The organism is Bacillus sp. RE35, assembly GCF_052146655.1.
Lineage (GTDB): Bacteria > Bacillota > Bacilli > Bacillales > Bacillaceae_G > Bacillus_A > Bacillus_A cereus.
The window spans coordinates 803,991-1,034,676 of record NZ_CP197377.1 but is presented as its reverse complement, the minus strand read 5'-3'; the positions used below and the strand labels follow the sequence as shown (position 1 = coordinate 1,034,676).

The following is a 230,686-nucleotide window of genomic DNA, read 5'->3' as shown; positions in this document are numbered from 1 at the left end:
TGCTGAAATAAAGAAACTTAATATAGAAAATGAATACGGTATTAAAAATTTGCTCACTCTCATTCACCTCGCTTGTTTCTTTACATATATTATTCATTATTTTCGCATAAAAAAATAGCCCGTCTTCCGCGAAAGGCGAGCCGTTCCACTTAATTCTCACTTAACTTCTTCTTATACCAATCCTGCATTCTCTCCGCATCTTCTACTCTCGTATGCTCTATTTTGTAACTAGATGATGCACTCGAAAACTTATACGTACATAAATCCGCACGGCGCTGGAAATATGATTGTGTCTTCTCCATTGATTGGACGTGTCTTCTTCTAATAAGTCCTGTATATTTTCCGACGCTACGATAGACAAGTGTAATTTGTTCTCCGTTAACACTGTAACCATTTGTTTTAAATGTTGCGTATCCAAGTGTAAAGATAAGGATTGCGAGCGGTAGTAATGCCCACATGATGTAATACTTTTCAAAGTATATGCCTATTCCAGTAAGCGGGATTGCGAGCATAGCGAAAAAGATGAAACTATCAATGAGATAGCGGCGCAATGCTGCTTTTGGTAACGAAGTAATATTTGCATTCAGTTCGTATGGTAATTGTAAATGGGCGAGTAACTGTTGTACTCGATCTTTTCGAATGATTGGGTGCAGTGTAACCTTTTCTTTTTCGTCACCCATTCCTTTACTTTGAATGACTTCTACTTGCACAGCACAATAACCGAATGGTTGGCGTAAAATACTTTCTTTTATCGTAATACCTTGAATACGATGCAATTTTAGTACGAGCTCTTTTTTCTCAAGTAATCCTTGCGAAATGCGAACTTCGTCATTTCTTCGATTCACTGTGAAATCGCCATGTTTTAACGCGTAACCGATTGTAGATATAATCCAAGAAAGAACGAGTAACATGGCTACCATGAAAATCCAGCCATATATATCATGTTCCATTACATACGACTTTACGCCATTCTCTATCCATTTCGGAATGTACTCATCTACTTGGTGATAGACGAAAAAGATTAAAGAGAATAATAGTCCAAATTGACCAGATGTAACAGATGCTAATAAAATCTCTTTCCAAGTTAATTTATATTCTGTCGTTTGTTTTTCCTCTGTAACAATTGCTTTTTCTACTACATTTTCTGCTGCTTCGTCTAACGTTTTTTCTGCTTTCACTTCTGGAGTTGGCTCATTTAGCAAAGTAATAAGCTCCGCCGCTTCTTCTGCCGTAATTCCAGCTAAGCTAACTTCTGCTTCATCGCCCCCGCCAGCTGTTTCAATCTGAATTTTTTTCAAACCGAGCATTTGATATAGTACGTTAGAACTTGTATTAATCGTTTGAACACGTTCTTTATTTAAGTAGCTCTCCTTTTTCACAAAGAGACCTTGTTTCACATGTAATACGTTATTTTCAACCCAGTATGTTGTGTAATACCATTTTTCAAACGCTGAAAAAACGGTGAGTAAACCAAATGCAGCGGGAATTAAATACCAAAACGGGAACTTTCCGTTTAAGCTAAACATGAAAATAATGAGTGGTATAAAGTCTGTTATTTTTAACTCTAATAACATCGTGATTGGATGCTGCCTTTTATACATCCTCATCACTCACTTTCGCTAATTCTGCTATTTTCGTTTTCAACATTTCAGCTTCATACATCGTTAAACCTGGGATGCTATGAGAAGTTGCTGCTGTTGAAATGTGTAATTCTGCTAAGCCATATTTTCTCATAATTGGTCCTTGTTCAATCGTTACGTGCTGTACACGAATCATCGGCACTAATACACGCTTAACAACGAAAAGGCCATGCTGAATTTCAAGTTCTTCTTCATTTAGTTGGTAGCTGTAATAACGTTGACGTAGTTTCGGAAACGTAAAGTAATCAAACGGTGTATATACGATTGTTAATCCGATGAGCACATAGAAAATCCAAGCCCACCAATTAAACTTAATCATAAAGAAAAGATATGCAAAAATGACTATAATACTGATTCCTAGCTCAATTAAAGAACGCGCTTTCCACACCTTGACCATGTCAGGGTGAATTTCATTTTTCAATGAATCCATGTAACCACTCCAAATCTAGTAATCTAATATATGAATACTCTTAATCTACATTTTACATAACTTTACAGAAAATTGAAATTTAATCTTCTTTCTTCTCAGGAATAAAATATCCGAACCAAAGTAACCAAATGAAACCGATTAACTTCATCCAACTTCCATCCGCTTGAAAAGCTTCAATCATACCTGGTATTTTATAAATCCCAATAAATCCAAGAAAACCGAGCCACCAGTTTTTTTGCATTTTCATCTTTACTCCTCCTTCATGACGTTTTTCACATTTCGAATCCAAATTTCTTTATACTTTAAATGGAATCCCATGAGCATATAGTTGCTCATATTATCGATCACAAGCGCTAGCGTATGAGCATTTTCTTCCGTTTCATGTTGTGACACAACGCCCAGTCTCGCGCCTTTCTTCAATAAATCGTGGAAACCATGCAAAAAATCCTCTTGTATTTCAAATAAACGTTTCTGATACTTTTCATTTCGTGATGCAGTTACGATAAATTCATTGATAACGCGTAGTATTCCTTCTTGCCCTTCATACTCAGAGAGCATATGTAAACCATCTGCGATTAGCTTTTCTGCAAAGTTTTCTTTCGTATACCGCTCTTCATTAAAGTACTTTGTAAAATGATAATCAGAAAAAATCTCTTCAAATAAAAAATCAACTAACGCTTCTTTAGAAGAAAAATGATAGTAAATAGCCGGTTTTGAAATACCTACCTCTTTCGCAATCATGGAAAGACTCATCTTCTCAATGCCGTGTTCTGCCATAAGTTTAAATGATGCCTCTACAATGTTCTGCGATGTTTGTAAATTCTTCGTCATACTGTACCTCACTTATTTTTACTTACCGGTCGGTAAGTAAATTATAAAACAAAACGAAATGATTTTCAATTTAGTTAGCACTACAGAAGGTATTTATTGGAAAATACAGAAAGTTATAAAGTAAAAGCAACATATAACAATAAGGAGGATATCATATGGGACTTGGTGGTAATGGCGGTAGTGGTGGTAATGGCGGCGGTGAAGCGGGACAAGCTGGTAAGAGCGGATTTTCATTAATCATTGTACTTTTTATCGTATTGATTATAGCTGGAATTAGCTATATCGGACTTAGCTTCTAAGAAAAGGCGTCCTACATTACATATGTAGGACGCCTTGTTTTTAATCTCTATTCAGCAATCGCATACGATAACAATTCATCGTCACTTCTCCAAGCCTTTGCAGTAATTGATAGTTCGCATATGCGCCGACCGGGGCGCCGATTACCGGGACGAGCTGAAGCATTTTTGCTAAATCGATATAGTCTCGGTATTCTGTTTGGAACTTTTCCCAGTCCATATGATTTTCTTTTTCTGTATCCCACGTTTCGATTGCTTTCCATATTTCTTTTCTGTGATCGTCACTTGAAAAGGCAAGTTGGAAAACATGAAGGATAAAAAGACGCTCTTCTTGTTTACTCGTATCAAATCCGTACAATGTCGCTGCATCGAATAAAAATTTAATTTTAATTGTAAGTAAAAGCGGAAAGTCAGCAAGACCGAGGAGAATACCACCAGCTCCAGTCCCTGCTCCTTCTGCCGCTGCTATTTTTTTGTACTCATCCATTTTTTTACGAACTTCATCGTCACGTCTTTGCAGTGACCATGTCGTCTCTTTTAGCTTCGGCTTTATAAAGTTTGACCCGGCGCTAATCGTTTGCACCATCATACGAATCGTCTCTGTTAGTACCTTTTGTACTTTCGCCGGAATGAGCTGTTGCACCTTCGTCTGCACTTTTTTGGAGAACCGTGTCATCATAGAAGAATCTTTCATGAATGTAGCTTTCCACTGCTCCAATTCTTTTATAACCTTCTCTTCGTATGTAATCATAGGTTCATTCCTTTCAATTTAAACGCTCAATGCGCTTCGCCCCGTATTGGTAAACGAAACCGATACTAAATAATATGCTTACGATAAGTAAAATTCCTGTCATCATGAAATCTTTCGTTGCTAGTGCAAATATAATTGTAAATATAACGCTACCTGTAATAAGAATTGCATTTAATAAAGTAAGAAAATCTTTCTTCTTCTCTTCTCCGCCTACTGGGTACAAATCAAGCCAAATTTTCATGCGGTGATGTTTCCATAAAGTTAATAGCTGATAACCGATTAAGTATAGGAAGATAAGGCTTACGATAAATCGTCCATATAAAAACGGAATGAAGTAAAGAATAACTCCGCCTAGAGCGAGCAGGCGCACATATAATCCAAAATAGTTACCTGATCTTAAAAATGTTCTCGTATATAAGTATAAATATGTACGCTTTTCGCCTATCATCGACAGAATGAAATCTAGCCATTTTCTGCGGGCTACTCTTTCTTTTAATGCTGGTACATCAACGAACATATTCGCAATGCGGTACAGCAGCATCATCTTCTTACCTTCTTCGGAAATTAAATACTCCCAGTTTAGTGGCTTTCCTTTGACCATTTGATGCATGATAGCAAGGTATAACACCATGAGAAGGACGATTCCACCAATGAAAAGAACTGAAGTACGTTCTACAAGGAAATATACAAATAAACCGTTTAGGATAAAACGAATAAACCAATCAGCCCTTTGTATATTTTGATCTGTTAAAAATGACTTTTCCCACGCTACAAATAAATTCCACGCTTTTACAATGACAAATGCGAGTACGATCCATATGTAGCCAGCTCCTGTTTGCTTCATTTGTTGGAAGTATAACGGAGCAAGCGCAGCTGCTACGATTGCGATTATGTATAACTGAATCATAAATGTAAAAAGAAATGCCTTTGTGAAGTAAGGTTTTAACTTTTCTTCAACTGGCAGTAAGTAAACGAGATCCGCTTCTTTTAATAACGTTTGAATGGATCCAGCCGTTAACACGAGTCCAATTAATACTGCCATTACGAGCGCAGTTGGAAACGAAGTTGTTAACGTTTGTAACCATTGCTGGTAATAATACGCTCCCGCACCGATGATGAACACGAAAATAAATTTCAAATGATCATTAAATACGTATTTACTATATGTACGAACTTCTTTTAGAAATTGACGAAATCGTTCTTTCCATAACGCTGTGCTATTCATAATCTTCTTCCTTCGTTAATGCAATGTAAATATCATCTAACGTTGCACCTGGCATATTAAACTGTGATTGCAGTTCAGATAGCGTTCCCTTCGCTCTTACTTCACCTTGATGCAAAATAATGAACGAATCACAATAACGCTCTGCCGTCGCTAAAATATGTGTGCTCATTAAAATACCGGCACCACTCTTTTTCATTTGGTCCATCATTTGAAGAAGGGATTGAATCGCTAACGGATCTAATCCAACGAAAGGTTCATCTACTATGTAAAGAGATGGCTCCACTAAAAATGCGCTCATAATCATTACTTTTTGTTTCATCCCTTTTGAGAAATGAGATGGAAACCATTTTAAACGATTTTTCATACGAAACTCTTGTAGTAGTTGTCCTACACGTTCTTCATATTGTTTTTCATCCACGCCATACGCCATAGCTGTTAATTTCAAATGCTCTTCTAACGTTAATTCATCATATAATACCGGCGTTTCCGGAATAAATGAAAAGCTAGAACGGTACGCTGTCATATCATCACGAATTGTTTTCCCATTAATTGTGACAGTTCCTTTTTTCGGTTCCATTAAACCGATAATATGTTTAATCGTCGTACTTTTACCAGCTCCATTTAAACCGATTAAGCCGACAAGTTCGCCTTTATTAACAGAGAACGAAACGTCTTTTAATACAGGTCGTTTCGTATATCCTCCTGTAACATTTTCTACACGCAATAACTCGCTCATACGACACCACTTTCTTCATTAGTATTCATTCTATATTCATCTTACCAAAAATTATGCTGTACTACATAGTATCCATGTACTCAAAAAAAATTTTAAAATTTATTAGCATATAATTTCCCGAAAGCGGACATCATAATTATTGAAGAAGGAACACATTGAAAAAGCAACCACCAATTGATGAGTACAACAACATAGTGAAGTCATCATGAAATGGGGTGTCCAAGTTGGACAATGAAATTTACACATAACCAGATCATTTGTTTCATTTTCGAAACGGGGTGTCTCTGAAAGAGCATATACTGTTTTAAAAAATAAACAATTTCATTTTAAAAAAGATTGCAATTCATTTCACTTGAAAATGGGGTGTCTACGGCAGAAACTTTAGCCGATTTACCGTGCATTTCTTAAATAAATGAGGTGTCTGCGAAACGTAAATTACGATAATGCTTTTTCAATCCCTCTTCAGAAAACAGGAAGCTGAGTCAGCTTCCTGTTTTTCGTGTTTGTTCTCTTATGTAATTATGGTAAAATACGGCTAAGGATATTTGAAAGGATGAGATCAATGAATCATACAGCAGACAATTGTATTTTTTGTAAAATCATTGACGGGCAAATCCCTTGCTCAAAAGTATACGAAGATGAACATGTGCTTGCATTTTTAGATATTAGTCAAGTAACAAAAGGACATACTCTTGTTATTCCGAAAGTTCACAAACAAGACATTTTTGCGTTAACGCCAGAAATCGCATCACATATTTTTTCTGTCGTTCCAAAAATCGCAAATGCGATTAAAACAGAGTTTAATCCAGTTGGCTTTAACCTACTTAACAATAACGGTGAAAAAGCTGGACAAACTGTGTTCCACTTCCACCTTCATTTAATTCCACGCTACGGTGAAAAAGATGGTTTCGGTGCTGTTTGGAAATCACACCAAAATGAATACACTATGGAAAATTTACAAAACATCGCAAGTACAATTGCAAATAGTGTGAAATAATGACACTATAAGAAGGCGTAATACATAACAAGCCACTTCCCTGAAGTCATCAAATTCCGCATGGCTTGTTTCTTCACCTAAAATGCTCAGGGATGATTGTTTGTGCATAGCACATATAAGAAAGATATGCATATTTTTTCACATCATGAATACGAACAAAAAATAAGGAGGTCTCCTTTTATGTCAAAAGCTAAATCCTTTATTACAGGTGTTATTTGCGGCGGAGCAGTTGCTGGACTAGCCGTTCTTTTCTCAACTCCTTCTTCTGGTAAAGACATGCGCGGCAAGTTAAAAGAAAAAGGAAATGATATTAAAAAGACTTTAGCTGATATTACAGCTGATACGAAATTATTAAAGCGTCAAATTGTTGAAACTGCTTCAGAAGGTAAAGAAGTGTTTCAAGAACTAAAAGATGACATGCAAGACACGCTTTCTAATTGGAAACAAGATATTTCTCAAAACAAGCGCCATATTGAGAAAGAAATTTTGGACATCCAAAAGTCAATTGAGAAACTGCAAGAAGCTGTTCCAGAAAAAGCGTAAACAAATTCCTGCTTAGTTTTTTGCATATAACAAATATTTTTTATATAAATTGACCTTGACACGGCATATCGTATAGATATGCCGTGTTTTTATGCATTTACAATATATGTTATCAATTAACATGTAAGGACAACGCATGTATTCACGACTCATAAAACGCTTCCATAGTTATGCATGATTTGTATAGAATGTCATTTTGTTAAAAAATTTTCACAATTCTTACAAAAAGACTTTATTAATTTTTATTTTACTGGCATAATAGATAGTAATGAAAAAGAATGTTAAAGTGGGTGAGTAAATGAAAAGTGGAGAAAAAGATTACTCGGTAAAAGAAGCGATGATTTTCAGCCAACGCATTGCTCAATTATCGAAAGCGTTATGGAAATGTGTAGAGAAAGATTGGCAGCAGTGGATTAAACCTTACGATTTAAATATTAATGAACATCATATTTTAACAATCGCTTATCATTTAAAAGGGGCTTCTATTTCTGAGATTGCTAAGTTTGGAGTTATGCACGTATCAACGGCATTTAACTTCTCTAAAAAGCTAGAAGAACGCGGCTATCTTGTATTCTCAAAAAAAGAAGATGATAAACGAAATACGTACATTGAAATTACAGACAAAGGGGAAGAATTACTACTTCGCTTAATGGAGGAGTATGATCCTGAAAATAATTCAGTGTTTAATGGGGCTCTTGCACTTCGTAATTTTTATGGGAAGTTCCCAGAAAATATCGAACTGATTGCAATCCTGCGTAATATTTACGGACAAGACTTTATCGATATTTTTGAGAAATCATTAGAAGATATTGAAGAGAACTTTACAGAATCCGATCAAAAGTTAGTTAAGAAATAATCTATTTATTTTTTCGCAATCATGCTTAAGAATTCATTCATAAGCGGCTTAAATAAACCCTGTTTTGCTAGCGCTTCCGCAGTTTCGTGTACTTCGAGCTGATGTGGAAGCGCTTTTTCAAATTGATCTAACAGCGCATCGAACAAAAGAAGCCCTTCTGCTTTCTCCACTACATATTGCTCGTTCAGTTTTTCACAAAGATTTAGTATACGTTCAATATCTTTTTTACGAGCTTTTTTCTTTATGATCAAAGAATAAAATGGACACTTCTCTTCATCAATCATTTTAAATAGTAGGTCTACATAGTATTCAGCTTGTTCTAATCTTCTAACAACGTCCATTTTCTCCCTCACTTTCTAACACAAAGTCTTCTATTTCTGAATTTTGTAACACGAACAAAATATCGTGTGATACAATATATGTATATGTATTTTAGCCAAAAGGAGGTCTCGCCTCATGACACTTATAACAGTTGTTTTTGTCGCATTTGCACTTCTTGTTATATTTTACACGAATTTCATGACACATACACTGTGTGAACGAAAACAAATAGCTGCGAGCCGCCAGCCCGGTGTCTTTCGGGTTATTAATGTATGTATAACAATTTTATTAATTTCTAGTTATATAGAAATTATATTTCATGGAAAGTGAGGAAGGAAAGCCCCTTCCTCACTTTTTTCCTCTATAAGCAAATTATACCTACAATAACCAATAAAATAAACAGTACAAGTAATAAAATAAGTTGAGAATTCATCCCCATCCCCTCCTCTATTCTGTATATGCGGCATACGCCCAATATGGCACACTTTCAAAATCTGACACGTGCTGGTTAATTTTTCTTTATCAATATGAAAACGGTTCGAAATATGATATATTAAATTTTGTACATATTGCTTATACTATAGAACAAAACATTCATCAAAACTTTATCCTCAGCCTCGGTAAGCCCTGTTAAGCGCGCTTTACCAATATAAAAAAGCAAAAGTATCAGTGAGACTTAATCGGGCTCTTATGAATCAAAATTCATTGGTGTAGGATAAATTAAAAATACATAATAGTAGGAGTGTTTATCGAATGAAGAAAGCTATGCTTGCCTTAGCCGCAACAAGTGTAATCGCATTATCAGCATGTGGAACATCATCATCAGACAAAATTGTTACATCTAAAGCTGGTGACATTACAAAAGAAGAATTCTACGATCAAATGAAGACACAAGCTGGTAAACAAGTACTAAACAACATGGTTATGGAAAAAGTACTTATTAAAAACTACAAAGTTGAAGACAAAGATGTAGACAAAAAGTTCGATGAAATGAAAAAACAATACGGTGATCAATTCGATACACTATTAAAACAACAAGGTATTAAAGAAGAAACTATAAAAACTGGTGTGCGTGCTCAATTAGCTCAAGAAAAAGCTATCGAGAAAACAATCACTGATAAAGAACTAAAAGAAAACTACAAGCCTGAAATTAAAGCAAGCCACATTCTTGTAAAAGATGAAGCTACTGCGAAAAAGGTAAAAGAAGAACTTGGACAAGGTAAATCTTTCGAAGAGTTAGCGAAACAATACTCTGAAGATACTGGTTCAAAAGAAAAAGGCGGAGACCTTGGCTACTTTACTGCTGGTAAAATGGTTAAAGAATTCGAAGATGCTGCTTACAAGCTGAAAAAAGATGAAGTAAGCGAACCTGTGAAATCACAATTCGGTTACCACATCATTAAAGTAACAGACATTAAAGAACAAAAACCATTTGATGAAGTAAAAGGCGACATCAAAAAAGATCTAGTTCAGAAGAAAGCACAAGATGCTGCATTCATGAATGATCTTATGATGAAAGAAATCAAAAAAGCTGACGTAAAAGTTGACGATAAAGATTTAAAAGATCTTTTCGAAGAGAAAAAAGCTGACGATAAAAAAGAAGAAAAGAAATAATGAAGTAAAAAGCTTGGGCTTAGGCCCGAGCTTTTTTATGTATCCTCTTCGTTAACGAAAGTTTATTTTTTCATTCGTTTAACTAAAACCATCTTTTATGCATTTCACTTAAAAACATTTCTGTAATTTTAAATCCAGAACTTTCTCCTATAATAGAGTCAATCCCGCAATGCGGACAAACTGCTGTGTTATCATCATCCCACCACTCTGTAATTTTTTTTGGATGAAAAATTTCTAAACAATAGAAACAACCACATATAACATCCTTTTCTAAGTGCTTTCTATTACGAGAACAAAAACGATGCGCTTCCTCAAAATATTTTTGCATCAGTATCCCCCTATTCCTGATTTTCTTCTTTGCTTTACTTACATTCTCCTCAATAAAATTGCAATTCTTCCTTAAAGAAAAACACAAAAAAACCTTGATCCACGCCACGCAGAACCAAGGTTTATCTTATTATCATTGATTAAATTCAAAAACTATGTTAAATTAGTACAGAAACACGTTTTCTAAAATGAAAGGAACGTATTTATCCGTATTTTAATTGTACACCAAAACACATCTTCAGTCAACCTCTATTTTTCACTTTTAAAGGAGTGCTTACCGTATGAACAAAAAACTTGATTTAGAGCAAAAAAGATTGGATACCGTAATCGAGACAATTACGGAGCAAATTGATAAACTGGAAAACGAAACTGGCAGACGCCGGGCAGAAGTAATCAATATTCGTAAACACTTTTGGGATGATGTGAAAGTGAACACGGATACTTTTGATGATTATCTTGAAACAGTTATCAACTTAAGACAACAAGCTCAGTCACTAGCTGTCACACAAATTACCCATAAGCATACCTTTAATCGACTTGCCGCATTAAGACGCATGCATAAAGCACCTTATTTTGGACGAATTGATTTCAAAGAAGAAGGAGAATCTGCTGCGGATCAAATTTATATCGGTGTTGCTACACTTACGGATGCTAGCGGAGAAAACTTTCTTATATATGACTGGCGCGCACCTATTTCGAGTGTATACTACGATTATCCACCAGGACCAGCTGAGTACAGTACACCAGGAGGCGTAATCCACGGTAATGTGGAGAAAAAATTACAATACATTATTCAAAATGGCGAGATTGATTCTATGTTCGATACGAGCCTTACAATTGGCGATGAAATCTTGCAACAAGCGCTCGGAAAAGGTACGAACAAACATATGCAAAGTATCGTCGCTACAATTCAGCGTGAACAAAATGAAATTATTCGTCACGATGAAGGCCGACTCCTTATCGTGCAAGGAGCTGCTGGTAGTGGTAAAACGTCAGCTGCCCTGCAGCGAATCGCCTACTTACTATATAAATATCGCGAATGGCTAAAAGCGGATCAAATTATTCTCTTCTCCCCTAACTCTATGTTCAATAGCTACGTTTCTAACGTACTACCTGAACTCGGTGAAGAAAATATGCAGCAAGTGACATTCCAAGAATATTTAAATCATAGACTGAGTAAGTCATTTGACGTTGAAGACCCTTATGAGCAATTAGAATATATGCTAACTGAAACGAATAGCCCTACCTATAAAACGAGAAATGCGAGCATTCGATTTAAAGCATCCACTCAATTTTTCGAGATGATTAGAGCGTACAGACAATCTCTTGAATCTTCAGGCATGCTATTTAGAGGAATGAAATTTAGAGGAAAACTGATTGCCTCAGCTAAAGAAATTACAGAGCAATTTTACAATACAGACTCCTCCCTTCGTTTCAATAATAGAATTGAAAAGTTAACGGATTGGCTAAATAAACAAATAGATGCACTTGAAAAAGCAGAACTGAAAAAGCCTTGGGTAGAAGAGGAAATTGAATTACTTAGTAAAGATGAATACCAAAAGGCTTATAAATATTTACAGAAAAAAGGCGAGTTTGACGACAACTCCTTTCAAGACTTTGAGAAAGAAACAAGAGTACTTGGGCGTATGATTGTCCGTAAAAAAATGAAGCCGCTTCGTAAAGGCGTTCAAACATTGCGTTTCATCAATTTCACAGGCATATATAAACAGCTCTTCACAGATGCATCATGGGTTCCTGGGGAAAAACCGAAAGAGTGGGATGACATTTGCTCATTAACAGTAAACATGCTTGATGAAGGAAAGCTATATTACGAGGATGCGACTCCATTTTTACTTTTAAAAGAATTAATTGAAGGCTTCCAAACGAACAGATCGATTAAACACGTACTCGTAGATGAAGCGCAAGATTACTCTCCGTTCCAGTTCGAGTTTTTAAAACGTCTCTTCCCTGCTGCAAGAATGACGGTACTCGGAGACTTTAACCAAGCGATATTTGCCCATGCGAGTGAAACGGTGAATTTCGATACACTTACGAATTTATACGGGCCAGACGAAACAAACGGCATTAACTTAACTCGTAGCTATCGCTCAACAAAACCGATTATTGAATTTACACGTGCTCTCGTACCGGAAGGGAAGAACATTCACGCCTTTGAACGTGACGGCGCGAAACCTACAGTGACGAAAGTAGCTAATCACAACGAACTACACGAACATATTACTGCTAAAGTTGCTGCACTACAAACAGAGCAGCACAATACGATCGCAATCATCTGTAAATCCGCAGCTGAAAGCGCCGCTGCCTATGAAGCACTTAATCATATCGAGAATATTAAACTTGTGAAAAGTAACTCAGCCGAGTATGAGCAAGGTATTGTCGTGATCCCTGCTTACTTAGCGAAAGGTATCGAATTTGATGCTGTTATTATTTACGATGCATCTAAAGATGTGTACAGTGATGAGAGCGTTCGTAGATTGTTCTACACTGCTTGTACGCGAGCGATGCATGAATTGCACCTTTATAGTGTTGGCGAGATTAGTCCTTTTGTGCTTGGGGCTGATTCGGATAGTTTTGAACTCATAACGAAAACACCTTGATAATCATCAAGGTGTTTTTCTCATTCTAAAAGGAATATCTTTACGTCGATATACACTTAACACAATTCCCATTATAAATGCATGAAACAGAGTTGGTATCAATCCGTAGCTAATAAAAGGTAATGGTATAGAAACACGTGGTAATATCCCGAGGGTCATGCCAACGTTACAAATAAAATGGATTACAAAAAGAGTCACTCCGCCAACGAGAAGCAATTTACCATAACCATCATTTATTTTATAAGCTATGTTCATTATTCTTACTGCAAAAAGAGAAAGAATCACGACAAGAACTAGCGCAAGTACATATCCATAATAATAATTCAAACTTGCAAATACAAAATCAGTATGGGCAGCACGGATAGACTTTATATTTTCATATGTACCGAACCAACCTGCTGAAGACATCGCCTCTTTTAAACGTAAATACCATAGATCATGCTCTGGGTTTAACATTCCTAAAACTCTGGCCATACGGTATTCTTTTACAGCAGACCAGGAAAGTAGATCCCTAATAATCAATGGTACAATAGGTAAAATCGTAATGAGCCATGCCGTTTTCTTTCCTAACTTACTCCACCAAAGCATAACAAATACCATCGTAATGTAGATGAAAACGGGTAAAAGAATTGATATAGTTGAAAATAAATATAAAGAAAATACGTACAACATGAGAAGATGTATAAACTTTAACCTACTATTATTGAAAAAAGAAGCCCAAGCTAGAAAGAAGAATGGTATCGTCATTAAACAGTCAATTTTGATGGGGCCAATTTTTATTATCGCTTCCCCAATCACGTAACCAGTCGGAAAACATTTTATAGCTAACAAGATAAGTATTCCAATTGTATAAAACAGCCACCCGAGTCTTTCTAGCTTCCGGTAATCAAGCAGCATCATCCCAACAGCTGTTGCAATGCCGAGAATTACAAAAATTACTTTGTTCATTAGTAAATCGTTCGTATGCCCAAGAGCGATTATTGGTAAAAACCCTAACCCCATAGCAGCTACTAATAAAATAAGTAAGAACCAATCCACCTTTGGCTTATGAAGTTTGTTAAGTTCCCGGCCAAGTTTAATCGGACTCCCCATTTGTTCAACAGCCTTATCTTCAGCAACTTCCTCACTTAATCCTTTATCCATCCACATATTCTTCGCCTGTTTCAAGTGAAAATTTAGTTCAGCTGCTACTAAGTCCTTCGCTTCTTTTGATTTAATATGGTTCGTAACTTCTTTTAAAAAACGCTCCCCTTTTTTGTTCAATTTTTTCTCACTCCTGTACTAAGCCTTTTAATATAAATCGTGCCTTCGTAGCATTCTTCTCTGCCTTTCGCAGCATCTTGTTTCCTTTATCATTTAATTGATAATATTTAGCTCCTGCGTGATCCCAGCTAGATTGGATAAAGCGATTCCGTTCTAAACGATGTAATAAAGTGTATAGAGACCCTTCATCACCTTCGAATTTTTGAATCCCTCTCCCTCTTAGCAACTGCATCAATTCATAACCTGTTTTTTCATTCATAAGAAGTTGTAACACTGCTAAAAGGATATCTTCTTCCTTTTCGGACGATTGCTTAATTTTTTCGCGCACCTGCTTCTGGTGTTGATCAGAAAAACTCAAATGTTTAAACGTTGTGTTCTCCATTGATTTTCGCAAGCCTTTTAATCGATCTTCCATTTGATTATTCCTCCAATCCTTCCTTCAAAAGTTCCTTCGCTTTTTTCAGTCTCGTTTTTATCGTATTTTCCTTTACGTCTATTACCATAGCAATCTCTTTAATTGATAATTCTTCATAATAAAATAGATAAATGACTTCTCGATATTTTATCGGTAAATTCATTACTGCAGAAGCTAACCTACTATCCTCAGAATTTTGAATGACAGTTTGTTCGACACTATCATTTTGAATCCCAATATACGCAAATTCATCCTCTGTAACGATTACCTTTTTGTTATACCAACTTTTTATATAGTCCTTACATTGATTGATCGCAATTCTCCATAACCACGTTTTCACATTCGATTTCCCTTTGTATGTATGAAGAGATTTATAACATTTCACAAATATATCTTGCGTTACATCCTCCGCAACCTCTTTATTATTCACATATGAATACACAAGCTGTAGGACTTCTTGTCCATACTTGTTCATTATTTCGTCGATAAGGTCCTCCTTATCTTCTATTTCAAACGCTTCTATCGTTAATTCATCCACATCATTTCCTCCTTCCCATATATTAGACGACGCACTGTATGGAAAAGTTTTATAAATACATAAAAAAATACGGATGGTAATGTCCATACCGTTTTTTTATGTATATTTATTTACTTCTTGTCCCCTGACACTAATGCTCTGCTTAAAAACAGGAATTTTCATCCATATATCTTGTTCCCTATTTTAAAACATAATACAATTAAAATGTAACTTAATAAGCTATAACTAGTAGGTGTGGCAATCATCTCTTCCATTTTGAAAAAAGGGGGGAGGTGATAATATGATCGCGATGTTTGTAATTAAATTAGTGTATGGTATCCTAACCGGAGCTGGCGTTGTCATCGGTAGAAGATACGTCGGTCCGTGGCTAATTTCTGTATACAAAAAAGCGAGAACCACCCTGCTTCGTGGAAAAGGTAAGGGCGGTTCTCGGCTAAAACGTTAATGTAATTGTCTTATAACCGCACCTACTACCACCACAATAGCAAGTTAGGTTACACAAGGCAGAAGTTTCTCAGGCTTCTGTCTTTTTTATTTTATGCAAAATTCACACTAAATACTCTATCATCATTGTAACACATTTTATTTATTCTTAGTCAAGAGAAAAACCACCTAAAGGGTTCCCCTTCAGGTGGTTCTCTATTTTACGCTAACACAGCTGCCTGTTCTTGTTGTTCTAGACTTTTTCTAGTTCAGCTGTGCCGCTCTCATCATTTATAGCACCAATAAAGACGGATTATGTACCCGCTTCATAACAGTAGGATTAAACAAGGAACAACACCTATTACGAATATAAAAAATCCTCTCACTACATAGTACCTATGTTTTCAGCGATACTCTATTACCATCAAATTAAATTTGTATAATTTAAACTACAGAATAGCGAGCTAATTTTCAAATATCTTCTTTCGCATAACCCTAAATTTATTATCCAGTTGCATTATGCTTATAAATAAAAGATATCCTACCGACGCACCGAGCATATTTATAGCAATCCGCCACACATCAAAAACATCAGACAAAGTTAGTAAATGTAATATCTCCCAAACAAGAAAGGTCATAACATACCACTTACGAGCTTTCTTATAGTTAGTCACTTTATTAATGAGCACTGGAACGAAAAATCCGAATGGAACTACTAATATTATATGTTGTAAAACGCTTAACCAATAAGTTGAGTTTCCCCAAGGACCTGGATGTGCAATAAAATCTTTAACTTGCCAAAGTGTTATTCCAAAAAGTTGTAATAACGTTTCTAAATCAGATATATGTAAAAATTGCTGCCAAAATTCAATGGGATGATAGACAGTCCCACCACCTGTCAAACTGCGAACAGAGTCAAATGTAGAAGTTGAAATAAACGTTCCTAAAAAGACAATAAAACAAATGATTATATAAGGAATACATAAAATTTTTGATAATACCTTTAATGGCCTAGGAACTTCGTATACCGATTTATTAATCTCTACGCCAATAACTTTTGATTCTCCAAAACTTTGAATCGCTTTATAAATCGCTTCTTTTTCATTCATACCTTGTTCCATATATTCTTCTTTCAAGCTGTTCAAGTGATCATACATTTCTAGAAATAACTCATCCTGTTCAATATCACTAAGTTCTGAATAGGCTAAAATAGACTTAATATACTCGTCAAATTCACTCATAAATAACTCCTTTCTGACAAGCTTGAATTAATGCTGTTACACTCTCCCAAGAGTTCACTTTCTTCTGCAATTCTTTTTTCCCTTTATCTGTAATAGTATAGAATTTCCTTTTCATCCCATTCTCAGATTCATTCCAATAAGATTCAAGAAACTCCTTTTTCTCTAATCTCTTTAAAGCAGGATATAAAGTTCCCTGTCCCATACTATACAAATCTTCACTTGCATCCTTTAAACTTTGAGCTATTTCGTATCCGTATGTATCACGTTTTGCAATGATAGAAAGTAATAAAATATCTATACTTCCCTTCAAGATTTCTTTGTCCAACAATACCACCACCTTATATACATAGTATAACAACATATGTCGTTATGCAACATAGTTAGAAAAATACCCCATAAAAAAACCACCTAAAGGCTCCCCTTCAGGTGGTTCTCTATTTTATGCTAACGCAGCTGCCTGTTCTTGTTGATCTACAGGAATTACAGCATCTGTTAATGCTTTTTCTAGTTCAGCTGTATATTTCATTTGTTCTTCTTTGCTCCAGCCTAGTTTCGCAGCCATGTAGTTGGTTACTGCTTCTTTCCACTCGTATACCCAGTGGATGTTGAAGAACACAGCGCCTCTGCGGCGTACGAAGAAGTCAACTGGTTTTGCTGTCATTTCGTAATCCATTGCGTATACAAGCGGGATTAGAACGTCTAGTGGCATGTTGTATTCTTTCGCTTCGTCTTTATGTTTTTTCGCTAAATCAAATAGTACGTCAACGTTAGAGCCGTAGAATTTCGCGAATTCTTCTGCTTGTGCTGTTGTTAAACCATATTTCGTACCTTCGCCAGCTTTTTTCGCAACGAATGCTGGGAATCCGTGTGAACCATCTACATGTCCACCAGAGATTGGCATATGTTTCGTGTCGCTCTTCGGATATGCGCTATGACCTTCTTTTTGTAGTAAGTTCGTTACGTAGTCTACTACCATTTCAGCCATTTTGCGGTATCCAGTTAATTTACCACCTGCGATTGTAATTAAACCAGATTCAGAAGTCCAAATTTCGTCTTTACGAGAAATTTCAGATGCGCTCTTACCTTCTTCATAAATTAACGGACGAACACCAGCCCAGCTTGATTCAATGTCTTTCTCTGTAATTTTCACGCTTGGGAACATGTAGTTAATCGCATTAATGATGTATGTGCGATCTTCTGTTGTCATTTGTGGTACAGCTGCGTCTTTATCATAGAACGTATCTGTTGTACCTACGTATGTTTTTCCTCCGCGAGGAATCGCGAACACCATACGTTTATCTGGTGTATCGAAGTAAATCGCTTGACCTAATGGGAAACGTTTTTGATCAATTACTAAGTGAACACCTTTTGATAACTGAAGTACTTTTCCTTTTTTCGAGTTATCTTTTTCACGAAGTGTATCTACCCAAGGACCAGCTGCGTTTACAATTTTCTTACCGTAAACTTCGTACACTTCACCGTCTAGTAAATCGATTACACGTACACCGCATACTTTTCCATCTTTATATAAGAAACTGTCTACTTTTGTGTAGTTAACAGCTTTCGCACCATGCTCAATTGCTTCTTTCATTACTTCAATTGTAAGACGCGCATCGTCTGTACGATATTCTACGTAGTAACCGCCGCCTTTTAATCCTTCTTTTTTTACAAGAGGCTCTTTGTTTAATGTTTCTTCACGGTTAAACATCTTTCTGCGCTCGCTTCGTTTTACACCTGCTAAGAAGTCGTATACACGAAGACCAATTGATGTACTAAATGATCCGAACGTACCGCCTGTATGGAACGGAAGTAACATCCACTCTGGTGTTGTTACATGGGGACCGTTCTCATATACGATCGCGCGCTCTTTACCCACCTCTGCTACCATTTTCACTTCAAGTTGTTTTAAATAACGTAGACCACCGTGTACAAGCTTCGTTGAACGACTTGATGTACCTGCTGCAAAGTCCTGCATTTCAAACACAATTGTTGATAACCCGCGTGTTGCTCCATCTAATGCAATACCAGAACCAGTAATACCTCCACCAATTACGATCACATCTAACTCTTGTTTATTTACTCCGTTTAATACGTCTTTACGTTGTTTACTTGAAAATTTCATGGTAATTCCTCCCTTTGATAACGAAAAAAGAGACCACAAACTCCGCTATAGATTTCGCCTCTATAGCGCGTTGTGGTCTCTCCAAATCTCCTACCGAATTATTAACTTGTCACCATTATAACACTGTTTATGATTATTTGAAAGCTTTTGTTGCTTCAATTGCTTTTTTCCATCCAGCATATAGCTCTTCGCTTGTTTTCGCTTCCATCGTTGGCTCAAAGCGTTTGTCCATATGCCACTGTTCTTTAATTTCATCTTGGTTTTTCCAATATCCAACCGCAAGACCAGCTAAGTATGCTGCACCTAGAGCCGTTGTTTCATTGATCACTGGACGCTCTACAGGAACATCTAAAATATCACTTTGGAACTTCATTAAGAAGTTATTTTTAACTGCTCCGCCATCAACGCGTAATGTTTTCAGCTCAATACCTGAATCTGCTTCCATTGCGCATAATACATCTTTCGTTTGGTAAGCTAAAGATTCTAGCGTTGCACGAATGAAATGCTCTTTCGTCGTACCGCGCGTTACACCAAACATAGCGCCGCGTACTTCACTATCCCAATAAGGTGTTCCTAGTCCAACGAATGCTGGTACAACGTATACACCGTCAGTTGATTCAACGCGACTCGCATACACTTCACTCTCACTTGCATCTTTAAACATGCGCATTCCGTCACGTAACCATTGAATTGCAGAACCCGCTACGAAAATACTTCCTTCTAATGCGTAGTTTACTTTACCATCTATTCCCCATGCAATTGTTGTTAATAGACCGTGCTCAGAAGCTACTGCTTTTTCACCAGTGTTCATTAACATGAAACAACCAGTTCCGTAAGTATTTTTCGCCATACCTTCACCGAAACAAGCTTGTCCAAATAATGCTGCTTGTTGGTCACCAGCTACACCTGCAATCGGTACATTTTGGCCGAAGAAGTGATAATCAATTGTTTCTCCGTAAATTTCAGATGATGGACGCACTTCTGGAAGCATGCTCTTTGGTACTGTTAACATTTCTAGAAGCTCATCATCCCACTGTAAGTCGTGAATGTTAAACATTAACGTACGTGATGCGTTTGAGTAATCTGTTACGTGTGCTTTACCACCAGATAGTTTCCATACAAGCCACGAATCAATTGTTCCGAATAATAGATCGCCGTTTTCTGCTTTTTCTCTTGCACCTTCAACGTTATCTAAAATCCATTTTACTTTCGTACCAGAGAAGTATGCATCAATTAAAAGACCTGTTTTTTCGCGAACCATTTCGCTATAACCTTTTTCTTTTAACTCATCACAAATTTCAGCTGTTTGGCGAGATTGCCATACGATTGCGTTGTAAATTGGTTTACTAGTTGTTTTATCCCATACAACCGTTGTTTCACGTTGGTTCGTAATACCGATACCAGCGATTTGTTCTGGTTTTACATCCGCTTCGCTTAAGCAAGTTGCGATAACTGCTAAAATAGATCCCCAAATTTCTTGTGCATTATGCTCTACCCAGCCTGGCTTTGGAAAATGTTGTGTAAACTCTTTTTGAGCTGAATGAACAATTTCACCTTTTTTATTGAAAAGAATTGCGCGTGAGCTTGTTGTTCCTTGGTCTAATGAAAGAATATATTTTTTCATATCGGTTTCCCCCTTATGCTACTTTTCTACTATTTGTATTGCTTCCGCTTTTTTTACTTGTCATATAAGAGATTGCTAGTACAATCACAGTTGCGATAATCACATAAATAAGTGCTGAATTTTGTTTTCCTTCAAATACAACTTGATGGAATAAACCTGCAAGTGATCCACCTAAAATTGGACCAACTACTGGAATCCATGCATACTTCCAGTTTGAACCGCCTTTTCCTGCAATCGGAAGGAAGAAGTGTGCGATACGCGGACCTAAATCACGCGCTGGGTTAATTGCGTATCCTGTTGTCCCACCTAATGATAAACCAATACTTACAATTAAGAAACCTACGATAAATGGATTTAATCCATCTGCAAATTTATTTGCACCAATTGCTAATATACCAAATACTAAAACGAATGTTCCAATCATTTCACTTAAAAGGTTTGCAAATGTGTTCGGAATTGCTGGACCTGTTGCAAATACACCTAACTTTGTTCCTGGATCTTCTGTTTCTTTCCAGTGTGGTAAGTAATGTAAATATACGATAACTGCCCCGATAATTGCCCCAATCATTTGTGCTACGATATAACCTGGTACGTCGCTCCATGGGAACGCTCCCTTAAATGCTAATCCTATCGTTAAAGCTGGATTCAAATGTGCCCCACTAATTGATCCAACCGCATACGCTGCAACCGCTACTGCTAAGCCCCAGCCCATTGTAATAACAATCCAACCTGAATCTTTCGCAAACGATTTCTTTAAACTTACACCAGCACAAACGCCGCCACCAAGTACGATTAACAACGCAGTCCCTATTAACTCTCCTAAAAATGCTGACATAGTATCCCTCCACAATCAATTTAAACGCTTTCAAATGTGATAGAGGTAAAATGAATGGCCATTCGTTTTTGTCAAAAGAAAAAGACCCACAGCTTGCACGCTTCTATATAAATTTATATAGAAACAATGAAATGTGGATCTCTACTTTTCTCCGTCACGTTTATTAACTTGTCTATAATGTTAACCGTAAATGAAAGCGGTGTCAACGAAAAAATTCACATTTTCGTCACTTTTTTTGGTAATGTTTCCATAGTTCACGTTTTGATGTCGTAATTGCTGTCGCACCAGCATTTAATGCTCTTTCCACATCTTCTACAGTACGAATAAAACCACCTGCTAAAATCGGTACACCAGTACGCTCTTTCACTTCAGCGATAACATCCGTTAATGCTCCAGGAAGTACCTCAATATAATCCGGTTTCGTCTTATCTAAAAGATTGCAGCTCTTCTCCATCGCACTCGAATCGATTAAAAAGATGCGTTGTATGGCCACAACACCTTTTTGCTTCGCCTTCATAATAACGCTCGCCTTTGTTGAAAGTAAGCCGTACGGTCTAAACTCCTGACATAAATATTCCGTCGCATGCCCATCACTCTGCAAACCATGAATTAAATCCACATGTAAAAATACCTTTTTACAATATTGCTTCGCAAGTGATATAACACTCTTCAATTGGCCGACATGAATATCTAAAATAACGATATATTCATACGAACTATGTAATAGCTTTTCCAAATCTTTAATTTGCCTCACTGCCGGCAAAATTTTCTGTTCATGAAATTCCATTCTATACGTCCCCTTCTTTATGTCATCCTATCCTTTATAGTACACAATTTAAGTGAAAAGAACAGCTAGTGTCGGGGATTTCTTTCAAATCTTTCTCTTATCTATATATTTTCTTCAACTTATCAGAACCTATACCACCTATAATCATGAATACAAGGGGCAAAAGATTCATTACATATGGCGCATCTGCTACAATTGTAATACTTGCTCCAGCAAACTTATTTAGCATCCATACAACGATTTTTGCAATAAACAAAAATACTCCTATCATAAATAGACTATCAAAAAACACCTTCCATTTTGGATACGCCAATTGCTTACTATCTTCAATTATTTTCTGCGTCAATTCTTCATCACTCCTTAGCAGTTCATCAATTGTAATACCGAACAGATCACTTAAATGAATAATAATTTCAATGCTCGGATAGTTCTTTCCCGTCTCCCATTTCGAAACAGATTGCCTGCTCACATGAAGTTTTTCAGCCAAATCATTTTGCGACCAATTTCTTTTTTCCCTTTCTTCTTTTAAACGCTCACTAAAAATCATACTGTGTTTATCACCTCTCTATGCCCATTATGTTCAAATAAATGATGAAGAGTAAAGCGAGTTATTGTTGCATTTCCTGCACAACTTATACGTTACAGCTTATAATGGCGCTCTTTTATATGTATCTTCCCTATACTATGCTCCAATAATAATTTCCCGAACAATAATACAAGGGACGGATACTAATAAAGTGAAACTTTAATCAGCCCTCACTAATCGGGCTTTTACGGACAGCCCGCGCCCCACCTAACTTCTTTGATTCCGCTGAATTTTGAGGTAGGTCTTACTGCCCGGCAAATAGCGGGATAAAGACTAGATTAGGCATAAAAAATACGCCATCCCTTCTTATCAGTCTCCAGAAAGAATAACGCAAATTTTCATTTTTACTCATCATTTTTCGGACTATATGAAAACCCCGGATATTTCACAACAGGCCACTTCTCCTTACGCAGAGAATCCATTACTTGCGGGCCAACATGTATATTACTCTCCACTATTTCTTTAGGAGTCAGTGCCATCCATTGATTTAACGATACATCTTCAAAACGATTGCTTCTGAACATCTCTAAAAACCATAATGTTTCGGTACCTGTATTTTGAATATAATGCCCCGTCGCAAACGGTACATATCCGACATCGCCAGCTCTATAATCAAATGTACGAGCGGTACCATTTCCAAGAAACACAGTCATTCTCGCTTCCCCTGTCAAATAATATTGCCATTCATCATTATTCGGGTGCCAATGAAGTTCTCTCATTCCACCAGGCTCAACCTCAACGAGCGCTGCTGCGATTGTTTTGGAAATAGGGAAATTTGTGGAATCTACAATTCGAACGCTACCACCAGGCGTCTTAATCGGCTTTTGTTTTAACAATTCATGTTTAAATGTTAAAGGAACTTCTCCTTTCGGTGATTGAACTTCCTGACTTTCAAGGGAACCTGGCACCTCTCCTTGATAAATATAAACTTGATCTGAAGGGATAGAACGAAAAGCACTCTCAGGTACTCCAAAATTAGCCGACAACACCTCTTTTGGCGTATGCGCAAACCAATCAGAAATAGCTAAAGTAGATAAATCAGAAAAATGCCCATCATCGAAAACGAGTAGAAATTCACAATGTTCCAATCCTTGAATGGAATGCGGAATACCAGGCGGAAAATACCAAAGATCACCTGGTCCAACATCAGCAATAAAATTCCGTCCATTTTGATCAACAGCCGTTATGCGTGCCCGTCCTAAAAGCATATACGCCCATTCCGCTTCTTTATGCCAATGTAGTTCTCGTACTCCACCGGCCGTTAAACTCATATTTACTCCTGCAATCGTCGTCGAAACCGGTAGTTCTCGAACAGTAATCTCCCGAGACCACCCCCCTTGTTTCAAAATCATAGAAGTGTCCGAGAATGAAAACTTCAAGTTAGGAACTAACCCTGCATCCGTTATAGGCGGAACAAGCATATTCGGATTTTGAATATCCCGCATAACATTACGAGGTCCAGAATCAATCGCCCCTGCTCCGTCGCTGCGGATTGGTTGTGGCACATTCCCTCCTGCTTCATTAACAGTACGTTTCTTCATGATTACACTCCTTTTTCATCCGGTTATGAAGTAAAAAGCCTCCATCATAGTGTATGAATTGGGCTTTGAATGGTTACTTTTACTATAGATTCGGCAATTTTCGCTCTAACAGTCTACTACCCATTACTATTTAAAACAGAAGATGGACAACAAAAACTTTAAGTAAAATGCAAAAAACGCCCTCTGTTTCAGAAAGATTAACAGAGGGCGTTTTCTTTTTTTTACGTAAAGTGTCCAAAAGTCTTTCCTTTGTCATACTGATTACACCCTTTTTTAGAGGGCCAATATTAACACTCTCTTTTTAAAATTCCATATCAAAATCCCTTATATTATTAACAGCGACAAAAAGGAATACCATTCTATCCAAATAGAACAGCATTCCTTTTTATAAACAGTATTTAAAAATTATTATTTAAGGTATTTCCCCAAATCATCTAAGTTTCTCGTATGATTTAGAATGATTACATACTCAACTTCAACTTCTGTTACTACCATTTCTAGTACTTGATGGACTTCAATATAATCATTTTCATATTCTTTTGCCGAAGATACAATCTCTTCTAAGGTTCTTACAAATGTTTCAGCACTCCAGTCTTTTGTTGACAACGCCACATAGGTTTGAAATTTTTTTGTATTCATGTTAGTTCTTTAAGTACAATGGGAATTGTGTACTTCTTGATGAGTCAGAATGATTGATTATAACCCTATGATGACTTGTTGATGAATCAGAAGTGCTTATATTACCATCAAATTGTTTAGCATAAGTTGTTGTTCTGTTACCCTTGTTATCCGTTTGACTCCACTTATTTTCATAATTATGCATTGTTTCCTCCCTTAACTTCTTCACGTCAACATCTCGACCATACTGAGTTTTGCTAGAAGTAGATTTTTCTTTTGGATTATATTTATGTCTATTATAAGCGTGTTCGTTAATAAAGTTAGATTTATTTGTTCCACCATTTAATTTATATGGTACCTTTGGACTCGAACCTTTCCCTGGTTTCCCTGGTTTTTTCTTTTTAACTAGAGAATCAACTAGGTTGTCATGTGTAGTGACTTCGTTTACGGAAGTTATATTTCCTCTAGCATCTGTTCGAACAGATAGATCAATTGCTTCCTCTATACCTTGTGTATTTTTCCAATAAAAAGTTACCTGATTTTCAGTGTTTTTTGTAAATGTATCTTGAATTTGATTTAGTTGATACATATCAATTTTTTCAGATGTAACTTTATCTAAACTAATTTGTTTTGGACTGAAATTTTCTTCAGTAGCGGCGGATACAGCTCCTGTGAATAAAAGGCTTAAACTTAGTGTGGCGGCCGTTGTTAAATTAAGAAATTTACTTTTTTTCATAATACATCCCTCCTAATAATATTAAAACTATATATTATATTATTTAAATATAAATTACTCTCTAGTAAAAATCAATTACATTTTCATTTTTACGTTAATCTATTTGATTATCTAAAAATACACATATTCAAGAAAACCAAAGTACATATAAAAACAGGCCATAATATAGATTTTTTCTATATTATGGCCTGTCTTTGTCTCCATTCGCATATGCACATTGGCTTTTTGTGATAGCTAACAGCATCCATTTGGTTCTTCCTCTACTAAATGAAATGCTTTTAAAACGATCTCATAATTCTTCAATATTACTACTTCGTAATTAATCTAAATTCACTATAAAAAATGAAGTTAGGGTTTCTTTTCTATATGTAGTAAAAATATATTAAGTAGCAGGCGAGTTTGAAATAAAGTCACGATATTAACAATGTAACTGAAACTGCAGCAGCTATTAGTTTCTTCACTTTCATACCTCATACCCCTTACATTAATGTATTCTTAGTTAGTTTTACTACCGATACTCTTCGCTGCCTCTTCAAACAGTTTCGAACCTTCTTGTGCTTTACTTACTGATTGATGCATTTTACTTTCGTCTTCTTGGTCCAATGCATCAAAGAGAAGTTGAAAACAATCCGCATACAGTTCCATCGATTGCTTTATCTTCGCCTGTTCTCCCTGTAACTCAGGGGGCGCTTGTAAATTCTTCAGTTTCTTCGTTGTTGCCTTTGCTCCACCTAAACTTAGTTGTACTTCACTTTTCTTTTGTTTGTATGATTTTACGTCTGAATCTGCTATTCCTTCAATTAATTTCATTGTATCTTCAATTTGAGTAGCACTATTTATGATATCTGCCTTGTACCTTTCAACATCTGAACCAGTTACCTTACCAGGTGAAGAAGTTGAAGAAGAACTTGGTTGACTACTTGATGAACTACTGTTTGTACCTTCACCTTTCGCTACAGATAAGCTATCCTCTTTCTTGCTATCAGTTGACTTACTCTCTTTTTCAGAAGTCTTATTCTCTTTCTCTACCTTTTGCGTCTCTTCTTTCTTTGTTTCAGCTTTCTTACCATCAGTTTCAATTGTAATACAACCGCTCAATAACATAACTGGTAATGCTAAACTTACTAATTTCTTTGCCTTCATGATTACTACTACCCCTTTAGTTGTAAAATTTAATGTAAAAAAGTTAATATACTTAATTAATAAATTTCCCCCGAGTAATTTATTAAAATCTACTACCCATAGATTTCCTGTATATTCATAATCTTTCCATATATAACATTTTACAAAGAATTACATATTTGGTCAAAAGGATTTATGTAGTCCTTAAAAGAAAATTTTAATCACAAAGAAAAGAAGCTAACAATAAATTGTTAACTTCTCAGCTTAAGGAAAAATAGTATCTTTCCTTATCTTCTAATATCTAGATTGTGGATGAACCATATACCGCTCCCTCAAAAGAAAAAAGCTACCACCTAGGCAATAATTTCTACTAAGTGGTAACCTTTCAAAATTTCTATTAAAGCAATACAGAATCCTTATCACTATCCTGATTACGTTTCTCGCGCTCTTCTTCTAAGCGCTTCATATATACTTCGCCTTCTTTTTCGATAAACTCATTATCCATATCTTGCTCTTTTTTCGAAGTATATAAAACCATGTAGCCACTTAGTACAATCCCGACAATTACAAGATACACCCACCATGGTAAAGTTTCCAAATCACTTCATTCCTTTCCTTAGACAAGCCTTATTAGTTTCACTCTATGAGGAAAGAAGTGGATTTATGCTTAAAATTTTTATTGTGGATGCTTCGCGAAAAATGCTTGTACATATTCCATAAACTCAATTGGTTCTTGACGAAACGGTGCGTGGTATCCTTTTTCAATAATATGAAACGTACTATTCGCAAATAGCCCATGATACAGTTCACCATTTTTCCAAGAAACACTCTTATCATGTCGTCCCCATATAATTAAAGTCGGTACCTTAATTTTATCTGCTTCCATCGCAATGCGGCGCTCTCTCATTTTCGTAAGCTGATCATAATGCTCTTTATCATCACGACTATTTTTCACTTCATTTTTATTATACTTCGCAATCTCAGTTACAGTTTGTAAGTCCGTCGATAGCGGTGGTACTTCATAACTTTCTTTTTGCTGGAAAGACTCTATCCCTGTAGCATCCGCCAAGATGAGATGCGTCACTGCATCCGGATATAAATACGCTAAATTAAGGGACATCTCTCCGCCCATTGAATGGCCGAGCACTGCAAACTGATCGTATCCGAGCTTCTTCATTAACTTATAATATAAATTCACTTGCGCAGGAAACGAATACTGAAAATCAACTGGCTTAGAAGAACGCCCAAACCCTAAAATATCAACCGCAATAATCGTATGGTCTCGCGCTAGTTCCGGATAAATATCACTAAACCCATCAGAAGAACCACCAAACCCATGCAGCATAAGTAAAGGAGGTTTCCCCTCACCAATTTGTTTAAAATAAATCGTCTGCCCATCAATTTGCGCCATACTCTCTTTCGTATTCAGCTTCATCATAACAGTATCTTTCACTTCTCCAACCTTCGCAATCGGCTTATCAACGAAGTTACAAACAATTAACAAAACGAGCACAATACCGCTAATCATATAAAACTTAAACCGTTTCAAAGTTCCCGTCTCCTTTCTCTTGTTGCTATTTAAAAGTTTTTACATTTTTTGGTTGTTTTATGTTCTCTTTTTAATTGTAACCAAAACAGTTACAATCAAACTAAAAAAATATAACTCATTTCTATTACTAATGGTTATTATGTAACTATTATAGTTACATATTTAAAGTAAGTCAATTGTTTTACAACTAAAAAGAAAAAAGAGACCTCATTGTGAGATCCCTTTTTCTCTTTTAGCCACCATAATCACCATGTTCAGCTTTCATTAGTGTTGGACTTTTTTGATGATCTGTTGAACTATACACCCCTAAAGTCAGTGTAAATACTGTTACAATCCCTAATAATTTAATTACCACTTTTTTCATTTTAAAGCCCCCTTATCAAAAAGTTTTTCTCTTGCTTTTTTACTAAAATAAAAATACTTACTTGCCTCTTCCCAAAGGTTTTCTTCATAAAATTTTACTGCTAACTTTTCCTGATACTCCTGAGTATAATCATATAACTCTTCTCTTTCAAAATACGTAATTCCTCTAAGAATAATGTCCTCTAATTCTTCCGCTTTTACACCTTGATTTAATGCATTTAAAATTTCATAATGGTGTTGATATCCTTCAATTTTCGAATCTCTACAAATCTTCAATCCTTTTTCTATAAGCTTATTTGCAATCTCATGCTCTTTTAACTTGTAATGCTCTTTTGCTTTTACATAAAGAGCTTTATAATGTTGGGGAGATTTTTCTACTACTTCAGTAAGATAACGAATTGCCAATGCAGATAAATTTTGCGTAGAATACATCCATCCTAAATTATGACGAACCATAATAATAAATTTTTCTTCACCAATTTTTTGGAATTGATCCATAGCAGCTGTGAAATGCTCTTCAGCTAATTCCCATTCCTTTAAGTTCATACAGGCTAAGCCTAAAATATTATCACAAAAAGCTACATTTAATTCATATCTATCATGATTTAAATACATATCCTTTACCTTCGTTGCATGTTTAATAGATACCAAAGCTTGTTGTGTATCATAATGAAATGTAGCTAACTTATAATAAAATTCAGCCTTTTCTAATTGATCAGGAACATACTTCAAAAAACTTTCAGCCTTTTCGTAATGTTCTTTAGCGAGATGAAAATTTCCTAACTCACTAGCATGTATTGCTTTAAAAAAGTGATAATAATAAGTTAAAAAATTATCTGTTGGTTGATCAAACGAATCTATCTTGTTAAAACTCTCTTGAGATAAGCCTAGATTATCTATTAAATAGTTATATCGAAATTCTAGCAAATAATAATAAAGTAATAGATTTTGGTCCTGCAAACCTTCTCCAGTCTCTTTTTTTAGTTTAGTAAATTTAAAATCAATTTCTTGTTTTAGACGTTCTGCATTACTTATACGTCTAGATCTAATCTCTAGATACCATTCATTCAATAGCTGCGTCAGTTTTTCGTTTGTAGTAGATGTAATCATGAAACCCCTCCTAATCATTTGTTATGTACTCTTCTACAAATAATAACAGAAAATTCAAATATCTATTCCGGTCATCCTACAAATAAATATTTCTCAATAATTAACTGACAATTCATTAATTATTTTATGAAGATTATCCACTTTGATAATTACCCAAATAAAAAAGCAAGCAGTTCCAGCACTCCGCTAAAACTACTTGCTCTCCTACTTACTATCTCTATTTTTACTCTTTAATAAATTCCTTCGTACTTCTCACTGTATCAATTGGACGAACTAATTTTTCAATTTCTTCACGTTTTGGCTCTAGGAATGGAGGTAAAGATAATTTTTCGCCAAGTGTTTCGTATGACTCATCTCCCATAAATCCTGGGCCGTCTGTTGCAAATTCAAATAAGATTTGTGGTGCAACTCTTGCGTATAATGATTCGAAGAAGTGACGGTTTACATAGCCAGATGAAGGAAGTCCTACGCTACTGATTCTCTCAATCCATTCTTCTAATACAGCGCGATCTTCTACGCGGAATGCAGCATGGTGCACTGTACCAAAACCTTGTTGTGCTTCAGGAAGAACTGTATTATGTTCTACGATGACAGAGGCACCGTTTCCGCCTTTGTTCACTTCAAATAAATAGAATTCTCCTTCTTGCGCAATCTCTTTAAATAATAAAACTTTTTCTAACACTTCTTTAAAGAAGCTAAAGTTTGCGATACGAATGAATACAGGTCCTAAACCAGTAATTGCGTATTCTAATGGTACTGGCCCGTTTTGCCATGGTGTACCTGATTCGATTCCTTTATCAAGTTCATCTGAGATTAATTGATAGTGTTGATCATCAAAGTCAACGAAAGAAAGAGTTTTCTTACCAAATTGCTCTTTAATTCCTGTATGTTCTACTTCAAGACGGTCAAAACGTTTTACCCAATATGCTAACGCTGCATCAGTTGGAACACGGAATGAAGTTTTTGAAATTTCATTTGTACCGTGTACTCCTTTCGGAACACCCGGGAAATCAAAAAATGTCATATCTGTTCCGGCACTACCTTTATCATCTGCAAAGAATAAATGATATGTTTGAATGTCATCTTGGTTTACTGTTTTTTTAACTAAACGCATTCCTAAAACGTGAGTGAAAAACTCATAGTTTTTTTCTGCACTACTTGTAATCGCTGTAACGTGGTGAATTCCTTTTAATTGGTTCATTTTATATTCCTCCAATGGGTTTCATTTATATGTTAAAGTTGTATATTTTCTTCTATTACTTCTCTTCAATCGGTGCTAAATTCGCTTCAATTTCTGCACGCTGATCTTCTAAGAATGGTGGTAAATCAAGCTTTTCTCCTAGATGTTCCACATCTCCATCAACTGTAAATCCTGGTCCATCTGTCGCAATTTCAAATAGGATTCCGTTTGATTCGCGGAAATATAAGCTTTTAAAATAGAAACGATCAATGATTCCTGAAGACTGGAAGCCTCTTTGTTTCACCTGTTCTTCCCAATAAGCAAGCTCTGCATCGTTTTTCACACGAATTGCTAAATGGTGAATGCTACCGCGGCCCGGCTTTTCAGTAGGACCATCTAAATATTTCACAACGATTTCTCCAAAAGCCTCTCCTTTAATGGACTGGAAAATTGCTTCTTGATCATTTCGGCTAACCTCTGTATAACCGAATATCTCTGTAAGTGTACTCGCCATTTTATCAAGTCTACGCACTGTCAGTTCTACAGAACCCATTCCTTGAATTTGATGCTTTGCAGGAACTTCTGATTTCTCCCAAGTTTCCCAGTGCTCCACTTTTTCCCCGTTTGAAACGAGTAGTACTAAGCGAAGACCTTCAGCATCCTCAAATTGCAAAGCAGGACGATTTGCATATGTTGTCATTTCACTATGTTTCACATCAAATTTTTCAAAGCGTTCTTTCCAGTAATGCAAGCTATCCTCTGAAGGAACAAGTAATCCAATTCGAGTAATCGCATTCGTACCGCGATATGTTCTTCCTACTAATGGAATTTCAAAAAATGATAATTCCGTACCTGGACTTCCTGTTTTATCTCCATAAAATAAGTGGTACATTGACGGATCATCTTGGTTTACTGTCATTTTCACACGACGTAAGCCAAGCACGTTTTTATAAAAGTGATTATTTTCATTTGCATTTTTCGTAACCATTGAAATGTGATGATGCCCTTTAATTTCATACATTGGTTATTCCTCCGTTTCGTTTTACTAGTCAAGTGACAACTAAAAAAATAACATTTCCCACAACTAATATGGTTTTTAGCTTTTCAATTTATTCTTAATTATGTTTTTGTAAATTCATCTTAGTTTTTACTGTATAAGTTACTTTGTTTTTAATCGAAAACAACTGAGTGTATGTTTTTCATATGACTCAATCGCTTTCGTTACTATCACTTTACACCTCAAGTGATTAAAAAGCAAGTGATTTATCTCAAATTCGAGATATTTTTTTGTTAAATAACATTTAGGGTGTAAAATCATTAATTTCTGGATAGCGTCACATCACTATCAAGCTAAAGACTCAAAGCTCTCCATGCCCATCAAGCTACCAAGAATACACTACCCCAAAACGATAAAAATGAACTTCGTTGCTATAAAAGACAACTTTTTTGTTCCGAGGGAATTATAGAATTTTATATCTTTACAATTATTTATGGGGAGTTAATTCGTTTTTTTCAAGAATAAGTAATTTCTTAAATAGAAGTTCACGTACCTCTTCCTTATGATAATTAATTTTTGTTGATTGATAAGAAATTTAATGAATGATTATTCGAATATGCTTTCGTAAATGTTAAATGTAGTTTTTGGATAATGTTTGGTCAAGTTGATACTAATACCCTCGATAAACGAAAGAAAATTAAGAGTGTTCCGAGAAAAAGTAATTAAAAAACGCTCATTTACAGAAGAACATTATTCAAGTGAAGCCCTCTATAATTCAATTACAACTCCTTGAAAGTTTATGATACTATCCTGATCACACTTTTTATATTTAATGTTTTAAGGAAAAAAGCTATACTATAAGCGAAACTAAAAATCAGAAAGGAAATACCATAACATGGAAAACTATATGCTATTTATCCTTACAGCACTCCTTATTATAATGATGCCTGGTCCCGGTTTTGCTTTAGTTACAAAAAACACTATCTCTCATGGTAGAAATGGTGGGATAAAGACCGTCTTAGGAACGGTATCTGGAATGATGATTCATACAATAATGGCTACACTAGGACTCTCTGCTATCTTAATGAAATTTGCTATGCTATTTACATTAATAAAATATGCTGGGGCATTTTATTTAATTTATTTAGCTGTAAAGTCAATTAAAAGTGCCTTTTCTAAAAAAGAAGATATGTCAAGTTCAGTGGAAATAAACTTTAAGGATATTGGAACGGTTAAAAGTTTTAGACAAGGATTTACCACGGCAATCTTAAACCCAAAAACGGCTGTATTTTTCCTTAGTTTTCTACCCCAATTTATTGTGAGTAATCAAAGTCATTTCTTCCAATTTCTTTTGTTGGGATTCACATTTACGACTTTGACAGCAATATGGTATTTACTTTATATCTCTCTAATACGTCAATTAAGAACTTTTTTAAGAAAAGAAAAGGTGAACCGTACAATAGAGGGTATTACTGGCACAGTATTATTAGTATTTGGAGTTAGGCTATTTTTCCAAAAATAAATATGTAATAGAGAGCGTTTAAAACTTTCGGTTTTTCCAATAAATGAATCAATATAAAAAGTATGGCTTTCAAACAGTAAAAAAGTGAACAAACGGGTGTGTTTGTGGAATAAGCTTCAATAAAATAACCAAACTTTTTATAAAGAAATGAATCGATTATATTAAAATTGATATAAAGGCGTTATCCTTTCCTATGATTTCTCAGAAAGAATAACGCCTTGCTCTTTTTAGAGGGTATTTTGTCTAGTTAGCTTGATAGCGATGTGGTTCTATCCCTTATAAATGTTACAAAAACATTTATAATAGCTCTAACTTGCACAATGCTTCCCGTTAATATAATACGCTGATTCTGTGAAAACCGTAAATACAACCTCTACTTCTGGAAGTCCAAAATCCATTACATATGTAGTAATGGCCTTGGCAAATCGATTACGAATTTCCTGTCCACGCTCGAACCATTTCACTTCAATAAGAGGAAACGCTTCTATTTCTTGTCCATTGAATACATACGTAGAACTTGGTAGTTCCAACGTAAAATTATCCGTACCACACTCACAAATCTCTGCGAGCTCTTCTACTAATGGCTTGCTTATGTGTTTTAATTGTTCAGTAGTAATTCCACGAAACACAATATGCGGCATGTAAATCCCTCCTTTAGATAGTTTTATATTTGCCCACATCATAGCACAATTCTCCCACCTTTTAACAAAAATAGATGCTAAACAAGTTTCAACTCTTATTTTTAGGCCTGTTATACAGGCTGAAGCGATTCTAAGTATCTGCCATATTAAAGTTGATATGCTCCCATTCTAGTGGTGAGATATGTTTTAATCGTTCTTCGTTAACCCCATGCGTACTTCTTAACTATTTCATTTAATTTTTAATAAAGAAAACAGCCTCACTAAGCTTTTAAAACTTAATAAGGCCACTTTATTCACACTTTTAATTATGGAACGACGGCTTATAGAACGAACGATTATCAAGCGCAAAGACACGCTCTGTATATTCGCCTGGTTTTGTGCGTCCTAATGCGCGGTCCATCATGTTCATTTTTGCATCTAAGTTATCGATGTAATGCAGAATTTCTGCTTCTTTTACTAATGGTGGTTTTGGACTACCCCATTCTGCTTTTCCGTGGTGAGAAAGGACGATGTGTTGAAGAATTAATACTTCTTCTGCATCGATTTGCAATTCGTCTGCCGCTTTACCAATTTCGTTCACCATAATCGAAATGTGGCCTAGTAAATTTCCTTCTAACGTATACGTTGTAGAAATTGGGCCAGATAGTTCGATTACTTTACCAAGGTCATGTAAAATAACGCCTGCATATAGTAAGTCTTTATCTAACGATGGGTATAGATTTGAGATAGCTTTCGCTAAATCAAGCATTGATACGACGTGATAAGCTAGTCCAGATACGAACTCGTGATGGTTCTTTGTCGCTGCTGGATAGTCTAAAAATTCGTTTTGATGCTTATTTAATAAATGTCTTGTTAGACGTTGAATGTTCGGGTTTCTCATTTCAAATATGTATTGCGTAATTTTCTCAACCATATCTTCTTTTTTCACTGGTGCTTTTTCTACGAAGTCTGAGATGTCTGTTACTTCATTTTCATTCGCAACACGGATTTGTTTCACACGTAATTGAATACGTCCTTTGTAGTTTAAAATATCTCCAGCTACTTTCACGATTGTTTCCGCTACATATTGTTTCTCAACTTCTGGTGATACGTCCCATAACTTCGCTTCAATATCTCCACTTGGATCTTGTAAGATTACTGTTAAAAATGGCTTTCCATTGCTTGCGATACCTTTTGTCGCTGTTTTAATTAACAAGAAAATATCGACTTGTTCACCAACTTCATACTCTGCAATTTTCTTTTTCATTCGAATTCCTCCACCAAATCAGTTACTTTTAGTATAGCACACTACAACTCATTTTCTTTACGCATATGTGTTAATTTTATAATCTGTTTTTCTGTAAAATAGGCGAGTAAATGCGCATGACATGTAAAGAATATGACTTGTCTATCCTTTGCAATTTCCTTTATAAGTTCAATCGTTCGATTCGTCCTTACCGCATCAAAGTGCACGAAACTATCATCAATAATAAATGGGTAATCATGCTCAAATGTTTTTGCTAGTGCAAATCTCAGCGATAAATATAACTGCTCCGCTGTCGCTTGGCTTAGTTCATGACTGTAAAAACGCATACCATCGTTACGCTCTACAATAAACGGCTCTGACTCTGACGGTGAAAAGATTTTACTATATCGTCCGCCTGTTAAATAGACGAAATACTCTTCTGACTTTTGTAAAATACGAGGAAGATGTACTTCATGATAATATTGCTTCGTTTTCGTTAACACCGTTTTTGCGGCCGCATAAGCAGCCCACTTCTTCACTTGTTCACGCACTTGCGCTTTTTTCATTTCCCATTCATGCATTAAATCGCCGTACGTACTACCTTCTTCTAAATTCGCAATTTCCATACGATGTTTCGCAATACGCTCTGTCAGTTCTTTCTCTTGCACCAGACAGTTTTGCACGACTGTCAGTTCTTGCTTTAATTTTCCGTCATAACCGTCAGCTTCGTAATGTTCAGCTAATGATAAACTCGTTAAACGTTGTTCTAACAGATCAATTTGCGGTAATAAACGCCCCACTTGTTTCTCTGCATCTTCACGGTTTTCCGCTAGTTTACCCGCTTCTAAAAACATCTCTTCATCTGTAGACGCTGCAATATGCCATAAACCATCTCGTTCTATTAGTAATTTCTTTAATTGTTCTTGCATAAACTCATATTCTTCTTGCCATTCCGCCAGTTTTTCTTTTAACTGCTTACAAGTTTGGCGCTTCTCTTTCTCATTTTGCATACGGCTTTGTGCCTCGTGTAGCTTACTATACTCCGCACTACCGATAACAGTTTCTAGTTTATGTTCAAATTGCGAAATCATTTCATATAATGAAGATTTTCGCGTGCCTTGTTTCTCTAATTCACGATATAATTGCTGCATTTTTTCAATACGCTCAAACGCCGGCAATATGTGTGCATACGTATAAAATTCAGGAAACATATAGCGCGCTTTATATGCATCGACTTGTTCTCCCGCCTGGAACGTTTCTCTCTCCCATTCCTCATACGATGAAACGACTTTATCATACGCTCGTTCCAACTGCTGTAACTTATAAGACTCGCGCTCAAATAATTTACGTATCTCTTCATCTTTTTCTAACTGATAGCGAACAGACATCGCTTCTTCACTTTGTCTCCCGCCGGCACTTTGCTGAAGTGTAAGGAGCTCTTCTTGTAATCCACTTGACGGATCTTTATATAAAATGAGGGCAAGAACAATCCCTACAAAAACAATGACACTAATAAATAAGAGCGGGCGATTGTCTATAAATAAGCTCGTGAATAAAACGACTGTGTTAATAAGAAGTAACAGAAGACAAACTCTTTGCCACTGCTTTTTCTTTTGCTTAGCTACTCCTGCTTTTTCCTCATACTTGCGCTTCATTCTCTCTGCGCCCATACCGATAAACGCCGCATCTTGGAACGATTTCTCTTTCTCAACTAACACATTTCTCTCTTCATCCACTAACATTTGTTTCTTAATCTGTCTTATATTTTCTTCTTGTTCTTCTAATTGCTCTTGCGCTACTTTAAAACGATCATCGAGCTGTGCTTTTTGCGTTTCTAATTCGCGCGCCTTTTGCACTGTTTGCGTAATTAACTCTTTCGTTGCCAAACTCATATCAAATGAAAGAACTGTTTCCTTTTCAAAAGTAGTACCAATTTGTTGTTCTAGTTCTGCGATTTCTTCTTTTATATTCGTAATATTCCCGCTCATATCACGCATTTCTTGGCGTGCATTTTCGTAAGACATATGCTGCATACGAAGTTCTTCTACATAACTTTCTTTTTGTAAAAACTCTTCATCTATTTGAATCGAGGCAATTTCCGATTGCACTGTCTCAATTTTCTTGTGGAGCGAATCAACTTGTAATTGAAGCGGCTCCATCTTCGCCTTCATTGCTTCATAACGCGCCATTCCGTTTACAGGAAACTGCCCGCTCTCGTTCTCTAACACTTTCTCATGCGCACGTTTTTCAATAACGAGTGGCTCAAGCGCTGCTAATATTTCATAATCTTGCTTTCGCTTTTCTGCACTCTCTTTCTCCACGCGAACAGAAGCAAGCTTCTCTTCACTTTCTTTTAACTGCTCTACTTGTTTTTCATACGTGCCAATTTTTCCTTGCCACTCTTTCATCTTCTCTTCAAGTTTCTTCATCTCTTGCAGTGACACGTTAATTTCTGGTTTACGCCCGCTCGGCTTAAAGCGCTGATCCATTTCTTTTTCTAGCTTTTTATCTAACTGCAATAGCGCATCACTTCCGACTGCACTTGCCGAAAATAAATAATTGCCAATATCCGCTTCGCCTAGCTGATGAATATTTTGAAGACCATGCATATCAAATGAAAAGACAGATTCAAATAAACTTTCATTCATCCCGCTTAATATATCATTTAAAATTTCTTCTCCGCCCGTTTTCCCGTCTTCAAAATAAACGGTCACCTCGCCAGCTGCCGTCTTTGGCAATCGCTCAATTTTCAAACGACCATACTGCTCTGTTTGCACAGTCATCGCGCCGCCATACTTCCCGCCTTCTTTCGGCTCATAACGGCGCTGTCCTCTCGTCGGAAAACCGAACAAAATACTTTTCATAAATGAGCGAATTGTCGATTTCCCCGCTTCATTTTCACCGTATAACACCGTCAGCAATGAAAGATCCATTTCCACATTTTCTAATTTTCCGTACCCATAAATATGGAGTTTTTCAATTCTCATTTTTTATCCCTCTCTTGCTGGAATAATTGCTCTAAAATAATATTTTCTGCTTCCTTTTGAATCTCTTTCTTCTCTTCTTCTGTAAAAGATTCAATACTATTACGCGCTACAGGAGATGTCCAAATGGTGCGCAATACGCCGTCCATATTGCTGAAAGCTTCTAACTCTTTTAGCACACTACCGACGAAATGATTTTCTGCTTTCAAACGTTCGATTTCTGCAAAAGAAACCGTCTCATTTTTCCACTTCATTGCATATACGAAATCTTTTCGCTCTTCGCCAGATGCTAAAATGTGAAAAATCTCTTCCACACGCTTTTCGTCACGCAAATAAGGAGAAAGTGGGCCCTGCCCTGTGAATACGACAGTTAAAAGCATCCCTTCCTCTTCTCTTCTGCATTCATTCATCGCAGTAGATAGGCTCGTCATAAGTTCATCAACGGTTTCAAGTCCATCAATACAAACTTCAATCTCATCCCATACAACATCTGCCGTATGGAAAAATGAACATTGCGTTCCTTGTTTCGTAAGTTCAATAAGGTACGCACCCTTCTCGCCTGTTTCCTTACGATGACGACCTTGTATGTTCCCTGGATAAATCATATACGGCTCTTCTGATAAAATTTCACGTTTATGTATATGGCCAAGAGCCCAATAGTCAAACAGTTTTTCTTTCAACTCACGAATTTGAAACGGTGCATAGCGATTATGCTCTGCATCTCCTTCCACACTTCCGTGAAGCATGCCAATATGAAAAGGCGCATCACTCATTTTCGTATACTGCGCTGTCATATTATCCGTTACCGCTTGCTGCAAATAACTAAACCCATAAATAGAAGCTAATAGCTCACCATTTTTATAAAATGATTTCTCTTCTACATAAGGCTCAGTAAATACATGAACATTTTCCGGAAACTCAATTGCTGCCCAGCTTCCTCCTAAATGATCATGGTTACCGTGAATAATAAAAACAGGGATATCGTACTGCGAAAGTCTCTTCATTTGCTCACGCACAAACACTTGCGCCCTCAAACTTCTCGTCTCCGCATCATACAAATCCCCAGCTAGTAATACGAAATCAACGCGCTCTTGAATCGCTTTATCAACAATACGCTCAAATGATTCAAACGTACTTTGCTTCATTCTCTTCCAAACAGACTGCGCAACATTCATCTCCATTCCTTTAAACGGACTATCCAAATGCAAATCAGCCGCATGTATAAACTTTACTTGTTTCACAAATAACGATCCTTTCTATCTTTCAAAAGTTTCATTTTATTAAAATTAACATCGCTGAAAACTAATAATCATCGAGAATGAAAATATTCTCGATGAGTAAAGTTTCATTCTATTTTACCACGCAATGTCATATATTTCTTTGCATATTGTAGCGTTTTATGTCAAAATAATTATAAGATTCTGATTTTAATTATTGGAGGGAATTTTCATGGGAGTATACGTTCTAACAGTCTTTGAAAAAGATGGTTCAAAAGCATTAGACGAATCATTCGAGGCGGCAACTGAAAAAGAAGCAAAAGCAAAAGGTGAATCTATCTTACAAGAAAAAGGATTGTATGAAAAAACACATCGCTGTACATCTACTGCAGGTAAGCTCGTTTTATTCCAGCGCTAAAAAAAAGAAGCGTCATCCGCTTCTTTTTCACTCTACTATATCTTCGTCACACCACGTAAACACCACATCTAGAATGCGATTACCGATACGTACGCGTTTATTCCATTTTCCTGTTTGGATCTGATGTTGCAATTCAGCTTTCATCTTTTCCGTCCAGTCGTGAATCGTTTCACTACCGTCGTACGGATATACGCCCTGAAACTCTTTCTGCAGTAGATGCAAGCTCTCTGCATCAAAATGAAAATGGAAGAAGTAGTTTGCTGTAAGCGATGGTTCTTGCAATCGTAAAAAATGATCATCAATTTGCTTTCTATTTCTATAGAAAGTAAAGATATTCACTTTACCGCTAGTAATTTGGTCAATTTGAATTTCGTGCTTCTCTATAATCACGTCTTGTCCACCTCGTTGTATACTATCTTTAGTATATATGTCTTTTGCAACAAAGTTAACCATTTTCGCGCGAAATTCATTTCCTTCATTATAATTCCTGTACCTCCATATGCAATCAGGATAAATAAAAACAAAGTTGAAGGGGAGCGATCACATGTATTTCGGAAGCAAAGGTTGGTATGTAAAAGAACTTAAAAAATTAGGTATCCGTACTTATGAAGGTAAAAAACTAGAATCTTATCGTACGCATGTGTTGTCTAGTTTACTTGAGAGAATGAAGAGAGCTTCGGCTTAATAGAATAGCAAGAAGTAAACCTGAATATTGGTAAATGATAAAAAACACCTCCTAAATTCGCATACTAAGTATGCAAATTAAATGGAGGTGTTTTTATTAGTCTCACTTTTTCAGGGGCGCTTCAGTTTTCATAAAATATTTTTTGTTTCCGCTGAAACGGATACGTTTTAATCTCAGCTGTATCTAAATCTTCATTGAATAAATGAATGGCTATAATTTGTCTACAATCGTAAGTATGGTAATAATATGTTCCAGACTCCATACACATTGCACTTGTATAGATCGTATTATCTAATATACCGTCTTCTGTTATTACTGCCCCCTTAGGAACCTCACAATTCGATAAAATATGAAAAATAGCCGATATACCCTCTTCTTCGTTCTCTATACCTTGAATGTTTTGTTTGCCATACGCTGCCCGTACAAATCTTGATGGCGGTGTGAAATCTCCAGGAAGTCCCATCGATCCTGAACCTTGGCCAAAAGCACTTAATGGTACATCGCCCCACTCCGTTGGCGCAAATGGCTGCGATTTAAGACCAATATATTGTCTTAAATTTTGTAAATGCCAACTAAACTCCGGACTATTAGTCATCACTCCTATTGGATTGTCATACACTTTTATTCCATCAGCTGTCGGCTCAAGTACAATACATTCTCCCGATTTATCTGCTAAAATCCAATGTAGCGGTGGAGTAACCCCTAAAATTGGTAATGGCACATCTATAAAGGCAATGCTATCAATAGATTTTCTTAATTCTTCAACAGAATTGAACTGCGTGAGGCTCCAAGTCACAAAATCAAATGGTGCTACATTCGTTTTATTGCTATCTACATGACTACTATAAGTAGCGAATCCTGGGAAATAGAGAGTTGCACATGTCATACCAGCTTCATTTACTCCATCTGCCATCATGACCCTTCCTCCAAAATTAATTCCCATTCCGACAACAGCCTTTTTCGTTCGGATTGTTTCACCAGTTATATTGTTCCACTGATAACGCCGAGGAATGATTATTACTTCCTGATTCATATCTAATGTGAAATCCATTGTTCTCGCAAAAAGATGTTGGAAATTTTTAGTTTGTAACGTCAAACTAGTACACATGAAGAAATCTCCCCCATTTCATAGTTATATACACATTTTATAAAATTCTGATAAATACGTAAATTAAAAACCCTATTTATCACTAACAAAATAACCACCCAAACTAAAAATGCTATAATAAACCCAATGAAACTAAGGGGGCAAATTACTTTGCTTGGAACATGCATTCAATTTCATAAGTTTGGCAATCCAAAAGACGTATTACAAGTTGAATATAAAAATATAGAACCACTGAAAGATAATGAAGTTTTCGTCCGTATGCTAGTTAGACCGATTAATCCATCTGACTTAATTCCAATAACCGGAGCGTACGCACATAGAATCCCTTTACCTAACATACCTGGTTATGAAGGTGTTGGTATTGTAGAAGATGTAGGAGCTTTTGTTTCTAGAGACCTCATCGGTAAACGTGTGTTACCGTTACGCGGGGAAGGTACTTGGCAAGAATATGTGAAAACATCGGCTGATTTTGTAGTCCCTATTCCCGATTCTATCGATGATTTTACCGCGGCACAAATGTATATTAATCCCCTTACGGCTTGGGTTACATGTACGGAAACGCTAAACTTACAACGGAATGATGTTTTGTTAGTGAATGCTTGTGGATCCGCTATCGGGCATCTTTTTGCGCAGTTATCGCAAATTTTAAATTTCCAACTCATTGCCGTGACAAGAAATAGTAAACATACAGACGAATTACTTCAGCTTGGCGCTCATCATATAATTGATACTTCGACTGCCCCGCTTTATGAAACAGTTATGACATTAACAAACGGCAGAGGTGCAGACGCTGCGATTGATTCTATTGGGGGACCGGATGGAAATGAATTAGCTTTCTCCTTACGTCCCAATGGGCACTTTTTAACTATAGGACTTCTGTCGGGAATACAAGTAAACTGGGCAGAGATTGTCACGAAAGCAAAAGTGCACGCGAACATATTTCATTTACGACATTGGAATAAAGAAGTGTCACCTTATAAATGGCAAGAAACGTTTCGTCATTTAATTCGCTTAGTAGAAAATGAGCAATTACGTTTTATGAAAGTACATTCTACATATGACTTAGTGGATGTAAGAGCTGCGGTTGATATTGTGCAGTCTGCTGAAAAAACGAAAGGGAAAGTTTTTTTAACGAATTATTAAATTGAGTACATTCAACTATCAATCCATTTAGTAGCATAGAATTTTAAGTAGCTTATGTAATTTAATTAAAAAAGCGAAAGGAGATTCTAACATGTGGTTACTCACGGCAATTGCGCCTGTTTTAATAGTCGGGGGAATTGTAGTCTATGTAATTGGAAGGCTTAAACATAAATATGACAACGGCACATTAGGTAAGAAAAAATCAAAAGAGGCTCAACTGTTATTAGACAGTTTAATACCTATAGGAATGCTTGTTGGCTGTATGATCGGTTTGATTTTCGGTATATTTTTCCCGAACTTCGCCCTGCTTTCAGTTAGTTTAGGAGCTGGAATAGGCTATTTATTTGGATATTTCGCCTATGAATTTTACAGCAAGACAGGAAACAATTTTTCCTAATCCAAAAGGAATAAGCGGGACAGTACATAGTAATCATATGAAATATGTAACTGTCCTTTATTTTTGCATCAATGTTATCACCTTACCTTTCGCCTACTATACACCTCTTTTATTGATTTTTCTCTCCTCCCCTTTTTGCATATCCGCTTTTTTATTTTCATTGGATCTATATCCAAAGTAAAGTAGCGCACATGTAATAATAGAACCTACAATGTATCCTAAAAAACATCCTAACCAAAACATAGTGTAACCGCCTCCATTCATAATAAATTTTATGTAATATAACTCTTTACATACTCCATCGTTTATTTCTATTAACTATACACTTTCTAAAATTATTCATACCACTAATTCTCTTCGTACCTCAAATAGCAATTTTATTATTTGTCATAAAATTAACACCTTCTTTAAATACAAAAACTTCCATTTATTTGCTTTTTCTTAAGAAATAATATACTACATTTGAAATAAGCGAGCTAGTACATCGGCCCTTCTCTATTTTAACTTTAGTCATGAACAAAAGAAAAATAAAAAACCCCCTCAAAGCATAAACTTCAAGGGGTGAGCCTGTTTTTTATTTACTTATATACGTACAGCTGTACCACTTACAGCAACCATTAACATTCCATCACGAACTACTTCGTAATCTACGTCAACACCAACGATAGCGTTCGCACCTTTTTGTTTTGCAAGTTCTTTCATTTCGTCCATTGCGATATCACGAGCTTCTTTTAGCTTACTTTCATAAGAACCAGCACGACCACCGACAACATCACGAACAGAAGCGAATAAATCGCGGACAATATTTGCACCCATAATAGCTTCACCATTTACAATATCGATATACTCAATAATTTCTTTACCTTGAATTCCAGACGTTGTTGTTACAATCATGACTGACACTCTCCTAATAAGTTGTAGTTTTAATTAGCTTTCTTATGTCTTTATTATGACATGGAACAAACAACTAATCTATTGAATTACCTTACAGGAATGTGACAGTTTTGTAAGAATGAAACGCGCATTATGTTTCATTTTAATAAAGCGCTTTAAAATTAGGATACATAAACGACTCTTTATTTTCTTTCCAGTCCTTTTCTACTTCTTTGAAAGTTGGTCGTCCTAATTTTTCATTGTTCTCATGTTTACGAAACCATTTCTTTACATACTTATCCCCATTTTTATTTTGAATCGTGCAAAGGAAACTATCGCTACTATCCTTTAATATTTTTACAATCACGAAAAGACACCTCTTCCCTTTTAAATAGCATGATAGAACTTGATCTTTTACTATAAGCCCTTCCTCTCTTATAGTCATACGACTCCTCGGCCGCGCCAAATTTGTAAGATCAAAAAACGATATTTACTTTGTTTACATTTTATTTAAAGAAATCAGAGTTATAAGCATGATGCTTATCAAAGATTTTATAGATTTCTAACTTATTATCTAATTTTGCATCTACTAAAATTAATATATTTCCATCGTAAATATATTCTTCATACTTTTTAGCATGTTCTTCTGGAATTCCTAATCCTATAAATGCTCCTATTAAACTTCCAGCTCCTCCGCCAATACCAGCTCCTCCAATTGCTGCTGCGATCGGTCCCGCTGCTACGATTGGACCCATTCCAGAAACGGCAAGTATACCAAGACCTGTTAATAAACCACCGAGTCCACCTGCTACAAGCCCTGTTGCTGAAAAGATATCTGCTTTATGTGCAGTTTCGCTATTCACTTTTTCACCCGATTTTTCTTCCAGATGTTCAATTTCCTTCTGATCTTTTGCAATAGCTGAAATGTTATCTGCTGAGTATCCTTTTTCATTTAATTCATTAATAACGAGTGCCGCATCATCAATTGTTCTAAAAACACCTACTATTTTTCTATCTACATTCATAACTATTAACCTCCTAAAGTTTTATATAATGTATCTTTATTTTTCTTCATTTCTGTATACACTAATCTTCTTATTAACATAACCATTTACGAAAAAAGCGAATAGTATAAGCACTACAAGTGAACTACTTAACAAGTAAATTAAATCAAATGTAATATTAATCATCATTTCATTCATGTATACCAGGCTCCTTTTTATTTAAAGTAAAAGTATATTTTGATAGACTAATCTACTAAACATAGACATCTTACAATTCATCTTCAGTTAATCTCTTTGTAGTATATGTATACCCTTCCTAACCTTTTCTAAACGTAAAAAACTATAATTATATTTTTTCTTATTTATATGTTTAACATTTTTTTAAACGGGTATGTTTATATTGTTATGCTTACTATATGGAAAGGAATATTACGATGAACGCCATTCACTCTACTACTATTTCTTATAATGAAACACCTACAATAACGCAGATTCATCATTTTTATGCTTTAATGACAACATTTCAAACGAATGTATTTATAAGTAAACACGGAACACTTACTTCTATTAAAAACTTAAGCACTCTAGTATCCTTTTTCCTTACTGTAAAAAAGAGAGATCTTGTATTATTTATTTTTGAAGGAATAGATGCAAAAAGAGCTTTAAAAACACTCTTCCCTTCTTAGAATGTTTGTTATCCTCTATTCCCTCGTCTACTACCTTTCATATATGTTTTTATATTTCAAAATGATTTCCTCTATTAAAAAAGAACCCCCTAATACAATAGGGGGATTTCTAGTTTGACCTTATGAAAACTGATATAATATATATTACGTTTTTCATTCTTTAAAATAGAAAAGTTTTAATAACCTTGAAGGTAGGAATTTTTAATGAACTCGAAAGCAAAATTTAGTATTCGCTACAAAATTATGGCTGGTTATTTAGTTATCATTTTGTTCTTACTTGTTTCTTTCATTATGTTAAACAATGAGATTTCCAGCTTACAAAAATCTCGTAATTTTATTATTGATCACGATTTCAAAGTTCTCAATTTAACGAATCAAGTGGAGAAAGAGTTACTAACAATTGAAAATAAAGCGAAAGGGTTTATCATTTCTAATAACCCTACTTACGTGCAATCCCTTAACTCTGCGGAAAAGGATTACGAAAAACATTATCAAGATCTTTTTGCTTTATTAGAGGATAATCCCTCTCAGCAAGAAAAATTAAAACAGATTAACGAAAACATTACTAGTTGGATTAATAAAGAGATTCACCCACTCATTACAAATAATAATAGTAATAATGTACAAACAATCGACACGACTCAAATTCAATCATTACAATCGCAGGTAACTAACTTCCGGAGCACTGAGGAGCAACTAACGAAAAAAAGAGCTGCACAATTAGATACTGAAAATAATAAATTAGAGATTTGGTTATACAGTTTATTGTTCTTACTTTCTTGTATTTCTATTATCGTTTCACTCTATATTTCGAATGCCATTACAAAAACGATTAAAAATGTAATTCAAGCTATTAAATCCATTTCTTCTAAAGAAAAAATTACGGAAAGAATTCATGTAAATACACATGATGAAATAAAAGATCTTGCTCATACAACAAATCACCTACTAGACGAAATATCAAAAAGAGAGTGGTTACAAACTGAGCTTGCAGAATTAATTTTAATGTATCAAGGTGTATCTTCTATTGAGATGTTAGGTAAAAAAATTCTTAGTGGCATCATACAAAAAACGCAAACTTCTTGCGGTGCATTTTATGTACGTGAAGAATATGAAGAAACTGTCTACTATGTGAAAAAAGCTTCTTTCGCCGATCAAGGTGCTGATGTTGGAAAACAATCCATTAAAATGGGTGAAGGTTTCATTGGACAGTCTGCTTTAGAAAAGAAAAGTTTTATTCTGAGGGACATACCTGAAGAGTTTCGTTACGTTACTACTGGATTATTAGAAATACGTCCTAAAAATATACTAGTCATCCCTGTCTTATTTGAAGATGAAGTGATTGCAGTAATGGAGTTAGTAAGTGTAACTGAGATTTCAGATTTACATCAAGATTTAATTCACCAAACTGTTGATAATTTAGGTTTAACAATCCATAGTATTATGGGACGTATGCGAATTCAAACTCTTTTACATGAATCACAAGCAATGACAGAAGAGTTGCAAGTTCAATCAGAAGAATTGCAAACACAAGCGGAAGAACTACAAATGCAAGCCGAAGAATTACGAACAACGAATGAACAATTAGAGTCTAGAACTGAAGAGGCTGAGCAGAAGACAGCTGACTTACAAATTACTAAATTAGAATTAGAAGAAAAAGCAAGCGAGTTGTTACGCAGCTCAAAATACAAATCTGAGTTCCTAGCAAATATGTCACATGAATTACGCACACCATTAAATAGTATTTTACTATTATCTGAAATGTTAAGAGAAAATCATGATAACAATTTATCCGACGATGAGATTGAATTAGCAACTGTCATTCATTCATCAGGGAAAGACTTACTTACTTTAATTAATGACATACTAGATTTATCTAAAGTAGAAGCAGGCAAACTAGACATCATTTTTGAGGCAACGAACATAAGTGACATGGCAGCCAATATGCATCAAAACTTTTTACATATAGCTGCACAAAAAAATGTCGAATTTACTATTGAGGACAGTGATACGATTCCTGATCTGTTTTATACAGATGCAAAACGGATTGAGCAAATTATTAAAAACTTATTATCCAATGCATTTAAATTCACAGAAAAAGGATCCGTTTCTTTACATTTTGATTCGATAGAAACAACCAATTTAAGTCATGATATGCAGTCTATCAGTAAAGATTGGATTACAATTTCAGTAAAAGATACTGGTATTGGTATCGCTAAAGAACAGCATCAACTTATTTTCGAAGCCTTTCAACAGGCAGATGGAGCAACGATTCGAAAGTATGGTGGTACAGGATTAGGTTTATCTATTTGTAAAGAGTTTGCGAGATTATTAGGTGGTTGGATTACGTTAGAGAGTAATGTAGGAGAAGGTAGTACTTTCACCGTATATATTCCTAACCTTCCAAATGGATTACATGATATACAGTTATCCAATTTAGAAGTCGCAGCAACGATAGAAGATGTTATTCCTGCTGAAGTTGTTGAAGAAACTATCGTTACTCCAGAAACAAATAACGTCTTCCAAGAGAAAAACATTTTAATTGTCGATGATGATCATCGAAATATATTTGCGTTACAAAATGCATTAAAAAAACAAAATGCCAACATTATTACTGCCCAAAACGGCATAGAGTGTTTAGAAATACTAAAAAGCAATACAAATATTGACCTTATTTTAATGGATATTATGATGCCGAATATGGACGGTTATGAAACGATGGAAAATATCCGAATGAACTTAGGGCTAAATGAAATACCTATTATCGCATTAACTGCTAAAGCAATGCCAAATGATAAGGAAAAATGTTTATCTGCTGGCGCTTCAGATTATATAAGTAAACCATTAAATCTACATCAACTCTATTCGGTAATGAGTGTATGGTTAATAAAATAAGTGAGGTTTAGTTGGAGTGGAAAATAAGTATTATAATTTTGATCCATCAGTAGATACGGATGAGCGCACGAACTTAGAAATTGAATTACTATTGGAAGCGGTATTTAAACTATCAGGATTTGATTTTCGTCAATATGCTCGCACATCTATTTATAGAAGGATTTGTAATCGAATGCAGCTCTCTAATATCCCAACCATTTCAAAATTAATTGAAAAAGTAATTCACGAGGAAGGGGTTTTAGAACAGTTATTAAATGATTTCTCGATTAATGTAACTGAGATGTTCCGTAACCCTGCCTTTTTTAAAGCGCTTAGAGAGCATGTTATTCCTGAATTGAAAAAGCAACCTGAAATTAGAATTTGGCATGCTGGATGCGCAACTGGTGAAGAAGTATTATCAATGTCCATCTTACTTCACGAAGAAGGATTAAGTGAAAAGTCGGTTATTTACGCAACAGATATGAATACAAATGTGTTAGAAAAAGCAAAACAAGGTATCCTCCCGTTAAATAAAATGCAAACTTATACGAAAAACTATTTACAAGCTGGCGGTACACAAGCGTTTTCTAACTATTATTCAACAGATAATCGTTTTGCTTATTTTAATCCATCACTTTTACAAAACATTATTTTTGCACAGCATAATTTAGTAACCGATCAATCTTTTAACGAGTTTCATATTATACTTTGTCGTAACGTCTTAATTTACTTTACAAGTAAACTTCAAAATCAAGTGCAGCAACTATTTTATGAAAGTTTAAGTCACAATGGATTTCTATGTTTAGGAAATAAAGAAACTCTTCGTTTTTCAAATATAATGCCGCATTATACGCAATTTAATCCTAGTGAACAAATTTATCAAAAAATACAATAAAAAGCGTATGAAATCCTCTGTTTGGATTTCATACGCTTTTTATTTCGCATTCGTTTGTATCATAATGAGACACATATCATCTGATTGCGCTTTCTTTTGTTCTTCCTTGTAAAACCCTTCTATCTCGCCTTCTAAATCTCCCCATTTTCTTTCTGTAAAAGTACGTAATTTCTCTTCAGACTCAAATTCATCATTTGCAATTGCTTCAAGAACACCATCTGTAAACAATAATATTTGAGCGTTCTTCTCAAAAGGTATAACTGTCTTTTTAACTTTTATTTCATCAAAAAATCCTACGGCACAACTCCCGCGATCTAGTTCAACTACATTTGTTTCATCAACTAAAACATATCCAGAAGGATGCCCTGCATTTACATATTCAACTGTTCTATCTTCTGTATTAACAACTAAGTATATCGCCGTAAAATAATAAGGAATATTGTCATTTTCATTATGTAAAAGGGTCATATATTTATTTAATTCTTTAATAACGAGTTCTGGATCAATTAAACATTTAATTGTTTCACGTAATACAGACGAAATAAACATACAAACTAATGAAGCAGATACACCATGTCCCATCACATCTAATAATATAATACCGTAGCGATTTTCATCGATTTTATACCAATAATACATATCTCCAGCTAGTTTAAATGAAGGTAAGTAACTTGCTTCAATTTTTATATGATCTTCTCTTAATGGGCTACTTAATAAGTTTCTTTGTACTTGCGTAGCTAAATCTAGTTCATTCCGAAGATTTTCTTCTTGTTCTTTATGCCAATTTAATTCTGATTTCAAGCGTAACGCTACACGCATACGTGCTAATAGTTCAACTTTATTTATAGGTTTCGTAATATAATCCATTGCCCCCATATCAAGAGCTTCGGCCAATTTATTTGCATCCTCTAAAGCTGTAACAAAAATAATAGGGATATCTTTAAACTTCTCCTCTTTTTGTAATCGTCTACAAACTTCAAGTCCATCAATTTCAGGCATCATAATATCTAATAATATTAAATCAATTTCATTATGCCTGGAAGAATCTTTTCCAAAATGTATGTATTCGAAGAGCTCTTGTGCAGAATTGAGTGATACAAGATCATGATATCCGGCTTGTTTTAAAATTTTTTCAATTACAAAGATGTTAACCGGATTATCATCGACAATTAAAATGGACACAAGTTATTTCCCCTTTTCTTATTTAAAATGTAAATCTATTATCATTTTCTATTTTTCTAGTATTGCATACTCAGTTACAAAATGAAAATTTCCTACTCTAACATAATTTTTATACAGCAAAAGAACAAACCCCCAGAAATGAGAGTTTGTTCTTTCATTCTATAAATTTCCACTATTAATTTAATACCATTGCTTTGTCATTTAAAAGACGATCTAATTCTTCCATATGATTTGTTTCATCGGCAATCATATCTTCTAGTTTTACAACTAACTCTGTCATATTTAATTTCGCTGCCTGTTCTTTTCGCTTTTCATAACGCTTAATTGTTTCATATTCTGACTTCCTAGCTTCTTCTAACATTTCTCTAACGTCTTCTACTTGTTTCACTCGTAAAGGGATCGTAGTAGGTATACCACCTAGCGTCTTAATTTTCTCCGCTAAATATAGGGCATGTCCTTGTTCATCACTAATTTCAGATTCAAAGAAAGGCTTTAACACTTGTCTATATATACCAGAAACTGTAGCTGCATTATGGTTATACATAATAATTGCTGAGTATTCTCCTGCTAAATCTTCATTCAATCCTTCGATTAGTTCTTTCACATCGTGTGACATTTTCATATCTCCTCCTATACTTAATAAGTACCCCTTTTCTCATGTTTTAAACATCATTATTTTAAATTTTTTATGTATCTAAAAATGCGGCTTGCTTCAATTTACTTATCGCTTGTCTTTTAATACGAGAAACGTGCATTTGTGAAATACCTAACCGTTCCCCTGTATCTTTTTGATTTAAATTTTCTCCAAATATATAATGAATAACACTCTTTTCCGTATCATTTAATACGTTAAAAATATCCTTTAAAACGAGACGCCTTTCTGTCTCTTCATATCCTTGCTCTACTTCACCTACAGATTCAATTCTCGCTACCGAACTTCCATCAGATGAATTTTCAACTACATCATCTAAGGAAGATACTCGATAATTATTTTTAGCATCCATAATCTCTAGAACTTCCTCTTCCGATAGTCCTAAATGATTTGCAATTTCTATTATCTTCGGTGAACGTTGCAGATGATCTGTTAACTCCTCTATCGCAAGTTTAATTTTTCCGCCTAAATCTTTAATTCGCCTTGGAACGTGAATGCCCCAAGTTTTATCACGTAAATACTTCTTTATTTCGCCTACTATTGTAGGTATTGCAAAAGGCTCAAAGGCATTCCCTATCGAATAATCATACCTTCTTATTGCGCCTAAGAGCCCTAACATGCCTACTTGTATAATATCCTCATGCATCGGTCCGCCTTTTGAATAGCGATATGCAATGGAATAGACAAGATTTTTATAATGCTCAACTAACCTTTCCTGCGCATCATCACATTGGTTTTGTTGGAAGTCTGCAATTAGTTTAATAACGTCTTCTTTAGTAAGATTCGTAGGTTGAGATTGGATTTCCATCATTCTCCACCTGCTCTCTTTGTATATATTTTGTCATTAAAACTGTCATGCCCTCATCATGCATGATTTGTATATCATCCATTAACGTATTAATTAAATATAAACCTAAACCATTTTCCGGCAAATGTTCTACTGGTTTACTAATATCATACGGACCAACTTTCCTTTTTAAGTTATTAAAATCAAAGCTAACCCCATTATCCGCAACCATAATTTCTAATCGATTTTCATATAGTCCAAAGACAATTGCAATTTCTCCAACGTCTTCTTTATATGCATGTTGTACAATATTTGTACATGCTTCACTAATAGCAATTTTCATATCTTCTATATCGTCATAAGCAAAGCCCATTCGATTCGCAACACCAGCCATTGTTAAACGAATAATAGCCACATATTCTGCCTTTGCAGGAATTTTCATTTCTATCTTTTCAAATCTCTCCATCATCCCTAGTCACCTTCTTTCTACTTTTTCAAAATCGGAATTCAAATTTAATATTTCTGTTAACCCTGTAATATCAAATAATCTTTTTAACCTTTTAGATACACCAATAAACTCTAGTTTTCCATCATTTTTCTTAACCGCTTTTAATAGCGCTATAAAAACACCTAAACCGGTGCTATCCATATAATCTACGTTATGAAAATCTACTACAATCTGAACCTCTTTTTCGCTTGCAATAGGCATAATCTTATTTTTCAAATCTGATGCCGTATACGCATCAATTTCACCATTAAGTTGTACCGTATAACCTACATTATTTTGCAAAATATTTATTGCCAAATTCATCATTTCCGCCCCCTTATCTCGAACTACTACTATGTTAATTACCCATAAAAATTAGTTTTAAACATATTTTTTTATTTTTATTATAAATAAATTTTCTACAGCTTTCTCGGCTTAACACGTAAAAAATACTACCAAATGTTTAAACCTTATAAATTTGTGTATATATAATGTATAAACATTATTTTTAGGGGGATCTATCTATGGAAGAGCACAGCTTTAAAAAGGGAGATTTTGTTCAATTTTCTTATCGACACGATCATGCTACAAAATTAGTTGGTTCCATTATTAATATACTAACGAATACAATTGTAGTGGATATAGGTAATAACGAGGACTTATCTCATATAGAACCAAGGCAGGTCGTAAGAATAAATAATTGTAAAAAAGTAACGATGGTTTAATACATAATAGAAATTGTAATTTCAATGAGTGGGGGCCTTCATCCCCCGCTTATTCCTATGTAGATTACATTAAAAAAGCATCCAAATTAGTTTAATTGGATGCTTTTTTATGTATATTTATCACTCTATTAACCTTATAGCTATATATAAAAAACTTAAGATTACTATTCATGATCATACTTACGCTTTCCGCAGCATTCTAGAGAAAAATGTTACGATTAAAATAAAGACGATTGCACCTAATAACGCTGGAAGAACAAAGATGCCTCCCCATTCAGGACCCCAATGACCAAATAATGCACTACCTACCCAAGATCCGATTAATCCGGCAATCACATTACCAACTATACCTAAAGGAAAGTCTTTTCCCGTAATCATTCCAGCTAACGCACCAATAAGTCCACCTACAATACACGTAATAATAAGTCCCACAATTAACCCTCCTATATTCGTTTTATATTGTATTTATCAAGCTTTGGTATGTAACCAAAGCTTGATAAACATGTATTATTCTTTATTATCCAACCCATCACTTATCTTTTGTTTCACTTTTCCGACTTTTTCTTTTATCGTTCCCTTCGTCTTGTCCCACTTCCCTTCATTTTTCAACTTTCTATCTTCTGTAACCTCACCAATTCCTTCTTTTACTTGTCCCTTTGTCTTTTCCACTTTACCCGTAATTTGTTCTTTTAGTCCGTTCTCACTCATATTTCCCATCTCCTTTTCGTAATAGATTTATAGATTTACAGGATACAAATTTAAATAGAATACATGCATCTTCTTTCTTGTAACCATTCACCGACTCTCTCTAAATCTTTAACGAATAACAAGATTTTTCCTTCATCTAGCTTTTCTTCGTAGAAGTTCGCTTCTTCCTCATTAAGCCCTAACTCCTGCATCTTATTTCTTAACTGATCTCCCGTTTTTTGAAAGACGTTAATAATACTTGTCCCAAGTCCCTCCTCTTGTATACCAATTGTATTCAAGTCTGCATTGTCTGCGATTCTATCTGTCCTTTCTTTCTCGTGTGTTAATACGTAAATATCTTTTTGGTCTATCCCTTTCTTCACTAGATCATTCGCCGCATTCATGACCTCTTTCTCCGTAATAAATTCATATACAAAAGGTTTACTATACTTCGTTTCCATCTTTAACTTCCTCCTTTAAAATGAATTATTTGTTATATTATATGTAGTACACCTATTCTCGAAATGTTAAACATAAAATCTAAAAAAATATCTAAATTTTGTTTTTGATAGAGAAAGAATAGCGTGATTTACCACTTCAACACACCTCACCCACCTTACAATAACTACCTAAATTAACAGAAAATTGTTATAATTAAACTTAAGGAGGGATACTATGAAAAAAATCATATCTATATGCGCTCTAACCGCTCTATCTTTCACTTTAATAGGCTGTACAAGCACCTCAGCTACAGATAAAGCTTCACAAGCTAAGCAAGAACATACACAAAATACCTTTCAATTAAACTCCGCAAATATTACAGACATTGAAATACTGAAAACAACAAATCATACTACTTCCAAATCTCAAACAGATAACGAAGAAATGATACAATCTATCGTTTCAGCAGTTCAAAATGGAACACCTACAACAATTACTTTAGATCAAAAAAAGAGAGAATCTGCACATTCTACTATTACCGTTACATATAAAGATGACTCCAAAGAAGAGTTTCTTGTTTGGGTTGATAATAAGGAACAAATTACAATTGCTAAAGATGAGAAGAAAGATAAGGTAGAAGGTGTGATAGTAAATATTAAAGATGCTAAAATGATGAAGGATTTCTTTTAAAATTCTAGTTAACGTTAAAAAAAGAGTAGGATTACACCCTACTCTTTTGTTTAATCATGCTCAATAAATAGACCTTTATAAAATCTATTTAAGGTCTAATTTTGCTAAATCATGTTGTAAAACATTATTTCCTTCTTGTGGGTTAAATACGATTGCACTAAGACCAAAAACATTTGTAACAACATCTCTATCTTTCGGACGAATGATTCTTACTTCATAAGCAAAGAGTGCTGGAGGAAGAGCTGCTGAACGAAAAGTAACATATCGATTAGGTGGCAATGTTTGTGTTGAAGGGTCTATTAATGGTAACAATACCGGAGAACCCGATGACCAATCAAACATTTCAACTGTTACTCTACGAGTATCATCTGGATCAACATTCATAGCTTCAACAGTAAGAAATAACGTAGCGGAATGTCTACGTAATACACCCGTTGATAAAGTTTCATTATGATGTTCAAAGCATTTTTTTGGAGGGTGACCATAGCCATAACTCATACCAATTCCCCCCTTTCATTTACAATTAAGGACAAGTATTCCTTATAATATATAATGCTAGTATTCTTTTATTGAAAGGTATAAAAGCGGATTTCTATCTATATTTTTGGATATTTTATTTTTCATTTATTCGCTCTTAAATAATAAAGTGAAACTTTATTCCAAACAATATCGCTATTGCACCAAAGTAAAACAAACTGGACAACCTAGATTTCAAACTGTAAGATTAGATGTTGGTGAAATTGGGCAGCAAAGCATATATAGAAAATAGGTGTTAATGTTGAAAATCAATAAAAAATTCGAACCAATAATTTTTAATATCTTTATGATTTTAGGCATATCTAGCATTATCTCTTTCGTCATGGTTTCAATGAATGTTGGATATACAGCTTTATTTCTCAAATCATGGATAAAAACATGGGGAATTGCTTTCATACTTGCATTTTTAGCTTCTAAATTATTACCCTTTGTAGTTAAAAAGATAATGAAAATCTTCACTTTTGTTGAGCATGATGCTTAAGAATAAAGTGATGTACTGCGTAGGTTCATTCCAATTAAAAGAGTTTATTATCACAAAAACTTAACCTAGTAAAATGTTTCAAATCGAAGGAAGACACCTTAAAGGTTGTCTTTTCTTTATAAGTAAAAAAAGCCCGCCTATTTCCGTAGGCGGGCTTTATCTTTATTACACAATACGAAAGTATACTCTCTTTTTCACTGAAATTTTATGTAATTTTACATATTCATGAACATACATGTCTTGATGGACTTTATCTATATACTCATGACAGTAATCCATTGAAAATGTATCTTCTTGAAAGCAAAACTCTCTTTTAGAAAGAAAAAAAGACACCCTAAAGTTCATTCCTCCGACTTGAACCTCTTTAATTTTAATAATATGTATTGGACTCTTATCTAAAAAATAATCTAATGTATTCCAATAAGAGAAAGATAATGATAAAATAAAAGTGCAACAAGATGTTGCTTAGTTTTTAAATTTTATGGGAATAACACAAAAGCTAGGTTTGGTCGCCAAGTTTTTTCATTCCTATCGGTCATGAAATACCCCGGTTGGTCGCTGGGGTATTTCTTTTTTATTAACGTATATATAGGTCTATTATGGACAAAATAAAATATAATCTTAGTAGAAGATAGAACACTGACATCTTTGCCGCTTCTAAATCACTTTGGTCTTGTGCGAAGAAAGGATGGTCAGTACTTTCAGCTCAGTGTTCGATCTACTTTAGTTTTTGAGTTGAGTGTTGCTAATCATAGCAGCACTTTTTTACATTCCAATTTGTTCTTTGATGAATTGAATTATATGTTTTACAAACTGGCTTTGCGTGAAGAAGTAATGAATATTTCTCAGTACTGTCGTCCACGATGCTAGATTACTTACGAAAGACTGGGATTCTGTCTTTTTGGTCGCCTTTTTTTTACGTTTTTTCATTCCTGTCCCTCCCTTCATAAGGGAAGGGCAAAGATGGCACATTTTACATTTTAAAGAGTTATATAGAAGAGGACAAGCTATTCATTAGCAAAATAAAGAAAAGACACCCTAAGGTGCCTTCCTCCGACTTGAACCACTTTAATTTTAATAATATGTATTAGACTCCCATCCAACTGTTATTTTTGTTTATTGAGAAATACAATAATTTATTTGTGCTGGTTGTCTGTATGGTCCATGCAGCGATTAACAAGAGGACAATAGCAGTGATGACACCTAAAAGTCATTGCTTGAGCTGATGGCTAGAAACATAAGCGTTACTGTGTATTTATGAAATTTCATTATAAGCAACCTCCTAGTGGAACTACACATTGGTAGAAAAATATATATACTTCTTTCTACTTGATAAGTTCTTATTTTAATCATATATAAAAGGAAATGAAACCGGCTATAACAATCAATGGAAGGATTACTGCGAGTTTATTTTTTAGAGGGACACGCTTGTCTGGGACGCCGGGGTGGATAACAAAAGCTAGTAAAACAATTACTCCAATAATACCTAAAAGTGTATGAATGATGATCATCCTCCTAAGTAATATTATTATTAAAATTATATCACATTCAAATGTTTATAAAGTAAATATTTTACAATATAACCCAGATGTTGCATTTTTAAATTCAAAAAAGCCCCTCAAAGCATCAGCTTTAAGAGACCCCATCCTATCATCTTCTCTCTTCATACAATCGTTTTGCTTTATACGAGCAAACGAAAAACATACATGTCGCAACGGGGATAAATATCAAAAAAAGTCCTCTCATTAATGCAAATGGCGTTTCAAATAAGAATGACCATAGAAATGATGCACCTTGCTTATCCCATAATCCTGGCGTCAAGTATAGTTCTTTCGGATTTACAAAGGCTCCTAAATTCATTGTATTACTATACACAAATAAAAATAATATCGGCAAATAACAGATCGCTAATTCTAAAAATGTTTTAGATAGACGCTTATACTTCCCTGCTCGTGACATTGGATCTGAAAAAATGTCATCTTCACTTTCTTCATTTACCTTTTTAAAATAGTACGTACCTGACCAACGATTACCGGCTATATGCTCCCAACCACTATCTTCAAATAACGTGCAGTAATTAATAAATTCACTTTTTCTACTAAATACTCTATGGTCTATTCTAATCGTCGCATCTTCCGGCTCTGTATATCTAAATGTATAACCAAATGTAGTGCTTTTCAGTTGATAGCCTTTCCAAGCCATCTCTTCTAACCATTTTTCCTCTTTCTCAAAATCTAAAAAGAATTTCAATCTCCACATCATCGTTTCCCCCTAACTATACGCGTAATAAACTCTTTGTAACCGCAATAATATGCTGCATTCTCATAAAATCTAAATGCAATACTTCTTTCCCGCGTTCCGTAATGACATACACTTTTCTTCGTTTATCTTCACTTTTTACCGATTCAATTAACCCTTGTTTTAATAAATTTTCAACCGCACCATACAATGTACCCGCTGCGATTTTCACTTGATGATTACTCAGTTCCTCCACCTTTTGCATAATTAAATATCCATGAGCTGGCTCTAATAAAGCTAAAAGAACGTAATACGTTGTTTCCGTTAATGGTAAATTTTTATCTCTATTCATAAAGACCTCCAATGTAACGATAAATATATAGTTAAACTGTATATGTCAAATGTAGGAATAACTTTATAACCCAAAACAAAAACGCTACCTTTTTAAAAGATAGCGTTTTTGTTTTACCCTTGCTTATTCTTCGCCTTCATTTGCTCTTCATAAACAAACTTCGCGGTCATAAAGTCGTTAGAAAAATCTTTCAATGCATTCTTCATTACATTTAATTCTTCTTGTGATTTAATTTCAATACTGTTTAAGAAATCAAATGCTTTTGATTGTTCCTCCGCAACAAAGTTTTGTGTCATATAATCATCTTGGAAGTCTTTCTTCGCCTTTTCTTTTACTTTATTCATTGCCTCTGTTTTGTTTATGCTTTTCATTGGATTTTCGAATGCTCCAGTAGGTTGTTCTGGTTTTGGCTCTTCTTTCTTTTCCGGCTGTTGCGCTGGTGCTGGTTGTTGTGGTTCCTGCTTTGGTTGTTCTTGTTGAACCGGCTGCTGCGCTACTTGTTGCTCTTTTTTCGCTAACTCATCTTTTAACTTCTTCACTTGCTCATCAAGAGATTTTTTTTCAGTTTCTAACACACTCATATCACTTTTCAACTTTTGCGTTTCTTCAAAATGTTCATCTACTAATTTATTATATTCTTTCTCAGAGTACATTTTTTCACTAGTTGATGTCGTTTTCTCTTTCATAACAACTACATTAATAATTACAAATAAGGCTAAAATTCCTATTAACGCACCGAAAATCTTCTTTTTTTTCATGATTAATCCTCCAAAATGTAAAATTTCAAAAATTATCATAACAGACCAATTCGCTTTCCCCTGTCATATTTTGTCGAATCAATACAATAAAAAAAAGCATCTGAAACAGATGCTTTTTCTCATTCTTAATACGTAAACGTAATCGTCACTAAAGAATACCCTTCTTTCGCATTGTAAGGCTCCGCTTTATAAGAAACTCGATTTGCCTCTTGCGGATAATCGATTTCACCAATTGCCTTTTTCACATCTTGCAGTGCACCATTCATTGATTGCTTGTATAGCACTTCAATTTTCTCTGGTTTTGCACTATAGCGTTGCTGCATTTTATTTTTTAATTCGGTATAGTTATTTGCGATATATTCATTTCCTAAATAGTTTAACTTTGTATCTTTTAATATTTGTTGATATGCAGGCGTTTTCGTACTACCTGCCGCAATTTTGTTTGTCAGTGTACTATAATAATTCGTTGTAGCTTGCGGGTAGTCTCCGCGGTTCCACTCATGATTTCTTGCGATTTGTTCATCCGATAAATTGAAATACGAATACGTTACGCGGCCCTGCTCATCTGGAACCGGATCATCAAATGTTGTATCAAGATGATACCATTTGTTTTCGATTTTCACTAAATTCCAAGCATGAGGTTGTCCGTCCCCAGTTCCTGTCACGAAATGATTTTCAATTCCTGCTTCTTTTAATAATTGATACGTTAATAGTGCGTAACCTTGGCAAACCGCAGAACGATTTACAAGTGCTTCATATGCTGTGTAAGCTTTATAAGACGTATCATAAGAAACATGTTTTACTACGTAATCATGAATCGCCTTCACTTTTTCGTGATCATCCATTCCAACTTGAGTAATAGAAGAAACGATTGCTTTCGCTTGTTTCATGACATATTCCGTCTGTTCTTTCGTTTCACGATATGTAATCTTAAGCGTAAATGTATAATTTCCAGGTGATCCAGAAAGTCCATATGAAACATTCGATCTATTATTATTTGTATACTCATTTTTACTTGCAACTTCTTTATATGCGTTAAAAAGTGTATTCATCACTTCGTTTGTATTATTGTTTTTCGTTTTATATGGAAGTGTAATATTTGTCTCGTATGTATTAATACGCTTTTGTACTTCCTCTTTAAACGCTGTTAATAATGCAGCATCTCCTGTATCTTTCACATCGGCATTTTTATATTTTAAAGTTTTATATAAAAACTGCGCATACTGTTCACGTGTTACTGTGCCATACGGTTCAAAATTCCCGTTCCCTGTGCCATCTGCGATTCCATTTGACTGCACTGCACTAATTGCGTTTTCTGCCCAAAATGGATTTGGAACATCCTTAAAGGTATGTTTTTGTTTTGCCGCAAGATGGAAAGCATTTGTAAGAATTTGTGCCATTTCCGCACGACTCACAGAAGCTTTCGGTCTAAATTGGCCATTTTCATCACCTTTAAAAACTCCTAAATTCGTTAAAGTTAATACCTCTTCTGGAAACATTGTAGAACTTTGATTAATATCACCGTAAGGATTTTTAAACGTAGACCCATCCTTTAATACGTAACGAGTTCCATCATTACTAAACGAACCGCCTTGTTTATTCGGTACTAACACTCGATAAATTAAAGCCGCAACTTGCTCCCTTGTCGCAACATCTCCAAAACCAAATATCCCATTCCCATAACCGGAAATAATATTTTTACTGGCTAAATCTTTAATCGCAGGATATGACCAATGTGATGTCGGCACATCAGAAAAAACACCCACTTCAGCAGCCTTCACACCACTGCCATTTGTATATAACAACGCACCACCAATCAGTGATAATGATGTAATTGATTTTAATAGTTTTGTATACATAATGTCTTCTCCCGATACGTTCTCTATTTTTGTTGGTTTATGTCGAAAAATCTAAAAATATGACAAAATATATTATACAATTAAAAGTTTTTGAGGGATATATTGAATTTTAAAATATGCAAAAATTCATATTGTTATAAGGATTCATAGTGATATTATGTTATTTTACTTGCGAATATATAAATAAAAAAACGCTCATCTGAGCGTTTCATCTATATACTTATTAGTTACTTTTTCTTCACTTAGAACTCTTCTTCGGTAATCATCCTTCGATCTAACAACTCTTTATACTTCAATATTTCTTCAGCCCCACGGCTCTCCATGCGTATATTGTATAACACTTGTTGTATTGACCTTTGATTGGTCCGTTGAAACATTTACTCCATTTAGAGATAATTCTATTGAATTTTTCACTACTAATCACAAAAATATCCTATAATCTTTATATAACAAATTAATGTATTAGGAGTAGATAAAATGCCAGTTACACTCGAACTTATTCTTTTCATTCTTATAGCAATTAGTGCTGTTGGCTATTTAATAAAAGAATTTCAAAAAACTAGGAAACGAACACTTGGAATTTCACTAGAATTTTTAGTTCTTTTCTGGTCAATATGGAGAATATCAACTATCATAATCTAATTTATAAAACATAAATTCCTTCGAATGAAGTGAAACTCTAATCAGCGGGGGGGGGGTTATAGGATAAATTTACCGGTATTTTTACCACAACATTCATGTTAAAATCCCTTGTGAGTACGACATAACTCGACCTTATGAAGCTCCGCAGCTTTTATCGCGGAGCTTTTTTTATTTAAAATAACTATTTTGTTCATTTTTTTGATACATTTACGAAACATTCATATGTTACGTTATATAAGTCCTTTTTTAAATCTTATTCATTCTAGCAAAAAGTCCTAGTCCCCCTAGGGCTTTTTTGCATTCAAACAATGAGTTGTATTTTTTCTCAATAATCGAAACTACTTAACATAGTAAAATAATAATCGGACTGGCATTCAATACCATATTACAATGGATCAAATCGCAAAAAGGCACCTTAGGGTGTCTTTTTTATAGAGAATCAGTTTAAAAACTAAAAATAAAAGAACCTCAATAAATGAGGTTCAAAAAATCTACTATTTTAAATTACCTTCGTAAAAAGCAACTCCATTTTGAACATGTTTTAAGTACCACGTAATCGTCCCGCCACAAACATTTTCATTAAAACTATTAGCATATACTCCATTTGAGTAATAAAGAGTTCTTTTGAATTTACCATTAGAATACTCATAAGGAATTGAGCATGTTGCTTGCTTCGGAGAGCTCACAGCTTTTTGCGTATCAGCTGAAGCTGCCCCAATTCCTCCTGTTAATGCAATACCTGTTGCCAATAGCCCTACTACTAATTTCTTGAACATAATAAATCCCCCTTTAATAGTTTTTATAGCTCACAACTTAAATGTATCATTTTTGTAATTTATGTAAATATCTTGAACATGTAGAAATATTTATTTAATTATTGGTAATATTAGGATTTTATTTTATCAAATGTAAAATAGAGGGATTAGAGAAGCATGTGAAAATACAGATAGGTTTATATTAAATGAACGTGGTCCAAGTCGGCGAAAGGCACCTTTTGGTGTCTTTTTTGTACATAAAAAAATCTCACCATCTTATAGAAACGATAAGACCTTTAAAACAATAATTGCAACTATATTAATTTTACATTACATTAAGGTTAGAGAATGTTCTTATATTAATAAAGTGCTAAATAGTAGGTGGAAAAATGGAATTTAACGATTTGGGTATTACCATTAAAGAACTTAGAATTAAAAAAAATATATCACAATCCGAATTATGTCATGGAATATGTTCACAAAGTCAAATTAGCAAGATTGAAAAAGGTATGATTTATCCATCTAGTATATTGTTATATCAATTATCAGAAAGACTTGGTATTGATCCGAATAACATATTTGCACTAACTCAAAACAAAAGATTAAAATATGTAGAAAACGTAAAATACGTAATAAAAGATTGCTTAAAGCAAAAACAATATAAAGAACTTTATGAAATAGTAAAAAAAGAGAAAAACTTGAATAATTTTCAAACAAAAGATGAGAAACAATTTCTAATGTGGCATGAAGCAATTGCTATATTTATGGTGGATAAATCAATAAAAACTGCTTTAGATTTTTTAAATAATGCATTAAAACTCACTTTAACTGATTCTGATTTTTTATCAGAAAGAGAAATAGATATTATGCAAACAATGGCTATATTTTATGCAGAAAATAAAGAATATGAAAAAAGTATTAATATATTCAAAAGATGTTTAACTAATTTTAATAAATTAGATTTTCCTAGAGATAAAGAAATTAAATTAAAACTCATGTTAAATTTAGCAAAATGTTTCGACTTCACATATCAACATGAAGAGGCAATAAAGTATATTGATAAGGGTATCAAATTAGCAATTAATCTAAATACTTTATACTTACTAGGTGAACTATTCTATTTAAAGGGTCAGTGTTTATTAAAAATGAAACAACATAATGTAGAAGATGTTATTTATAACTGGAAAAAAGCATTATTTATATTTGAACTAACAGAAAAAGAATATTATACAAAAATGCTACCAGATGAACTTATTGAAATACAAAATAAAAAACACTCATAATTTCGTAAAAACTACTTACAAAACCCACAGAAAAAATCCCTACAGCTTTTAAACTTAGATCGATAATATTAAAATTAATTTAAGTCGGCGAAAGGCACCTTTAGATGTCTTTTCTTTATTTTTACAAGGACCTGCTCAATTAATTTTTAAAAACATAATAGGGAATATTGTTTTATTTATCTCATTTTCAGTCATGCTATATATAAAATTCTTTAATAAATCCACCTCAAACATACTTATATGCATAGGAGTATGTTTGAGGTGTAACTTCTTCAAATACTAGTTCCTTTTATAAACCGTTTTTTGATGTAGATGACATTATTCTCAATACAATAGAATGAATTATGGGAACATATTTAGCAATATATATCAAAAAACATATTAAAAAAACCCTTCACCTTAAGGTAGAAGGGATCTTTTAATTTCTATTTCAAACTACCTAAAATTTCTGTAAAGATAACCCCAAGCATATGTGCACCTGCATCTGGATATCCTAAACTTCTTTCACCAACTACCGCTCCTCTGCCGAATGATCTTTCAACGATAGATTATATGCCTTGAAGTGCTGTTTGCAACATTTCAATTCAAATATACGACAGTAAAGAATACATTATCACAGTGTCAGCAAGCAAAAGTGTATTCTGCATTTCTGAAAACAGTAGATGGCAGATTATGACCTACTGAATCTGCTAAGAAAGAATATACAAGAACATCCTTAACATCCTCTCTATTTCCACTAATGATGACATCAAGGAAATCTTCTACTTGGAATTCTGGAGTAAACAACACAATCTTAGTTGTTCTGTTTGGTTCTAAAGAAACAAAAGTACGAGAGATTTCAACTAATTCATTTTGAGTTGGGAAAAAGGTGTTTCGACTTCTCTTAACAGTTACCGTTACATTACTAGTATGACAGCGTGAATCATTGTTTAACATAATGTTGAGAGCAGTTGGAATAATCCCATTTTCAGAAACTGGAACTCGAAACACTCCAGTAGATTTATGAGCCATATAATCACATCCTTCCAAAATAAAATATATTTACAATATATTAAATGCAAAAAACGTTCATTTTGATATGGACAAATTACATGATTAATATATCTATAATAACCCTCGTTATTACTAAGCCAATGTTTTAAAAGATTAACAAATAATTACCTCTGCAAATTTAGAAAATATCTACACTTTTTACAAGCATTATTACAATTAGATAAACTAAAGCAATATCCCATTAACAAAGGGACTCCATAATTGGAGTCCCTTTGTTAATGAGATATTAAAAATGATCAGCATGTGAATATTGTATAATTTCTTCCTTTTTTAGAGCATGTTGTGTATCACCTGTATTGTTATTAAATGATAATGCTATCACTAATCCTAACGTCGCTAATACAAGCTTCTTCATTATTTTAACGCCCCTTTGCTTAGTAATTTTTGTTTCGCTTCGTAACATACATCGAAATAATCACTAACTTTTTCATGCTTATTCAATTTGCGGAAGCGAACTGCTAATACTTCTGCATATTCTTCTACGAAATCCCATAAATCCTGCGTTTCAAAGTAAGAAATACCTTTTTTCACTTCTTCTTCTAAGAGTTCAATTGCTTCATCTTCATTAAGAGAACGTAAAATATTGAAATGATATACATACTCTTCATTTCCTAATTCTATACAAACTGCTAATCCTTTTTCAATAAGTTCTTTTGCAATAATTGTTTCTCTTAGCTTGTAGTGTTCACGTGCTTGTAAGAACAATGCTTTAAAATGGACAGGATTCTTCTCTGTCACTTCTGATAAATGACGAATCGCTAATGTAGATAAGTTTTGAGTTGCATATAATAATCCTAAATTATGCCTTACTACTAAAATTAATTTTTCTACATTATGTTTTTGCAACAGGTCAATGGAACGATTCAAATGTTCTTCCGCTTTTTCAAATTGCTTTAAGAATATACAAGCTGTCCCTAGTGTGTTTTCACAAGAAGCAACTTTCACCTCATATCCAGCATGCCTTTCAAAGATTTCTTTCGCTTTATTTGCGTATTCAATAGATATTAACATACTAGACATATGATGATTTAACACCGCATATTTTTGATAAAACTCTGCATGCTCTAGTTCGTCAGAAATATGTTCTAATAAACTCTCAGCTTCTTCATATTGCCTTCTGGCTTCATTATAGTTACTAAACATTAAAGCATGTTCTGCTTTAAAAGAATGATAGTAATAAGCTGTGAGTGTATCTGTCGATTCATCAATTGTATCAATTGCTTCAAAACTATCTTTTCGAATACTCACTCGATCAGTTAGCATTCTATATTTTAGGTCTAGTAAAGAATAATATAATAATAAATTTTGATTTTCTTTTTCTTCTGCATGTTTAATCTGTTCAATTTTTTCATCTATTTCTTTCTTTAATTCAGTTGCTTTTATAATGTGCTGCGACAACATCATTTGATAAAAATCATTAAGTTGTTGCATAACCGCTTCATGCATTAAAATATTTGTGCTCATATCACTACGTCCTCCTCAACTACTTCTATTCACCTGAATATTACCATTATTCTGTATATTATATAATAGTTCAACCCGCAATTGTAAATTGATAAAAAAATAACAGAATATTGCGAATCAATAGTGGAGATTAGCTGAGAAATGGTTACTGTAAAAAAATAAAAAACTTATGATATTGCTTGTATCATATTTGCTCTTATATATGATTCTGTTACAAAGTTTTCTAAGTTAATATAAACTCTAGAAAAAATGAATAAAGATCACCACAGATGAGTTATCTTTAATCCGTACAATAATTATAAGTATTCTGACGATTCATATTATTATTAATAAAAAATATTTAAATATTACATTTTTTCCAAAAGTGTATTATACTGTAAATTGCTGAGGGGCAAACTTTAGTATTTTCTGGTAACTACTCAATTTGTTAGGTTGTTATTAGTATTATGGTAACGAAAACCTTATATTTCCCCCTGAAGATAAAGCATTAGCAGCAATTACATCGAAATATCATAATAATAATTATTTTCTTAACAATATCACGGAATTTTGATTCGGAAAATTCTAATTATTAACTAATATAAATTGCTAAATAAAATATTTAGACAATTGAAGTCCAACAACGATTAGAAGATATATATATTAGAAAAGGAATTTTGGGAGATCTTATCCCATATAACTAATACATATAGTGTTGTATCTTTAAATCAATAAATTTTTCGATAAGCTAGTTAATAGATTATTGAATTTAATCTTTTGATAGAGTTAAAAAAATCAACTTTATATTCTAATTTAGAAATTACTAGGTGGTGTCGGTAGTGTTTGAGTACCTTTTAGTTAAAGCTTTATTTACTATTTTCTTAATTAGCCTAATCGTGTTAATCAGTGTAATATGGACTAAAATAGAAAAAATTATGGACGAGACTGTATTTAAAAACGTTTCTGAAAAAACCAGATATGTAGTAACTATGATAATTGTTATGGTGGGAGAATTTGTTCTCATAGTCATTACTTCATTAAATTGGAAAGCTTCAATTATTGACACACTCTTTTTTGGTAGTATTATTTTGTTCTGCTGTATATGGCTAATACCTTATTTTGTTAATCAACAACAAAACATCGCTAAAGTTATGGATAAGCATTTTAGTGGAGGGGTAGATTTAGGTGAAATTCAAGTTCATCGTGCGAAACTTTCTGCATTTAATTTAGGAAGTATTGTATTTTCTATAGTGGGAATTATTATACCTATTTGTTATTATTTTAAATACTTTTTATAACGGTTTATTGGTTCTGTTGGAAATTTTTTTAAAGATATAGTAATAGGTGAGATTACAGATATTTATGTAGAAACAACTTAGATGTATAAGACAATCCATTTGAGCGAAAACAGTAAAATACCCTAAAAAAAAGAGACCATATAAGGTCTCTTTTACTTGTATTAATTTAAAAATGATACTCATTTCCAAAACTTCTACCAGGACTTCTTTTTAGCTGCCGCTATTTCTTGTTGAGCCAATACGATAGTACGTTTTGCATCTTGGATTTCTCTTACCATTTCCATAAAGTTATCATCTCTTAATTCTAGCCTTTTTTCTATTCTTTCTTCACGTTCCTTACGATCTTTTATATCATTTTCAATTAATTTATTTCTTTGATCAATGCGATCACCTAATCTTTGTTCCATTTCTAATAATTTTACTTGCTGCACCTTATTAATCTCTTCTATTGTAAATATCCATTCCCCTCTTTTTTTCCTTCTGGCTTATAATATTTTGCTTTTCCTTCTTTAATTAATCCATTCAACACATCACTATTTTTTAATCTATTTAATTTCATGTGTAGATTATCCAGCGTAATCTCCCAACGATCACATGCTTCCCTCGTCGTCATAATTTCATCCAAAGTAAATAACATTCTCTCCATCTCCTATTTCTGTTATTTACAAGTGAAAATCCAGTTTTTCACAGGCTATTTTACAAAATTTTTACAGGGGATATGTTATATCGTGTCGAAGACTTAAATTATAACCATATCTTTTTACTTCTATACTTCCATTATCTGGGAATCACCAGTATCCAAGACTAAATTTTACCCATACATCATTTTTTTGATGTAGCTCTTGAATATAAAAACTATTTAATTTTCAAGGAACAATTATTAACTTAAAACTTATTATACGAGGAGGGTGTATCATGAAAAAAATATGCTTTGTATTAATTGTCGACGCTGGTATAAATTATGGTTCAATATTTTCTCTACCATTTTTAAGGAATCAGGATGATTTGAAGGAATATTTTTCCAAACATTATGATGTTTCAATTAATTATATTAGGGATAAAAGCTCAGTTGACTATTTGGTAGTTCCCAAACCGTGTCCACCTTTTGATAATGAAAATAATCTTCCAATAATTGAAGTACCAGCAATTTTATTTATGGAAAAGGATTTTGAAAAAATAAAGACTTATATAGACAATTATTTTTCTAATAACTCATAAAGAAAATAAAAGTACAGTAAAAAGAAGTCCGATAAAAAACGAGATTTATGTCCTTCTGTATCACCAAAATCGGTCGTTTTTGGTAATACAAAAAGACACATACTATTATTCTCGAAAACTACAGAAAAACCCCTCCACCTTAAAGCAGAGGGACTTTCCAATTACTATTTCAAACTACCTGCAATCTCCGTAAAGATAACCCCAAGTGCATGTGCACCTGCATCTGGATATCCTAAGCTTCTTTCGCCAACTGTACCAGCGCGGCCCATGCGAGCTACGATTTCTTTCGTGTACTCTGCTCCTTTGACCGCTGCTTCTGCTCCTTTTTCAAAGGCAGTTTTTACGTCTACTTCGTTTGAGGCGCTATCTAACCAAGAGTCTACACATGGAGCAAGTGCGTCAACAAGTGTTTTGTCACCAACTACTGCTCCTCTGCCGAATGATCTTTCACCGATCGATTGGATGCCTTGCAATGCTGCTTGCAGCATTTCAGCGAATTCTTTCACTGTTAACTCACGCTTCTCGGCTGCTGCTTTACTAGCTGCGCGGAATGCACCGCCCCAAATTGGACCAGATGCGCCGCCGCAATGTTCCATAATAATCATCGAACAGCCGTCAAGGAATGATCCGATCGTTACGTTTTCTTGTTCTACAATAGAGTGCCACTCACGTTTTAATTGCTTAAATCCTTTTGCCACACTCATTCCGAAGTCGCCATCACCAGCATGCGTATCTAGCTCACAGAACGGTACTTCATTTTTAATAATAATATCGCTCATTTTATCAACGAGATAAATCATGTTGTTTAATGTAATAACATTATCTTTAATAACAGCGTGCTCTTCCGCAGTTTCTAGTTCAAATGAAACTTCCTTCTCTTCTGTCTCTTCAAGTACATTTACGTACTCTACACTTTCAACTGGACCGTCTACTTTAAACGCTGGTGTATTACATTCTTTTGATAGTAATGTTTTTAGCTCTTCATCTAACTTCATTACCGTTAAAGACATACCAGCCATATCAATACTTGTCATATAGTTACCGACGAATACTCTATTAATTTTAATGTTTCTTGCAGCTAGTTCTCTCGTAACTGCGTTGTTAAATAAGTAAAGTTCTTGCAGTGGTGTTCCGCCAAAACCGTTAACTAGAATTGCGATTTCCTCGCCATCTTTTACTCCTAAATCTTTTACAAGGTCATTTGTCATACGGTTCGCTAGTTCATCTGCTGACAGCATTTTTTCACGCTTAATTCCTGGTTCGCCGTGAATACCTACACCGTATTCCATTTCATCTTCCGCAAGTGTGAAAGTAGGTGATCCACTCGCTGGAACTGTACAAGACGTTAATGCTAAACCGATTGTGCGCACGTTAGCCGCTGCTTTTTCTGCTACAGCTTTCACCGCTCCTAAATCCATACCTGCTTCCGCTGCTGCGCCGGCAATTTTATGAACTAAAATAACGCCCGCAACGCCGCGGCGTCCTACTGTGTACAGGCTATCTTCTACCGCAATATCATCGTCCACCTTTACGTAGTCGACTTCAATTCCATCTTCCGTCGCTAAATGCGCACCGTTTTTGAAATTCATAATATCGCCGCTATAATTTTTAATAATTAATAACGTACCTTTTTTACTAGCTGTCTCTTTAATCGCTTGGTATACCTGAATTTGTGAAGGTGACGCAAACACATCTCCGCACACTGCCGCATCTAACATTCCTTTTCCGACTAATCCTGCATGTGCCGGCTCGTGACCACTACCGCCTCCACTAATTAACGTTACTTTATTTTCGTTCATTTCTTTCTTCTTAATCACTTTATATTTTTTCAAAAGCTCAAGCTCTGGATGAGCCATAACCATTCCGTTGCACATTTCCATTACTAATGTTTCTGGTTTGTTTATAATCTTTTTCATTGTAGTTCTCCCTCAATTCCTTTAATATATTGTGATATATTTGAAATCTTCTTCTTACTAACCATGTTAAAATGAAAGCGTTTTATAGTAAACGGACAAAATGGACAATCTGTCTAAAGACACCGCTCTCATTTATAGATAGGATTTTCATATTAATAACATTCTAGGGATGATTCAGATGACCTCTTCTATAATTTCTAAAAAGATAATCGCGAACTCATTGAAGTATTTAATGGAAACAGAGTCGTTTCATAAAATATCAGTGAGCGATATTATGTTACACTGTCAAATGCGTAGGCAAACTTTTTATTATCATTTTAAAGATAAATTTGAACTATTAAGCTGGATTTATAGAGAAGAAACGAAGGAAAACATTATCGACTTTCTCGATTATGAAACGTGGGAAAACATTTTCGATTTATTATTTGATTACTTTTATGAAAATCAAAAATTTTACCGAAATGCTTTTAAAGTCATTGAGCAAAACTCGTTTAATCACTATTTATTTGAGCATACGAAAAACTTATATATGAAGATTATCGATGAACTATCTGTGAGCTGTGGATTCAGCCTTTCTGATGAGACAAAAAATACGATTGCCTCCTTTTATAGTCACGGCTTCGTTGGAACGATAAAAGATTGGATTGAAAGTAAGTGCGAAGTAGATCCTTCCATTATGTCTTCTCTTATGAAAAATATGATAAACAATCAATTACTACTATTACTGGAGCAATCAGCAAAGTAATTAAAGGGTGGCAAAAGCAATGAAAAAGATTATGAATGATGTACAAAATATCGTTCAAGATATGCTGCACGGCTTTTATTTTGAACATAACGACAAAGTAAATTACGATGAAACGAATAACATCATTTATGTAAAAGATATCGAAAAAATGAAGCAAGACGTCGCTATTATAAGTGGCGGTGGTAGCGGACATGAACCTGCTGATATTGGCTATGTAGGAAAAGGTATGCTTACAGCGGCAGTAAACGGAAGCATCTTCACTCCGCCTACAGTGGAACAAATTGCGGCGGCAACTCGCCTTATGCCAAAAGATAAAAGTATACTATTCATTATTAAAAACTTTAAAGATGACGTTGAGAACTTTCTTGCGGCAAAGCAGATCGCTAAAGAAGAAGGAAGAAAAATTGACCACATCATCGTAAATGACGACGTTTCAATTGAAGATGATGCTTCTTTTAATAAAAGAAGACGCGGCGTCGCTGGTACTGTTTTCGTTCAAAAAATACTTGGTGCGGCCGCTCTTGAAGGCCATTCTCTAGAAGAACTAACAACACTTGGCCGCTCTATCACTAAAAACTTACACACATTAGGAGTTGCTCTTTCCCCTGTCAACGATCCAGTAAAAGGAAAAGCTTCATTCACATTAAATGACGATGAAGTGTTTTATGGCGTAGGCATTCACGGAGAAAAAGGTTACCGTAAAGAAGCACTATCCTCTTCTGAAATATTAGCGATCGAACTAATGAACAAACTAAAAAGCATTTATCGCTGGAGAAAAGGAGACAACTTCGCTATCCTCATTAATGGACTCGGCGCAACTCCATTAATGGAACAATACATTTTCGCAAACGACATTCGCCGTTTGTGTGAACTTGAAGGATTGCAAGTGACATTCGTAAAGGTTGGTACACTGTTAACTTCTTTAGATATGAAGGGTGTTTCGCTTAGTTTGCTTAAGGTAGAGGATTTTGATTGGGTGAAGTGGTTGAAGGCGGATGTTAGAGTGGGTAATTGGTAAGTAAAAATTATGATGATAAAAGCCTTTAACTATAACAAGTTAAAGGCTTTTTGCAAATTGAAATATCACTCGAGCATTCAAAAGAAATTCGTAATTGCCTCACTGAATGATGACAGGTCTTCCAAATAAAGCTGGATGATAAATTAACATCGCTCCTACAAATGAACATACTAAACAAAAAATAGCCTCGTATTTTATAACTAGAGAAGAGCTGGTATCAAGCTTTTCCCCCTCTCTTTTAAATATCATTTTTAAAGCTCTATATAATAAATACCCAATAATCGCCCCGAGGGTGTTCGTAAATAAATCATCAATATCTGTAATTCTATTATTTAACAATTGATTTAACTCAATTGCCAATGAAAAAAAGAATCCTGCACATACCGTGTTTTTTATTTTTCTAAAATACGGCCAAATCATCGGTAATAAAAAACCGAACGGCATAAACAGTACGATGTTCAAAAGATACGTAGTACTACCTGCCGTATCAAATAGAGTCAAGTTGATTTGACTTACACGAATCCACGTTTCATATCTACTTATATCCCATACAGTTGCAATCTGCGTCACCTTATACACTAACGAAAGGTAGAACAGAAAAACATATACCCATAGAAAATGCCGAATAGATATGTTTCTTTTCGCTTTAAAATAAAATCCAATTTGAAATAAAATACAAAACATAATTGTAAAAAAATAAGTATACAAATAACTCATTAAAACTTCTGTATGCATGTGGAATCCCCTAACTTTACATTTTCATCTATTATTTTAGAACATAGTTTAAGAACCAGTACTTTGTTCATATATTTAATCTTTTACTTTGTCTTCGAATATAGGGAATATATTAAAAATAAAAAAATCCCCACTTATTCATTTTCAGTCTCCTCCTTGATGTAACTTGTTTATAGGATAGGAAAAACTTTTAAAATAAAAAGTGGGGGAAATATAAAATTTTCCTTAAATTTTATGTTAGATTTTATTATTACTCTAATTACTAATCCGCTATTCGTTGTTAGGCAACAGTATGCTGAAACTTAGGTTTCACTTTATCCCTTCTCATCCCTCATACTGTAATACCCCAAATTAATAATAACCAAGAAATACCCACCCATAATTCCAGCAGCGAATGTCCACATGAATTCATGGTGTTCAATTTCATACATAATAATCGCGCCGAGTATTGCGGCTGCGAACCGATTTATCATTCCAAGCATCGGTGCTTTTTCTTTTTTCACAATGCTATCTCCGAACTTTTCAATACGCCTTCCTAAAATCCAGGCGCAGTACATACTTACTAAAAGGCCAATGCTTATCCCTACGAACTGGGCTGAAAAAGGTGTCACAAGCCATCCCAATAACATTACGCCTAGCAAACAATACATTTGTATGTTGAATAATCTTAATGCCATACGAATCATGTTATACTCCTTTATCTTTCTCATTGTAATCCCGTATCATCAATCCAATCTTCCAGGCTTCAAGCTTTCAGCTATATCTTTTTTAAAATGAGGGAATTTGATTTTGCTTACCATTAAATAAGCGAGTACGCATGTACCAAACGCCACGGAAACTGGATTCTTTAAAAAACATAAAATGAGGAGACACATTGCCGCGAATGGGATTGGCATGCCGATAAAGGTCGGGAGTTTGCTTTGCTGTGTGTTAAATCTTGCAAGCCGAAGCATGCCGCAAATACTGTAAGCAAGCGCGCATATCATCCCGATAGACTGCAAATCTTTTAACGAGGCACTATATGCAAGAATAGACGGTGCCACACCAAAAGTAACTAAATCCGCAAATGAGTCTAACTCTCCACCAATTTCCGAAACAGAATCAAGTTTCCGAGCGACCATACCATCTAAAAAGTCAAACAACATACCTGTAATAATAAAAACTGCTCCCAAATAAATATCGTGAACGAAAACAGCGTAAATAGCTAAAAGCCCACATACAAAATTTGCTATCGTAATCATATTTGGTATGAAACTCATAATACACTTCTCCTCCTTTCTACTAATTGCTTCATCTACGTTCTTACTCATTACAATCAAGATCTTTCTGTTTTTCTTCCAATATGACTTTATTTATTTTCGTTAACGTATCTGTCATTTGCTCTAGGGCGTTTATATCGATTTTAGAAAAATATTTCTCAATTAATACATCATCTAACTCCGACAACCGCTCTATATACTTACTACCGTTTGGACCAAGTGTAAGAAAATACTCCCGTTTATTATTAGGGTTTACTTGTTTTGAAATCATCTTCTGTTTCTCCAATTTAGATAAAACTTGGCTAACGGCACTTTTTGATATATTAAAAGTAGTCGCAATGTGATTTGCTGTCGTGTTTTCATTTAAATTAATATGAAATAGCATGCTCTCTTGCTGTCCTGTAAGACCGAACTCATCTTTTAACTCCTGGAATAGTAAAATGTAGAATTCATTATAAGCTCGGTTCATTTCATTAATTACTTCTTTATACGTTCTAGTCATAGCGTTATTCCTCCATGCTTTTATTTCGTTTTGTTAAATAGTTAAGTTTACTTAACTATATTATACCGTTATGTTCGTGTAAAGAGAAATATAACTCTACACTTTACTCACAATGATACAAAAAAGAAGACACTCTTCTAAAACAAGTTAATTCCCTTCTTCCTCACCGCTTCCTTCATCTAAATATCCGATTAATCGTTCTGAATAATCAAAAAGAAAATCAATTAAATTCCATATAGACCCATTACTGGTTAAAATGTTATAATGGAATTACCCTACATAGTTACTCATAGCCAGACTGAGGAACTAGCGTCTTATTAAGTAATGCGCATAACTAAAATAAAAAAGACACTTTACGGTGTCTTTTTTATTTATATTCCTAGGAATCATCTCTTTTATAAACAGACTCTATCAAACAGTAAAGGAGACAAACAGATGGAACATCCTGTTGCAAGAGAATTACGTTTTATACGGGTATGTCTTATCATTTTGATTATTGTCATTGCATTCTGGGATCGTGAGAAAACTGTGGAAATTACTGATCACGGTAGCGATCCTATCTTAAACACCAGCAATATGACCCAAGTTGGTGAGAATACATTTGCATACAAAGACGAATCGAATCAAATTAAAATATTTAAGTTTAATCCAGATACAAATGAAATAAAATTAATAAAAGAGTTTTATGCTAACGAATATTAATTACATGAATTAAATAATTCAAATCTGTAGAAGACACTTTAAAGTGTCTTTTCTTTATGAACTACAAAGTATGAGGACCCAAGCCATTAGCTACAATTACGACTAAGGCTTTTACTATATAAAAAATAAAACATAGTAAGAATAGAATACTCAATTAAATTATTTTTCACTTCACAAACTACATCCAAAAAGTTGGATAACTTCTTTTACTACTCATATTATTAATGAATAAAGCAATAACTACAATAACAACGGAGCCAATTAAAACTGGTGTTACTAAATAACTCCAACTATTTGCCCCTAAAATTACGATAATCGGATCGGCGCCTGCCGGAGGGTGCGTCGTTCTCGTTAACATCATAACGGCTATTGCCATCCCCACCGCTAAAGCAATTGTCCAATATTCATTCCCAAACAAATGATATATTGATAGACCAATGAAAGTTGAAATCAAATGTCCTCCAATAATATTACGCGGCTGAGATAATGGCGCATTCCAAACTCCAAACGCTAATACACAACTCGCACCAAATGGAGCCATTAATAATTCTGTAGAGGTTATGCTCGTTAAATATGTTAAGGTAAGAATTGTTAAAAATCCCCCTAGTAGTCCCGTTAAAGAGTCCTTTACATTTACTTGTAATGGGCTTCTTCCTTTCCCTTTCATTTTTGTAAAATATCGTACACTTATTGGTTGAGGATCTTTCTGCTTAGTTGCTGTTATATTATCCATCGTTCTCCTCCTTTATTTACCAACAATTATAACCCAGCATAACTAACCTGTAAATATTAATTTAAGGGGTTAGTTTTAAAATGCAAAAAAAGAATCAACTGTTATAAGTTGATTCTCTAAACTTCCTCAAATTTTCGATCCTGAAATTTTGCTACCTTTTTCCGGTTCCCACATATTTTCATAGAACACCATTTTCGTTTTCCACTCTTATCTATAAATAATAAAACACAGTCAGGATTTGAACACCTTTTAAGGGAAATAAGCTTATTTTCTGCTATTAACGTTAAAGCGTCAAATGCAATTAACGATGCGAGTACATCCTCGATTTCTCCAACTGGGATAGATACTAGCTGCTGTTCAATGATTTTATATGTAAATGGTGCCTTCTCAATTTGTTTTTCTAAATACGTAATAAAATCATTAGAAATTTCTTGCTGATCAGCAATTGCCTCAAACTGTTTTCTCAATACTTCTCTTACCTCTAATATGCTAGATGTAACTTGATCCATTCGCTTCTGAATTCCTATAAGTGTTTTTTCATTCCAAAAAGGAAGATTAACCTTTATTACATGTAGCCATTCTAATACATCTTCATCTGTTATTAATAAATCATAACGTTGTCCACGCCTAACTAACTCTGTATTTACTAAATCTAATGAGAGATTTCCCGATATAAGCGGGAATTGTTTTGTTTCCTGCATGTACTCATCACCTTCTCTTTAAATAATCATATTCCAAATTAATACAGAAGTACAACTTTTTTATAAACTACAAAGTATGAAGATTAAGGCCTTTAGCCATAATTACGACTAAAGGCTTTTTGTATGTAAGTAAATGAAAAAGGAGCTTATTTTATGGAACATAATAAAAATGGAATTCTTGCTTTAATTGTTTTATTTTTAGGATTAGTGTTTTTTGTCAGTGGAATGGTTTATCATTTATGGGGCTCATTTTAATTTCAACTTTTAGACAGATAAATAATTCGAATCAGAGAAATGTGCATTTTTCCCTTTTCCTTCCAAAATTAATATAATAAGATATAAAATGTAATACATATAAAGACAAATATATATAGCACTCATTAAAAGTGCTTCTATTTTGGAAGGAAGAAACAAACGATGAACAAAAAGTTATTAGCATCATTATTATGTAGCACATTCTTGTTTGGAGTATCAGCTTGCAGTTCACATGATACGCCTGCGAAAAATGAGCAGGCGACTTCTAAAAAAACAGAGAATGACAAACTTAGCAACAAGGATTCGCAAAAAGAACTTCCTACCAATGTAGATTCCTCTGATGTATACATGTCAATGGGATCTGCCGAGTCATTAGATGTTCTAGGGACTGGAGAAGTTAAAGCACAAGGTGTCTTTAAAGTATTAGACATCGCCGTTTATAATCGTAAAGAAGAACCCATTACACTAGATATCAACAACTTTAAATTAATTGATGGATTTGGAAGAGAATATCACATTTCCAATGAACATCAATCCGTACTTAAAGCTGCAAATACCTCTACATTTAAATTTGGTATTGTTAACCCTGATGAACATTCGGACGGAAACATTGTATTTGATGTACCGAAAAACACGCGAGGATTAACTTTAAAATTTAATAATGATAAGTTAGATAAAGAGCTCCAATTAAAAGTGGAATTGGAATAGGCAAAATAAATACGTCTCCCTTAACATTCTCTACTAACATAAAAAAGTACAGTCTTTTCTACAGCAGACTGTACTTTTTTATTTATCATTTCACATAACATTCCCTAATTTTTTTGACTAGATGCTCTCCAATCACGAAAAGATGTTGGGCGTCCAGAAAAAGCTCTTTGCTTTGTAACAGATGGTTTTTCTTCAGGAGTCATTGTTTTTTCTTTAAGAGTCGCTGGTTTTTCTTTAAGCGTCACTGATTTTTCTTCAAGAATAGTCACAGCTGTTTGCATTTTCTCTAACTGTTCTTTCAACAATTGTTGTTCAATCTTTAAATCCGTAAGTAAACGTAAAATCATCTCAGAATTAGCCATAAGATCCTCCTTCCCCCAATACACAGAATAAAATACAATATGTAGAAGACAAAATTCCGGTGACAAAAATAAGATCGTCAACTCTTTTTAACTTCCAAAATCCTTTTATTTTTTTAAGGACCTGCTCCATTCACCCTTAAAAACATAAATTAAATTAAATCCATTAATAAATGGTCTTTATGGAAGGAGGAGTTAATATGGGCTATGGCGGTAGTTGTGGTGGTGGCTGTGGTTTCGGCGGCGGATTTGCCTTACTTGTTGTGCTCTTCATCTTATTAATCATTGTTGGCGCTAGCTGTTGGGGCGGCGGATTCGGCTGCTAAGGAGAGGCACTCTTGAGAGTGTCTTTTTTTGATATGTGGCTCGTATACATATTGTTCAAATCTATATATTTTTTAAAAATATAGATTTAAAGCATATTTCTCAATGAATAAAACAATTTAACATGGTAAAATAATAGTTGGATGGGAGTCCAATATATTATTAAAATTAAGATGGTTCAAGTCGAAGGAAGGCACCTTAGGGTGTCTTTTCTTTATGACTTCTATCATCAACAAAGGGTGATACAAACTATTACATATGTTTGTACCACCCTTTATTGATGCGTTTAGACTTCACAGTTGTTGAAGTTTTAGACTTCTCCCTTAGTGTACCCATATTATTAGAACATCCTGTAATCTGTAGACAAAATGTAGCTAATAAAAACAATATTAATAATTTCTTCAATAAATCCTCCTACATGCATAAAACACCATATGTTACAAAACAAACATAACATCAACCCTTTATAAAAACAATATAATCCTCGTTCCTTAAGCTATCTCTTAACATAGGAGTACCGCTACATATTCATCAAGCTAAGATTTTAAAATATCCTTTACTTAAGGAATTTGTAAGTATCAAGTAAGAAAAACGAGAGCTTTATTTCGTATAATCAAAATATAAAGTGAAGGAAGAAAGATTATTTCTGGGATTAATATGCATGTGACAAGAGAAGAAAGCTACGTTTTTTTAGAATAATAATATGAGTATGTCCAAGTTTTGGAGATTGCTTGCAAATATTTTGAAGTTTTCGCACCAGAATTCTAATTACCATACTTGTTTTGTACCATCACGTATTGGAGGTTAAAACATGAATAAAAAAAAGAAAATACAAAGATCAGTACTTACCTTTCCCCTACTCTTTTCTTTAGGCGTTTCATCTTTCCCGCTTACAACAACTATTCACGCAGATACACGCGAAGAACAATCTGCTGAAAAGAAACTAGTCTCTTTAACGGAGCGTACATCATTATTTTTTGAATATCTCCAGCAAGGTAAGTATGCAGAGGCACTACAGTTGACGTCTACTGCTTTTCAATCCAAGTTTACAGCAACCACATTACAAAACTGGTGGACACAAAGTGGCTGGAGCGGGATAAAAAGCATGGGAACCCCCGTGATAAAAGAACGAAACTTGGTCCATCAGACGGTAGAAATTCCAGCAGCTACCGAAGGAACTACCATACCGCTACTCCTTAAATTCACACCTGGCGGGAAAGTAGATGAAATTGGAGAAAGGCCACCCGAAGAATCTTATACCATCCCACATCCTAGCTATGATCAACCTGACTCCTATCAAGAACGTGAAATCGTCATTGGAAATTCTGCCTATCCGTTACCAGCGACATTAACAGTTCCGAAGCATCAGCGTGGTGAAAAGGTACCCGTCGTTGTTCTTGTGCATGGTGCTGGCATCCATGATCGCGATGCTACCTATTTGGGAACAAAAATCTTACGAGACCTTGCGGTGGGCCTTTCATCCAACGGAATTGCAGTGTTGCGCTATGAAAAACGTACCTTAGAACATGCATTAAAGATGAGTGCAGAACCTGTTACATTAGACCGTGATACTACAGATGATGCCATATATGCAGCAAAGTCAGCAGCGCAGCAGGAAGGCATTGATCCAAATAATATTTTCATTCTCGGACATAGCCAAGGAGCTGGCACAATGCCGCGTATACTGAGCAAAGCGCCTTCCTCACTTGTTCGAGGAAGTATCTTACTCGCACCACCTGCACGCCCTTTGACTGACATTGCCATTGATCAGTATGAATACCTTGGGGCATCAAAGGAAGAAATCGATGAACTAAAAAGACAGGCTGCTTTTATTCAGGACCCTACTTTCAATCCTGACCATCCTCCAGCTGGCTACAATTTTGGGTCACCTCATTTTATGTATGATGTTTCTAGGTGGCGTCCAGTTGAAGAGGCAAAATCACGAAAAGAGCCTTTACTCATTCTGCAAGGAGCACGTGATTATCAAGTAACAGTAAAAAATGAATATACAAAATGGCAAGAAGGGCTTGCAAACCGCAGGAATGTTCAGTTCAAAAAATACCCGAAATTGAATCATTTCTTCACGGAGGGTGACGGGGAATTAAGCCTCCCTAGTGAATATGAAATCCCTGCTAATATTCCCGAGTACGTCATCCAGGACATTATTACATGGGTTAACGAGACAAAAAAATAAGAAAACATCAAAAGCCTTCATGCAATCATTATTGCGTGAAGGCTTTTTGAAACTGGTGATTTAGACATATCTATTATAATTATATTTTTCTACGCACTACATAAAAAGCTAAGGACCCCATCATAACAGGTGCTACGAAATAAAAGAAATGTGAAAAAGAAAAAGTAAAAAGAAAAAGAAATGGTATAAGTGTATAGATAACTGCTAGTCCTATAAATAAAGGAATTCCAAATTGAAACTCTCTACATCGTTTAATTTTCCTATATAAGACTTCCCCAATTAGACAAACTATAAGAGCTGGTATACTACCATAAGTGACGATAGTTTTTATGAACCCCTGTAAAACGTCTGGGTGAATAAAGCTAGGATTAAAAATATATGAAATTAAGAACCATCCAAAAATAAAAGCAAATAGACTTGCAGCATAACTAACTACAAATTTTATCAAAGTAAGCAACGTAATCATCCTCACAATTCCCTAATATTACCTTCATTTTATCATTTTCTCTTAAAAAGATTCCAAAAGGGTATACTTGCCCTTCAGTTGTCTTTTTTAACGCTTGTTCAAGACGTATTTTTTGATGTTATTTTGTATAAAAAACTTTTGGGAGCAACCTGTTCTGTTAGGTTGATAGCGATGGGGTGCCGCCAGCATTTCGAAAAAAATCACGCTAAACAAAAAACTATAACAAACTTTCCATATGGGCAACTAAATTATATAAAAAAAGACACTCTAAGGTGCCTTTCTCCGACTCGATAACCACTTTAATTTTACTAATGTGTATTGGACTTTCCATCCTCATCAATGAATAGAAAGTAGAGATGCTTCAATTATGTACCGATCTGGAGCGTCTCCTATATAGTCAAAAGGATAACAAGTTGTTAATGTTAATGTCGGCTCACTTTTTTCTACAATAACTGTTCGATCTTCTGAATCTGTTATCCAATGCTTGTTAATTTCATATGTATATGTTTTATTTTCATATTCCACGATAAGTTGGTCATTTTCCTTTAATTGACCAAGCTCGGTAAAAACAGTATCTCTATGTCCACTTAAAACTGTATGACCATTTCCAGATGGTGTAGTAGTTAAGTCACTAACAAACATACCTACACCCTTTTTTAGTACTTTATCATCAGCTCCCCAATATATAGAGTATTTCTTTTGTATTTTAGGGATAATTAAATATGCTACTTTATCTCCTAACTGATGGTTTACCTTTGAAGCAGGAATTTGTACAGGTTCTTCTTGTAATGAAGTGTCAGTCTTTATCTCTGTCTCTGTTTGATTGATGTTTTGCGTTTCATTTTCTTTAGAAGGTGTGGAGATCTCATATTGTTTAGCCTCGCTAGTTGTTAACGACTCTGCTGATTGTCTAGCACTATACCATTCCAGAAAATAATAGGAAAAGATAGTAAGTCCAATAACAGTTAAACATAAGCCTATCCATTGTTTTTTATTCACTTTTATCACTCCATTTGAAAACGACAGGATTTCTCCTGCCGTTTTAAGGAACTATTTTATGCGTTTGTCTTTTTACGACGGAACATTAATACAGATCCAGCTAATGCTAATCCTAAGCTTGCTAGCATCATTGTAACACCGTTTGATGCTGTATTAGGTAATTTTTCACCTTGTTTTTTTGTTTCTTTTTTCACAACTGTATTAGTATTTTTCTTTGTTTCTTTTGCAGTTGTTTGAGGCTTAGTTTGTTCTTGTTTATTATTTGTTGTTTGGTTGTTTTGTTTTGAATTCTCTTGCTTAGTGTTTTCTTGTTTAACAGGTTCTTGTTTAGTGTTTTCCTGTTTAGTATTTTCTTGTTTAGGTTGTTCTTGAGGTTTAGTAGTTTCTTTATTTTCTGTTGTAGTATTTGTGCTCTTTGGATATTTATAATCTTCACATGGAATGCCGTCTTTATCATTATCTAAACGGTGCGGATCATTTCCAACACCATATCCATTTTGATCCCAGAATGCTTGAGCATCTTGTTGACTTTTAAAATGGCCACAGTTTTTTGTATCATTAGGACTCTTAGCTGCAAATGCAGAAGAACTGTACCCCACTGTTAATAGTGTTACCGCTGTTGCTGAAGCTAATAATTTTTTCATAAATTTCTTTATCCCCCTAAATGGTATGTATTTACATTGAAATATTTTACATTTTAAAAATTAAAAATACAATAATAATTTGTAGATAAATGTAAGATTTCTAGATAATAATACCAAACTATTAATTCATATATTGTCATATTATGTCGAAAGAAAATAAAAAAAGAGCCAAGGCCCTCTTTAATAACTACTAATAACCATAATCACTATTCTCACAGTAATATGAATTTGGTTTATCACAAAAAATATATGTTGTTTGTTGGATAAATAATGGCCTTGATGAGGCGTTAACTGAAGTGGCATTTAACATCCTCAAATAAGAAAGTCCTTGTATCTCCCTGGTGTTAATCTAATTGTTTGTGGAGTTGTGGATTTAAATGTTCTACTAGTCAATGTGACGAACGCAGCAAATACAAAGCTAAAACTAAAACAAATAAGAGTCTTAGTGTGGTTAGTTGTAAAATTTTCAAATAGAGTAATTGTAGAGTTAGGTGGAATTTCAAGACTTGTAAGGTTAGTTTCTGATCCGAAAATTGTAAAGGTCCCTATAAAACTGTTGGTAGAGTTTGAAGAGTTACATGCTTATCTTTATTGGAATCAAAATAAGCTTACACATCCAAGCTCTTGATGATAGCTACTATTTGATGATCTGTCCATTTGCCATTAATCCTTATATTTTCTTTCGCTATACCTTCTTTTTTAAATCCCACTTTTTCTAATACACGAATAGATGCTAAATTATCAAGCATCGCTCCTGCTTCAATTCTATGTAGCTTTAATTCCCTAAAAGCAAAATCTACAACAAGTTGAAGAGCCTCTGTTGTATAGCCCTTTGTATTATGCTCCTTATCCAAAGTAAAACCCGTATAACAACTTTGGAGGTCTCCCCTAACAATTTGAGTTAATGAAATGTCTCCGATAAGTTTATCATTTTCTCTTAAAAAGATTCCAAAAGGATATACTTGCCCTTCAGCTGTCTTTTTTAACGCTTGTTCAAGACGTATTTTTTGATGTTCTTCTGTATAAAAAACTTCTGGGAGCAACGGGCAAACTCGTTGAAAAAATTCGCGATTTCTAATATGTAAGTTAGCTAACTCGTTAGCATCAGCAGTTTTATAAAGCCGAATATAAATGTGCTTCCCTACTAGTTTCATAACATCCCTCCAACATTTTTATATGTCTAATGAGGAAAAAGTATACCGTATACTATATACAGTTGGATAATATCAGGAAGCATTTTGCACGAAAGAAAAGACACTCTATATGAGTGTCTTTTCCAATAGTTTTTAGCAGAAGCAAGAAGCTCCAACGATGATTAATAAAATGAATAACACAACTAATAAAGCAAAGCCTCCCGAGAAGCCACAACCGCCACAACTACCACCATAACCCATAATAGTTCCTCCTTTAGATAAGAGGGGAAAACTAAGGTTCACTCATGTATTTTAATGGATTCGTTTCATCTTATGTTTTTTCGTATTGATTGAGCAGGTCCTTTCGAAAACTATTCACATATTAACTATATTTTTAAAAATAAATAATTTAACTATAACAATAAATAGATAAATTAATATAATGTATTAATTCTAAAAGAAGGGAGGAATAGCCATGCAAGTAGTTTGTTTTAAAATAGTAAGTGGTCAGTATTTCTTGTTTGTAGAAGGTATTCAAATTCCTGTACCAATTCCAGCAGTTGCTGCAGCTTTATTAATTGGTTTAGGAGTAATTCCACTTTGTTCTTAATGTAAAGAATTCGGATCATTCCTATCTTTCCATTAGAAAAGCCTCAAGTATATGAATACTTGAGGCTTTCTTTATATTAAAGAAAAAACACCTTACAACGCTTGAAGATCTCCTGATTTAACTAATGTAGCCGTTACATCATCACCGAAAGTATTGAGACAGAATACTTGCTCGTCTACCGTATCCATCACTGTAGCTTCACCTATCTTGCCACCTTGAAGTTTAATAAAATAGTTATGTTCTTCTAAAATTTTACTAAAATCTCTATTTGCCCATCTTTCAGTAATTGCTAATAGCTCTTCTTTATTCTTGAAATTGTTTCCGTTTAGAATGTTTCTTACTTTCTCTGCATTATTTTTGGACATAGGGGTTGCTCCCTTTCCTTCACACGCTTTTACTTTTTGATGAGTCATGCTATGCATAGCTGAAATAACTTCTTCTTCAGTAGAAGTTACTGTAATGTGAAGTTGTGCATTTGAACCTTTCACTTCTGCTTCATTCGATAGTATGTCTTCTTTATTAACCTCTGCAAAAACATGGTCCTCACTCTTAAGCGGGACTTCAGCAAACTGTAACATTCCATAAGTCATACCAGTTGCAAGTACTACTCCCCCTATAATAGATGCTAGCCAATACGTTAGCTTCTTGTCCATCTTCATTTCCCCTGTCTTCGTTTACATACATTAACTAAAGAATACCATATTTAATTCCTTTTTATTGAAGAGTCTCTAATTTTTACTATAAAAAACGTACAAATCTTTTAATGCAAATATAATAACTTCATAATCATGACTATGCCTATTCTCATAACAGAATCTATATACGATGTCACTAAATCATCTGGTGAACTATTAGTTATTGGTACGGATTTGCATCGTTATTCTCAAAAAGGATAATTATTGTACATACCAATTCTTATGTATGAAGACACCCAAAACAAGTGTTACGAAAAAAATATAAAAAAGACATCTTTTCTAGGGAAAGATGTCTTTTTTATATAAACCTTAATGTTCGTTCTGTAAAACCCTCGCTGCCTTTACTCCTTCTTTCTCTTCTTTTAAGAATAACGATACGATAAATGCAACAATAATAAAGATTAACCCAAGTGCAAATGCACCTTGGAACCCTGACGTTAAACCGTTTAACTTCTCTACTGGATCCAGTGGATTTGCGGAGCTTTCCATATACTTAGTTGTTCCTGAAGACATTTTCGAAATAAAGATAGCTGTACCAATTGCACCAGCTACTTGTTGCAACGTACTAAATAGTGCTGTTCCGTGCGGATATAAATCTGGTGTTAATTGATTTAAACCGTATGTTTGTGCTGTCATGACAAACATGAGTCCAACCATTAATACGCTATGCATAATAATAATTTGTACCATTGATGTATCAGGAGTAATGCCTTTAAATAAGAACATTGCAACCCCTACTAACACAATGCCGGGAACGATAATAACTTTCGGACTAAATTTATCAAATAGTTTACCTGCGATTGGTCCCATTATGGCGCTAATAACACTTCCCGGAAGCATGATAATTCCTGATTTAAAAGCTGTAACGAGTAAAACGGTTTGCAGAAACATCGGTAATAAAGTCATCGTTGAAAATAACGACATCATCACAATGACAATTAATCCAACTGATAATGTAAACATCGGAACTTTAAATGCGCGTAATTCTAAAATTGGATTCTCAATTTTTAATTGTCGAACGACGAAAATACATAATGAGATAAGCCCAACAATTAAAGCGCCATACACTTTTGCATCGGACCATCCTAAATCACCCGATGCACTAAAGCTATACACAAGCCCGCCAAATCCTAATGTCGATAAAAGGATTGATGGGTAATCTACTTTTGGCCTTGTTAACTCTGAAACATTTTGAATGTACTTCATCCCAATCATAATAGAAATGATCACGATAGGAATAACAATATAGAATAACCAGCGCCAATTTAATGAATCCACAATTACTCCAGATAACGTAGGACCAATTGCCGGAGCTGCCATCATCACAAGTGCGATTAATCCCATTGTCGCACCACGTTTTTCAGGCGGACAAATAATTAAAATCGTATTCATTAATAACGGTGAAATTAACCCTGTCGCTACCGCTTGGACGATACGGCCGATTAATAAAACGGAAAATGTCGGTGCGAATCCCGCAATTAATGTACCGACTAAAAACGTTACCATAGCGATCAAAAACATTTGTCTCGTTGTGAGCCATTGCTGAAGTAACGCTGTAATTGGGACTAAAACCCCAACCACCAACATGTATGCTGTAGAAAGCCATTGAATCGTTGAAGCCGTTACGTCAAATTCTTTCATTAATACCGTTAACGCATTTCCAAGTAATGTTTCATTTAATAATGCAACCATTGCACCTAAAAGTAATGCAATTAAAATCGGGGTATGTTTCAAATTAGAAGTATCAACTTTGCCACTTGCAGGGCTCTTAGTTGTCATATTCATTTACAGATTCTCCTCCTGTTTCTTACTTAAAAAACTTTAAATATACCTAAACACATGTAATATAATATACATATGTAGATTAAAAAGGGAGAATCAATTTTCAACCACTGTATATTTAATCTACAAAAAAGGAGAATTGTAGATGAATGATAACGAAAAACAACTTGATTTACGTATTAGACGTACACATAAATTACTGTGGGATTCCTTATTTGAATTAATGACGCAATCAAAACAGAAATATAGTACGATCACGATTAACCAAATATGTGACCGCGCTATGGTACACCGAACAACCTTTTATAAACACTTTGAAGATAAAGATGCTTTATTAACATTTGGATTTAAACGATACGGCAAGATGATTGCTGAAATACCGGTTTCAGATCGATTAAGTAAACCATTTCAAGTAATGGAACAATTCCTACATCATGAAGAACTCGGTAAAATATTAGAAACGCAAATGTCTGATGAACAATTCATTACCCGTACACATTATTTAAGTCACGAAACGAGAAAACAAGAAATAGAAGCATTAAATCAACTTTGCAAAAACCATACGATACCAAATGATTTAATCATTGAATTTTATTCAGGGGCAATCACCTCATTAAGCACATGGTGGTTTAAAAATAAAAAAAGCGTTTCTGCTGCTGAAATGGATAGGTACCTCCACCAACTTATTAATCGGGATATTTTTCAGTTTGAAAAGGAATAAGACTACACCTTTTCAATCATGCAATCAAATTGACCACAAAATAGGAATATGATATATTTTCCGTAGAATACTATATAAGTATGACATCAAATAAAATGGCATATAATAAAAAGAAGAGATGCGCTAACATCTCTTCCCTAACTGCTACCGCTTAGGGTGGTGGTTATTATAAGCTATTTCTTTTTGCGGAACCCACCCTTTTGCTTGTGACGGCGCGGAGTGGGTTTTTTGTTGTCCTTACCCAGAAGTTGCTTCCGCAAAAAATACGCTGAAACTTCGCGCACAGTCGCTTTTACAAATTCTTTTACAAGGTCAAACAAAAACTCCATATTATCACCCCCTCTCCTTCCAAATGGAAAGAAGGGATAACCACCCACCCTCACAATATGCAGTTGACTTTATTTTATCAAATGATTGTAAAGATATTATGTAAACAAAACAAATGAAATTTTACATAGAAAAATATGAGTTTATATTTTTTTCATTCTCTTCACTTAGATTTTCTTTTTAGATGCTATCTTCAAATAAGGTAGCATCTAAAAAATATTAAAAGGAATTTTCTCCCTAGTGTCTTCTTATATTTTATGTAATCTGCATATTTGACCTTTTCTACGTTCTTTAATTACTTACTGAATATAGTCATACAGATTTTTCGCTAACAATAAACAAGTTACTGTAATGAAAAGAGCACGAACATACCCACTACCTTTTTTTATAGCGAATTTGGAGCCAACAATCCCTCCAGCAATTTGAGCAATCCCCATTATAAAACCATATGCATAGTTGACTTGCCCTACATACATAAACATCAACAATGCACCAACATTACTTCCTAAATTAAGAAGCTTCGCATTACCTGCTGCTTTTAAAAAATCATACCCAATAAATAAAAGAGAAAACATTAAAAATGAACCTGTTCCAGGACCTAGAAATCCATCATAAAAACCAATAGCAAAAATAAAAAAGGTAAAAATAATGACGTGTCGACCAGACAATTTCTTATGAGTGGAAATACTACCCCAATCCTTTTTAAATATCGTATAAATAGCGACCGCCCCAAGCATAATCAGCATCAACGGCTTCAGTACTTCTGGATTCATTAAATGAACGGTCCATGCCCCTATTATGGAACCTATGAAAGTGAGCGGAACTAATTTAAACGCCGATTTCAAATCAAGATTACCAGAACGATAAAACACAATATTACTAGTTGCACTTCCCATTGTCGATGCTAGTTTATTCGTAGCTACTGCACTTGCTGGATTCAGTCCTGTAAATAATAAAGCTGGTAAAGCAATGAGTCCACCACCACCTACAACTGAATCAATGAATGCAGCTACAAATCCAAAAACAATCAAAATCATTAATACAGATGGGTCTAAATAAAAATCCATACTATTAACCTCCCCTTTAGTCACTATTCGAATAGTAACTAATAATTTGCTAAATGTAAACAGTTATTGTAACGTTAAAATATAAAAGCAAACATCGGAGGACGAAAAAAGTGGACTACATAGTGCAACAGCTTAAAAAAATTGGTTTCAATGAATATGAAGCTAAATCTTATGTATCTCTTGTTAAACAAGGGCCTGTCACAGCCTACCAAGTGAGTAAAGATTCGGGTGTCCCAAGAGCGCGAATTTATGAGATTTTAGGTAACCTTGTAGAAAAAGGAATTGTCATGAAGGAAGAAATAAATGACACCACTCGCTATTCACCTCTACCTGTTGAAATCTTTTTACAGAAGGCGCAATCAGAATGGCAGTCTACTTATGAAGGAATCAGTGATTCATTAAAAACACTAGAAACTTCCGAGGAAAAAACGGATAATCGAGTAATTACTTTAAAAGACAATCAAACAATCATTAGCTATTGTCAGGCATTAATAAAAAAAGCAGAACGACGTATTGTCATTTCAATGTGGGATGAGATGTATGAAGCGTTAAAAGAAGATCTATCTGAAGTAGCTGATAAAGTTACAATACAAGGTATTACCTTGCATGTTGAAAATCCCATTAAAAATCTAGAAGCCCATCGCATAACACCTTATACAGAAACCTTGTCTACAGAACATTGGTTTATTGTATCGATAGATTCTAAAGAAATGATTTATGGACCATCACTTGCAGAGCGTAATATTGCTTTTTATACAGATGACCCCGTCCATATATACTTATTAGAGGATTATGTATGGCATGATGTGTTAGTAAATCGACTTGTCCGACGTAACCAAGATGATTTGCAGCAGTGGATTACTGCAGAGAGAAAGTCTTTCTTTATGGGGAAATAAGAAACATATTCAAGAGCAAATAAAAAATTTTGCGTATTAAACCTAACAACTTCTCCGTACAAAAATAGCCGACTATTATATAGTAAATATTCGGCTATTTTTGTATAAATTTATACAGACGCTGCCATTACCCCAGCGATTAATGAGATAAACGCTTCTCCCACTCTTTCACCTTTTCAATTGTTACATCTAATTTTTTAGCTATTTCTTCTACACTCATTCCTTTAAAAAGCATTCCAGCTGCCGAAAGTGCTTTATCAATTTCTTCTTGCTTCTCTTGTTCATATAAACGACCTACTTTTGTCATCCGTAACCACTCCTTTACCTTTTTATATGCCTTCTTCTATTTTATCATCCAATCTCCACAAACCGCCCAAACTCCTTCAAAAACCTCAGCTTAAAACTCCCCACAGGCCCATTCCGGTGCTTCGCCACATGAATCTCCGTCATCTCTTTCTGCACTGTTTCCTTATCGTAATAATCCTCGCGATACATAAGCATAATGACATCCGCATCTTGCTCAATTTGTCCGGTCTCTCTTAAATCTGATAAAAGCGGACGCTTATCTTGCCGCGACTCTACAGAACGAGATAACTGTGACAGTGCTACTACACAAACATTTAATTCACGTGCTAATAACTTAAGCTTACGAGAAATCTCACTAATCTCTTGAAATCGATTGCCCTTATGCTTCGGATCGCCCGTAATAAGCTGCAAGTAATCTACAATAATTAAAATCTTTTTATCACCGTGCTTCCTCTTTAACTTACGAGTTTGCATCCAAATATCTTGTATCGTAACGCCTGCATTGTCGTAAATCTCAAATGGCAACTCACCAATCTCCGCAAACGCCTTACTTACCTTCTCCCAATCTTCCATCGCAAAACGATGCTTCGGATTTTTCAGCCTACCTCCTGACACTTCACCTATGCAAGAAGCCATCCTTTTTAACAATTGCTTACTACTCATCTCTAACGAAAACAATCCAACCGCCACTCCAGACTTCGCCGCATGTAGTCCAACATTAAGCGCAAACGCAGTCTTCCCCATAGAAGGACGCGCACCAAGAACGACAAAATCTCCTTCCTGAAGTCCACACGTCATTTTATTTAACGATGTATAACCAGTCTCAATACCAGTAATCTCTTTCACATCTTGATGAAGCTCCTCATACAAATCAACTAACGCATCCTTCAAATCAAACTCACATACAGAGTCTTTTTCCTCTAACTCACAAAGTGCCGTAATCGTCTCACCGATAACTTTCTCACTCTTCTCCGCAATAAGACGCTCTCCCATCTTGTGCCCGAGAACACCAGCCTGATACATTTTCCATGCACCTCGAACAAGCCCCTCATAATAAGAAAAATTGCTAGTAGTAGGCACACCATCCATTAACCCTATAAAATACTCCATTCCCCCGATCCCCTCTAAAAATTTCGGATCTACCCGAGAAATGAACGTCACAAGATCAATCGGTTGCCCCTCTTCTTCCATTTTTCGCATTAACTGAAATATAGACTTATGCACTGACAGAGAAAAATACTGCTCCGTCAAACGGCACTCCTTAATAAGCTCTCCATCAATTAATAGAGAACCTAACACCGTCTTTTCCGCCTCCACATTTTGAATACTCATGGACGCCACCCGCGCTCCGCTAAAAAGCGCTGCAACTCTTCCTCAGATGGCGCATTCTTCTCCCACTCCTCACACCTCGCCAAAAACTCCTCCGTCTCCCCCGTACTAACAGACGACTCCTTCTTCCGAAACTTAGCCGTATCTGCCTCAACCTCACACACTTTCGTAAACCCTTTCCCGTGCCAGCCTCTCAAAATGCCCTTCACATAAGCAACCGTCCGCTTATTATTCTCAAACGCAATTTGAAGCGCCTTCAACACAAGCTCCTCTGACAAATCTTCCATCCACGCACTCAGTTCCTCCACCGCAAAAGGAGACAAACTACCGAAATGTTGCTCATAAAAAGAAAACACACGACTTCCCGTTTCTTCCTCCACAACCTCTTCTTCCTTTGTCTCCTCACAAATCGGCTCAACATCATCCAGAGTCAAATCATCAGGCATACCGAAATGTGCTAAAAGCATCGGAACATTCAGCTCCTCCTCTACGCACTTCTGAAGAAACATATGTACAAACTCCTTATTCTTCACACCCTTCAGCTCACGAAGCACACACTTCTCCACATTCGTATTCGTCACAGGGTTATAACGAAGCCAATTCAAAACGAATAACTCCCGAGTCTCCGCATCATAAAGAATCTTCCCATAATCAATGAAGCGCTGCACAAGCTTATCAACAGTCTCCCGATTATAACCCGTCTCCATCTCCGCTAACCGCTTCGGAAAAGGAAAAATCCCGCACTGCGTCGTCTTCGAACAAGTTAACAAATACACATAAAAATACCGCTCCTCCGGCGTCAAATCCAAAACAAAATCATCCTGCCAAAAATTCACCTGCACATTACGATACACCGCCATCAAAGTTCCTCCCGTCTCCGTTCAAAAGTAAAAGCCCCTTTGTAATATATATAGGCGGGAGGGACGGGTTTTTGGCGTGTTATTTCAAAAATTTTTTTGACTACTACTACGGTGTTTGTTGTTGTTTTTGTTTTGTTATGTTTTTTCTTAGTGATTTATTACTTGGTAGGGGCTTGTAAGGGGCTTCGGAGGGGTTAGTTATCGGTTACTTCGATTAGAAAGACCCATCTCCACATTCTGCTTAAACCAATTAAATGAATCCACAAATCTAATAAAAAACATATTAAATTCCAATAAAAAAGACCATATCAAAAGCATACTCCGATGTCATTTTGATACAGCCCCATCTATATTCGCTTAATAATTTTAGAAACATAAAGATATTAAAAATTTAATATACCTACAAAACATTACTATCCTTTAAATAATCATAAAGCTTATTATCAACCGATTTCTCCATAATCATATTCATCGTAACAACCGGTAGTTCTTTTCCATTTTTATCTTGCATTTCAGTTTGTTCTACACTTGCTTTATCAGGTCTCGCTTTTCCTAAATAGTAAAAGTCGCTCCCCTCGTCATCATCTTTTTTCACAAAAATATGAACATCAATATTATTTTCTTTAGCGTCAATAATTGTTTGAACTTCCTTCGATTTTAATGTTCTATTACTTCTTGTATACCATTTAAGAACATCTTGATTAAGGAATTCATCACCGTAGTCCACACTGGATTCTACCTCATCATTTTTATGGTATGTGATAAATATTGGACAAGTATAATATTTTGTCTTATAACCATACATAGTTGAGCTCTCATCATTATGCCAATTTAAAAGTTTACACACATCTTTTCTTGAGTATTTTTTATATACAGTAAGGTTACTATCACACTCATAGTTTTTGCCCTTTTCCTTCGAACTTCTAACGATGTCCATAACCATATACTTAAAGTATTCATTTTGTTCTAAGCTTTTTCGAATAGAATCATTAAACATATATATCTTATTGTTTTGTAAAGAGAGAATTGGCTTTTCTCCATATTTCTTTTGACTGTTTTGTGAGAAAAACTCTAATTCAAAAATTCGTTGTACTGAAGTAATCGTTTCATCATCTGTTAAGCAATTAGATTGTTCAAGTTGTTTTACATACTCATCCTTATCAACTTTTTCTTTCTTTAATAATAAGTCTAACAAAACGATTTCGTTTTTACGTTTTCCATTTAATACTTCCAATGAAAGCATTGTTAAAACTTTGTTTTCGTACTCTGTTAATGTAGGCACATCTTCTTTCATTTTCAATAGGAACTGATAATAGTTCGAATATCCATCTACAAGTACAACTGGATCAATAGAATGGTTTACTATAAAGTCATATAAATATGGAATTCTTCCTATTCTATTTTTCAACTCACCAAACGCTTCCTTTAATAATTTCATTGCTGTTAAATTACTATTATTAATAGCTTTAAAGATTTGTTTTTTCGCTATCTCCTCAAAGTTAACTGTTGAAATACCTTTAATATAACTCGTGTCATTTGTATATCTGCGTATATTATCTTTATTTTGTGATCTATCTCCTGAAAGGGCAATTGGAATTAAATAGTTGTTTTTATAGTTTCCAATGAAATCAATAATCGTAACAAAATCTTTCGAATCATGTTTCCGGAGTCCACGCCCCAGTTGCTGTATAAAGATAATACTTGATTGAGTTTGTCTTAACATAACAACTTGATTCACACTCGGAATATCAATTCCTTCATTAAATATATCTACCGTTAAAATATAATCAAGTATGCCATTTTCTAATTGATTCACGCGCAATTCTCTTTCCTCTTGGGAATGATCTCCTGTTAATGCAAATGTGCGAAAACCTCTATTATTTAAGGCGTGTGATAATTGTTCTGCTTCATCTTTTCGGCTGCAAAACATTAGTCCTGTTACTTTCTCACCAGAAAAACCATAATATTTTACTTTTTCAACTATATGATCCACTCGTTCTTCTGTAACAAGTTTAGATAAAACTGTAGTGTCATCTATCTTTTCACCATTATATTCAAAATCAGTAACTCCAAAATAATGAAAAGGACAAAGCATATCTTCTTCAAGTGCTTCTTGCAAACGAATTTCATAAGCAATATTGTAATCAAATAGCTCATAAATATTAAAGTTGTCTGTACGTTCAGGTGTAGCAGTCATTCCCATTAAAAATTTCGGTTTAAAATAATCAATAACCCTATGATAAGAACTAGCACCAGCTTTATGAACTTCATCTATTAAAATATAATCGAATAGCTCAGGATCAAATTGGTGTAAAGTGTCCTCTTTTGAAATAGTTTGGATCGTCGCAAATAAATATTTAGCATTTATTTGTTTATTTGACCCTGATAAAATTCCAAAGTCCTCATCTATTCCACCAAGAACTTTTTGAAAATCTGATTTCGCTTTATTTAATATTTGCTCTCGGTGAACAATAAATAGCATCCGTTTAGGTGCAAAATTTCTGACATCAAATGCTGAAAGATATGTCTTCCCCGTTCCTGTTGCAGAGATAACTAAGCCTTTTTCTTTTCCAGCGTCTCGAATAGCTTGTATTTCTTGTAACGCAGCTTGTTGCATTTTATTTGGGTTAATTTTCAAAGCTTCTTCAATTGAATTATGATATTGACCAGGTAATTCTATAACTCGATCTAGTAACTTATTTTCTGCCGCTTGCTCATATATTGTTTCGTAATTTGCAATCAACTCTTCGGTTAATACTTGAGAATGCTCCCAAACTTCTTCAAATTGGTTTTTAAAATGCTGTACAATCTCTCCATCTTCATGCGATGTTAACTTAACGTTCCATTCATAGTTTACCTTCAAAGCATGTGCAGTCAGATTTGAACTACCGACAATTAATGAACAATGTGTTTTGTTATCAAATATGTATCCCTTTGAATGAAAACCAGATAAATTTGTTAATCTTACTTCTACATTTTCAAGTTTCATTAACTCTCTAAACACTTTTGGTGTATTAAAGTTTAAGAATGTAGATGTTAATATACGTCCTTTAACCCCTTTTTGTTTAAGATCAAGGAAATGTGATTTTAAAGTCGCTAGCCCACTTTCTGTAATAAAAGCTACTGAGAAAATAAAAGATGTACTATTTTCTAGCTCCTCCAATAATGAGCTTAAAACATTTTCATTTTTTTTCGTATTGTTTACTAATAATTTCGGCTTATATATTCCAGGATGATTATGTTTTTGATCAATAAACCCTTTATATAAAGACCCCTCTAATTTTTGAATAAAATTCTCCATATGATCACCATTTATGACAATTTTTTATATTAATTGTATTACTCACTGATTTAAAGTGCAAATTTATTACAAATATAAAAAACTATCCGTATAAAACGAATAGTTTTTTTCAAATTACTTTACAATCGATTCTTTTGATAATTTCTCAATAGTCGGGATATCCGCAGGTGCCCACTCTAAAGCTGCTAGTTCATTCGGATATAACCATTTAATTGCTACGTGCTCAGTTAGAACCGGACTTCCTTCAACAAGCTTACAATAAAAAGTTTTCAAATGAACAATACCAAAATCATACTCATAGGCTGTATAATCAATTTGCTCACCAATCTGCACGCTACAATGCATTTCTTCATCAATTTCACGCTTTAACGCCTCTTGAGGTGTTTCCCCCTCTTCTATTTTCCCACCTGGAAATTCCCACATAAGAGGTAGCGATTTAGATGGCCCTCTTTGTGCACATAAAATTTTCTCATCTTGGACAATTACCGCTCCAACAACATAAATATTTTTCTTCATTATTTCCTCCTTAAATCTCACAGAAACTCTATACTTTATGTTTCCACACTTTATAGACTGAAAAATGCCTTTTATATCTTTTAACGACTAATATATTTTTAATCAGTAAGCTAGATTTTATCTGTCCCTATCTAGCCCTTTTAATGTAATTAGCCTAACACTCTCATCTCTTTTATATTATATAGAAGTAACTACAAAAATAAAACCTGATTGAACACTTCCCTTTTAAGCCTCTTTTTTCACCATTTCCTCGTACCTAAAATCACTCTCCTCCAAAAACCCCCTACTCTCCCCACTCCCCTTATAAAACCCCTCCCAACCCCGCTCCCTCAAAATCCCCTTCCAACTATCACTCTCCACCATCCTCTTAATTACATCATCCCAATAAGCAACCTCTTCCTCCGTCATATCCTTTGGCCCCATAATTCCTTTCCAGTGCTGGAAGATGACGTCGATTCCTTGTTCTTTCCATGTTGGGATTTCTGGTAGTCGATCTAGGCGTTTTGGTGCGGATACGGCTAGTATTTTTATTTTGCCGGCTTTGTATTGTTTTTCGGCTTCGGATAGGGTCATGGTTGCGGTGCTGATTTGTTTGTTCGTTAGGGCGTTTATGATTTTTTCTTTGTTTTCGTAGACGAAGAATTGTAGTTCGGCAGGGTTTATACCGAAGGCTTTGCTTACTTGTACGAAGGATAGGTGATCGTCATTTCCTAGACCTGGGGCAACGCCGATTTTGAAGTTTTTCTTGTCTTGCTTTAGTTGTTCCATTAGTTGATTTGCGGTTTCTACGCTAGAGTCTTTTGATACGACAACGACTTCCCAGTCCGATGCTAATGTTGCGAGCGGCGTGAAGTCTTTATATGTTAGTTTACTGTGGCCTAGTAGGTTGTTCGTTATGAGTAAGCTTGAGTTAATCGCCAGTACGTGACCACCTTTTTGTTTCGTATATTTCCATCCGACATCACCGCTACCACCTACTTTGTTTGTGACAGTGATTGGTTTTGTGAAGATTTTTTCTTCTGTTAGTGTTTTTTGCATTGCTCGTGCTGTTAAGTCCCAGCCTGCTCCTGGAACGTTTGGCGCAACGATTTCTACTTCTTCTATGTTTACTGTATTCGTTTGAGATTTTTCCGAGGAACAACCAGCTATTACTCCTGTCATGATCCATATACATAGTAATAATCGTTTTTTCATAGTCCTCTTCCTATTCGGTATTTTCGTTCTGGTCGTCCGATAATGCCGTATGTGTACTCTACTGTGCATTCGCCGGTCGCTACTAAGTATTCTAAATATCTTCTTGCGGTTGTTCTGGAGGCCCCCATTTGTTCTCCCATTTCTTCTATTGTAATGCCCTCTTCAAATCCTTTTATAATCCCTTTCACTTTTTGCAGCGTTAACGGATCCACACCTGTCGGTAAGTTTTTTATGTCTTGTGTTTGTGAAGTACCGAAAAAGTTATCGATAAGTGCTTGATTCACTTCATTGTTACTATGTAATAGTTGCTTCTTTCTTTTATAGTCTTCAATTGTACGAACAAATTTTTCTAACGTGACTGGTTTTATAAGGTAGTTGCTTACGCCGTTTCGAATTGCTTTTTCTAGCATATAGTTTTCATTCGCCGCCGTTACCATAATGACGTCAACGCTTGGAAAGTCAGCATGAATTTTTGGCAATAAGTCTGTTCCAATTCCATCTGGTAAGTAATTATCTAATAGAAGCAAATCGATTTCTTCCCTTTGTAGTAGTTCCATCGTTTCTTTTGCGTTTAATGCTTTTCCGATCACTTTTACATCCTTTATTTTTAATAAAAACTCTTCCTGAACTTGCGCGACGCGGAAATCATCTTCTGCAATTGCAACCTTCAACATATGTCCATCCCCCTGTTTGTCATGTACTTTCTTTCAATGTTTTCGGAAGGTAAATTGTAAAAATAGCTCCCCCATTTGTCTCGTTTTGAATTTCAATTGTTCCCTCTAGTAGATCTACCATTTCTTTCACGTTTGCTAGCCCGTAACCACGATCAGTTCCTTTCGTTGAAAATCCTTTTTGAAAAATGGTCGTTATTTTTTCTGTCGGTATCCCTATCCCACTATCTATCACTTCAAACACAATATCGTGCCCAATATCCGTAACGAAGAAAGAAACTCTCTTCTCCTCTCGTTCACTTACCGCATCAAATGCATTATCAATTATGTTTCCAAGGATCGTAATAAGATGCGACACCTTTATATGGTCTGGTAACGGATGAAGCGCGCTATCTCCTTCAATATGAAAATCAATTTTCTTTTCAGATGCTGTTCCGATTTTACCTAATAAAATAGCTTGTACTTTCGCATCATGAATTTGATGGAATAAAATATGGTTTTGGCTTTGATGAATGTTAGATTCTTGTTGGATAAATTCAATCGCTTCCTTGTAATGTCCTAACTGAAGTAATCCTGATAAGACGAAAAGTTTATTTGTAAATTCATGTGTTTGAGCGCGTAAGTCCTCGGAATACTTTCTTACCTCAGATATCGTATTCACTAAGTTTTGCAGTTCTGTTTTATCTCTAAAACTACATACAACTCCCACCGTACTGTTATTTTCGAGTATCGGCGTCATGTTTAAAATAAACACTTTATTTTGAAACGCGATTTCTTGATCGTTTTCTAGCACTCTTTCCATATTAAATTCTGGTAAAACTTTTGAAATGTGTTGCTGCATATAATCACCATTTACAGATAGCATTTCTTCTGCCGAGGTGTTCATCATCGTAATAAAACCGTTTTGATCAATAGCTATAATTCCTTCTTTTATAGATAGTAGTATCGCACTTCTTTCACGGTATAACGCTGCAATTTCATTCGGCTCTAAACCGAGTGTATCTTTACGAATGCTACGCGCTAAAAGAATTCCACCAACAATTCCAGCTAGTAATACAGCTAAGGAAAAGAGGATAATTTCTTTCGTTCTGCTTAATATGTTAGATTCGATACCTTTTATTAAAAACTCTACTGTCACAACACCTACGACTTGATCATAGTCTCCGTTATGAACAATAATGGGAGCTTTCGCCATTAAAGCCGGACCACTTTCACCATTTCCTTCAAGCGTATAATAGCCACCAAAAGTGAGTGCTTCATAGTTATATGGATTGTTACTCTTTGTGCCAATTAAATCCGAATTAGAATGGGAATACATAACCCCAAAGCGATCTTCTATAATGACGTAATCTGCACCAGCTTGCTCACGAACTTGTTCCGCAATAGATTGAATCGTACTTTTATGCTCGTTATATTGAAAAGCCTCTTTTATAGCTGGCATAAAAGAAAGAGATTTAGCCGTTTGCAGCGCTAACTGTTCTACTTGGCGCTTCGTATCAACGGACTGAATGTAAACAAATATTCCTGCTAATAGGAGAACGACAAATAAAATTAACGTAATAATTAAGCTTACTATTTTCGTTTGCAATGATACTTTGCGTGATTTCTTCATATTTCATATCCTTTGATAAAATATTCAAAACTATCAATCTCTTTTTTCTATTATTATGACAAAACTGAAAATGAAGCAACTATTAAAAATATCCATGTACATAAAGTACAAAAAGAATAAAATTGTCATAATATTGAGATTTCAAATAAAGAACAGTACAATTCAAATACAATGAACACGCTTTCATATATACCTTTTATTACTAAGCAAGAGGAGGAATTAGTATGGCTCAAGCAAAATCTAATCGAGTCGCCGGCAATATTTTCAAAGGTTCTGTCGGTAATTTAATTGAATGGTACGACTGGTACGTTTACTCTGCTTTCGCTGTTTATTTTTCAGCAGAGTTCTTTCCTAAAGGCGATCCAACGAGTCAGTTACTGAACACAGCAGCTATTTTCGCAGTTGGATTTTTAATGCGCCCTATCGGAAGTTTATTAATGGGACGCTATGCAGATCGGCACGGACGCCGGGCGGCATTAACCCTTTCCATTACGGTTATGGCCGGTGGTTCTTTAATTATCGCCTGTACACCTAGTTACGAAAGCATCGGTATTATGGCACCAATTATTTTAGTTCTTGCTCGTTTACTTCAAGGGTTGTCACTCGGCGGAGAGTACGGAACTTCCGCAACGTATTTATCTGAAATGGCTAGTAGTGGACGCCGTGGTTTTTATTCAAGCTTCCAATATGTAACGCTCGTTGCTGGACAGATGGTTGCGTTAGGTGTTCAAATTGTTCTTCAGCAATTACTAAGCGAACCAGATATGAAAGCTTGGGGATGGCGTATTCCATTCATTATTGGAGCGATGGGCGCAGTAGCTGTATTATGGCTTCGCCGCACGATGGATGAGTCGGAGCAGTTCTCAAACATAAAATCACAAAAACGTGAAAGCGCAGGAACCATTCGCGCTCTTATGAAACATCCGAAAGCAGTATTAACAGTAGTCGGCCTAACATTAGGAGGCACTGTTGCATTTTATACGTACACAACATATTTACAAAAGTTCATGGTAAACACAGTCGGCCTTCCGAAAGAAGTTGTAAGCTGGATTAACTTTGTTGCACTACTTATATTCGTCGTACTTCAGCCAATTGCAGGGCTATTATCCGATAAAATTGGACGCCGCCCACTATTAATGGCATTCGGTATTCTCGGAACATTACTAACAGCACCGATCTTCTTCTTCATGGAAAAAACGACAGAACCAATCGTAGCATTTTTACTCATGATGGTCGGTCTCATTATCGTTACTGGTTACACATCAATTAATGCAATTGTAAAAGCAGAACTCTTCCCAACTGAAATTCGCGCACTCGGCGTAGGTTTACCATATGCACTAACAGTCGCGATATTCGGCGGAACAGCTGAGTTCATCGCATTATGGCTAAAAAGTATCGGAATGGAATCACTCTTCTACTTCTACGTAGCTGGATGTATCGCGATCAGCTTTATTACGTATTGGCGTATGGATGAGTCATCGAAAACTTCGCAGATTGAGGCGGAGCTTGGTGGTGGGGATAAATTAGTTAATAATAAGTCTAGTTAAAATTATGTATTCTAGTATCTTCGTTTATTTGAAAAAGCATAATTCACTAATATGCAATTTAAAAACCTCTACTTATATGTAGAGGTTTTTAAACTTTATAACAAAAAAGATATCCAAATCTACTTCTCTTCTTTTTTGATTATGACATGTATTATTTGTAATAAATCATTATGAAACGAAAAAAGAAGATTATAGGGGTAACATCTCATGTCTATCAACTTAAGAAAAATATATACCTACTTTATAAGATACACCAAGTTCAAGTATTCTCTCATTTCAAGCCTTGAAATGCGGTATAATACTTGAGCCATTTTTTCACACTAAAACTTGAAGCCTGTCTACCATTTACACATATTTCTACATATAGTAAGTAAAGCTATCATTCGAAAACACTAGCGGTTCGTTTCACTTCGTGGTAAATTAAACCAATTGAAACATAAAAATCATTTCCAAAATGAAGATAATAATTTATAAATGTAGTTAACGTTCTATTCTTAGTAAAAAGTTAAACAAGGTGATAATTTAAATCATTTAGAAGTTTTCTATCTAATTATACTAAAGTTGAGTGGTGAAACTAATATGAGCCAATGGCTAAGTAATGATAAAATAGCAGACCATGATTTTGGTGGTTGCATATTAAAATTTTTACTAGGTATGAGTATCATTTTTATACTTATTCTATACCCTATTTATTGGCTGTTTTTTCAAGAAAACGAAAAACCTCTTGTAAAAAATACGTCATCCAACCAAGCAAATCAAATAGAAATTACGGGAATTTCTTATGGATATCTCTCCGATGATAAATACATAAAAATGTACTTTAAAGAAAAAAACAAACTTGTAGAGAAAACAAAAGTAAGGGTAGCTAATTTTAATATAATTAATAGTTTAGACCTCTATGAAATTTCATGGAAAGATAATACTAAAGTTGTAATAGTAATGAAATTTGAATATGAAACGAAAACATTGGAATATGATTTCGAAACTGGAACAATAGGTGGATATATTAATAGTACAAATAATAACTTACTATAGCCTAATTCCAAATATGTAGGATACACCTCCAAAATCATAAGAATCTTTTCATATTATTTCTATTAAAACATCGAAAAGAGGTGGCACTTTGAACAAATGGGCTATATTATCTTTAATATGTGTACCTTATGCTCTTTTAACTATAGTAAATGAACATACATTAGAAATAGGTGGATCAGCGAATATCTTTTGGAAAATTGGTTTATTTGCACCACTTATAGGCGTTTTATTTTCAGCTGGAGCCAGTAAAACTTACCAACGCGTTATGCTTGCCGTATTTAATTTAAGTTACTATTTTGCACTTTACATCTATATGATATACACTTTTTAAAATACTCTTATACTTGTTTTATGAACATATATTTTTGGGAGAAAATCATAAAAATAAAACATACTATTTCTCTTGGTCAAAGACTTTTAACTAACTATACATTTTATAAATATTTCTCCCCATGAATCTAGTAAAATTGTAGTGGAGTTGAATTTTCCTTCAAAATATTTCTTATCCTTTTTATAATTTAATAGTTGGAAAGACTCATAGTTATTAGATGAGCTCTTCAATTCCCAAATTTTCATTTTCCTTCTCCCTTATATTTAATCTATTCATAAATTATTTCGGGCTATTTAATTTTAAGCTGCCATCTAATAAACGTATTCTTATGTCATGTAAAGCTGCAACAGCGTCTGCTTGAGTACCACCATATTCTTTAACTTCTTTTAGTACCTTAGTTACCTCTTTCATATAATCCGTACCATGGTTACCTATATGTAACACTTCAGTAGTCACATATTCATTTACTTTATACGGTAAAAATACTCCATTAGCAGCAGAATCATGGTGTATTCCAAATTCTTTTAATAATTCTTGTGCTTCAATAGCTCTTTTATCATTCCAAGGTGTTAGGTGATGTGCTGCATTAGAATATGGGGGTGGTTCAATCCCTGCATCTTTTCCCCCATGCTTCAATCGCTTTTTCTGCGTTATGAATCCCTCCAAAACCAGGATGTAGTGGCAGCGGAACACCAACAGCTTGACCACCACCAATATGGTGATGGACTAATTTAGTTACACGTAATCCAGTAAAATCATATTGTAGAAATTCCCCTCTAAATCATTAAGGATTTAGAGGGGAATTTCTTTATCACATAAGTAATATCATTTCTTATTAAATTTACTGTGTATCAGTTCAAAGAATTTATTTGTACCAAGTGAAATTGCGCCAATAATAAGAACACCAATAATAAAATAAATCTTTTTAAATAAGTTGTAAGGAGATAAAATAGCAACTACAAGAAGTATTATAATTGCAACGAATGTGACTAATTTCCCAACTTTAAATGCTTGCATATCAGCTTTCCTCCTTCTGGATAAAAACAGCCAATATAGTCATACATCACAGGTTCTTTAACCATAAGTTTTTGTTTCCTTCCATAAATCACAATACTTAAAATTCAATAAACCTCTTTAAAAGGTTTCATGTGTTCTACCCCCATCTTCTATATGCTTCCTTAAATAATAGTACCTATGGAGTTCCATAATGAAATGAAACAACATAAACGAAAGCATGGAGTATACACACATTAATACAATTGCTACCATCTTTTGTGTTGCAAAACCAAGACTGATATTAGCAATGAGTTGACCCAATCCTACAAAAGCCAATACTCCGAAACCAGAGTTTTTTTTCGATGATTTTGATTTTTTGATTGGTCCCTGAAGTTTTTTAATATGATTTTTATAATAATAATGCAAAGCAAAAATATACAAACCAACTGAAAAAATAAAATAGATGGGAGTTTGTAATCCTAACATTCCATATGCAAACTTTTGGGTTATAACTAATAATCCTACTGAACATACGATGCCAAATACTCCACGAAATAGAGTGTATTGTAATTGCCGCTTCCTAGGATTTATAACAATCCATATTGCCCATACATTTAAAAAAGCAACTGGTGGAACTATTATGTACATATATATCGGTTGAACAGGATTCGCAAAAGCAGGTAAAAGCACAAATATATCTGCTATCCCAATCACAAGAGTAATTATAGTCGATCTTATATCATTTACAGCATAAAGAGCCATATAATATTCAAAAGCTTTTTTATTAAAATCTGTATTTTTTTTCATGTTAATTAAACCACCCCGCTACTGTTGACCAAGCTTTTTTCGAACCCGTTTTCACCCTATCCTTAATACTATTATCTTCACCATCACCATCTAAATCAACATCCCATTTTACACCTTCTGTGAAATATTATTCCCTTCTCGAAAAGAAGATTAACCCATTAATAAAATCTAAGCTTATCAAAAATTTCAAAAAGCCAAAGATTTTGCTGGGATCGAATCTATTGGGACTCACACCATGTGCAAAACCTTCGGCTATTGGTTCTATAAACAAACAAAAGATTTCGCTATGTTGTAAGAAATACTCAATCATAGCACCTCATAAATTACACTAAAATATATTGGTATAAATAAAGAAGAAAAAGGTAATATACTAGATAATTTCTATATCTAATCATATATGATCAACATAAAGAAAAATTTGATATACAATCAGATTTAAAAACATTACTTAATAATTCTTTGAATTAAATTGGAGCTGATTCTTCCCTTAAAAAACATGATTACTATATATTTCACCAGAATACAAATTCAAAACCATTTAATTAAAGACTAAAAAAAGCATCTATCTTTAGATGCTTTTTTCAATCCAAAAACTATTTTTCTTTTTTCCATGATATTCGAAATTCCCCACCATGTTCTTCCGTTTTAATTTTAACCTTATATGTATCATCCTTAGGCACTTTAATATTTTTTTCGCCTTCGCCACTATTAAACTCTAGTATTGTATTATCATTTGAATCCACAACATAAGCAATTATAGTTCCTTGTTTAGTTTTATCATCAAAAGAAAAAATCCAATTCTCACCTTTTTTAACTTTCCTATCTTGAGTTGCAGATCCAGTAAATTTTCTATAATCTCCAGAGATACTACCTGATACACTATCTGAAGAACCATGAACTTTACCACCAACAATAGTTCCCTCTCTTGTAAAACAACCACTAAGAATTACTAAACACAAAACAAATAAAATTGTATTTTTAAAAATTTTCACTATCATTACCCCTTCTATTCCCAATAAAATTTTCACCATTAAACTTATAAAAATAACTATAATAAAAAATTATATCCATTAAGATATATATGTTTTATTATAGTTATAAATTTCAAATTATTATTTCAAATCTTCACGCAACTTAATTTCATCCTCATTTATGTAACCAGTAAAAATAACTTCTGATATGTATTCATGGTTAAAAAACATATTATATTCAGTTGAAACATTTCCAATAGGATAATAACAAGCCACATAATCCCAAGTTTCCTTAGTTTTTGAATCTTCCTGTTTTCTACCATATATCATCAAAGGTTGCTCCCATGTTTTAAATTTCACAACCGAACCTATTGGAAGTAATGTATCCTTTTCTATTTTTCCCACAATAATTCACCTCTTTATTTAATGAAAATTTTCCCTATTTTATATAAAACTAAAAAACTGATAGGAATTGTAATTAAATATATTAAAGAAAAAATCATTTTTTCCTTAAAATTATATGTAACATCAAACAATGTAAAAATAATTGTACCAAAAAAACAAATAACAAAAAGAATTGTTAAAACTTTTTTCAAACCTTCTAAAGTCATTAAAAATACTCCTTTACTTTATCTCTATTTCAACACCTGTACCCACAGGACTTGCTCCAGGCCCCCAAGGAAGATTTACTTTAAACCCACTTGAACTTACCTTAACAGTTCCACCGGCTTGTCCAAGTGAAGCTGAACCTCCAATATGCAAATCATGATCTGTAAATGGTATAGGTATATCAATACCCGCTTCATATTTTGCTAAAGAAGCTTCTGCACCAAGTTCAAATCCATTTTTATCTATTTTAGCAGAAACTTCTGCATTCGCCATACTTAAACTAGCTTCTCCTTTTAATTTTCTTCCATTAACATCTACTCCACCTTCAATACCTACTTTAACAGTATTATATGAAGCACTTCCACCAGCAATTGCTCCAGCTTTCAATTCACCACCTATAGCTTTAGCATATAATGGACCACTTTCATGGTTATATAAATATTGTTCATTAGACTTCGTACTTAGCACATCAGTTATTGATTGTAAATTAACTTTATTAATAATCCATCCAGCAGCGCCTAATCCAGCTGCACCTAATCCAGTAACACCTAATCCAGTAGCACCTAATCCAGTAGCACCTAATCCAGTAGCACCTAATCCAGTAGCACCTAATCCAGTAGCACCTAATCCAGTAGCACCTAATCCAGTAGCACCTAATCCAGTAGCACCTAATCCAGTAGCACCTAATCCAGTAGCACCTAATCCAGTAGCACCTAATCCAGTAGCACCTAATCCAGTAGCACCTAATCCAGTAGCACCTAATCCAGTAGCACCTAATCCAGTAGCACCTAATCCAGTAGCACCTAATCCAGTAGCACCTAATCCAGTAGCACCTAATCCAGTAGCACCTAATCCAGTAGCTGTTTCCATTACCACTTTTGAATCCATCAAAAACCAATCATTTTTAACAGCTTCTTTTTCAATTTGAACAGCATGAACTTTATCTTCTGATTTTTTTTGAATAGCTACTGTCCATTCCATATTTAATTCTTTCACACTAAATATCCCTGTTAAAGCATTAAACCCTTTCCCACTCTGAACTTCCGCAAGACCTGCAGCAATACTAGTTGCTAATTGAAGTGCTGTACTATAGTTATTACTAGAGTTCTGATTGAATTGATACAAATGATCCAGCTTTTCTTGCAGTTTTTGCCTCATAACAATAAAAAGATTTACCATGGCATCCATACCCGGCATTGGCATAGCTTGATTGACAGCTTCCATACTTGTTTTCATTCGGTCAATTTCCCGAATTTGTTCTAATATCTCTTGTTCAATTACATCTGTGGAAGCGACTTGTGATTGAAATTGACTTGGAAAAGCACCATTCTGACGGATTAATTCTTCACACAAATAAATGATTCCTTGTGCCAAAGGTCGAAAAGTTTGTACAAAAAATGCTTTTGCACTGCTATATGTTTGCCCCTGTAACACAGTATCAGTTGCAAAAGCATCAATCGACTGAATTGCTTGTTCCATACCTTGAATGGTGGCCGTACATACAGCATTCATACTTTGAGTTTGGTTTTGTACTTCTCCCAAATACATATTTAAACTCATGAATTAGCCTCCTTTACTAATTGTTGTTGCTGATATGAAAGATTATTTTCTAAATCACTAAGATCTCGTCTCTCTTTAAACAATGTTTCTTTTTGGCTTTCCAATTCAAATGTAAGTTTTCGTTCGATGTATTGTGCTTCTTGACGAATATCCATAAAAAACAATGACATTTCTCTATCTTTATGCCAAGTTCCTAAAATACGATCAAACAAACGATGGTTTTGATTCTTCCATACATGAAAATCTTCTTCTACTTTTTCCTGTTTTTGAATCGCAGATTGATTTCGGTCTTGTTCTTCAAATACACTTCGTAACTTTTGATTTACTTGATTAATTTGTTTTTCAATATGTTGACTCATCTTTTTCCTCCTACTATTTTACTTTACGTAGGTTGTCACATTAGCGAAAAGTGTTGTGAAGTTCATTATCCATTCTCTCAAATTCATTAGATACCGAATGAATATTATCAACCGCTTGTTGAAAGGCAGCGGAAAATTGTTTCGTCAAGTCTAAAACTTGCTGATTCGCTTCTTGTGCTTTGAAGTTAACAGATAATGTTGTACGCGTCGCTTTTGTTATGGAACGACTTGTTGCACTTTGAATCCTATCAGAGGCTGATCCCATTTTCGTAGCAATTTGCGTTGCTGTTTGTAAATTACTTTGAAATTGTCCCATTCTTTCAAACCCTTTCTATAAGTTTTCCAAATGCATCAAAGAAATCTCATTAAATATATATCCCTATCAATATCACTCGCTCTAGGCATGCAATCAAATGAGCCATACAATATAAGCTGTATGGCTCATTTAAAATGCTTGTTATATAGAGTATGACAATTTTTATTTCAAACCGAAATTACGTGATAATTCTTCATCATGAGAAGCAACAGCCTCTGCAGTTTTATTCAGCTGCATATTAATTTCTTGTAATAGCTGTGCAAAGTTTTGTACCTTTGGCTTTAATTGATTGAACTGTTGGTCAAAACCTTCAAAAGCACGACCTTCCCATTCTCCTCTTAATTCATTTTGTAAGTTTTGTAGTTGACTTAAAATGTCCTCAATTTGATTTGCACCTTGTCCATATCGTGCCGCTTTCGATTTAAGCTCCTCTGGTGACATACGAATTTGTCCAGCCATTTTCATTTCCCCTTTAATACATAATGAGCAAAATATATATTGGTTAATTTTACTAAACATATTATAATCTATTATTCTGAACTTTTAAACGTTTTATCTTTCTATTGAATATTAGAATATGAATATTCAATTCTAATCATTAAATATCCTAATTTTTCTTGCTTTACAAGATTTCATGCGAAAAAGACCACCAAAAGGCAGTCTCAAAACTCAATCCTATTCCCCATCCCGCACTCCACCGCATTCCCATACAAATAATTCGCAACGATAATATCTACTACAGCCAAACTAACTGATTTGAAAATAGTAATCTCTTCATCATTTTCGTGACCAGCTTTTCCCCCTTATAATTTAACCAATTTCGGCGTGGAGATTGCTAGTTTTATCAAAATTTGAAAATCACCTGTTTCTAGATCCTATTCAATTAAGCAATCCTACAAATGTATAATCAGGATTAATGTATTCTTCTGGATAAAAACAGCCAATATAGTCATACATCACAAGTTCTTTAACCCTAAGTTTTTGTTTTCTTCCATAGTTATTTATCTGAATTCAGCTCGTTTTTTTGTTTTGGGTGAAAAAATTTTTTAACTTGATAGCAATGTGGTGCTGCCCCATCGCTATCAAGCTAACAAAACAAAATACCCCCTAAAACGAAAAAGAGATGAAAAAAATAATAAAAAGCTTATCATTATGTGCTAAAAGATAAGCTTTTTTGTCTATACTTATTGAATTTTATTGGATTTATTCCATGCTAATATAGTAATAAAATATTGAATACCAAACAAAATAGTAACAAGTAGAATGAATTTTATACATACTAAGATCCATCCAACAATATCTTGAGGTAATTGATTATGATATGTAGTGTATGCTACACCAGAAAAAGATAAAATAAGGGTATAAGATAATTTATCTTTTAATTTTCGTTTTAATTTTTCCTTGTTATCGATTTCTGGTTCGTAAACACCAGCTAAAATGGATCTAATAAAGAAGAATACCATATAACAGATAATGATACCAAGTGCTGTAGCCCATTCTAGAAACGGTCTTTGTAAGTATACGCCCCTTATTATTAAATCAATGAAGGCTAGCAATAAAACCACAATTCCAGATTGGGCCCAAATTTTCATTTCAATTTGCTGAATTCTTTCATCTGAATGTGTACTGAGTGAAAACAAATTTTTTAGTTTTTCCATTCTATTTTTCCTCCCAAAATAATTCATCTAAAGTTTTATCGAGTGATTTAGCTATATCAATGCAAAGCTTTAAAGATGGATTATATTTATTAAGTTCAATAAGACCAATGGTTTGTCGAGTAACATTTACAAGCACAGCTAATTCTTGTTGAGTTAGCCCCTTTTCTGTTCTTGCAATTTTTATTTTGCTTACTGACATTAAATACACCCCGTTTGTAAAGATAATCTTTATACTTCCCATCCTATATTCTATATATTAAATTATAAGTAACATTAATGCAATATATATTTTGCATTAAGACGTATATAGATTGCGTTCATCTTTTCTTTTTTTCCATTTCTATTATTTTTGTCTCTAAAACTATCTCACAAATATAAAAATACGCTATGCTTTCTGTAGAATCATTGGAAAGGATGGCGTTTTTGTATGTCTATTTCTGTCTCTGATGAATTACAACTATTTGCTCAAGAAGTTCAAAGCTTCTTATCTCCAAATATCTTACGAAATCTTGCTAGAGATGTTGGTTTTGTGCAACGAACCAGTAAGTACCAAGCAAAAGATTTAGTTGCTTTATGTGTATGGATGAGTCAAAATGTCGCTAAAACCTCTTTAACTCAGTTATGTAGCTGTTTAGAAGCATCAACAGAATTACTTATCAGTCCGGAAGGACTGAATCAACGATTTAATGCCACAGCCGTGCAATTTCTACAACAATTGTTAGCCGAACTTCTCAATCAAAAGTTATCTTCAACTAAGCTGATTTCTTCTCCATACACCTCTATTTTCAAACGTATCCGTATTTTAGATTCAACTGCATTCAACTTCCCGATGTATTTTCATCTGTTTATCCAGGTGCAGGAGGATGCAGCCATACAGCGGGGGTGAAGATTCAACTTGAATATGATTTATTAAGTGGACAGTTCCTACATATTCATACAGGTTCGGGGAAACAACATGATCGGACCTACGGTTCTCTGTGTGCCCCAACTGTGGCAGCGAATGATTTATGTATTCGAGATTTAGGTTATTTTCATTTGAAAGACCTTCAATATATACAAGATAAAAAGGCTTACTATATCTCTCGTATTAAGTCAAATACACGTATTTATCAAAAAAATTCCACCCCTGATTATTTTCAAGATGGAAGAATCAAAAAAGGGACAGAGTATATACAGATAGATATGGAGGTCTTAATGAACTCTCTTCAGCCAGGACAAACATGTGAAATATTCGACGATTTTGTAGGAATGACTGATAAAGTCCCAACTCGCGTGATTGTTCATCGGCTAACAAAAGAACAACAACAAAAACGATTACAAGATCAAACTGTAAGAGAAAAAAAGAAAGGAATGAAGTATTCTCCTCGTAGTAAACGACTCAGTGGTATCAATGTATATATGACAAACACCCCTACAGATATTGTCCCAATGGGACAAGTACATGATTGGTATTCTTTACGTTGGCAAATTGAAATTTTATTTAAAACGTGGAAATCATTCTTTCACATTCATCATTGCAAAAAAATAAAACGAGAACGATTGGAATGCCATTTGTATGGACAATTGATTGCCATTCTACTCTGTTCCTCTATTATGTTTCAAATGCGGAAATTACTTCTCACAAAGAAGAAACAAGAGCTGAGTGAATATAAAGCCATATATATGATTAAAGATTATTTTTCTCTTCTGTTTCGATCCATACAAAAAGACACCCAAAGGTGCCTTCCGCCGACTTGAACCATCTTAATTTTATTGTGTTGTTATTATATAAGAAAAGAAGACATCGCTTAAGATGTCTTCTTTTACTTGTACACTTGGTGTTAAGAAGGTATTTATTGCTTAAAAACCATAAAAAAATATAACAATCATCGAGTAAACCTATTATAGCATCAATAAATAGAGTTTTTATATGCATTTTTACATATATATAGATTTATTTATGTTTTATCTATATAGTTAAATTGTCTGTTTCTTGTTTTAATTCGTTTGTTTATTTTGAGTGCTCCAGCAATGGAGCCTTTTTTTATGCAATAAAACATTTTCTTAGCATTACTTAGTTGATCTATATTAACTTTACCCTCTTAAATTATATCTATATTTTACCAAATGATTATATAGATAACCAGTTTTTTCTAATAATCTATTGGATTGATAATTTTATTGTTAGTTGTTAATACTTATAAGAAAATTCATCATGCAATGAAAATTAAGAAATCAAGAATTATAAAAAACTTATAGTATCTTTTGGAAAATCATATTTAAAATTTGTATATTAATATGTTATAATTTAATTTCTAAAACTACCAAAAAAGGACTGCCAGTAATGGTGGTCCTTTTTTATATTGGTGAGATTGTACTAGGTTGAGCAAAAAAATGGAACCAAAAAAGTTATTTCTAATGAGGATAGCCTTCTTATGATGAAGTTTCATTCAGTGGATCTGCAAGCAAACATAAAAGAAGGAAAAAATTACGATTTTACTTTACGTGGATATAGAGTACCTATACTTTCATGGTTTCCAAATTTAGATGGTGCCGAACCACAAAATTAGCACTATTCTTTAATAAAAAATCCTATTCATTTTTTAATGAGTAGGATTTTTTATTAAAGAGCTATTTCGTATTAATTTGTGCCATCATTTAATATGCTATTTTTAAATGTTTTCCAAATTTGATAACTTATTATCTAAATTTCCAAATTCTATACAGCACTATCAATTAAACAACTATTAAATATATCTTCTATCTAAAACATCGTATTATCATTAGCTGCTTCACTTGGAATCTCTTGAATTACATCCCAGTGTTCAACAATCTTTCCATCCTTGATACGAAATATATCCACTATAGCAACTCCCTTATCTTGAGAATTAGTACGAGAATGTACATGAAGAGCAACTGTATCCCCTTCAGCTACTACACGTTTAATCTCTGCAGAGGAATTAGGATTTTTAACAAAATCATCCTTAAAGAAATCCATGAAGGCTTTTCGTCCATCAGCAACAAAAGGATTATGTTGCTTATAATCTTCGCTAACATATTTAGGGATAATATCGATATTATGTTTGTTAAAAACTTCATTATAGAAATCAACTACCATCTTTTTATTCTTTTCATTTTCTTTCACTTCTTTTGATACAGAAGCAACATTCTCGCTCTTTATTGAGTTTCCTTTGTTATTACCGGTGGAAGCTTGATATACCAAAGTCGAAACTACTCCTAAAATAAATACAGAAATAATTGTTATGATTAAACTTTTCTCTAATTTCATATATACCTACCTCTTCTACTTAAATAAGTTTTCTTCTATAAAAAGTTTGAAGAAGGAGAAACCTTCCCAAAAATGTAATGTCAGGGGTAATGTTAGGAATTTCATTTATCCTAACCTCCCCCTATACAAGGCATATTAGAAACGATTAACTCTAACTTAATACCTCATTAACAGTTGCACTGTCCACAATTTGAATAAACTTCTTAACCTTATCGTTCTCATCAAACTTATAAAGGTGACAAAAATCTGCTATGAACGATTTCCCTGTAGCTTTATATGTCCCACTATATTTTCCATACACGATAACAGTATTGTTATTAAAAGCATAAATTTCATCTTTAGCGCTATAGTCATCCCATTCTGTGCCAAGACGTTCATGTACGTTTTTCACTACTTCATCTGGACCTATATAAGTACCTGCATATGGAAACCCAGCAGCTTCTGTCCAAGATACATTTTCACTTAAATACGTTTTGAACGTATCCAATTTCCCTTCGCCAGTTAACACATACGTTTCATGTAATAGTTTTTGATATTTATTCATATCATTAACCCCAAGGCATTTCTTTTGTTACAACTTTTGCACTTAATTCTAATACACCTTTATTTGCATAGCCTGGATATGCTACTTCAAGTTTTGCCACAAAATCTTTTGAAGTTCCACTTTCCTCAGAAGCTTGAACCGCCGTTCTTAGATAATCCATTGTCGCAGTAAGTGCTTGATTATTTAGGGATTTTTCGATTGATCCATGGCTAGGCACAATTATGTCAGCATGTAATGCTTGTAATACTTTCAAGTTCTCAATCCATGCCTCCATAGCCGCTTTTGAGCTAGTATCCGCTAAGAATACATGTATTTCGTTAAATACATCGATACCACCAATTAATACTTTTAGTTCTTTATTAAATAGGCTAGTTCTGTAATGATCTAAGCCTACTAGTTCAAATGTTAACCCCTGAAAATCAATCGCTTTTTCTTTAAATACTTGAGGTAATACCACGTTACTTGGTGCATTTTCTCCAAGGGCGTCTTTCCAAACTTTTAATTTCCCTAAGACAGAATGAACGATATGTTCAACAGTAGACTCTGTTGCATACGCTATAGCTTCTGGGTAAACGGCTTTAATGCTCTCTAATCCAAAGTAGTAGTCTGGATCCCCATGAATAATAAAGATTTTATCTAAAGATAAGTTATTTTTTTTCAGATACTCAACAATTTCTTTCGAATCAGACTGAGTAAATTTTGAGTTTATTAAAAATGCATGTCCTGCTTTCTCAACTAATGTTGCTGTGACCATAAAGCTTTTTTCGTCCGAACTAAACACCGTTAATTTCACATCTTTTTGATTTGTATCGATTGTTGTAAACATAGTATGTTATTCTCCTTTTGTTAAAGTTATGAACTAATTATCATATTTTTATCTTGTTCCGATAAAGTGAAACTTTAATCAGTGGGGGTTTTGTTCATCCCCCACTGATTATTAGCCCACACCAATCGGACTTTTACGGACAGTTGATCCCCCACCTAACTTCTTTGCTTCCACTGAATTTTGAGGTGGGGGTCTTACTGCCCGTTAAAGCGGGATAAAATCTCCCACTCCCATTTATCTGAAAGTGTAATAGTACTGGCGAATATTCCGGAGATAAATGTCAGGTGGCTTAAGATAACATGTTTGCTACTATATCCTAAATTTTCTTAATATAAATTTTTAAAACGCGCTTCAATTTTATCCGGCGTCATTACGCCACCACCAATAGGAATAATTTGATTATCCTTTTGTAAAAGTAAGGAAGGATAGCTATTAACACCAAGCTGTCGAACTTTATTGAAATCATTTTGGACATCTATTATTGTTTCTTGAGCGTTTAAACGTTCTAATACTTGTTCAGGGTCCAAACCATGCTCGATTGCAATTTTGCGATATGTTTCTGGATCACTCAGACTTTGGCCCTCATAATAAAACGCTTTTTGCATAGCCGAAGTGAATTCTAATAAACGGTCTGGCGCTAATGAGCGTAAAGCTGAAAAACCAATTGCAGCATCTTTCGAATTCATTTTAAAAGTCCCTTCCTCCACCAATTTTTGATAGGAAGGACCAAATTCAGCACCTGTAAGTTGATTAATTCTTTTATTTCCTTCTTCTATATATGAAAAGTTTTTCATTGGTAAATTATCTAAAAATAACCCTCCACATAAAACCGTTAATGGCACTTCAGTGTGTTTTTTGTAAAATCCTTTAATACTTTCTGAAAAACCATAGCACCATCCACAATATGCATCCCATACGTAAATAAGGTTATCTTGTTTCGTCTCCATTTAAATCTCCTACCTTTTTTTTTATTATCCAGCTCAACTAAATTTTTGATTTATATAAGTACATCTTTTTATACCTTGTTCTTTTTTTAGATACCTTACTATATTTCCCCAAAACTAATATTTCCAAAGAAAGATCCACCAAGGTTTTTAACAAAAGATAACGTTGCACCTTATTGCCCCGTAACAGAAAATACTAAAGCTTGGAATATGCATTGATTTGAATGTGTTAGTAACTTTCTACACCGGGTAGCAACGTATGGACCACCATCCTTAATTAAATATATAAATTATATTTTTAGCAGATATTAGTTGTAACTAAATTGATTACATCTTTATGTAACTATTTTAGTTACAACTAATATAGAAGTCAATTCTTTTTTTCGAAAACATTAAATTTCTACATTATAACGAAATTCTGTGTTAACTTGTAAAAAAAAAGAGGAGCCATCTCCTCTTCATAAATAAACACTATTTAATTTGTTCCTTATACTCATGGTTAACAACTACATACCACTTTCCTGTATCAAATTTTTCTTTATTAATCACGTAAACTTTATTTTGTCTCTTTACCTCCCCTGGTTTTAATTCCTTAGTAATACTAGAGGTCTCACCTTTTTCAACCGCATAACTACTAGCTGCTAACACATCACTTTGATAAGCATTATCATTTTCATCCACTAAATCCACTGATGGTAAAACGGCTAATTTCATCGGTTCGTTTGTGATATTTTTCCCTTCTGCTTCTACAACAATAAAGACATGTCCATCTTCAGGTTTTTGGAATCCTATACTCTCTTTACCAACCTTATCTCTTTCTACAACTCTTTTTACAGTTACATCAAATTTAGGTGTATGAAAATCCTTGTTTACAGCATACTCTTTTTCTTTTATTTTTGATTTCTCTTTTGTTTGTTCTGTATTTTTCTGCTTTGTATTCTCTTTCGTTTTCGCCTCATCAGTTGTTTGCACTTTCTTTTCTTCTTGTTTAGAATTGGTTTCTTTAGATTCTGAAGAAGTTTTGTCGGATGTATTGCCGCAACCAGATAAATTGAATACTAAAGCGCCACCTAAAATACATGTAGTAAATTTTTTCAACATCTCTTTTTATCCCCCAATAACACGATATGTAAATTTCTTACTTATCATAGCAAAAAATATGATCTTAAATTGTTGTATCTTGTCGAATGATTAAGAATAATCAAGTTACTCCACGTCCTCTTTTATTATAAAGGTAAATATAACGTCTATAAAACCTGCTATAATAGGTTTTTACACCCTTAGCATACAATTTTTCACTTTCGGTAATGTGCCCCCTATTTGAAAGGTAATTGAAATATTAAGACCAACTGATAGAGGTGTTTATGTGGAATTATTTGAGTATTATAAAAAAAAGGGAAAGTTGAAGTGTTTAATTGGAACTGGGCTTTTTCTTTATGGATTAATTGGTATGTATAATACTTGGGGTAATATTAATTGGGGACCAGTAATCTTAATTATTATAGCTTCTCTTGTATTTTTTAGTATTGGATTTTGGCAATTAAGAAAAGGAAATTTACTAGAAAAAAATATAATTAAAAATGATTTAACATTTTGGGATATTGATACTTATGTTTTGTTAGAATTACCCGGCAATAATAAACATTTAGGTTTATATACTCCTGATGGAAGATATGTAGCAGGAACAAAGATGATTTCTTCAACATTACCTATTTTAAAAAATAAAGAAGTTTTTGGATTGGAAGCAAGTGATGGAGAAATCCTTGCATATTTTCAAAGTGAAGTTGAAAATTATGATTGGGCTATTTATGATTCGAATTATAATTGTGTAGGTATGTTTAAAGAAAATATGATACAAGGATTTGGAATGGTACGTGGTTCTTTGATGAATGAAAAAGAGATAAAAATTTCTGAGATAGAAGTGGAATTTGATTTTTTCGAAACGTCTTTTCGTACAATGGATGATCGTATATTAATAAACTGCAAGAGGGGATATATGCCTTTAGAATGGAGTGAAAGATTTGGCTTAAATGTACCGATTATTAGATTAGGTAATAATATTTCTAATGCTGAAAAAATATTTGGTTTAGGTATTCTTCTTTATATTTTAGAAACAATTAAAGTAAGAAAAAGTAGGATTTTTAATGATTAGAATTAAATATTTATATTATAAAATTTATTGAATCTTTTATTAGGGATTACATCGCTGAAAGTAAAATATTGTATACTTCGGAATTACTTTACGTTCACTTCTTGGAATTGATGAGCATTTGTTATGCTAGAACCAACTGGAAATGGAAACGGCAAGCGAGTATACTCCGCTTGCCGTTTTTTCATAGCTTCGTATGTATTTGAATTCCTTTCGCTTTCTCTTCTTCACCCTTCACACGTACAATTAAATCATATGATCCGGATTTTGGCGCTTCAAAAGAAAGCAAACCTTCTTTTTGAGAAGTGACTTCTTCTTCATAAATGACCTTATCATCTTTTGTGACTTGCAATAAAATCGTACCTTCTTCAACTGCTGCCTCATAAGGAATTTCCACATTTCCTTTTTCAGCTTTAAGCGTTTGTACATCGTAATACCCCTGCAAAGAACCAATTGTTAAAGTCGTTTCGCCATTTTTTTGAACCTTTGTGACTTTTGTTGCTGTATTACATGCGCTTAACAATACAACAAGAGTGAAAATGAGAAATGAACGAAGCAATTTCATAGAGAGTCCCCCTTCCATTAAATATATTAAGGATAAAATATACAATCTAACATATCATTACAATTATAGTTGAAAAATAAGGAAAATTATATAACAGGAAATGCAACTATAAACAATCACTGACCATTAGTCTACAACCAATCCCACACCCCAACGCAAAAGAAAAAAGCACCAGGTCCCCCTAGTGCTCTCCCTCTAAAACAAATGACAAGCCACCTGATGCCCCTTCGCAATCTCAACCATCTTCGGTACTTCCTGCGCGCATTTTTCAGTGGCGAATTTGCATCGCGTTCTGAATTTGCAGCCGGATGGTGAGTTTAGTGGGCTTGGTACTTCTCCCTCTAGGATGATCCGTTCTTTTCCTATGTTTGTTGGATCTGGTTCTGGCATGGATGAGAGTAGTGCTTGTGTGTATGGATGTGCCGGGTTTGTGTATAGGTCTTCGCTGTCGGCAATTTCTACTATGTTTCCTAAGTACATGACTCCGATGCGGTCTGATATGTGCCTTACCATCGATAGGTCATGTGCGATGAATAAGTATGTGACGCCTGTTTCTTCTTGGATGTCTTGCAGCATGTTTACGACTTGTGCTTGGACTGAGACATCGAGTGCTGAGATTGGTTCGTCACATAGGATAAAGTCTGGTTTTACAGATAGTGCGCGCGCGATGCTGATGCGCTGTCTTTGACCTCCGCTAAATTCGTGCGGATAGCGGTATAAGTGTTCTTCTTTTAGGCCTACTTTTTTCAGAAGGTCTAAAATGATTTCTTTTTGTTCTTCTTTTTCATAAGATCCGTGAATATTCATCGGTTCGCTAATAATTTGGAATACATTCATTGCCGGGTTTAATGATGCGTATGGATCTTGGAAAATAATTTGCATTCTTTTTCGATATTCTTTTAGTTCACTTTCTTTTAAACTTGCGATATCTTTTCCGTCGAATAAAACGTTACCTGAAGTGACATCGTGTAAACGAATGATGCTTCTTCCTGTCGTTGATTTTCCGCAACCTGATTCTCCTACTAATCCGAATGTTTCACCTTTTTTAATGGTGAAGCTAAGGTCATCAACTGCTTTTAATTGCTCTGTTTTCCTGCCAAATAGTCCTTTTTTAATAGGAAAATACTTTTTTAAGTTCCGAACTTCAATTAAGTTTTCTTCATGCATGTGAATCACCTACTGTCTTATCGTTTAACCAGCACATGGAACGTCTTTCGTTTCCGATTTCAAAATATGGCGGACGTTCTTTTTCACAAATGTCCATCGCATGCGGGCAACGCTCTGCGAATGGGCAACCTTGTGGCGGGTTTAATAAGTTTGGCGTTACACCTTGAATAGGAGCGAGTCTTTCTTTTACGCCGTTCGCTATTTTTGGCAAAGAGTTTAATAGCCCTTTCGTATATGGATGATTCGGCGATTGGAAAATATCAAGTACAGGTCCTTCTTCCATAATAAGCCCGCCGTACATAACGATAACGCGCGTACAGTTTTGCGCGACGATTCCTAAGTCATGCGTAATAAGAAGTAACGCCATATTCGTTTCGTTCTTTAAGTTTTTCATTAAATCTAGTATTTGTGCTTGTATCGTTACATCAAGTGCAGTCGTCGGCTCGTCCGCAATAAGAAGGTCAGGGTTGCAAGACATCGCCATTGCGATCATAACTCGCTGCTTCATACCACCGCTTAGTTCATGCGGATATTGTTTTACCCTTTCTTCTGGCGACGAAAGGCCGACTTGTTTTAACAAGTTAATCGCGATTTGCTCTGCTTCTTTCTTTTTCACTTTTTGATGACGTATAATTACTTCCATCATTTGTTTCCCAATTTTCACGACCGGATTCAGCGCTGACATTGGGTCTTGAGAGATAAGTGAAATTTGATTTCCTCTAATAGAACGTAATTCTTTTTCAGATTTAGAAAGTATGTTTTCATTATGAAAAAGGATTTCCCCTTCTTTCACTTTTCCTGGTGACATAACGAGAGACATAACAGACTTCGCCATTACACTCTTTCCGCTTCCAGATTCCCCAACGATACCGACTACTTCTCCTTTATTTAAGCGAAATGTAACGCCGCGAACCGCTTCAACTTCGCCACTTTCTATGAAAAAAGAAGTCTTTAAATTTTTCACTTCTAGTAGTTTTTCAGACACGCTTCTCACTCCTTTCACTTAACACTTTAGTTTTCATGTCCGGCTCCTTTTGGTGCGAAAGCTTTCTTCAATGCTTCACCAATTACGTTAAAACTAAGTACCGTTAAAAGGATAAGAAATCCTGGGAAGAGCGTTAAATACCAAGCTTCACCAATATATCCTTGCGCATTGTTTAGCATGCTGCCCCAAGAAGAATCTGGTTCTCTAATACCTAAACCTAGGAAACTAAGTGATGATTCCATTAAAATTGATGTCGCAATCGTTAATGTCGCGGCGATAATAATGGTTGATAAAATGTTAGGAATGATATGTCTTACAATAATCATAAGTGACTTTTGTCCTGATACTTTTGCGTATAAAACGTACTCACGCTCTTTTACAGATAACGTTTCTGCCCTTACGATACGGGCGGTGTCCATCCATGTTAGTAATCCGATAATAAGAACTAGCGTCGTAATTCCTGGTTTTAAATACGCATTTAATAGTAGCATTAAAAAGAATGATGGAATTGACATAAGCACTTCAACAACTCGCATTAAAAAGTTGTCTAACTTTCCGCCAAAATACCCGCTAATTGTTCCAACTGCAGTACCGATTGTAATAGAAACAACCATCGCAAGGAAACCGACCGCAAGCGAAACTCGTCCGCCATATAACGCTCTCGTTAAGTAATCCCTTCCGTAATCATCCGTTCCGAAAGGATGACTCATACTCGGTTCTTGTAAGCGATCTGGAATCGACATTTTGCTAGGATCGTACGGCGATACGAATGCGAAAATTGATGCGACCGTTAAAACCGCAAGTATAATAACTCCCATTGCAACAAACTTATTTTTCGTAAAGCTATGTTTTATCGTTTGAAATCTCCTATTATTCATTCCAAATCACCCCCTCATTCGAATGCGCGGATCTACTACGCCATATAAAATATCAGCAATTAAGTTACCGAGAATTAACATGAATGATGATAGTAATGTAATTGCCATGATAATCGGATAATCAAATCTAAAAATAGCATTTACCCCAAGTGAACCAAGTCCTGGCCATGAAAATACTGTTTCCGTAATAAATGCTCCACCTACTAAACTTGGAATCGATAATCCGAAAATTGTAATGATCGGTATTAGTACATTTCGAAGTACGTGATTAAATAACACTGTTTTCTTTGAAGCGCCGTACGCATATTGAATTTGTACATATTCTTCTTCTAATTGCTGAATCGTACTTGAACGAATATATCTCATATAAACAGATACGTTTTGGAACGCTAACACCATGCAAGGTAAAATGCCGTGTTGCACAATATCCCAGACAGAGTCTTTACCAACGGTGCGCATACCCATACTCGGAAGTAGGTTCAATTTTAAAGAGAATAAGTAGACTAATAGTAGTGCAAACCAGAAAACCGGCATAGAAATACCAACGTATGAAATAAAGTTTACAATGCGGTCAAAGAATGAATTCTTTTTCACACCTGTAAATAGTCCAAGCGGTATTGCGATTACGAATGAGACGAGTAAAGATGATCCCATTAACCCAATTGTTGCAGGTAATCTTTCTGTGATAAGTTCCAAAACAGGACGATGATTTTGAAGTGAGTAACCAAAGTTTCCTGTTAAAATGTTTTTTAACCATAAAAAATACTGCACGTAAATTGGTTGATCTAGTCCTAAACTTTTGCGAATACGCTCCACATCAATTGGACTCATATTTGGCGTTACAAAGTTTCGAACCGGATCCCCCGGTGCTAGTTTTATTAATAGAAAAGAAATAATAGAAATAACAAATAAAAGCGGAATTGCATTTAAAAGCCTCTTCGCAATTACTTTATACACAAACTTCCCCCCTCAAGCTAAAGAAGCTGATTTCCACCAGCTTCTTTATTGTTTCTTATTTCACTTCATAAATCTTAGATAGATCTTCAAACATTGTGACAGGAATTGCTTTCGCTTCTTTTAATCCATCAAACTTTTTATCTACTGCAATAACTGCTTTCGGATACGCGATTGGTAGATAAGGTACGTCTTCTCTAGCTGTCTCTTGAATTTTATGGTATAGCTCTGCGCGTTTTGTTTTATCTGTCTCAACTGCAGCTTCTTCCCATAACTTATCGAAATCAGCGTTTTTATATCGTGCATAATTGTATTCAGCATTGCTTAAGAATAAGCTCTTATATGAATCTGGCTCAGGTCCCATTATGTAACCACCAAATGTAATGTCATATTCTTTATTCTCTTTATCTAAGCCTTTTTCACTTGCCGCACTAGCATCTAATGCATTTAGTTCAACTTCTAAGCCAACTTCTTTTAATTTTTGTTGTGTATATAACGCTAAGCTTTCCATAATTTTATTATTCGTTACATACATCACACGTACTTTTTCTTTATCTTTCACGCCAGCTTTTGCTAATAAATCTTTCGCTTCTTTTTTATCATACTTATAGTCTTTAATATCTTTCGCATAATACATAGCGTCTGGCGTTAAGATTGAATTTGCTGGTTCTGCAAATTCACCTGAAACGAATGCTGAGTTAATCATTTCTTTCTTATCTAACGCATGTGCAATTGCTTGGCGCACTTCTTTTTTCTTCATAAGCTCCGTATTCATGTTATAAGATAAGTAGAATAATCTACCTTCAGGGAATGTCACCATTGAGAAGTTCCCAGTGCTATCTAATTTCTTAAAGTCTTGTGGCTCAATCATCTTCATGTTGATTTGACCATTTTGCAGTGAAACATTTGCTGTATTACGGTCTTTTACAACGCGGTATACGATAGAGTCTAATTTAGCTTTCCCACCTACATAATCATCAAATCGATCTAATGCAACGTACTCATCTGATTTATACTCTTTAAACTTAAACGGTCCTGAACCTACAGGCTGTAAGTTTTTCTTACTCTTCGCTAAATCTGCTTCCCCTTCAAATACATGTTTCGGAATTGGGAAGAAATCATTCATCACACCTTCGAAAGATGCGCTTACTTGTGGTAAAACGAATTGAGTTGTTAACTCATCTACCTTTTTCACCTCAAGGGGTTTCCCTTTAAAAATAAAGTTTTCACGACTTGAGCTATTTTGCTTCTCATCCAAAATAGATTGGAATGTAAATGCTATATCGTCTGACGTAATTTTCTTACCATCATGCCATTTCAAATTATCTTTTAACTTCAATGTCCACGTTAATTGATCTTCTGAAGGCGTAAAGCTCTCAGCAAGAACAAACTTTTTCTTACCGTCTTCCATATGATATAGCGGCGCATATAAAGCTTGCTGCACAGTTAATGACACACGATCATTCGCATAAAGCGGATTCATCGTATCTGGATTATCGCTAACACCAATCGTTAACGTTCCTCCATCTTTCGGAGTCCCTGATTTACTAGTGCCCGCTTGCTTTGAAGAATCTTTTTCCCCAGAACAAGCCGCTAATGCAATAAGTAGTATTAGAACAAATGGTAATGCAAATAACTTCTGTTTCATCTTTCGGCCCCCTCAAACTAGTTATACCCATAAGAAAACTCGGAATTAATCCCGAGTTTTCTTATAAGTTTTAAATTACCACTACCTGTATGTAAAGTCAAACTTTTTCGTAAAAATGGAAAACTCCCCTACCTCCATCATTAAAGTAAAATTAAAAACTAAAATCCTACAAGAAATCTCTCTAAAATAGTTGTTATATATAATCAAAAATGTAGAATGGGATTGAAGATAAAAAACATTTTAAGGGGGATATTATGACGTTTAATGAACTGAAAAAAAACAAACCAACAACCCAATGGATTGAGAATGATGAAGATGGAGAATTTTTTACTGAAGAAAATATAAGTGCAACAAATAAAGTTCTTGATACTTACATAAATAATTTAGAGCAATTGGGAAAAAATCCAACTGAATTTGAAATAATGCATGTTGTTAAAGAAGTTGTTCTTAACATAAATGAATTAAATGACGAACATGACCATTTTATCGAAACAATGGAAAGAGAAGATCTCTATGAATTTATCGATACAGCAGCACGAATAGCTGGCTTAGAATCCGAGGAAGATATAACAGAAGAATGGCGTGAATGGTAAAAAGTTGCATCTCTAATAATTAGAGGTGCAACTTTTTCATATACCAATTGAATGAATGATTTGATGTCCGCGCAGAATTCATATATTTCAACATAATATTAAAAGGCTTCAATTATAAATACTAGCACACCCATCCTGACAAAAAAGACCACCAAAAGGCAGTCTCAAAACTCAATCTTATTCCCTACTCCTTGCTCCAACGCTTTCTCATACAAATACTTCGCAACGATAATATCTACTACCGCCAAACCAACTGATTTGAAAATAGTAATCTCTTCATCATTTTCGCGCCCAGCTTTTTCTCCGCTTATAATTTGACCAAGTTCAGCGTGAATGGCGTTTGCTTTGAATAGACCTTCTTTTATCGGAACTTGAAGGTCTCCTGTTTCGTCTAGTGCTGCTTCTTTTGATTCGACTACTACTTTGTTTGCTTTCGCTATGGCATGTGAGGGTAGTTCTTGCATGCTTGGTCTGAATGAGCCGACGGCGTTTACGTGGACGCCTTTTTGTAGTGTTTCTGAGAAGACTGGTGTGGTTGCGTTCGTAGTTGTGACGATGATGTCTGCTTCACCTATTGCTTCATTTGAATCTCTGTAGACGTAAGCTGGTTTGCCTAATTTCTCTTGTATATATTGCGCAAATGCATATGCTTTTTCTTCTGTGCGATTGTATAAAATGAATTTTTCGATATCTCTAACCGCAAATATTGCTTCGGCCATTCCCTTCGCTTGTTCACCCGTTCCGATAATGCATAAAGTTTTTGCGTTATGACGAGCTAAATATTTTGTCGCTACTCCTGATAAGGCGCCTGTTCGGATCATCGTTAAGTACGATCCTTCTAAAAGTGCGAGCGGTTCTCCCGTTTGAAAGTCTAATAGCATCACAATCCCGTTGATCGTTTTCTTTCCTACCTGTTTATTTTGCGGGACTACCGTTACTATTTTTACTCCAAGTGCCTCAAGCCCTTCCGCTACTGAAGGCATAATTAATGCCGTATTTTGCTCGTTCGCAAATGGTAATGAGCCTCTTATTGGTGTAATCGTTCTTTCTGCGGAAAATTCTTTTAAAGCAAGCGCCGCGTATTCAATAACTTCATTCATATTTACTAAGTTTCTTTGTTCGTTCGCGCTTATAACTAGCATATCTTTCCACCTCCTCCTTCTATCCCGTATTAACGGGCAGTAAGACTCCCATCTAAAAATTCGGTTGGACAAAGAAGTTACACGGGAGATCAACTGCCCGTAAAAACCCGATTGGTTCAACTAATAATCAGTGGGGAACCCCTCCACTGATTAAAGTTTCACTTTATCCTAACAAAAATCCCCGTTTCAAATCATCTCTCGGATCTACAACGAATTGATGAAACCCTGTAATAAATGCATGCCCCGTTACTTTCGGAACGACAGCTTCATATGTACCTACCACTGTTACCGACAATACTTCTCCCTCGAATTTCCCATCAGTAATGCATTCGTGGACGAAGATTTCTCCCTTTTGTAAGGCATCTTTTTCAAAAAGAGTTGCGATTCTCGCTGAAGTTCCTGTACCGCAAGGAGAACGATCTACTTGCCCATCAGCAAAAATCGTTACATTTCGTAGCGTAGCACCTTTGTCTTTCGGTTCATCTGAAAAAATAACGCCGTATATTCCTTTTAAACCTTCTTCAAGTGGATGCTTCACTTCCATTTTGCTCTCTATATAATGTTTAATTTTACCGCCCCACATTTGAATAGCAGATAAATCTTTGAAATCAACTTTCAAACCAAATTCTTTACAATCTACTACAGCGTAAAATGCTCCTCCAAACGCGATATCTACTTGAAATTCATAGTTATCTATTTTAATAGGAACGTCCTTTTTGTATACAAAGGAAGGGACATTTTCAAATGATACAGATTCTACTTCACTCCCGTTATATGTTGCATACGCAATAACTTCTCCTGCTGGGCTATCAATAATGAACTTTTGTTTTTCACCCTTTACTTCAAACATGCCTGTTTCAATTCCAACTGTAATGACAGCAATAATGCCATGACCACACATCGTACTCCAGCCTTCATTGTGCATAAATAACACACCAAAATCAGCGTGAGCACTTGCAGGCGGGGTAATAATACAACCATACATCCCGTGATGCCCCCTCGGTTCATACATCAGAACTTCACGAAGGTAATCCAAATGTTCCATGCAGTAGGCGCGTCTTTCCAGCTGCGTTTCTCCTTTTATTTTTGGCACACCACCCGTAATAATTCGAAGCGGCTCCCCAGCTACGTGTGCATCAATCGTTGTATATATTTTACTAACCTTCATTTCAATCTCTCCCCTATACGTTGATACTATTTCCAACGCAAGTATCATGCCAAAGCGTATAGCATTACTTTTTTCAAATCCCCTCAGCAATGTGTATTCTTTTTTCAACAAATTCATATACAACTGTCTACTTTTTTATACACGGCTTGGACGTTACGTTATAAAACACCTCGATAACTTTGCAATTTCACTGGTACACACATGCAAAATTCCTTTTACCATTATTATTTTCAATGTAAAGTTACTTCGTCCCCCAACATATACTGTTCAAAAGCAAAAAGGAAGTGATCCCATGTATTACGGAACAAAGGGCTGGTACGTAGCTGAACTAAAAAAATTAGGCGTACGCTATCATGAAGGACGAAAACTAGAAAGTTACCGCGGACACATATTACGCAATTTATTAATCGCACAACAAGAAAAATTAAAAGAACAGTAACATTATAATGTAACGATACCGACGATTCTCGGAATATATCAGCGATTCAACACAATATATCGGCGATTTGCCATGGAATATCGACTTACCGACAAATCCCGCTAATTCATCTATCTACACCACCAACCAATCACACATCAAACTACACTAAAAAGGTCACCCGAACGGGTGACCTTCCTTTCTTATTCACAAACAAGAATTTGTCTAGTAAATGACCCTTTTCTTGTAATACAGCGATCTGTAATTTCAAATCCTGCTTCATGGATCATGTCATCCATTGTTTCCATCGTGACAACGACTACTTTTTTCGCGATGCGGCGTGCACTTGAAAGAATGGAGAGCTGGTCTTCTGGTGTGGCATGCGTAAATAAGTCATACGGCATATCGATAATGGCAACGTCATAGTTCTCAGTAATTTCCTCGATTGGACCTTTTGTTACTGTTCCTTCAAATCCGAAATGTGCGATGTTTTTTCTCGTTCCAAGAACTACAAGTGGATTTATATCTCTACCAACGATGTTAATCCCCATAGAAAGTGCTTCTACTACTACTGTTCCAATACCGCAGCACGGGTCAATTGCTCGTACTCCCTCTGGATTTGGTACAGCGATATTTGCAACTGATCTCGCAACACGTGTGCTAAGTGATGTCGAATAGCTATGCGGTTTTTTTATGTGATGATACCAAACTGGTTCGCTTTCTACATAGTGCCCGAAGTACCAGCGTCCTCCAAGAGGAACAATCCCGAATACACGCTCTGGATTACGAACATCCGCTTCTCCTTCAATATGCATGCCGAGGTCTCGTTCAATAAGACGTCTTTCTCCGTATTCAATTTTATTCTCCCCAACGAGGTCATTGATTTTAACGAAGATAACTTTAAATGTCGCTCCCGCCAAATCAATTTGTTCCACTTGTTTTAAAATGCTTTCTAAGTCGTCCCCTTCATACATAACTTCAATTCGCTCTTTCATAAACGCACTTCTACTCGGGTCAATTTTGACATCACTTTTTAAAATATTAACATGGGACTCCATTCCAAAGAACGAGCGCATTTCCAAGTAACATAAAGCACGCTCCTCCTCACGAAATGCATACGTATATATACAGGCAGGTGTTTTACTATGATTATTCAATCTATTATCATCCTCTATCGTTTAAAATTGTTCTAATTACAATTACTCAAATACTTTTGTATATAAAATTAAATGATATCATATGCCGGAAATAAAGAGAAACGTTAATAAATAAAAGAGACTGCCAATGGCAATCTCTTATTATTTATTAACGGAAAGAAGACACGTTGTTACCCATTTCTTCATAGTAATCTAAAATACCTTGATAAATAGCTTCCGCTGCATTTTGTCTTTGCGCTGGTGTAGCTATTTTATCTGCATCACTTTTATTATCTACAAATGCTAATTCTGCTAATACAGCTGGCATTGTATTTTCTCTAATTACGTATAAATCGCCTTTTTTCACACCACGATCTTTTGTCCCCAGTGCATCTACAAGACGCTCTTGAATTTTTTCTGCTAATAAACGACTTTCTGATACATTAGGATTTGTTCCTCTTGCTGTCGCTGATTCATAGTAGAACGTTTCTGTACCTTGTCCATTTTTCTCTTCCGTGCCATTACCATGAATACTTACAAAAATATCCCCATTATTTTTTTGAGCAAATTCTACACGTTTCTTTAAAGAATCAGGACCACTTGTTCCTGGACGTGTATCATCTGTACGAGTGAATAACACAGTAAATGGTGTCTTTTTCTCAAATATTTTCTGTAATCTCAATGATACATCTAATACAGTTTCACTTTCTTTCTCATAATAACCTGGATTACCTGAATCAACTCCACCATGACCTGGATCAATGATAATCGCTTTTCCTTCTAAGAAGTTACCTTGCTTCACTGGGTTTAATTGATTTTTATTAACCCATTGGAAACCAGCGCCCATGCGGATACGAATCCAACTGCCGCTCTCTTCAATAACAGTTACTTGCTGTGCGTTATGTGTTCCCATTACTTTTGACGAAGAAGAAGCTTCTGCATAAGTAGTGAATCCTTCATTAATAACTTCTGTTTTCTCTACTAAAGGTGTCCATTTATCACCGTTACTTGTTGCAATTTTGATCCATCCATCTCGTTCTTCTTTAATTTCAACCATTTGTGGATTATGCTGATTTGCACTAATCCCAGAACTTAATGATGGTGCGTGATATGTAATGAATTTTCTATCTATGTACATTTTCTTTGTTTCTACTGGACGATCACTATTCTTGCTAAATTTATCTGTTTGCGCAGTAAGCTGAGCTGCTTGTTCACGCGTAATAGAATCATTCGGTTTCCAGCCATTCTCTGTACCTAAAGAAAGTTTTAATTCTACTAAAATATTAACTTCTTCTTTACCCCAATGATTCTCTAAATCAGCAAATTTTGTAGGAACTGGTCCTGTTACTTTGCTCTTCAGATTATATGCTCTTACAAGCATAGCTGCCATTTCAGCACGAGTTACTTTTCCTTCTGGATCAAATACTCCTGGTTCTCGTCCCTTAATAATATTCTCTTTTTCCATGGCTGCAATAAATGAAGCTGCCCAACTATTTTTCGCATCATTATAAGACGGCTTTGCATTTGGATCTACTTTAGCACCAATTGCTGTTGCGATAATCTTTGCTGCCTGGGCACGTGTTAAATTTCCGTATGGCATAAAGTTACCATCTGGCATACCGTTAATTACATTTCTCTCTACTAAATAATAAATTGCGTCTTTCGACCACGCACTATCTGAAACATCAGGAAATTTCTTCGTTTCTGCTAAACTACTAATTGGATGTGCTAGTAAATTTGCTGCTAATAAACCTGCGGCTATTGCTTTGTACTTCATGAAAAATAAATCTCCTCTCAAAACTTCATATTCATACAATTTTTTTAATCAAGCTAACTAAAAAATATTAACTATTAATTAATTCCTTTCATAGTGTATAACATTATATATCTATAGTAAATACGTTTCCGGCCGTATAACAAAAATCGCATATATATAACTTATAATGAATGTATATAAAAAAACTTTAATCAGCCCTCACCAATCGGGCTTTTACGGGCAGCCCGGTCCCCATCTAACTTTTTTGCTTTCGCTGAATTTTGAGGTAGGGGTCTTACTACTCGGCAAATAGCGGGATAAAAAAGCGATTAGGACATGTCTCCTAATCGCTTTGCCAAATAAAAAGCTGATTAAAAATAATATCTTTAATCAGCTCTCTATTATCTATGAAATTATTCTTCAATTAAATTAGACATTACATATGCATACACTAATGCTTCTGTATGCGCAATAGAACTTTCATGTGTACGTTCAAATGCGTGAGAAGAATCAATACCCGCTCCAATTAAAGCGTGTTTCACATCAAATCCCGCGCGAATCGCAGCTGATGCATCAGATCCGTAGTATGGATAAATATCTACTTTATATTCAATATGATTCGTTTTCGCAAGCTCTACTAAATGTTTACGCAGTGCGTAATGATACGGGCCGCTAGAGTCTTTTGCACAAATAGATACTGTATATTCATCAGATGTTTGTCCATCACCTAACGCTCCCATATCAACTGCTAAGTATTCAACAGTTTCTTCTGGAATGTTAGAATTACCACCGTATCCAATCTCTTCATTATTAGAAATTAAGAAATGCGTCGTATATGGTAATGTTACGTTTTCATCTTGTAATCTTTTAATTAATTTTAATAAAATCGCAACACTTACTTTGTCATCTAAATGACGGGATTTTATGTATCCACTCTCTGTAATTTGAACGCGCGGATCAAATGAAACGAAGTCTCCTACTTCAATTCCTAATTCGCGTACTTCATCAGCTGAAAATACGCGCTCATCAATACGAACTTCAATATTTTTCTCATCGCGTTTTGCTTCACCTGCATCTTTATATACATGTACAGATGTTTGATGCATTAAAATTGTTCCTGTATACGTCTTGCCACTTGATGTTTCAATTTCGCAATATTCCCCTTCTACGGAGTTCCAGCGAAATCCACCAATCATAGAAAGACTCAGGCGACCGTCAGGCTTAATTTCTTTTACCATCGCACCTAACGTATCAACGTGTGCCGTTAATAAGCGGTGCTGTGCATCATTTTTCCCTTTTACCGTTAAAATAAGAGCTCCCTTATTATTACGTTTCGTTTCTACGTTCCACTCACTGACATAGTTTTCAATGAAATTAATAATTTTTGCTGTATTTCCAGATGGACTTGGAATAGAGACAAGCTCCTTAATCAGTTCCATCGTTTCTTTCGCATGATGTGCCATTGTCGTTTCCTCCTCTTTTTCTCTACTATTCAGTATACAAAATTCACCAGAAAACCTCTACTTATATAGCTTAATTTTCTAAATTGTAGTAAAATTCTTTTTAGTATATAAAAGGAGTTATAAAATATGAATATATCAAAAAAATATATACACATTGCACTCATTTGGTTTTTAGCATCATTATTTTGTTTACAAATCTCTTATGCCATTCACACTACTACTTCTATTACAATCGGCTGGATATTAACAGCTATCTTCTTCATTATTAGCTTCATTGCAACAAAAAAGCATAGCGTTACTCATTAACGCTATGCTTTTCCTATAAAACTATTCTTCTGAAACGTCTAATAAATAAATCCCTTTTTCAAATCCACCGCGCTCTACTTCTTTTTTCTTACGAAGGCGTTCTACATCTTCAATCGATGCACCTTCTGCACGTGCTAATGAAATGATAACTTCTAGCGCATCCGCAAGAGAATCTAGCGCATGTTCGCGTTCTTTCATAGAAGCAAATTCACGAATTTCTTCCGTTCCAATTTTCGCTAAAGCTTGTATGTAGGCTTGACCTGTTAATTTTTGTGCTGTATATGTTTTTCCAGACATTAAAATCTTCTCTGGAACACGATCTCTTACTAACTTGTTATATGCTGACATCATTCATCCTCCTATATTTAATAACATCCGAGCTCTGCTTTATAGAAAAACCATTTTTTCTTCACGCATGCACTTAACATATCAATTCCTGATCCATGTGCTCTTACATGTGGAAAGAAATAGTGCTCTAAGTCTTGGTCCTTACCATATAGAGTTTGATACTCATCTGGAATCGCTTCTTTTTTCACATCTTTTTCTTTCGTCACCCCGTCAGAAAATGCAACACTTGGATGTCCCTCAAAAAATAACGCAGTCCGAACTGCCAAAGATGGTGTACTATGCAAAGCAGAATATGTAAGCAAAATAATAGTGATAACACCGATCATTTTCTTCATGTATTACTCCTAAAAAAAAGTGCTAACACAATTATACTAAAATGTGTTAGCACTTTCTCCCCTTTATCCCGAATTAACGAGCTAATAATCAGTGAGGAATGGACAAACTTTATTCCCCTTTAAATGCTGGTAAACGTTTCTCTAAAAACGCAGCAATACCTTCTTTATGATCCGCTGTTTGTCTCATTGCATATTGACCACGCTTTTCTAATTGCAATGTTTGCTCTAAATTAGAACGATTTACTTCACATAAAATTTGCTTCGTTTGAATCATTGCTTTAATCGGCTTTTGTGACCATTCATTAATCTTCTGCTTCACAGCCGTTTGGAAATCTTCGCCGATTACTTCATCAATTAAGCCGATATCAAGCGCTTCTGTCGCTGATAATTTCTTACCTTCCCAAATAATTTGCTTCGTCATATTTTCACCGACACGCTTTTGAAGGAAGAAATGACCGCCTCCATCTGGAATTAAAGCGATTCCAATAAAGTTCATTGCAATAACAGATGATATATCCGCCATTACATAATCAGCTGTTAACGCAATACTTAATCCAAGACCTGCAGTTGGTCCATGAATTGCACTAATAACAAGCTTTGGCATCGTATATAATGTCACGACAACTTCAGAAATGGTATTCATAATACCATCAAACTTACTTTCATCATTACTTGAAAGCATCGATTTAATATCCCCACCCGCAGAAAAACCACGGCCGTTCCCGCATAACACAACGATATGCGCAGAACTTTCCGCTACTTCTTTCAACTTTTGTAATAACTCTTTTAAGGTCGGCTCATCCAACGCATTTAACACCTCTGGGCGATTGACCATAACCGTTGCAACGTGGCCTTCATATTTCACAACGACAGATTCTGTTTTACTTGTTATTTCCATTATATATACCCCTCTTTTCTCCATAAAGATTATACTTATATAATTATAGAAAACCACTGAAAAATCCTTCTTTTTTCTCAATTTTCTGTCTAATAATCTCGCAATTTGTACATATACCGTATAAAACATACAATTCCGTTGAAAAATATAGAAATTAAAGTCGGTTTATCCATGCTTTTCATCTATTTACCATTACAATGAAATGGTGTATTCTTAAGTTTGATAAAAAAACAAATATTGAAATTCATTCGCCTTACTATGTAAAAAAGGCTTTATACCCATCTTTTGGGTGTTGTAATAAAGGAATGAAGAACTGGAGGAACATATGGTTAATAAGTTGAAACAAACGGATAACTACTTCCCACATTTCCTATTGCTATTCATTGTGTTTCAACCAATTTTAGATTTATTAACATCTTTTTCAATCTATATACTACACATGAGCGCAACAGTTGGAGTTGTAGTCCGTTTCGCCTTTATGCTTCTTGCATTAGGATACCTACTTCTTCATCACAAACAACAAGATGCGAAAAAGTACATCCTCTATTTATGTTTACTCGGAATCGCACTCGCAATCGGTCTTGTAAATAATATGATGGTTAAATCTCCAATTTCATTTGGAGAAGAAGTTAAATTTATCTTAAAGAGCGTATATCCAATTGTGCTACTGTTTGGATATATTATCGCCTTTAAAGAGCTAAAAAATAAAGAGTATGTATTTCATAAAATCATTACATATTTCTTATATGCAACTTTAATTTTAAGCATCACAATGATTGTCGCAATGCAAACTGGAACGGATTTCCCAAGCTATCCTCACTCAAAAATCGGTTCAAGAGGTTGGTTCTTCGCTGGAAATGATTTAAGTTCTCTTTTCGCCATTATGTTCCCAATCATTGTCTTATATTCGATTCATAAAACAACTTCTTTCTCAAAAATATATTACTGGATTCCAACAATACTTGCGATGTATGCAAGTATTATGGTCGGAACGAAAGTCGGATATGGCGCAATTGTTATTACATTAGGCGTAGCACTTTTCTTCTCATTCATTGAATATATGATAAATCGTAAAAAAGAAGGAAAAGGATTCACACATATTGTAAATACCGTTGTTGCCGCTGTTATACTAGGAGGTTTAATTGCTCTTACACCACATACTCCTATCGCAAAAAATATGGGCATTCACATGCAAATATACGAATACAAAAAATCAGTACAAGAAGAGAAAGATCGAAAAGAAGGAAAAGTAATTAAAGAAGATCCAGAAGATGAAAAAAAACATGCAAAAGGTGAACTTACAGATTCTGAAGTAAAAAGTTTAATTTACAGCGATCGCGACAAATTCTTAAAAACATACAAACAGTACTATAAAGACGCACCGCTTTCACAAAAACTATTCGGAATGGGTTACGCTGGTAACTACACAGATAAAATTAAATTAATTGAAATGGACTTCCATGACCTATTTTTCGCATTTGGAATTGTCGGTTTCCTTATTTACTTAATACCACTTCTATACTTTGGTATTACATTATTCATCCGCATGATCACAAACTTTAAGAAAATCATGACCGTAAAGTATATGCTATTAGCGAGCACACTCATTCTATCACTTGGCATTGGCTTTATGTCTGGCCACGTATTAACAGCGCCAGCCGTTAGCATTTTCTTCGTTGTTATACTCGCCTATATCATTGTTGATTTTGAAATTGAATAGAAAGAAGGTGCTACGAAATATTAGTAGCACCTTCTTTTTTATTTAATTAATGTTTTACGTATTCTAAGCTTTCTTTTGCAATATACGCTTCTGTTACAGTAGGATTATCTGAAATAACTTTAACCCACGCTTTTCCATTTATTATTTCTTCACCAGTAACTGTGACAACTACATTTGTATTTAAACGATACAGTCGCTCATTTGATATACTAGGATTCTTTTTCACTTCCACGTTATTCATCACACGTGCAAGTTTGTACTTGTTGTATTCTTTTTTACCTAAATAAGAATCAAAACGGTTCATATGCCCCGCTACTTTTTTACCCCAGTTCGCATCAGATGCATATTTCGCATTTAAACCAGCAGCTTTATCACCTGTATATGTTGCTGTATAACGCCAATGTCCTGGATTTAAATATCCTTCATTCATGTATAATTTTGCTGCGTGTTCAATACAATCTTCTTTTGAATTAAATGCTTCCCCGTTACCATATGGGCTATCGTCTGTTGCTTTTAAACCAAATAAATTATTTTTGTCTTTTGCAAGAGCGCTTGTTCCATAATAACTTTCATGAATTGCTAATGAATATAAGAATAATGCATTTACATTATACTTGCTTTCTACTTCTTTAAATTTCTTTCCTAAACCAATTAATGGAGAGTCTGGCTTAATCGATTTCACATAACTATCTAGTTGTTCAGCTGTATAATCTGTTTTCGAACGTAATGATAAATAATTGAAATATTGATAGAAAGTTTCGTCTCCGAATGTCTTTCCATCTACACTATACATTTGCTGTCCTTGCTTCATGAAAGAAGGTGCCACACCATATCTAAATTCTGTATATCCAGGTGAACTTGTATTATATGTATAATATTTATGGTATAAATATCCATCTGATTTCACATAATAAGACGACTGTTTCATTTCATTGGTAGGAATTAAAGTGATTTCATTCTTCTTCACATAACCTGTCAAACCAGAAAGTTGAACTTTCACACGATCTTCGCCAACTTCTAACACTTTCAATTCTGTTCCATACTGAATATACGTATATACTGTTGCTAAATTCTCATCATAAATATTAATGATGTTTTGCCCAGTTATTCTTTTCGCACTTGCAAAACCATCTTTAATCCATAAAAATTCGTTCTCGTATTTTACCGCATTCATACCTTTATTTTGAGCAGCGGTAACCGCTTCTTTATACGTATTATAGCGCTCTAGTTCTTGCTCTGTTCCGTTTTCTCTTACATTTGTCACAACATATTTCTTAGTTTCTACAGGATTGGTATTTCCGTTTTTTTCAATCGTCTGAAGCATGCGATCCAACATAGCTGAAGCCATTCCTCTTGTAGCTGATAAATGTGGTCTAAATGTATTATCTTCTGGATACCCTTTAATAATTTGAGTAGCCACCATAACTTGCACATGCTCTTTATAGTTAATACTATCTTTGTCAGTAAAGGTAAGCGGACTTACAGCTACTTTAATATTTTTATAGTCTAACGCTCGCTTTACCATGATCGACATTTCTTCACGTGTAATCACATCATTTGGTGAGAATGTCTCGTTCGTACGACCATTAATAATTTTCGCTCCATATGCTCTACTTACACCATCATATAAACCGTAAGTCTTCGGCACATCCTCGAAATTCGAATCAGCTTTCGGTAAATTTAAAGCCCTTGCTATGAATGTAGCAAACTCTGCTCTTGTTACTAATTTATCAGGCGCATATACATTGTCCCCATACCCCATTAAAACTCCTTTAGTAATAAGTGAGCGCATATTCGTCTCAAACATATGTCCTGTAATATCATCATTTGCCGCATAACTTGAAATAGGAGTTAAAAGTAATGATCCCGTTAATGCCACTGCTGTTATACCTTTTGAAAAAGTCTTCAAGGTTATCCTCCTCGTAATCTACGAATTTATTATCACAAATTTGATTATATAATAATCACAATCATTTTAGCATAATAAATAGGAATTAAAATAAAACGTTTTTTAATTTGAATTTTCATTACATTCAAAACAAAATAAAAGACACTTTACTTTTTTAATAAAGTGCCTTTTTCCATATGATCAATGAGTTTCTTTGTTGCCTGTTTGCCTTGCAACCGAAGCTCATCTATTGTCAATTGTAACTCTTGCTGCACAGTTCCTTGTTGCATTAATTGCTTTTTCGCAATTTCATATAAATATTCAGCACTCCATTCGCCATCCACACTTCCTATAACTGGCTGATTCACTTGACTTAAAAACGAATCAATTTTCGGATCATATGAAATCCCGACCATTGGAGTTTTGGCTACAGCAGAAAAAACTAGTGCATGAAGACGCATACCAATTAGTAATGAACATTGTGATAAAATGAATATTTTCTCATCGATATCCATTTTATATGGAAGCATATACGTCTCTTCTCCCATTAAGTCTACTACTTCACGCGAAGCTTTTTGATCAAATGGCTCATGCATTGGAACAAATAGAATTTGGTATCCTTCTTGCTTTAATTTTTTTAATGCCGCAGCTAATTTTTTTATATAATCTTCTTTTGCATTCCAATAACGCACACTAACCGCGATTACTTTTCCATGTATCGAATGCTTTTGCAACCAATCCGATTGTTTTGTCCGTTTCCATGTTAAAACAGGGTCTGGAACAATTTCAATATCGTTTTTTATGCCAAGTTCTTTTAAATATAAAAACGAATCCTCATCTCGAACTGATACATAGGAAGCTTTTGACAAGTTCCATTTTACTAATAGACGATTATATCCTTTTGTAATTGGACCTATTCCTTGTGAATAAATATAATACGGCTTTTTTAATAATCGAGCGAGTCCCATAATACCCGTATAATATAGAATACTCTTCGTACTTGTCTGATCTTGAAGAAGGCTCCCGCCACCGCTAATAACTCCATCACTGTTTTTGATTGCATGATAAACAGCTTTTATATCCCAGCGATCTACCGATTCTACACCATACATTTCCTTTGTATATTTAGAATCATTTGATAGTACTACTAGTTCTATATCCGGGTTCTCTTTACTTAACGATTCAATAATTGATTGTAGAATCGCCTCGTCTCCAACATTATAAAAACCATAATATCCTGATAAGACTAAACGCACCCTAAATCTCCTCCAAAACTAGGTAACCGTTTATTTCATCTAACATAAACTAGTACCCATTCCTTACCTAAACACTTGATACCCTACATAGTTTCCTCTTTATCAGTTCATATGAATTATAATAAAAAATTAAATTTCTATATTTATCTTTTCAAAAATGGTATTTTGTTTATTGATATCCATTTTAATTTCAAAGCACATACACCATACAAAATGGTTGTAATACTTAATGCTATACCACTGAATAATAACGTCATAATTCTTGAAGATGTAATATTTATCACATTACATAGTTCATACAATCCTAGTCCCAAAATACATGCTATTGCTAGCACACCAAAAAAGCTTTTTAAATGAATAGAATAGGCAATATAGCTTCGAATATACAAATGATTTACAATACAAACCAATACGTAAGTAATGAATGTACTATACGCCGCTCCATCTATGCCAAACTTCTGCACGAACATTATGTTTAACACGACTTTCACACAACTCGCACCAATAACAATCCATGCAGCTTGTGCAGAACGGTTAATGCCCTGTAAAACACCTATTGATAATACCATAACCGCAGTAAAATACGAACTGCCAATCATAACTGTTAACATACTACTGCCTTTTACATCTGTGAACAATCCGACATTTAAAGGTACTGTTAATGCCATCAACCATATTGTTAACGGTGCTGTCAAAACATGCGCTAGTCGATTTGTATTTTGAATTGTTATTTTCGCCAAATTTATATCTCTTTTGGCCAATGCGGAAGTTAAGAGTGGTATTAACGGAAATACAATTGCGCTTGCAAAAATAACAATTATTTGCGTGAATGCAAAACCGCGACTGTATATTCCAAATTGTTCTTGAATTTCTGTTGATGATCCTTGTAATACATGCGGTATTGTAAGCGAGTCTACTAAATTTAAAAGTGGCATTGATAAAGCTCCAATAGCGATTGGGATCGATACCCGCAATATCTTTTTGCCGTTTTCTCTTAAATCTCGGAGCGAATAGGAATTGCTTTTATTGTAGTATGGACTTCTATTATATTTTATACGCAAATATATAAGCGAACTAATGACTCCAAGAAAAGAGCCAACCATCGCACCACTAGTAATAACAGTATTACTCTTATCCCATGATACTAGTATGTAAGCAATTATTAACATAAAAAACACACGTACAAATTGCTCAATGACCTGTGATACCCCTGTTGGTTTCATATCACCGAAACCTTGAAAATACCCTCTATACACCGCCATGTATGGCGCAATGAGTAACGCTAATGAAGTAATAAGCAACGGCATTCTAGTTTCTTGTCCACCAAGCATATTTGCAATTTCAATAGAAAATAATACAATGACTAAACAGCCGAAAACGCCAAATGCTATCCCAATAATTGATGCTGATTTAAATAATTTTGCAATTTCCTTTTGCTTATTTTTTTCGTTCAATTCTGCAATTAGTTTCGAAATTGCAAGTGGAACTCCGGCTACCGATAATGTAAGAGCAATCATATATACAGGAAAAACAAGGCGGAAAATACCGAGCACTTCATCTCCTGCAATATTTTGTAATGGAATTTGAAAAAAACTACCCAGCAATTTCGACAAAAAAGTTGTAATGGTTAAAATTGCTGCTCCTTTTACAAATGTTTTATTCATATTTTTTCTCTTTTCTTTTATACATATACTCTCAAACATATTGTTTTAAACGATAGGAATTCACTTTATCCCATTGGTTATCATAACAAATTTATTATAGGTTGAATACTTGGTTTTTTTTTCAAAATAGAAAAGAGAACCCATTTAAGCCTGTCTCTTCACAATATTTTTCTAATTCCTTCCATTATGTATGTACACACTATAACCGTTTCTTTTACGCAAAAAGAGCCCTTCCTCCCTATCACTGCGATACATATTACTAAAAACATTATAAAAATATCCCACAACTCTACATTATAATTTATGTAAGATTGTGAGATATTCTAATTACCATCTAAACACTTAAGATTTTCAATTGCTCTTTCTGTTCATCGCTTGCCATTACTGCGATTGTTTTTTCAATACTCGGATGTACTTGCTCAAGCTTTACACTTGCTCCTACTTTATTTGATTGCTCAACAAAATTTAATAAGGCCATAGCTCCTGATACATCCATATAACGCACATCTTTCATACGTAAAATAACCGGTGACTTCACATCTTGTAAAGTAGAGAAAATACGATCTACTGATAGGAAAGAGAGCGGTCCTTGAATTGTGTACGTTTCTTCTTTTTCCTTTACGATAGAAGTTTTACGTTCTTTACATTTCACCATATATATGATGAACGAAAGAATAATACCGAATGCAACAGCAATCATTAAATCGAACTTCACCGTTACAATCATCGTTACGAGCATAACAACGACATCACCTTTAGGAGCGACATGCATCTTTTTCATGCTTCCCCAATCGAACATTCCAATACCAGTTAAAATTAAAATACCTGATAATACAGCAAGTGGAATATATTGTACGACCGAACCAAGACCCATAATAAAAATAAATAAGATAACACTATGCATACATGCCGAAAGTGCCGTTTTACCGCCACTTCTTATATTCACGATAGACCTTACAGTCGCACCTGCACCTGCTAATCCGCCAAACAATCCGCTCATCATATTACCGATACCTTGTCCGACCAGTTCTTTATTACTTTTATGACGTGTACCTGTCACATTATCCATTACGACCGATGTTAACAACGAGTCAATCGATCCTAATAAAGCAATACTAAGCGCTGGCAAAATAAGTGCTGCTATTCCTGTTCCACTTAAAGATGGAATATGAAGCGTAGGCATCGCTTCTGGAATGGTTCCAATCTTTTCAATTACTTTATTTAGTGAAAGATTTCCGATAATCGGTAACTTTACTGTAAGTCCTTCGAGTAAGGAAGAAAATAAAGGAAGCAAAGCTGTCACACCGACTAGTGCTACTAAACTAGACGGAATCGCCTTAATCCATTTACCAGAAACAATCATTACAATAATCGTTAACACAACAAGTAAAAAACTATTTTGTACGTGCTTTATTTCGCCTAAAATAATGATTAATGCAATACCATTCATAAATCCCGAAACGACAGGATACGGAATATATCGAACGTAAGAACCGAGCTTACATACACCGAATAAAATTTGAAATAACCCTGCCATCATAAAGGCAATAAAACTTGCCTCTAACCCGTGCGTCGCAATAACTCCTGTTGCAATAACGGTAATTGGTCCAGTTGGCCCTGTTACTTGCCCAGGTGTCCCGCCAAATAACGCTGCGAATAAACCTGCAAAAATCGCACCATACAATCCAACAAGCGCTCCCTCAGACGTTCCTGTCGCGGCAATACCAAATGCAATCGCAAGTGGTAACGCAACAATTGCAACAGTAAATCCTGCTAAACATTCCTTTGCTATTTTTTGAAACATAAAAAAACCACCTTTGTATAAAGTCCATGTTCCATTGTACACCTAAAAAGATACATTCGTTAGCTCACTTTTTACATTCTCGTGACGTAAACGTATTCAACGAAAAGTTTTCCCCTTATCTTTGGAAACAATTGCAACTATGCTATAATGAACAAATTAAATCTTTTACTATATACTTGGAGGCACTATGCTAACTTTTGAAGAAAAATTATCGATTATTGAATCTTTCCCAGAACTAGAAAGAAAGAACGTATCATTAAAACGTGTAAACTTCCACTTTGAAGAAAGTCGTTTAGATAAAAAGAACGTTGTATTTCATTTACACCCAAATGGAAATGGATTTGTATATGCAAGCGGTATTAAAGGTTATAAAACAGATGATAAAGGCATGGTTAACATCCGTGAGTTTTCAGCAGAGGAGTTACGTTCAGTAATTGAGAAATCAATTGACCTTCTATCACAAGAAGAAGTAGTAGCACCTGTAGAACCTGCGAAAGAAGAAGAATGGCAGAACGAAGATGGTCATATTCTTACTCTTATTTCAGAGGATGACATGTGGAACGTGTACGCTGGTGTAAACTTAGACGGTACATTCAACTCTTATCCAGAAGCTGCGGAATACCTTGATGAAGAAGGCTTTTCACGCAAATAAAAATAGAAACCTATTTCATTCAACGACTTTTATAGTAATCAAAGAAGACACTTAAGGTGTCTTTTTTTGTTATATAAACTCCTTTCTCACACTATCTCTATTAATTTTCATAAAATGATTCAGAGGAGGTTTATATGAATACAACTGCTAAATTAATAAATTGGAAAGAACATGGCGATATGATTATTCTAGAATGTGAATTAAATGGAAAACGCTTCGAGATATCAACATATAAACAACGAATATATAATGCACACCTTTTATCAGCTGACGTTTATATTCGTTTAGACTCATCTGATAATATAATTGGAATAAATATTTATAAAAAGTAAGAAAAGCCCCCTATTCTGAAGTGCACCCCAATTGTTAGACACAGTCTAACAATTGGAGGTGCATTTTTTATGGTTAAATTTTCTTCAAAAGAAAAAATCCAAGCGGTGAAACGATATTTAGATGGTACAGAAAGTGGAAAAATAATTGCTAAATCTATAGGAGTTAACCCTAGCGTACTTCGTGAGTGGATTAGACGATATGAGTCTTCAGGTGAAAAGGCCTTTGAAAAGTGCTATACATTCTACCCAGCCCAGTATAAACTAGATGTACTTTATTATATGAATGAACACGGGACATCTATCAGAGAAACAGCGGCACTTTTCAATATACCGTCTTATGAAACACTTCGGAAATGGAAAATAGCTTATGAAACAGGAGGATTGGATGCCCTACAATCAAAGAAAAAGGGGCGTCCAACCATGAAAGATAAAAAAATAAAACCAGTAGATGAAGGATCAATCGAAGCCTTACAAGCGGAAAATGAGCGTTTACGTATGGAAAATGCATATTTAAAAAAGTTGAATGCCTTAGTTCAAAACAAAGAAAAATCACCAAACAAGACAAAGCGCAAGTAATCTACGAGTTAAGGCATGAATTTCCTATCAAGGAGTTACTTCAACTCGCAAACATTCCACGTAGTACGTACTATTACTGGATGAAACATTTTAATCGTCCTGATCCAAATACGGAGGTAAAAGAACTGATTCAAGCTATTTATAATGAACACGATGGGTGTTATGGTTATCGTCGTATTCGTGATGAACTTATGAATCGTGGACACAAAGTAAATCATAAAAAAGTATATCGCCTTATGAAAGAATTAGGGTTAAAATGTCTGGTTCGTATGAAAAAATATCGCTCTTACAAAGGGACAGTTGGGAAAATTGCGCCAAATATTTTAAATCGCAACTTCCAAGCTGAAAAACCAAATGAAAAGTGGGTTACAGATATTACGGAGTTTAAGTTATTTGGGGAGAAGTTATACCTATCACCAATGTTGGATTTATTTAATGGTGAAATTATCACGTATACAATTAGTTCCAGACCGACCTATTCCCTTGTTTCAACGATGTTGGACCAAGCCCTTTATTGTGTAACCGATCCGGATAAACTCCTCATTCACTCTGATCAAGGTTGGCACTATCAAATGAAACAATACCGCCATTCTCTTAAGAATTGTGGCATAACTCAAAGTATGTCTCGCAAAGGAAACTGTTATGACAATGCCGTTATTGAAAATTTCTTCGGTATTATGAAATCGGAATTTCTGTATCGAAAAGAATTTGAAAGTATAACACATTTCAAACAAGAATTAGCAAAGTATATAGAATACTATAATCATAAAAGAATTAAGGCAAAATTAAAGGGTATGAGCCCAGTACAATACCGGGCTCATACCCTAGAGGCTGCCTAATGAAACGACCTGTCTAACTTTCGGGGGTCACTTCATTCCATAGGCGGGCTTTATCTTTATTACACAACATCAGAGTATACTCTCTTTTTTCATACAGTTTATGTAATTATACATATTCATCAAAAAATACACTGAATGAATATTACATGTAGTAAAATATAACTTGTGGGCACGTTCTATAAAGCAGATTCTTTTAAAAGGCGTAACATATCAATTATTATAGGGGATGTGGCGTCACTTCGATATTGATCTCAAATCTCTTGTCTTTTGTGAACTAACAATCTAGTGTATATAGACGATTCTGCTTTATAGTGTGTGTTTACACTCATAACAAAGGGGTAATGGTAATACGGATAGATTCCGATTCGTATGAAATGAAATGGTTCAAGTCGGAGAAAGGCACCTTAGGGTATCTTTTCTTTTTGTATTACATCCACTTTGTGTTTCCACCTTATTTCAAATGCGCTAATTAACCTTCACCAAGAAAAAATGAGAATTAACAAAGATATTGTTTCTTCTGTTTAATACAGAAAAATGCAGGATACCCCATAGATATGGGGCATCCTGCATTTTCTATTTTTTCGCACCTTTCAACGACTCCCTCAGTACAAACTTCTGCAACTTCCCGCTCGCATTACGAGGGAGTTCATCTACAAATAAATAATGACGCGGACGTTTATAATCTGCTAGTTCATCACTTTCTTTGCAATACGTTTCTAAATCAGCTTCTGTTATTGTTTCATCTTTCTTCACAATAACTGCCACAACACGCTCTCCCCATAATTCATCTGGCTCACCAAGTACCGCCACATCTAATATACCTGGATGACTATGAAGGAAATCTTCAATTTCACGAGGATAAATATTTACGCCACCGCTAATTACCATATCATCAACGCGATCAGCAACGAATAAATAACCGTCTTTATCAAAATAGCCTAGATCACCAGAATGATACCATCCCTTATACATCGATTTTTTATTCGCTTCTTCACGATTATGATAGCCAGCCATCATAGTTGGGCCGCGTAAAATAATTTCTCCCACTTCATAAGGAGGTAATACATCATCTGGTTCTGCCGGTGCATCCTCGTTCGGTTTCACAATACGAACTTCATGGCTAAAACATGGCGTGCCTGCTGAACCAGCTTTCGTAATTTGATCCTCCTCTACCAGAAATGCAACAACTGGCCCCATTTCTGTCATTCCGTATATTTGAACAAGATCAATATAAAGACGTTCTTTACATTCCTTCACTAACGCCGGTGCCATTGCTGCTCCGCCATATATACCGATTTTCATTGACGTTAAATCATACTGAGCTAAATCTTTTTGCAACAACATATTCCACATCGTCGGCGCTGCAAAGAACGTCGTAATCTTTTCTTCTTGAATCGTATGTAATACTGTTTCTGTATCAAAATGATGCAAAATAACATTCTTTCCGCCAACTTGAATGCGTGGTATGATTCCGGCATTTAATTCACCACAGTGATATAAAGGTGCAACAACAAGCCCAACGCTATCTCTATTATATTTTAGGAAATACGTACAAATCATACTATGCTCAGCCATTTCACGATGGCGATGTAACACGCCTTTCGGATGACCTGTCGTACCGCTCGTATACAGCATAGAACAATAATCCATTTCATCAATTTCGATATTTACTTTCTCAGAAGATGCTTCATTCACTTTTTCATGGTAGGAACTTGCATAGGAAGGTTTATCGTTTTCTATAGACCAAAAAGATGTATTTGGAAAATCTCTTTCAATTATAGCAACAGTTGACTCAACTGCTTTTTCAAAGACAACGACTTTCGAGGATGCGTCCTGAAGAATATAAGATACTTCTTTTGCTTTTAAGCGGAAATTAATCGGGTTAAAGATCGCTCCAATTTTCGCACAGGCTAAGTAAACGTTTACAAATTCATGGCAATTATATAAGTAAACAGATACCGTATCTCCCTTTCTTACCCCTTCTTCTAATAGAGCGTGCGCTGTTTTATTTATTTGTTCATCCCACTGTTTATACGTCCAGCGAATATTTTTTTCAGGTTCCACTAACGCCTCTTTATTTGGATACTTACCAACTGATAAATCAAAAATTCTCCCTATCGTCATATACATGCCAACAATTTCCCCCTTTTCTCTTTCATAAATCTATCATTTCGTCCATAAGTAGACATTGTCCTCTAATGATTTGACTAATTTTTCTGATTATTATCGACATAGTTTTACATACGATACCGCTAGACAGTAAATGAAATTATATCGGAGATTTTCCAGATATATCGACCGTAACTTGAAATATATCAACCACAACTCAATTTATATCAGCGATTTTTCGAATATATCGACTTACCGACAAAAACTGATAAGATATAATCGGACCGCCCGTTACTGCAGGATAAAAAAGAGGTTGTTCCGACTCGGAACAACCTCTTTCTTCTTATGCAAATAGCTCTTCTAAAATTTTCAGTTTATCTTCTGTATATTTCACAAAGCCATCATTATATGATTTTGGATCTTTCGGATTCGCAAAGTGCGTAATTGCTCCCGTCTTCGGGTGAACAAATTTACTTGATGCACCACAACCAAGTCCGATAATTGATTGTACTTCTTCCATAATGACAATGTTGTAAATACTTTCTTGCGTCGGCATTGCATAACCAACGTTCTCTAAGTTACCTAAAATATTCTTTTGACGATATAGGTAATATGGTACGTAATTATGCTTTTGCGTCCACTCTTCTGCTTCATGCATCATCGCTGTAATTTCTTCGCGACCTGCTACTTTATATTTACGTTTGTTTTGCGTCATTTCAGAAGCACGTTTAAATGATAACGTATGAACTGTTAATGATTCTGGCATTAACTTTTCTGTTTCATCTAACGTATGCTTGAAGATATCTAACCCTTCACCAGGAAGACCAATAATTAAGTCCATATTAATATTGTTCATTCCCATTTCACGAGCTAAATGGTATTTCTCAATTGTTTCTTCTACAGTATGATGACGTCCAATTGCTTTTAGTGTCTCTTGATGGTATGACTGCGGATTAATACTAATACGGTCAATATTCCATTTATTTAACACTTCTAGCTTTGCTGGCGTAATTGTATCTGGGCGACCTGCCTCAACTGTTACTTCACGCACATTTTTCACATCTGGGAACGCTTCATACATTTCTTCATACAGCATATCCATCTCTTCTGCTGTAATACTTGTAGGTGTACCGCCGCCGTAATAAATCGTCGTAACTTTTACACCTTTTTCTTTTAAAAACTTACCAATTTCACGAACTTCATAATGTAAACCACCTAAGAACGAATCAACAGATCCTTGGCGTCCATTAATTGCATAAGCCGGGAATGTACAATATGCACATTTCGTTGGGCAGAACGGAATACCGATATAAATACTTACTTCTTCTTTCAAACGGTATAAATCCGGAACAACTGCTAATTGGCAATCAACAATGCGCTGAAGAAGTTCAATTTTCTCTTCATGAATTAAATAACTTTCACGAAGTTCTTGATGCGCTTCTTCTTTTGACATACCATTTTGAAGCATTTTGTGAAGAAGTTTCGTCGGACGTACTCCCGTTAAAATACCCCAGCTTTGTTCAATACCAGTTAACTGCTGAAGAACAGAAAGATATACATAAGAAACAACGTGTTTCACTTGCTTCATACGCTCTTTTTCATCTGTAAAAGCAGATAAATCTTTTGCGAATGTTTCTTCATACACATTTCCAGTCGCAACATCTGTTAAACGAGCAGATGCTTTCACATTCTCTTCAATGTGTATATCAACGATAAGATTTGCTTCCTCTTGTTCAAATCCAATCGTACTCTCTTCAAAAAATAAGCCGCCAATATTTTGTAGCGGACGTAAAAAACGATCATCTTGTAACGTTTTAATTGAAATTAACAACATTATCACCTTTTCATTTGCAAACTCTCTTTAGTTTACTTGAAGGGCGTTTGCAGGTCAATACAGAAGGTTTTACCTGTTTCTCTTACATTTTTTCAAATAATTCTTTTTATGAATATTGCTCATGTATATAGACATCATGATTTTCTCTTGTTAAAATTTATTAGTGTTAAAATCGATACATAGTGAAAATACAATATAAAAAGGAGGACTGTTAACACTAGATTCCACAATCTAATGTGTTAAAAACAAATATGAAAAAGAAATTTTATAGTGTATTAACTCTCTCTCTTGCATTACAAACTGTTCTTGCACCTACTTATTCATTTGCAGAGAGTGCTGAAAAATCCGCCGAAGTATATACGGAGGATCAAGTTTTTAAAAGTATTAAGGAGCATGTTAATGAGCATAGTACTCATGAAGAAGATATCGAGGTTACTGGCCAATTCCTACTATACACTTCAAAAAAACATTCATTATATACCGCGAATGATTTAAAAAACAAATCGAATATCGAGATTACAGAACAAGTCGTAACGGCGACAAAGAAAAAAGGAAATGCTTACTACATAACGACGCCAACTGGCGCTGGATGGATAGATAACAATGATAATAGCTTAGAAGTTCAAGAGATTCATAAACTATCTAACCAAAAATTAATCGTAAAAGAAGAAGCTTCCATACATGCACTTCCGTTCCAATCGTTTAAAGAAGAAGGGAAACTAGAGCCACAAGTCATTACTCCTACTGAACAAGCTGGAAATTGGTTTAAAGTCCAAATAAACGAAACAGCAAAATGGATTTATGCACCTTCTGCTACATTTGAAGGTACAAAAGCTTCATTATTAAAAAATAGTCGTACTGCTAAAAACAGTTTATTGAGATCGCCAGAAGCTCTACAAACAAACAATATTTATGGCGTTACATTTAAAGAAATGATTGTCCCAAAAGGAAATGACGATATTCGACCTGGCTACCCGATGGTGCCTAAATATATTACGATTCACGAAACGGCTAATACAGCGAAAGGTGCTAATGCTCTAAATCATGCAAAATTCTTAGATAATCAAGCACGCGGAACAGCTGATCGCGCCGCATCTTGGCATTTCACAGTAGATGATAAAGAAATTTATCAACATCTTCCGGTAAATGAAGTTGGATGGCATGCTGGAAATAAAACTGGAAACTATGAATCTATCGGAATTGAAATTGCCGTTAATCAAGATGGAAACTATGAAAAAGCGGTAGAAAATGCCCGTAAATTGGCAGCTTATTTAATGAACGACTTAAATATTTCTCTAGATAAGGTCCAAAAACACCAATTTTGGTCAGGAAAAAACTGCCCTGCGTTTATGATTCAACGCGGACAATGGGATGCTTTCTTAAAAGGAACTGAAACATACTATAAAGAAAATCAAAAAAATCCAGTAACTGATGACATTACAGGTGGCTGGTATGAACAAGACATTCGTCAATTAGCAGCTAGAGGCATTATGCAAGGAGAAGGAAACGGCAAGTACTTCCCAGAACGTCTTGTAACGCGTGCTGAATTTGCTACATTAATTACTCGTGCTTTACAATTACCAAGTGGAAATGCTAAGTTCACAGACTTAGAACAAGTACACCCATCTTTAAGAGACGGTATTAATCGTGCAGCAAGCGCAGGCATAATCCGCGGACGTGGTGATAATACATTTGATCCAAATACTACAATTACACGCGAAGAAGCTGTTATTATGATCGATCGTTCTCTAAAACACGCTGGTATTTTTGCAAAACAAGTTGAACTACCATTCGTAGACCAAAACTTAATTTACGCTAAAGAAGAAGTACAAAGAGTGTATGGATATGGAATTGTAAAAGGTAATGAATTGAATCAATTCGTACCAAAAGGACCATCACAACGTGCTCACGCAGCTGCATTTATAAACAGAATGCTTAGCGTAATTGAAGCTTAACATATTTATCATTCCATATAGATATTTTTATTTTATCTGTATTCACTTAAAAGGCATCAGAGATTATATATCTCTGATGCCTTTTATACATCCGTTAACTATTTTTAGCCATGAATCTTAAACGTATTCCTAGTAACAGAAGCATAAAACCGATGAATGGAACGTAATTCGTATCGTGTCCTGTAGCTGGAAGTTGTTGATTATTAGAAGAACCTTGTCCTTTTTCTGGTAAATTAGGTTTTTCTACTCCTTCACCTGGTTTTCCTGTTCCTTCATCAGGCTTCTCTGTTCCTTCACCTGGTTTTCCTGTTCCTTCACCTGGTTTTCCTGTTCCTTCATCAGGCTTCTCTGTTCCTTCACCTGGTTTTCCTGTTCCTTCACCTGGTTTTCCTGTTCCTTCACCTGGTTTTCCTGTTCCTTCATCAGGCTTCTCTGTTCCTTCACCTGGTTTTTCCGGATCTTTATCTGTATCTTTTTTATTTGTAATTTGAAGCTTTACAACTTCAATTTTTTCATTAGAAATCGTAAATTTCATTTCCTTATCGGATAAAGTATATCCTTCTGGCGCTTGGATTTCTTTTAAAGTGTAATCTCCTGGTTCTAACTTCTTAGAAGTCGCTTTACCGCTCTTATTTGTTGTTAATGTGTCGATTTTTATTCCGTCTTTCCAAATTTCAAACACTGCGCCTGCTAATGTTTTATTTGTATTATTAGCATCTACCTTTGTAATTTCTAATTGACCTGTAATTTCTTCTTTTACTTTTTCATTCATAACTTCTTGTTTTACTACTTCGTTCGCTACAACATTTACTTCTACTGTTACTTCTAACGCCTTATAACCTTCCGGCGCTTTCGTTTCTTCTAACGTATACTTTCCTGGCACTAAGCTTTCGAATTTCACAACGCCGTCTTTATTCGTTGTTTTCGCTTCTCCAACTACTTGATCAGCTTCGTTCTTTAATTTAAATTCCGCACCTGCTAGAACTTTTCCACTCTCTGCATCCTTTTTGATTACTTGTAAGCTTCCTAGTTCTTTTGCGTTTTCTATTTGTACTTCTACTACTTTGTCTGCTTCCACAACGACTTCAATTTCTTCTTTTAACAACTTATATCCTTGTGGTGCTTTCGTTTCTTTTAATGTGTACTTTCCTGGTTCTAATTTCTGAGAAACTACTTTACCAGTTTTATCTGTTCGTAACGTATCTACTTTTTTACCATCCTTATACACTTCGAATTCTGCATCTGATAATACTTTCGTTTTATCTTGAGCATCTACTTTTACGATTTCGAATTGCCCAAGGCTCTTACCGTTCGTTACTTTTACATCAATAACTTTTTCACCGTCAACTGTTACATGAATTATTTGTTTTGTTAACTCATAACCTTCTGGTGCTTTCGTTTCTTTCACTGTGTATTCACCTAGCGGTAATTTCGGTGACATCACTTTTCCACTCTCATCTGTTTTCAGTTCCGCTACCTTTTTACCATCTTTATACACTTCGAATTCTGCACCTGATAACAATCTCGTTTTATCTTCCGCATCTACTTTCACGATTTCGAATTGACCTGTTACTTTTTCATTCGTAACTTCTTGTTTTACTACTTCGTTCGCTACAACGTTTACTTCTACTGTTACTTCTAACGCCTTATAACCTTCCGGCGCTTTCATTTCCTCTAACGTGTACTTTCCTGGCACTAAGTTTTCGAATTTCACAACGCCGTCTTTATTCGTTGTTTTCGCTTCTCCAACTACTTGACCAGCTTCGTTCTTTAATTTAAATTCCGCACCTGCTAGAACTTTTCCACTCTCTGCATCCTTTTTGATTACTTGTAAGCTTCCTAGTTCTTTTGCGTTTTCTATTTGTACTTCTACTACTTTGTCTGCTTCCACAACGACTTCAATTTCTTCTTTTAACAACTTATATCCTTGTGGTGCTTTCGTTTCTTTTAATGTGTACTTTCCTGGTTCTAATTTCTGAGAAACTACTTTACCAGTTTTATCTGTTCGTAACGTATCTACTTTTTTACCCTCTTTATACACTTCGAATTCTGCATCTGATAATACCTTCGTTTTATCTTCCGCATCTACTTTCACAATTTCAAATTGACCTGTTACTTTTTCGGGAATCTTTTTATTCACCACATCTACAGTCAATACTTTATTAGCCTCTACATCAACAGAAACTGAACTAGATGATAATTCATACCCTTTCGGTGCTTCTACTTCTTTTAATGTATAGCTTCCAACTGGAAGTCGTTTCGATAAGGCTTCACCTTTATCATCTGTAACAATTGTTTCCACAACTTTCCCATCTTTATCGATAACATCAAATTTTGCACCTGGCAGAAGTTGACCGGATTCACTATCTTTTTTCAATAATTTAAATTGGCCATTCTCTACTTTTTTCGTATTCTTCATAACAAGTTCAATTACGTTTGTATTATCAATTGTTACTTTGACTGGTGTATCAACTTTTATATATCCTTCTGGTGCATTTATTTCTTTTACAAAATAGTCACCAAGTGGTAAATCTTTAACTTCCGCAATACCCTTTTCGTTTGTTGTAACAGTAGCCACAACGTTATTATCTTTGTCTACAACATCAAATTTTGCGTCTTTTAAAACAATATTTTCATCGTTTTCATCAACTTTTTTAATTTGTAAATGTCCTTTTTCAGCTGCTGGTTTATTCCATTTTGGCCAGTTAAATTTAAAGTTATGAACCTCAAAACCATCTCTTTGGTGTAATCCTCCAACATAGGCTTGTCCATTAATAGAACCACCTTTTGTTTCTACAACTGCATTAGGTGCAAACACACTACCTACTACACCATAACCTTTAGTTGTTATCTTTGTAGCATTAGGAAATACCCAAATTACCTTACTAGCTAGCTCAGTAAAAGATGAATTAGGGTCGTATGCTTGAGATGTATTAATTAAATCCGTCGCCATCCCAGTATTTCTTGTATCATACAAAATTGCACCGCCACCAAAACTCACTTCTTCTGCATCTGAATAAATAACAATAAAGTCTTTATTCTCTACATTCGGAAGAAAAACGTCTTTTACATCAAATGCTTTCTTTCCCGTTTGGCCTGAAGAGACATAAATATTAGGGTTATTTACATCTTCACCGATTCCAAAACTCATATTAGGTTTTGGCTTATCAGTGTGTAGTTTACTTGCATCCCCAATTACACCATCAACGTCTTTTCTAAATTCTTTAAACTTAGCATCAATCTCCGCTTGCTCTTTATAAGAGATACGGTCATATGATGTTTTCATCGCGCCATCTGGGTCACCGTCTTTTGTCATCGCCACTGTTCCATCTTGAATAATTACCTGTCCTGCTCCCGCTTTCGTAAATTGACCGCCTAGTAATAATGATGGATATCCTTCATCTATCCAAGTTGCTCCAGCTAAGTTATTTGCTCCAGTTGCAGCTGCTACGACTGTATAACTTGATGCGTTCATATTTTTCTGAACAGCCATCGCACCTTCAATATCCGCACTCGTTGCACTATGATCTCCAAAAATGATGGCGTTGTAATAAGATACATCACCTAAACCTTTTAACTCTGTTGTAGCTGCCTCTGCTTTAAATGGTAAATGGATTAAAAAATTCATACATATTAGTAATACAACTATTAAACTACTACTTAACTTTTTAATTTTTTGATTAAATGATTTCCTCAAGAAATTCATTCCCCCTTTTAAACTTCCTAAAATCACAAAAAGAAGCACATTTCATATGTACCAGGTCTTACTCACATTAACTTAAAATAATCCATTTAAATACAACAAAAGAACGCTACAACTACTTAATAAAATTACTACAATTCATTTTTGAAATAATACGTGAACTAAACTGTCATGCGGAAATACTTTTACGTATGGGAGCCCAATAAAATTAATCTGAAGAATATTTCATGTGGTGTAACTATTTTGACAACATCATTCACTTTACATTAGTTTTCTAAAGGATTCAAGTGAATTGTATAGATTTCATACACAATTCACATTTTAAAACGTTTTCATTCCTTTTAATAAGCTCAACAAAAAACGTAGCCAAAAAGCTACGTTTTTCTTTCATCGTTTCGGTGTATTTTTATGATTCTTCAAAAACGGAAGCGGGAACTGCTTACGGAAATGCTCTTTAATCATGTACTCTACACCGTTTTCACTATTTGAACGTGTAATCCAATCGGCTGCTTGCTTTAATTCTACAGGCGAGTTCCCCATCGCTACCCCAAGTCCCACGTTTTCAATAACCTCTAAATCTTCCATACTATCTCCAATCGCAACCATTTCATTTAGCGAAATATTTAAATGCTCTCCAAGCAATTGTAACCCGCGTAACTTTGATACATTTTGCGGTAAAATTTCTATTCGTTTTGAATCACATTCAACATACTCTACATCTTGGAACGCTTTTCTTAATGTATTTAGCCCGCGTTCTTTTTCACCTTTAGTTTGGAAAAGAACATCAATTTTTGGCGCCGCTACCGGATGGTCACGAAGCGCGTCACCTAACGAATCTACAAATTGAACTGGATAAAATAAGGGATCTGCGCTTGATAATACAGTGCGCGCAATTAAGTTTGGTGTATTTCTCTCACGATTTCCTATCGAAAACCGTTCATGAGAAATGCGTACGTTACAATCAAAGTGCTCTAACACTTGCACAATGTTAAAAGTCTTCTCTTCAGACAATCTTCTTTGAACGTACGGCTTATCTAACGTTGCTGAAACGAAAGCACCACCATGTGTCACTAATATAGAATCTAATTTTAACGCCTTTGCTACTTTATGAGCGGATTGAAAATTACGACTCGTAAATAACGTAACGTATACATCTTTTCTTTTCACAAATTCAATTGTTTCTCTTAATCCTTTTGCAATTTTTCCATTGTTGTATAGTAATGTCCCATCTATATTAAGAGCTAGTAAGCGATAAATCATGTCGCACTCCCCCTCTTCGCTGTTGTACTCTATCCATAATTTATGAAATAAATGTAGCAAATAGAACGAGTTAGAATTACTACTGAAAATTTGGTTTACTATATACATATACACTTAGCAAAGGAGATAGTACAATGCAGGCACCTCCTTCTTTTTATGAAGGCGATACGTTAGAAGTCGCAAAAAAATTACTCGGGCAAAAACTTGTTCATATTGTAGACGGAATAAAGCGAAGCGGAATCATTATAGAAGTAGAAGCATATAAAGGCCCAGATGATAAGGCCGCACATAGTTATGGAGGCAGACGGACAGATCGCACAGAAGTTATGTTTGGTGCACCAGGGCATGCTTACGTATATTTAATTTACGGTATGTATCATTGCTTTAACGTTATTACAGCGCCAGTGGGCACCCCGCAAGGTATTCTCATTCGAGCTCTTGAGCCGGTAGATGGAATAGCAGAAATAAAACTAGCGCGCTACAATAAGACCGAAATTACAAAAGCGCAGTACAAAAATTTAACGAACGGTCCTGGCAAACTATGCCGTGCACTTGGCATCACTTTAAAAGAACGCGGTGTATCGTTACAAAGTGATACGTTACATATTGAATTAGTTCCAAAAGAAGAACACATATCATCACAATATAAAATAACAGCAGGACCTCGTATTAATATCGACTATGCAGAAGAAGCTGTACACTATCCGTGGCGTTTTTATTATGAGGGACATCCGTTTGTTTCAAAAAAATAAGCGATATCAACAATTTTTCAAATATATCTATCGTAACTTACAATATATCAACGATTTTTCGAATATATCTATCGTAACTTACAATATATCAACGGTTCGACAAGAAATATAGATTTATCGACAAATAATAACATTACGAATAAAAGAAGACTGTTCCAAAATGGAACAGTCTTTCCCTCTTACTCTGCACCTTCCGCAGTTGCAATATTATCCTCTAAATTCTCTCTTGATAATTCAGCCGCCATAAAATCAGCTGTTTCTGGAAGTGCTAAATGCATATGAGCTTTTTGACAAATTTGGATGGTACAGTTTTCTATAACATAGTCGAAAACATGTCCGCCCCCGCTTCTTTCATCATCAATGTAATGTAAGTGGAATCCAGCTACCCCAATACCTTGCGCATAATCTGGTGTCCAAAATCCAGCAAGCGTACCTTCTGTATTTTCAAATGAAAAGATTGGTTGTGATTTCGTCACTTCAACGAGCGGTGTATACGGTTTTTCTTGCCTTGGAACAGTTCTCGTCCTTACTTCACGGAACGTACCGTCCATTCGAATACCGTAAAACAAGTTTTTACTTGGCATTAATTCATGTAATAACGCTTCAACTTCTTCACGATTCATCGGACGCTCTACCGTATAACTCATTTCTTTTTCAAAAAACGTTACAGTCGCAAATGGCGTTGTTTCTTCTGGCTCTACTTTTTCCGCTGAACCGTCTGAACGTAAATGATAAAATTCATTATCAAATGCAATCATTTCACCATCTAATTGATCAAATGTGCCGATGCCGAAATCACCATGTTTTTTCAAATCTTCAAAGCTAATTACACCATCATATATACCATCTAATAGCGCAAGCATTGTAGATGTTTGATATACTTCATTACTCGTTTTCGTTTTTTTCGCATCAATATCAATTAATTGCGCAACAGTCATCTCAAATCTGCCTCCATTAGTTTAATTGGTTTGGTAATAATTTTTCGCTTAATTTAATGTTGTCACGATAGTCAATTGGAATATCAATAATGACAGGACCATCTGCTGCTAGCGCGGATTTTAACACACCTTCTAATTCATCAGGCGTGTTAACACGAAGACCTAACGCCCCGAAACTTTCCGCATATTTCACAAGATCAACATCGCCAAACTCTGTAGCTGATGTTCTGCCGTATTTCATCATTTGTTGGAATGCAACCATATCATATGTGCCGTCTCTCCAAACAAGATGGACGATTGGAGAATTTAAACGTACCGCCGTTTCTAACTCCATCGCTGAGAATAAGAAACCACCGTCACCTGATACGGAAACTACTTTTTTACCTGGTTCTACTAAAGTAGCTGCGATTGCCCAAGGAAGTGCAACACCTAACGTTTGCATGCCGTTACTAAATAATAATCTACGTGGTTCATAAGAACGGAAACATCTCGCCATCCAAATAGAATGGGAACCGATGTCACATGTAACAGTTGTATCGTCACTAATTAAAGAACGAAGTGTACGAATCACTTGAAGTGGATGCGTAACACCTTCTGAAGGACGATTTGGAACTTCTGCTTGTTCTGATAATTTTGCGCGTAATCGTTCTAATACCGCTTCTGATTTCGTACTTAATACAAGTTTCGGTAATTTCTCCGCGATGCTATTTACCGTTAAGGCAATATCACCAATTAATTCACGCTCTGGTTGGTAATCATGGTCGATATCTGCTTGATGGTCGTCAAGATGAATAATCGTTCTGTCGCCAAGTTTATTCCAGAACTTTGGATCATACTCGATTGGATCATAACCGATAGAAATCACAAGGTCTGCTTCTTCTAGTAAAATATCACCTGGTTGGTTACGGAATAATCCAACGCGGCCGAAGAAATGATCTTCTAACTCACGTGAAATCGCACCAGCTGCTTGATATGTTTCAACGACAGGAAGTTCTGTATCCGCAATTAATTTACGAACAGCTTTCGTCACTTCATTTGTGCTCGCTCTCATACCGAGTAAAATAACTGGTAATTTCGCTGATTTTATTTTTTCTACTACATATGTAATATCATGTGTGGGAGCGATTCCAAGCTGTGGCTTAGAAAGCGCACCGATAGACTCTACAGTTGTTTCCGCAGTCATAACATCTTGCGGAAGACTTACTAAAGTAGCTCCCGGATTTGTGGAAGTCGCACTTCGAAATGCATTACTAAGTGCTTCTGGCACATTATCAGGATGCTCTACTTCTACGCTATATTTTGTGATTGGTTCGAATAGTGCAGCATTATCCATAGATTGATGCGTACGTTTTAATCGATCCGTACGCGGTACTGCACCAGCTAAAGCAACAACGGGATCACTCTCCGCATTCGCAGTAACAAGACCTGTCGCTAAATTTGATGTCCCTGGTCCTGAAGTTACAAGACATACGCCCGGTTTCCCTGTTAATCTACCAATAGCAGCTGCCATAAATGCTGCATTTTGTTCATGACGACAAACGATTAACTCTGGTCCTCTTTCTTGCAATACATCAAATACAGAGTCAATCTTTGCTCCTGGAATACCGAAAACATGTGTAACACCTTGTTTAATTAAACAATCAACAACAAGATCTGCTCCCTTTGTTTTTGTCTTCACGTCGTTTGCTTTTACACCTGTACTCAAAACTAATCACCCTTTATTTCATAATGTGTGTAATAAAGATTTTAATTTCACCTAGTTAATTAAGCTGGTGAAGTATCATTTATCATTATATTACAAATGCATTATTTTTCCAACAATATGAATTCGACATTATTTTGACAAGTTTTAAAGAATGCGCTTACAACCTTTTGTTTATCTTAAAATAACATTTTTATATCTCTTCTAAAAATGTACAAAAATACTTCCACCTATTCACATTATTAACAAATTTATAGTACCTTGCAAAGAATAATAGTAAGTGATATATTTGTAAATAATGGAATACCCATTATTTGTAATTTTATTCACGATTAGTATATCTCCTTTCAAAAAGTAGATATAGATTGTGTGTGCTGCTTAGAAAAAAGATAGGATTTTCAGCCATAATTCATCATTTTATAAAGGAAAGTGATCGTTATGAACAAGAGTGAATTTTTAGAACAACTTAGTTCTTCCCTACGGAATATGCCTAATTCAGAAAAGGAGGATATTATCTCGGAGTACGAAACTCATTTTATTAGTGGTAAACAAGATGGAATATCTGAAGAGGAAATTTCTAAAAAGCTAGGAAATCCTAAAACCATTGCTAAAGAACTTACTGTTTCCTATGCAATAAGCAATGCTGACAGTAAACGAAGCTTCAAAAATATGATAATTGCACTTTTTTCTGTTATGAGCTTAAGTGTTTTAAACTTTGCCTTTATCTTTATCGCCTTTTTCGTACTACTCTTTTTATTACCGATTCTTCTAGCACTTATCATTGCTACACCATTATTAATTATTTCACCTATCTTATTAATAGGATTAGGATTCTTTAAAGGGTTTCATCAAATCAGTTATTCCGATGTTTATAATGTGTTCATCGCTTTTTGCGTCGGTTTACTCATATCCGTCATATCTTATCAAATGGTAAAACATCTATATGCACTTTTAGTAAAGTATTTGAAATGGAATATTGCTATTTTACAAAGACACTAATGAATGTAAAAGGAGATTAAAATGAAGAAATATACTTTATATTCACTCATGCTACTTACTCTTTTATTTCTATCAGCTTGTTCAAACAGTGCACAACCTAAGGAAGAAAACGATGTACAATCTATTAAAGATGTTGCTATTAAAGTTCCAGAAAATATATTTAGTTCCTCAAAGAAAAACAAAACTATTAATGAAGACGAAATGAAACAAAATATAAAAAATTATATAGATTATAGTTGGGAGTTATCTGAAAATATTATCCCTCTCGCTTCAACAAATTCTGATAAGAATTTCACAGAATCTGACCAAGAAAATTTACAAAAACTAATTGATTTAGCGAAACAAAACGATATGAATTTCCATGAGTTTATTAGTAATAATAATTTACCTACTGATTATAAAAAACCTTCAAAAGAAATCTATGCATTTATGTCATCATCTACGGATATTTTCGTAGAGCTAGATCAAGAATTAGACAAACTCACCCAAGATGGTAACTTATTCAAAGCCAATTTTTCTTTTACAAAACGCCTTGAGAAAATAAATGGGAGGAAACAAAAAGAGATTGAAACGTTTTTGAACGAAAAAAATATTAAAACTTCAATTAACAGCAATAAAAAAAATTAACAGATGTGTTACATATCCCTTTCAAAATAACCAATAAGAAATGGCTATTTTGAAAGGGAGTTTTTGTGGTATAACTATTAAATTCCCTAAACAAAAAAGACACTCCTAAACTAGGAGCGTCTTCCACTATTACGCTTGTTGTTGCGCGCTATATAATTCTTCAAGTGGCTTCATGATAATTTTGTTAACGTCACCGATTACAACGTTTAGGCGTTGCTCAGTTTCCATTAATTTTGTAATTTTAGCATCTTGTTGAATGCGAGCTACAACTTCTTGTGCTTGTTGGTTGTCTTCTTCAGTGATTTCTTGGCCTTGCATCATTTTCTGTTGTAGGCTAAGTTGCATTGTACGGAACTCATCGAATAAGTTCTTTGAAGCTGTGTCAGCTTGAACTGCTGCGTAGCTCTCTTTTAAAGTTTTGAAGTCTTCGTTTTCAGCGATTGCTTTTTGTAATTCATATGCAACATCATGAATGTTCTTTGTCATTTTATTTTTCCTCCTTTAGAAGGCTAGCGCTTTTCACTCGCACTGCCTTTTACGTGCATTTACATACGCACCTCTTCTTACCATATCAAACTATGCAAGAGATGTGAAGAAATTTCACTTTTATTTCTATGTACTCACCTTATTATCTAAGAAACAATAGTAACAATCCTTGTACGAGCCCGATCATTCCGCCTAATAACGCTCCTAAATACGTAATCATTTTCAATTCGTTTTTCGTAATAGACAGAACTAAGTCTTCTAATCTTTCTGTTGAGAATGTAGACACTTCTTGCTGGACAATTTCCGCAAGGTGTAGATTATTTAGTATACTCTCTACATTTTCTGTTCCCCACTTTAAGCCTTTCGTTACTGCACTTGGAACCACTTTTTCAATAATTGTTTCTCGAACTGGTTCACATACTTGCTGAACAGATTGATTTAAAAACTTACTCACTGTTTCCTCTACTTTAACTGCTGACAGCACGGAGCTTACAATCATTTCTTTCTCTACAAATGCTTCTAATTCTTTTACATCTCTTCCTTTTAACTTTTCCCACTCTTTTTGTAGTACGTCAGTTAAAAGCTGCTTTGTAGCATCTTGCCCTAAAAACTTAATAACTTCTGGCTGCACACGATCCACAACACTTACATTTCCTAAAAACATTCCGACTAAGTTAAGTAGCGTTCCGCGAGAAGCAAAGAAATCATCAATCATTTTTGAAAGACGTGCTTTCCCTTCTTCACTTTCAAAAAAGCTAATTCCTCGCTCTAAAATAAACGCCGAGACATTCGGAATCGCATTCTCTACTTTTTCATTTACAGAATGAGGTAAAGCCTGTTCCCATGTATATGTATAATACTCTGCTAAAAATGCATGAATTTTTTCTGTAATAACATGTTCGATTTTTCGAGTCGCTTCTTCTTCTACATACGCTACATTCCATTTTTCTAACATATGTCGCAGTGATTGTTCATTCGTAATTACTTTATCCACTTCCACTTGCGCCCAGTGAATTAAACCTTTTTGAAACTCTTCATTTGTTAGCTTTTTTCCAATTCCTTCTGGTGTTAACAAATGTTCTACAACCATTTTTCCTAATTGAACAGCAAGTTCATCACGACGCTTCGGAATTAACCCTGGTGTAAATGGAACTTGAAACTTTCCGATATAAATAGGACGATGAGGACGAAATAACATTTTTATCGCTAAATGATTCGTGTATCCCCCAATAATTGCTCCGAGTCCTGTCGTCGTTAACATATTTAACCATATATTCATTACAATCAACCTTTCACTTCTCCAAAACTATAGCATATCATCATACGGACAAAAGTATAATGGTATAAAAACGTATTTGCAATATATAGCTTCGCCTATTATGCAAATAGTAGTAAAGGAGTGATTTCGTTGGTTCTCGGCCTTTTAACTTCTAAACTTCATTATGAGCAAACGTATTACACCGAAATCGCTAAACGCGCGCGGCTTTATCATAATGTCGTTGCCCAGTTTACGCCATTTTGTATTGATTCTAAAACAGACCTTGTTTCTGGTCTTATTTACGATACAGATACAGGAAAATGGAAAGAGCAAACATTCCCTATTCCTTCTTATATATATGATCGTTATTCTTTTCACGAGGAAACAGACTTTGAAAAAGCAAAATCAATTATTCACTCTTTGCACAACCGTCCTTCCACTACCTTTTTAAATAACACACTTATTAACTTAAGTGAACTACATGATTTATTTCTTACTAATAAAAAACTGTCTCCTTATATACCCAAATTTGAAGTGGCAACGATACAAAACATTTTCAAACTTTTGTTAAAATCTAAAGATATTATTATACGCCCCACTAATATACATTCTAAAGACAACTTATATCGAGTCGCTTACAAAAATAAAACGTTTCATATCGATACAGTAAATGAAAAATACCATACTTCTCTTTCAATCAAGCGGACAGATGAATTTATATCTTGGTGTAAATCTAACATACGTTCATCACGCTACATAGTGCATACCATGCTACAACCACCAAATCAATTAACATACCCACTCCACATTCGAACTATTTTGCAAAAAAACAAAGAACAAACTTGGAATGTTATAGGTCAATTTATACAAAAAAGTTCATTTCCTAATCAGCTTTTACCTTCAGCAACAGACGATGATTCATTGCATTCATTTTCAAAAATTAAATACGTACTATCTAGTACAGGTGTGCAACTATTGCAAGACGCTTTACACGACATTATAAATGAAGTATTCCAAACACTAGATCAGTCTTATTCTTCATTATTCGAACTAGAACTTTCCACAATTATGGATCAAAAAGGCGCAATTTGGCTTATGTATGTCAACACGATTCCTCCTTACGAACAATACATTCGTCATAGTGATTCATTAGCTGAAAAGATATTTCACGGACCACTTAAATTCAGTCGCTTTACACCATAATGAAAGGAGGTAAACCTATTTTGAAAGAACATATATATACATTAAACATTTCAGATGAACATCCAAATAGCATTACTTTACCTTACGTTTTTTCTATTACACCACCTATTACATCCCTATCCTTCGGTATACGTCACATTGCAAGTGAAGAGGTGAAAATTCATTATTCCTTTACTCGCGAAATTATTATCGGAAAACATATTGCCGAAAAACTTTTACTGCCTCAATCAACTACTATTCATGCATTCACACAAAACCAAACAATTATTTTCGGACCATTGATTGGCATTTTTACAACTGGCTTTAACGATGATTCTTCTACCCCTTTAGGAAATCGTTCAATTGCTCTGAGTGAGTTGTTAACACCACCATTCTCATTACGACCGTTCGTATTCGTCTTTGGGGTTCAACATATACACTGGGAAGAAGAAACGATTGAAGGATATTTCTTTCAAGAGAAACAATGGATAAAGAAAAAAGTCCCTTTACCAAATGTCATTTACGATCGCTTACCGAATCGGCAAGCGGAAAATTATAAACCAATTGTCAGGGCAAAAAGAAAATTAGAACAAGACTACTGCATTCCATGGTTTAACCCAGGTTTTTTCAATAAATGGGAAGTTCATCAACTTCTTACGAAAGACGAATCAATTAAACCCTTATTACCAAATACAGAAGCATTTCAGCATTTTGAACAAGTAGAACGGTTTCTTGGCACGTATAAATCAGTGTACATGAAACCAATACACGGGAGCTTTGGTAGAAATATTCATCAAATATTTTATTCTCAAACAGAGAATTGCTACTACTGTCGTTATCGCGAAAATGAAGAAAATAAACTGAGAAAGTATCAATCATTAGAAACGCTTCTAAACCACGTATTAAAAGGACATGATTTAAAAAAGTTTATCGTACAGCAAGGTATTTCGTTACTTCGCTTCGATGGGCAACCTGTTGATTTCCGCATTCATACAAATAAAAACCATTTCGGTAATTGGATAGTTAGTGCAATCGTCGCCAAAATCGCCGGCAAAGGCAGTTTAACAACGCACGTAAATAGTGGCGGTGATACAAAATTATTACAAGAGCTTTTTCCAGATTCAACGAAACAAGTTCAAATTGAAAATAAATTAAAACATACTGCCTTACAAATAAGTTACGCGCTCGATGAACAAGTAACTGGAAATATTGGAGAAATCGGTTTTGATATCGGTTTAGACACAAAGGAAAATCCGTGGCTCTTTGAAGCCAACTCTAAACCTGGGCGAACTGTATTCCAAGATAAAAAATTAAAAGAGCAAAGTGAACTGACGCGCCAGTTATTTTACGAATATGCCGTCTACTTAACTGAACATTCTTTACGTGATACAAAAGAAAAAATGTCTCAAATAAAATCAGGGGCTTCATCAAACACCGAACATATCCCTTCTCCTATGATTCACTCACAAATACAAAAACAAAAACTTCCACCTAGATAATAAGGTGGAAGTTTTCTATTTACACAAGTTTTACTACAACCTCAGTTTCCACGTTACATACTCTGCAATAAAAAATATGATTGCAATATTCATTTGAATTATTATGCGTTAAACCATCTACTGCACTTAATAATTCTTGATCCATATAGGCACTATAATCGTCTATGTAATCTACAGACTTCCCATAATCTTGGAGTATACTTTGGCAATTTTGACAAGAATATGTTTGTGATTCTAATGCGTTGCAAAGCGGGCAAATTCCCATCATGATTCCTCCATACGTTATCGTTTATAAGCCTCTCTTTTTTAGAGTGAAGAGAGCAACCTATCCAGACATAGGAGCGCCCACTCCATCCCTACTTAAAAATAGAACTATGAAGTTGCTACCGATTTCATTTTTATTTCAATAAATCATAAATAAGAAGCTAATAATTAGCCTACAAGTAGCAGGCTACAATGAAAAAATTATATTTAATATCACCCTTAGTTTGGCCTGTTTTCTTAAAAATACAACGATTACTCTTATTTCATAATTTACGAAATCAATACGTTTTTTTGACAAAATTTACAAATTATTATTTTGTATATCTTTCTAGGTAACATCCATACTATGAGTACAAACTTAATTACCGATGGATTAGCGCCAACCGGGGCGATAATCTGGTTCAACTCCAGCTAGTCCAACCAAAAAAACTTTTATAACTCTAAGGAGGATATATTCCTATGGCAAACCAAAATTCTTCAAATCAATTAGTAGTACCAGGTGCAACAGCTGCAATCGATCAAATGAAGTACGAAATCGCTCAAGAATTTGGTGTACAATTAGGAGCAGATTCTACGGCTCGCGCTAACGGTTCAGTTGGTGGAGAAATCACAAAACGTCTAGTTGCAATGGCTGAGCAAAGCCTTGGCGGATTCCACAAATAAATATATATGGCAAAAAGGTCTCAAGGCATATGCCTTGAGACCTTCCTTAATTTATTGCAACATTTGTAAAAACTTCTTCGTGCGTTCTTCTTTTGGATTTGTAAATACTTCTTCTGGTGTACCTTGTTCGACAACGACACCACCATCCATGAAAATAACACGGTTCGCAATTTGATGTGCAAAACGCATTTCGTGCGTTACAATAACCATCGTCATGCCCTCTTTAGCAAGTTCTTTCATTACTTTCAGAACTTCTTGAACGAGTTCAGGATCAAGCGCTGACGTCGGCTCATCAAATAGTAACACTTCCGGCTCCATCGCAAGTGCGCGCGCAATTCCAACGCGCTGTTGTTGTCCGCCTGATAATTGGAACGGATATAAATCCACTTTATCTGCTAAACCAACTTTTTCAAGGAAATAGTTTGCTTTTTTCTTCGCTTCTTCTTTCCCCATCTTTTTCACTGTAACGAGCCCTTCCATTACATTTTGAAGTGCTGTTAAATGCGGGAATAAATTATGGTGCTGGAATACCATACCTGTTTGCGTACGAAGATTAACAATATCTTTCTTCGTTACTTTTTGAGAGAAGTTAAGCTCTTTATTACCGATACGAATATTACCAGCGTTTGGCGTTTCTAATACATTGAGACAACGTAAGAATGTCGTTTTACCAGATCCAGACGGCCCAATAATAACAACAACCTCGCCCTTCTCAACTGTTAAATCTATATGCTTTAGTACGGTATTATCTCCGAAACTTTTTTGTAAGTGCTGAATTGAAATCATAAAAACAAAAACTCCTTTTGTAAAAGGATTATTTTAATGTATAGCGTTCTGAACGCTTTTCTAACATCTGTTGTACGATTGATAATAAGAAACAAATAACCCAGTAAATAAGACCTGCTTCAAAATAAACAATTAAAAACTCGTAGTTCATCGCCGCAATTTCCTGCGCTTTTCGGAACATTTCTGTTACTAAAATTAACGATGCTAATGAAGTATCCTTCACTAAGCTAATAAATGTATTTGAAAGCGGCGGGATTGATACGCGCGTTGCTTGTGGTAAAATAACACGTTTTAATGCTTGTGGATATGTCATCCCAATTGTATAAGCTGCTTCCCACTGCCCTTTCGGAATGGAAAGGATAGAAGCACGAATAATTTCAGATGCATATGCACCGACATTTAATGAAAATCCAACAACTGCTGCTGTATATGGCTCAACTTCAATATTAAGAGTTGGAAGACCATAGAAAATAATAAATAACTGTACAAGAAGTGGTGTTCCGCGAATGATAGATACATAGATACGAGCAATCCATTGTAAAATACGACTACCTGAAATACGTGCGAGCGCTGTTAACGTCGCAAGTATAAGACCGATAATAAATGTAATAAGCGTTAATGGAATTGTTGTAAAAACAGCTTCCTTCAGCATAGGCATGAAGGAAGTCTGCATAATATCTATCCAAGTAGACAATCGATCTGAAACTAATGCACTACTTAGATACATTTTCACCGAACCATTTTTTCGTTATTTTGTCATACGTACCGTCTTTTTTCATATCTTCTAACGCTTTATCTACTTCTTGTACAAGCTTATCGCTACCTTTACGGAATAAGAATCCACTTTGTGAAGCTTCTTTTTCTGTATCTACAATTTTAATTTTTGCATCTTTTTTCGTTTCTAAATAATTTAATACTGATAACTTATCATTAATTGTAAAATCAACGCGTCCTGAAGCTAATAATTCTGCCGCTTGGCTAAATCCTTCTACACCTTCGATTTCTGCACCGTTTTTCTTAGCAATATCTGCATAGTTACTCGTTAAAGATTGTGCTCCTTTTAACCCTTTTACATCAGCAAATGTAGCAGGCTTATCTTTATCTTTTGCGATAACTAATGCCGCTGAAGATGAAATGTATGGTTTAGAGAAATCGTATTTCTTTTGACGATCTTCACGAATACCAACTTCGTTTGCAACCATATCGAAACGTTTTGCATCTAGGCCAGCAAGTAAGCTATCCCATTGTGTTTCTTTAAATACAGGTTTTACACCTAAACGTTTTGCAACTTCTTCTGCTAATTCAACATCGAATCCAGTTAATTTATTGCTTGAATCGTGGAACGTAAATGGTGGATATGTACCTTCTGTACCAATTACAAGTTCACCGCTTTGTTTAATCTTTTGTAACGCGTCTTGACTAGCTGTATCTTTTTTCTCTTCTTTACCGCAGCCGGCTACAATCCCGATCGCTAATGTAGTTACTGCAAGCACTGAAAATAATTTCTTCATGATAGTAATCCTCCAAGTATTCTGATAGGAATTTAAAAACTATATTGATTGTATGCAATCTTGAACAATTTTTCAATGAAAATGTTCTTATTTAGTTTATCCTTTTTCTTCATAATCAAACAAAAGGGAAAAATAACGCTACATACAAAAAATAAGTAACATTTTTTAATATAGCATTTATGGAGAAAAAGGTAAAACAATACTTCTTATTTAACTGTCGTAATTCGCTAAAGAGTCGACATGTTCATCAATAAAAAAGAACTTGTGAAAATCACAAGTTCTCCTCCATGCATATTAAGCACTCTGATTGCCTTCCATTTGCGTTTTATACATATCGTAATAACGCCCCCGCTTTTTCATGAGTTCATCATGAGAGCCTTTTTCTAAAATGGTTCCTCTATCGAGCACAATAATTTGATCTGCGCTTTTAATCGTTGAAAGGCGGTGAGCGATAATAAATGTCGTTCTTCCTTTTTTTACAACTTCTAGTGCTTGTTGAATCATCGCCTCTGTTTCTGTATCAATACTAGACGTTGCTTCATCTAAAATTAAGATAGCTGGATCAAAAGCAAGCGCCCTAGCAAATGAAATAAGCTGACGTTCTCCAGTGGAAAGCGTACTTCCCTTTTCTGTAATTTCTTCATTTATATTATTCGCAAATCTTTCAGCACCAACATCATGCAATGCTTTTATGATACGCTCTTTTGAAATTTTTTCATTTTCTAAGCTTACATTGGAAGCGACCGTCCCGCTAAAAAGAAACGGGTCTTGCAGTACGATTCCCATATGTTCACGGGTTGCTTGTTTCGGCATCTCTTTTACATCGTGACCATCAATCGTAAGCTTTCCTTTTTCAAACTCATAAAATTGAAAGAGTACATTCATGATAGAACTTTTTCCTGATCCAGTATGACCGACAAGTGCCACTGTCTCGCCTTGTTTCGCTTCAAAAGAAATATTTTTTAACACTTCATCTTTTCCATTATAAGAAAATGATACATTATCAAATTTTACATTTCCTTTTAAACGAGGCATACGTTCTTCTTCTACCGGTTCCCCTTTTTCCTCTAACAATTCAAAGACACGTTCTGATGCAACGCGCGCTTGCTCTAAGTTTGCAAGCTGGTTCACCATATTCGTAATTGGCGAGAATAATCGTGTTAAATAATCGACGAACGCATACAGTACCCCAAGTGAAATAATACCTGTAGCACTTAATGACGCACCGCCGAAATACCAAATTACTCCTGTGAAAGCGATATTTCTTAATACGGCTACTAAGTTATGCGAAGTTGCTGCATTTAAATTTAAAATTTTATTTTGATACTTAAAATAATCGCCATTTAATTCTTCAAATTCTTTTTTCGTTTCACGCTCTTGACGGAACGCTTGAATAATTGGCATCCCTTGAATGGATTCATTCACTGTTCCGTTAATATCAGATAAGCGAGAGCGCATTTTATGATTGTATACAGACGCATATTTTCTATAAAGAATCGCCCAAACAATTAAAATTGGGATAATTAATAAACATAATGAAGCGAGCTTCACATCTAATAAAAATAACGCAGCGAATATCCCAATAATATAGATGATACTAGAAACGAATGTTGCCAGCACCGTTACATATAAATCACGAATGGCCTCTGTATCATTCGTCACACGCGAAACAATTTTCCCCGCCGGTAAATGATCAAAGTACCGAATTGGCAACGTTTGAATATGAGAAAAAACATCTTCCCTCATAATTTGAATAATTTTGTTCGCTGCCTTCTGCAAGAAGAACTGCTTTCCGTATGCAAATAATGACACGACTACTAATAAAGCGAAATAGCCACCACCAAGTAATAATAGACGGTTTATTTCTGGTTTATAAAATGCAAACACTTCTTCTTTCGTTAATGCTTTCGCTTTATACACTTGCACCGCCTTACCATTTTGAACGGTAATCATATCCCCTTTTACAGTCCGTGACCCTTCCGCATTTACTTTATTCGGTACAAAATAATATTGAAAACCGACTTGCATTACGCGTACTTCTTTTCCTTTTTTCTCGCCTTGTTCAAAGCGATCACTTCGCTTATAAAAAGCCCCATTATACGAAACAGCATCTTCACTCTGTTCTGTTTCATACCAAGGTTTCTCTATCCCGACGATATGATCGTCAATCATCGTTTTAGCGACGAAAGGACCAGCAAGCTCTGCGATGACGAAAATAAATAACATTAACATCGCAGCAAAAATCGTCCCCTTCACTTTCATCGCGTATTGAAACAACCGTTTTGAAACGCTCATATTTTCACCCCACTATCCGCACTTTCACTTTCACCTTGTTGTCTTTCAAACTGCTCAGCATACCAGCCTCCCTTTTGGATAAGCTGATCATGCGTACCTTCTTCTATAACTGCGCCTTCATCCATAACGAGAATCCAATCCGCATGTTGCACTGCAGATAAACGATGCGTCGTAATAATCGTCGTCTTTCCGCTTCTTTCCGTTCTTATATTTTCAATGATCGCTGCTTCCGTACGAGCATCTACAGCTGATAAAGAATCATCCAAAATTAAAATTTCTGGATTTTGAATAACAGCTCGTGCAATCGAGATCCTTTGTTTTTGCCCTCCTGATAAAGAAACACCTTTCTCTCCAACGAGCGTTTCTAACCCTTCTGGTAAAAACTCTAAATCCTTTTTAAACGCAGCAATTTCAATTGCTTTCTCTAGTTCTTCTTCAGTCGCTTCCCTATTTCCGAATAAAATATTTTCTCGCGCTGTTTTTGAGAACAAAATATGCTCCTGCGGTACATAACCAATCCAGCCGAGTACATTTTCATTCGTCATTTTATCTAAAGTCACATCAGAAACTGCAATATCTCCATCTCCAAGCGGATATTGGCGAAGAAGCTGACGTACAAGCGTCGTTTTCCCGCTTCCTGTTTTTCCGACAACCCCTAGCGTTTCTCCTTGCTTTAATGTGAAAGAAACCTTTTTTAAATTTCCTTCAGTTGATGAAGGATATGAGAAAGACACATCATCAAACTGAATATAATCCGGCTCTTGCACAAGCTTTGGATGTTTCGGATTCTTTACATCTGGCTCATACGCTAACGTTTCATTCACACGGTCAAGCGAAGCATTTCCTCTTTGCATAACATTAATTAATTCCCCAATTGCAAACATCGGCCAAATCATCATCCCTAAATACACGTTAAAAGAAACGAGTTCACCAAGCGTCACCTTTGACTGGAACACAAGGTATGCACCGTACACTAAGCCGATTAAATAACTAAGACCGACAAGCATTTTCACAGTTGGTTGGAATAATGCATCAATCTTTGCTACCTTCATATTTTTTTCGTAGACGTCATCTCCTAAATGATGAAATCTTTCCTCGTCTGCATTCTCTTGTACGTATGCACGAATAACGCGCACACCAGCGATTGATTCAAGCACTTTATCGTTCATATCACCAAACGCATCTTGTGCAACTGTAAATCTTTCATGCAATTTCTTTCCATATATATTCATCGCATACGCCATAATTGGAAGCGGAATAAGCGCTGCAAATGTAAGCTCCCAACTAATTGTAAACCCCATCATAAAGACAATCGTAAGCATATATAAACTAGAATCCACAAGCGTTAATATACCAAAACCAGCTGTCATAGCGATTGCTTTCAAATCATTTGTCGCTCTCGCCATTAAATCACCAGTACGATTTTTTTGATAAAAAGTCGGCGTCATCTTAAGTAAATGCCCCATAAATTTAGAGCGCATCGTTTTCTCAAGTACGAATGCACCGCCAAACAATTGATGTTGCCATACGAAAGTAAGGCCATATCCAACGATCGTAACCCCTATTAAAATAAGAATAGACTGTATAATAGCTTCGTTCGATAACGTTCCTGTTTTTATGTTATCTATCGTAACCCCTAACACTTTCGGGGGAATCACTTCAACTATATTCACAATTAAAAGAGCTCCAATGGCAATACTATATCTCTTCCAGTGCTCCCTAAAAAACCATTTTAGCTTTAGTAATACTGATAACAATGTAACCTCTCCCTTCTCGTTCTCGTTTACCTCTCATTTCTTTATCCACTATCCAGACCTATCACATTTACATTTCGTAACCCATACAATCTCATCACATTTTTCCACCTTCCAAAGTTTTTTATCGGAACTAAACAAGGGAAAATAAACAAAAAAAAGCATACCGCCGCTTGACGATATGCACAGGAATGCATAAAAAGCGTACGTTACGATATACGCAACGTACGCTTCTTATAAGACAAAGATGCCCTATATATCCGTACGGGTTGCGTAATGATATGAATGTTTTCTGCCATTTAACAGAGCTAAGCCCATTACATTTACGATTACAATCATTACGCACACCCCCTTTCATTTATTTTCCATTTATAATCTTACAACTTTATTGAGTATTCTGTCAATTATTTTTTCACACTTTAAATAAAAATATATGATACACCATTTTGAAATAAGGGAATGTTCTGTAAGAAAGGGCATACAAAATAAAAAAAGAATAAGAAATCGTTTTCACAAACATTTCATTTGAAAAATGTTATCAAACCCCCTACAATCACCTTATACTCACTCTTACAAGTTGCTATTTTAGGAGGACTAATCATGACAACTAGCAATACGTACAAATTTTATTTAAACGGAGAATGGAGAGAAAGCTCTTCAGGAGAAACAATCGAAATTCCATCTCCATACTTACACGAAGTAATTGGACAAGTACAAGCAATTACTCGCGGAGAAGTAGATGAAGCAATTGCATCTGCAAAAGAAGCTCAAAAATCATGGGCTGAAGCTTCCCTACAAGATCGCGCAAAATACTTATATAAATGGGCTGATGAGCTCGTAAATATGCAGGATGAAATTGCCGATATCATTATGAAAGAAGTCGGTAAAGGATATAAAGATGCGAAGAAAGAAGTTGTTCGTACAGCTGACTTCATTCGTTACACGATCGAAGAAGCTTTACATATGCACGGAGAAAGCATGATGGGCGATAGCTTCCCGGGCGGTACAAAATCTAAGCTTGCGATTATCCAACGCGCACCACTTGGTGTTGTATTAGCAATCGCACCATTTAACTACCCAGTAAACTTATCTGCTGCAAAACTTGCACCAGCATTAATTATGGGTAACGCTGTTATTTTCAAACCAGCAACTCAAGGTGCAATTAGTGGTATTAAAATGGTTGAAGCACTTCATAAAGCTGGCCTTCCAAAAGGTCTTGTAAACGTAGCTACAGGACGCGGTTCTGTAATTGGTGACTACTTAGTAGAACACGAAGGCATCCATATGGTATCGTTCACAGGTGGTACAAACACAGGTAAACATTTAGCGAAAAAAGCTTCAATGATTCCACTTGTATTAGAACTTGGTGGTAAAGATCCTGGTATCGTTCGTGAAGATGCTGACTTACAAGATGCTGCAAACCATATCGTAAGCGGTGCATTCTCTTACTCTGGTCAACGTTGTACAGCTATTAAACGTGTACTTGTACACGAAAACGTAGCGGACGAGCTTGTTAGCTTATTAAAAGCGCAAGTAGCTGAACTATCAGTTGGATCTCCAGAACAAGATAGCACAATCGTTCCATTAATCGACGACAAGTCTGCTGACTTCGTTCAAAGTTTAGTTGACGACGCTGTAGAAAAAGGTGCTACAATCGTTATCGGTAACAAACGTGAGCGTAACTTAATTTACCCAACATTAATCGATCACGTAACAGAAGAGATGAAAGTTGCTTGGGAAGAGCCATTCGGCCCAATCCTTCCAATCATCCGTGTTTCTTCAGATGAACAAGCAATTGAAATTGCTAACAAATCAGAGTTCGGTCTGCAAGCAAGTGTCTTCACTAAAGACATTAACAAAGCATTTGCAATTGCTAACAAAATCGAAACTGGTTCTGTTCAAATTAACGGACGCACAGAGCGCGGCCCTGACCACTTCCCATTCATCGGTGTAAAAGGTTCAGGTATGGGCGCACAAGGTATTCGTAAGAGCCTTGAGTCTATGACACGTGAAAAAGTAACTGTATTAAACTTAGTTTAATCTTATAAAAAGAAGCTGATCTATAAATAGATCAGCTTCTTTTCTATATAAATACTTCCAAAAACGAAGTATTTCATTCTACTTCCGATTTGGTTTTCCAAATCGAACTAAAACATGCCATAATAATTTTAATTCCTGAAGCACTTCTTCATAAGTTCCACGATCACTCCAAGATAATGGATTGCACTTCAAATCCACTACAGCAGAGCCAATTATATTTGCATCGATACAATGATTCCGTGCAATGCGTCTTGCTAAAGATGGCATTTTTGAACCTCTAAAATCCATCGGAACTTCGTCTACCGCAAGTACAAAACCGATGTGCCAATACAAATCAATAGCATACTTCAGGCAAATTTCTTCTAAAACTCTTCCTACATCCGTACCCTTAAATGAAGGATCTGCAACAAGCGCTTCCACGTCTTCTTTTAGAGAAATCTCTCCATGAATCTGCGCTTCAATATAATGATTAAGATTACGGGCTGGCTCTTTGCTTACTACATCTATAAACGGCCCTTTCAGATTAGCCAGTAAATGATTAATTAATATTGTTGGAGTCAAATTTCCTTCACCAATTGCAAAATCTCTTACGAATGTCTCTTCCAAAAGAGCAGCTAAAATCATATCAAACTCCTCATAAGTCCCCTTTTCTTTCGGATCTTGATGCGAATCTAAATATGTATATGTAGAACGCGAAGAAACTTTTGGAGATAAGAGAAAATAACAGGAACCAAAACGCGGAGCTGGCCCATCTGGATGTAACATTAAATTTAGCGCTCCGTATTTTGGACGTTGATCATTCGTTACGCCTTCTAATTGATATGCCCCTCCAAATATTCTCTTTTCCCAAAGGTCACGTTCACCACCAGGATAAGCAGATACGCTTCCATTAGATAGCAATGTTTCAAACTGACTTTTATATACTCCTTGCTCAAATAGTGCTTCAGCAACACTTTTCTTACTCGAATCTAGTCTGTCTGGATGAAAGTGTAAAGCAATCCTTGCGTGAGATTTTAAATTAGCGACAGCCTCTTCAAATATTTCATCTGTAATATTTGACATTTTAAGTATATGATTAATCGTTGCTTTAGCCTCACGTTTTTCGTTCTCTGCATATTTTGAAATATACTCTAAAGCAAATAATTGAGATCTTGATAATTCCATAATCAAACCTCTCCTTTAATTAAAATGACCTTAATCATTTCAATTAAAAGCTTATTCTTTCCTTCTTATGAAACGCACCTCATTTATTTAAAAACGTAATTTACTAAATCTTAATTATGCATACACGCATTTTTCATAGGCAAATGTACACATTCTACAGAAATTTGATACCCTAGCCATCGCTCAGCAATATGTTCAAATGATAAAACAGATCCCGTTGTAAAAAAACGATGTTTCGGATTCAGATTGTCAGACAAAATTCCTTTGTGCTGTAAAATGGTGCTTAACTCTATCGCCGTTTCTTCTGCAGAACTAATAATCGTTATATCTTCTCCTAGTTCCTTTTTTATATAGGACTCTAAAAGTGGATAATGCGTACATCCAAGAATTAACGTATCTATATCTTCTTTCGTTAATGGAAGTAAAGCTTGTTTCACTTGCTGCGTGACATATGCTGTATCTTCTAATTGATTTTCTACAACTGTGGCTAAAGTCGGGCAAGCATAGCTATGCACTTCCAAATATGTATCCAGCTCGTGTAATGCTTTTTCATACATATTAGATTTTATCGTACCTACAGTTCCAATTACCCCGGTTTCCCCTTTCTTTGTTACTTTAATTGCCGCTCTTGCTCCTGGATGTATAACGCCAATAACTGGAATGGAAAGTGCTTCTTGCAGCTCAGTCAATGCAGCAGCTGCAGCAGTATTACATGCTACGACTAGCGCTTTTAATGGAAACTGTTTGAGAAACTCAACCATTTCAAATACGAAAGATTGCACCTCCTCTACACTTCTTGGTCCATACGGGCAACGCTTATTATCACCAATATAATAAATGCTTTCTTTAGGCAATTGTCTTATAATTTCGCTCGCAACTGTTAATCCCCCAACTCCCGAATCTAGCACACCTATTACTGAATGTTTATGACATACAGACATTTACTTCATCCCCTTTTCAATCATCTAGCGCTAATAATATGTATTATATTACGAAAATTCAAATATCACATAACAACCCCTCTTACTTTTAATCACAAACTCTTCTCTATAATCTGATTATTACTATATCCATTGACGTATAAAAATTCATTTGTTACTCTTAAAGACGTTAATTTAATATTTAAATCCTCATTCGTATCTCGGTGAGGTAGAGGTTGCAATCATTAAGAGTATCATTTCAGGAGATGTAGTGGCATTGATGAAGGAATGAGAAAGGAATGGTTGCCGAAGTAAGTCGTGTCCACCATGCACGCTTGCTGGGTCTGCATTTAATAAGTGCAGAACTGTCACAAACGTTTCGTTTGTGGAGAGCTATCGAGAGGTATGTCGTGGGTTTCTTATAAGATAGAAAGCATGTAGCGGCAAATTACATGCTTTTTTTGTTTTGTTTGGGACTTCTCTTCCTAACTCAGGAAGACATACATATCTCCTCGCTTGACTTGGTTATACTAACTTTGGAGGTATTTTCTATGCAACAAAAAAAATGGGGCTTTTGGGTACTAACAGCTTTCGTTGTCGGTAACATGGTTGGCGCTGGTATTTTCATGGTGCCAAGTACGTTGGCACAAACAGCAAGCCCACTCGGTGTCACTTTAGCTTGGTTAACTACAGGGTTTGGTGTTTTAATGCTAGCTCTTGTTTTCGGTAATTTAGCAATTCGTCGTCCTGATTTAACGACAGGGCCACAAAGTCATGCATATGCTTTATTCTCAACACCAAAAAAGAAAAAAATGGCTGGTTTCAGTATGGTATGGGGATATTGGGTTGCAAACTGGGCAAGTAACGTTGCCATCATTACATCATTTGCGGGATATTTATCACTCTTCTTCCCAATTATGAAAGATACGCGACTACTATTTTCAATCGGTTCGTTTAACGTAGAAGTCGGAAAACTAATTACATTTACGATTTGTTCCATCTTACTTTGGGGAACTCATATTATATTAACAAACGGTGTAAGCGGAGCTGGAAAACTAAACTTCTTAGCAACAACAACGAAAGTAACTGGATTCCTTTTATTCATCATCGTTACGTTATTTGCATTCGAAGCTTCTAAATTTGGACAATGGTACACACCGATGATTGATAAATCAGGGGCATCACACGGTCTTCTTTCACAAGTGAATTTAGCTGCTCTTACAACACTTTGGGCGTTTATCGGAATTGAATCAGCCGTTCTTTTATCAAACCGTGCTGTTTCTCCAAAAACGGTAAAACGCGCAACAGTTGCGGGATTACTTATTACAGTTGCCATCTACTTAGGAATTACAATTTTAACAATGGGTGTACTTCACGTTGATAAATTACAAGCTTCTGAACGTCCATTAGCAGATGCACTAAACGCTGCAATGGGTCATGGCGGCGGGAAACTGATGGCATTACTTGCTCTTACTTCCCTGTTCGGTTCTATCTTAGGCTGGATTTTATTAAGCTCAGAAGTACCTTATCAAGCAGCAAAAGAAGGTTTCTTCCCTTCCTTCTTCACGAAAACAAATAAAAAAGGAAGTCCAATTTACTCATTACGATTAACAAACATTATGTCGCAAGTATTCCTATTCTCAACATTATCAGGAACCATTGCGGAAGCTTATACATTCGTTATTACCGTATCAACACTGGCCTACCTCATTCCATATCTCGTTTCACCAATCTTCCAGTTAAAACTAGTCGCAACTGGTGAAACATATAAAAATGAAATGCGGGCAAGAATTACAGATGGCATAGTCGCAGTTATCGCACTTTGCTACGCACTATGGGTTATTAAAACGGGCGCATCCGATATAAAAACGTTCCTTCTCGGAATTGGTTTATTCGTAATCGGATTTGCTTTCTATCCATTAATGAATCGTGATCAGAAAAAAAATAACGAAAAGAAAAACGGGCAAGTTGCATAACGCAATTTGCTCGTTTTTTCTTTTGTAAAACATATATAATAGAACAAAGAGGTGAAAAACATGTCAATCGAATCGCTATGGAGCAGTCGCTTCCAACAACATATTCAAAATATCATTACATACTTTGCACGTATGATTAACGGTTTACTATATAGCTTTATCTTTATTTCATGCGTTGGTGCATATTATTATGCTCAGTTTCTAAAAGCATCTCCTTCTAAAGGAATATCTTTAATAATTATAACGATTGTACTTACATTCATTATAACGAGATGCCCTATCCGTACATTTATTCAAAAACCTGATGCTGTCTATTTACTAGCACTAGAAGAGAAATTAACATCTTATTTTAAAAAATCTCTTCTATACAATTACATCATGCAGCTTTTCCCATTATTATTTACGTTCCTTATTCTCGTTCCACTTGCTATGCAATCATTGCAATTAACTGTACCTTTTTTATGTACAATCTTTATCGTGTTAATGATTACGAAAGCCTGGAACATGTACATACATTGGATGTGGCGTGATAGTCACGAAAAAAATATATGGCTAATCATTCGTATTACTTGTAACGCCCTAATCATTTACATGCTGTTTTATTCCGCAAATGTTCTCATATTGGGCGGACTACTCTTACTACTTGCTTTCCTACTTCTATATACGAAAAAACAGCCTACAAAACGAATACCGTGGGATTACATAATCGAGCAAGAAGAAAAAATGAACGTTCGTTTTTATCAATTTGCTAGCATTTTCACAGATGTTCCGCAACTGAATAAACAAGTAAATAAAAGAAAATGGCTTACAAATTGGATTGAACCTTTATTACATAAAAAACGAGCAACTTTCTTCTATTTACATACATTAGCATTTTTACGTGGAAATGATTATTTCGGTATATATATTCGCTTAGGATTGATCGGTGCTTTCGCCTTATATTTTATACCAAACATATACGTAAAAGGCGCTATCGCATATATCGTCCTATATATGATTTCTATGCAGCTCCGTTCCCTGTGGAAATATTTTTCGGGAAATATTATTGTAGCATTATATCCAATTGATACTGAAAAGCGAATGAATCAATTTCTTCACTTAATCTTTATATTGCTAAGCATTCAACTTGTTGTATTTTCAATTGTTATACTCATTGCTACAGGTCAATTTTTACATAGCCTTATCATTATGATTATCGGGTTACTTTGGATCAAATTTATTATTGTACCAAAAACGAAGCAACGCATTTCTTCGTTTTAACGAAAAGAATTATCTTAAAAGCCAAGGAGAAAATAAATGATCTCCTTGGCCTTTTTATTTTTTAATGTTAAACCTATCGTTCATACTTAATTAAAAACTTTAGGTATGTTACTCCTGTTTTTCTTAAGCTTAGAGTGCTATACAAACTCCCTTTCTTCCCCTTCATGTTTTAGGTTTTAATTATGATTTTTACATACAAAAATCATAATACATGTTTACGTCCTAATAAAAAGGGTATCTATTAAATTAACAAAGTAAAGGAGGGGCCTATATTGTGAATAAAAAAATGGAGCAATTGAAGCACCATGTTACGGATAATCAACGCAAACATGCTTTAACAACAAACCAAGGAGTAAAAATAGCCGAGGATGAATTTTCTTTAAAGATGGGCTTAAGAGGCCCAACCTTAATGGAGGATTTCCACTTTCGCGAGAAAATGACCCACTTTGATCATGAACGAATTCCTGAAAGGATTGTTCATGCACGCGGAGTTGGCGCTCATGGTTATTTTCAGCTTTATGAATCGTTAGAAGCATATACGAAAGCAGATTTTCTTACTAATCCTTCAAAGAGAACACCTGTATTTGTACGGTTCTCAACCGTTCAAGGTTCTAAAGGATCCAACGACACAGTAAGAGATGTACGCGGATTCGCCACAAAATTTTATACAGATGAAGGAAACTATGATTTAGTGGGTAATAATATGCCCGTATTCTTTATCCAAGATGCTATTAAATTTCCTGATTTTGTCCATGCAGTTAAACCAGAACCACATAATGATATTCCTCAAGGAGCTAGCGCTCATGATACCTTTTGGGACTTTGTTGCGCATAATCCTGAGTCCACTCATATGGTCATGTGGCAAATGAGCGACCGAGCTATTCCGCGTAGTTTACGAATGATGGAAGGTTTTGGAGTTCACACATTTCGACTCATTAACACAGCAGGAAAAGCCCATTTCGTAAAGTTTCACTGGAAACCTACCCTTGGGGTTCATTCATTAGTATGGGATGAAGCTCAAAGGATTGCTGGGAAAAATCCTGATTTTCATCGTCAAGATTTATACGAAGCAATTGAAAAAGGGGATTATCCTGAATGGGAGCTTGGATTACAGTTAATTCCAGAAGAAGATGAACATAAATTTGATTTTGATATTTTAGATCCAACGAAATTATGGCCAGAAGAAGAAGTTCCCGTAAAATTAGTTGGTAAAATGACATTGAACAAAAATGTTGATAACTTCTTTGCTGAAACAGAGCAGGTAGCTTTTCACCCTGGTCATGTCGTAACAGGTATTGATTTTTCAAATGACCCTCTTCTGCAAGGAAGATTATTCTCCTATACAGATACACAATTATCTCGTTTAGGGGGCCCTAATTTCCATCAAATCCCTATCAATCAACCCGTATGTCCTTTTCATAATAATCAACGTGATGGTATGCATCAAATGCAGATTCATCGCGGTCAAACAAGCTATCATCCTAACGGATTAAATAACAATCAACCTGCAACCGTCCAAGCCGAACAAGGAGGATATGAACATTATCAAGAAAAGATTGATGGGCATAAAATTAGAGGTCGTAGTAAAAGCTTTCTTAACTTTTATTCTCAGGCTAAACTTTTCTACAATAGTATGAGCCCTATTGAAAAGCAGCACATAAAAGAAGCTTTTTGCTTTGAAGTTGGGAAGTGTAAATCAGACATGGTGAAGGCAAATGTAATTGCTCTCCTAAACCACGTCGATCGTCAATTAGCACAAGAAGTCGCTAACATTGTTGGAGCTCCTTTACCTAAAGAAAATCACGAAGTAAATTCAGATGCAAAATCACCTGCACTAAGTATGTCCAATACTATTTTTAAATCTGATTCTAAAAATGTCGCAATTCTATTAAATGGTGACCCAAGCGTCTCCCTTCTGTCCGAATGGATTCAAGCTTTTGCACAGCACCGAATGAACTATAGCATCATAGATAATAAAATTTATCATTTCAATGATTCCATTAAAGTAACTGATACTTATACAACAACAGACTCTTCGCTTTTTGATGCAGTATTAGTGTTTAGTAGTGAGTCTGTCATTCACCCCCCTGTTTTAGAATTTACAGAAACTACTTTTAAACATTTTAAACCGATAGCTCATGTCCTTAGTAATCCTCATGCTTTGGACAATAGTAAGATTAAACTGGATGGAGCAGGAGTTTATAACCTAACAAACACTTCAATTGAATCATTTATAGAAGGTATTGCCCAAGGAAGATTCTGGAACCGATAATATAATATAAGGAGCGGATTAGAATGAGTAAAAAAATTGCTATTTTAATAACGGATTATTTCGAGGACACAGAATACACAGAGCCAGTAGCAGCTTTTAATCAAAAGGAATATGAATTAACAACTATTGAAATGGAAAAAGGGAAAACAGTACACGGTAAGCAAGGAAAAAGTGAAGTCGTAATTGATAAAAGTATTGATGATGTTTCTCCAGAGAACTTTGATGCCCTCTTCATACCGGGTGGATTTTCTCCAGATATACTTCGTGCAGATGAACGTTTTGTTCGCTTTAGTAAAGCATTTATGGATGCGGAAAAACCTGTTTTCGCTATTTGTCACGGACCTCAGCTACTCATCACTGCACAAACACTTGAAGGACGTGATGTCACTGGATATAAATCTATTGAAGTCGATTTGAAAAATGCCGGCGGGAACTTTCATGACAAAGAGGTTGTCGTATGTCAAAATCAGCTAGTAACAAGTAGACAGCCAGAGGACATCCCAGCGTTTATTGAAGAATCGTTGCGTATATTAGGATAACTAACCTCCTTTTATTTACATGAAAATAATTAATCAGTGGGGTTTTATTCATCCCCCACTGATTAATTAGCCCTCACCAACTGGTCGTTTACAGGCAATCCGACCACCACAAATAGCAAGATAAATAAAAAGAGGGGAATCCAAAAGTTCAGTTTTAATAATCTTTTGGATCCCCCCCTTTTCTCGCCCAAAAATTCCTTATCACTTTTCATAGGCAGTTCTCATATAGTGAAAATGACTATATAATTCCTATCCATAAGTTAAATAATGATTTCGCACATATATAAATACAAAAGATGGGAGCCTAACTATGAACAATAATCCACCTTCTCCGCCCCAAGACAACTCCGAAAACAATAGCCGTGATATTACACTGCAAACATTACGGGTCATTGGACTCATCGTTCTTATTAGTGGTTATATCCTCGTTGCTCTCTCAGAAGTAGGTGAGCTGAAAACCTTATTAACAAATCCGAATGCTAACCCTGATTTAGCTGAAGTTGATCCGTTCTAAAAATTATATAAAAAGCGAGTCCCAGTATAACTGGTTCGCTTTTATATAGTTTCATCCAATTTGAGAAACATTTCTCTCATCCTCATACTTCTCTTTCCCTATCGCCTTCATAAATAATAAAATACTGCTCATACCAACGATAAAGTACAGAGCACTCATGCCCCAAGATGCAATAAATGAACCTAGCATAACATCTAATGCCCCGTTCATTTTTGCAACTTGAAAGACCATCCCGTTAATCGCCATATAAGAACCCCTTGCCTCATTGTAAATTTAATTCCATCTCATTGTTTTTTTATTATAGAAAGTTGACAACATAAATATGCAAATCATTAATGATAATAAATATACAACTAGAACAATAGACAATTGTTTTATTTCAATGCTTTCAAAATAAAGACTCATAATTGGATATGACCAAGGGAATAGTATCCAATAGTTTGTATGAGAGATAAAAAAGCTACCCAATCCGCCTATAACCCCTACTAATAATGAAAGTAACGGGATTTTATAAAATATTATATTTATTAAAAAATGTAGATTCACAATAGTTAAAGAACTAATCACCATAAAAAGTATAGAAAAAATTAATCTTTGATAAACAGTCCCAAGATTATCAACCGTTAATACTATAGGTATACTAGTTATGACTAAAGCACATATTAAATAACTAAAAGTAATTATTAAGCAAAACAAAAACTTATTACTTAATATAGTTTTTAAAGTGATTCCATGATAAATAGCAGACATATATCCTTTTCTTCTAAATTCGTTTACAAAAGAAAACGACACTAATAGACCTATCGCAATAGGTAAAAACAACCTACAAAAAAGGCTCAGAATCGCTATATGCATGACAACGCCATCTTTTAATTGAGACGCTACAGTTAGAAAAACTTGAAAACTTATTGGTATCAACAAAAATACTAGTAACAGGATATACAATCCATTATGAAGACTTTTTTTATACTCACCTAATATACCCACTTATTTCACCCTTTATTATTCATATGTATAATATTTAAAATTCACAGTTAATAACATAATTCCTAAAATATATATTAAAGAACTTGCAAGATATATTAAAATAGTTGTTTTTTTAATCATTATGTCACTTACTATATTCAATGCATAAAATATTGGAAATGTCTTTGTGAATATTGCAGGGAATAATCCATATGTTACGCTAAAGAAAATCCAAATAACTGACAAGGATGCCGCTAAGACTCCCTTTTTTATTATTAAATGTAAAAGCAATTGAGAATATGGTATTGCTAAAGATAAAACGGTACAAAGTATCAACATTTTTAAAAAATACAGTATGGATATTTCATAACCATTTATAAAAGCATAGATACCTATTACCAAAAAATTTAAAATATCAAAGATCAAATAGAACAGTATAAACAATATATTTTTAGCTATCAATAACTTAAATTTTGAAATGGGTTTTGTATAAATAATAGCCCAAGTACCATATTTATTTTCAGAAGAAATGATAAAATACCACATACAAGCAGAAAAAATGCTTAATGTTAGTGTATTAAAGTTTACTGTAATTGCTATAAGATTTGTAGATTGAAACATGTCAGGATTATTCTTGTTAAAAATAAAATAACTTATACACAAAAAGCTTGATAATAATGAAAAAAACAAAGAAAATAATAATAATTTTCTCCCACCAATTTTCCTCATCTCACTATTTACACTTTTAAAGATAAATTGCATTATTATAGTAACTCCTTTTGTTTAGTTAAAGATAAAAATACTTCCTCTAATGTTGGCTTTTTAGGACTAACTTCAAAAATATCTATATCATTTTTAATTAATATTCTTGTTAAACTAGGAACACTATCTTGATTTATTATTACTTTGAATACCCCTTCTTTTTCTATGCTATAAGGCATACCCTCTGTATTTAAAACCCTTTCTGTGGCAGCAGTATCATCAACATGAACAATATATTCTCCAGAAGTAATAATACTGTTTAACTTCCCTTCATAGAGTAAGCCACCCTTATGTAGTAATGCTATGTGATCTGCTATCATTTCAATTTCAGCTAAATTATGACTAGAAATAAATATAGTCTTCCCCTCATTTTTTACTAAATGAAGTAATAAACGTCTAATCTCGTGTACTCCCTCTGGGTCTAATCCATTTGTCGGCTCATCCAGAATTAATATTTTAGGATTATTAAGAATAGCAAAGGAAATACCTAGCCTTTGTTTCATTCCTAAAGAAAAATCTTTCACTTTTTTATCCTTTGCTTTATATATTCCTGTAGTTTTTAATACTCTATCTATTTCATCTAAAGGTTCATTAATCATTTTTTGTACATAGGCTAAATTTTCATATGCTGTTAAATTAGGATAATAGGTAGGTGAATCAATAGAACACCCCACATTTTCAAATAATTCTTCTTTCCATTCTTTGATATCTTTATCATTAAATAATATCGTTCCTTTATCTAATGGAATTAATCCTAATAACATTCGCATTGTTGTTGTTTTTCCTGCACCATTTGGTCCAATAAAAGCATATAAACTTCCTTCAGGAACAGATAAGTTTAAATCCCTTACAATGGATTGATTGTCAAAAGACTTTGTTAAATTTTTTGTTTGAATTGCTAATTTCATTTTGTTCCTCACTTTCTCATTCTTAAATAAAAGTAAGTATCTATCAAATTCTTGATCTATTAGATAGTATATTTACCCTTTACCCAATGTTTGCAATTTAGACTTAGAAAATATTCCTCTTTGTTCTAATTTTTTATCAATAAGTTCATAAACTCTATCTTCACGCTCTAAATTATTTTCGTCATAAGTGATACTAATTTTAGTGGACGGTATGACGAGCATATGTTCAATAACTTTTTTTGAAAATACTGTTATATATTCATTTTTTTACCACATTATCATCTAAAAATAATATATCATTAAATAAAATTTTAAAAAAGGTGTATTTACAGAAAATACAAAAACAACAAAATCATTCGACTTTTGAAATGAAGTATTAGTTATTATTTAACTATCTAAAATTCAAGTGCTACTTTTCAAAATAATACTAAAGTTAAAATTTAATTCTCGTAAAAAAATATCCCCACACAAATGTGCAGGGATGTAAACTATTATTGAATGACTTCTTCCAAATGATTCTTCACGTCTACTAAAAACTTCTCAATATCCGGATTCTTCACCACATCATAACAAGCAAAACTCTTTAACGGACTCATACCGAGAAACTTTTGCACGCGGTGTAAATGACTAAGCGCTGATTCTAAACTTTCTCCTTCAAAGAACTTCGTCTTATCTCCAAATGCTTTTTCAGGTGCATTCCAAGTTGTAGAGAACATATACTCTTTCTCTTTTAATAAACCACCTGTTCCATATTCATCTGCACCTTTAAAGAACAAACCGTATTCATATACTTCATCCATATACGTTTTAAATAAGCCCGGTACACTAAACCAATAAATCGGTGTTTGATAAATAACAACATCGGCCCATAAAAACTTATCTTGTTCTTCTTTAATATTGTAACCATCTTGAATCGTTGTTGTTTTCACATGATAATTCTCGCCTAATACAGTAACCATATAATCTACTAACGTTCTATTTAATCGTCCTTCCTTTGTACCGTATTTTTCATGTCCATTTATAATAAATATATTTTTCATCGTTTTTCTCTCCCCTATATGATCTACTCTTCGGCTATTAAGCCGAGTTGCTGCTGTAGTGTAAGATTATCTTCTAAATGCCAATCTTCCGTTATCTTTCCGTCTTTCACATGTAAAATATCAATTGCAAAAAAATTAATTTTCTTACCATTATGCGTTCCTGTAAAAGAAAGACGGGCTGTTACTTTATCACCAACAACTAATAAGTCTTCAATCTCACAATGTATATCAGGCACAACTTTACGAAAATTTTGCGCTGCAAACTTTAATCCTTCAATGCCTTGTGGTCGCCCTTTCGGCAATGTATTATCGAAAAATTTTTCAGTAACAGTCTGCGGAATAAGTTCCTCCTTACCTGTATCCCAAAATGCATAAAAACGCTGCGCCGCATGAACCATTTCTGTCGCTTCTTTTTTACTTAGTGAGGGATCAATTGTCATTGCTTTTGGCCTTGGCATTTCTTTTAATAACTGAACTTCACCTTTTTGTTCCGCGCCGCATGCTACAAGCACAATACAAATAACAAACAAACTAAGAAATCCAAGTAACTTTTTTATCCCCATGGAAATCACCACCTCCTTATATAAATCCTTTTGTTTCGTATTGCTATTGTATATGCACTAACTTCCTTTATGGAAGTAGTGATATTTTTTTCATATAGTTACCAAAAGTATAGTTTTGTGATACTATAAAGCAAATTCATCTAAAAAAATTTTATGGAGGCTAGTTCCATGAGCAATATAGATCCAGTTGAATTAACGAAAGGTTTACCTGGCATACCTTGTCCTATCGCTAAAACGCTTGATGTAATTAGTACAAAATGGACATTTTTAATCATTCGTGATCTTCTTATCGAAGGAACATTACGCTTTAGTGATTTACAAAAATCAATGGATGGGATTAGTCCAAAAACATTATCGCTTCGACTAAAGGAATTAGAATCTCAAGGCATTATAACGAGAAAAGTATATCCAGAAGTTCCGCCTCGTGTAGAGTACACATTAACGGATAAAGGAAAGCAATTAGAGGGGATTTTTATTGAATTAAAACGGTTTGGATTAAGTTTATAAAACAAAAACCCCTTACCGTCGTAAGGGGTTTTATTACTTCGCAAAACTCTCAGCCAACTGTTTCTCTCTCCACATAAATGTAATGCCGAGACCAACTATTAAAACAACTCCTGAAAATGCATATGGATAATGAATATTCATATCAAATAATATTCCGCCCATCGCTGGTCCTGCGATATTTCCTAAACTCGTATAAGTCGAGTTCATTCCAGCAACGAATCCTTGCTCTTTTCCAGCTGCTTTTGATAAAAACGTCGTTAAAGCTGGACGAAGTAAATCAAATGCTAAGAAAATGAAGCAAGTAACGAGAAGTACAATCCAATAATTAAAGACTACAGTTGAGACGAATGCTAATACTGCACCTACAATTAAACATATTTGAATTAATACTTTCTCACCGAACATGTCTACCAATTTGCCAAACATAAATACTTGCACAACTACCCCAAAGATTGAACTGATTGTAATAATTGCTGCAATATCTTTCGGCGAGAAACCAAATTTATGATCTGAGAATAAGCTAAACACAGTTTCATACGCCGATAATCCGAATGCGAGTACAAATACGATAATAAATGCAATTGCATACATTGGATGTAATGATTTCTTTAAATCACCAATAAAACTTGATTCTTTCGTATTAGAAGAAATCTCTGCAAGTTCTTCTTTCGTTAACGGTTCTTTTAAAATAAAGATTGAAATCACACATGCTATAAAAGCAATTGCTGCTGCAACGAAAAACGGCACACGTATACCGTATTCTGCAATAAATCCGCCGATTCCAGGCCCTATAATGAATCCAGTACTAATAGCCGCAGATAAGTATCCCATCGCCTTTGGACGTTCCTGAATAGATGTAATATCCGCAACATATGCCGTAACACCAGGCATAATAAAAGCAGCACTAATTCCGCCTAATACCCTTGCCACATAAAGCATCCACACATCTTTTCCTAATCCAAAAAGAAGCTCTGAAACACCAAAAATAAATAATCCAATGATTATCATTTTCTTCCTACCGTAAAGATCAACCCATCGGCCTGTAATAGGTGAAGTAATGAGCTGTGCCATTGCAAACACTGCAACGAGATATCCCATCGTCTTCCCTGTTAAATGCATATCATTCATAAAGGACGGCATAACCGGAATGATTAATCCAATCCCTAAAAAAGCGATAAATATATTACTCAAAAGAATAACCAATACCATCTTTTGTTCTTTTATCGGTTTCTTCACTTTTTAACACCTCTTCCCATAAGTTCCTCTCAAAAAATAATACCCAAGAAGCTTTTTCTTTATCCTGCTCTTTGCGGGCTAGTAATGAGTGAGGATGCCTCCACTCATTAGAATTTCACTCTATCCTTCTACACATACATAAGTATTAGGTGAATGACTATCATTCAGTTTTCCTCAAAAATGAACCTACCTTTTCAGACAGGTTCATCTTACTACTTCTTTATATGTAGTGCATGTGTTAAAAAATCTAGTACTTCTGCCTTTTGCAAATCCACTTGCTCATCATCTTTATGATCATATAAATAAACTTGTTCCGCTGCTGATTCAACAAGAGCGATAAATAACTTCGCTGTTCGCTCTGCGTGAACCGAATCACGAATTTCACCGGCTTCTTTCGCCTCACTTAAAAATTCGCTTAACCACATATAAAGAGGCTCATACACAGCTTCCCACTCTTTTATATGTTCAGTAGATGCAAGACCTGCATACATTAAAGCTTGTATTTCACGGTATTCCTCTATAAAGTGAAACACCGCATCGATTACTTGTGCCACTTTATTTGAAAAAGGTACATCTTTTTGTACTTTTTCTTTCACTGCAAGTATCATCTTTTCAACCATCACTTCTGCTATTGCAGGCATAACAGATAGCTTAGAAGGAAAATATAAATAGAAAGTTCCTTGCGCAATGCCAGCTAATTTCACGATATCAGAAATCTTCGTTTTTTCGACGCCCTTTTCCTGAAACACTTCAATAGCTGCATAGACAATTTTCTCTTTTTTATTCATCATCTAAACCCTTTCACACGCATATTGAATGACTGTCACTCATTTTATAAGATAATCGATTGTACTGTCAATGATAGTGAACTCTAAGAGGAACTCATTTTTTTATAATAAAATCTCCTAATAAACAATTAGGAGATAAAAATGCAATATATCTTTAAGAAAGTGCCTTTAATCCTGTCACTCCACATACAATAAGAAACACACTAATGATACGCGCTTTACTTTTCGACTCACCAAACAAGAACATGTTTAACAAAACTGCACCTGCTGTTCCGATACCAATCCAAACCGCATATGCGACACTTACTTGTAAAAATAAGAAGGAAGTATACAAAAATGCGAAGGATGTAGCAAACCCACCGATATAAATCGCACCATTGGCTAATGTCTTATCTTTACTATACATTTTAAGTCCTATCACACCGACTATTTCACTAATTGCAGCACAAAATACGAAAAACCAACCCATTTTTAAGCAGCTCCTTCCACAGTTTCTTCTTTATTATCAGCTAGCTTTAAACCGATAACGCCAGCTACAACCATCACGATAAAAAATAACTTCCCTACACTGAAACTTCCGCCGAAAAGAAATACATCCATTAAGAAAGTACCTACCGTACCAGCTCCGGCGAAAACAGCATATACAGTCCCTGTTGCAAGATGTTCACACGCTTTAGAAAGGAAGTGAAAATCAACAGCGATAACTCCTAAAATAATAATCCAATGCCACCAAGTATTAGCCGTATTAAAACCAAACACCCAAAAAATTTCAAAGATACATGTTAATATGACATATAACCAAGCTCTATTTTTCATACCTCTCACCTCTTATGACTGACTATCAGTCATTTTGTTTTAAAAAAATATACTCTTTCATCAATACTATATAAAAACAACTATCATCCTCATTTACCATTGTATTTGTTCCACTTCTAAGCTAACTGCATCCTGGCACATAAAAATGACTGAATGTCATTCATATATATTGTACATGAACATTTTAAAAACTGTCAATGCCGAAAGTTTATTTAAAATTTCTTTCATCTGATTTGTATATTTCTCAATAATCTGTCAATACTGCTAGTAACATAATATTTTCTCCACTCCCCCTTGGAGAGATCCCTTGAATGGAGCAGTTAGCTTTTGCTAGCTGCTCTTTTTTATTTGTCCGCACACTTATGATGAAATACTCATAGATCAAATCCATTTTTCATCACATAACAACCATCTATTTATTTTCCAATAAGTTTTTGTATGCACTAATTTTATTCTCAAGCATCTTCTCTGTAACCTCTAAGTTTTCTCTTTGAATCTGAATAGATTTCCTATGATCTTCTAGGAGCTGTAAACGAGCTTCTGTTGTATGCTCCCCTTCTGTATATAATCTAGCGTATTCTCTTATTTTCGCTATTGGCATTTGCGTTTGTTTTAATTTCATTACAAACTGCAACCACTTTATATGTGACTCTTCGTAAAGTCGATTTCCATTTGTATCACGATTTGCAATTAATATATTTTCCTTTTCATAATAACGTAGTGTATGTGTGCTCACGCCTAATAATTTTGCTACCTCGCTAATTGTGTACATACTAAAACTCCCTTCACATGCTTACCCTCATATATTTTATAACCGTATCAAATTTATAAAAAACGTTTGACTTAGAGTATACTCTAACAAATACAATCTAACCATAAATGAATTTGAATTTAGGGGGATTTTATATGAAATACACGGTTATTACTGGCGCAAGTTCCGGAATTGGTTATGCAGCAGCTTTAGCATTTGCATCTCGCGGAAAAAATTTAGTACTTGTAGCTCGAAGACAAGAAGAATTAAACGGATTAAAATTGAAAATTAACGAAATGCATCCTGAGTTGGATGTTGTCATTCGAAAAACTGATTTATCTGTGACTGAAGATGTTTATAAACTTTATGAAAGCCTACAAGCTTTTCAAATTGAAACGTGGATTAACAACGCAGGTTTTGGTAATTTCGCCTCAATTGCTGAACAAAATTTAAATAAAATAGAGACGATGTTGCATGTCAATATAGAAGCACTAACAATACTCTCTTCTCTTTTCGTTCGAGATTATTCAATGATTGATGGAACACAGCTTATTAACATTTCATCGGGCGGCGGATACACAATTGTTGCTGATGCTGTTACGTATTGCGCTACGAAATTCTATGTAAGTGCATTTACAGAAGGGCTGTCTCACGAACTGAAAGAACAAGGCGCAAAACTGCAAGCAAAAGTTTTAGCTCCTGCTGCAACTGAAACAGAATTTGCGAAGCGTTCATTTGATATTGATGAATTCCAATATGATAATGTTGTACCAAAATTCCACACTGCAAAACAAATGGCACAATTTATGCTCGACCTTTATGATAATGATAAAGTTGTAGGAATTGTCGACGGTTTAACGTATAACTATGAACTTAAAGATCCACTTTATAATTTTGCCGTGAGACAAAAGAATTCAAATTCTTAATAACCTGTCCATTTCTTATGGAAATATATGTTCCCACTATATATGTAAATAATAGTGGGAACTTTTTCTCTATAAAATTTTCATCCAACATACCGCACCATCGCCACTTCATCACAATAATCCACCTTTGGACAATGTCTACAATCAATCCATACTTTCTCTGGCAACGCTTCTTTATTTATAAAATCAAATCCACACTTTTGAAAAAATACTGTTTCATATGTTAAGGAAATTACTCTTCTTACATTTATTTTCGTAGCTTCCTCCATTACATGATTTACAAGCATACGCCCTATCCCTTTCCCTGCATATGTATGCGAAACTACTAACGATCGTATTTCTGCAAGATCTTCTCCTAATACATGCAATCCAGCAACTCCAACAATTCTCTCATCTTCTTTCATAACATATAAACATTGCAAATATTGATAAAGAGACAAAAGAGAACGTGGTAAAACAACTCCCTCTTTTGCATAAACCTCAATAAGACTATAAATTTCTTTCACATCACTCGTCACTGCATTACAGATTTTCATATTACATCCCCTTGCCCCTCAATATTAATATTTATAACTTAAAATGAATTTTAATTCATAATTTTATATAATAATACATCTCTCTTTTCTCCTCGTCAATCAATTTATACAAACAAAAACCAAGCAATCTAATCGATGCTCGGTTCCTCATTTCGTATCGGCAATACCGTCGAATATTTAATTTCACGAAGTGCTAAACTTGTCTGTATCCTTGTAATACCAAGCTTATTCAACTTTCTAATAAACTGCTCTAGTTCTTTACGATCACGATTTGCAACCTTTAATAAATAATCGTACTCTCCTGTTAAACAGTGACATTCTAACACTTCCGGCATCGATTCTAATTCTTTCTCCAACACTTCCAACTTGTCAAATTGATGAATATTCGTACTCATAAAAATAAAACATAATAAATCAAACCCAAGCTTTTCTTGATTTAAAATCGCAACTTGCTTATCGATGAAACCTTCCCCATCCAATCTTTTTATTCTTGCATGCATCGCAGCCGGTGATAAATTAACGCGACGTGCCAGCTCTGCATTACTTACTTGTGACTCCTTCTGCAATATATCTAAAATTTGTACATCCAAATCATCCAACACTTTAATAACAGACGACTCCATTACAATTCCCCTTTTTTCTTACCGATGATTATTCGAAAAAACACCTTATACCTTACAAAAAACTGAATATCATTCCGTAAATATCATTCGCAACTAAATATTTTATCGAGTTTTCACCATTATACAAAAGAATATATTACATAATAAAGAAAAATGCTAAAATTATTTACAATTCGTATTGATTACAAAAAAGGGGATTTTAGCATGCCTTATTTTTACGTCTTTTTACTATTACTAACGAGCTTATTATGGGGAGGAAATTTTGTCGTTGGAAAATCACTCGTCGATCATGCATCGCCGATGACATTGACAAATTTAAGATGGATGATTGCGATTGTTTGTTTATTACCGATGGTATGGTTTAAAGAAAAGAAAATCCTTCCACCACGTACCGCAATACTTCCTTTAATATTGATGGGAATTTCAGGGGTCGCTCTTTTTAACATCTTTCAATTTTTAGCATTAGAAAAAACATCCGCTACGAATGTAGGTCTTATCTCTACATTGAATGCAATTTCAATCGCATTATTTTCAGTATTATTTCTAAAAGAAAAAGTAAATACACTTCAAATCCTATCCATGATTCTTTCATTCTTCGGGGTTATCCTCGTCCTATTAAAAGGTGATTTCTCGCTTTTATTTTCACTACATTTTAATAGCGGCGATTTATGGATGATTGCAGCAGTTTGTATTTGGGGAATCTATTCTGTTTGTAGTAAATGGGCAACAAAAACAACTACACCACTTATGGCAACGTTGTACTCTGGTATTTTCGGCGTTATTTTATTACTACCGTTTAACATAGGTAGCTTCACTGTTTCAAATATAAATACTTCTTTCATCACATCACTTTTATATACTGGGCTTATTTCGACAGTTCTTTGTATGGTATTTTGGAATATTGGCGTACAAAAATTAGGCGCAACTACATCAGGTATTTTTCTAAACTTCAATCCAATTTTCACAGCCATTTTAGCATTCATATTCCTCGGAGAAGAATTAACGTGGATACAAATTTTAGGGACAATTGTCGTTGTAACAGGATGTTATTTATTTTCTCATTTTAAAACTGTTGCCGTTCAGCCTGTTAGACCTTTAATGCGAAAACATTCTTAATGAAAAAACATCGTCATCTGGGTTGGCGATGTTTTTATTTTCTCTTCATTTCTTTTATATACTGCTTTTCCTCTTCTGGCGATAAACGTTCCGTCGCCTTGCCAGTATCTCCACCTTGAAGGCTCCATAAAAAGTTATGCTCCTCAACAGTTTGAGAAAAATCTCCTTTTTCCCATCTATTTATAATAGAAAATAACTTCATTTTATATTGAAAACCTGTACTATTTTCAATATCTCTTTTTACATTAGAAATTTCCTTTTTTGTCATCTCTACAAATCCCCATTTTTCAGAGGATTTTACCTTTTGGTGCACCATTTTATGCATAGTAGAAATAATTTCACCTTCACTAATTTGCGGGGCTTCTTCTGCAGCTTTTTTCTCTTTTTCGTTTGCCGCTCGCTCGGTTTGAATATTTGTATTTTCTTTTTCCACATATGCAAGCAATTTCTTTCCGCCAACTATAGAAGAGATGATTACCATAATGGTAATACATATACCTACAATCCATTTAAAAAGCATTAGCTCTTCATCGCTTCCCTAACAATATGACTATCTACATACTGCTTAAACTTCACGATTTTTCCATTTTCAAGCTGCCATACATGAACAAATTCTGCTTCAAATGATTTTCCTGTTTCTTTATAAACTCCAGAATACATACCTTCAGCAACAATTACATCTTTTCCGTTTACTTCATGATATGTATTTACACTTGCTTTATAATCATCCCAGTCTGATCCTAAACGGCTAAATACATTTTCCATTATAGCTTCTACGCCTTTATATGTTCCGCCGTACGGGAAACCTTCTGCCTCTGTCCATTCCACTTTTTCAGAGAAGGCTTCTGCTAAATGCTTTGCATTCGAAGACGCTGATCCTTCATACGTGCTTTGAATAATTTCTAAATTTGATTTAGGCATATTACTTCCTCCCGTTTATTTATTTTTACACAAGATGTAACCTATACAGTTACATCTTGTGTAAAAAAATATTTAAATTGTTTTACTCTTAATCTATTTGTTGTAATCATTATAGTTACAACGCTTCTTCAAGTCAACATTTATAAATAAAATTTACTTCGTTTTCATTACTTTCTCTTTTAAGAAACGATCTACATATCCTTCTGCTTTTACTACGAATAAATACGCACCCATTGATAATAATGCAAGATCTAATTCATATCCTGGATTCTTTCCATCTCCTAATAAACCTGCTGCTCCATTTACCTTTACGATAGCTCCAGCTAAAATAAGAGCGAATAACAATCCTACATATCGTACACCTAAACCGATAATTAATAATATACCACCAACTAATTCTACAGTTGCTACGCCGTATGCAAGGCCACCTGGTAAACCGATGCTTGTAAACCATCCTGCTACATTATCGATACCTGATTGAAACTTTGCTAAACCGTGTGCAAAGAACGTAACTCCTAACACGATACGAATAATTAAATTCCCAATATATTGATTCATTTTGAACTCTCCTTTTTGTTTTGTTATGGTGAACTTTTATTTACAAGTCAAAACAATACGGTATTTTATTTCATTCGTCAAATACTTTTTTAAAGAAAACAAAAAACATTATCCGTTTTACGGATAATGTTTTCCTACAAAATAGCGCTAATTCAAGCTTTTATTCTATCGCATAGAAAAAGTTGAAACATTTTTCCAGCGCCAATATAAGGCAGTAAAGAAACGTCCTCTTCCACAACTATTCCAACAACATTCACTTTCTCATCTACAGGTAAATCATGTGTAGCAACTTGCATCTCCCCTGCATATCTACCGTACAATTCATTATCAATTGTAATGCTGCCTTTCTTTCTTACAATTGTATGCATCGGCTGTAAAACCACTCTATTTCCTTCCCTTGATTCTACAGATCGAATAACATCACGAGCCGGATCTAGTCTATTTTTATGCACTTGCTCCACCACTTTTAATACTTCTTTATCAGTTATAAATGATTTGTAACGCAATGGAATAATCCCTCTACTCGCACTAGCTACTTCTTGCATACTTTCCAAACTTGCGCTTATATCTCCAATCAATACTTTATCAACACCACAATCTTGAACAAGTTCTAAGTACGCTTCAAGCGGGCGCATATTGCGATGTTTTTCTAACGTTGGTAACCCTTCATATAACGGACCACGTTTTTCCGCATCTCCTGGAATAAATGCCATCGTTTTTATTCCGCACTCCTGTAAATATTGATTTTGTTTTTGTAAGAAGGACTTTGCTAGTCCCGTCTCTGGACGTGGATAAAAATTATGCCACGCTTCTACATTCTCTACTCTTATATGTTCTGCAAGTAATTCTTTCCAAAATGGCTTTGTAATCGTACTCGCATTTAAAGCTACTTTCATCTTATGAGATACGCTTGCAATTTCTTTTGGCGCAATGCCGTAATCCATTCTTAAACCGGTAATGCCCCAGTCCAATAGTTCTTCCACATTTTCATATGTTAGCCCTAAATGATGTAACGATTTTGGAGAAACATCAACCATTAACTCCATTTCATGTGCAAGAGCTTGTTTCCCTAATATTTGAATTAACTCTTTATACGTATTTGGATCATCTTCTGGAATGTGCAGTGATGTAAAAATAGATGTAAACCCATTTTCCTTCGCTACTTTTAGCCACTCTTCTTGTTTCTCTACTCGTTCTTTTGAAAGATAAATGGAAACTCCGATCATATAAATCTCCCTTTCTATTAATAGAAAAAGAGAAAGGAATCCCTTTCTCTATATGTTTTCTGCCATTTCTTCTTTAAATCCGAAGAAATACGTAAAGATAAATCCGAAAGCATATGCAATTACTAAACCTAAGAAATAGAGTAAATATTTATTGTCAGCAATTAACGGAATTAAAGATAGCCCTGATACGCCAATTCCAAGAGAAGCTGTTTGCATAACTGCTTGGAATGCACCACCGACAGCCGCTCCTAAACAAGCAGTAATAAACGGTTTCCCAAGTGGTAATGTCACCCCGTATAATAACGGCTCACCAATTCCTAAAAAGCCAACTGGCAATCCACCTTTAATTACATTTCGAAGTCGTTTGTTTTTTGTTTTCACATAAATCGCAATTGCTGCGCCCACTTGGCCAGCACCAGCCATTGCGAGCACTGGTAATAACGGTGTTACGTGTGTTTGATTAATAAATTCCATATGAATTGGTGTTAAACCGTGATGCAATCCGACCATAACGAGAGGTAAAAATGTTCCCGCAAGTACTGCGCCAGCAAATGCTCCGCCAATATTTAAAATAGCATTAATTCCGCTCGTAATACCATCTGATAAGAAACCTGCTAATGGCTGAATGGCTAACATCGTTACGATACTTACAACTAATACAGTAATGAGTGGTGTCACGATAATATCAACTGCGTTTGGCACTGCTTTTCGAACTTGTCTTTCCACTACAACCATAAGCCATGCTGCAAAAATAACTGCAAACAATCCGCCCCGTCCGGGCACTAATGCTTCACCAAACAATTTTACGTTTGCCATCGCCGGGTTGAAAATTAAAATACCAGCAATTGCCCCAAGAACCGGTGTCCCGCCAAATTCTTTCGCTGTATTCCAGCCGACTAAAATTCCTAAGAATGTAAAGATACCGCCGCCAATGAGTAGTAACATTTGTAACCACGTTGCATTTGGATCAGCACCAGCATTTTTCGCAAAGTTAGCAACCCCGTTTATAATTCCTGACGCAACAAGCCCCGGAATTAATGGGATGAAAATACTTCCTATTTTTCGTAAAAAGTTTTTCACCGGTGTATTATTTTTCTTCTTAATCTCTGATTTCATCTCTTGCCCAATATCTTCAAGGTGATGATCTGCTACCTCACCAATTCGTAGTCCTGTCAAACCTTCCATTTCAGCTGCTACTTTATTTACTGTTCCTGGACCAACGACAACTTGAAGCGTCTCATCTTCTATAACACCCATAACGCCTTCAACTTTTTTCAAAAGGTCCATATTTACTTTACTTTCATCATGAAGCGTTAAACGTAGTCTCGTCATACAATGAGCAATACTACGAATATTTTTTATTCCACCAAGTTGCTCCGAAATTTCCTTGGCCATTCTCTCTTCTTTCTTCATAATAGAATCCCCCTCCCTATTACTTTATAGTGCTTTCTTCACAAACCCTTTTGCGTATTTTAGTTTCTCCAGTGCTTCCCCATACTCACACTGCAACAACACCATAACAATGGCAGCTTTTACGTTACGTTCTGCCTTTTCATAATACTCTGCCGCTACTTCATAACTAGCACCTGTTGCTTCCACAATAATTCGTTTTGACCGTTCTACTAACTTTTCATTTGTGGATTGAACATCTACCATTAAGTTTTTATATACTTTTCCTACACCAATCATCGAAGCTGTTGAAATCATATTCAGCACTAATTTTTGTGCTGTACCAGCTTTTAAACGCGTTGATCCTGTTAATATTTCTGCACCTGTTTCTACTTCCACATTTAAATTTGCATATTTACTTATTTCAGCATTTTTATTACAAGAAATACTCGCTGTACTCGCTCCTACGCTCTGTGCGTATTTCAAGCCGCCAATTACGTAAGGAGTTCTGCCACTGGCAGCAATTCCAATCACTGTATCTTTCTCATTTAATCCAATACTTTTTAAATCTTCTTCTGCTAACTCTTCGCGATCTTCGGCACCTTCCACCGCCTTAGTAAACGCTTTCAATCCACCTGCTATAAATCCTTGCACCATTTTATCATCCGTGCCAAATGTCGGCGGACACTCCACTGCATCTAGGATACCTAAACGACCACTCGTACCAGCACCAATGTAAATTAAGCGTCCCTCTTCTTCAAAAGATTTAATAACAGTCTGTACAACCTTTTCAATTTGTTCTATCTCTTTTTCAACTGCTAACGCAACAGTTCGATCTTCTTCATTCATACTTTGCAATACTTCTTTTATGCTCATTTCATCCAGATTCATTGTTTTCTCATTACGATGTTCTGTCGATAAATTTTCTAACATATTTCCACCCTCTTTGAAATTATATTTCACACTTTTATTATAACTTTAAGAAACTAAAAATCAATAACCCTTTCTTATTTTATGAAATAAAATTTCACAACATGACATATTTGTGTCAAAGATAATAAAAAAGATGAGTCTCCTCATCTTTTCTTCTACTTTAACTTCCGTAACCGCAACGCTTCTTCTCGCGTCTCCATAAATTGATCCAATACTTTATTACCAATTCGATTGAAAGTAATCACATATAAAGCATCGATCATATTCAATTGTGTCATTCTCGAAGCAATACTCGCAATACGATGATCTTGTTCTACATCTGGCATACAAAGGCGAATATCCGCTTCTTTATATAGGGGGGATGATTGATCTAATTTCGTAATTCCAATAACAGTTGCACCTTGTCTCTTTGCATACTGCGCCATTTCAAGCACATCTCTCGTTCGACCAGATGTTGAAATCGCAACAAATATATCGCCTTCTTTTAAATTCGTCACAAGCGGCAACATCATATGAAAATCAGATAGCATCATCGCTGTAAATCCGAGCCGTGTAAATTTATACGCCCCATCCATCGCTGGCGTAGCTGATCCACCTACGCCGTAAAATATAATTTTGCCCGCATTGACGATACGATCCGCTGCTTTCTCAAGTTCCTTCTTATCTATCGCAGTAACACTCGCCTCAATTGCAGCTTTATTCACATAAGTAACTTTATTAAATAAATCATACGGTCCATCTTCTGTATTCATCACTGAAAAATCGTTAATATTATAATCAGCAATCGTTAATTCACGAACGAGTGCTATCTTAAATGCTTTAAAACTTCCGATTCCAATCGATTTACAAAAGCGAACGACACTCGCTTCACTTGCGCCTGCATTCGTTGACACTTCTTTCGTCGTTAAATTCGGTACAATCTCTGCATTCTCCATTATGTACATGGCAACCTTCTTCTCAGCTGGTGAAAATTGATCCATATTACTTTCAATTTTAAATAGTAATGTTGAAGCTTTCACTATTTAACCTCCACTTCTTACGGTTGCGTTCACTTATTTTCTCTTGCTTCAAGAAGGTAATAACCATCATCGCCAGGAGGATGAAACACATTTACAATGCGATTCCCTTTTTGATAAACAGTTCTTTCCCCCTCTGTCCACTTCTTTTCCCAACCGTTCATCCAAATCGCAACATCAGGTAAAAAAGCAGTATATTTCAGCTTCTGACCGTACTCACCATCTGCTTCTTCCGAAAAAATAGAAACCGGAAAATCTTTCACTTTTGATTCTTTCCATGCAGTAAATGGTATACATACTGCAATAAGTACGATTACACCGATAACCTTCTCCTTCGTAATCTTCACACTTCCCTCTCCTTGTCATATCACATACATAGATTTTACCATAATTACAAACCCTTCATGCTATATGATCATTGCTTTTGGGAATAAAAAAAGAGCTTACCTACATCAGATAAGCCCTTCCTGTCTATACAAAATATTTCTTCAAAAGTGGCGGTGTGATAATTGTCGTCAATATAACAACAATAACAATCGCTGTGAAATTTTCTTTCGCTAATAAATTCGCCGTAAGTCCATTTGCTGCGATGATAAGCGCTACTTCACCACGTGATACCATCCCCACACCAATACTGATAGAAGATTGGCGATTAAATCCTGTCAGTCTTGCGCCTAAGCCGGATCCGATTAACTTTGTGAAAATCGCAACGAGAGTCATAATAATAATGAACCAAAGCTGACTTCCAATGCCTTGAAATGTAATTTCCATTCCGATACTTACGAAGAATACTGGAACAAATATTGCATAAGCAATCGGTTCAATTTTATGTTCCACTTCATGCTTATACTCTGTTTGAGAAATAGCAATTCCTGCTGCGAATGCTCCAATAATGCCTGCAATTCCCATCATTTCACTGTAATAAGAAAAAGAGAAGCAAATAATAAGAGCTGCACTAATTAACGCTTCTGTTACACGAAGCGGGACAAGCATTTTCATAATCCAAGGAACGACTTTCCAAGCAATAAAAACAATACTTACAAAGAAAATAATTTTCTTTACAATGACCAGTGTTATATTCACATCTTGCGTTCCTAAAAAACTCATTACAAATGCTAATAAAATAACGACAATGACATCATCAAATACGGCAGCACCTAAAATGGTTGTACTTTCTCTCGTATTCATTTTTCCTAGATCACGTAGCGTCTGCACCGTAATACTAACCGATGTTGCGCAAAGTAATAACCCTAAAAAAATGGCATGGGATTGTATTAATCCAAACAGCAATCCTGTTACATAACCACCAATGAAAGGAAAAATAATTCCACCGGCCGCTACTGCAAACGACGATTTCAAATTCCGATTTAACTCTTCTAAATCTGTTTCAAGTCCCGCCATAAACATAAGTAACAAAACACCAATCTCACTCAATTCATCAATCAGTTCAGAACTATTAATAATACCAAGTACAGCCGGACCGATAATAATACCGACAATTAACTTACCAAGTACAGAAGGCTGACCAAGTCTTACACTAATGTCACCAGCTAATTTCGTACAAAGTAAAATGACGACAAGTTCAAAATAAAATAACATAGCATCTGCTCCTACTTTAACTTTAATCAGTGGGTCGTTAACCCCCGTCCATTTCTGCAAGTAGTTTCCCCTATTGATCCGCATTTTATTTGTCATATTTTTATTTGACAAAATATTCTGAATTATATTAAGATTAATCCAGCAATTTTAAAAAACTACATACCATAACTGCACCTCCACTTCCTTACTTACTCTTTTTTAATGGACTCATACTATAGTCGCAGTTATGGAAATGAAAAAACGGGGGGAGAGTCCAAAGTGAAGTCATTATTACGAAAAAAAGCGCTTAGTACTGAATCACCAAAGCAGCTAGCTAGAACATTAACTGCACTCGATTTAACATTTTTAGGAATCGGCGCCGTAATTGGGACAGGGATCTTTGTATTAACAGGTATTGTTGCAGCAAAACATTCTGGTCCTGGTATTATGCTATCATTCCTTATTGCTGCATTTACTTGTGCTTGTGTAGCCTTTTGTTACGCTGAATTTGCTTCTTCTATTCCTGTCTCAGGAAGTGTGTATACTTACGCATACATGACAGTCGGAGAAGTCGTCGCCTTCATCGTCGGATGGTGTTTAATGCTCGAATATTTACTTGCCGTTGCAGCAGTAGCTGTCGGTTGGTCTGGTTATTTGCAATCATTACTACAAGGGTTCAATATACACCTGCCCGCCATAATCGCCTCGGCCCCCGGCGTAGGAAAAGGTGGTCTCATCGATTTACCTGCTGTCTGTATTTTACTTCTTATTACGGGCCTTTTAAGTTTTGGTATACGCGAAAGCGCACGCATTAATAATATTATGGTTCTTATTAAGTTAGCCGTTATTATCGCTTTTATCGTAGCAGGTGCAAAATATGTAAAACCTGAAAACTGGACACCGTTCATCCCATTCGGATACGACGGTATTATTACTGGGGCTGCCACTGTGTTCTTCGCCTTCTTAGGATTTGATGCAATCGCAACAGCTGCAGAAGAAACGAAAAAACCGCAGCGTGACTTACCAATTGGTATTATCGGTTCTCTTCTTATTTGTACTGTTTTATATATGATCGTATCTTTCGTTTTAACAGGTATGGTTCCTTATACGCAATTAGACGTTTCTGATCCAGTTGCATTTGCATTGCATTTCGTTGGTGAGGATACAATTGCAGGACTACTCGCTGTTGGAGCGATGACTGGAATGACAACCGTTCTCTTAGTCGTTATGTATGGACAAGTTCGCGTTTCGTATGCGATGAGCCGTGACGGTTTACTTCCAAAAGCGTTAGCACGTGTAAATAAAAAAGTAAAAATCCCTTTATTAAATACGTGGATTACTGGCGTTGTTGCTGCTTTATTAGCAGGCCTTTTAGACTTACATTTGCTAGCGAATTTAGTAAACATCGGTACGTTAACAGCCTTTACATTCGTTTGCTGCGCAGTACTTATTTTACGAAAAACACACCCTGATTTAAAACGTGGATTCCGTACACCTTTCGTACCTGTATTACCAGTTGTCGCGATTCTTTGCTGCTTATATTTAATGATCAATTTGTCTAAAACAACATGGATTAGCTTTGCAGTTTGGCTTATAGTCGGCTTATGCTTCTATTTCTTCTACTCTAGGAAACATAGTCATTTAGCTATTGAAAAAACAAATGATGAAAAGAAAAAAGCATAACAAAATAGCTCGCCGTTTTAGCGGCGAGCTATTTTTCTGTACTATTATATTTTTTCGTTAACGACTGTAAAATGAAAAATATGCCGATGCAAGCTGTAAACCATGCCCAATTTCCTATTGGCGTTGCGTATTTCACAATTCCAATACCTACAAGCAATAGGAAAATAATCACCTGATATATGAGCTTCCACTTTTGCATATATTCCCTCCTTTACTTCGTTCCCTTCTTTTTATTCTTCCAGGCATTTAAACTATCAAAGAAGAAATTAATAAATAACGTGCCTAAACCCGCTAATAAAAACGTCATTAAAAATAAAACCCATATACTTTTTTCTTTTAAGAAATAATATCCTACAAGGAGCACAACCGCGATCCATACATATTCAAGAATTCTTTTTAGCTTTTTCTGTTCCAAATTATTCGCTCCTTCATTCTATACTAATTTTAGTATAACAAAAAAGAAGCCTATCATGATAAGCTTCTTTTCTTCTCTCTTATTTGTTTATGCTTTTTTCAACAAGTGAAATCGTATACTCTAATGTACGATTCATTGTTTCTACCTGTGTATCTTTTACTTTTACATCTTTCACTACAGCTTCGGCCACTGTAATTTTTTGACTCAGTGCTTTCACTGAACCGTCCGTTACATTTGCATCTTGCGCTTTTTTCACTACTACTTTTGCAGATTCAATATTGATTTGTAATTTTTCTTTCGGTGTTTTCGGTTGTTCTACTACTTTAGATTGTACAAATGTTACATTAGCTGTTTTTAATTCGTTATATGTTTGAACGATTTGCTCTCCCGTGCTCCCTACATTTTCAAACACTTGTTTTGCATTATTATAGCTTTTCTCTAGTTCTTGAAATGCTTCCTTTGAATATTGACCTGGCTTATCACCAAACTCATACGTACCAGCTAACACTTCTTTCCCTTTTCCAAGCTCTTCATATAACGCGTTCACTTGCTCTAATTTCGTACGGTTAGAAAACTCATTGTACGCTGCTAATACTTCTGAAGAACTTAACGCTTTACTATATAATTTCACAAGCGCGATTTGTCCATTTAACGGAATGCCACCATTTCCATTGCTATCAGGATCCGCTCCAAGTGCAAATGGTACATTTGGATGATACACTTTCCCTGTAGCTGGTTGGCTATTTACTTTTTTACCATCGACATAAATAGCTACTTCACTTCCGTTATACGTTCCTGTTAAATGATACGTTTTGTTCGCTTCTAATTGAACTCCAACACGTTTATAGCTGCCACCAATGTGAGCCCATAATTCAACATATCCACTTCCTGTAGACTCAAATCCAATTCCGCCGCTCTCTGTATTTTGCAAAATACCTTGGCCACGGATTTGATTCATTGAAAATACCGTTTCTAACGTAAATGTATTTGCTACTTTCTCTTTTTGTGCTGCTGAAAATGGAAGGTATCCAAATGTATTAGATTGTCCGTTTAACTTCATAACATTCTTTTTCAATGCTTTATCATATTCAATAGTCACATTGCCCTTCACATCACCTTTTGTACCAAATGGTGAATTGTCTTTAAATGTACCATCTGCAAAATTCACATCAAAAACATCAGCCTTTGGCACTTTTACATTCGGATCAATATCATCTTTTTTCGTAGTAATTTCTGCCGTTAAAGGCTGCGCACTTTCATTACCAAACGAATCAATTGCAACAACTTCAAGTGTATATGTTTTCCCGCCATCTAACCCTGCCAGTGTAAACGTAAGATCTTTCGGCACTGGATCACGATAAAACTCTGAGAATGCTAACAATTTATTTTTCATTTCACCCGTTTGCTTATCTCTAGCCTGCACACGGTAAGAGTGAACAAGGAGGTTGTCCAACGCTTGTGGGAATGTTACTGTTGCCGCATTTTCTGTTACATTTGATACAGCAAGCTTTACATCCTTAGCAAAGTATGGCTTTTCTTTATCACGATCTTCTACATGTGTAAATGTTTCTTTCTTTGCTGGTAATTTAATTTTCCAAGGCTCGCCTGTCCAAGAATTCGTATGGAAATCACGACGATTAATCGTTACTTCTTTATCATCTACTTCTACTAATAAACCTTGGCTTAACGTACTAGCTCCTGGCGGGATATTCCCTTGTACTTTACCACCTTCAACTTCCATATAACTTACTGAAGATGTACCAACTGATGTAAAGTCTTTTTGATGTATCGATCTCGGATCATCTAATGGATAATGTGAATGACCTGAAAACGTAATAACTTGTGGGTATTCTTTTAATACTGCATTAATTTTTGCGCTATCTTGTGTTCCCCATTCATGACTACCGTATACTGTCTCTTTAATGTGTTGATGTAAAAATACAAAAATCGGTTTTTCTGGATCATCTTTTTGCGCTTTTGCCATTTCTTCTTTTAACCAATTAATTTGCTTGTCCGAATAATAGCCATGAGTTGTTCCATTCTCTGGAGACATAACAAGGAAGTGATAACCTTTTACCACTTTATGATAATAAATTGATTCCATACCTGTTTTTTCTAAGAAACGCTTCTGTGCGCCCTCTACAGATAAACCGTTCCAATAATCATGGTTACCAAGAGAATTCATTCTCACGGCATCTTTATTTGCATTTTCATTATACACTTGCATGAAACGATCATATTGCTGCACTGATCCTGTATCTGTGAAATCACCTACAATAACAAATGCATCTTGCTTTGGTGCTAGTGTATTAAACTGTTCAATCGCTCTTTTCCAGCGAAACGTATCATCTGTTCCACTGTTTTTAATATGCACATCACTTACAACTGGAAAAACTATCTTCTTCTCACTTGATGCCTTTTCTTGCTTTTTCTCTTCCGCCTTGACTGATGTACTCCATGGAAATGATACGAATGCTAATACAAAAAACATTAATAATCCAATAAGGCCTTTTACTTTTCTTAAAGCATTTCTGTCCACGTGAATCCTCCTCATAATAATTGATTCATTACAAGGGCTATTTTATCTAATACATGTTAATGTCGTTTAAATAACAAATGAACTTTATTAGATTTTTGTAAATATACAGTTAATTAGAAATTAAGTCCAACATTACTCGTACTATTGTATACAACCACCTTTTGTCTAAAAGAGTCTGATCATTCTTTTCCTATGACTATTCACATATAATCTTTTCTATAACACTAATGATAAGTTAAGGTTTAAGCCTATTAGACAATCTTAATTTTTAATATTTCCTTCTTTTTTTAACACATCGGCCATGCTTTTACATTTAATAGTAATAAAAGACAACTTAAAAGGAGGGGTTGTATTGAAGAATAAAAAAAATATCGGCTGTTTCGCTCCTTTATCTATTATTTGTCCAGACCCTTGTCCACCGCCCCCTCCTCCAAATCCAAATTGCGAGCGAGTAACAAATGAATTTGCAGGGAATTTCCTCATAACTAATAACACCATCTCCTCTGCCAAAGATGCATCACAATTAATGATACTATGGCAAAGTGATGGGATACTACTTATATCAGGTACTGTCTCGGTTTACAATAGTACTAGCAGCAACGAAGCAATTACAATTCAAATCGTTGGAACAGTAACCAATATTTTCACTGTGTTTCCTGGTAATACAATATCGTACACAGGAAAAGACCTACAGTCGATCAATATTATCAATATAACAAGTAATCCTTCACTATATTTAGAAGGCAAGTACTGTTGCGAATTTACATGTTGCTTATAGAATACCAATTTCATTATTTCCTTAATATAAAAAGCATACCGTTCACGGTATGCTTTTTATGAGATTGGATAACGTACTGTAATACAAAACTCTCCTTGATTAACAGTCGTTCCTGTCGTAGTAATTCGGACAGTAGTAAAATATCGGACAGTGAAAGTACCACTACTTTGTGGTTGTACAGTAATTGTATCAACCACTGTTGCACCTACTAAAAAATCAACTGTAATCGGGTTGGCACCTACATCATACTTCACGTAGCCTGAACCATATACTTCTTGCGTGATATTATTTGTATATACAATTTGAGTACCAGCACCTGTAATAGACCAGTCTGTACATACTTGGTCTTGCACAAGTGTTTTATTAGAACAACAAGACAAACTGGAACTTCTCATTCCCATTTCGATCCTCTCCTATTCTGCTATGAAAGTGGATAACGTGTTGTAATACAAAATTCTCCCTGATACGTTCCAGCAGGTGTTGCAGGTAACACAACTTGTATACTATCAAAGCGGCGATACGTAAAAGCAATACTCGTTCCTGGGTTTAATGTTTGTGTATCAATTGTACCCCCAGCAGAATCAAGTACCTCTACAGTAATTGGGCCTGGTCCAACATCATATTTAACAAAGCCAGTACCAATTACGTTTTGGTTAATATTATTTGTATAGAGAACATTATCAATTGCTGTTGCAACTACAGTAGCAGACCACGGACTACACACTTTATCTTGCACATAATTTTTATCTGGACAACAAGTTAATGCTGACCCTGAGCACTCACAAGACATAGTTGTTTCCCCTCTCTCTTTTATATTCCCTATATGTGTATGTCCCCCAGAGTCTTTTGCCTGTACTATTCATCTATTTTCAAAAAATATTCATGTGACTAGATAGATTCTGTTTTGTTTCTTTTTTTCATATATTTATAGACAAAGATACTAGCAACGATAAGAATAACGCCTCCTAATATCGGTAACATATATTGCCCAACAACATCCGCTGCTTTTTCCCAATGTGGACCTAATTTCATTCCAAAATAAACATACAAAGTCGTTAACGGGAACATTGCTACAAATGTATATATGCTAAATTTCCATATGTTCATTTTCGCCATACCACATGGAACAGAAATAAGCGTTCGAACTCCTGGCACAAAGCGTCCAACAAATGCTACAACCGGTCCATATTTCTCAAAGAAATCATCTGCTTTTTGAATTTGTTCTTCTTTAATGAAGAAGTATTTCCCGTATTTTATTAATAGAGGACGACCACCGTAATAACCGAGTGCATATAACGTTAAAGGTCCTGTCGTTCCGCCGAGGGTTCCGGCTAATACAGCAAGCCAAAAATTCATATCTCCCTCGTACACCCAATAACCAACCATGGGCAAAACTACTTCTGCTGGAATAAATTCAAACGTTAATGCTAACACAACTCCAAAATAAGAAAATTGCTTTAAAAACTCGATTATATCTAAAATAATTTGCTCCATATTTTCTACCCCAACTCCTATCCTACGTTTACGTTATGCTTTTCTTGTAATTGAACTGGCGCCATTTTTACAATTCGGTTCAAAATAAATAATACAATTCCAATATCATCTAAAATACCGATAAACGGTAAGAAGTCTGGAATTAAATCGAGCGGCATCGCAACATAACCAACTAAAAACGCAATAGATAAAATTTTCTTCTTTATTGAAACCTCTTTTGAAGTGAAAAAGTCAAATAGGAATGGAACAAATCGGCGAACATGAAATACAACTCTTAATCTACTAATAAGTTTTTTCATTTTTATATCTCCTCTCTTTGTATACAAAAAGGCCCCTACCAAACATGGTAAGGGTCCTAAAAAAGACAATAAGGGGCCTTTACCATTGCTGGTAAAGGTCTCACTAACAACGAAACGTTGCCAATAAAGCCGAGGGTTTCTCCCTGTAATGACGACTTTACTGTAATAAGTTACTCCCCTTTATATACACAATTTTATACAATCACATTAAAATATTTTGGAGGGCTTGTCAATATATTTTATATCCCACATCCTCCTGCTTAACATTCCGTAAAAACAAAAAACGTATAGGAAATTTCTTACTATCTCATAATATACATAATCATTTTTGAATGAAAGGAGAGGCTTCATTTGCATACCGTATGGAAAGGTGCCCTTTCACTTGGACTATTAAATATAGGAATCAAACTATACAGTGCCGTAGAAGAAAACGATATAAAATTTTTAAGTCTTCATAAAGAATGCTTAACACCTATTAAATATAAAAAATTTGCTCCTGATTGTACGGATGAAGAAATTGATGATAAAGATATTGTAAAAGCCTATGAATACGCACCTCATAAGTACATTATTATGGATGAAAAAGAATTAGCTGAGTTGCAAAAAGCTCACGAACCAAGATCTATTCGTATTATATCTTTTGTCCAAAATAACGAAATTGATTCTGTTCTCTACGATCGTTCTTATTTTATAGGCCCTACCTCAGGACATGAAAAATCATATTTATTATTAAAAGAAGCACTTGAACGTACGAATAAACTTGGTCTTATCCATATTTCCATTAGAAAAAAACAACATTTAGCTATTATCCGTAACTTTGAAGATGGGCTTATATTACAAACTATTCACTACCCTAATGAAATTCGCGATATAACAAATACACCTAACTTACCAAGTAACGAAAATTATCCGATTCAAAAACAAGAACTCACAGCAGCAATCAATTTAATCCACCATCTTACAAATCCTTTTGAACAAGAGATGTATACAGATGAGTATAAAGAAGCCCTTACCGAACTAATCGAAAACAAAATTGAACAACAGGAAAAAACCGAAACAATCTCTCCAACTCCAAACATCATCAATATTATGGAGACATTACAGGCAAGTATTGAACAAGCAAAAATAAAAAGAGAAAATAAAGCAGAAAAAGAGGCCAAATAAAATTGACCTCTTTTTTCTTTAAAGCGGATTACATTTTGGCATCTCAAGTCCAGACGATTGTGCTAATTTTAATAAGTAATAACATTCTTCTCTTGCCATATGATCCGCCATTCTAGCAGATAATGCACTTAATATTTCATTCGATAACTCCAGCTCTTCGACCTCATGGAGAAAATGCGAAAATAATTTTAACTCAAGTGAAACATCTTTTGTAAACTTCTTTAATGCAGGAAAATGATGAAGCTCTGTCCGTAAATACCCCGTCATTTCAACTGCCTTTAAATAAAATTGTTCAAAGTGCTTCGTAAATTCTTCGCTTTTCTCTTTTAATCTTTTTTCAACAAGATCTAATCCACCAGAAATAGACCCTGCATGGCCAGCCGCATCCGTTAACCAAACGAGATGATAATGTAATTCATGAAAAACAGGCGGAACTTCTCCTTTATTTAAAAATTCTAACACTGTTATATACTCTTCTACTTCGTTTACCATATGATTGATGAAAGTTGGCGTAAAATGAATAGTGATTTTTCCCTCGAGTTGTTTCTGTATAATACTTAATTTAAACGTTCGTATTTCCTTTGCGGCTCGTTCTGCCTCTTTTGAAAACGCAATGAGATTCACATTACGAACTTTATTTAACAGATTCGTAAATGTTTCAACAAAATAAGTGGCCTTTTTTATATCCTCTTTTTCCTTCGGAGCTAATGCATCAAGTAAAAATTGCGAATGATCAGTAAGCACCTTTAGCCAAAATTGATGCTCAAACAATGCACTTTCTTCATAATTCCTCTCCACTAAATCCCCTCCGTTTATTCGTCCTTCTCTATCACTTGAATTTTATATCCATCTGGGTCTTGTACTACAATACTCTTCTCACTTTTGTTTTCTGTATATGCAATTTTATAAAACACTAACCTCTTCTTTAAGTTCTCTATGTTAGAAATTGAAAACATTAGTACATCAACCGAATCCGTAACACTCTTCTCACGCCCACCCAAACTACGATTCATTACAAAACTAACTCTCATTGAATCAGCATCATACCAAACCCCTGTTACATCTAATTGGGGTCTTTCTAAACTAGGCTTGATTCCTAAAATCCCTTCATAAAAATACAAAGTTTCCTTTAAGTTTTTCACTTCCAATACAATGAATTGTTTCACATTCTCCACATTCATTCCCCCCGTACCTATTACTTTTTTATATGTGTCATAAAGGCCTATTATGTCTGAATACAATACGTAGTGATGAAGAATATAGGGAGGTTTATTAATGGATAAATATATGAAATCATATGTGCCATATCATAGTCCTCAAGATCCTTGTCCTCCTATTGGTAAAAAATATTACTCTACCCCTCCTAATTTATATTTAGGTTTTCAACCGCCAAATTTACCACAATTCTCACCGAAAGAAGCACTACAAAAAGGAACCTTATGGCCTATCTTTTATGATTATTACGAAAATCCTTATAAAAAAGGGCGGTGACTACTGACGTGAACCAGCCACTACCAGAAGAGTATTATCGACTTTTAGAGAATCTCCAAGAATTAGACTTTGTATTAGTTGAACTAACCCTTTACTTAGACACCCACCCAGACGATACAGCAGCTATTAACCAATTTAATGATTTTTCCTATAAACGAAGAGTATTAAAACAACAGATGGAAGAAAAATATGGACCGCTTCAACAGTATGGAAATAGCTATTCTAATGCCCCTTGGGAATGGAGCAAAGGTCCTTGGCCATGGCAAATATAAAGGAGAGAAACTATGTGGATTTATGAAAAAAAATTACAATACCCTGTTAAAGTAGGAACTTGTAATCCAGCACTTGCAAAATTATTAATTGAGCAATACGGTGGTGCAGATGGAGAATTAGCTGCTGCACTACGTTACTTAAATCAGCGTTATACAATCCCGGATAAAGTCATTGGCCTCCTTACCGATATTGGTACAGAAGAATTTGCGCATCTTGAAATGATTGCTACAATGGTTTATAAGCTGACAAAAGATGCGACTCCTGAACAGATGAAGGCAGCTGGTCTCGACCCTCATTACGTCGATCATGACAGCGCACTTCATTACCATAACGCAGCTGGTGTTCCATTTACTGCAACCTATATACAAGCTAAAGGTGATCCAATTGCCGACCTATACGAAGATATTGCGGCTGAAGAAAAAGCGCGTGCCACATATCAATGGCTTATCAACCAATCTGACGATCCCGACATAAATGACAGTTTACGCTTTTTACGCGAACGAGAAATTGTCCATTCACAACGTTTCCGAGAAGCGGTTGAAATTTTAAAAGAAGAACGCGATAGAAAAATATATTTTTAATACACGTATCCTAGCGATATGTGTTTTTTTTACGTTAAAAGTTAAATCCTTCCTATTAAACATACAAATAGTATATTTATTCGATTTAATGCATTATTTTTTAATTTTTTCAAAATTCCCTATTGCTTTCTAGTCATCAGACCTTTAAAATAATAACAGTTACTCGACAAATTATTTGAATTTTCGACAAAAATACTCATTAGGAGGATTTTCTTTATATGCGTACAACTTTGAAACCAGCGCAAATACTTTCGATTAGTTTATTACTCTTCGCAGTTTTCTTCGGTGCTGGTAATATGATTTTCCCGCCCCTTCTTGGCCTTTCTTCCGGAGAAAATATGTGGGTTTCCATTACAGGGTTTATTATTACAGACGTCGGTTTATCTTTACTTGCTATCGTTGCTGTTGCCCTTGCTGGTGGTAGTTTTAACACTTTAGCGAGCCGTGTTCATCCAAAATTCGCAGCAGTATTCGCTATCATTATTTATCTTTCAATCGGCCCACTATTTGTTATTCCACGAACTGGATCTGTATCTTATGAAATTGGGATTGCACCACTTTTCCCAGATCAATGGTATTCTATGTTAGTTTTTAGTGCGATTTTCTTTACAGTCGTTTACTTCTTATCATTAAATCCATCCAAGCTAGTAGATCATATTGGTAAAATATTAACGCCAATTTTACTTGTAATTATTGCAATTATGGCAACAAAAGCGATTCTTTCACCAGGAACGTTTGCAGAGCCTATCGGTGACTATAAAGACATCCCGTTTTTCAAAGGATTTCTTGAAGGATTTTTAACGTTAGATGCAATTGGCGCTCTCGTACTATCAACAATTGTTGTAAATGCAATTCGTCAAAACGGTATACAAGAGAAGAAATCTATCGCGAAATATACAATCATTTGCGGAAGTATCGCTGCTCTATTCTTAACAATTGTTTACTTCTTACTCGGTTATATCGGAGCTTCAAACGGAAACTTGGGACAATTCGAGAACGGTGGTCAACTATTAGCAACTGTTATGTACCAATTCTTTGGGACAAGCGGTAATGTTTTATTAAGTATCGCCATTATCTTCGCTTGTTTAACAACAGCAATTGGTGTTGTAAGTGCATTCGCCAACTATTTCGCAACAGTATTAACAAATGTTTCTTACAAAAAGCTCGTACTATACGTTTGTATCTTTAGTTTCGTTATTTCAAACTTAGGATTAAGCTTATTAATTAAAATCACACTACCTGTATTAATTATTTTGTACCCAATTACAATCATTTTAATTTTCGTATCATTTATCGATAAATATACGAAACGTAAACCTTCTGTCTACATCGGAGCAATGATCGCAGCATTCATTATTAGCTGTATTCATGCACTTGATAATGTGGGAATGATACCAAGTTTTATCGCTAATATCGTACACACGATTCCTTTTTATAACTTAGGAATCGGCTGGATCGTTCCAGCAATAATTGGTGGTATAATCGGATACTTTATTCCGCAAACAGAAGCTGAAGGTGAAGTTTCTGCAAAGTAAAAAGAAGCAAGCATGAAATCCATGCTTGCTTCTTTTTCTCTTCACATCGTATGTTTAAACGTAAACAACTCTTCCTTTGACTGTACAGCAGATTGTTCCTCTTCTACAACTTCCTTCTTTATCTCTCCCCCTAATCGAACTTTCAACATCGCCTCTTCTAGACTTTTTACAATCATATTTCCTGAAAAAATGGTAAGCCCGAAAAATGTAATTGGGACGAGAGGAATCCATGGATGCACTGTTAAAGATCTAAAATAGACTCCAATTAGCCCTGACCATTCATGTGTGTAAGATTCTATTTCTTCTATCGGTCCTAAAAACTTAACCGTTCCGCCAAAGAATATTTCTAGTAACCCTAAGTGCAGTAAAATAGTAAGAGTCTGCGTAAACTGCTGAAAAAATACAAGTATAAACGTCATATAAAGGTGCGGGAAAAGATGCTTTATAACAATATGTCTTCTCGATCCACCTAATATGCGTGCGGCATCAACAAATTCCTCCGTTCGCAATTTACGAACTTCCTTCGCAACATACAGTGCAATAACTGGCATTACAAGCATTACAAGTAAGACAACTTGAAACGAAGCCCTTTCAAAAAAGGTTGTTGTTTCCTCCCCGCTTCCAAATGCATTTGCAGATTGAAGAAAAAAATACGCAATCATAACTGTCGGAATAACTGTAAAACTATCAAAGAAAGCCTCAATTTTTGAAAATCCTCTTTTTATATACGTTCCGAGTACGACACCGAAAAACACACCTATTACCATTCTAAGTGCCGCAATTAAAATAGATATACCAATCGTCCACTTCGCGCCTTCAATAACTAAATGTAAAAGGTCGTATCCTTTCCGATCTGTCCCGAGTAAAAATTGTAATGAAGGTGAAAACGGTGGCACTTGTGGATTTTCATCCGCATCATATTGCAATGTAACTTGTCTAATATGTCCATCATTCCATAACGTATTTCCGATGCTCAAAAGAACTAATAGGAGAAGAAACCCAATGCTTATCCAAAATCTTTTATCACGTTTTATATACGTCCACATATTATAATCTCTCCTTCATCGCAGCCGGAATGAGATAATGAAACAATTTAAATAAAATAAAAATCGGAATATATATAAGAAGCACACTAACGATGAAAACCTCAACTCTAATACCAAAATAAGATTTCAAAAACATAAAAATACCACCCGTATTAAAAATCCATTCTATAATATATAAATTAGATAACATAAAAAAGATATTCGTTTTCGCAAAGAATAATGTACTAAGCAACACATTTCGTAAAATATGACGATTTAAAATATGAAAGCGCCCCAGCCCTTTCGCCTTAGCAAATAGTACATAATCTTTTTCTAGTTCATTTTCAAAACGAAGCACGACCATTTTTACAAACATAATCGTAGTCGGGATGCTCAAACAAAGTATCGGCAATCCTCTAATTGACTCGCCTCCAATTGAAGCAATTTGAAAAGGTAAAAAACCTGTTTGTTTAAAAAACCATATAACTAAAATTTGTGATACTAAAATAAGAAGGATATCTGGAATAGATTCTAGGAAGATAAGAAATGATTTAATTCGATGTTGTATACGCGGTGAACTACTCATAATTACATAAACAATACAAAATGCTACAAATAATGAAATAAAAAAAGCAGCTAAAAAAATAATAATCGTTTCTTTATAATGAACGAAAAGCTGCGGAAATAAAAATTTACCTTTCACATATTGCAAATTGGAAATATCCATTAAGTTCACAAACACTTCTTTTAAACTCTGTATGTACTTTGATACATCCAGCTTAAATCCATAAAACAATTTCGGCAGAGCCCCTAACATAATAATCCCCAAAATCGAAATAATAAATTGAATTGTCACTTCCATCCCATTCAGAAAAACTTTTTTGACCACGTTTTCCCTTCTCTCTCTTTATATTTTACTCTCTAATTTTATTCTTAATTTTCTGAATTGTAAATATTCAATCATAAAAAATCACTAGGTTATGATCCTAGTGATTCTTTATGCGCATGCCTTTCTCTTTTTGCAAACGGCATATACAAAATAAAACACCCAATAAGCGCTGCGAGTTCTAATGAAATAATATAGTAAGGATGCGGTCCTAACATATCGAGTAATGAAGCTGTTTCTGGCTTATGAGCTAAAAACATATAATTACCGCCTGTTTTATAATTCACAAACGAAACAAGCGGAATCAATATGTTTAAAAATATCATCGTACGCTTAATAGATTGCAAGGTCGGTCTATAGCCTTCCACCCAAGTCATAAAGAGTGGTGCCCAAATGAGCAATATATGCGCGATAAAATATTCAATGAAACGAAAATGCGGAAAAGCATACTGCAAGTTTGGCGTTAAAATAGCTTGTGATGCGCCAATAATTCCCGTGAAAAATACAATCTCATATATGCGGTAACTTTTCGTTACGATCATAATCGACGCTAATAATAAACTAATCGTACATAATTCAAACGGTAATGAAGTAGCTAGCTCAAAAATCCCCGCTTTCCACTTCCACATATGAAGCCCAATTTCACTACCTATAAATAAAAATGCAATTGCATATCGAACCGTTATATTCCACTCACTTTGACGTAATACATCTTGGTATTGATACAGAAAAAATATCCCCACCAACATAATAAATAATATAAGGGCATGTTGCCTTGTGTATGGAATAAATGGTTTTAATGGGTGTGCGCTAAAATAAGCTTCCATCTTCCTTCCTCCTTTCCTCCATACAATATTATTGTAAGAAAGAAACGACGAGTCAATTCATTTGCTTACACTAGGACAACCTCTACCTTACATTTACATATTCATACCTTACAAAACTGTAAGGTTATTGTAAGCTAAAACGATTTGTCAGATTCTTTACCTCTTCTATACTTAATGTAGATACTAAAACGAACGAAAAGGTGATAAATAGATGAAGAAGAAAAATAAAGTGTTAATTACTAGTGTAGTAGCAATCGGAATTGCAGCTGGATCATACTTTGCATTTGCTGGTGGCGGTTCAGATGTAGCAATGGCATATAGCGGATATAAAGTAACCGAAAAACAAATCCAAAACGCGCAAAAATTTGGTGGCGAAGTTATTCCAAATGGAATTGAAACTATTTCATTCGATCCAACAAAAGGAACATATGAATTAGCTGTGAAAAAAGGCGATGAAGTGAAAAAAGGTCAGCTTCTATTTAAATACAATGATCCGACTGCGAAACAAGGTGTAACAGAAGCAGAAATGCAAAAGAAAATCGCACAAAAAGAAGTAACGTTGCTCCAAAAACAAATTGATGTAGCGAAACAAAAATTACAAAAAGATAAAAATGCAGGCCTTCCTGCTGAAGCATTAAAAGCATCAGAAGCCGAAGTTGGGCAATTAGAATCACAAATTGAAATGAAAAAGTTTGAAGTTGAAAAAGCTGATGAAATGATTAAAGCAGCAAAAGAGAAAGTAAACAATCTTTCTGTAACAAGTCCTGCTGATGGCGTAATTGATGATATCGTAAAAACTGCTGACGAAAAAACAGGTATGAGCGGAATTACTCTTCGTCACGCTGGTCAATTTAAAGTAAAAGGTCAAATTTCTGAATATGAGCTTGCTAGTATGAAAGTTGGGCAAGAAGTAACTGTTTCATCAAAAACTGTCGCTGGTAAGACTTGGACAGGAAAAGTAACAGAAATCGGTTCTACACCATTAAAGAGCATGGATGAAAATAAAACTGTTTCTAACTATCAATTCACTGTCACATTAGATAATAGTGACGAATTACAAAACGGCTTCCACGTTTACGTAACAAGTAAATCTGGCGAAGCAACTGGTACAATTGTTCCGAAAAGCAGTATCGTGAAAAAAGGTGACAAAAATGTTGTCTTCGTTGTAAAAGACGGTAAGGCGAAAGAACAAGCAGTTACTGTTGAATTCGAGACTGATAGCGAAGCAAAAGTTTCTGGAGTGAAAAAAGGAGAGGAAATTATCTCTAAACCTGAAAAAGACTTAAAAGATGGTATGGAGGTTGTCGCCCAGTGATTAACTTAAAAGGCATCACGAAATCCTTCCAAAATGGTGCAGAGTCCGTTCAAATATTACACGGAATTGACGTAACACTGAACCAAGGAGAATTCACTTCAATTATGGGACCTTCTGGTTCTGGTAAATCAACATTAATGAACATTATCGGTTGCTTAGATAAACCGACGACAGGTACGTACGAACTAGCCGGTCAAAATATTTCAAACATGACTGAAACAGAACTTGCACACGTACGTAATAAAGAGATCGGATTCGTATTCCAAAACTTCATGTTATTACCGAGACTTACAGCGCTTCAAAATGTAGAACTACCTCTTATTTACGCTGGAGTCGATAAAAAAGAAAGACGCGAGCGCTCATTAGCCGCTTTAACAAAAGTCGGTTTAGCTGATCGCGCTACTCACTTACCGAACGAATTATCCGGTGGTCAAAAGCAACGTGTCGCCGTTGCCCGCGCAATCGTAAATAACCCGAAATTCATTTTAGCCGATGAACCGACGGGAGCACTTGATACGAAAACAAGTACACAAATTATGGACCTCTTTTACGAATTAAATAAACAAGGCTCAACAATCATTATGATTACCCATGACCGTGAAATCGGGGAAGCTGCAGCACGTCAAATTGTAATTCGTGACGGAAATATCGTCCAAGATTGGAGAGGTTAATTTTGAATACGAGTGAAAATATACGCATGGCCCTTTCCTCTATCTTTGCTCATAAGATGCGTTCTATCTTAACGATGCTAGGTATTATTATTGGGGTTAGTGCCATCATTACTATTATCTCGATTGGGGATGGAACAAACGCAAAGTTCCGCGAACAAATCGGGAATGAAAAAAAAGATCAGTTTTCTGTAAATTATAAGACAGAAGATTACTCAGATATGGACGGCAAAATTTCCTCAAGCATGTATGAAAGTATATCCAAAATTTCTGGTGTGCAAGAAGTTTATCCAGATGTAAAAGGAAAAGAAAAAGTATATGCAGGAAAAAAAGAATTAGATCTTGATATTACCGGTGCAAAAGGTGATTATTTTGAAGATACATCTAAATTCAAACTTGAGCACGGCAGATTTTTAACAGCAGCTGATTTAGACAGACCTGAACACACAATTGTATTAAATACAGATGCTTTTGATAAATTATATTCTTCATGGGAACCAAACTTATATGTAGATATAAAAGGTACACCATACAAAGTAGTTGGCGTATATTCAATAAAAGCAATGATGGGTGGCATGACATTTAAAGAAGGTGTCATTTCAGCAGAAAACTGGCCTGTACTATTCGGGAAAAACAACTACGATTCTGTAACGGTAAAAATTGCTCCTGGTCAAGATAAGGAAACTGTTCAAGAAGCAGTTGTAAAATCATTAAATGAAGCAAAAAAACCAGAGCATTCAGGTAAATTTGAAGTACCAGATCCACAAGAATTCTTAAAAGAAATTGATAGCTTCACAGGTATATTAAAAAGTGTATTCGGTGGTATTGCCGCTATTTCCTTACTTGTAGGTGGTATTGGTGTAATGAACATTATGCTAGTATCTGTAACAGAGCGTACACGTGAAATTGGTATCCGTAAAGCATTAGGTGCAACACGTGGTAAAGTATTAATGCAATTCTTAATCGAAGCTTGTATTTTAACAGCACTTGGTGGTTTTGTCGGATTTATGCTTGGAATCTTCTTCGCATGGATTGTCGCAATGTTTGCAGGATGGCCACTTGTCGTTTCACTAAAACTAGGACTTATCTCCGTTGCCCTATCTATGTTAATCGGTATACTATTCGGTTTACTACCAGCTAACAAAGCTGCCAAACTGGATCCAATTGAATGTTTACGATATGAATAAACAAAAACGTAGGAGTTTACACTCCTGCGTTTTTTATTTACCTATTAAATCGAGTTTCTTCTATTATATATGTTTCACGTTACAACTACCATTCTAATACTCTTCATTATTTATAGGTACTAAGGCTATTATCTAATTCTATTATTGCAAAAATACTATGTAACAGACGAAAATCAAGGCGTAATTTTTTCCATACTTCGACTGATTTTGTAACAATTATATCGATATTTTATTAAATTTCACCTCATTTATATATTTTCACGCCTAAAAAGATTATCGTTTCATAACTAAATTTCCATTCAAACAGTAAAATAAGCTATTTTTGTAACGCTATAGATATCATCAAGAAATATTACTGTAACACTATTAACGTTACAGTAATTGAAATACTACTCATTTTGTGTTTCATATGCCCTAATACGCCAAAAAACAACAAGGAAGCGCTATCAGGATATTTATGGAATTGTTACAGAATATTAATGCCCCGTTACGAAAGCTTTGTAATTTTATGTTTTTCGCAAATAAGAAAATAATGGTTGCTATAATGAGGTCAACGAAAACAAATGCAATGGAGGCTATTATGAAAAAATTTATGGGTATAGCAACAGCAGCGGTTTTTGGTCTTGGGATTTTCACAACATCTGCTAAAGCAGAAACAATCGTAACGACTGACGTACTAAACGTACGAGAAAACCCAACTACTGAATCAAAAGTTGTAGGAAAATTATTAGATGGATATAAAGTAAATGTTTTACATACAGAAAATGGTTGGTCAAAAGTTCAATTGAATAGCGGTAAAGAAGCTTTCATAAGCGCTGACTATACAAAAGACACTTACTACGTAACAGCAAACGTATTAAACGTACGTGCTGGGGCAAACACAGACTCAGAGATTCTTGGTAAGTTGAAAAAAGATGATGTAATTGAAACAACACACCAAGTACAAAATGATTGGATTCAATTTGAATATAACGGAAAAACAGCTTATGTTCATGTTCCTTACTTAACAGGTAAAGCACCAGTTAAAGTTCAACCAGTAGCTAAAGTTGAAAAAACGACTACAGTTCAAGATACAGCTAAAGTTCGTGAAGCAGCTAAAGCTCAGGAAGTAGCTGAAACTCAAGCAAAAGCTAAAGCAGTGGAAGCAACTAAAGCTCGCGAAGCAGCTGAAGCTCAAGCAGAAGTTAAAGCTCAAGAAGCGGCTAAAGCTCGTGAAGCAGCTAAGGCTCAAGAAGCAGCTAAAGCTCAGGCAGATGCTGAAGCTCAAGCAGAAGTTAAAGCTCAAGAGGCAGCTAAAGCTCGTGAAGCAGCTAAAGCTCAAGCAGATGCTGAAGCTCAAGCAGCGGCTAAGGCTCAAGAAGCAGCTAAAGCTCGTGAAGCAGCTAAAGCTCAAGAGGCAGCTGAAGCTCGTGAAGCAGCTAAGGCTCAAGAAGCAGCTGAAGCTCGTGAAGCGGCTAAGGCTCAAGAAGCGGCTAAAGCTCAAAAACCAGCTACACAACAACCTGTTGCAAAAGAAACTGAAACAAGTACACCATCATCTTCTCGTGAGTTACGTGTTGTAGCAACAGCTTACACAGCAGATCCACTTGAAAATGGTTATAAAGCAGGCGACCAAGTAAAATCAGCTTTAGGCCACAACTTAACAGCTAATCCAAACATGAAACTAATTGCAGTTGATCCAAGTGTCATTCCATTAGGTTCAAAAGTATGGGTTGAAGGTTACGGAGTAGCAATCGCTGGTGATACTGGTGGAGCTATTAAAGGTAATAAAATCGACGTTTTAATGCCAGATAAAGGTTCATCAAGTAGCTGGGGACGTAAAACAGTTACAGTTAAAGTATTAAACTAGTTATAAAAAAGAGCCAGTCTCATCGTTGAGACTGGCTCTTTTTTTACTCTATTAAACTACTGAAAAATAACATAGTAAATGAAATTATATCAACGATTTTTCAAATATATCTATCGTAACCTACAATATATCAACGATTTTTCGAATATATCTATCGTAACTTATAATATATCAACGATTCGACAAGAGATATCGATTTACCGACAAATTTTGACGTTAAAAGTACTTTAATATTAAAAAGGCGGTCCAAAATTTGGAACGCCCCCTATCTTCCCTATTCCACACAAGTAAACTGCGTCCAAGCTCCTACATAATCTAGTAAGAATAACTCCTCTTCTGCAATTGTACCGACAATATTTTTCCGTTCATCTATCGGCATTTCTTTCAGAATGATTTGCAGTTCACCTTTATACTTACCAAATGAATTGTTTCCAATTACAACTTGCCCTCTTTCCTGCAGCACACTTTCACGCACTGGGAAGTCATAATCTTTGTACTTTTTACGTACTTCTGTAGAACGTACCATATACTCTGTTATGTCGCCGCGCCTTACGTGTAATTCTTGCAGCGTAGCTCTCTTCTCTACTTCAGTCGCTTCTTCTACAAAGTGCACTTTTAGCTGTAACATGTAGCGATTTAAGTTTCCTAGTTTCTCTAACTCTTCCTCACTCGCATAAGCATTTCCGATAATGACATCATCAATTAACCCTGTTGCCCATAAATGCTTCGCTTGTACTTCAATTGGTAAATTACGATGCTCTTCTAATGTACATAATCCATCGTTAATATCCCATGGACCGATGTTTGCGACATGTGATGTAATAAAGGCTGCACTGCGAATACCATGCTTTTTAAAGCGTTCACTACAGCGAATGAAATAATCGTATGGAAGACCAGTGAATTTTTGCGGATAAAAATTATGGCAACCAATTAAAGCTGATTTATTCGCTTGATGCGAAAGAATATTTTCTAAGTACGCAATATCGTTACTTACATTTAACTCAATTTTTAAACCGTACGGATTATTCGTCATTTTCGCTTCCGTTAATCCGTCAAAACCTACATCTAAACGAATACCGTCTGCGCCTAATTCTGCGAAAAATGATAGATCGCTATAACTAATACCAAGCTGATCAAACACAGCTGGAGCTACATCTAAAATAACTTCCATATTGTTATCTTTTGCGTGATTGATAATCTCTTTAAATTCAGCTACAATTTCTTCTTTCGGACGATTCACAGATAACAAACAAGTAAATATTCTTGAGAAACCGTGTCGTGCCGCTGCGGAAATATAAGCCATATCTTTTTCTTTCGTTGAATGTTCTGGATAAAGTGAAATTCCTAATTTACGCTCCATGCTTTTGCATCTCCTTCACACGTTGTATTAATGCCATGCTCGTAAATCTATATTTTGCAGATAAACACGTTGCACATAAAATTGTAGGTACAATAATTACGTACGGTGATTGCAATCCTAACATTACATATGCACCCATTGAACAACCGATAAATAAAACTGATACTAGTAGTAACACTAATAAAGATTTACTTTGTACCCATTTCGAATAATGGGCAATACACTGTCCGACCACGAATGTAATTAAGATGATAATTGCTCCGAGCATTCTGTTTTCTCCTCCCCTGCTAATTGTTGTTTCTCATACATTTTGAAGAATGGATAGTAAATAACGAATGAGATGACAAAGTTAACAAGTACAAGTACACCAGCCATAATTGTCCAGTCCGTACTAATTACCGCTGCAATTGGTGCTAACATCGTAAATGGCAGTTTCGCCATCATAAGTGGAATCATACCTGAAACAACTGCAAAATATGATACTGTCGTTGTCACTAACGGTGTAATAACGAACGGAATAATTAGAATTGGGTTCATTACAATCGGTGCCCCAAAAATAATTGGTTCGTTAATATTGAATAAACCTGGTACGAATGATAATCTACCTAACTCTTTTAGGAACTTAGATTTAGAGAACATAAACATAATTACTAAAGCTAACGTTGAACCTGATCCGCCAATCCATACAAACCATTGAATGAATTGCTCTGTAAATAAGTTTGGTAACTGATGTGCATTTCCTGTAGCCGTGAATACTTCCATATTTTCAAGGATTGCTGAATCCCACATCGGACGAATAATTGGTCCTAAAATCGCCGGTCCATGTATACCGAATGACCAAAAGAACACGATTAAGAATACTGTTAATAAACCACCGAATAAATTATTTCCTACTAATACTGATTTTAATGGTGCGATTAAATATGTGATCGTTGTATTCACATCAAATTTCAAACCGTAGCGAATGCCCCAGAATAAAAGAATAACTGCTAATGTTGGAATTAATGCTGCAAACGAATTTGAAACTGCTGGTGGTACACTATCTGGTAATTTAATGGAGATATTATGCTTAATCATAAAATGATAAATTTCTACTGCAATTAATGCTGTAACAATTGCGCCGAATAAAGACGTTGCACTTAATGTTCCTACTGAAATATATCTCCCTGCATCAATAACACCTGGTACAGCTTTCGTAATTTGAATTGGTTCAACTGATGCTAGTAAAAAGGCGAGTACAGATAATAACCCTGCACTTAACTGATTGAGCTGATAAAAGTTCGCGAGCGAAGCCCCTACACCAAACGCTGCGTATAATGCCATTAGTCCTACTGTAAATCGAAATGGAATATCTAAAATATGACGAAACGGTGCGATCCATTCCATATATGCATCAATTGGTAAATTTAAAAAGATAACAAAAAATGATCCGACGATCGTTAACGGTAATGTAGAAATAACCCCGTTTCGAATTGCTAATAAATGTCGTTGTCCTGCAATTCTTTGCGTTGTTGGCATAATCTTTTGTTCCATAAAACTCATAAACCCATTCATCAATAGCCCTCCTCTTTCTCTCTACTATAAAAGAACGAAATAAACTTTATAACATTATAACGTTTATATTTGAAAAGATATAATTATGCTAAAACTAATTGTTCTGCTTGCTTAAGCACCTTCAAACCATCACACATGCCATAATCTCGTTGGTCTATAATCGCAACTGGTATATTGTATGAATTTGCAAGAAACTCTACAGCTGGGAATAAATATTTCACCTGTGGGCCAATTAAAACGACATCGGCTTCCTTAATTTCAAGCTTCACTAGTTCTGAATCAACTGCCTTAATTTTATAATTCTTCCCCTGTTTCTTTGCCTCTTCTTGCATTTTTCTTACGACCATACTCGTTGACATACCTGCTGCACAACATAATAAAATGTACATCTTATACGGTCACTTTCTCTTCTACTCGTTTATGAAGAGCAATAAATTCTTCAGCCAGTTCTTTCACTGTAATTGCATTCATTAAATGATCTTGTGCGTGCACCAACAGTAAACTAATTTCTGCATGATTTCCTCTTGCCTCTTCTTGAATTAAATCCGTTTGAATACGATGCGCTGCTGAAATTTCCTCACTAGCAAGTTTCATCTTTTCACCGGCATTCCCGAAATCTCCTTGTCTTGCAAAAGCAATTGCTTCAAGCGCCGCACTTCTCGCATTGCCACCATGTAAAATTAACGCAAATGGAGTTTGCATATCAGCCATTTTAAATTCCCCCAAGCTATATGTTTTCTATATTTCCATCTTATTATGAAAACGCATACAATTAAACATAAAAAACTTCCGTTATGTAACGGAAGTTTTTATATACTTTTTCAAAATGATAATAAAATCTCTTGAAAATCTTCAATTACCTCGGTCTGAGTAAGTTTCTCTATCGTAGTTTGACTAGACATAATATCATATAAAAAATCATAAAGCCTTTGCAAATCTTCATTATTATTGCGCTTTACACTAAATAAAATAATTACTTGTACTTTTTTATCTCCCCAATCAACAGCCTTTTCAAGTGTGCAAAACATCAAAAAAGTTTCCTCACTTAATAACTGCATCGGATGCGGGATTGCAACTGAATTCCCAACCGCTGTCGGAGACGTATTTTCTCTTTCCATAACAGAAGCATAAAAGTTTTCTGGTACATAGCGTTTCTCAGCAGCTTTCTCACATAAAAACTGAATAACATCCTCTTTCGTAGAAGCACTATAATTTAAAAAGATTAAATCTTCCTTAATATAAGGCTGCACACTAGTATTCACATGCGTAAACAACCGCTGACCAATCGATTTAATCTCTTTATCATCAAATATTGAATTCACTTTTATAACTGGAACAGGCAAGCCACTCGGTATATGAATCGTACTAATAATACAATCTATTTTTTCTTTATAAAGATCTTCTACTTTCAATTGATAATAGCCTGTAATACCTACAATCTCTAATTTATCTCGGAACTGTGATAAAATTTTATATTTTAATAGTTGGGCACTTCCTTGACCAGTCGCACAAACTAATAAGCATCTTTTCTTTTGATTTTGCTCCTGCAAACGGCTCATAGCTCCACCGAAGTGAATTGCAATATAACCAATTTCACTTTCAGGGATCGATTCACCCGTATATTCACCAATGATATCTCCAACGAGAACCGCAATTTCAAAAGCATACGGATAATTCTTTTTCACTTCTGCCAAAAGAGGATTTCTCGTATTTAACTTATACTTCAAACGATTTAATAACGTTTTTAAATGAATACCAAATCCAAATAATAATTCTTCATCATAATAAAAAATAAGATTCCGTTCTTCCGCTACTTTAAAAAGAATATGTTGCATAAATGCATATATATCTTTCCCTAATAGCTCTTCTATATTTTCATAGCGATTTCTCGTTGTAACAGCAGTACTTAATAAATGCATCGTCACATATAATACTTCTTCTTCTGGAAATGAAAATTTTAACGCTTTCTCTAAATCTCCTAAAATCTGCTTCGCAATTGTATATTCTTTCTTTATTATAAGTTCTGATTGCTCCGCATGCAGTCCTTTCATATAATGTTGACTTTGACAACGCTTTAATGCGATTGCAATATGAATGACTAAATTATCAATTTCTATATCAGATAAATATATTGTTCCGCCTTCAATATACTTTAATATAATTGAACGAATGAGTGATATATGCGGTAGCGATAAATATGTCTCCGTCTGCTCAAATTGCTCATGAAACGGAGTATGGTCATAACGCGGTAAACCATATTGTGATAAACAAGAACGAATATTAAATTCCTCTCCAACAATACGTATACCATAATACGGTCTCTTCTCAATTTGTAATTTATAGCGACCACATATATCTGTAACATCTTTCATAATTAAATTGACCGTTGATTTGCTCACATACATCTCTTCCGCTAATTCTGAAAGCTTCACATATCCCTCTGTCATTAAAACACGCTGCAGAATGTACGCTATTCTTTCTTCATAAGAAGTTGGGATCTTTTCCGTCTGTTTTTGAAATAGACTCACACAAAAGTCTTCAAATTTCTTCTTTTGTATAATTTCTAATTCGTACCCAGTCCCTCTTTGCGATTCGATTTTCGCTCCATTTTCTTCCAATATATCATTTAATAATTTTATATCCTTTTGAATCGTCTTCGTCGATACATGTAAACGGCCCGCTAAAAAAGCTCGATTTAACATCGATTTCTCTTCTAAAAATTCCTCTAAAATGGAAATTAATCGCTGATGCACCTTTGTCATAGCTCTTCCTCTCGCTCTTTATATATAAAGGGGGAAAAGCTGCTGAAATCAGTAGTTTTTCCCCTTTATATTCTCTCTATTTCTTTAATGTAAATCCGAATTTATCCCATGCTTGTAAATAGTCTAGTAAGAAAATCTCTTCTTCTACAATTCGACCAACTACATTTGTTTTTCCTGTATTCACCATATCTTTTAATGCAATTTGTAATTCGCCTTTATACTGACCATATTGTTCATTATCAATTAATAAATCCCCACGCTTAATTTCACGCGTATTATGAGGTTTAAACTCTTCTTTTTTATATTTCACACGACTTTGTGTAGAACGAATCATATATTCAGATACATCTCCGCGATAAAAATGTGGTTCGTTTAATACGATAATTCTTTCTAGTTCTGTCGTTGTATCATATATTTCTATATCAAATGTTTGTTTCTCTTTATTTAATGCACCTAGTGCTTGTAATTCTTCTTCTGACGCATATGCGTTTGCAATAATAACATCATCAATTAATTCCGTCGCGAATAAATGTTTCGCCTGTGTTGTCATCGGTAATTCACGATGCTGCTCTAATGTACATAACCCTTCTGTTACTGGCCAAGGTCCATATGTTGCATCAAATGATGAAATAAAAGCAGCCGTTCTCATACCGTAATCTTTAAATTGTTTCGAGCATTTAATGAAATGATCGTATGATAACCCTGAATAACGATGCGGATAAAAATTATGACAACCAATTAAATTTTCACGATTTGGTCTATGACTCATAATGTTATCTACATACTTCGTACCATTGCTCATATTAATCTCAATTTTCAAACCATACGGATTATAAGTCATAATTGATTCTTCTAATCCTGAAAAACCAACATCTAAACGAATACCGTACGCACCCAATTCATGGAAGAATGATAAATCATTATACGAAATACCTAATTGTTCAAAAACAGATGGACTAATATCCACTAATACTTGGAACCCTAATGCATTCGCATGTGAGATCGTTTCTTTAAATTCTTCAATAATTTTCTCTTTTTCTCCATCCACAGATAATAAACATGTGAACACACGTGTAAACCCATATTTACTTGCTAATGTTAAATACTCCTTATCTTTCTCTACTGTTGAATGTTCTGGATAAATAGAAATACCTAATCGTCTCATATGTACACGCCTCTTTCTTCATCATATTGTAAACCTTTTCAAATATATGTAGTGAAAAAGTATATATCCCCTTCTTGTTCACTACTCCTTTGAATCCGCTTTCTTTAAAGAAAAAACAATTTCTATCATTCTTAACACCTACAAGTCTATACATCTATACTTTACATCTTTTTTTCATAGTTGTGTAGCCTTTACACAAATTTGTCAGTTTTTCACCTTAAAAATTGTTATCCGTTTTCAAGACACCTTCCTTGACTGTTGCATTGGCCAATACATATACTCGAAAGAAAAGAGAAAATTTTATATAGGGGATGAATATATGGGAGAAGCAATACTCGTAAAACGAGAACCGTTATGGACAAAAGAGTTTGTTGCTTTAATTTTTGCAAACTTATGTATGTTTTTAGGGTTTCAAATGTTAATTCCAACCTTACCTGTTTATGTGAAAGAAATTGGTGGCACAAGTTCAAATATCGGATTTGTTGTCGGCATGTTTACCGTTGCGGCACTTTTTGTTAGACCGCTAACTGGGAACGCCTTGCAAAAATTCAATAAAAAAATCATTTTAATGATCGGTACTGCTATCTGTTTACTCGCTATGGGCAGTTACCTTTTCGCCTCAACTATTTTTCTCTTGCTTGCTGTTCGTATTTTGCACGGAGCTGGTTTCGGTATTACAACGACTACATATGGAACTGTCGTTTCTGATTTAATTCCCTCAGCTCGCCGCGGAGAAGGCATGGGATATTTTGGCCTTTCTGGAACAATTGCAATGGCCCTCGGTCCACTTATCGGACTATGGCTTATGCAAACATATAACTTCACAATTCTTTTTTTATGTGCATTATCGTGCACAATTGTTTCATTAATATTAACGAAACTACTTCAAATCCAAAAAACGAAACAGCCTCCACAACAATCATCTAGTACTTTTCTCGATGGATTTATTGAGCGTAAAGCTTTACTTCCTTCATTATTAATATTATGTATTACATTAATGTACGGAGGAATCGGAAGTTTTATCACACTATTTGCTACAGAAGTCGGCATAGCTGATATTAGTCTCTTCTTTTTATGTAACGCACTAGCAATTGCTGTGACTCGTCCATTCTCTGGAAAGCTATATGATGCGAAAGGCCATACATTCGTCATCATTCCGGGAGTTATTATAACGTTTACAGGTATTATTTTATTGTCGTATACGACGACAATTCCGAGCTTAATTATTGCTGCAGCATGTTACGGAAGT

At 34.9% G+C, this 230,686-nt stretch carries 248 protein-coding genes, 12 pseudogenes and 1 riboswitch (2 of these 261 only partly in view); of the genes and pseudogenes, 74 read left to right on the top strand and 186 right to left on the bottom strand.

Going from position 1 to position 230,686, the window contains the following annotated elements; all coding sequences use genetic code 11:
• The 5 genes from ACTL4X_RS05465 to ACTL4X_RS05445 all read right to left on the bottom strand — a co-directional run.
• Window positions 1–63, bottom strand: the beginning of a protein-coding gene (locus tag ACTL4X_RS05465) for a hypothetical protein (protein WP_002025431.1). Its footprint begins 381 nt before the window's first position; 63 of the gene's 444 nt are visible here — the first part of the coding sequence; the start codon lies at window positions 61–63; its stop codon lies beyond the left edge, outside the window.
• A gap of 86 nt (window positions 64–149) precedes the next feature.
• The gene (locus ACTL4X_RS05460) at window positions 150–1,601 is read right to left on the bottom strand and encodes a PH domain-containing protein (RefSeq protein ID WP_074553954.1); all 1,452 of its coding nucleotides are present in this window, start codon (window positions 1,599–1,601) and stop codon (window positions 150–152) included.
• Window positions 1,594–2,070, bottom strand: a complete 477-nt coding sequence (locus ACTL4X_RS05455; protein ID WP_000377670.1) for a PH domain-containing protein — start codon at window positions 2,068–2,070, stop codon at window positions 1,594–1,596. The genes ACTL4X_RS05460 and ACTL4X_RS05455 overlap by 8 nt, the downstream gene beginning before the upstream one ends.
• 79 nt (window positions 2,071–2,149) lie before the next feature.
• Window positions 2,150–2,317, bottom strand: a complete 168-nt coding sequence (locus tag ACTL4X_RS05450; RefSeq protein ID WP_000783808.1) for a hypothetical protein — start codon at window positions 2,315–2,317, stop codon at window positions 2,150–2,152.
• Between the two features lie 2 nt (window positions 2,318–2,319).
• The gene (locus ACTL4X_RS05445; protein ID WP_000164837.1) at window positions 2,320–2,901 is read right to left on the bottom strand and encodes a TetR/AcrR family transcriptional regulator; all 582 of its coding nucleotides are present in this window, start codon (window positions 2,899–2,901) and stop codon (window positions 2,320–2,322) included.
• Between the two features lie 155 nt (window positions 2,902–3,056).
• Here ACTL4X_RS05445 and ACTL4X_RS05440 point away from each other — a divergent pair, with 155 nt between their 5' ends.
• Window positions 3,057–3,200, top strand: coding sequence for a YjcZ family sporulation protein (locus ACTL4X_RS05440; RefSeq protein ID WP_000522758.1), 144 nt, complete (start codon window positions 3,057–3,059; stop codon window positions 3,198–3,200).
• A 40-nt stretch (window positions 3,201–3,240) separates the two neighbouring features.
• Here ACTL4X_RS05440 and ecsC read toward each other — a convergent pair whose 3' ends face one another.
• From ecsC to ecsA, 3 genes are read right to left on the bottom strand one after another with little or no spacing between them, the layout of a single operon-like run.
• Complete coding sequence (gene ecsC / locus ACTL4X_RS05435) at window positions 3,241–3,948, bottom strand: ecs operon protein EcsC (RefSeq protein WP_000634142.1); 708 nt, start codon at window positions 3,946–3,948, stop codon at window positions 3,241–3,243.
• A gap of 13 nt (window positions 3,949–3,961) precedes the next feature.
• On the bottom strand, window positions 3,962–5,173 hold the full coding sequence (gene ecsB / locus ACTL4X_RS05430; protein WP_086404441.1) for an ABC transporter permease EcsB: 1,212 nt from the start codon (window positions 5,171–5,173) through the stop codon (window positions 3,962–3,964).
• Window positions 5,166–5,909 (bottom strand): ABC transporter ATP-binding protein EcsA, encoded by a 744-nt coding sequence (ecsA, locus tag ACTL4X_RS05425; RefSeq protein WP_001292603.1) that lies wholly within the window; start codon window positions 5,907–5,909, stop codon window positions 5,166–5,168. The genes ecsB and ecsA overlap by 8 nt, the downstream gene beginning before the upstream one ends.
• Before the next feature lie 562 nt (window positions 5,910–6,471).
• Here ecsA and ACTL4X_RS05420 point away from each other — a divergent pair.
• The 3 genes from ACTL4X_RS05420 to ACTL4X_RS05410 all read left to right on the top strand — a co-directional run bounded on the left by ACTL4X_RS05420 (window position 6,472) and on the right by ACTL4X_RS05410 (window position 8,305).
• The gene (locus ACTL4X_RS05420) at window positions 6,472–6,906 is read left to right on the top strand and encodes an HIT family protein (protein WP_001016841.1); all 435 of its coding nucleotides are present in this window, start codon (window positions 6,472–6,474) and stop codon (window positions 6,904–6,906) included.
• 180 nt (window positions 6,907–7,086) lie between these two features.
• Window positions 7,087–7,449: a YtxH domain-containing protein gene (locus ACTL4X_RS05415; protein ID WP_000030302.1), complete on the top strand. Its 363-nt coding sequence runs from the start codon at window positions 7,087–7,089 to the stop codon at window positions 7,447–7,449.
• A gap of 298 nt (window positions 7,450–7,747) precedes the next feature.
• On the top strand, window positions 7,748–8,305 hold the full coding sequence (locus ACTL4X_RS05410; RefSeq protein ID WP_000834924.1) for an HTH-type transcriptional regulator Hpr: 558 nt from the start codon (window positions 7,748–7,750) through the stop codon (window positions 8,303–8,305).
• A gap of 5 nt (window positions 8,306–8,310) precedes the next feature.
• On the opposite strand, the gene ACTL4X_RS05405 is transcribed toward ACTL4X_RS05410, so the two are convergent.
• On the bottom strand, window positions 8,311–8,646 hold the full coding sequence (locus ACTL4X_RS05405; protein WP_000383655.1) for a DUF1878 family protein: 336 nt from the start codon (window positions 8,644–8,646) through the stop codon (window positions 8,311–8,313).
• Between the two features lie 115 nt (window positions 8,647–8,761).
• Here ACTL4X_RS05405 and ACTL4X_RS05400 point away from each other — a divergent pair, with 115 nt between their 5' ends.
• Together ACTL4X_RS05400 and prsA are read left to right on the top strand one after the other, a co-directional pair.
• A complete protein-coding gene (locus ACTL4X_RS05400) occupies window positions 8,762–8,956 on the top strand; it encodes a hypothetical protein (RefSeq protein ID WP_000172690.1) in 195 nt (64 codons plus the stop codon).
• Window positions 8,957–9,379: 423 nt separating this feature from the next.
• The gene (prsA, locus tag ACTL4X_RS05395; protein WP_000710058.1) at window positions 9,380–10,240 is read left to right on the top strand and encodes a peptidylprolyl isomerase PrsA; all 861 of its coding nucleotides are present in this window, start codon (window positions 9,380–9,382) and stop codon (window positions 10,238–10,240) included.
• A gap of 82 nt (window positions 10,241–10,322) precedes the next feature.
• On the opposite strand, the gene ACTL4X_RS05390 is transcribed toward prsA, so the two are convergent.
• Complete coding sequence (locus ACTL4X_RS05390) at window positions 10,323–10,568, bottom strand: hypothetical protein (protein ID WP_001174907.1); 246 nt, start codon at window positions 10,566–10,568, stop codon at window positions 10,323–10,325.
• Between the two features lie 280 nt (window positions 10,569–10,848).
• Here ACTL4X_RS05390 and helD point away from each other — a divergent pair, with 280 nt between their 5' ends.
• Window positions 10,849–13,185: an RNA polymerase recycling motor HelD gene (helD, locus tag ACTL4X_RS05385; protein ID WP_441395008.1), complete on the top strand. Its 2,337-nt coding sequence runs from the start codon at window positions 10,849–10,851 to the stop codon at window positions 13,183–13,185.
• Window positions 13,186–13,191: 6 nt separating this feature from the next.
• Here the strand turns inward: helD and ACTL4X_RS05380 are convergent, their stop codons facing one another.
• The 20 genes from ACTL4X_RS05380 to ACTL4X_RS05285 form a co-directional block, all read right to left on the bottom strand.
• Entirely contained in the window at window positions 13,192–14,448 is a 1,257-nt protein-coding gene (locus ACTL4X_RS05380) for an FtsW/RodA/SpoVE family cell cycle protein (RefSeq protein ID WP_441395007.1), read from the bottom strand.
• A 7-nt stretch (window positions 14,449–14,455) separates the two neighbouring features.
• On the bottom strand, window positions 14,456–14,863 hold the full coding sequence (locus ACTL4X_RS05375; protein WP_000390150.1) for a PadR family transcriptional regulator: 408 nt from the start codon (window positions 14,861–14,863) through the stop codon (window positions 14,456–14,458).
• Window positions 14,864–14,867: 4 nt separating this feature from the next.
• The gene (locus ACTL4X_RS05370) at window positions 14,868–15,401 is read right to left on the bottom strand and encodes a sigma-70 family RNA polymerase sigma factor (protein ID WP_441395006.1); all 534 of its coding nucleotides are present in this window, start codon (window positions 15,399–15,401) and stop codon (window positions 14,868–14,870) included.
• 887 nt (window positions 15,402–16,288) lie between these two features.
• The gene (locus tag ACTL4X_RS05365; RefSeq protein ID WP_001288377.1) at window positions 16,289–17,065 is read right to left on the bottom strand and encodes a VanZ family protein; all 777 of its coding nucleotides are present in this window, start codon (window positions 17,063–17,065) and stop codon (window positions 16,289–16,291) included.
• Window positions 17,058–17,390: a PadR family transcriptional regulator gene (locus tag ACTL4X_RS05360; protein ID WP_000356630.1), complete on the bottom strand. Its 333-nt coding sequence runs from the start codon at window positions 17,388–17,390 to the stop codon at window positions 17,058–17,060. Before ACTL4X_RS05360 ends, ACTL4X_RS05365 begins: the two co-directional genes overlap by 8 nt.
• Window positions 17,391–17,504: 114 nt before the next feature.
• Window positions 17,505–19,187, bottom strand: coding sequence for an aerobic glycerol-3-phosphate dehydrogenase (gene glpD / locus ACTL4X_RS05355; RefSeq protein ID WP_441395005.1), 1,683 nt, complete (start codon window positions 19,185–19,187; stop codon window positions 17,505–17,507).
• 133 nt (window positions 19,188–19,320) lie between these two features.
• Window positions 19,321–20,811 (bottom strand): glycerol kinase GlpK, encoded by a 1,491-nt coding sequence (glpK, locus tag ACTL4X_RS05350; RefSeq protein WP_000760011.1) that lies wholly within the window; start codon window positions 20,809–20,811, stop codon window positions 19,321–19,323.
• Between the two features lie 13 nt (window positions 20,812–20,824).
• Entirely contained in the window at window positions 20,825–21,646 is an 822-nt protein-coding gene (glpF, locus tag ACTL4X_RS05345; protein WP_001272200.1) for a glycerol uptake facilitator protein GlpF, read from the bottom strand.
• A 226-nt stretch (window positions 21,647–21,872) separates the two neighbouring features.
• Entirely contained in the window at window positions 21,873–22,433 is a 561-nt protein-coding gene (glpP, locus tag ACTL4X_RS05340) for a glycerol uptake operon antiterminator GlpP (RefSeq protein WP_000394285.1), read from the bottom strand.
• A 97-nt stretch (window positions 22,434–22,530) separates the two neighbouring features.
• Window positions 22,531–22,980, bottom strand: a complete 450-nt coding sequence (locus ACTL4X_RS05335; RefSeq protein WP_078186735.1) for a helix-turn-helix domain-containing protein — start codon at window positions 22,978–22,980, stop codon at window positions 22,531–22,533.
• Window positions 22,981–23,363: 383 nt separating this feature from the next.
• A complete protein-coding gene (locus ACTL4X_RS05330; RefSeq protein WP_078186734.1) occupies window positions 23,364–24,560 on the bottom strand; it encodes an oxalate decarboxylase family bicupin in 1,197 nt (398 codons plus the stop codon).
• A gap of 408 nt (window positions 24,561–24,968) precedes the next feature.
• A complete protein-coding gene (locus tag ACTL4X_RS05325) occupies window positions 24,969–25,199 on the bottom strand; it encodes a hypothetical protein (protein WP_001093032.1) in 231 nt (76 codons plus the stop codon).
• A gap of 1 nt (window position 25,200) precedes the next feature.
• Complete coding sequence (locus tag ACTL4X_RS05320) at window positions 25,201–25,914, bottom strand: hypothetical protein (protein ID WP_074555524.1); 714 nt, start codon at window positions 25,912–25,914, stop codon at window positions 25,201–25,203.
• Between the two features lie 495 nt (window positions 25,915–26,409).
• Entirely contained in the window at window positions 26,410–27,057 is a 648-nt protein-coding gene (locus tag ACTL4X_RS05315; RefSeq protein WP_074555678.1) for a DUF7018 domain-containing (lipo)protein, read from the bottom strand.
• Between the two features lie 376 nt (window positions 27,058–27,433).
• Complete coding sequence (locus tag ACTL4X_RS05310) at window positions 27,434–27,634, bottom strand: sporulation YhaL family protein (RefSeq protein ID WP_000449223.1); 201 nt, start codon at window positions 27,632–27,634, stop codon at window positions 27,434–27,436.
• A 78-nt stretch (window positions 27,635–27,712) separates the two neighbouring features.
• Window positions 27,713–28,585 carry an alpha/beta fold hydrolase gene (locus tag ACTL4X_RS05305; protein ID WP_033695684.1) on the bottom strand — a complete coding sequence of 291 codons (873 nt, stop codon included), beginning with the start codon at window positions 28,583–28,585 and terminating at the stop codon, window positions 27,713–27,715.
• Window positions 28,586–28,817: 232 nt separating this feature from the next.
• Complete coding sequence (locus ACTL4X_RS05300) at window positions 28,818–28,949, bottom strand: hypothetical protein (protein WP_000758182.1); 132 nt, start codon at window positions 28,947–28,949, stop codon at window positions 28,818–28,820.
• Window positions 28,946–30,058 carry a response regulator aspartate phosphatase gene (locus tag ACTL4X_RS05295; RefSeq protein ID WP_086401914.1) on the bottom strand — a complete coding sequence of 371 codons (1,113 nt, stop codon included), beginning with the start codon at window positions 30,056–30,058 and terminating at the stop codon, window positions 28,946–28,948. The genes ACTL4X_RS05300 and ACTL4X_RS05295 overlap by 4 nt, the downstream gene beginning before the upstream one ends.
• Before the next feature lie 223 nt (window positions 30,059–30,281).
• Window positions 30,282–31,259, bottom strand: coding sequence for a ring-cleaving dioxygenase (locus ACTL4X_RS05290; protein ID WP_001072569.1), 978 nt, complete (start codon window positions 31,257–31,259; stop codon window positions 30,282–30,284).
• A gap of 55 nt (window positions 31,260–31,314) precedes the next feature.
• Window positions 31,315–32,259: a ring-cleaving dioxygenase gene (locus ACTL4X_RS05285; protein WP_071740560.1), complete on the bottom strand. Its 945-nt coding sequence runs from the start codon at window positions 32,257–32,259 to the stop codon at window positions 31,315–31,317.
• Window positions 32,260–33,130: 871 nt separating this feature from the next.
• On the opposite strand from ACTL4X_RS05285, the gene ACTL4X_RS05280 reads away from it, so the two are divergent.
• Window positions 33,131–33,757, top strand: coding sequence for a LysE family translocator (locus tag ACTL4X_RS05280; RefSeq protein WP_000433008.1), 627 nt, complete (start codon window positions 33,131–33,133; stop codon window positions 33,755–33,757).
• A gap of 308 nt (window positions 33,758–34,065) precedes the next feature.
• On the opposite strand, the gene ACTL4X_RS05275 is transcribed toward ACTL4X_RS05280, so the two are convergent.
• From ACTL4X_RS05275 to ACTL4X_RS05260, 4 genes are all read right to left on the bottom strand, one after another.
• Window positions 34,066–34,398, bottom strand: coding sequence for a DUF1904 family protein (locus ACTL4X_RS05275; protein ID WP_001120262.1), 333 nt, complete (start codon window positions 34,396–34,398; stop codon window positions 34,066–34,068).
• A 301-nt stretch (window positions 34,399–34,699) separates the two neighbouring features.
• Window positions 34,700–35,644 (bottom strand): 3'-5' exoribonuclease YhaM, encoded by a 945-nt coding sequence (gene yhaM, locus ACTL4X_RS05270; RefSeq protein WP_000726638.1) that lies wholly within the window; start codon window positions 35,642–35,644, stop codon window positions 34,700–34,702.
• 41 nt (window positions 35,645–35,685) lie between these two features.
• Window positions 35,686–38,610, bottom strand: a complete 2,925-nt coding sequence (locus tag ACTL4X_RS05265) for an ATP-binding protein (RefSeq protein ID WP_071740561.1) — start codon at window positions 38,608–38,610, stop codon at window positions 35,686–35,688.
• Window positions 38,607–39,848, bottom strand: coding sequence for a metallophosphoesterase family protein (locus ACTL4X_RS05260; RefSeq protein ID WP_071740562.1), 1,242 nt, complete (start codon window positions 39,846–39,848; stop codon window positions 38,607–38,609). Before ACTL4X_RS05260 ends, ACTL4X_RS05265 begins: the two co-directional genes overlap by 4 nt.
• A gap of 208 nt (window positions 39,849–40,056) precedes the next feature.
• On the opposite strand from ACTL4X_RS05260, the gene ACTL4X_RS05255 reads away from it, so the two are divergent.
• Window positions 40,057–40,242, top strand: coding sequence for a YhzD family protein (locus ACTL4X_RS05255; protein ID WP_000539552.1), 186 nt, complete (start codon window positions 40,057–40,059; stop codon window positions 40,240–40,242).
• Between the two features lie 27 nt (window positions 40,243–40,269).
• On the opposite strand, the gene ACTL4X_RS05250 is transcribed toward ACTL4X_RS05255, so the two are convergent.
• The gene (locus ACTL4X_RS05250) at window positions 40,270–40,632 is read right to left on the bottom strand and encodes a hypothetical protein (RefSeq protein WP_000582786.1); all 363 of its coding nucleotides are present in this window, start codon (window positions 40,630–40,632) and stop codon (window positions 40,270–40,272) included.
• Window positions 40,633–40,786: 154 nt separating this feature from the next.
• On the opposite strand from ACTL4X_RS05250, the gene ACTL4X_RS05245 reads away from it, so the two are divergent.
• Window positions 40,787–40,927, top strand: coding sequence for a YflJ family protein (locus ACTL4X_RS05245; RefSeq protein WP_000273537.1), 141 nt, complete (start codon window positions 40,787–40,789; stop codon window positions 40,925–40,927).
• Between the two features lie 121 nt (window positions 40,928–41,048).
• On the opposite strand, the gene bsh is transcribed toward ACTL4X_RS05245, so the two are convergent.
• The gene (gene bsh, locus ACTL4X_RS05240; protein ID WP_000337598.1) at window positions 41,049–42,035 is read right to left on the bottom strand and encodes a choloylglycine hydrolase; all 987 of its coding nucleotides are present in this window, start codon (window positions 42,033–42,035) and stop codon (window positions 41,049–41,051) included.
• Window positions 42,036–42,185: 150 nt separating this feature from the next.
• Here bsh and ACTL4X_RS05235 point away from each other — a divergent pair, with 150 nt between their 5' ends.
• Both ACTL4X_RS05235 and ACTL4X_RS05230 read left to right on the top strand, forming a co-directional pair.
• Window positions 42,186–43,178, top strand: coding sequence for a zinc-dependent alcohol dehydrogenase family protein (locus ACTL4X_RS05235; protein WP_000901734.1), 993 nt, complete (start codon window positions 42,186–42,188; stop codon window positions 43,176–43,178).
• Between the two features lie 91 nt (window positions 43,179–43,269).
• Window positions 43,270–43,575: a hypothetical protein gene (locus tag ACTL4X_RS05230; RefSeq protein WP_000266566.1), complete on the top strand. Its 306-nt coding sequence runs from the start codon at window positions 43,270–43,272 to the stop codon at window positions 43,573–43,575.
• A gap of 96 nt (window positions 43,576–43,671) precedes the next feature.
• Here ACTL4X_RS05230 and ACTL4X_RS05225 read toward each other — a convergent pair whose 3' ends face one another.
• The 5 genes from ACTL4X_RS05225 to ACTL4X_RS05205 all read right to left on the bottom strand — a co-directional run bounded on the left by ACTL4X_RS05225 (window position 43,672) and on the right by ACTL4X_RS05205 (window position 45,650).
• Window positions 43,672–43,818, bottom strand: coding sequence for a hypothetical protein (locus ACTL4X_RS05225; RefSeq protein WP_000498628.1), 147 nt, complete (start codon window positions 43,816–43,818; stop codon window positions 43,672–43,674).
• Window positions 43,819–44,157: 339 nt separating this feature from the next.
• On the bottom strand, window positions 44,158–44,469 hold the full coding sequence (locus ACTL4X_RS05220; protein WP_000637511.1) for a YbjQ family protein: 312 nt from the start codon (window positions 44,467–44,469) through the stop codon (window positions 44,158–44,160).
• A 142-nt stretch (window positions 44,470–44,611) separates the two neighbouring features.
• Window positions 44,612–44,815 (bottom strand): DUF4028 family protein, encoded by a 204-nt coding sequence (locus ACTL4X_RS05215; RefSeq protein ID WP_139310375.1) that lies wholly within the window; start codon window positions 44,813–44,815, stop codon window positions 44,612–44,614.
• Window positions 44,816–44,954: 139 nt separating this feature from the next.
• Window positions 44,955–45,473, bottom strand: coding sequence for a general stress protein (locus ACTL4X_RS05210; RefSeq protein ID WP_441395004.1), 519 nt, complete (start codon window positions 45,471–45,473; stop codon window positions 44,955–44,957).
• A gap of 36 nt (window positions 45,474–45,509) precedes the next feature.
• Window positions 45,510–45,650 (bottom strand): hypothetical protein, encoded by a 141-nt coding sequence (locus ACTL4X_RS05205; protein ID WP_001004569.1) that lies wholly within the window; start codon window positions 45,648–45,650, stop codon window positions 45,510–45,512.
• Window positions 45,651–45,886: 236 nt separating this feature from the next.
• Here ACTL4X_RS05205 and ACTL4X_RS05200 point away from each other — a divergent pair, with 236 nt between their 5' ends.
• The 3 genes from ACTL4X_RS05200 to ACTL4X_RS05190 all read left to right on the top strand — a co-directional run bounded on the left by ACTL4X_RS05200 (window position 45,887) and on the right by ACTL4X_RS05190 (window position 49,907).
• A complete protein-coding gene (locus ACTL4X_RS05200) occupies window positions 45,887–46,138 on the top strand; it encodes a hypothetical protein (RefSeq protein ID WP_000991356.1) in 252 nt (83 codons plus the stop codon).
• A gap of 204 nt (window positions 46,139–46,342) precedes the next feature.
• Complete coding sequence (locus tag ACTL4X_RS05195; RefSeq protein ID WP_441395003.1) at window positions 46,343–49,033, top strand: ATP-binding protein; 2,691 nt, start codon at window positions 46,343–46,345, stop codon at window positions 49,031–49,033.
• A gap of 16 nt (window positions 49,034–49,049) precedes the next feature.
• Window positions 49,050–49,907, top strand: coding sequence for a CheR family methyltransferase (locus ACTL4X_RS05190; protein WP_000429046.1), 858 nt, complete (start codon window positions 49,050–49,052; stop codon window positions 49,905–49,907).
• A 39-nt stretch (window positions 49,908–49,946) separates the two neighbouring features.
• Here ACTL4X_RS05190 and ACTL4X_RS05185 read toward each other — a convergent pair whose 3' ends face one another.
• The 5 genes from ACTL4X_RS05185 to rsbV form a co-directional block, all read right to left on the bottom strand.
• Complete coding sequence (locus ACTL4X_RS05185; RefSeq protein WP_000025504.1) at window positions 49,947–51,089, bottom strand: fused response regulator/phosphatase; 1,143 nt, start codon at window positions 51,087–51,089, stop codon at window positions 49,947–49,949.
• A gap of 175 nt (window positions 51,090–51,264) precedes the next feature.
• A complete protein-coding gene (locus ACTL4X_RS05180) occupies window positions 51,265–51,705 on the bottom strand; it encodes a ferritin-like domain-containing protein (RefSeq protein ID WP_406904235.1) in 441 nt (146 codons plus the stop codon).
• A gap of 70 nt (window positions 51,706–51,775) precedes the next feature.
• Window positions 51,776–52,552, bottom strand: a complete 777-nt coding sequence (gene sigB / locus ACTL4X_RS05175; protein ID WP_322367444.1) for an RNA polymerase sigma factor SigB — start codon at window positions 52,550–52,552, stop codon at window positions 51,776–51,778.
• Window positions 52,515–52,997 (bottom strand): anti-sigma B factor RsbW, encoded by a 483-nt coding sequence (gene rsbW / locus ACTL4X_RS05170; protein ID WP_000970576.1) that lies wholly within the window; start codon window positions 52,995–52,997, stop codon window positions 52,515–52,517. Before rsbW ends, sigB begins: the two co-directional genes overlap by 38 nt.
• A gap of 6 nt (window positions 52,998–53,003) precedes the next feature.
• Entirely contained in the window at window positions 53,004–53,342 is a 339-nt protein-coding gene (gene rsbV, locus ACTL4X_RS05165) for an anti sigma b factor antagonist RsbV (RefSeq protein ID WP_002182514.1), read from the bottom strand.
• Between the two features lie 197 nt (window positions 53,343–53,539).
• Between rsbV and ACTL4X_RS05160 the strand changes: the two genes are divergently transcribed.
• Window positions 53,540–53,740 carry a hypothetical protein gene (locus ACTL4X_RS05160; RefSeq protein WP_000391018.1) on the top strand — a complete coding sequence of 67 codons (201 nt, stop codon included), beginning with the start codon at window positions 53,540–53,542 and terminating at the stop codon, window positions 53,738–53,740.
• A gap of 180 nt (window positions 53,741–53,920) precedes the next feature.
• On the opposite strand, the gene ACTL4X_RS05155 is transcribed toward ACTL4X_RS05160, so the two are convergent.
• The 3 genes from ACTL4X_RS05155 to ACTL4X_RS05145 all read right to left on the bottom strand — a co-directional run bounded on the left by ACTL4X_RS05155 (window position 53,921) and on the right by ACTL4X_RS05145 (window position 54,888).
• Window positions 53,921–54,172: a GlsB/YeaQ/YmgE family stress response membrane protein gene (locus ACTL4X_RS05155; protein ID WP_000522903.1), complete on the bottom strand. Its 252-nt coding sequence runs from the start codon at window positions 54,170–54,172 to the stop codon at window positions 53,921–53,923.
• Between the two features lie 75 nt (window positions 54,173–54,247).
• Complete coding sequence (locus tag ACTL4X_RS05150; protein WP_001293465.1) at window positions 54,248–54,448, bottom strand: CsbD family protein; 201 nt, start codon at window positions 54,446–54,448, stop codon at window positions 54,248–54,250.
• A gap of 50 nt (window positions 54,449–54,498) precedes the next feature.
• Complete coding sequence (locus tag ACTL4X_RS05145; protein WP_000448804.1) at window positions 54,499–54,888, bottom strand: general stress protein; 390 nt, start codon at window positions 54,886–54,888, stop codon at window positions 54,499–54,501.
• A gap of 214 nt (window positions 54,889–55,102) precedes the next feature.
• Here ACTL4X_RS05145 and ACTL4X_RS05140 point away from each other — a divergent pair, with 214 nt between their 5' ends.
• On the top strand, window positions 55,103–55,558 hold the full coding sequence (locus ACTL4X_RS05140; protein WP_000720848.1) for a hypothetical protein: 456 nt from the start codon (window positions 55,103–55,105) through the stop codon (window positions 55,556–55,558).
• Window positions 55,559–55,642: 84 nt separating this feature from the next.
• Here ACTL4X_RS05140 and ACTL4X_RS05135 read toward each other — a convergent pair whose 3' ends face one another.
• Window positions 55,643–56,056, bottom strand: a complete 414-nt coding sequence (locus tag ACTL4X_RS05135; protein WP_000120217.1) for a hypothetical protein — start codon at window positions 56,054–56,056, stop codon at window positions 55,643–55,645.
• Window positions 56,057–56,336: 280 nt separating this feature from the next.
• Between ACTL4X_RS05135 and ACTL4X_RS05130 the strand changes: the two genes are divergently transcribed.
• Window positions 56,337–56,576 carry a DUF2798 domain-containing protein gene (locus ACTL4X_RS05130; RefSeq protein WP_000700207.1) on the top strand — a complete coding sequence of 80 codons (240 nt, stop codon included), beginning with the start codon at window positions 56,337–56,339 and terminating at the stop codon, window positions 56,574–56,576.
• A gap of 765 nt (window positions 56,577–57,341) precedes the next feature.
• On the opposite strand, the gene ACTL4X_RS05125 is transcribed toward ACTL4X_RS05130, so the two are convergent.
• The 6 genes from ACTL4X_RS05125 to ACTL4X_RS05100 all read right to left on the bottom strand — a co-directional run bounded on the left by ACTL4X_RS05125 (window position 57,342) and on the right by ACTL4X_RS05100 (window position 63,201).
• Window positions 57,342–57,506: a hypothetical protein gene (locus tag ACTL4X_RS05125; RefSeq protein WP_000746319.1), complete on the bottom strand. Its 165-nt coding sequence runs from the start codon at window positions 57,504–57,506 to the stop codon at window positions 57,342–57,344.
• A gap of 720 nt (window positions 57,507–58,226) precedes the next feature.
• Complete coding sequence (locus tag ACTL4X_RS05120) at window positions 58,227–58,838, bottom strand: DUF2812 domain-containing protein (RefSeq protein ID WP_441395002.1); 612 nt, start codon at window positions 58,836–58,838, stop codon at window positions 58,227–58,229.
• Between the two features lie 13 nt (window positions 58,839–58,851).
• Window positions 58,852–59,166, bottom strand: a complete 315-nt coding sequence (locus tag ACTL4X_RS05115; RefSeq protein ID WP_017673390.1) for a PadR family transcriptional regulator — start codon at window positions 59,164–59,166, stop codon at window positions 58,852–58,854.
• A 113-nt stretch (window positions 59,167–59,279) separates the two neighbouring features.
• Window positions 59,280–59,924, bottom strand: a complete 645-nt coding sequence (locus tag ACTL4X_RS05110; RefSeq protein WP_441395001.1) for a hypothetical protein — start codon at window positions 59,922–59,924, stop codon at window positions 59,280–59,282.
• Window positions 59,925–60,049: 125 nt separating this feature from the next.
• Complete coding sequence (locus tag ACTL4X_RS05105; protein ID WP_441395000.1) at window positions 60,050–61,783, bottom strand: S-layer homology domain-containing protein; 1,734 nt, start codon at window positions 61,781–61,783, stop codon at window positions 60,050–60,052.
• Between the two features lie 1,136 nt (window positions 61,784–62,919).
• Window positions 62,920–63,201, bottom strand: coding sequence for an LCI fold-containing protein (locus ACTL4X_RS05100; protein ID WP_000473837.1), 282 nt, complete (start codon window positions 63,199–63,201; stop codon window positions 62,920–62,922).
• A gap of 368 nt (window positions 63,202–63,569) precedes the next feature.
• Here ACTL4X_RS05100 and ACTL4X_RS05095 point away from each other — a divergent pair, with 368 nt between their 5' ends.
• Window positions 63,570–64,463, top strand: coding sequence for a helix-turn-helix domain-containing protein (locus ACTL4X_RS05095; protein WP_441394999.1), 894 nt, complete (start codon window positions 63,570–63,572; stop codon window positions 64,461–64,463).
• Between the two features lie 425 nt (window positions 64,464–64,888).
• Here the strand turns inward: ACTL4X_RS05095 and ACTL4X_RS05090 are convergent, their stop codons facing one another.
• The 4 genes from ACTL4X_RS05090 to ACTL4X_RS05075 form a co-directional block, all read right to left on the bottom strand.
• The gene (locus ACTL4X_RS05090; protein WP_071740898.1) at window positions 64,889–65,008 is read right to left on the bottom strand and encodes a DAK2 domain-containing protein; all 120 of its coding nucleotides are present in this window, start codon (window positions 65,006–65,008) and stop codon (window positions 64,889–64,891) included.
• Window positions 65,009–65,084: 76 nt separating this feature from the next.
• A complete protein-coding gene (locus ACTL4X_RS05085; protein ID WP_000940664.1) occupies window positions 65,085–65,474 on the bottom strand; it encodes a hypothetical protein in 390 nt (129 codons plus the stop codon).
• Window positions 65,475–65,742: 268 nt separating this feature from the next.
• Window positions 65,743–65,871 (bottom strand): hypothetical protein, encoded by a 129-nt coding sequence (locus ACTL4X_RS05080; protein ID WP_000737556.1) that lies wholly within the window; start codon window positions 65,869–65,871, stop codon window positions 65,743–65,745.
• Entirely contained in the window at window positions 65,871–66,980 is a 1,110-nt protein-coding gene (locus tag ACTL4X_RS05075) for a response regulator aspartate phosphatase (RefSeq protein WP_135811474.1), read from the bottom strand. Before ACTL4X_RS05075 ends, ACTL4X_RS05080 begins: the two co-directional genes overlap by 1 nt.
• Before the next feature lie 608 nt (window positions 66,981–67,588).
• Between ACTL4X_RS05075 and ACTL4X_RS05070 the strand changes: the two are divergent.
• A pseudogene (locus tag ACTL4X_RS05070) lies at window positions 67,589–67,694 on the top strand (BtrH N-terminal domain-containing protein); the annotation flags it as partial.
• A gap of 104 nt (window positions 67,695–67,798) precedes the next feature.
• Complete coding sequence (locus ACTL4X_RS05065) at window positions 67,799–68,257, top strand: hypothetical protein (RefSeq protein ID WP_441394998.1); 459 nt, start codon at window positions 67,799–67,801, stop codon at window positions 68,255–68,257.
• Window positions 68,258–68,451: 194 nt separating this feature from the next.
• Here the strand turns inward: ACTL4X_RS05065 and ACTL4X_RS05060 are convergent.
• Window positions 68,452–68,706, bottom strand: a pseudogene (locus tag ACTL4X_RS05060) (DUF3967 domain-containing protein); the annotation flags it as partial.
• Window positions 68,692–68,894, bottom strand: a pseudogene (locus ACTL4X_RS05055) (hypothetical protein); the annotation flags it as partial. The pseudogenes ACTL4X_RS05060 and ACTL4X_RS05055, both read right to left, overlap by 15 nt.
• Window positions 68,895–69,172: 278 nt before the next feature.
• Between ACTL4X_RS05055 and ACTL4X_RS05050 the strand changes: the two are divergent.
• Window positions 69,173–69,475 carry a hypothetical protein gene (locus ACTL4X_RS05050; protein WP_000717610.1) on the top strand — a complete coding sequence of 101 codons (303 nt, stop codon included), beginning with the start codon at window positions 69,173–69,175 and terminating at the stop codon, window positions 69,473–69,475.
• Window positions 69,476–69,639: 164 nt separating this feature from the next.
• Here ACTL4X_RS05050 and dhaK read toward each other — a convergent pair whose 3' ends face one another.
• Window positions 69,640–71,391 carry a dihydroxyacetone kinase subunit DhaK gene (dhaK, locus tag ACTL4X_RS05045; RefSeq protein WP_071740853.1) on the bottom strand — a complete coding sequence of 584 codons (1,752 nt, stop codon included), beginning with the start codon at window positions 71,389–71,391 and terminating at the stop codon, window positions 69,640–69,642.
• Between the two features lie 178 nt (window positions 71,392–71,569).
• On the opposite strand from dhaK, the gene dhaS reads away from it, so the two are divergent.
• Together dhaS and dhaQ are read left to right on the top strand one after the other, a co-directional pair.
• On the top strand, window positions 71,570–72,136 hold the full coding sequence (gene dhaS / locus ACTL4X_RS05040) for a dihydroxyacetone kinase transcriptional activator DhaS (RefSeq protein ID WP_000204220.1): 567 nt from the start codon (window positions 71,570–71,572) through the stop codon (window positions 72,134–72,136).
• Between the two features lie 19 nt (window positions 72,137–72,155).
• A complete protein-coding gene (gene dhaQ, locus ACTL4X_RS05035) occupies window positions 72,156–73,154 on the top strand; it encodes a DhaKLM operon coactivator DhaQ (protein WP_000723363.1) in 999 nt (332 codons plus the stop codon).
• A 99-nt stretch (window positions 73,155–73,253) separates the two neighbouring features.
• Here dhaQ and ACTL4X_RS05030 read toward each other — a convergent pair whose 3' ends face one another.
• The 4 genes from ACTL4X_RS05030 to ACTL4X_RS05015 form a co-directional block, all read right to left on the bottom strand.
• Window positions 73,254–73,889 (bottom strand): VanZ family protein, encoded by a 636-nt coding sequence (locus tag ACTL4X_RS05030; RefSeq protein WP_000556719.1) that lies wholly within the window; start codon window positions 73,887–73,889, stop codon window positions 73,254–73,256.
• A gap of 314 nt (window positions 73,890–74,203) precedes the next feature.
• Window positions 74,204–74,575 (bottom strand): ATP synthase subunit I, encoded by a 372-nt coding sequence (locus ACTL4X_RS05025; protein WP_441394997.1) that lies wholly within the window; start codon window positions 74,573–74,575, stop codon window positions 74,204–74,206.
• A gap of 39 nt (window positions 74,576–74,614) precedes the next feature.
• Window positions 74,615–75,148, bottom strand: a complete 534-nt coding sequence (gene pssA, locus ACTL4X_RS05020) for a CDP-diacylglycerol--serine O-phosphatidyltransferase (RefSeq protein WP_033695667.1) — start codon at window positions 75,146–75,148, stop codon at window positions 74,615–74,617.
• 43 nt (window positions 75,149–75,191) lie between these two features.
• Entirely contained in the window at window positions 75,192–75,650 is a 459-nt protein-coding gene (locus ACTL4X_RS05015; protein ID WP_000198939.1) for a MarR family winged helix-turn-helix transcriptional regulator, read from the bottom strand.
• Between the two features lie 435 nt (window positions 75,651–76,085).
• Between ACTL4X_RS05015 and ACTL4X_RS05010 the strand changes: the two genes are divergently transcribed.
• A complete protein-coding gene (locus tag ACTL4X_RS05010; protein ID WP_000400965.1) occupies window positions 76,086–76,352 on the top strand; it encodes a YmzC family protein in 267 nt (88 codons plus the stop codon).
• Between the two features lie 178 nt (window positions 76,353–76,530).
• Here ACTL4X_RS05010 and ACTL4X_RS05005 read toward each other — a convergent pair whose 3' ends face one another.
• Both ACTL4X_RS05005 and ACTL4X_RS05000 read right to left on the bottom strand, forming a co-directional pair.
• Window positions 76,531–77,085: an HPP family protein gene (locus tag ACTL4X_RS05005; RefSeq protein ID WP_000368844.1), complete on the bottom strand. Its 555-nt coding sequence runs from the start codon at window positions 77,083–77,085 to the stop codon at window positions 76,531–76,533.
• A 116-nt stretch (window positions 77,086–77,201) separates the two neighbouring features.
• Window positions 77,202–77,786, bottom strand: a complete 585-nt coding sequence (locus tag ACTL4X_RS05000; protein ID WP_001158435.1) for a CGNR zinc finger domain-containing protein — start codon at window positions 77,784–77,786, stop codon at window positions 77,202–77,204.
• Window positions 77,787–78,203: 417 nt separating this feature from the next.
• On the opposite strand from ACTL4X_RS05000, the gene ACTL4X_RS04995 reads away from it, so the two are divergent.
• Window positions 78,204–78,749, top strand: a complete 546-nt coding sequence (locus tag ACTL4X_RS04995; protein WP_441394996.1) for a DUF4352 domain-containing protein — start codon at window positions 78,204–78,206, stop codon at window positions 78,747–78,749.
• A gap of 104 nt (window positions 78,750–78,853) precedes the next feature.
• On the opposite strand, the gene ACTL4X_RS04990 is transcribed toward ACTL4X_RS04995, so the two are convergent.
• Window positions 78,854–79,111 (bottom strand): hypothetical protein, encoded by a 258-nt coding sequence (locus ACTL4X_RS04990; RefSeq protein ID WP_000013694.1) that lies wholly within the window; start codon window positions 79,109–79,111, stop codon window positions 78,854–78,856.
• Window positions 79,112–79,308: 197 nt separating this feature from the next.
• Here ACTL4X_RS04990 and ACTL4X_RS04985 point away from each other — a divergent pair, with 197 nt between their 5' ends.
• Window positions 79,309–79,434, top strand: a complete 126-nt coding sequence (locus ACTL4X_RS04985; protein ID WP_000540377.1) for a YjcZ family sporulation protein — start codon at window positions 79,309–79,311, stop codon at window positions 79,432–79,434.
• Window positions 79,435–80,243: 809 nt separating this feature from the next.
• Complete coding sequence (locus ACTL4X_RS04980; protein ID WP_441394995.1) at window positions 80,244–81,626, top strand: alpha/beta fold hydrolase; 1,383 nt, start codon at window positions 80,244–80,246, stop codon at window positions 81,624–81,626.
• A 79-nt stretch (window positions 81,627–81,705) separates the two neighbouring features.
• On the opposite strand, the gene ACTL4X_RS04975 is transcribed toward ACTL4X_RS04980, so the two are convergent.
• The 4 genes and pseudogenes from ACTL4X_RS04975 to ACTL4X_RS04960 form a co-directional block, all read right to left on the bottom strand.
• Entirely contained in the window at window positions 81,706–82,092 is a 387-nt protein-coding gene (locus tag ACTL4X_RS04975; RefSeq protein WP_088362895.1) for a hypothetical protein, read from the bottom strand.
• 28 nt (window positions 82,093–82,120) lie between these two features.
• Window positions 82,121–82,240 (bottom strand): annotated as a pseudogene (locus ACTL4X_RS04970) (GNAT family N-acetyltransferase); the annotation flags it as partial.
• A gap of 188 nt (window positions 82,241–82,428) precedes the next feature.
• On the bottom strand, window positions 82,429–83,091 hold the full coding sequence (locus tag ACTL4X_RS04965) for a class D sortase (protein WP_001036110.1): 663 nt from the start codon (window positions 83,089–83,091) through the stop codon (window positions 82,429–82,431).
• Between the two features lie 56 nt (window positions 83,092–83,147).
• Window positions 83,148–83,735: an excalibur calcium-binding domain-containing protein gene (locus ACTL4X_RS04960; RefSeq protein ID WP_000734536.1), complete on the bottom strand. Its 588-nt coding sequence runs from the start codon at window positions 83,733–83,735 to the stop codon at window positions 83,148–83,150.
• Window positions 83,736–84,129: 394 nt separating this feature from the next.
• On the opposite strand from ACTL4X_RS04960, the gene ACTL4X_RS04955 reads away from it, so the two are divergent.
• Window positions 84,130–84,363, top strand: a complete 234-nt coding sequence (locus tag ACTL4X_RS04955; protein ID WP_441394994.1) for a hypothetical protein — start codon at window positions 84,130–84,132, stop codon at window positions 84,361–84,363.
• Here the strand turns inward: ACTL4X_RS04955 and ACTL4X_RS04950 are convergent.
• Entirely contained in the window at window positions 84,344–84,889 is a 546-nt protein-coding gene (locus ACTL4X_RS04950; protein ID WP_441394993.1) for a GNAT family N-acetyltransferase, read from the bottom strand. The genes ACTL4X_RS04955 and ACTL4X_RS04950 overlap by 20 nt on opposite strands.
• 132 nt (window positions 84,890–85,021) lie before the next feature.
• Window positions 85,022–85,129: a YjcZ family sporulation protein gene (locus ACTL4X_RS04945; RefSeq protein WP_000540375.1), complete on the bottom strand. Its 108-nt coding sequence runs from the start codon at window positions 85,127–85,129 to the stop codon at window positions 85,022–85,024.
• 214 nt (window positions 85,130–85,343) lie between these two features.
• On the opposite strand from ACTL4X_RS04945, the gene ACTL4X_RS04940 reads away from it, so the two are divergent.
• Entirely contained in the window at window positions 85,344–85,478 is a 135-nt protein-coding gene (locus ACTL4X_RS04940) for a hypothetical protein (RefSeq protein WP_001198456.1), read from the top strand.
• Between the two features lie 92 nt (window positions 85,479–85,570).
• On the opposite strand, the gene ACTL4X_RS04935 is transcribed toward ACTL4X_RS04940, so the two are convergent.
• Both ACTL4X_RS04935 and ACTL4X_RS04930 read right to left on the bottom strand, forming a co-directional pair.
• Window positions 85,571–86,131, bottom strand: a complete 561-nt coding sequence (locus ACTL4X_RS04935; RefSeq protein ID WP_440038763.1) for a PRK06770 family protein — start codon at window positions 86,129–86,131, stop codon at window positions 85,571–85,573.
• A gap of 351 nt (window positions 86,132–86,482) precedes the next feature.
• Window positions 86,483–87,958 (bottom strand): MDR family MFS transporter, encoded by a 1,476-nt coding sequence (locus ACTL4X_RS04930; RefSeq protein WP_139019949.1) that lies wholly within the window; start codon window positions 87,956–87,958, stop codon window positions 86,483–86,485.
• Window positions 87,959–88,100: 142 nt separating this feature from the next.
• Between ACTL4X_RS04930 and ACTL4X_RS04925 the strand changes: the two genes are divergently transcribed.
• A complete protein-coding gene (locus ACTL4X_RS04925) occupies window positions 88,101–88,676 on the top strand; it encodes a TetR/AcrR family transcriptional regulator (protein WP_000999319.1) in 576 nt (191 codons plus the stop codon).
• A 173-nt stretch (window positions 88,677–88,849) separates the two neighbouring features.
• Here the strand turns inward: ACTL4X_RS04925 and ACTL4X_RS04920 are convergent, their stop codons facing one another.
• Window positions 88,850–89,005: a hypothetical protein gene (locus ACTL4X_RS04920; RefSeq protein ID WP_000394755.1), complete on the bottom strand. Its 156-nt coding sequence runs from the start codon at window positions 89,003–89,005 to the stop codon at window positions 88,850–88,852.
• A gap of 297 nt (window positions 89,006–89,302) precedes the next feature.
• Entirely contained in the window at window positions 89,303–90,070 is a 768-nt protein-coding gene (locus ACTL4X_RS04915; RefSeq protein WP_000348456.1) for a TSUP family transporter, read from the bottom strand.
• A gap of 110 nt (window positions 90,071–90,180) precedes the next feature.
• Between ACTL4X_RS04915 and ACTL4X_RS04910 the strand changes: the two genes are divergently transcribed.
• Window positions 90,181–90,966, top strand: coding sequence for a TrmB family transcriptional regulator (locus tag ACTL4X_RS04910; RefSeq protein WP_142408513.1), 786 nt, complete (start codon window positions 90,181–90,183; stop codon window positions 90,964–90,966).
• 139 nt (window positions 90,967–91,105) lie between these two features.
• On the opposite strand, the gene ACTL4X_RS04905 is transcribed toward ACTL4X_RS04910, so the two are convergent.
• The 8 genes from ACTL4X_RS04905 to ACTL4X_RS04870 all read right to left on the bottom strand — a co-directional run bounded on the left by ACTL4X_RS04905 (window position 91,106) and on the right by ACTL4X_RS04870 (window position 100,755).
• Window positions 91,106–91,273, bottom strand: a complete 168-nt coding sequence (locus ACTL4X_RS04905; RefSeq protein ID WP_000169783.1) for a hypothetical protein — start codon at window positions 91,271–91,273, stop codon at window positions 91,106–91,108.
• 44 nt (window positions 91,274–91,317) lie between these two features.
• Window positions 91,318–92,604, bottom strand: a complete 1,287-nt coding sequence (gene dnaB / locus ACTL4X_RS04900; protein ID WP_227078107.1) for a replicative DNA helicase — start codon at window positions 92,602–92,604, stop codon at window positions 91,318–91,320.
• Complete coding sequence (locus tag ACTL4X_RS04895; protein WP_441394992.1) at window positions 92,601–93,461, bottom strand: DnaD domain-containing protein; 861 nt, start codon at window positions 93,459–93,461, stop codon at window positions 92,601–92,603. Before ACTL4X_RS04895 ends, dnaB begins: the two co-directional genes overlap by 4 nt.
• Window positions 93,462–93,861: 400 nt before the next feature.
• Complete coding sequence (locus tag ACTL4X_RS04890; RefSeq protein ID WP_048538040.1) at window positions 93,862–96,762, bottom strand: DUF3427 domain-containing protein; 2,901 nt, start codon at window positions 96,760–96,762, stop codon at window positions 93,862–93,864.
• Window positions 96,763–96,876: 114 nt separating this feature from the next.
• Window positions 96,877–97,278, bottom strand: coding sequence for a (deoxy)nucleoside triphosphate pyrophosphohydrolase (locus tag ACTL4X_RS04885; RefSeq protein ID WP_000739608.1), 402 nt, complete (start codon window positions 97,276–97,278; stop codon window positions 96,877–96,879).
• Window positions 97,279–97,503: 225 nt separating this feature from the next.
• Window positions 97,504–98,472 (bottom strand): tripartite tricarboxylate transporter substrate binding protein, encoded by a 969-nt coding sequence (locus ACTL4X_RS04880; protein ID WP_322367447.1) that lies wholly within the window; start codon window positions 98,470–98,472, stop codon window positions 97,504–97,506.
• Window positions 98,469–99,146: a response regulator gene (locus ACTL4X_RS04875; protein WP_078186840.1), complete on the bottom strand. Its 678-nt coding sequence runs from the start codon at window positions 99,144–99,146 to the stop codon at window positions 98,469–98,471. The genes ACTL4X_RS04880 and ACTL4X_RS04875 overlap by 4 nt, the downstream gene beginning before the upstream one ends.
• 19 nt (window positions 99,147–99,165) lie before the next feature.
• Window positions 99,166–100,755 carry a sensor histidine kinase gene (locus ACTL4X_RS04870; RefSeq protein WP_322367448.1) on the bottom strand — a complete coding sequence of 530 codons (1,590 nt, stop codon included), beginning with the start codon at window positions 100,753–100,755 and terminating at the stop codon, window positions 99,166–99,168.
• 224 nt (window positions 100,756–100,979) lie between these two features.
• Between ACTL4X_RS04870 and ACTL4X_RS04865 the strand changes: the two genes are divergently transcribed.
• From ACTL4X_RS04865 to ACTL4X_RS04855, 3 genes are all read left to right on the top strand, one after another.
• The gene (locus ACTL4X_RS04865; protein ID WP_044783267.1) at window positions 100,980–102,302 is read left to right on the top strand and encodes an MFS transporter; all 1,323 of its coding nucleotides are present in this window, start codon (window positions 100,980–100,982) and stop codon (window positions 102,300–102,302) included.
• Window positions 102,303–102,881: 579 nt separating this feature from the next.
• Window positions 102,882–103,337, top strand: coding sequence for a hypothetical protein (locus tag ACTL4X_RS04860; protein ID WP_441394991.1), 456 nt, complete (start codon window positions 102,882–102,884; stop codon window positions 103,335–103,337).
• An 88-nt stretch (window positions 103,338–103,425) separates the two neighbouring features.
• Complete coding sequence (locus tag ACTL4X_RS04855) at window positions 103,426–103,668, top strand: hypothetical protein (protein WP_001045662.1); 243 nt, start codon at window positions 103,426–103,428, stop codon at window positions 103,666–103,668.
• 95 nt (window positions 103,669–103,763) lie between these two features.
• Here the strand turns inward: ACTL4X_RS04855 and ACTL4X_RS04850 are convergent.
• The 6 genes and pseudogenes from ACTL4X_RS04850 to ACTL4X_RS04825 form a co-directional block, all read right to left on the bottom strand.
• Window positions 103,764–103,913: pseudogene (locus ACTL4X_RS04850) on the bottom strand (imm11 family protein); the annotation flags it as partial.
• A 34-nt stretch (window positions 103,914–103,947) separates the two neighbouring features.
• On the bottom strand, window positions 103,948–104,304 hold the full coding sequence (locus tag ACTL4X_RS04845) for an AHH domain-containing protein (protein WP_000680285.1): 357 nt from the start codon (window positions 104,302–104,304) through the stop codon (window positions 103,948–103,950).
• Window positions 104,273–104,386: pseudogene (locus ACTL4X_RS04840) on the bottom strand (hypothetical protein); the annotation flags it as partial. The pseudogene ACTL4X_RS04840 and the gene ACTL4X_RS04845, both read right to left, overlap by 32 nt.
• Before the next feature lie 107 nt (window positions 104,387–104,493).
• Window positions 104,494–104,685, bottom strand: coding sequence for a hypothetical protein (locus ACTL4X_RS04835; protein ID WP_001147554.1), 192 nt, complete (start codon window positions 104,683–104,685; stop codon window positions 104,494–104,496).
• 11 nt (window positions 104,686–104,696) lie between these two features.
• A pseudogene (locus ACTL4X_RS04830) lies at window positions 104,697–104,789 on the bottom strand (DUF4176 domain-containing protein); the annotation flags it as partial.
• Between the two features lie 13 nt (window positions 104,790–104,802).
• Window positions 104,803–105,471, bottom strand: coding sequence for a hypothetical protein (locus ACTL4X_RS04825; protein WP_151639784.1), 669 nt, complete (start codon window positions 105,469–105,471; stop codon window positions 104,803–104,805).
• Window positions 105,472–105,598: 127 nt separating this feature from the next.
• On the opposite strand from ACTL4X_RS04825, the pseudogene ACTL4X_RS04820 reads away from it, so the two are divergent.
• A pseudogene (locus ACTL4X_RS04820) lies at window positions 105,599–105,862 on the top strand (tyrosine-type recombinase/integrase); the annotation flags it as partial.
• A 202-nt stretch (window positions 105,863–106,064) separates the two neighbouring features.
• On the opposite strand, the gene ACTL4X_RS04815 reads toward ACTL4X_RS04820, so the two are convergent.
• From ACTL4X_RS04815 to ACTL4X_RS04765, 11 genes and pseudogenes are all read right to left on the bottom strand, one after another.
• Window positions 106,065–106,502 carry a hypothetical protein gene (locus ACTL4X_RS04815; protein ID WP_176505817.1) on the bottom strand — a complete coding sequence of 146 codons (438 nt, stop codon included), beginning with the start codon at window positions 106,500–106,502 and terminating at the stop codon, window positions 106,065–106,067.
• A gap of 81 nt (window positions 106,503–106,583) precedes the next feature.
• A complete protein-coding gene (locus tag ACTL4X_RS04810) occupies window positions 106,584–106,847 on the bottom strand; it encodes a DUF4176 domain-containing protein (protein WP_000515962.1) in 264 nt (87 codons plus the stop codon).
• Between the two features lie 14 nt (window positions 106,848–106,861).
• Entirely contained in the window at window positions 106,862–107,053 is a 192-nt protein-coding gene (locus ACTL4X_RS04805; protein ID WP_000171320.1) for a hypothetical protein, read from the bottom strand.
• A gap of 13 nt (window positions 107,054–107,066) precedes the next feature.
• Window positions 107,067–108,611: a T7SS effector LXG polymorphic toxin gene (locus ACTL4X_RS04800; protein WP_441394990.1), complete on the bottom strand. Its 1,545-nt coding sequence runs from the start codon at window positions 108,609–108,611 to the stop codon at window positions 107,067–107,069.
• Complete coding sequence (locus ACTL4X_RS04795) at window positions 108,608–108,970, bottom strand: DUF3958 family protein (RefSeq protein WP_441394989.1); 363 nt, start codon at window positions 108,968–108,970, stop codon at window positions 108,608–108,610. The genes ACTL4X_RS04800 and ACTL4X_RS04795 overlap by 4 nt, the downstream gene beginning before the upstream one ends.
• Window positions 108,971–109,010: 40 nt before the next feature.
• Complete coding sequence (locus tag ACTL4X_RS04790; protein ID WP_000529667.1) at window positions 109,011–109,286, bottom strand: TIGR04197 family type VII secretion effector; 276 nt, start codon at window positions 109,284–109,286, stop codon at window positions 109,011–109,013.
• A gap of 162 nt (window positions 109,287–109,448) precedes the next feature.
• The gene (locus ACTL4X_RS04785) at window positions 109,449–109,745 is read right to left on the bottom strand and encodes a WXG100 family type VII secretion target (RefSeq protein WP_000918591.1); all 297 of its coding nucleotides are present in this window, start codon (window positions 109,743–109,745) and stop codon (window positions 109,449–109,451) included.
• A gap of 203 nt (window positions 109,746–109,948) precedes the next feature.
• A pseudogene (locus tag ACTL4X_RS04780) lies at window positions 109,949–110,089 on the bottom strand (ornithine cyclodeaminase family protein); the annotation flags it as partial.
• Between the two features lie 91 nt (window positions 110,090–110,180).
• Window positions 110,181–110,297: pseudogene (locus tag ACTL4X_RS04775) on the bottom strand (DUF4176 domain-containing protein); the annotation flags it as partial.
• Window positions 110,298–110,470: 173 nt separating this feature from the next.
• A complete protein-coding gene (locus ACTL4X_RS04770) occupies window positions 110,471–110,944 on the bottom strand; it encodes a DUF6773 family protein (RefSeq protein ID WP_151639782.1) in 474 nt (157 codons plus the stop codon).
• Window position 110,945: 1 nt separating this feature from the next.
• Window positions 110,946–111,143: a helix-turn-helix transcriptional regulator gene (locus ACTL4X_RS04765; protein WP_000116561.1), complete on the bottom strand. Its 198-nt coding sequence runs from the start codon at window positions 111,141–111,143 to the stop codon at window positions 110,946–110,948.
• A gap of 228 nt (window positions 111,144–111,371) precedes the next feature.
• On the opposite strand from ACTL4X_RS04765, the pseudogene ACTL4X_RS04760 reads away from it, so the two are divergent.
• Window positions 111,372–112,660 (top strand): annotated as a pseudogene (locus tag ACTL4X_RS04760) (IS4 family transposase); the annotation flags it as partial.
• Between the two features lie 698 nt (window positions 112,661–113,358).
• Window positions 113,359–113,493, top strand: coding sequence for a hypothetical protein (locus ACTL4X_RS04755; RefSeq protein WP_000975273.1), 135 nt, complete (start codon window positions 113,359–113,361; stop codon window positions 113,491–113,493).
• Between the two features lie 194 nt (window positions 113,494–113,687).
• On the opposite strand, the gene ACTL4X_RS04750 is transcribed toward ACTL4X_RS04755, so the two are convergent.
• From ACTL4X_RS04750 to ACTL4X_RS04730, 5 genes are all read right to left on the bottom strand, one after another.
• The gene (locus ACTL4X_RS04750; protein ID WP_000764211.1) at window positions 113,688–114,212 is read right to left on the bottom strand and encodes a nuclear transport factor 2 family protein; all 525 of its coding nucleotides are present in this window, start codon (window positions 114,210–114,212) and stop codon (window positions 113,688–113,690) included.
• 151 nt (window positions 114,213–114,363) lie between these two features.
• Window positions 114,364–114,756, bottom strand: a complete 393-nt coding sequence (locus ACTL4X_RS04745) for a nuclear transport factor 2 family protein (RefSeq protein ID WP_001046381.1) — start codon at window positions 114,754–114,756, stop codon at window positions 114,364–114,366.
• A 4-nt stretch (window positions 114,757–114,760) separates the two neighbouring features.
• On the bottom strand, window positions 114,761–115,582 hold the full coding sequence (locus ACTL4X_RS04740; RefSeq protein WP_000495451.1) for a hypothetical protein: 822 nt from the start codon (window positions 115,580–115,582) through the stop codon (window positions 114,761–114,763).
• Window positions 115,583–115,908: 326 nt separating this feature from the next.
• Entirely contained in the window at window positions 115,909–116,529 is a 621-nt protein-coding gene (locus tag ACTL4X_RS04735) for a DsbA family protein (protein ID WP_017656894.1), read from the bottom strand.
• A 468-nt stretch (window positions 116,530–116,997) separates the two neighbouring features.
• Window positions 116,998–117,627 carry a hypothetical protein gene (locus ACTL4X_RS04730; RefSeq protein WP_048538044.1) on the bottom strand — a complete coding sequence of 210 codons (630 nt, stop codon included), beginning with the start codon at window positions 117,625–117,627 and terminating at the stop codon, window positions 116,998–117,000.
• 265 nt (window positions 117,628–117,892) lie between these two features.
• On the opposite strand from ACTL4X_RS04730, the gene ACTL4X_RS04725 reads away from it, so the two are divergent.
• A complete protein-coding gene (locus ACTL4X_RS04725; RefSeq protein ID WP_071740892.1) occupies window positions 117,893–118,678 on the top strand; it encodes an ABC transporter ATP-binding protein in 786 nt (261 codons plus the stop codon).
• 181 nt (window positions 118,679–118,859) lie between these two features.
• Here the strand turns inward: ACTL4X_RS04725 and ACTL4X_RS04720 are convergent, their stop codons facing one another.
• From ACTL4X_RS04720 to ACTL4X_RS04695, 6 genes are all read right to left on the bottom strand, one after another.
• On the bottom strand, window positions 118,860–119,240 hold the full coding sequence (locus ACTL4X_RS04720; protein WP_000771854.1) for a BA_1872 family lipoprotein: 381 nt from the start codon (window positions 119,238–119,240) through the stop codon (window positions 118,860–118,862).
• A 195-nt stretch (window positions 119,241–119,435) separates the two neighbouring features.
• Window positions 119,436–120,407 (bottom strand): ABC transporter ATP-binding protein, encoded by a 972-nt coding sequence (locus tag ACTL4X_RS04715; protein ID WP_048538046.1) that lies wholly within the window; start codon window positions 120,405–120,407, stop codon window positions 119,436–119,438.
• Window positions 120,400–121,392, bottom strand: a complete 993-nt coding sequence (locus ACTL4X_RS04710) for an ABC transporter ATP-binding protein (RefSeq protein ID WP_001291146.1) — start codon at window positions 121,390–121,392, stop codon at window positions 120,400–120,402. Before ACTL4X_RS04710 ends, ACTL4X_RS04715 begins: the two co-directional genes overlap by 8 nt.
• Window positions 121,393–121,418: 26 nt before the next feature.
• The gene (locus ACTL4X_RS04705; RefSeq protein WP_001065285.1) at window positions 121,419–122,270 is read right to left on the bottom strand and encodes an ABC transporter permease; all 852 of its coding nucleotides are present in this window, start codon (window positions 122,268–122,270) and stop codon (window positions 121,419–121,421) included.
• A 6-nt stretch (window positions 122,271–122,276) separates the two neighbouring features.
• On the bottom strand, window positions 122,277–123,227 hold the full coding sequence (locus tag ACTL4X_RS04700) for an ABC transporter permease (protein WP_000278778.1): 951 nt from the start codon (window positions 123,225–123,227) through the stop codon (window positions 122,277–122,279).
• 55 nt (window positions 123,228–123,282) lie between these two features.
• Complete coding sequence (locus tag ACTL4X_RS04695) at window positions 123,283–124,872, bottom strand: ABC transporter substrate-binding protein (protein WP_151639779.1); 1,590 nt, start codon at window positions 124,870–124,872, stop codon at window positions 123,283–123,285.
• Between the two features lie 254 nt (window positions 124,873–125,126).
• Between ACTL4X_RS04695 and ACTL4X_RS04690 the strand changes: the two genes are divergently transcribed.
• Window positions 125,127–125,465 carry a hypothetical protein gene (locus ACTL4X_RS04690; protein ID WP_086401404.1) on the top strand — a complete coding sequence of 113 codons (339 nt, stop codon included), beginning with the start codon at window positions 125,127–125,129 and terminating at the stop codon, window positions 125,463–125,465.
• A 164-nt stretch (window positions 125,466–125,629) separates the two neighbouring features.
• Here the strand turns inward: ACTL4X_RS04690 and ACTL4X_RS04685 are convergent, their stop codons facing one another.
• Both ACTL4X_RS04685 and ACTL4X_RS04680 read right to left on the bottom strand, forming a co-directional pair.
• Window positions 125,630–126,607 (bottom strand): ornithine cyclodeaminase family protein, encoded by a 978-nt coding sequence (locus tag ACTL4X_RS04685; RefSeq protein WP_078385740.1) that lies wholly within the window; start codon window positions 126,605–126,607, stop codon window positions 125,630–125,632.
• Window positions 126,608–126,770: 163 nt separating this feature from the next.
• Window positions 126,771–127,775 carry a proline racemase family protein gene (locus ACTL4X_RS04680; RefSeq protein ID WP_078385741.1) on the bottom strand — a complete coding sequence of 335 codons (1,005 nt, stop codon included), beginning with the start codon at window positions 127,773–127,775 and terminating at the stop codon, window positions 126,771–126,773.
• Between the two features lie 208 nt (window positions 127,776–127,983).
• Between ACTL4X_RS04680 and ACTL4X_RS04675 the strand changes: the two genes are divergently transcribed.
• The gene (locus ACTL4X_RS04675) at window positions 127,984–128,214 is read left to right on the top strand and encodes a YflJ family protein (protein WP_100910561.1); all 231 of its coding nucleotides are present in this window, start codon (window positions 127,984–127,986) and stop codon (window positions 128,212–128,214) included.
• A gap of 182 nt (window positions 128,215–128,396) precedes the next feature.
• Here ACTL4X_RS04675 and ACTL4X_RS04670 read toward each other — a convergent pair whose 3' ends face one another.
• The 3 genes from ACTL4X_RS04670 to ACTL4X_RS04660 form a co-directional block, all read right to left on the bottom strand.
• On the bottom strand, window positions 128,397–129,350 hold the full coding sequence (locus tag ACTL4X_RS04670) for a TRM11 family SAM-dependent methyltransferase (protein ID WP_001059319.1): 954 nt from the start codon (window positions 129,348–129,350) through the stop codon (window positions 128,397–128,399).
• A 148-nt stretch (window positions 129,351–129,498) separates the two neighbouring features.
• Window positions 129,499–131,106 carry an N-acetylmuramoyl-L-alanine amidase gene (locus tag ACTL4X_RS04665; RefSeq protein WP_078385743.1) on the bottom strand — a complete coding sequence of 536 codons (1,608 nt, stop codon included), beginning with the start codon at window positions 131,104–131,106 and terminating at the stop codon, window positions 129,499–129,501.
• 392 nt (window positions 131,107–131,498) lie between these two features.
• Window positions 131,499–132,548 carry a M42 family metallopeptidase gene (locus ACTL4X_RS04660; protein WP_063535748.1) on the bottom strand — a complete coding sequence of 350 codons (1,050 nt, stop codon included), beginning with the start codon at window positions 132,546–132,548 and terminating at the stop codon, window positions 131,499–131,501.
• 126 nt (window positions 132,549–132,674) lie between these two features.
• On the opposite strand from ACTL4X_RS04660, the gene ACTL4X_RS04655 reads away from it, so the two are divergent.
• Complete coding sequence (locus ACTL4X_RS04655) at window positions 132,675–132,854, top strand: hypothetical protein (protein WP_001027083.1); 180 nt, start codon at window positions 132,675–132,677, stop codon at window positions 132,852–132,854.
• Window positions 132,855–132,875: 21 nt separating this feature from the next.
• Here ACTL4X_RS04655 and ACTL4X_RS04650 read toward each other — a convergent pair whose 3' ends face one another.
• The 3 genes from ACTL4X_RS04650 to ACTL4X_RS04640 form a co-directional block, all read right to left on the bottom strand.
• Window positions 132,876–133,202, bottom strand: a complete 327-nt coding sequence (locus ACTL4X_RS04650; RefSeq protein WP_063220038.1) for a nucleoside triphosphate pyrophosphohydrolase — start codon at window positions 133,200–133,202, stop codon at window positions 132,876–132,878.
• 17 nt (window positions 133,203–133,219) lie between these two features.
• Window positions 133,220–133,537: a hypothetical protein gene (locus tag ACTL4X_RS04645; RefSeq protein WP_151639778.1), complete on the bottom strand. Its 318-nt coding sequence runs from the start codon at window positions 133,535–133,537 to the stop codon at window positions 133,220–133,222.
• 109 nt (window positions 133,538–133,646) lie between these two features.
• Window positions 133,647–134,459 carry an enoyl-CoA hydratase gene (locus ACTL4X_RS04640; protein WP_001999174.1) on the bottom strand — a complete coding sequence of 271 codons (813 nt, stop codon included), beginning with the start codon at window positions 134,457–134,459 and terminating at the stop codon, window positions 133,647–133,649.
• Window positions 134,460–134,760: 301 nt separating this feature from the next.
• On the opposite strand from ACTL4X_RS04640, the gene ACTL4X_RS04635 reads away from it, so the two are divergent.
• The gene (locus ACTL4X_RS04635) at window positions 134,761–136,155 is read left to right on the top strand and encodes an O-antigen ligase family protein (RefSeq protein WP_071740896.1); all 1,395 of its coding nucleotides are present in this window, start codon (window positions 134,761–134,763) and stop codon (window positions 136,153–136,155) included.
• Between the two features lie 46 nt (window positions 136,156–136,201).
• Here ACTL4X_RS04635 and ACTL4X_RS04630 read toward each other — a convergent pair whose 3' ends face one another.
• The 4 genes from ACTL4X_RS04630 to ACTL4X_RS04615 form a co-directional block, all read right to left on the bottom strand.
• A complete protein-coding gene (locus ACTL4X_RS04630) occupies window positions 136,202–138,064 on the bottom strand; it encodes an S-layer homology domain-containing protein (RefSeq protein ID WP_071740897.1) in 1,863 nt (620 codons plus the stop codon).
• Window positions 138,065–138,210: 146 nt separating this feature from the next.
• Window positions 138,211–139,299: a polysaccharide pyruvyl transferase CsaB gene (gene csaB / locus ACTL4X_RS04625; protein ID WP_001241591.1), complete on the bottom strand. Its 1,089-nt coding sequence runs from the start codon at window positions 139,297–139,299 to the stop codon at window positions 138,211–138,213.
• A gap of 143 nt (window positions 139,300–139,442) precedes the next feature.
• Window positions 139,443–140,963 carry a putative polysaccharide biosynthesis protein gene (locus tag ACTL4X_RS04620; protein WP_001044001.1) on the bottom strand — a complete coding sequence of 507 codons (1,521 nt, stop codon included), beginning with the start codon at window positions 140,961–140,963 and terminating at the stop codon, window positions 139,443–139,445.
• A 334-nt stretch (window positions 140,964–141,297) separates the two neighbouring features.
• A complete protein-coding gene (locus ACTL4X_RS04615) occupies window positions 141,298–142,767 on the bottom strand; it encodes a SulP family inorganic anion transporter (protein WP_000486653.1) in 1,470 nt (489 codons plus the stop codon).
• A 187-nt stretch (window positions 142,768–142,954) separates the two neighbouring features.
• Between ACTL4X_RS04615 and ACTL4X_RS04610 the strand changes: the two genes are divergently transcribed.
• The 3 genes from ACTL4X_RS04610 to ACTL4X_RS04600 all read left to right on the top strand — a co-directional run bounded on the left by ACTL4X_RS04610 (window position 142,955) and on the right by ACTL4X_RS04600 (window position 145,166).
• Entirely contained in the window at window positions 142,955–143,419 is a 465-nt protein-coding gene (locus ACTL4X_RS04610; RefSeq protein WP_000954998.1) for a hypothetical protein, read from the top strand.
• A gap of 134 nt (window positions 143,420–143,553) precedes the next feature.
• Entirely contained in the window at window positions 143,554–143,751 is a 198-nt protein-coding gene (locus tag ACTL4X_RS04605; protein ID WP_001098258.1) for a hypothetical protein, read from the top strand.
• Window positions 143,752–143,820: 69 nt separating this feature from the next.
• Window positions 143,821–145,166 (top strand): IS3-like element ISBth10 family transposase gene (locus ACTL4X_RS04600; RefSeq protein ID WP_097912464.1). Its coding sequence is split into 2 segments (ribosomal slippage): window positions 143,821–144,262 and window positions 144,262–145,166, totalling 1,347 coding nucleotides; the frame shifts between segments, so codons are not numbered across the junction.
• Window positions 145,167–145,739: 573 nt separating this feature from the next.
• Here ACTL4X_RS04600 and ACTL4X_RS04595 read toward each other — a convergent pair.
• Window positions 145,740–147,296: a fatty acid--CoA ligase gene (locus tag ACTL4X_RS04595; RefSeq protein WP_000281991.1), complete on the bottom strand. Its 1,557-nt coding sequence runs from the start codon at window positions 147,294–147,296 to the stop codon at window positions 145,740–145,742.
• Window positions 147,297–147,618: 322 nt separating this feature from the next.
• Window positions 147,619–149,109 carry a coproporphyrinogen III oxidase gene (locus ACTL4X_RS04590; RefSeq protein ID WP_002025370.1) on the bottom strand — a complete coding sequence of 497 codons (1,491 nt, stop codon included), beginning with the start codon at window positions 149,107–149,109 and terminating at the stop codon, window positions 147,619–147,621.
• Between the two features lie 251 nt (window positions 149,110–149,360).
• Between ACTL4X_RS04590 and ACTL4X_RS04585 the strand changes: the two genes are divergently transcribed.
• Window positions 149,361–151,064, top strand: a complete 1,704-nt coding sequence (locus ACTL4X_RS04585; RefSeq protein WP_146718341.1) for an S-layer homology domain-containing protein — start codon at window positions 149,361–149,363, stop codon at window positions 151,062–151,064.
• A 94-nt stretch (window positions 151,065–151,158) separates the two neighbouring features.
• Here ACTL4X_RS04585 and ACTL4X_RS04580 read toward each other — a convergent pair whose 3' ends face one another.
• Window positions 151,159–154,761 carry an MSCRAMM family protein gene (locus ACTL4X_RS04580; RefSeq protein ID WP_441394988.1) on the bottom strand — a complete coding sequence of 1,201 codons (3,603 nt, stop codon included), beginning with the start codon at window positions 154,759–154,761 and terminating at the stop codon, window positions 151,159–151,161.
• A 393-nt stretch (window positions 154,762–155,154) separates the two neighbouring features.
• Window positions 155,155–156,027: a Cof-type HAD-IIB family hydrolase gene (locus ACTL4X_RS04575; protein ID WP_000640431.1), complete on the bottom strand. Its 873-nt coding sequence runs from the start codon at window positions 156,025–156,027 to the stop codon at window positions 155,155–155,157.
• A 134-nt stretch (window positions 156,028–156,161) separates the two neighbouring features.
• Between ACTL4X_RS04575 and ACTL4X_RS04570 the strand changes: the two genes are divergently transcribed.
• On the top strand, window positions 156,162–156,779 hold the full coding sequence (locus ACTL4X_RS04570; RefSeq protein ID WP_071740652.1) for a DNA-3-methyladenine glycosylase: 618 nt from the start codon (window positions 156,162–156,164) through the stop codon (window positions 156,777–156,779).
• Between the two features lie 179 nt (window positions 156,780–156,958).
• Here ACTL4X_RS04570 and alsD read toward each other — a convergent pair whose 3' ends face one another.
• Together alsD and alsS are read right to left on the bottom strand one after the other, a co-directional pair.
• Window positions 156,959–157,717 (bottom strand): alpha-acetolactate decarboxylase, encoded by a 759-nt coding sequence (gene alsD, locus ACTL4X_RS04565; RefSeq protein WP_000215024.1) that lies wholly within the window; start codon window positions 157,715–157,717, stop codon window positions 156,959–156,961.
• A 16-nt stretch (window positions 157,718–157,733) separates the two neighbouring features.
• The gene (gene alsS, locus ACTL4X_RS04560) at window positions 157,734–159,422 is read right to left on the bottom strand and encodes an acetolactate synthase AlsS (RefSeq protein ID WP_071740651.1); all 1,689 of its coding nucleotides are present in this window, start codon (window positions 159,420–159,422) and stop codon (window positions 157,734–157,736) included.
• 435 nt (window positions 159,423–159,857) lie between these two features.
• On the opposite strand from alsS, the gene ACTL4X_RS04555 reads away from it, so the two are divergent.
• Together ACTL4X_RS04555 and ACTL4X_RS04550 are read left to right on the top strand one after the other, a co-directional pair.
• Window positions 159,858–160,418, top strand: a complete 561-nt coding sequence (locus ACTL4X_RS04555; protein ID WP_001042974.1) for an HAAS signaling domain-containing protein — start codon at window positions 159,858–159,860, stop codon at window positions 160,416–160,418.
• A gap of 21 nt (window positions 160,419–160,439) precedes the next feature.
• Window positions 160,440–161,045: an NDxxF motif lipoprotein gene (locus tag ACTL4X_RS04550; protein ID WP_000760965.1), complete on the top strand. Its 606-nt coding sequence runs from the start codon at window positions 160,440–160,442 to the stop codon at window positions 161,043–161,045.
• A 129-nt stretch (window positions 161,046–161,174) separates the two neighbouring features.
• On the opposite strand, the gene ACTL4X_RS04545 is transcribed toward ACTL4X_RS04550, so the two are convergent.
• The gene (locus ACTL4X_RS04545) at window positions 161,175–161,531 is read right to left on the bottom strand and encodes a YlbF/YmcA family competence regulator (protein WP_000164614.1); all 357 of its coding nucleotides are present in this window, start codon (window positions 161,529–161,531) and stop codon (window positions 161,175–161,177) included.
• 142 nt (window positions 161,532–161,673) lie between these two features.
• On the bottom strand, window positions 161,674–162,810 hold the full coding sequence (locus ACTL4X_RS04540) for a DUF445 domain-containing protein (RefSeq protein WP_065381890.1): 1,137 nt from the start codon (window positions 162,808–162,810) through the stop codon (window positions 161,674–161,676).
• A 129-nt stretch (window positions 162,811–162,939) separates the two neighbouring features.
• Here ACTL4X_RS04540 and ACTL4X_RS04535 point away from each other — a divergent pair, with 129 nt between their 5' ends.
• Together ACTL4X_RS04535 and ACTL4X_RS04530 are read left to right on the top strand one after the other, a co-directional pair.
• A complete protein-coding gene (locus ACTL4X_RS04535) occupies window positions 162,940–163,992 on the top strand; it encodes a YheC/YheD family endospore coat-associated protein (RefSeq protein WP_000242825.1) in 1,053 nt (350 codons plus the stop codon).
• 20 nt (window positions 163,993–164,012) lie between these two features.
• Window positions 164,013–165,470 carry a YheC/YheD family endospore coat-associated protein gene (locus tag ACTL4X_RS04530; RefSeq protein WP_000658103.1) on the top strand — a complete coding sequence of 486 codons (1,458 nt, stop codon included), beginning with the start codon at window positions 164,013–164,015 and terminating at the stop codon, window positions 165,468–165,470.
• A 19-nt stretch (window positions 165,471–165,489) separates the two neighbouring features.
• Here ACTL4X_RS04530 and ACTL4X_RS04525 read toward each other — a convergent pair whose 3' ends face one another.
• The gene (locus tag ACTL4X_RS04525; RefSeq protein WP_000510476.1) at window positions 165,490–165,735 is read right to left on the bottom strand and encodes a hypothetical protein; all 246 of its coding nucleotides are present in this window, start codon (window positions 165,733–165,735) and stop codon (window positions 165,490–165,492) included.
• Window positions 165,736–166,193: 458 nt separating this feature from the next.
• Here ACTL4X_RS04525 and sasP point away from each other — a divergent pair, with 458 nt between their 5' ends.
• Window positions 166,194–166,397, top strand: coding sequence for a small acid-soluble spore protein, SasP family (gene sasP / locus ACTL4X_RS04520; RefSeq protein WP_000013338.1), 204 nt, complete (start codon window positions 166,194–166,196; stop codon window positions 166,395–166,397).
• A 51-nt stretch (window positions 166,398–166,448) separates the two neighbouring features.
• Here sasP and ACTL4X_RS04515 read toward each other — a convergent pair whose 3' ends face one another.
• The 5 genes from ACTL4X_RS04515 to ACTL4X_RS04495 form a co-directional block, all read right to left on the bottom strand.
• Entirely contained in the window at window positions 166,449–167,183 is a 735-nt protein-coding gene (locus ACTL4X_RS04515; RefSeq protein ID WP_000623610.1) for an amino acid ABC transporter ATP-binding protein, read from the bottom strand.
• A 28-nt stretch (window positions 167,184–167,211) separates the two neighbouring features.
• Window positions 167,212–167,910, bottom strand: a complete 699-nt coding sequence (locus ACTL4X_RS04510) for an amino acid ABC transporter permease (RefSeq protein WP_000281501.1) — start codon at window positions 167,908–167,910, stop codon at window positions 167,212–167,214.
• Complete coding sequence (locus ACTL4X_RS04505; RefSeq protein ID WP_000732840.1) at window positions 167,897–168,694, bottom strand: amino acid ABC transporter substrate-binding protein; 798 nt, start codon at window positions 168,692–168,694, stop codon at window positions 167,897–167,899. Before ACTL4X_RS04505 ends, ACTL4X_RS04510 begins: the two co-directional genes overlap by 14 nt.
• Window positions 168,695–168,988: 294 nt before the next feature.
• Entirely contained in the window at window positions 168,989–170,989 is a 2,001-nt protein-coding gene (locus ACTL4X_RS04500) for an ABC transporter ATP-binding protein (RefSeq protein ID WP_000116641.1), read from the bottom strand.
• On the bottom strand, window positions 170,986–172,746 hold the full coding sequence (locus ACTL4X_RS04495; protein ID WP_071740650.1) for an ABC transporter ATP-binding protein: 1,761 nt from the start codon (window positions 172,744–172,746) through the stop codon (window positions 170,986–170,988). The genes ACTL4X_RS04500 and ACTL4X_RS04495 overlap by 4 nt, the downstream gene beginning before the upstream one ends.
• Window positions 172,747–173,343: 597 nt before the next feature.
• Here ACTL4X_RS04495 and gapN point away from each other — a divergent pair.
• Window positions 173,344–174,783 carry an NADP-dependent glyceraldehyde-3-phosphate dehydrogenase gene (gene gapN / locus ACTL4X_RS04490; RefSeq protein WP_071740649.1) on the top strand — a complete coding sequence of 480 codons (1,440 nt, stop codon included), beginning with the start codon at window positions 173,344–173,346 and terminating at the stop codon, window positions 174,781–174,783.
• 78 nt (window positions 174,784–174,861) lie between these two features.
• Here gapN and ACTL4X_RS04485 read toward each other — a convergent pair whose 3' ends face one another.
• Complete coding sequence (locus ACTL4X_RS04485) at window positions 174,862–175,947, bottom strand: DUF3626 domain-containing protein (protein WP_000423678.1); 1,086 nt, start codon at window positions 175,945–175,947, stop codon at window positions 174,862–174,864.
• A 110-nt stretch (window positions 175,948–176,057) separates the two neighbouring features.
• Window positions 176,058–176,888, bottom strand: a complete 831-nt coding sequence (racE, locus tag ACTL4X_RS04480) for a glutamate racemase (RefSeq protein WP_071740648.1) — start codon at window positions 176,886–176,888, stop codon at window positions 176,058–176,060.
• Between the two features lie 201 nt (window positions 176,889–177,089).
• Window positions 177,090–177,271: riboswitch (Lysine riboswitch) on the top strand.
• A gap of 147 nt (window positions 177,272–177,418) precedes the next feature.
• On the opposite strand from racE, the gene ACTL4X_RS04475 reads away from it, so the two are divergent.
• From ACTL4X_RS04475 to ACTL4X_RS04455, 5 genes are all read left to right on the top strand, one after another.
• Window positions 177,419–178,843, top strand: a complete 1,425-nt coding sequence (locus ACTL4X_RS04475) for an amino acid permease (RefSeq protein WP_001186299.1) — start codon at window positions 177,419–177,421, stop codon at window positions 178,841–178,843.
• Between the two features lie 60 nt (window positions 178,844–178,903).
• Window positions 178,904–180,103, top strand: coding sequence for an ABC transporter permease (locus tag ACTL4X_RS04470; RefSeq protein ID WP_071740647.1), 1,200 nt, complete (start codon window positions 178,904–178,906; stop codon window positions 180,101–180,103).
• Window positions 180,104–180,377: 274 nt separating this feature from the next.
• A complete protein-coding gene (locus ACTL4X_RS04465) occupies window positions 180,378–182,375 on the top strand; it encodes a catalase (RefSeq protein ID WP_071740646.1) in 1,998 nt (665 codons plus the stop codon).
• 23 nt (window positions 182,376–182,398) lie between these two features.
• Window positions 182,399–182,914: a type 1 glutamine amidotransferase domain-containing protein gene (locus ACTL4X_RS04460; RefSeq protein WP_000037531.1), complete on the top strand. Its 516-nt coding sequence runs from the start codon at window positions 182,399–182,401 to the stop codon at window positions 182,912–182,914.
• 310 nt (window positions 182,915–183,224) lie between these two features.
• On the top strand, window positions 183,225–183,428 hold the full coding sequence (locus ACTL4X_RS04455) for a hypothetical protein (protein WP_001063856.1): 204 nt from the start codon (window positions 183,225–183,227) through the stop codon (window positions 183,426–183,428).
• A 51-nt stretch (window positions 183,429–183,479) separates the two neighbouring features.
• Here the strand turns inward: ACTL4X_RS04455 and ACTL4X_RS04450 are convergent.
• The 6 genes and pseudogenes from ACTL4X_RS04450 to ACTL4X_RS04425 form a co-directional block, all read right to left on the bottom strand.
• Window positions 183,480–183,695, bottom strand: a pseudogene (locus ACTL4X_RS04450) (MDR family MFS transporter); the annotation flags it as partial.
• 6 nt (window positions 183,696–183,701) lie between these two features.
• Window positions 183,702–184,415, bottom strand: a complete 714-nt coding sequence (locus ACTL4X_RS04445) for a hypothetical protein (RefSeq protein ID WP_000511803.1) — start codon at window positions 184,413–184,415, stop codon at window positions 183,702–183,704.
• A gap of 15 nt (window positions 184,416–184,430) precedes the next feature.
• Complete coding sequence (locus ACTL4X_RS04440) at window positions 184,431–185,156, bottom strand: ABC transporter permease (RefSeq protein ID WP_001159640.1); 726 nt, start codon at window positions 185,154–185,156, stop codon at window positions 184,431–184,433.
• Between the two features lie 2 nt (window positions 185,157–185,158).
• The gene (locus ACTL4X_RS04435; RefSeq protein ID WP_000761419.1) at window positions 185,159–186,064 is read right to left on the bottom strand and encodes an ABC transporter ATP-binding protein; all 906 of its coding nucleotides are present in this window, start codon (window positions 186,062–186,064) and stop codon (window positions 185,159–185,161) included.
• Window positions 186,065–186,555: 491 nt separating this feature from the next.
• The gene (locus ACTL4X_RS04430; protein WP_000789195.1) at window positions 186,556–187,104 is read right to left on the bottom strand and encodes an NAD(P)H-dependent oxidoreductase; all 549 of its coding nucleotides are present in this window, start codon (window positions 187,102–187,104) and stop codon (window positions 186,556–186,558) included.
• A gap of 23 nt (window positions 187,105–187,127) precedes the next feature.
• Window positions 187,128–187,667 (bottom strand): ester cyclase, encoded by a 540-nt coding sequence (locus tag ACTL4X_RS04425; RefSeq protein WP_000511569.1) that lies wholly within the window; start codon window positions 187,665–187,667, stop codon window positions 187,128–187,130.
• Between the two features lie 168 nt (window positions 187,668–187,835).
• Here ACTL4X_RS04425 and ACTL4X_RS04420 point away from each other — a divergent pair, with 168 nt between their 5' ends.
• Entirely contained in the window at window positions 187,836–188,174 is a 339-nt protein-coding gene (locus ACTL4X_RS04420) for a winged helix-turn-helix transcriptional regulator (RefSeq protein WP_000065115.1), read from the top strand.
• 33 nt (window positions 188,175–188,207) lie between these two features.
• Here the strand turns inward: ACTL4X_RS04420 and ACTL4X_RS04415 are convergent, their stop codons facing one another.
• The 5 genes from ACTL4X_RS04415 to ACTL4X_RS04395 all read right to left on the bottom strand — a co-directional run bounded on the left by ACTL4X_RS04415 (window position 188,208) and on the right by ACTL4X_RS04395 (window position 191,786).
• Window positions 188,208–189,410, bottom strand: a complete 1,203-nt coding sequence (locus ACTL4X_RS04415; RefSeq protein ID WP_000742953.1) for an MFS transporter — start codon at window positions 189,408–189,410, stop codon at window positions 188,208–188,210.
• Window positions 189,411–189,622: 212 nt separating this feature from the next.
• On the bottom strand, window positions 189,623–190,201 hold the full coding sequence (locus ACTL4X_RS04410) for a TetR family transcriptional regulator (protein ID WP_002025356.1): 579 nt from the start codon (window positions 190,199–190,201) through the stop codon (window positions 189,623–189,625).
• A 151-nt stretch (window positions 190,202–190,352) separates the two neighbouring features.
• Window positions 190,353–190,667, bottom strand: coding sequence for a DMT family transporter (locus ACTL4X_RS04405; protein ID WP_000539671.1), 315 nt, complete (start codon window positions 190,665–190,667; stop codon window positions 190,353–190,355).
• A gap of 2 nt (window positions 190,668–190,669) precedes the next feature.
• Entirely contained in the window at window positions 190,670–191,014 is a 345-nt protein-coding gene (locus ACTL4X_RS04400) for a DMT family transporter (RefSeq protein ID WP_000796022.1), read from the bottom strand.
• Between the two features lie 412 nt (window positions 191,015–191,426).
• Complete coding sequence (locus tag ACTL4X_RS04395; protein WP_000288068.1) at window positions 191,427–191,786, bottom strand: MerR family transcriptional regulator; 360 nt, start codon at window positions 191,784–191,786, stop codon at window positions 191,427–191,429.
• A 134-nt stretch (window positions 191,787–191,920) separates the two neighbouring features.
• Between ACTL4X_RS04395 and ACTL4X_RS04390 the strand changes: the two genes are divergently transcribed.
• Window positions 191,921–192,691, top strand: coding sequence for an SDR family NAD(P)-dependent oxidoreductase (locus ACTL4X_RS04390; RefSeq protein ID WP_071740644.1), 771 nt, complete (start codon window positions 191,921–191,923; stop codon window positions 192,689–192,691).
• Between the two features lie 80 nt (window positions 192,692–192,771).
• On the opposite strand, the gene ACTL4X_RS04385 is transcribed toward ACTL4X_RS04390, so the two are convergent.
• A complete protein-coding gene (locus ACTL4X_RS04385; RefSeq protein WP_000686663.1) occupies window positions 192,772–193,227 on the bottom strand; it encodes an N-acetyltransferase in 456 nt (151 codons plus the stop codon).
• Window positions 193,228–193,355: 128 nt separating this feature from the next.
• Window positions 193,356–193,850, bottom strand: a complete 495-nt coding sequence (locus ACTL4X_RS04380; RefSeq protein WP_000446097.1) for an Lrp/AsnC family transcriptional regulator — start codon at window positions 193,848–193,850, stop codon at window positions 193,356–193,358.
• A 204-nt stretch (window positions 193,851–194,054) separates the two neighbouring features.
• On the opposite strand from ACTL4X_RS04380, the gene ACTL4X_RS04375 reads away from it, so the two are divergent.
• Window positions 194,055–194,966 carry a DMT family transporter gene (locus ACTL4X_RS04375; RefSeq protein WP_001146242.1) on the top strand — a complete coding sequence of 304 codons (912 nt, stop codon included), beginning with the start codon at window positions 194,055–194,057 and terminating at the stop codon, window positions 194,964–194,966.
• 34 nt (window positions 194,967–195,000) lie between these two features.
• Here the strand turns inward: ACTL4X_RS04375 and ACTL4X_RS04370 are convergent, their stop codons facing one another.
• The 9 genes from ACTL4X_RS04370 to ACTL4X_RS04330 all read right to left on the bottom strand — a co-directional run bounded on the left by ACTL4X_RS04370 (window position 195,001) and on the right by ACTL4X_RS04330 (window position 202,704).
• Entirely contained in the window at window positions 195,001–195,486 is a 486-nt protein-coding gene (locus ACTL4X_RS04370) for a PRK06770 family protein (protein WP_000897995.1), read from the bottom strand.
• Window positions 195,486–195,887 (bottom strand): nuclear transport factor 2 family protein, encoded by a 402-nt coding sequence (locus ACTL4X_RS04365; RefSeq protein ID WP_001126699.1) that lies wholly within the window; start codon window positions 195,885–195,887, stop codon window positions 195,486–195,488. Before ACTL4X_RS04365 ends, ACTL4X_RS04370 begins: the two co-directional genes overlap by 1 nt.
• 153 nt (window positions 195,888–196,040) lie before the next feature.
• On the bottom strand, window positions 196,041–196,445 hold the full coding sequence (locus ACTL4X_RS04360) for a DoxX family protein (protein ID WP_001077751.1): 405 nt from the start codon (window positions 196,443–196,445) through the stop codon (window positions 196,041–196,043).
• Between the two features lie 152 nt (window positions 196,446–196,597).
• A complete protein-coding gene (locus tag ACTL4X_RS04355; protein ID WP_000580626.1) occupies window positions 196,598–197,671 on the bottom strand; it encodes a DUF871 domain-containing protein in 1,074 nt (357 codons plus the stop codon).
• Window positions 197,672–197,719: 48 nt separating this feature from the next.
• A complete protein-coding gene (locus ACTL4X_RS04350) occupies window positions 197,720–199,084 on the bottom strand; it encodes a PTS transporter subunit EIIC (RefSeq protein ID WP_000711293.1) in 1,365 nt (454 codons plus the stop codon).
• 24 nt (window positions 199,085–199,108) lie between these two features.
• Window positions 199,109–199,993, bottom strand: coding sequence for an N-acetylmuramic acid 6-phosphate etherase (gene murQ, locus ACTL4X_RS04345; RefSeq protein WP_000892350.1), 885 nt, complete (start codon window positions 199,991–199,993; stop codon window positions 199,109–199,111).
• A gap of 155 nt (window positions 199,994–200,148) precedes the next feature.
• A complete protein-coding gene (locus ACTL4X_RS04340) occupies window positions 200,149–201,012 on the bottom strand; it encodes a MurR/RpiR family transcriptional regulator (protein ID WP_000648168.1) in 864 nt (287 codons plus the stop codon).
• A gap of 29 nt (window positions 201,013–201,041) precedes the next feature.
• Window positions 201,042–201,356: a hypothetical protein gene (locus ACTL4X_RS04335; protein WP_000704958.1), complete on the bottom strand. Its 315-nt coding sequence runs from the start codon at window positions 201,354–201,356 to the stop codon at window positions 201,042–201,044.
• A gap of 124 nt (window positions 201,357–201,480) precedes the next feature.
• Window positions 201,481–202,704, bottom strand: coding sequence for a cation:proton antiporter (locus ACTL4X_RS04330; protein ID WP_370512997.1), 1,224 nt, complete (start codon window positions 202,702–202,704; stop codon window positions 201,481–201,483).
• A gap of 105 nt (window positions 202,705–202,809) precedes the next feature.
• On the opposite strand from ACTL4X_RS04330, the gene ACTL4X_RS04325 reads away from it, so the two are divergent.
• Entirely contained in the window at window positions 202,810–204,270 is a 1,461-nt protein-coding gene (locus tag ACTL4X_RS04325) for an amino acid permease (protein ID WP_002040681.1), read from the top strand.
• 28 nt (window positions 204,271–204,298) lie between these two features.
• On the opposite strand, the gene ACTL4X_RS04320 is transcribed toward ACTL4X_RS04325, so the two are convergent.
• From ACTL4X_RS04320 to ACTL4X_RS04305, 4 genes are all read right to left on the bottom strand, one after another.
• Window positions 204,299–204,469, bottom strand: coding sequence for a hypothetical protein (locus tag ACTL4X_RS04320; RefSeq protein WP_001174838.1), 171 nt, complete (start codon window positions 204,467–204,469; stop codon window positions 204,299–204,301).
• Window positions 204,470–204,481: 12 nt separating this feature from the next.
• Window positions 204,482–204,685, bottom strand: coding sequence for a hypothetical protein (locus tag ACTL4X_RS04315; RefSeq protein WP_000435797.1), 204 nt, complete (start codon window positions 204,683–204,685; stop codon window positions 204,482–204,484).
• Window positions 204,686–204,764: 79 nt separating this feature from the next.
• A complete protein-coding gene (locus tag ACTL4X_RS04310; RefSeq protein WP_071740643.1) occupies window positions 204,765–207,224 on the bottom strand; it encodes a LamG-like jellyroll fold domain-containing protein in 2,460 nt (819 codons plus the stop codon).
• Between the two features lie 261 nt (window positions 207,225–207,485).
• Window positions 207,486–207,734 (bottom strand): hypothetical protein, encoded by a 249-nt coding sequence (locus tag ACTL4X_RS04305; protein ID WP_002025365.1) that lies wholly within the window; start codon window positions 207,732–207,734, stop codon window positions 207,486–207,488.
• On the opposite strand from ACTL4X_RS04305, the gene ACTL4X_RS04300 reads away from it, so the two are divergent.
• A complete protein-coding gene (locus ACTL4X_RS04300) occupies window positions 207,619–208,002 on the top strand; it encodes an S-Ena type endospore appendage (protein ID WP_225989749.1) in 384 nt (127 codons plus the stop codon). The two genes, ACTL4X_RS04305 and ACTL4X_RS04300, sit on opposite strands and share 116 nt — an antisense overlap.
• Before the next feature lie 56 nt (window positions 208,003–208,058).
• Here ACTL4X_RS04300 and ACTL4X_RS04295 read toward each other — a convergent pair whose 3' ends face one another.
• From ACTL4X_RS04295 to ACTL4X_RS04280, 4 genes are all read right to left on the bottom strand, one after another.
• The gene (locus ACTL4X_RS04295; protein ID WP_000525819.1) at window positions 208,059–208,403 is read right to left on the bottom strand and encodes a DUF3992 domain-containing protein; all 345 of its coding nucleotides are present in this window, start codon (window positions 208,401–208,403) and stop codon (window positions 208,059–208,061) included.
• A 20-nt stretch (window positions 208,404–208,423) separates the two neighbouring features.
• Window positions 208,424–208,792 (bottom strand): DUF3992 domain-containing protein, encoded by a 369-nt coding sequence (locus ACTL4X_RS04290; protein ID WP_001277537.1) that lies wholly within the window; start codon window positions 208,790–208,792, stop codon window positions 208,424–208,426.
• 98 nt (window positions 208,793–208,890) lie between these two features.
• Window positions 208,891–209,496, bottom strand: coding sequence for a DedA family protein (locus tag ACTL4X_RS04285; RefSeq protein ID WP_000435017.1), 606 nt, complete (start codon window positions 209,494–209,496; stop codon window positions 208,891–208,893).
• A gap of 17 nt (window positions 209,497–209,513) precedes the next feature.
• On the bottom strand, window positions 209,514–209,795 hold the full coding sequence (locus ACTL4X_RS04280) for a YkvA family protein (protein ID WP_000733844.1): 282 nt from the start codon (window positions 209,793–209,795) through the stop codon (window positions 209,514–209,516).
• Between the two features lie 351 nt (window positions 209,796–210,146).
• Here ACTL4X_RS04280 and ku point away from each other — a divergent pair, with 351 nt between their 5' ends.
• Window positions 210,147–210,959 carry a non-homologous end joining protein Ku gene (ku, locus tag ACTL4X_RS04275; RefSeq protein WP_000557740.1) on the top strand — a complete coding sequence of 271 codons (813 nt, stop codon included), beginning with the start codon at window positions 210,147–210,149 and terminating at the stop codon, window positions 210,957–210,959.
• A gap of 18 nt (window positions 210,960–210,977) precedes the next feature.
• Here the strand turns inward: ku and ACTL4X_RS04270 are convergent, their stop codons facing one another.
• Window positions 210,978–211,757 carry a DUF2935 domain-containing protein gene (locus tag ACTL4X_RS04270; protein WP_000440988.1) on the bottom strand — a complete coding sequence of 260 codons (780 nt, stop codon included), beginning with the start codon at window positions 211,755–211,757 and terminating at the stop codon, window positions 210,978–210,980.
• A gap of 14 nt (window positions 211,758–211,771) precedes the next feature.
• Window positions 211,772–212,200, bottom strand: a complete 429-nt coding sequence (locus ACTL4X_RS04265) for a VOC family protein (protein ID WP_162837398.1) — start codon at window positions 212,198–212,200, stop codon at window positions 211,772–211,774.
• Window positions 212,201–212,234: 34 nt separating this feature from the next.
• On the opposite strand from ACTL4X_RS04265, the gene ACTL4X_RS04260 reads away from it, so the two are divergent.
• The 4 genes from ACTL4X_RS04260 to brnQ2 all read left to right on the top strand — a co-directional run bounded on the left by ACTL4X_RS04260 (window position 212,235) and on the right by brnQ2 (window position 214,839).
• Complete coding sequence (locus ACTL4X_RS04260; protein ID WP_000362187.1) at window positions 212,235–212,450, top strand: spore coat associated protein CotJA; 216 nt, start codon at window positions 212,235–212,237, stop codon at window positions 212,448–212,450.
• An 8-nt stretch (window positions 212,451–212,458) separates the two neighbouring features.
• A complete protein-coding gene (gene cotJB, locus ACTL4X_RS04255) occupies window positions 212,459–212,722 on the top strand; it encodes a spore coat protein CotJB (protein WP_001075543.1) in 264 nt (87 codons plus the stop codon).
• A gap of 12 nt (window positions 212,723–212,734) precedes the next feature.
• Entirely contained in the window at window positions 212,735–213,304 is a 570-nt protein-coding gene (gene cotJC / locus ACTL4X_RS04250) for a spore coat protein CotJC (protein ID WP_000265278.1), read from the top strand.
• A gap of 218 nt (window positions 213,305–213,522) precedes the next feature.
• Window positions 213,523–214,839 carry a branched-chain amino acid transport system II carrier protein BrnQ2 gene (brnQ2, locus tag ACTL4X_RS04245; RefSeq protein WP_001260934.1) on the top strand — a complete coding sequence of 439 codons (1,317 nt, stop codon included), beginning with the start codon at window positions 213,523–213,525 and terminating at the stop codon, window positions 214,837–214,839.
• 41 nt (window positions 214,840–214,880) lie between these two features.
• Here brnQ2 and ACTL4X_RS04240 read toward each other — a convergent pair whose 3' ends face one another.
• From ACTL4X_RS04240 to ACTL4X_RS04230, 3 genes are all read right to left on the bottom strand, one after another.
• Window positions 214,881–215,885 carry an ABC transporter permease gene (locus ACTL4X_RS04240; RefSeq protein ID WP_000269976.1) on the bottom strand — a complete coding sequence of 335 codons (1,005 nt, stop codon included), beginning with the start codon at window positions 215,883–215,885 and terminating at the stop codon, window positions 214,881–214,883.
• Window position 215,886: 1 nt separating this feature from the next.
• A complete protein-coding gene (locus ACTL4X_RS04235; protein WP_000239670.1) occupies window positions 215,887–216,753 on the bottom strand; it encodes an ABC transporter permease subunit in 867 nt (288 codons plus the stop codon).
• A gap of 89 nt (window positions 216,754–216,842) precedes the next feature.
• Complete coding sequence (locus ACTL4X_RS04230) at window positions 216,843–217,577, bottom strand: YwaF family protein (RefSeq protein ID WP_441394987.1); 735 nt, start codon at window positions 217,575–217,577, stop codon at window positions 216,843–216,845.
• Window positions 217,578–217,788: 211 nt separating this feature from the next.
• Between ACTL4X_RS04230 and ACTL4X_RS04225 the strand changes: the two genes are divergently transcribed.
• The 4 genes from ACTL4X_RS04225 (at window position 217,789) to entC (ending at window position 222,596) form a co-directional block, all read left to right on the top strand.
• Complete coding sequence (locus ACTL4X_RS04225; protein WP_000728807.1) at window positions 217,789–218,892, top strand: efflux RND transporter periplasmic adaptor subunit; 1,104 nt, start codon at window positions 217,789–217,791, stop codon at window positions 218,890–218,892.
• Window positions 218,889–219,563 (top strand): ABC transporter ATP-binding protein, encoded by a 675-nt coding sequence (locus ACTL4X_RS04220; RefSeq protein WP_000609104.1) that lies wholly within the window; start codon window positions 218,889–218,891, stop codon window positions 219,561–219,563. The genes ACTL4X_RS04225 and ACTL4X_RS04220 overlap by 4 nt, the downstream gene beginning before the upstream one ends.
• A 26-nt stretch (window positions 219,564–219,589) precedes the next feature.
• Window positions 219,590–220,747: an ABC transporter permease gene (locus ACTL4X_RS04215; RefSeq protein ID WP_002197439.1), complete on the top strand. Its 1,158-nt coding sequence runs from the start codon at window positions 219,590–219,592 to the stop codon at window positions 220,745–220,747.
• Between the two features lie 457 nt (window positions 220,748–221,204).
• The gene (entC, locus tag ACTL4X_RS04210) at window positions 221,205–222,596 is read left to right on the top strand and encodes a cell wall-binding protein EntC (RefSeq protein WP_025689753.1); all 1,392 of its coding nucleotides are present in this window, start codon (window positions 221,205–221,207) and stop codon (window positions 222,594–222,596) included.
• Between the two features lie 274 nt (window positions 222,597–222,870).
• Here entC and ACTL4X_RS04205 read toward each other — a convergent pair whose 3' ends face one another.
• The 7 genes from ACTL4X_RS04205 to ACTL4X_RS04175 all read right to left on the bottom strand — a co-directional run bounded on the left by ACTL4X_RS04205 (window position 222,871) and on the right by ACTL4X_RS04175 (window position 229,437).
• Window positions 222,871–223,956 carry a DUF871 domain-containing protein gene (locus ACTL4X_RS04205; protein WP_441394986.1) on the bottom strand — a complete coding sequence of 362 codons (1,086 nt, stop codon included), beginning with the start codon at window positions 223,954–223,956 and terminating at the stop codon, window positions 222,871–222,873.
• Window positions 223,946–224,224, bottom strand: a complete 279-nt coding sequence (locus ACTL4X_RS04200) for a hypothetical protein (RefSeq protein WP_000900048.1) — start codon at window positions 224,222–224,224, stop codon at window positions 223,946–223,948. Before ACTL4X_RS04200 ends, ACTL4X_RS04205 begins: the two co-directional genes overlap by 11 nt.
• Complete coding sequence (locus tag ACTL4X_RS04195) at window positions 224,200–225,510, bottom strand: PTS sugar transporter subunit IIC (protein ID WP_001013065.1); 1,311 nt, start codon at window positions 225,508–225,510, stop codon at window positions 224,200–224,202. Before ACTL4X_RS04195 ends, ACTL4X_RS04200 begins: the two co-directional genes overlap by 25 nt.
• Before the next feature lie 83 nt (window positions 225,511–225,593).
• A complete protein-coding gene (locus tag ACTL4X_RS04190) occupies window positions 225,594–225,899 on the bottom strand; it encodes a PTS sugar transporter subunit IIB (protein WP_000275642.1) in 306 nt (101 codons plus the stop codon).
• A gap of 1 nt (window position 225,900) precedes the next feature.
• Window positions 225,901–226,221 (bottom strand): PTS lactose/cellobiose transporter subunit IIA, encoded by a 321-nt coding sequence (locus ACTL4X_RS04185; protein ID WP_000774631.1) that lies wholly within the window; start codon window positions 226,219–226,221, stop codon window positions 225,901–225,903.
• 110 nt (window positions 226,222–226,331) lie between these two features.
• Complete coding sequence (locus ACTL4X_RS04180) at window positions 226,332–228,272, bottom strand: BglG family transcription antiterminator (protein ID WP_000169796.1); 1,941 nt, start codon at window positions 228,270–228,272, stop codon at window positions 226,332–226,334.
• A gap of 76 nt (window positions 228,273–228,348) precedes the next feature.
• Window positions 228,349–229,437: a DUF871 domain-containing protein gene (locus ACTL4X_RS04175; protein WP_001253349.1), complete on the bottom strand. Its 1,089-nt coding sequence runs from the start codon at window positions 229,435–229,437 to the stop codon at window positions 228,349–228,351.
• A 319-nt stretch (window positions 229,438–229,756) separates the two neighbouring features.
• Here ACTL4X_RS04175 and ACTL4X_RS04170 point away from each other — a divergent pair, with 319 nt between their 5' ends.
• A protein-coding gene (locus ACTL4X_RS04170) for an MFS transporter (protein WP_000503239.1) crosses the window boundary here: on the top strand, window positions 229,757–230,686 show its 5' portion. It continues 273 nt past the right edge of the window; the window shows 930 of its 1,203 coding nt (coding positions 1–930); it begins with the start codon at window positions 229,757–229,759; its stop codon lies beyond the right edge, outside the window.

What these genes read in the sequence shown, in the direction of transcription:
- ACTL4X_RS04285 (WP_000435017.1), bottom strand. Translation starts at nt 209,496, where the DNA reads ATGGAGCAAATTATTTTAGATATAATCGAGTTTTTAAAGCAATTTTCT.
- ACTL4X_RS04540 (WP_065381890.1), bottom strand. Translation starts at nt 162,810, where the DNA reads ATGAATATATGGTTAAATATGTTAACGACGACAGGACTCGGAGCAATT.
- alsD (WP_000215024.1), bottom strand. Translation starts at nt 157,717, where the DNA reads ATGACTGTTGCGCAATTAATTGATATTGATGCGAAAAAAACGAAAACG.
- ACTL4X_RS04695 (WP_151639779.1), bottom strand. Translation starts at nt 124,872, where the DNA reads ATGAAACAGAAGTTATTTGCATTACCATTTGTTCTAATACTACTTATT.
- ACTL4X_RS04985 (WP_000540377.1), top strand. Translation starts at nt 79,309, where the DNA reads ATGGGCTATGGCGGTAGTTGTGGTGGTGGCTGTGGTTTCGGCGGCGGA.
- dhaS (WP_000204220.1), top strand. Translation starts at nt 71,570, where the DNA reads ATGACCTCTTCTATAATTTCTAAAAAGATAATCGCGAACTCATTGAAG.
- ACTL4X_RS04375 (WP_001146242.1), top strand. Translation starts at nt 194,055, where the DNA reads ATGCCTTATTTTTACGTCTTTTTACTATTACTAACGAGCTTATTATGG.
- ACTL4X_RS04960 (WP_000734536.1), bottom strand. Translation starts at nt 83,735, where the DNA reads ATGAAAAAATTATTAGCTTCAGCAACAGCGGTAACACTATTAACAGTG.
- ACTL4X_RS04650 (WP_063220038.1), bottom strand. Translation starts at nt 133,202, where the DNA reads ATGTCAGCATATAACAAGTTAGTAAGAGATCGTGTTCCAGAGAAGATT.
- ACTL4X_RS04200 (WP_000900048.1), bottom strand. Translation starts at nt 224,224, where the DNA reads ATGCTCGGAGCAATTATCATCTTAATTACATTCGTGGTCGGACAGTGT.
- ACTL4X_RS04720 (WP_000771854.1), bottom strand. Translation starts at nt 119,240, where the DNA reads ATGAAATTGCTTCGTTCATTTCTCATTTTCACTCTTGTTGTATTGTTA.
- ACTL4X_RS05330 (WP_078186734.1), bottom strand. Translation starts at nt 24,560, where the DNA reads ATGAAGAAACGTACTGTTAATGAAGCAGGAGGGAATGTGCCACAACCA.
- ACTL4X_RS05320 (WP_074555524.1), bottom strand. Translation starts at nt 25,914, where the DNA reads ATGAAAAAAAGTAAATTTCTTAATTTAACAACGGCCGCCACACTAAGT.
- ACTL4X_RS05295 (WP_086401914.1), bottom strand. Translation starts at nt 30,058, where the DNA reads ATGATTACATCTACTACAAACGAAAAACTGACGCAGCTATTGAATGAA.
- ACTL4X_RS05200 (WP_000991356.1), top strand. Translation starts at nt 45,887, where the DNA reads ATGAACGCCATTCACTCTACTACTATTTCTTATAATGAAACACCTACA.
- murQ (WP_000892350.1), bottom strand. Translation starts at nt 199,993, where the DNA reads ATGTTAGAAAATTTATCGACAGAACATCGTAATGAGAAAACAATGAAT.
- ACTL4X_RS04365 (WP_001126699.1), bottom strand. Translation starts at nt 195,887, where the DNA reads ATGCCTAAATCAAATTTAGAAATTATTCAAAGCACGTATGAAGGATCA.
- ACTL4X_RS05230 (WP_000266566.1), top strand. Translation starts at nt 43,270, where the DNA reads ATGTGGTTACTCACGGCAATTGCGCCTGTTTTAATAGTCGGGGGAATT.
- glpD (WP_441395005.1), bottom strand. Translation starts at nt 19,187, where the DNA reads ATGAAATTTTCAAGTAAACAACGTAAAGACGTATTAAACGGAGTAAAT.
- ACTL4X_RS04890 (WP_048538040.1), bottom strand. Translation starts at nt 96,762, where the DNA reads ATGGAGAATTTTATTCAAAAATTAGAGGGGTCTTTATATAAAGGGTTT.
- rsbW (WP_000970576.1), bottom strand. Translation starts at nt 52,997, where the DNA reads ATGATGGAGAGATTTGAAAAGATAGAAATGAAAATTCCTGCAAAGGCA.
- ACTL4X_RS04975 (WP_088362895.1), bottom strand. Translation starts at nt 82,092, where the DNA reads ATGATTACGTTGCTTACTTTGATAAAATTTGTAGTTAGTTATGCTGCA.
- ACTL4X_RS05410 (WP_000834924.1), top strand. Translation starts at nt 7,748, where the DNA reads ATGAAAAGTGGAGAAAAAGATTACTCGGTAAAAGAAGCGATGATTTTC.
- ACTL4X_RS04395 (WP_000288068.1), bottom strand. Translation starts at nt 191,786, where the DNA reads ATGTACACAATTAGCGAGGTAGCAAAATTATTAGGCGTGAGCACACAT.
- ACTL4X_RS05030 (WP_000556719.1), bottom strand. Translation starts at nt 73,889, where the DNA reads ATGCATACAGAAGTTTTAATGAGTTATTTGTATACTTATTTTTTTACA.
- ACTL4X_RS04745 (WP_001046381.1), bottom strand. Translation starts at nt 114,756, where the DNA reads ATGAATAAATATCAAAAACTATTACATGAAACGTATGTGTTAACTGGC.
- ACTL4X_RS04500 (WP_000116641.1), bottom strand. Translation starts at nt 170,989, where the DNA reads ATGAGCGTTTCAAAACGGTTGTTTCAATACGCGATGAAAGTGAAGGGG.
- ACTL4X_RS05195 (WP_441395003.1), top strand. Translation starts at nt 46,343, where the DNA reads ATGAACTCGAAAGCAAAATTTAGTATTCGCTACAAAATTATGGCTGGT.
- ACTL4X_RS04930 (WP_139019949.1), bottom strand. Translation starts at nt 87,958, where the DNA reads ATGAATATGACAACTAAGAGCCCTGCAAGTGGCAAAGTTGATACTTCT.
- ACTL4X_RS05280 (WP_000433008.1), top strand. Translation starts at nt 33,131, where the DNA reads ATGGAAAACTATATGCTATTTATCCTTACAGCACTCCTTATTATAATG.
- ACTL4X_RS04925 (WP_000999319.1), top strand. Translation starts at nt 88,101, where the DNA reads ATGAATGATAACGAAAAACAACTTGATTTACGTATTAGACGTACACAT.
- ACTL4X_RS05100 (WP_000473837.1), bottom strand. Translation starts at nt 63,201, where the DNA reads ATGTTCAAGAAATTAGTAGTAGGGCTATTGGCAACAGGTATTGCATTA.
- glpK (WP_000760011.1), bottom strand. Translation starts at nt 20,811, where the DNA reads ATGAAAAAATATATTCTTTCATTAGACCAAGGAACAACAAGCTCACGC.
- ACTL4X_RS04290 (WP_001277537.1), bottom strand. Translation starts at nt 208,792, where the DNA reads ATGTCTTGTGAGTGCTCAGGGTCAGCATTAACTTGTTGTCCAGATAAA.
- dhaK (WP_071740853.1), bottom strand. Translation starts at nt 71,391, where the DNA reads ATGAAAAAGATTATAAACAAACCAGAAACATTAGTAATGGAAATGTGC.
- ACTL4X_RS04405 (WP_000539671.1), bottom strand. Translation starts at nt 190,667, where the DNA reads ATGGGTTGGTTTTTCGTATTTTGTGCTGCAATTAGTGAAATAGTCGGT.
- ACTL4X_RS05405 (WP_000383655.1), bottom strand. Translation starts at nt 8,646, where the DNA reads ATGGACGTTGTTAGAAGATTAGAACAAGCTGAATACTATGTAGACCTA.
- ACTL4X_RS04665 (WP_078385743.1), bottom strand. Translation starts at nt 131,106, where the DNA reads ATGAAGTACAAAGCAATAGCCGCAGGTTTATTAGCAGCAAATTTACTA.
- ACTL4X_RS04475 (WP_001186299.1), top strand. Translation starts at nt 177,419, where the DNA reads ATGCAACAAAAAAAATGGGGCTTTTGGGTACTAACAGCTTTCGTTGTC.
- ACTL4X_RS05300 (WP_000758182.1), bottom strand. Translation starts at nt 28,949, where the DNA reads ATGAAAAAAGTGGTAATTAAATTATTAGGGATTGTAACAGTATTTACA.
- ACTL4X_RS04515 (WP_000623610.1), bottom strand. Translation starts at nt 167,183, where the DNA reads ATGATTTCAATTCAGCACTTACAAAAAAGTTTCGGAGATAATACCGTA.
- ACTL4X_RS04555 (WP_001042974.1), top strand. Translation starts at nt 159,858, where the DNA reads ATGAACAAGAGTGAATTTTTAGAACAACTTAGTTCTTCCCTACGGAAT.
- ACTL4X_RS05440 (WP_000522758.1), top strand. Translation starts at nt 3,057, where the DNA reads ATGGGACTTGGTGGTAATGGCGGTAGTGGTGGTAATGGCGGCGGTGAA.
- ACTL4X_RS04430 (WP_000789195.1), bottom strand. Translation starts at nt 187,104, where the DNA reads ATGAAAAATATATTTATTATAAATGGACATGAAAAATACGGTACAAAG.
- dhaQ (WP_000723363.1), top strand. Translation starts at nt 72,156, where the DNA reads ATGAAAAAGATTATGAATGATGTACAAAATATCGTTCAAGATATGCTG.
- ACTL4X_RS04680 (WP_078385741.1), bottom strand. Translation starts at nt 127,775, where the DNA reads ATGAAGGTTAGTAAAATATATACAACGATTGATGCACACGTAGCTGGG.
- ACTL4X_RS04460 (WP_000037531.1), top strand. Translation starts at nt 182,399, where the DNA reads ATGAGTAAAAAAATTGCTATTTTAATAACGGATTATTTCGAGGACACA.
- ACTL4X_RS04980 (WP_441394995.1), top strand. Translation starts at nt 80,244, where the DNA reads ATGAATAAAAAAAAGAAAATACAAAGATCAGTACTTACCTTTCCCCTA.
- ACTL4X_RS05445 (WP_000164837.1), bottom strand. Translation starts at nt 2,901, where the DNA reads ATGACGAAGAATTTACAAACATCGCAGAACATTGTAGAGGCATCATTT.
- ACTL4X_RS05105 (WP_441395000.1), bottom strand. Translation starts at nt 61,783, where the DNA reads ATGTATACAAAACTATTAAAATCAATTACATCATTATCACTGATTGGT.
- ACTL4X_RS04355 (WP_000580626.1), bottom strand. Translation starts at nt 197,671, where the DNA reads ATGATCGGAGTTTCCATTTATCTTTCAAAAGAACGAGTAGAGAAACAA.
- ACTL4X_RS04370 (WP_000897995.1), bottom strand. Translation starts at nt 195,486, where the DNA reads ATGCTTTTTAAATGGATTGTAGGTATATGTATTACCATTATGGTAATC.
- ACTL4X_RS04510 (WP_000281501.1), bottom strand. Translation starts at nt 167,910, where the DNA reads ATGTATCTAAGTAGTGCATTAGTTTCAGATCGATTGTCTACTTGGATA.
- ACTL4X_RS05335 (WP_078186735.1), bottom strand. Translation starts at nt 22,980, where the DNA reads ATGATTTTTAGTGAGCGTTTAAAAGAAGAAAGGGAAAAAAGAAATTGG.
- bsh (WP_000337598.1), bottom strand. Translation starts at nt 42,035, where the DNA reads ATGTGTACTAGTTTGACGTTACAAACTAAAAATTTCCAACATCTTTTT.
- ACTL4X_RS05285 (WP_071740560.1), bottom strand. Translation starts at nt 32,259, where the DNA reads ATGTATGAAATTAAAGGGCATCATCACATTTCAATGGTTACGAAAAAT.
- glpF (WP_001272200.1), bottom strand. Translation starts at nt 21,646, where the DNA reads ATGTCAGCATTTTTAGGAGAGTTAATAGGGACTGCGTTGTTAATCGTA.
- ACTL4X_RS04185 (WP_000774631.1), bottom strand. Translation starts at nt 226,221, where the DNA reads ATGGCTGATATGCAAACTCCATTTGCGTTAATTTTACATGGTGGCAAT.
- ACTL4X_RS04295 (WP_000525819.1), bottom strand. Translation starts at nt 208,403, where the DNA reads ATGGGAATGAGAAGTTCCAGTTTGTCTTGTTGTTCTAATAAAACACTT.
- ACTL4X_RS05120 (WP_441395002.1), bottom strand. Translation starts at nt 58,838, where the DNA reads ATGATGTGGAGATTGAAATTCTTTTTAGATTTTGAGAAAGAGGAAAAA.
- ACTL4X_RS05005 (WP_000368844.1), bottom strand. Translation starts at nt 77,085, where the DNA reads ATGGATAATATAACAGCAACTAAGCAGAAAGATCCTCAACCAATAAGT.
- ACTL4X_RS05160 (WP_000391018.1), top strand. Translation starts at nt 53,540, where the DNA reads ATGGAAGAGCACAGCTTTAAAAAGGGAGATTTTGTTCAATTTTCTTAT.
- helD (WP_441395008.1), top strand. Translation starts at nt 10,849, where the DNA reads ATGAACAAAAAACTTGATTTAGAGCAAAAAAGATTGGATACCGTAATC.
- ACTL4X_RS04765 (WP_000116561.1), bottom strand. Translation starts at nt 111,143, where the DNA reads ATGTCAGTAAGCAAAATAAAAATTGCAAGAACAGAAAAGGGGCTAACT.
- ACTL4X_RS04410 (WP_002025356.1), bottom strand. Translation starts at nt 190,201, where the DNA reads ATGATGAATAAAAAAGAGAAAATTGTCTATGCAGCTATTGAAGTGTTT.
- ACTL4X_RS04350 (WP_000711293.1), bottom strand. Translation starts at nt 199,084, where the DNA reads ATGAAGAAAGAAGAGAGAATGGCCAAGGAAATTTCGGAGCAACTTGGT.
- ACTL4X_RS04945 (WP_000540375.1), bottom strand. Translation starts at nt 85,129, where the DNA reads ATGGGTTATGGTGGTAGTTGTGGCGGTTGTGGCTTCTCGGGAGGCTTT.
- ACTL4X_RS05125 (WP_000746319.1), bottom strand. Translation starts at nt 57,506, where the DNA reads ATGAAAAAACGTAAAAAAAAGGCGACCAAAAAGACAGAATCCCAGTCT.
- ACTL4X_RS05225 (WP_000498628.1), bottom strand. Translation starts at nt 43,818, where the DNA reads ATGTTTTGGTTAGGATGTTTTTTAGGATACATTGTAGGTTCTATTATT.
- ACTL4X_RS05000 (WP_001158435.1), bottom strand. Translation starts at nt 77,786, where the DNA reads ATGCAGGAAACAAAACAATTCCCGCTTATATCGGGAAATCTCTCATTA.
- ACTL4X_RS05015 (WP_000198939.1), bottom strand. Translation starts at nt 75,650, where the DNA reads ATGACTAGAACGTATAAAGAAGTAATTAATGAAATGAACCGAGCTTAT.
- ACTL4X_RS04805 (WP_000171320.1), bottom strand. Translation starts at nt 107,053, where the DNA reads ATGACTTTAGAAGGTTTGAAAAAAGTTTTAACAATTCTTTTTGTTATT.
- ACTL4X_RS04645 (WP_151639778.1), bottom strand. Translation starts at nt 133,537, where the DNA reads ATGAAGAAAATGATCGGTGTTATCACTATTATTTTGCTTACATATTCT.
- ACTL4X_RS04935 (WP_440038763.1), bottom strand. Translation starts at nt 86,131, where the DNA reads ATGGACAAGAAGCTAACGTATTGGCTAGCATCTATTATAGGGGGAGTA.
- ACTL4X_RS04825 (WP_151639784.1), bottom strand. Translation starts at nt 105,471, where the DNA reads ATGAAAAAAAATACAGATTTTAATAAAAAAGCTTTTGAATATTATATG.
- gapN (WP_071740649.1), top strand. Translation starts at nt 173,344, where the DNA reads ATGACAACTAGCAATACGTACAAATTTTATTTAAACGGAGAATGGAGA.
- ACTL4X_RS05245 (WP_000273537.1), top strand. Translation starts at nt 40,787, where the DNA reads ATGTATTTCGGAAGCAAAGGTTGGTATGTAAAAGAACTTAAAAAATTA.
- ACTL4X_RS04785 (WP_000918591.1), bottom strand. Translation starts at nt 109,745, where the DNA reads ATGGCTGGACAAATTCGTATGTCACCAGAGGAGCTTAAATCGAAAGCG.
- cotJC (WP_000265278.1), top strand. Translation starts at nt 212,735, where the DNA reads ATGTGGATTTATGAAAAAAAATTACAATACCCTGTTAAAGTAGGAACT.
- ACTL4X_RS05455 (WP_000377670.1), bottom strand. Translation starts at nt 2,070, where the DNA reads ATGGATTCATTGAAAAATGAAATTCACCCTGACATGGTCAAGGTGTGG.
- ACTL4X_RS04260 (WP_000362187.1), top strand. Translation starts at nt 212,235, where the DNA reads ATGGATAAATATATGAAATCATATGTGCCATATCATAGTCCTCAAGAT.
- ACTL4X_RS04885 (WP_000739608.1), bottom strand. Translation starts at nt 97,278, where the DNA reads ATGAAGAAAAATATTTATGTTGTTGGAGCGGTAATTGTCCAAGATGAG.
- ACTL4X_RS04440 (WP_001159640.1), bottom strand. Translation starts at nt 185,156, where the DNA reads ATGCAATTTATCTTTAAAAGTGTAAATAGTGAGATGAGGAAAATTGGT.
- ACTL4X_RS04995 (WP_441394996.1), top strand. Translation starts at nt 78,204, where the DNA reads ATGAACAAAAAGTTATTAGCATCATTATTATGTAGCACATTCTTGTTT.
- pssA (WP_033695667.1), bottom strand. Translation starts at nt 75,148, where the DNA reads ATGAGTTTCATACCAAATATGATTACGATAGCAAATTTTGTATGTGGG.
- ACTL4X_RS04690 (WP_086401404.1), top strand. Translation starts at nt 125,127, where the DNA reads ATGACGTTTAATGAACTGAAAAAAAACAAACCAACAACCCAATGGATT.
- ACTL4X_RS04380 (WP_000446097.1), bottom strand. Translation starts at nt 193,850, where the DNA reads ATGGAGTCGTCTGTTATTAAAGTGTTGGATGATTTGGATGTACAAATT.
- ACTL4X_RS05275 (WP_001120262.1), bottom strand. Translation starts at nt 34,398, where the DNA reads ATGCCGCATATTGTGTTTCGTGGAATTACTACTGAACAATTAAAACAC.
- ACTL4X_RS04390 (WP_071740644.1), top strand. Translation starts at nt 191,921, where the DNA reads ATGAAATACACGGTTATTACTGGCGCAAGTTCCGGAATTGGTTATGCA.
- ACTL4X_RS04620 (WP_001044001.1), bottom strand. Translation starts at nt 140,963, where the DNA reads ATGAATAAAACATTTGTAAAAGGAGCAGCAATTTTAACCATTACAACT.
- ACTL4X_RS04585 (WP_146718341.1), top strand. Translation starts at nt 149,361, where the DNA reads ATGAAAAAGAAATTTTATAGTGTATTAACTCTCTCTCTTGCATTACAA.
- ACTL4X_RS05180 (WP_406904235.1), bottom strand. Translation starts at nt 51,705, where the DNA reads ATGTCACACGATGTGAAAGAACTAATCGAAGGATTGAATGAAGATTTA.
- ACTL4X_RS04660 (WP_063535748.1), bottom strand. Translation starts at nt 132,548, where the DNA reads ATGGCACATCATGCGAAAGAAACGATGGAACTGATTAAGGAGCTTGTC.
- ACTL4X_RS05375 (WP_000390150.1), bottom strand. Translation starts at nt 14,863, where the DNA reads ATGGAAGATCGATTAAAAGGCTTGCGAAAATCAATGGAGAACACAACG.
- ACTL4X_RS04550 (WP_000760965.1), top strand. Translation starts at nt 160,440, where the DNA reads ATGAAGAAATATACTTTATATTCACTCATGCTACTTACTCTTTTATTT.
- entC (WP_025689753.1), top strand. Translation starts at nt 221,205, where the DNA reads ATGGAATTGTTACAGAATATTAATGCCCCGTTACGAAAGCTTTGTAAT.
- ACTL4X_RS04920 (WP_000394755.1), bottom strand. Translation starts at nt 89,005, where the DNA reads ATGGAGTTTTTGTTTGACCTTGTAAAAGAATTTGTAAAAGCGACTGTG.
- ACTL4X_RS05205 (WP_001004569.1), bottom strand. Translation starts at nt 45,650, where the DNA reads ATGAATGAAATGATGATTAATATTACATTTGATTTAATTTACTTGTTA.
- ACTL4X_RS04610 (WP_000954998.1), top strand. Translation starts at nt 142,955, where the DNA reads ATGCTAACTTTTGAAGAAAAATTATCGATTATTGAATCTTTCCCAGAA.
- ACTL4X_RS04525 (WP_000510476.1), bottom strand. Translation starts at nt 165,735, where the DNA reads ATGGGAATTTGCCCGCTTTGCAACGCATTAGAATCACAAACATATTCT.
- ACTL4X_RS05460 (WP_074553954.1), bottom strand. Translation starts at nt 1,601, where the DNA reads ATGTATAAAAGGCAGCATCCAATCACGATGTTATTAGAGTTAAAAATA.
- ACTL4X_RS05255 (WP_000539552.1), top strand. Translation starts at nt 40,057, where the DNA reads ATGGGAGTATACGTTCTAACAGTCTTTGAAAAAGATGGTTCAAAAGCA.
- ACTL4X_RS04400 (WP_000796022.1), bottom strand. Translation starts at nt 191,014, where the DNA reads ATGAAAAATAGAGCTTGGTTATATGTCATATTAACATGTATCTTTGAA.
- ACTL4X_RS05095 (WP_441394999.1), top strand. Translation starts at nt 63,570, where the DNA reads ATGGAATTTAACGATTTGGGTATTACCATTAAAGAACTTAGAATTAAA.
- ACTL4X_RS04915 (WP_000348456.1), bottom strand. Translation starts at nt 90,070, where the DNA reads ATGGATTTTTATTTAGACCCATCTGTATTAATGATTTTGATTGTTTTT.
- ACTL4X_RS05025 (WP_441394997.1), bottom strand. Translation starts at nt 74,575, where the DNA reads ATGATTCGTATGGCATTAAGATTATTCAACATACAAATGTATTGTTTG.
- ACTL4X_RS04735 (WP_017656894.1), bottom strand. Translation starts at nt 116,529, where the DNA reads ATGGAGACGAAACAAGATAACCTTATTTACGTATGGGATGCATATTGT.
- ACTL4X_RS04795 (WP_441394989.1), bottom strand. Translation starts at nt 108,970, where the DNA reads ATGAGTCAACATATTGAAAAACAAATTAATCAAGTAAATCAAAAGTTA.
- ACTL4X_RS04175 (WP_001253349.1), bottom strand. Translation starts at nt 229,437, where the DNA reads ATGAGACGATTAGGTATTTCTATTTATCCAGAACATTCAACAGTAGAG.
- ACTL4X_RS05140 (WP_000720848.1), top strand. Translation starts at nt 55,103, where the DNA reads ATGAAAAAAATCATATCTATATGCGCTCTAACCGCTCTATCTTTCACT.
- ecsA (WP_001292603.1), bottom strand. Translation starts at nt 5,909, where the DNA reads ATGAGCGAGTTATTGCGTGTAGAAAATGTTACAGGAGGATATACGAAA.
- ACTL4X_RS05365 (WP_001288377.1), bottom strand. Translation starts at nt 17,065, where the DNA reads ATGAGTGAATTTGACGAGTATATTAAGTCTATTTTAGCCTATTCAGAA.
- ACTL4X_RS04905 (WP_000169783.1), bottom strand. Translation starts at nt 91,273, where the DNA reads ATGACAAAAGTAGGTCGTTTATATGAACAAGAGAAGCAAGAAGAAATT.
- yhaM (WP_000726638.1), bottom strand. Translation starts at nt 35,644, where the DNA reads ATGAAAAAGAAAATTGCAGAGTATGAAGTTGGTGAACAAGTCGATATT.
- ACTL4X_RS04230 (WP_441394987.1), bottom strand. Translation starts at nt 217,577, where the DNA reads ATGGAAGCTTATTTTAGCGCACACCCATTAAAACCATTTATTCCATAC.
- ACTL4X_RS04205 (WP_441394986.1), bottom strand. Translation starts at nt 223,956, where the DNA reads ATGGAGCGTAAATTAGGAATTTCACTTTATCCAGAACATTCAACGAAA.
- ACTL4X_RS04195 (WP_001013065.1), bottom strand. Translation starts at nt 225,510, where the DNA reads ATGAATGGGTTTATGAGTTTTATGGAACAAAAGATTATGCCAACAACG.
- ACTL4X_RS04590 (WP_002025370.1), bottom strand. Translation starts at nt 149,109, where the DNA reads ATGTTGTTAATTTCAATTAAAACGTTACAAGATGATCGTTTTTTACGT.
- ACTL4X_RS05290 (WP_001072569.1), bottom strand. Translation starts at nt 31,259, where the DNA reads ATGAACCAATTAAAAGGAATTCACCACGTTACAGCGATTACAAGTAGT.
- ACTL4X_RS04860 (WP_441394991.1), top strand. Translation starts at nt 102,882, where the DNA reads ATGAGCCAATGGCTAAGTAATGATAAAATAGCAGACCATGATTTTGGT.
- ACTL4X_RS05450 (WP_000783808.1), bottom strand. Translation starts at nt 2,317, where the DNA reads ATGAAAATGCAAAAAAACTGGTGGCTCGGTTTTCTTGGATTTATTGGG.
- ACTL4X_RS04225 (WP_000728807.1), top strand. Translation starts at nt 217,789, where the DNA reads ATGAAGAAGAAAAATAAAGTGTTAATTACTAGTGTAGTAGCAATCGGA.
- ACTL4X_RS04715 (WP_048538046.1), bottom strand. Translation starts at nt 120,407, where the DNA reads ATGCATGAAGAAAACTTAATTGAAGTTCGGAACTTAAAAAAGTATTTT.
- ACTL4X_RS04895 (WP_441394992.1), bottom strand. Translation starts at nt 93,461, where the DNA reads ATGGCGGTGTATCGTAATGTGCAGGTGAATTTTTGGCAGGATGATTTT.
- ACTL4X_RS04655 (WP_001027083.1), top strand. Translation starts at nt 132,675, where the DNA reads ATGAATATATCAAAAAAATATATACACATTGCACTCATTTGGTTTTTA.
- ACTL4X_RS04685 (WP_078385740.1), bottom strand. Translation starts at nt 126,607, where the DNA reads ATGCTAGTTATAAGCGCGAACGAACAAAGAAACTTAGTAAATATGAAT.
- ecsC (WP_000634142.1), bottom strand. Translation starts at nt 3,948, where the DNA reads ATGATTACATACGAAGAGAAGGTTATAAAAGAATTGGAGCAGTGGAAA.
- ACTL4X_RS04875 (WP_078186840.1), bottom strand. Translation starts at nt 99,146, where the DNA reads ATGTTGAAGGTTGCAATTGCAGAAGATGATTTCCGCGTCGCGCAAGTT.
- ACTL4X_RS04385 (WP_000686663.1), bottom strand. Translation starts at nt 193,227, where the DNA reads ATGAAAATCTGTAATGCAGTGACGAGTGATGTGAAAGAAATTTATAGT.
- ACTL4X_RS05080 (WP_000737556.1), bottom strand. Translation starts at nt 65,871, where the DNA reads ATGAAGAAGCTTGTATTAGCGACGTTAGGATTAGTGATAGCATTATCA.
- ACTL4X_RS04750 (WP_000764211.1), bottom strand. Translation starts at nt 114,212, where the DNA reads ATGAAATTAGAGAAAAGTTTAATCATAACAATTATTTCTGTATTTATT.
- ACTL4X_RS05325 (WP_001093032.1), bottom strand. Translation starts at nt 25,199, where the DNA reads ATGAATACAAAAAAATTTCAAACCTATGTGGCGTTGTCAACAAAAGAC.
- ACTL4X_RS04320 (WP_001174838.1), bottom strand. Translation starts at nt 204,469, where the DNA reads ATGCAAAAGTGGAAGCTCATATATCAGGTGATTATTTTCCTATTGCTT.
- ACTL4X_RS05265 (WP_071740561.1), bottom strand. Translation starts at nt 38,610, where the DNA reads ATGAGAATTGAAAAACTCCATATTTATGGGTACGGAAAATTAGAAAAT.
- ACTL4X_RS04325 (WP_002040681.1), top strand. Translation starts at nt 202,810, where the DNA reads ATGGACTCATACTATAGTCGCAGTTATGGAAATGAAAAAACGGGGGGA.
- ACTL4X_RS05050 (WP_000717610.1), top strand. Translation starts at nt 69,173, where the DNA reads ATGAAAAAAATATGCTTTGTATTAATTGTCGACGCTGGTATAAATTAT.
- brnQ2 (WP_001260934.1), top strand. Translation starts at nt 213,523, where the DNA reads ATGCGTACAACTTTGAAACCAGCGCAAATACTTTCGATTAGTTTATTA.
- ACTL4X_RS04770 (WP_151639782.1), bottom strand. Translation starts at nt 110,944, where the DNA reads ATGGAAAAACTAAAAAATTTGTTTTCACTCAGTACACATTCAGATGAA.
- ACTL4X_RS04545 (WP_000164614.1), bottom strand. Translation starts at nt 161,531, where the DNA reads ATGACAAAGAACATTCATGATGTTGCATATGAATTACAAAAAGCAATC.
- ACTL4X_RS05415 (WP_000030302.1), top strand. Translation starts at nt 7,087, where the DNA reads ATGTCAAAAGCTAAATCCTTTATTACAGGTGTTATTTGCGGCGGAGCA.
- ecsB (WP_086404441.1), bottom strand. Translation starts at nt 5,173, where the DNA reads ATGAATAGCACAGCGTTATGGAAAGAACGATTTCGTCAATTTCTAAAA.
- ACTL4X_RS04420 (WP_000065115.1), top strand. Translation starts at nt 187,836, where the DNA reads ATGAGCAATATAGATCCAGTTGAATTAACGAAAGGTTTACCTGGCATA.
- sasP (WP_000013338.1), top strand. Translation starts at nt 166,194, where the DNA reads ATGGCAAACCAAAATTCTTCAAATCAATTAGTAGTACCAGGTGCAACA.
- ACTL4X_RS05135 (WP_000120217.1), bottom strand. Translation starts at nt 56,056, where the DNA reads ATGAGTTATGGCTATGGTCACCCTCCAAAAAAATGCTTTGAACATCAT.
- ACTL4X_RS04505 (WP_000732840.1), bottom strand. Translation starts at nt 168,694, where the DNA reads ATGAAGAAATTATTTTCAGTGCTTGCAGTAACTACATTAGCGATCGGG.
- ACTL4X_RS04635 (WP_071740896.1), top strand. Translation starts at nt 134,761, where the DNA reads ATGGTTAATAAGTTGAAACAAACGGATAACTACTTCCCACATTTCCTA.
- ACTL4X_RS04755 (WP_000975273.1), top strand. Translation starts at nt 113,359, where the DNA reads ATGATGAAGTTTCATTCAGTGGATCTGCAAGCAAACATAAAAGAAGGA.
- ACTL4X_RS05390 (WP_001174907.1), bottom strand. Translation starts at nt 10,568, where the DNA reads ATGCAAAAATATTTTGAGGAAGCGCATCGTTTTTGTTCTCGTAATAGA.
- ACTL4X_RS04865 (WP_044783267.1), top strand. Translation starts at nt 100,980, where the DNA reads ATGGCTCAAGCAAAATCTAATCGAGTCGCCGGCAATATTTTCAAAGGT.
- ACTL4X_RS04425 (WP_000511569.1), bottom strand. Translation starts at nt 187,667, where the DNA reads ATGGGGATAAAAAAGTTACTTGGATTTCTTAGTTTGTTTGTTATTTGT.
- ACTL4X_RS05110 (WP_441395001.1), bottom strand. Translation starts at nt 59,924, where the DNA reads ATGAAAAAAAAGAAGATTTTCGGTGCGTTAATAGGAATTTTAGCCTTA.
- ACTL4X_RS04790 (WP_000529667.1), bottom strand. Translation starts at nt 109,286, where the DNA reads ATGGGACAATTTCAAAGTAATTTACAAACAGCAACGCAAATTGCTACG.
- racE (WP_071740648.1), bottom strand. Translation starts at nt 176,888, where the DNA reads ATGTCTGTATGTCATAAACATTCAGTAATAGGTGTGCTAGATTCGGGA.
- ACTL4X_RS04330 (WP_370512997.1), bottom strand. Translation starts at nt 202,704, where the DNA reads ATGACAAATAAAATGCGGATCAATAGGGGAAACTACTTGCAGAAATGG.
- ACTL4X_RS04835 (WP_001147554.1), bottom strand. Translation starts at nt 104,685, where the DNA reads ATGCAAGCATTTAAAGTTGGGAAATTAGTCACATTCGTTGCAATTATA.
- ACTL4X_RS04180 (WP_000169796.1), bottom strand. Translation starts at nt 228,272, where the DNA reads ATGACAAAGGTGCATCAGCGATTAATTTCCATTTTAGAGGAATTTTTA.
- ACTL4X_RS04455 (WP_001063856.1), top strand. Translation starts at nt 183,225, where the DNA reads ATGAACAATAATCCACCTTCTCCGCCCCAAGACAACTCCGAAAACAAT.
- rsbV (WP_002182514.1), bottom strand. Translation starts at nt 53,342, where the DNA reads ATGATGAATTTGGCAATAAATATTTTGCAAAATAATGTAGGTTATACG.
- ACTL4X_RS04575 (WP_000640431.1), bottom strand. Translation starts at nt 156,027, where the DNA reads ATGATTTATCGCTTACTAGCTCTTAATATAGATGGGACATTACTATAC.
- ACTL4X_RS04470 (WP_071740647.1), top strand. Translation starts at nt 178,904, where the DNA reads ATGTCAATCGAATCGCTATGGAGCAGTCGCTTCCAACAACATATTCAA.
- ACTL4X_RS04705 (WP_001065285.1), bottom strand. Translation starts at nt 122,270, where the DNA reads ATGAATAATAGGAGATTTCAAACGATAAAACATAGCTTTACGAAAAAT.
- ACTL4X_RS04190 (WP_000275642.1), bottom strand. Translation starts at nt 225,899, where the DNA reads ATGTACATTTTATTATGTTGTGCAGCAGGTATGTCAACGAGTATGGTC.
- ACTL4X_RS04870 (WP_322367448.1), bottom strand. Translation starts at nt 100,755, where the DNA reads ATGAAGAAATCACGCAAAGTATCATTGCAAACGAAAATAGTAAGCTTA.
- ACTL4X_RS04940 (WP_001198456.1), top strand. Translation starts at nt 85,344, where the DNA reads ATGCAAGTAGTTTGTTTTAAAATAGTAAGTGGTCAGTATTTCTTGTTT.
- ACTL4X_RS04280 (WP_000733844.1), bottom strand. Translation starts at nt 209,795, where the DNA reads ATGAAAAAACTTATTAGTAGATTAAGAGTTGTATTTCATGTTCGCCGA.
- ACTL4X_RS05075 (WP_135811474.1), bottom strand. Translation starts at nt 66,980, where the DNA reads ATGAGCACAAATATTTTAATGCATGAAGCGGTTATGCAACAACTTAAT.
- glpP (WP_000394285.1), bottom strand. Translation starts at nt 22,433, where the DNA reads ATGGAATTTCATGAACAGAAAATTTTGCCGGCAGTGAGGCAAATTAAA.
- ACTL4X_RS04800 (WP_441394990.1), bottom strand. Translation starts at nt 108,611, where the DNA reads ATGAGTTTAAATATGTATTTGGGAGAAGTACAAAACCAAACTCAAAGT.
- ACTL4X_RS04360 (WP_001077751.1), bottom strand. Translation starts at nt 196,445, where the DNA reads ATGAATCAATATATTGGGAATTTAATTATTCGTATCGTGTTAGGAGTT.
- prsA (WP_000710058.1), top strand. Translation starts at nt 9,380, where the DNA reads ATGAAGAAAGCTATGCTTGCCTTAGCCGCAACAAGTGTAATCGCATTA.
- ACTL4X_RS04240 (WP_000269976.1), bottom strand. Translation starts at nt 215,885, where the DNA reads ATGTGGACGTATATAAAACGTGATAAAAGATTTTGGATAAGCATTGGG.
- ACTL4X_RS04605 (WP_001098258.1), top strand. Translation starts at nt 143,554, where the DNA reads ATGAATACAACTGCTAAATTAATAAATTGGAAAGAACATGGCGATATG.
- ACTL4X_RS04485 (WP_000423678.1), bottom strand. Translation starts at nt 175,947, where the DNA reads ATGGAATTATCAAGATCTCAATTATTTGCTTTAGAGTATATTTCAAAA.
- ACTL4X_RS05210 (WP_441395004.1), bottom strand. Translation starts at nt 45,473, where the DNA reads ATGAATGTAGATAGAAAAATAGTAGGTGTTTTTAGAACAATTGATGAT.
- ACTL4X_RS04640 (WP_001999174.1), bottom strand. Translation starts at nt 134,459, where the DNA reads ATGGAGAAAAGAGGGGTATATATAATGGAAATAACAAGTAAAACAGAA.
- ACTL4X_RS04615 (WP_000486653.1), bottom strand. Translation starts at nt 142,767, where the DNA reads ATGTTTCAAAAAATAGCAAAGGAATGTTTAGCAGGATTTACTGTTGCA.
- ACTL4X_RS05150 (WP_001293465.1), bottom strand. Translation starts at nt 54,448, where the DNA reads ATGAGTGAGAACGGACTAAAAGAACAAATTACGGGTAAAGTGGAAAAG.
- ACTL4X_RS04215 (WP_002197439.1), top strand. Translation starts at nt 219,590, where the DNA reads ATGGCCCTTTCCTCTATCTTTGCTCATAAGATGCGTTCTATCTTAACG.
- ACTL4X_RS05400 (WP_000172690.1), top strand. Translation starts at nt 8,762, where the DNA reads ATGACACTTATAACAGTTGTTTTTGTCGCATTTGCACTTCTTGTTATA.
- ACTL4X_RS04595 (WP_000281991.1), bottom strand. Translation starts at nt 147,296, where the DNA reads ATGTATATGACGATAGGGAGAATTTTTGATTTATCAGTTGGTAAGTAT.
- ACTL4X_RS04880 (WP_322367447.1), bottom strand. Translation starts at nt 98,472, where the DNA reads ATGAAAAAACGATTATTACTATGTATATGGATCATGACAGGAGTAATA.
- ACTL4X_RS05315 (WP_074555678.1), bottom strand. Translation starts at nt 27,057, where the DNA reads ATGAAGGCAAAGAAATTAGTAAGTTTAGCATTACCAGTTATGTTATTG.
- sigB (WP_322367444.1), bottom strand. Translation starts at nt 52,552, where the DNA reads ATGATGGAAATCCAATCTCAACCTACGAATCTTACTAAAGAAGACGTT.
- ACTL4X_RS05115 (WP_017673390.1), bottom strand. Translation starts at nt 59,166, where the DNA reads ATGAATAGAGATAAAAATTTACCATTAACGGAAACAACGTATTACGTT.
- ACTL4X_RS04990 (WP_000013694.1), bottom strand. Translation starts at nt 79,111, where the DNA reads ATGGCTAATTCTGAGATGATTTTACGTTTACTTACGGATTTAAAGATT.
- ACTL4X_RS04570 (WP_071740652.1), top strand. Translation starts at nt 156,162, where the DNA reads ATGCAGGCACCTCCTTCTTTTTATGAAGGCGATACGTTAGAAGTCGCA.
- ACTL4X_RS04950 (WP_441394993.1), bottom strand. Translation starts at nt 84,889, where the DNA reads ATGAAACTAGTAGGGAAGCACATTTATATTCGGCTTTATAAAACTGCT.
- ACTL4X_RS05085 (WP_000940664.1), bottom strand. Translation starts at nt 65,474, where the DNA reads ATGGCTCATAAATCTACTGGAGTGTTTCGAGTTCCAGTTTCTGAAAAT.
- ACTL4X_RS04730 (WP_048538044.1), bottom strand. Translation starts at nt 117,627, where the DNA reads ATGTTGAAAAAATTTACTACATGTATTTTAGGTGGCGCTTTAGTATTC.
- dnaB (WP_227078107.1), bottom strand. Translation starts at nt 92,604, where the DNA reads ATGAGTATTCAAAATGTGGAGGCGGAAAAGACGGTGTTAGGTTCTCTA.
- ACTL4X_RS04815 (WP_176505817.1), bottom strand. Translation starts at nt 106,502, where the DNA reads ATGGTGAAAATTTTATTGGGAATAGAAGGGGTAATGATAGTGAAAATT.
- ACTL4X_RS04740 (WP_000495451.1), bottom strand. Translation starts at nt 115,582, where the DNA reads ATGTTTACAACAATCGATACAAATCAAAAAGATGTGAAATTAACGGTG.
- ACTL4X_RS05145 (WP_000448804.1), bottom strand. Translation starts at nt 54,888, where the DNA reads ATGGAAACGAAGTATAGTAAACCTTTTGTATATGAATTTATTACGGAG.
- ACTL4X_RS05220 (WP_000637511.1), bottom strand. Translation starts at nt 44,469, where the DNA reads ATGATTGTAACAACAACGTCTGGAATTCAAGGTAAAGAAATTATTGAG.
- ACTL4X_RS04435 (WP_000761419.1), bottom strand. Translation starts at nt 186,064, where the DNA reads ATGAAATTAGCAATTCAAACAAAAAATTTAACAAAGTCTTTTGACAAT.
- ACTL4X_RS05420 (WP_001016841.1), top strand. Translation starts at nt 6,472, where the DNA reads ATGAATCATACAGCAGACAATTGTATTTTTTGTAAAATCATTGACGGG.
- ACTL4X_RS05010 (WP_000400965.1), top strand. Translation starts at nt 76,086, where the DNA reads ATGGAACATCCTGTTGCAAGAGAATTACGTTTTATACGGGTATGTCTT.